Source organism: Paenibacillus sp. BR1-192 (assembly GCF_029542445.1).
In the GTDB taxonomy this organism is placed as follows: domain Bacteria; phylum Bacillota; class Bacilli; order Paenibacillales; family Paenibacillaceae; genus Paenibacillus_AQ; species Paenibacillus_AQ lautus_A.
Genome location: NZ_CP120718.1, coordinates 2,709,730 through 2,940,415 on the forward strand (window position 1 = coordinate 2,709,730; position 230,686 = coordinate 2,940,415).

The following is a 230,686-nucleotide window of genomic DNA, read 5'->3' on the forward strand; positions in this document are numbered from 1 at the left end:
AAAGGCTGTACTCGATTCCTTCCCGGTTCGGCCTGCACAAAGCGCTCTGGTTCGCTCGCGGGTTCCACGTCGTTACGGCTGTCGGTTTTATCGTTCTTTTCTTTGTAACGCCGGTGGGCTGGTGGTATTTGGCGGGCATGGTGATCGCTTGCGGAATTTTGTTCTATCAGCACTACATCTTGTCGCCAAATGATATGAGCCGCCTGCAAACCGCGTTCTTTACCATGAACAGCACGCTGAGCATCATTCTGTTCGTATTCACTCTCATTGATTTGGTGGTGCGTTATATCTGATGAAATCCATGCGCAGAAAGAGCTGGGTTGTCGGCATTACGGGGGCCAGCGGCAGCATATACGGGGTTCGTCTAACGGAGACCCTGCTCTCGCTGGGCTACGATGTGCAATTGATTATCTCTAATGCGGGCTGGCGCGTGCTGAAGGAAGAAATGGGCTTTCAGGCGGGCAACCGCGAGGAAGTGCTGGCCGAGAAATTCGGCGGTTTCGAGGGGAACGTGATATACCATCCGATCTCCGACATCGGAGCTACGATTGCCAGCGGCTCTTACCTGGTGGAAGGCATGATTATCATGCCATGCTCGATGGGCACGTTATCCTCAGTGGCGCACGGATCTTCCGATAACCTGATGGGCCGCGCCGCCGACGTCATGATGAAGGAGGGCCGTCCCCTGGTGCTTGTCCCGAGAGAAACGCCGCTGCATGCCATTCACCTGGAGAACATGCTGACGCTGGCCAAGCTTGGGGTCAAAATCATTCCGGCGATGCCAGCCTTCTATCACGGACCGAAAACGATTGATGATATCGTCCATTTTCTGGTCGGCAAGGTATTGGACAGCTTACGCATCGAACATGAATTGTACACCAGATGGGGTGACTAGCAACAACAATGGTTCAGGCATTAACCTGTGCTGCGATTTGATGAACGACAACAGGAAGGGTTACGCTTAAATTTCAAGTTCGCATCAGAGCTTGGCCTGCTGAAATCGCAAGGTAGCGCCGGAGTTATGGAATGAGAATCTAAGCATACGGGTGAAGAGATGAAACGATTTGACATATTCGGAACATTAAAAAAAGATATGGACGTTATCGAGAGGGAGCTCTACCTCAGCGTCGAAGGCGACAGTCCCGAGCTGACAGAGACTTCCCTGCATCTGCTTAGAGCAGGCGGCAAGCGCCTCCGTCCCGTTTTTGTCCTGATGGGCGGCAAATTCGGCGACTACGACATTGATAAGCTGAAGCATGTGGCCGTGCCGCTGGAGCTGATCCACAGCGCTTCCCTCGTTCATGACGACGTGATTGACGATGCGGACACGCGGCGCGGCAAACCCACGGTGAAGGCCAAGTGGGACAACCGGATCGCCATGTATACCGGCGATTATATTTATGGCAAGGCGCTCCAGTTGACGACTCACCTGAAACAGCCTGAAATTCATCAGATTCTGGCCAAGGCCATGGTTGAGATGTCCATTGGCGAAATGGAGCAGATACGTGATTTCTTTAATACCGAACAGGACGTCAGAAGATATCTTCTCCGCATCCGCCGCAAGACGTCGCTCCTGATTGCCGTCAGCTGCCAGCTCGGCGCGTTGGCTGCGGATGCGGACCGCAAGGTGGCCAACAGCCTGTATCGATTCGGATATAATGTCGGCATGGCATTTCAGATTCAGGACGATCTCCTGGATCTGTGCGGGACGGAGAAGCAGATTGGCAAGCCCCCGGGGAGCGATATGAGACAGGGAAACATTACGCTGCCCGTCATTTTCGCTCTCGAGGACAGCCAGCGGAGAGAGCCGCTGCTGCAGGAGCTGGAACGGATTCATGCACTAAATGGCCAGTGCGATGTATCGGGCGCCGTAAAGCTTGTAACCTCAAGCGAAGGCATATCGAGATCCGAGGCGCTGGCTGATCGGTATATAGGTAAAGCATTGGCTGCATTGGATACGCTGCCTGACATCAAGACCAAAAAACAGCTTAGAGATATCGCAAATTTTATAACAAAGCGGTCATATTAGCCTTACCCATGAGGTTGCTTTCTGTTAAAATACGGGTACAAACATGTAACATCACCTGAGCATGGAATGAAGGTTCAATTGTTCAATTACCTAGGATGAGGGGAAGCGTGATGAGGCCTATGGAACGTACTTTTTTAATGATTAAACCCGATGGTGTGCAGCGTGGGCTGATCGGCCGAATCGTCGGCCGTTTGGAGGATAAAGGATTCAAGCTGGTTGCGGGCAAGTTTATGCAGATTTCGGACGAGCTGGCCAAGCGCCATTATGCGGAACATGAAGGCAAGGATTTTTTCGATAACCTGGTAGGGTTCATCACGTCCGGACCGGTGTTTGCGATGGTTTGGGAAGGTGACGACATCATCGCTTTGTCTCGCCAGGTCATCGGCAAAACGAATGTGAAGGATGCGCTGCCAGGTACGATACGCGGAGATTTTTCAGCCCATACGCCGCATAATCTGATTCACGGATCGGATTCGCCTGAAAGCGCGCAGCGCGAGATCGCCAATTTTTTTGATGATCGGGAATTGGTTGAGTACAACAAGACGCTGTCCCCTTGGCTGTAAGCGAAGCGGGAAGCGGAATAATCTGATTAACAGGATGATACGATGACGGAACATGAACCAGTACTGGAGGATCCCGATTATATCGGCTTTGTTCGCAGCATCGAGCGAAGCACGGGGATCAACCTTGCCGATTACAAGGAAGCGCAGATGAAGCGAAGGCTGACGACGCTGCGCATGAAGAAGGGGTTTGAAACCTTTTCGGCCTTTTACGATGCGATGATGAAGGACAAGCCGCTCTTTCATGAGTTTTTGGACCGGATGACAATTAACGTCTCGGAGTTTTGGCGCAACCCGAACCGGTGGGAAGTGCTCCGGGACAAAATATTGCCGGAGCTGGCCAAGCAGAATCCCGGGGTGTTGAAGGTTTGGAGCGCTGCCTGCTCGACCGGCGAAGAGCCCTATACGCTTGCCATGATCCTGGCGGAACAAAACATGCTGGGCCGGGCGCGCATCATGGCGACCGATATCGACGACGGTGCGTTACATAAAGCGAAGGAAGGCCTGTATGTCGAGAGGTCACTCAAGGACGTCCCTTCCGGAGTAGCCGCCCGCTATTTTAAGGAAGAGGGCTCGCTGTATCGATTCAGCGAGAACTTGAAGAAGGAGGTCTCCTTCCACAAGCAGAATCTGCTCACGGACCGGTTCGAAGCCGGGCATGATCTGATTGTCTGCCGGAACGTGATGATTTATTTCACGGAAGGGGCCAAGCACAAGCTGTATCAGAAATTTGCCGCGAGCCTGAAGCCGGGCGGGTTTCTGTTTGTGGGCAGCACCGAACAGATCTTTAATCCGGGGCAGTACGGCCTGGAAAGCAACGAGACCTTTTTCTACCGTAAAATTCAATAGAGACGGCAGTCTTAACGCATAAAGCGCTTTTCAATCCGCAGGATGAGAGGCGCTTTTGCTCGTTTGTCGACATTCTTGTCAAAGCGTTAGACCTATACTATAATGAGCAGAAGATGTTCACGGAGTTTAGCGGTTTAACGCTTAAAAGCCTAAAGGGGGAAAAGCATCATGAGCTTACGGTTTTTAACCGCTGGGGAGACGCACGGACCTCAGCTGACAACTATAATCGAAGGGCTTCCAAGCAACTTGGAGCTTGATTTCGACGCACTGAACTTTCAGCTCCATCGTAGACAGAAGGGGTACGGCCGGGGACGCCGCATGCAGATCGAGAAGGATACCGCGCAAATCCTTGGCGGTGTGCGCCACGGCTATACAACCGGTGCGCCGCTCGCGCTGGTCGTCCAGAATAACGATTGGAAGCATTGGCAGAACATTATGAACGTGGAGCCGATTGAGGGCAACGACGAGGCGAAGAGACGGGTTCATCGTCCAAGACCGGGTCATGCCGACCTGAACGGCGGATTGAAGTACAACCTGAAGGATCTGCGTAACGTGCTGGAACGCTCCAGCGCCCGTGAAACCACGGTCCGCGTTGCCGTTGGCGCTATCGCCAGACAATTCCTGGCGCAGTTTGGCGTCAAAGTGGCTGGCCAGGTCATCCGGATCGGCGAAATCGAGGCTCCCCCGCACAATCTTTCGATCGATGAGCTGATCGAGCGTACGGAAGCTTCTTCGGTTCGCGTGGTGGACGAAGAGACCGAGAAGAAGATGGAAGCCTACATAGACGAGATCAAAAAAGAAGGCGACTCCATCGGCGGCATCGTGGAATGCATCATCGAAGGATTGCCGGTCGGATTGGGCAGCCATGTCCAATATGACCGCAAGCTGGATGGACGCATCGCGCAGGGCGTGATGTCGATTAACGCTTTTAAGGGCGTTGAGGTAGGCATCGGATTCGAAGCAGGCGAGCTGCGCGGCTCCCAGGTGCATGACGAGATTATGTACAGCGAGGAGCGCGGATACCACCGTGCGACCAACCGCCTGGGCGGATTCGAGGGCGGGATGACAAACGGCATGCCGATCGTCGTGCGCGGCGTCATGAAGCCGATTCCGACGCTGTACAAGCCGCTTCAAAGCGTGGATATCGACACGAAGGAAGCCTTCACGGCTCAGGTTGAACGCTCGGATGCCTGTGCGGTTCCGGCAGCCAGCGTCGTGATGGAGCACGTTGTGACCTGGGAGGTAGCTAAGGCGTTCCTTGAGAAGTTCGGCGGCGATTCGATGGAGGAAATCCATGCGAATTACCAAAACTACCTGAAACAGCTGGAGAACTACTGATATGAGGACATTACATGTGGAACTGGGAGAGCGTTCCTATCCGATTTATATCGGTGCGGGGATATTGAATACCCTCGGCGAGCTGAGCGCGAAGCATGGCATAACCCGCAAGAGCCCGCATCTGATCGTAACGGATGATCAAGTGGCGCCTCACTATTTGGCGCAAGTGGAGGAGCAGCTGAAATCGGAAGGGTACACGGTCATATCCCATATCGTCCCTTCCGGCGAGTCCTCCAAGTCGCTACAGGTCTATGAAGAGGTTATGACCACGGCCATCAACGGCAAGCTGGACCGCAGCTCGGCTGTCTTCGCGCTGGGCGGAGGCGTTGTGGGCGATTTGGCCGGATTCGTCGCGGCGACATACATGCGCGGCGTGACGTTTGTTCAGATCCCGACCACGATCCTTGCCCATGACAGCAGCGTAGGCGGCAAAGTGGCGGTGAACCATCCTCTGGCCAAAAATATGATCGGCGCTTTTCATCAGCCCGTCATGGTGGTTTATGACGTGAATACGCTGATGTCGCTCCCGGCGCGCGAGGTGTCTTCAGGCCTTGCGGAAATGGTGAAGCATGGCTTGATCCTGGACCGGGATTTTGCCTATTGGTGCCGGGAGAACGGCTCCAAGCTGCTGAGCCTGGAACCGGAAGCTTTGATCTACGGCCTGGAGCGCGGCTGCGCGATCAAGGCGGACGTGGTATCCCGGGATGAGCGGGAAGGCGGCTTGCGCGCCATTCTTAATCTGGGGCATACCATTGGCCATGCCATCGAAGCCGTTGGCGGTTACGGCCGATTCTTGCACGGCGAGGCGATTGCAATCGGCATGGCGGGATCGGCCCGACTTGCTGAGAAGCTTGGCAGACCTGCGGATCTGCACGAAGAGACGGTGAGCATGCTGAAGGCGGTGAATCTGCCGGTAATCTTGCCGGATGACGTCTCGGTCGATCGCATCATGGATGCCATGCAGCATGATAAGAAGTTCGCCGAGGGGCAAATGGTATTTATCGTTCCGGAATCCATCGGTTCCGTCAGCATCGTTAAGGATGTACCGGTAGAAGCTGTTCGATCCGTGGTCGAACAGTTGAAGGGAGAGGGATAGTTCATGATGAATCGGGGAATCCGGGGGGCGACAACCGTCACCCGCAACGATGAGCAGGAGATCGTACAGGAGACGCTGCGTCTGCTGGAAGAGATGGTGAGACGCAACGAGCTACAGCCTGAATATATCAGCAACATATGGATTACGATGACGCAGGATTTGGATGCAACGTTCCCGGCCAAGGCGATACGCCAGCTGGAGGGCTGGGATCTCGTCCCTTTGATGTGTTCGGTTGAAATCCCCGTTCAGGGCAGTTTGCCGCGCTGCATCCGGTTTATGGTGCAGGTCAATACGGACAAAAGCCAGAGCGAGATCAAGCATGTGTATTTGAACGAAGCCAAGCGGCTGCGTCCGGATTTATCGGGCTCAAACGCTTGATGTTGAAATTTAGGGTTGCGGTAACACGGCATTATCCTGTATAGTGATATCAGAATAGCTGAGTAGAGTTAGGTTTTACAGATGAGTTGAGTTGAGAAGAGCTGAGGCATTTTAGGGAGTAACATCATCGGGTTTTAGGATACACTTGATTTCATGATGAATCTTACGGCATGTTCGTACGGCCGGTTACAGGTCTATTTCTTGTATCCGTTCCATGGAACGTCAGCGCTGTAGGTTGTCGATGAACGGGTTGAATGTCCTTTGACCGCGCTCTTTTTTCATAGACTTATTCTGAACGTTAACCTCTACTTCGGTAGAGGTTTTTTTGTTGTATACATTCATTAAGGAGGGATTGACATGGCGAATCCATCAATGGAGCAAGTGGTGGCAATGGCAGGTGATTACAACCTGATTCCGGTAGCGATCAGACTGTTAGCCGATATGGAAACCCCGATTCGCATTTTTCAGCGCTATGCGGAGCGGAAACGGGCATTTTTACTAGAGAGCGTTGAGGGCGGCGTACAGTGGGCACGGTATTCGTTCATCGGAACAGACCCCTTTTTAATGATAACGGGTAAAAAAGGAAAGATCGAGATTGAAAAGAACGGGGAACGTTCCTTGCTGGAAGGCAAGCCCGTCGAGGAGCTCAAAGCGCTGCTGCGTACGTACCGCAGCCCGCAGCTGAAGGAGATGCCTCCTTTTACCGGAGGGGCCATCGGATTTTTTGGATATGATCTGCTTCAATATTACGAGAAGCTGCCTGCACACGCGATGGATGATCTCGGGATGGATGATATCCGGTTCATGTTTTGCGATCAAGTCATTGTCTTCGACCACGTGAAGCAGCAGATCATGCTGGTCGGCAACGTGCACGTGAAACCCGGAGATTCGGACGACACCATCCGTCAGACCTATATGGATGTATGCCGTACCCTGGAAGCGGCGGCCGAACAGCTGCAGGATCAGGGGCCGCGGGAGAACGTGAACTCCAGAGGCATCCCGGCCGATGTCGACATGGGCGATATTAAATCCAACATGACCAAAGAGAAGTATCTCTCCAATGTGGAGCAAGCGAAGGAATATATTCGTGCAGGCGACATTTTTCAAGTTGTGTTGTCCCAGCGCTTCCATATCGAGACCGAAGTATCGCCGCTTCACGTCTACCGGGTGCTGAGAACGCTGAATCCTTCGCCGTACATGTATTATCTCAAAATGGACGACGACATTATCGTGGGAACGTCTCCTGAAGCCTTGGTGAAGGTGGATGGACGAAGGCTGGAAACAAGACCGATCGCGGGCACAAGGCCGAGGGGCAGCAACGAAGCCGAAGACCAGGCGCTGGCGGATGATCTGCTGCAGGACGAGAAGGAACGCGCGGAGCATTTGATGCTGGTGGATCTCGGCCGCAACGATCTGGGCCGCGTATCGGAGTTCGGCACGGTGAAATGCGATACGTTCATGGAGATTGAAAAATACTCCCACGTGATGCATATGGTATCCAGCGTATCCGGCCAGCTGAGCGAGAATAAGGATTTCTTTGATGCTTTTCTGTCCTGTTTGCCGGCAGGAACGGTATCCGGAGCTCCGAAACTGCGGGCAATGGAGATCATTGCCGAATTGGAGCGGGAAGCGAGAGGCGCATACGCCGGGGCTATCGGTTATCTGGGCTTTGGAGGCAATATGGATTCCTGCATTACGATCCGCACGATCATTTTTCGCCAGGGCAAAGCTTATGTTCAGGCAGGGGCCGGAATCGTATGGGACTCGGTTCCCGAGAAGGAGTATGAGGAAACCATGAATAAAGCCAAAGGGATGCTGAAGGCGATCCGCGTCGCGGAAGCGATGTTTCCGTCCAGCACGGGGGCCAACGACTTAATCAATCAGGATTATCTGTATCAATATACACCTTAACATGAAGGAGGAGATCGTAATGAACGTGATGGAGACGATGCAATCCAGCCTTTCAAAGCTGATCGGCGGTCAGGATCTGAGCCGGGACGAGGCCCGCGGGGTGATGCAGACGATAATGGAAGGCCATGCGACCCATTCTCAAATCGGCGCGCTGCTGACGGCCTTAAGAATGAAGGGAGAAACCGTAGAAGAGATAACCGGTTTTGCCGAAGCGATGAGAGGCGCGGGCGGACGTGTCGTTACCGAGCGGAACCAGCTGCTCGATACATGCGGCACCGGAGGATCCGGCATTCACAAGTTTAACATTTCTACCGTATCCGCCATTATCTCCTCCTCGGTTTCGGTCAGAGTGGCCAAACACGGCAACCGTTCGGCATCGGGCCGGGCGGGCAGCGCCGATGTGCTGGAAGCGCTTGGCGTCAATATCCACTTGACCGCAGAACAAGCCACAGCCTGCCTGAACGATATCGGAATCTGCTTCCTGTTCGCCCAAATTTATCATCCGTCGATGAAATATGCGGCTGCTCCTCGCAAAGAGCTTGGGGTCCGGACCGTATTTAACATGCTGGGGCCACTGACGAACCCGGCGGGCGCGGACCGGCAGATGCTCGGGATATACGATATGAACAAAACGGAAACCATTGCGCAGGTCCTCAAAGAGCTCGGTTTGAAGCGAGCCATGGTAGTGACCAGCCACGATGGGCTGGATGAAATCAGCGTCTCGGCGCCTACCCGGGTATCGGAGCTCCGGGGCGGAGAAGTCCGCACTTATGATATCCACCCCCATGATTTGGGGCTGTCGGTTCATCCGATGAACGATATCCTGGGCGGCGATGCACAAGAGAATGCGGCCATCATCGGCTCGGTACTGCGCGGAGAACGCAGTGCTTATCGGGACATCGTGCTTGCCAATGCCGGTGCCTGCATCTATGTGTCGGGACTTGCGGATAGTTTGGCCGAAGGCGTGCAGCGTGCAGCGGGAGCGATTGATTCCGGGCTGGCGCAGTCCAAGTTGGAGCAGCTGATCTCAAGAACGGGGGAAATGAGTTATGTATCTTGATCGAATCGTAGAAACGAAACGCAATGAGGTTGCACAGCTGCGAGAAACGTTCAGCATCTCGGAAGCAGAGAGGCAAATAGCGGATTTGCCTCCGACTCTCGGGTTTGAGAAGGCGTTGTCCATGGGACGCAAACGCAGCATGGGGTTAATCGCCGAGGTCAAAAAGGCTTCGCCCTCCAAAGGGTTGATTCGTCCCGACTTTGACCCGGTTATGATCGCCAAGGCTTACGAAGCAGCCGATGCCGATTGTCTGTCCGTGCTGACGGATAAGGACTACTTTCAGGGAAGCGGAGAATATCTGCAAGCGGTAAGGGCGGCCGTCAACATCCCGCTGCTGCGCAAAGATTTCATTATCGACGAGACTCAGATTTACGAAGCGCGCCTGCTGGGTGCGGACGCCGTTCTCTTGATTGCGAGCATCCTTGCGCCGCAGCGTATCGCGGAGTTCATTGACGTTGCAGGCTCGATCGGGTTGGATTGCCTGATTGAGGTTCACGACGGGCAAGAGCTGGAATCGGTACTCGGACTGGGAACGGCCCGTCTGATCGGGATTAACAACCGTAATCTGCGGACCTTTGAAACCTCATTGCAGACAACGGCAGATATCGCGGCGCAGGTTCCGCAGGAAGTGACGCTGATCAGCGAAAGCGGAATATCGAGCCCGGCCGACATTTCCTACTTGCATTATGTGGGAGCACACGGGGTTCTGGTCGGGGAACATTTCATGCGCCAACAGGACGTGTTCCGTGCTGTGAACGATCTGATGGGACCGCTGCCGATAGCTGCAGACATGGAATAAAGGGGACATTCGATGATGAGTACGGCTCTAAAAATATGTGGACTTCAAAGCGTTGAAGTGCTAAAATCTATGATAAACTTACCTGTGGATTATATCGGATTCGTATTTGCCAAGAGCCGGCGGCGGGTAACGCCGCAGCAGGCTGCGCAGCTGGTGCAAGTATTGCGGGAATGGGAGCATGACAAGATTCCCGCTGCTGTCGGCGTCTTGGTTAACCCTGATTTGAGCGAGCTCGCAGAGCTTCTTCAAGAAACGGCGCTTGACGTCGTGCAGCTGCATGGTCAGGAATCGCCGCAATTTTGCCGGGAAGTGAAGGAGCGCTTCCCGGTTTCCGTTTTTAAAGCGGTATCGATCGGAAGTGACCGTCCGGAAGCGGAACGTCTGTCGGCACTGGATTCGTATGCGGGCTGCATCGACGGACTGCTGATCGACACCTATGATCCGGTGTACGGCGGAGGGTCGGGCAAGACGTTTGCCTGGGATCTGATCCCGGCGTACCAGCAATGGGCTGAACGGCAAGGGATTCCCTTGTTTGTAGCCGGCGGGCTCGATCCGGATAATGTTGCTCATTTGATCGGCCAGTACGCTCCGTACGGGGTGGATGTATCCAGCGGCGTAGAGAGCGATCCTGGCGTGAAGGATATAAACAAAGTGACCGCATTTGTAGAAAGGGTGAAGGGGAAATGACACAGCTTCCTGACCGTAATGGACGTTTCGGGGTGTTTGGAGGCCGGTTCGTGCCGGAAACACTGATGAACGCTTTAATAGAGCTTGAGCAAGAATATAATCGTTTTTCGGAGGATCCTGCTTTTAAAGAGGAGATCGCCTATTTGCTGAAACAGTATTCCGGAAGGGAAACGCCGCTTTATTACGCGGAGCGGCTCAGCCAACATCTCGGCAAGGCTAAAATTTACCTGAAGCGCGAGGATTTGAACCATACCGGCGCGCACAAAATCAACAACGCCATTGCACAAGGCGTGTTAGCCAAGCGCATGGGCAAAGGCAAGGTCATTGCCGAAACGGGTGCCGGACAGCATGGCGTAGCGACCGCGACGGTAGCCGCTCTGCTGGGTCTTGAATGCAAGGTATTTATGGGCGAAGAAGATACCAAACGGCAGCAGTTGAACGTATTCCGCATGAAAATGCTCGGTGCCGAAGTGATTCCGGTCACGTCGGGAAGCCGAACGCTGAAAGATGCCGGCAACGAGGCGCTTCGCTACTGGGTCAGCAACGTCGAGGATACCTTTTATGTGCTGGGTTCCGCTGTAGGGCCGCATCCGTATCCTATGATGGTGCGGAATTTCCAGCGCATTATCGGTGACGAGACCCGGAAGCAGATACTGGAGACGGAAGGAAGGCTTCCAAACGTCATTCTTGCGCCGATCGGGGGCGGTAGCAATGCGATCGGCATGTTCTATCCGTTCCTTGAAGACAAGGAAGTCGGTTTGATCGGCGTCGAAGCGGCAGGCAAGGGAGTGGATACCGATTTTCATGCGGCTACGATGTCCAAGGGGACACAAGGCGTATTCCAAGGCTCGATGAGTTATTTGCTGCAGGACGAGTACGGACAAGTACAGGAGGCGCATTCCATTTCAGCGGGCCTTGATTATCCCGGGGTTGGTCCGGAGCATTCCTATTTAAAAGACATTGAACGCGTGCAGTACGTACCGATAACCGACCAAGAGGCGCTCGATGCCCTGCAAGCTGCTATGCCGCACGGAAGGCATTATTCCTGCCCTGGAATCCGCGCACGCCGTAGCGCAAGCCGTAAAGATGGCATCTACGTGGACCGAGAACGATATCGTCGTGATTAATTTATCCGGTCGCGGCGACAAGGACGTGGAGTCCATCATGGCTTACACGGGAGGGAAAACCGAATGAACCGAATCGATCAGACCTTTGCGTCGTTGAAGCAACAAAACAAGACTGCCATGATCCCTTATCTCACCGTCGGGGATCCGGATGTGAAGTCGACGCTGGATATCATCCATGAGCTTGAAATCGCGGGAGCCGACATTATTGAACTCGGCGTTCCTTACTCGGATCCCCTTGCCGACGGACCGGTCATCCAGCGAGCTTCCGAGCGCGCGCTGAAGGGCAAGGTGACCATTCGCACTTGCATGGAAACCGCGCGCCTGGCAAGAGAGCGGGGCAGCAAGCTGCCGTTCATCCTGTTCACGTATTACAATCCGGTACTGCAAACCGGACTGGACGTTTTCTTCGAGGAAGTGGTAAGGCACGACATCAGCGGCTTGATCATTCCCGATCTTCCGGTGGAGGAATCCGAGGAGGTTCGAAAACGCGCCCACGCGGCGGGCGTTCATCTGATTCCGCTGGTGGCTCCTACCTCCCATGAGCGGATCGCGAGCATCGCTTCGGAAGCGACCGGCTTTGTGTACTGCGTATCCTCCCTTGGCGTGACGGGCGAGCGCACCGATTTTTACGCGGGGGTGGAGTCTTTCCTTGAGACGGTAAGGCAGTACAGCAGCGTGCCGATCGCGATCGGCTTTGGCATTTCATCCAGTGAGCAGGTGGCCAGATTTTCTAAAATCTGCGACGGCGTCGTTGTCGGCAGCGCGATTGTGCGTCAGATTGAATCGACCATTCCTCTGCTGGAGAAGGAAGAGACAAGACAGCAGGGACTTTTGCAAATCAGGGAGTTTGTGGCACAATTAAAAGGATAGTGTTGTCCATAGCAGTTATGAAAGGTGAGGCGAATATCGTATGAAACCGAAAGCGCAAATTGTTAATCTTCCCGTATATCAGCCCGGGAAACCGATCGAAGAAGTCAAAAAGGAATTAGGGCTTGATGTTGTCATTAAACTGGCCTCCAACGAGAATCCGTACGGTTGCTCGCCGCGCGCAACCGAAGCGATTACCGCCGAACTGGGAACGCTCAGCCTGTATCCGGACGGAAGTGCGGCCGATTTAACGGCTGAGCTTGCTGGCCAGCTGGGAATTGAACGCAATCAGATTATTTTCGGCTGCGGATCCGATGAAATCATTGCCCTCATTATCCGGGCATTCCTGCAACCGGGGGATGAAACCATCATGGCGGATCAGACCTTCTCGGTGTATAAAACGAACGCGGATATCGAAGGTGCGACATGCATCGAGGTGCCGCTGGTGGACGGTAAGCACGATCTGCCGGGCATGGCCAAAGCCGTTTCGGACAAAACCAAAATCGTGTGGGTGTGCAATCCGAATAATCCGACCGGAACCATCGTTTCCGAAAGCGAGCTGGTTTCCTTCCTGGATGAAGTCCCGGCCCACGTAATGGTTGTGCTTGATGAAGCTTATTATGAATATGTAACGGACGCTTCGTACCCGGACAGCATCAAGTTAATGGAGCGTTATCCGAATCTGGTCATCCTGCGTACCTTCTCCAAAATATACGGCTTGGCCGCCCTCCGGATCGGCTACGGCATCGGGCAGCAGGAAGTCATTTCCTTGATCAATCGGGTACGTGAGCCGTTTAATACGGGACGCCTGGCTCAAGTAGCGGCGAAGGCAGCCCTGAAAGATCAGGAGTTCGTAGCGAAATGCCGTCAATTGAATGCCGACGGGATCCATTACGTGCAAGGTGAATTTGATCGTCTTGGACTATCTTATTTTCCTGCGAACGGTAACTTCATTATGGTGGATGTGAAGAAGCCAGGCACCGAAGTGTTTAAGTCGCTGCTTAGCAAAGGCATTATCGTACGGCCTGGATTTGAACTGTACCCGAACCATATTCGCGTAACCGTAGGCTCCGAAGAACAGAACAAGGCTTTTATCGGCGCTTTGGAACAAGTGCTGAGCGAAGTGAATGCGCCAGCCTGATCGAATGACACAACAATAATCGCAGCTTGAAACGAGTGAGAGAGAACATGACAATGCAAATTTCCATATTCGGCGTCGGCTTGATCGGCGGTTCGTTAGCTTTAAACTTCAAAGGAAAACCTGGCATAACCGTTACCGGTTATGCCCACACCCAAGAATATGCCGACCAGGTCATTGCTAAAGGCGTCGTTGATAAGGTTACGCTTTCGGTAGAAGAAGCTGCCCTAGACGCGGACGTCATTTTTTTATGCGTTCCCGTAGGCAGTCTTGAGATGTACATGAAACATTTGAGCGAAATGCGGCTGAAGCCGGGATGCATTATTACGGATGTTGGCAGCACCAAAGCAAGCATTGCCGAATGCGCGTCCCAGCTTGCCCTTAAGGATGCGTATTTCATCGGCGGTCATCCGATGGCGGGCTCGGAGCGGTCCGGTGTTGGAGCTGCCTCCACCGTATTGTTCGAGAATGCCTATTACGTGCTTACTCCACCGGACGATGTCCCTCAGGAGAAGCTGAACGTGCTTGTAGAGCTTTTGTCTCACACGCGTGCCCATATTGTGAAGGTAGAGCCGAGACTTCACGATGAGATCGTTGGAGCGATCAGCCATCTGCCCCATGTGATCGCAGTGGCGTTAGTCAATCAGATCAGCTCCTATAATGACGATAATCCGTTGTACCGCACCTTGGCCGCAGGGGGCTTTCGGGATATAACCCGCATCGCTTCCAGCGACCCGGTCGTATGGCGGGACATTCTATTAAACAATCGCAGGGTCATGCTGACGCTGCTGCAAGACTGGAATGAAGGGATCCGGCGATTCATGGATATGCTGGAGTCGAAGGACGGTGCTGCGATCGAAGAGGCTTTCCGCATGGCAGGGGAATTCCGCAGCGTACTACCAGAACGGCGCAAGGGCATGATCGTGTCCCAATTTGATCTGTATTTGGACGTGCCTGACCATCCGGGCATCATCGGCCGCATTGCGACGGAGCTCGGGACGAACAGCATCAACCTCAGCAACATGCAGATTATCGAGAGTCGGGAAGATGTGCCGGGCGTGATGAGGCTTTCCTTCCGCAATGAAATCGAACAGGAGCGGGCTAAAGAGCTGTTGTTATCGCAAGGACACTCGGTGTATCAGTAATTTTCCGGTTGTTTTTAAACAACCGGAAATAAATGCGTTTTCAGTGTTGACAAAATGAAAACGTATACATATAATAAAAGTACAGTATGGTTTCTCTCCACTCCTATCCAAAATATTGCACTTTGTGCAACCGCCTTCAATGATGAAGGCGGATTTTTTTTGCCGATTTTCCTATCCGTGGAAAACCTTCTGCCACAAACCTGAACTTTTCTCCAATATGTGCTATAATGCTAGAGTGCTAGTGTAGAAGATTTGGGGAAATTGCCAAATACATAGAATAGTCAGACAACATGAGGCGTAACTATATATGGTTTGACGGTACTTTTGCACAAATCCTTGATTTTCCTCATGAAGGTGGAAATGACAAGGAATGGGCACCGGTGGGTGAAGGAGGAACGAAAAATCATATGACGGATTCCCAACTAATCCAAGAAATTAAGCAAGGCAATACCGAACTTTATTCCGAATTGATGAGGCGTTATCAGAGAAAAATATTGGCATTTGTCTATCATATGTTAAAAAGCTCGCACATGGAGCTAATGGCTGAAGATTTATGCTCGGAAACGTTCTACAAGGCTTTCCGGAGCCTGCATTCCTTCCGGGAAGTGGATGCATCCTTCTCGACTTGGCTCTACACCATTGCGCGCAACACCGTGCTGAGCGAACTTCGCAAGCATCGCAGCGGCACATTGCCCCTGGAGGAGAGCGGGGTCGTGCCAGTGGCGCCGCTGGAGGTCGCCCCGGAGCAGGCGATCCTGCGCAGTGAACGAGTACATATGGTAAGGGAAGCGATTAACAATTTACCGGAGAAACAGAGATCTGCGCTGATTCTTCGGGAGTATGATCAACTGGATTACCAGGAAATCGCAGATATTTTAGGTCAAAGCGTCAGTTCGGTTAAGTCACTGTTGTTCCGGGCCCGCGGCAGCGTTAAAATTCAGCTCGAACCCTATTTTTATGAGCCGGTTTTTGAGGATCTGAGAGGGATGAAGAACAGATGACTTGCAATGAAGCCCAAGAGCTGATGGAAACGGTCTGGGATTTACCGGACAACGATCTGCGGCGACAACGGCTGATTGCACATGTTCAAACCTGTAGCTCATGTGCAGCGGAGTACGAAATGTGGGTGGAAAGCCAGAACATGGTTCATGCCCTGGAGCATGAGATTCCCGACATGGACGCTGAACAGATCAACCGCAACGTGATGGACCGCATTTATCGCGATTTTCCCTGGCTGGTGGAGGAAACGTCCAAGAGCCGGGCGGTAAGCCGGGTGTTCCGGAAGCGGCTGACGCTGATGATTGCCGGTTTTCTGGCCTTGTTCGTTTGCAGCTTTGTTTATTTTGCAGCGACGGGCAATCAACCGGATCCGGTTCCGGAAGCCGTAACGACAGGGATTATCCCTACAGGCGTAGCGGATACGGCCCAAGGCTTGAATACCAAGGACGATTACAACATCCCAAAAACCAACAGCGGCATTATTGATCCTTTTGTGGTTGATATGAGTCCCACTCAGCCAGAATACTGGATGATACTTTCCCTTTTGGGAATCGGATGCGCTTTGTTTTTCCTAAAAAGATTAAATCGGGTCAGAAGATAAAATATGGATAGGATGGAGGAGAGGCGGCATGCAGATCGGCTTGGTTCGCCATGGATTAACGGATTGGAACGCTCTAGGCAAAATCCAAGGCCAAACGGACATACCACTGAATGAGGAAGGCCGTCGTCAAGCGCGTTTGCTTGGGGAAAGGCTTCTGCAGGAGCATTACCGATGGGACTTCGCGATCAGCAGCGGGCTCTCCCGCGCAGAAGAAACCGCGAAAATCATTTCGTCCATGCTGAACATTCCCTTGGCGCCGCCGGATAACCGCTTGCGTGAGCGCAAGTACGGTCAGGTGGAAGGCTTGACAGCGGAAGAGCGTGAAACCCGGTTCGGTGCCGATTGGCACATGTTGGATCTGGGCCAGGAAACGGATCTGGAGCTTCAGTCCAGAGGGCTTGTCTTTCTCGATGATATGTGGCATAAACATCCGGAAGCCAATATTCTTGTTGTCAGTCATGGCGGTTTTTTAGCGCAGTTATACAAGCTGGTGTGCCGTGGCGCCCTGAGCGAACGGATCGGCAATCTGTCGCTCACCGTCCTGGAGAGAAAAGAGGATGACTGGTCTCCCTTGCTGTTTAACTGTACCAAGCATCTGTTGACGAACCAATCGTAAATATGAGCGTGTATTAGTAGAAGGAGCCTTCCGTCGGGAAGGCTCCTTCTTTATGTTGGATAGGTTGACGTTTACACTTCGGCTATTAAAATAAACCGGTGCTGCTGGACCTCGAAGTAGCCATTGGTCCGGATCATCCGGTGAATATGATGTAAAGGCTCGATATAGCGCTCCACCTTATAATCAGGAATCTGCCAGGGAATCGCTATCAAATAATAAACCAGTGCGCCGATGTCGTAAAAACGCTGCGGTAAAAAGTCCTCGCGGCTGAAGGTAATCTTGAACCCGTGATCCTGCAGCTCTTGGGTCGCTATGGCCAGGTTCCAATGAGCGAACTCTTCATTCAGCGGAACGCCAAGCGATTCGTTAATCCCAGAACAATCGGTTCCGCCGGATTGCTGGGTTACAAACACCCCGCGATCGTTCAATATTCTTCTTACTTCCGCTGCCGAATAGGATTCATGCTGATTGATGATCAGGTCAAAATAACGATCCTTTAAAGGAAGCGAGGAATCTTCTTCAAAATAGACAACGTTTACGCCCAGCGGCTCGAGTCTTTGCTTTGCAATCTGAACGTTCGGTTTGTACCCTTCGGTGGCATAAACGGATTTCGGGAGCGGCTGCAGGGAGGATAAGAATTCTCCTCCTCCCGTACCCATGTCCAGCATCGTAGCGGCATTTCGCATCAAAGGAAGCACCACGCTGCCCAAAGACCAGGGGAGAGCGTGGGACTGCATGCGGCCGGAAGCGGTAATACGCGAAAAATCCCATCCCGAAAAATGGTGATCCATGTTTTGAATGAAGTTCAAAAATTCAGCATCTTTTATCATCTCTGCATAACCTCCAAGTCATTTATCATGAATAAGTTTCTTCATATAAAACGCTCTTAAGGGAGGTCCGCGGATTCGATTCGCACCAAGTTATATTTCGTGTTCCTGCGTTCTTATCATGATGATCCTCCTGTATGGATGGAATCAGCCCGTCTTAAAAAAGCTGGGCTTCATTTTGTATTCGTTATAAAAACATCAAGTGCGGTTTCCTGTAACCGTTTGTATGTATTCTATCATTTAATAAGAGAGCATAGTCATTTCTATATAGAAATAATCAAAAAATATTTCATCAAACCGACGAGCATCAGGTATCAAAAGTCCGAAACCTTCCCATAATGGTTGTAAAACGGCGAGGCGATGGAAGATGAATCTAGCGGATATGCTCACATATGCCGATATTGGACAGCTTAGCAATATAGCGAATCACTATGATTGTGACGCTAAGCGGAATTCGAAGCACGAATTGATCCAGAGCATCCTGTCCAAGCTCGGGCGAAGAGAGTTTTTCGAGGAGCAGGTCAGCAGCTTGTCACCGAGCGATTTGCGTTTTCTGAACAATCTGGTCTTTGACACTCGAACAGGCTACAGCCTGGAAGAACTGACGGCCGCCATCCGTCATACGGCGGATTTGGAGGAGAAAGAAGATAAAGCCTCTTCAAACAAGAAGGCAGCTGCCGCCAAAACGGAAAGTCCGCGGGAGGCGGTCGCGCGTTATCGCCGGAGCGGCTGGCTGTTTAACGGTTTTACACATTCCACCAAGTATTTGTTTCAAGTGCCCTCGGATTTGAAGGAGCGGTTTCGCGATGTGCTGCGGGAGCGGCTTCATCAAAATCTGCAGCGATTGCCGCATGATCCGGAAGCATACCGGGATGAGCAGGGACTAGCCGCGGAAGATCTCAAGCTGATTCTTAAATATGTAGGCGGGCACGATATCGAGCTGAACCAGGAAGGATTCATGTACAGGCGAAATCAGCAGCAGCTCATGAGTACGCTGCATATTTCGGAGCCGTTGATTACCAAAGGAGCGTGGCGGTTCGGGTATGGCCGTTCCTGCATTGAATATCCCGACCGATTTGCGCTGCTGTACGATTATGCCTACGCCAAAAAATGGATCAGGGAAAACCACGCCCGGTTGATCCTGAGTGAAACCGGAGCCTCGTTTCTTGAGGAAGGAAATCAAGTTAGCGTGATACAGATATTCCGCTTTTGGTTAAGACTGTATAAAGGCGCAATTCCCAATATATCTTCTCTTGTTTACTGGATAAGTCAGTGCGCAAGAGATTGGGTCACGGCAGCCTCGCTTTACGAATCGCTGGGCTGGCTAATCCGTCCTTTCTATTATGATAGTCCGCAAAACATCTTGGAGCAGCGGATTATCCGCATGCTGATGCATTTGGGGATGCTCAGAATAGGGGAGAGCCAGAGCATGGGAACATCATACAAAATGACCGCGCTTGGATTGAAGGCAGCGGAAGCCGGCATACATATCAGCGATTCGAATGATGATCTGATCCTCTAGCATGGTTGTTTGGACAAGTTCGCAGCAGCCGTAAATATGTTGGAAGTTAAGCAATTAAAGGGAAAGAATATAAGCTATACGCAAATTTAGTTTGGAGGTGCATCCTAATGGATAAGATGAAGGTTACTTACGAGGTTATGTTAGGTCTGGCGGCCGAAATGGTGTGGGACGAGGCATTGCGCAAGCATCGGAGCGAAGAGCTGTACAAGGAAATCGACGAAGCGCTGGCTTCCGGCGACGAAGTGGCTTTCCGAACCCTGACGGATGAACTGAGGACTTTGAATTGAAGAAATGCTTTATCGCATTTCTTCTTTTTTTGCCTAACCTGCCCTTTCACTCGTATAATGAAGACAAAATCATGATGAGTGAGCAGAAAGGAATGTATCTTGCATGAAATTTAGTGAAGTGGACGAGCAGACGTGGCCGGAACTGAAACCTTATTTTGATACCTGCCTGATTCCGTTTACCGGACTTTCGGGTACGGAAACGCCATGGGAGGCGACAGCCGCGCTGGAACGGCTCCGGGATTTTATGGATATGGCAGAAATTCCGTTTAAGGGAAGATTGGTTACATATCCTGCCGTACAATATGGAAATACTGAAGATATGAAGCTTCTAAATGAAGTTTGTCACAATGTCAAATCCATCGGCTTTAAGTTCGTGGTGGTCATGACAGCCGATTCCGAGCTCTCTATAGAGGATGTGCCCGAAAGCACGCTTGTCCTGTCGCGGCGCAGGCTGGAAGGCAGTGACTCGATCCCTATGCCTGCCATCGTATCAGGACAGATCAGCGAAATGTGGCAGCAGGAAAGCCGTGTTGAATTGTGACAAAAAACCAACAATTTATGAAAGGGCTATTGGAAGCGAACCCAAATTTGGGATTCAAATTCTTGACGGTCTTGGGTGCCTAAGATATTATTAGTATGTCCTAGTAAGTCGTGTGATTTTAATCATTGATGACACTTAAGAACGGTTGACAAAGGGGGTTGAACACAGAATGAGCAGCAACCACAATGACGAGCATGAAGAATCGCACAATCCACCCCGACAGAAAGAGATGTCCCGCAGACAATTTCTTACATACACGTTGGGCGGTGCCACAGCTTATATGGCTGCTGGAGTAGTTTTGCCAATGCTCCGCTTTGCCGTTGATCCGATTCTTCAAAATAAGGAAGAAGGGTCTTTTGTAAAAGTCGCGGAAGAGAGCAAAATTACCAACGATCCACAGGAATTCCATTTCGAGCTCAAACAGCAGGACGGCTGGTACAACAGTACAGCTACTTTGACGGCGTGGATTCGTAAGAACGATCAAGGTGAAATTGTAGCGCTTTCACCGATTTGTAAGCATTTGGGATGCCTTGTTGGATGGAATAACAACAAGAATTTCCCGGATGAATACCACTGCCCTTGCCACGGTGCGCGTTATACACCGGACGGTAAGAACCTGGCAGTCGCGCCGAAGCCGCTTGACCAGTACGAGACGAAAATCGAGAACGGCTGGATTTACCTCGGCGCCATCGTGCCAAATACCGTAGTTAAATAGGAGGCGTAGATTCAGATGTTGAAGAATGTCTACAACTGGATTGATGAACGTCTCGATATCACGCCGATTTGGAGAGACGTTGCAGACCACGAGGTACCGGAACACGTAAACCCGGCGCATCATTTCTCCGCGTTTGTGTACTGTTTCGGCGGCTTGACGTTTTTTATCACAGTCATCCAGATTCTGTCGGGAATGTTCCTGACGATGTATTACGTACCGGATATCATAAACGCTTACAACAGTGTCGAGTACCTGCAAACACAGGTTGCCTTCGGACAGATTGTCCGCGGCATGCACCACTGGGGCGCAAGCTTGGTAATCGTTATGATGTTCCTGCATACGATGCGCGTGTTCTTCACCGGCTCTTACAAAGCGCCGCGTGAAATGAACTGGGTCGTTGGTATGCTCATTTTCTTTGTTATGCTCGGCCTTGGTTTGACAGGCTACCTGCTGCCATGGGATAACAAAGCTTACTTCGCTACAAAAGTTACACTGGAGATTGCGAACTCCGTACCTTGGCTTGGACCTATCATTAAAGAATTGCTGCAAGGCGGTACGATCGTAGGTGCCGAAACGCTGACGCGTTTCTTCGCTATTCACGTATTCTTCCTTCCGGCTGTCCTTCTTGCCTTATTGGTAGGACACTTTATCATGATCCGCAGACAAGGTATTTCCGGTCCACTATAAGAAGAAGGGAGGCGCATATTTATGGCACATGGTCATAAATCTGATGAAAAAGTAGTTTATGTCGGCGATTCGCGTGTGAAAAAAGGCAGCGGTTGGGTTACGCCGCCGGATTACACCGCATATCCCGGCAAATCAGAAGCGTTCATTCCTAACTTCTTGTTGAAGGAATGGATGGTTGGTGTAGTTGTATTGGTCGGTTTCCTTGTTCTGACCATCTCGGAACCGGCACCGCTTGGTTATCCGGCGGATCCGGGGGCTTCGGTCATTCCGATGCCGGACTGGTACTTCCTGTTCCTGTATGAATATTTGAAGCTTCCGTACGCATCCGGTGATTATGTGGTACTCGGCACGATTGGCGTTTCCGGCGTGGCCTTTGGCTCATTGCTCCTGGTTCCGTTCCTGGATACAGGGAAAGAGCGGAGGTTCTACAAGAGACCTATCACTTCGGCGCTTATGATTCTGTCGTTGTTTGCCGTCATCTATCTGACCAATGCTGCATGGACGCATTATCAGCATGAACTGGAAGCTACAGGCCAGAAGCCGGAGCATATTCAGCGGGAAGAAGAAGCTCACGAGAAGCGTGCCGCTGGTCTGCCAACAACCAGCGGCAAGCAGCCTGAAGACAGCATCGTAGCGATTGTGGATAAGGATAATCCTGCAATGGAGACCTTTAAAACGGCTACTTGTATCTCCTGTCATGCTGCAGATTTGAAAGGGGCATCCGGACCGTCGCTGCGCGGCGTCGGTGACACCCATACAAAAGAAGAGATTGTGGCGATCATCGAAAATGGCCAAGGCAGCATGCCAGCTATGAAAGAAACGGCACTCTCTGCTGGAGTTACTGAAGAACAACTCGACCAGCTGGCGGATTGGCTCGCAAGCCAAAAAGCAGAAGCGGCTGCAGAGTAGCATGCATTAAAGAACCTGACCGTATTACGGTCAGGTTCTTTTTTTAAATGCGTACATAGATGAAATATGTCCCTGGTTTAGGTATAATCGGCATTAGTCTAAAGAATACAGGAACAGGATTGGAGGACCGAGTTTGTCAATTTCGTTTTTATGGAGCCGGGAATTTCTAAGCAAGCGATCGATTCTCTGGCTGCTGCTCGTATGCAACGTACTTGGAACGATCTATGGATACATATGGTACGGCGCTCAAATGGCCGATACGGTGGAACATGGCTACATATGGCAGGTCGTATTCGTGCCGGACAGCCCGACGGCCAGTTTGTTTTTCAGTTTGGCGCTTTTGCTGCTTCTCTACCCGCCTCGGAGCCTCGGCGGCGCGTTGTTTCAGCAATTCATAGAGGCACTGGCAGTCGTAACATCGGTGAAGTATGGCATATGGGCAGTTGTTATGATATTTGCCGGACAAGCCCAAGGAGATGTGCTGGCATGGCAGGATTGGATGCTTGTCGCTTCGCACACGGCGATGGCAGTAGAAGCCTTGCTGTTCGTCCGATTGTTTCATTACCGCTGGACAGCCCTAACCGGGGCCATTGCCTGGACGCTGCTGAACGACACCGTCGATTATACATATGGCGTGTTTCCGTGGCTGCCCGGTCCGTTATATGATGACCTGCCAGCCGTCCAGCTGTTCACTTATCTATTGACGCTCTTCAGCGGTTTCGCCGGCTGGATCTTCATGAAATACGGGAATCCCAAGCAACGCTAGCCGTTTCGCCGGCACGGTTCTATGAGCATCCCTTCTGCCATACATATACGGTAGGAGGGATGTCCCATGTTACGAATCTTTCCGAAGCTCCTTCTGTGCCTGTCCGCGCTGCTTCTGCTGGTTACCGCAGGCTGGGGTAATCCCATATGGGCTAGCCCGGCGGCAAACGGACAGTCGGAGTCTTCGCCCGCTGCATCCATTCAGGCCAAAGCGCTGAACAAGGAGGTGGAGCAGTTATACCGCCATGTGGAGGAAGGCAATGTACAAGCCGTGTTAGAGGATATTCGCCGGGTATCCGGGCTGTTTGAGGCTTCCTCATTTCAAGGATTGACCGGCGTCGAGGGGATCCACGCGTTGGCTGAGAGCATTCTGGAGATGAAAGAAGCTACGGCACGGGCGACGCAGGAGCCCCGGCACTGGATGGTGTCCGCCGGCAAGCTCCGAATGGCAGCGGATAGCCTGATCCATGCCAGGGATGCGTTATGGCATCAATATTACAAGGTCATACGCGAAGACCTGAGAGTCATGGGACAGTATGCGCAGCAGCACGATCAGGCTGGCATGAGACGAGCCTACGACAGCCTGAGCGAGCATTATGAGCTCATCCGTCCTTCCGTTGTCATTCAGCGCAAGCCCGAGGATGTCAACATGATGGAATCCTGGATTTCCTATGCAGGGGGGCTGGTGGCATCCGGAGACGCGGCGCAAGTGGAGAAAGTGGTCCCGCAGGGCGAGGAAATGATGAATATGTTATTCGGCAAGAAAAAAGACGAGCCTGCGCTTGCTCCGCTGGGAGAGGTTAAAGAGCCATGGACTTGGCAGCTGGTCATAGCCGCTTTTATTTTGGCGGCATTAACGTTTGCAGGGTACCGCAAATACCGCGGCCAGCTGTACAGCGCAAAGCCGATGTTCCCCCGAAAGTAGTCGAATATCCATCATGGTCCGAATAGCCCGGTGCAAACCGGGCTATTCCTCTTTAAAACCTTCCCCGTGCACGTCATTGACATCATTAATGATAATAAAAGCCCGAGGGTCCAAGGATTTGGCGATTCCCGTAAGGCGGCGAATTTCCTGCCTCGATACGACGCAGTATACCATATGCTTGGCTTGCATGGAGTAGGCGCCGATAGCCGGGATCAGCGTGACCCCACGATCCATTTCCGTGGATATGCGATTTGCGATATCAGGCGCACGGTCACTGATGATGGTGAAGGCTTTGGCGGCATAAGCCCCTTCCTGTATGAAATCGATCACCTTGGAAGCGATGAACACGGCGACCAGGGTATACAATATGCGCTCGAGCGGGATAAAGAATAAGGATAGACCGATAATCAAAATATCGAGGGATAAAATGATTTGGCCCATGCTGAAGCCGAATTTCCGGTTGATGATTCTGGCGATGATGTCGGAGCCGCCAGTCGTCCCGCCGAACCGGAAAACGATGCCGAGCCCGGCCCCCAATGTCACCCCCGCATAAAGCGCAGCCAGAATATAATCATGCTCGGTGTGAAAAGGCACGACATACCCGCGGTCGATCAGTAATTCGAACAGCCACAGAAACAGGGTTAAGGATGCGATGCCGAGACCTGTATAGACAGACTGGCGTTTACCGAGTATTTTCATTCCGACCAGGAACAGCGGGATATTCAATGCCATGGTTGAAATGGACGGCGATATGTTAAAGGCGTAATTTAGCAGTACGGTAATGCCGGTGACCCCACCCTCCATGAGTTCATTCGGAATGATGAAATACAGCAGTCCGAATGCGTATATGGCGGAACCGGCGATGATCGGAATGATCGTTTGCAGCTGATGGAGCAACTTGGACGTTTTCATAAGACCCCTCGCATTTCCAATAGTGGATATTTCCGATTGTCTGCAGATTGCTTCGCACCTGTCTAGTATGCGCCGATATGGTTTCAGCAATAAAAAATTATTTGTTTTCAAATCCGCTTTACGATAACATAGGTTTAAAACCAATCGCTCGTATGAGAGAAGACTGCCCCAGCTTGAAGGTTACAAGCTGAGGCTGACTGTGCAGTGAAGGGAGTTAAGAGTCTTGGGAAAATCAATGGCTGAAATGCAGCAGGAAGTCGATCGATACATATCACAATTCAAGGAAGGTTATTTCAGTCCTTTATCCATGATGGCCCGTATGTCTGAAGAGGTGGGGGAACTCGCCCGAGAGGTTAATCATCAGTTCGGCGAGAAGCCGAAAAAAGCGGATGAAGCGGAAAATTCCATCGAAATGGAGCTTGGAGATATATTGTTTATTACGATCTGTTTTGCCAATTCCCTCGGCATCGATCTCGCGGAAGCGCATGATAAAGTGATGCATAAATTTTCTACGCGCGATGCCGATCGTTGGACGAAAATAAACACCGATTAGGCAGCTGCTACATATGCTGTACCAAACCCGCTGTGGGGAGGGACAGCCCGTGAAACCTGAAAGTTATATACAAAAAGCATATCGATGCATACTTCAAAATGATTTCGAAGAAGCGTTGCGTTGGTTTGAGCAAGCGATCATCGCGAATCCGGGAGATGCCGAAGTGCATTATCGGTGCTCCATTACCTACGGCAGAAGCAACAAGCTGGAGATGGCGATTACGCATGCGGAGGAAGCCGTCAGGCTGCAGCCGGACAAACCGGAATATGCTCTTCATTTACAGCATATCAAGGCTGCGGAGCTGGTGCAGCGAGCAAGAAAAATGGTGGAAAACCGCAAGGATGTGACCAAGGCTGAATTGTATCAAGCCGTGGGACATTTGAAATCCGCCGTAGCCATGGACCCTTTGTATGCTCAGGCTTATGTATGGCTTGCTCTTGTTTACAGTGAACTCGATGAGCATGCGCTCGCCATTACCACGCTTAAAGAGGTGATTTCGTTGTACCCGCAGGAGAGCGGGCTGCAGCATATTATGGAGGAACTCAAACAGCGCTTGAAATCATATATGCAGGATACAGCATCGGATGGAAAGTGAGGATATGTAACATGGTAAACAAATGGACAGTTGCGGTCGTCGGTGCCGGCGGCCGTATGGGTAAAGAAGTAGTGAAGCTTGTATTGGGCGACGAGGAACTGGAACTGGTTGCTGCCGTCGGCTTGTCGGATGCGGGGGCCGATGCAGGAACGCTGGTAGGTCTGCCTGCTTGCGGCATTACGGTGACATCGGATCTGGAGATGGCGCTTGTCGAGTCCAAACCGGACGTCATGGTTGATTTTACGGCGCCTCAATTTGCATACAGCAATACGGCGTTGGCCATCAAGCACGGCGTTCGCCCGATCATGGGCACGACCGGCTTCACGCCGGAGCAAATCGAAGAGCTGGACAAGCAATGCACGGAACAGAACATTGGCGGTTTGATCGCGCCGAACTTTTCCATCGGAGCCATTCTGATGATGAAATTTGCAGCCCAGGCGGCCAAATATTTGCCTCACGTTGAAATTATCGAAACCCATGGCGACCAGAAGCTGGATGCTCCGTCCGGAACATCGATCAAAACAGCGGAAATGATTGCGGCGAACCGCGAGGAGATTCGTCAAGGCAATCCGAAGGAAGAGGAAGTCATTGAAGGTGCAAGGGGCGGGTATTACAACGGCTTCCGAATTCACAGCGTTCGTCTGCCGGGCGTTTTTGCCCAGCAGGAGGTCATTTTTGGCGGTTACGGTCAAAGCCTGAAGATCCGACATGATTCGTATGAACGTGCAGCTTATATGCCGGGCGTGAAAATGGCTATAGAGAAGGTAATGGGCTACACCGGATTGGTCTATGGATTTGATCATTTTATTGACTAACATAGGGGAGAAATTACTATGAATATTGCATTTATCGCGCATGACCGCAAAAAAGAGGAAATGGTCAATTTCGTTATCGCTTACGAAAATGTATTCGAAGATCATAAATTATACTCGACTGGAACGACGGGAACCCGGATTATGGAGCAAACCAAACTCAGCATTCACCGTTTTGCCTCGGGACCGCTGGGCGGCGATCAGCAGATCGGAGCTCTTGTGGCGGACAATGAGATGGACCTGATTATTTTTCTGCGGGATCCGTTGATGGCACAGCCTCATGAACCGGACATCAATGCACTCCTCCGTTTGTGCGACGTGCAGGGAATACCGCTTGCTACCAATGTGGCGACGGCTGAGATTCTCGTCAAGGCGCTGGACCGCGGCGATTTTGCATGGCGCGAACTCGTTCATAAATATAAACCGGGTGTGGATAGCTGATGAACACCAAACTGGACATATTAATCTTCGGAGCACATGCAGACGATGCCGAGATCGGAATGGCAGGAACGATTGCAAAGCATACGGCAGCTGGGCTGTCGGTCGGGATCTGCGATCTCACGCAGGCGGAAATGTCGTCGAACGGCACCGTCGATCTTCGCAAGCAGGAGGCAGAGCAAGCTGCCGGTATTTTGGATCTCAAGGTCCGAACGAATCTGGGGCTGCCGGATCGCGGTTTGTTCGTGACGCCGGAGCATATTGAACGGGTAACGGCCGAGATTCGCAAGTTTTCTCCTTCTATTGTATTTGCTCCCTACTGGGAGGATCGCCATCCGGACCATGTCGCGTGCAGCCGGTTGGTTGAGGAAGCGGTATTCAATGCCAAGCTTCGCCGATACATGCCCGAGCAGCCGCCGGTTAAGGTGGACGAGCTTTATTTTTATTTCATAAACGATATCGGAAGAACGGATTTGGTCGTTGACGTTACGGAGCATTACGGCGTTAAGGAGCAGGCCTTGTCTTGTTACCGTTCCCAGTTCGAGAAGGCTGAAGAAGATGCAGTCTCAACCCCGTTGACCGAGGGGTACATCGAGCGTGTGCGGGCCAGGGATTCACTGCTTGGAGCGCGCAGGCTTATTCCTTATGCAGAGGGCTTTGCTTGTAAAAGTCCGTATGTTGTTCATCTATTCGGCCCCAAGCAGGCATAATATATAGAGGCGTACATAAAGGAGGCCTGACATGAATCAACAACCATTAAAAATCGGCATTACCTGTTACCCATCGCTCGGCGGGTCAGGAGTCGTGGCGACCGAACTGGGCAAACTCCTCGCGGAGCAAGGCCACCAGGTTCATTTTATCGCTCACAGCATTCCGTTCCGATTAGGAACTTTCCATAAAAATATTTTTTATCATGAAGTTGAAGTAAACGACTATTATGTGTTTCGTTATCCCCCATATGACCTCTCGCTGGCGACCAAAATGGCTCAGGTGGCAAAAATGCAGCAGCTTGACGTGCTTCATGTGCACTATGCCGTGCCGCATGCCGTATGTGCCTTCTTGGCCAAGCAGATGGTCGGAGATCAGCTGAAAGTCGTTACGACGCTCCACGGAACCGATATTACGGTGCTGGCGCAGGACGAGTCGCTGAAGGATTTGATCCGGCTTGCCATTAATGAAAGTGATGCCGTTACGGCCGTTTCTCAGGATCTTATTCGTGAGACGCGGGAGCTGCTGGATATAAGCCGTGACATCGACCTTACCTATAATTTCGTGGATCCGCGGGTGTATTATCCGCGGGATTCAAGATCGCTGCGTAATGATTATGCCGATCCGAACGAAAAAATCATGATGCATATTTCCAACTTCCGTCCCGTGAAACGGGTAGGCGACGTATTGGAAATATTCGCCCAGGTGCAGGAGCAGGTACCCGCGAAACTGCTGTTAGTCGGGGAAGGGCCAGAGCTTCCGAAGATCCAATGCCGGATCAATGAGCTGGGGCTTGGCAGCAAGGTGCATTTTCTCGGCAAACAAGACGAGATTGCCCATGTGATCTCGATGGCGGACGTGCTTCTGCTCCCATCCGAGAAAGAAAGCTTTGGCCTGGTCGCCCTGGAAGCAATGGCGTGCGGAGTGCCAACGGTCGGATCCACGGCAGGCGGCATTCCCGAGCTGGTTACCCATGGGGAAACCGGGTATCTGGCTCCAATCGGAGACACGCATTCGATGGCTCAGCACGTGCTTGAAATATGTAAGGATGAAGCCCTTAGCGAACGGCTGCGCAAGGCATGCCTGCAGCGCTCCAAAACGATGTTCTGCAATGAATTGATACGGGGCAAGTACGAGGAAATCTATTACCGAGTATTGGGACGGGAGGTTAGCGAGCTGAAGCCGGTTTGCGGCTGAGCTCGACCCTCTCGTTGTTTTTCGGATAAAAGGAACGGGAAACTATGGCAGATATGTATAATTCGATTCGATGGCGCAACGCGGACCCCGACATGGCCGAGCGGAGTGCGGATGTGATCCGCACTCTGCTTCGGCATGGACATGAAGCGTATTGGGTCGGAGGCTGTGTCCGTGATGAATACATGGGGCGCAGGGTCAGCGACATGGATATTACCACCTCCGCCTTGCCGGAAGTCACCTGTTCCGTCTTCCCCAAAGTAATTCCAACAGGAATCAAGCACGGAACCGTGACGGTGCTGATGGAAGGCCAGTCTTTTGAAGTGACGACATATCGGGTGGAGAGCGGTTATGAGGACCATCGTCATCCGACGGAGGTCGCTTTCGTCGGGGAAGTGAAGGAAGATTTGAGGCGTCGCGACTTCACCATGAACGCAATGGCCAGAGGAATTGACGGTTCCTGGGTTGACCCCTTCGGCGGACGAGAGGATATTGATCGGAAAGTGATTCGCTGCGTGGGCGATGCCCGTGTTCGTTTTCGCGAAGATGCCCTGCGCATGGTGCGCTGCATCCGTTTTGCCTCCGTGTTCGGTTTCTCCATCGCACTCCGTACATGGAGAGGGATCCTCTCGGAGAGAGACACCTTAGGATGGATTGCGATGGAACGCATCCGCAGCGAATTCGAGAAAATTCTGGCTGGGCCGTCCCCGCTGCGCGGATTGGAGATGTTTGTCCGGAGCGGACTGCATTCCCGGATGAAAGCGCCCTTTCCCTATACCACGCATGATAGGAAGACGATCGAAGCCATGGAGCGGATTGAACCGGACCATGCGACGATCCGTTGGTCCTTGCTCCTGCTCGCATGCGGCATTACAGCTCAGCAAGCAGAGGAGCTGCTGCGATCATGGACCTTCTCCAATAAGCAGCGGGAATCCATCGTGAAACTGCTCTCGCTGCATGAATCCTATCTGCAGCAACCGAATGCGGGCGATGCCGAAAGCAGCAGGCTCAAGTGGATCAGCCTAGTCCTTGCCTACGGGGTCGAGGCAGCCCAAGGATGGCTGGAAATGCAAACGGCTTTGCATCACGCGGGAGCGTCTTCTGCTCCGCTGACCTTCATCCGGCAGCTTGACGTGTGGCTGCAGGATCTCCGGATCCGCAGCTTGAAGGATTTGGCCATCACCGGCAGCGAATTGCTTGAGACGCTGGGCAGACGCGGAGGCCCATGGCTTGGGGAACTTCTTGGGCTGCTGCTGGGGAAAGCGGCGGCAGGTTTGATTAACAACGATAAGGAATCGTTGATTGAAGAAGCAAAGCGGGTGGTAATTCATAATGAAGGATCATGATCAAGACAACGCACTTCTGAAAATGTTCCAGGAGAATGCCGGTCAGTTTCTGTCCGGGGAAGAGATTAGCCGAAAATTGTCCATCAGCCGGACGGCCGTATGGAAGCAGATCAATAAGCTTCGGAATGCAGGGTATGATTTCGAGGCCGTTCCGCGGCTTGGCTACCGCATGTTGGACGAGCCGGACCGACTGAGCGGGGATCAACTGACAGCGGGCATGACCAGTCGGTACTTCGGCAAATCGATCAAGCTGCTGGACAAAACGACGTCAACTCAGGAGGATGCCCGGCAGTTGGCGGAAGAAGGGGCAGCCGAAGGCACGCTTGTCATCTCGGAAGAGCAGACAGGCGGCCGGGGCAGAATGGGAAGGAAATTTCATTCCCCGAGAGGCAAAGGCATATGGATGAGCCTGGTGCTCAGGCCGAAGCAGCCGCTGCATCTAACCCAGCAGCTTACCTTATTGACAGGCGTGGCGGTATGCCGCGCCATCGCTAAATCCGCCGGCGTGCAAACCGACATCAAATGGCCGAACGATATTCTGTATCAGGGCAAAAAGGTTTGCGGCATTCTGCTGGAGTCCGCAACCGAAGATGAAAGAGTACGCTACTGCATTGCCGGCATCGGAATCAGCGCGAATCTGAAAGAAGCGGATTTTCCAGAGGAATTGCGGAACGTTGCGACATCGATTCGCATCGCCGGCGGGAAAACCGTCAACCGGACATCGCTGATCCAGTCCATCATGTCGGAGATGGAGGTTTTATACGAATTGTACAACGAGCAGGGCTTCGAGCCCGTAGCCTCGCTCTGGGAAGCTTTATCCGGAACGGTGGGCCGCGAGGTTCAAGTACAGACGGCCCGTGACCGTTTTAGCGGGATTGCGACGGGACTCAACCAGGACGGCGCTCTGCTGGTCCGCAACCAGCATGATGAACTCGTTCCCGTGTATTCGGGCGATATTCTTTTTAATACCAGGTAAATGAAACATGGTGAAATCGGAGCTGGAATTTGATATACTACAACTATAGAGGCGGTATCGCCATGAGCGAATTGCACTCTGCAGCAAATGGGAATTATGATTTAGAACACCTTCATAACTGTTATGCCGGTTACGTTGGATTCTGCTCTGAGCCGAAAGGACCGAGACAGAAGGGACGATCGCGAGTGACTCTTTTTTGCCTTTCGGACTTTTTAGCAAGTACGTGCTAAAAGGTTTTTTTTATTGTGTCGAACTACATCACACAGGGAGGCTGTGTCACAATGGCAGGCAAACAACCACTGAACATCGTGAAACTGAAGAACATGAAGAAGAAGGGCGTACCGATCACGATGCTGACCGCGTACGATTATCCTTCCGCCAAGCTGGCGGAAGAAGCGGATATTGATATGATACTGGTGGGCGATTCCCTCGGCAACGTCGTGCTGGGTTATAACTCCACGATTCCCGTCACGCTGGACGACATGGTGTACCACACGCGCGCCGTCGCTCGCGGAGCCGAGGATACGTTCATCGTAGCGGATATGCCGTTCATGACTTATCATGGAGGCATCGATGAAAGCTTGCGCGGCGTTCGGCGATTGATGCAGGAAGGTCATGCGCATGCCGTGAAAATGGAGGGCGGCGAAGAAATCGCCGATACCGTAAAACGGATCGTACAATCCGGGGTCCCGGTGCTGGGCCATATCGGTCTGACGCCTCAGTCGGTAAACCAGATCGGCGGCTACCGGATTCAAGGCAAGGATGCCCAAGACGCGCAGCGGCTCATGAACGATGCGAAGGCGCTTGAAGCGGCCGGCGCATTTGCTATCGTGTTGGAGCTGGTTACGGAAGAAGCGGCTGCTGACATATCCAAAGCGCTGAGCATCCCGACCATTGGCATCGGCGCCGGTCGTTATTGTGACGGCCAGGTGCTGGTATTCCATGATATATTGAAATACGCGTCCCCTTATCGGGACAAACGCTTCGTGAAAACCTACGCCGATGTCGGCTCCGTTATCCGCGAGGGTATCACGCGGTATGTGAAGGAAGTGAAGGACCGCGCATTCCCTGCCGAGGAGCATGTGTTCAAGACGGAGAACAATGCCGGTTCCGAAACGACAACGGCATTATATGGAAGCCAAAAGGAAAAGGTGGGCACGACATCATGAAAGTGATTCGCAGCATTGCGGATTTAAGATCAGAGCTTCGGGACCGGCTGGAATCCGGCAGAGGCCCGGTAGGCCTCGTGCCTACGATGGGATATTTGCATGAAGGACACGCCAGCCTGATGCGGAAGGCGCGGGAAATGTCAGGCACGGTGGTCATCAGCATCTTTGTCAATCCGATTCAGTTCGGACCGGGCGAGGATTATGAAACTTACCCACGGGATGAAGCGCGTGACCTGGCGTTGGCGGAATCCGAAGGGGTGGACGTGGTATTCATTCCCGCGGTAGAGGAAATGTATCCTCAGCCGACCAAAACCAAAATTGCCGTAGCTGAAATTACGTCATTGTTGTGCGGGGCCTCCCGCCCCGGACATTTTGACGGTGTCACCACGGTTGTGAATAAATTGTTCAATATCGTAAAGCCCGACTATGCCTTCTTCGGGATGAAGGATGCGCAGCAGGTGGCCGTCATAGAACAAATGGTACGGGATTTGAATATGGATGTGACCATCGTGCCATGTCCGATCATTCGCGAATCCGACGGCCTTGCCCTAAGCTCGCGGAACGTGTATCTGAAGCCGGAAGAGCGGGAACAGGCTCTTGTGCTGTCGGGCTCGCTGCGGACGGCTCAGGAGGCAATCCGGCAGGGACAAGCGACGACGGCAGGAGAGATCCGCGCTCATCTTCGGGATTATATATGCCGTTCTCCGCTCGCTGATATCGATTACGCGGAATTGCTCACCTTCCCGGAGCTTGCGCCCGTGGAAGATTCATACCGCATTGTGGATGAAGACAGACCCGTCATCATGGCGCTGGCCGTGCGTTTTGGCCGCACCCGTCTCATTGACAATGCATTACTTCAACCAAAAGTAGGGGGATCCCATGTTTAGAACGATGATGAAATCCAAAATCCACCGCGCAACGGTGACGGAAGCCAATCTGAACTATGTGGGCAGCATTACCATTGATGAGGATCTAATGGAGGCTGCAGACCTTCTGGAGAATGAAAAAGTTCAAATCGTGAACAATAACAACGGCGCCCGTCTGGAAACGTACGTAATCAAAGGCGAGCGCGGCAGCGGCGTCATCTGCTTGAATGGGGCAGCCGCACGGCTCGTACAGCCCGGCGACAACGTCATTATCATTTCTTATGCCATGATGTCCAAAGAGGAATACGACCATCACACCCCGACGGTCGTGATCGTCGACGAATCGAATAAGCCGGTTACGACGGAGTATCGCGAAGTTCACGCCGCCATTCTCTGAAGAACCAAAATGTGTCGGGACCCTAAAGGGATGAAAAGACCGTCTTCTACAGAAAATGAGTTCAGGTCGACGCACTGATCTCATTTTTCCGCTAAGGGTGGGATGCAGCTATGTTTCAACATGTATTCGCCGAAATGAACAACATGTTAGATGAAATTGTGAAGCATTACCCTTCTGCTCAAGGTCCCCAAAAACAGGCGCTGGTACAAAACTGGAACATGCTCAAAAGCATGAGCGAGGGCATTATCGAGGAGTGGCTGCATTTTGAAGAAAAAATGGCCATCTTCCGCGAGAGTGCAGCGTCACCTCCGGTTTTTCCGCCGACCGAAGCGCCTGAATTGCAGCTGGATGCGTTCGTTCGCGGTCAAGGTTACTACAAGCTGTTGATGTTCCAGCCGGCCATACAGCAGTTTGAGGCAGCCGCTGCGGTATTTCCGGACAGCCTTCTGATCAAGTTGTACATTGCCATGTCCCATCTGTATTTGGGGCAAACCGCCCAAGCATCCGACGTACTGATCTCCATCCTGCCCCTGGCTGACAACAGAAAGCTTCGGGCGATGATCTACAATGCGCTTGGATGCATCGAGGTGTTGAATGGACAGCAAGCAAAGGCCGAGGAACATTTTGCGCTGGCAATTCATAGCGATCCGACGCTTCCCGACCCCATGATCAACCTGGAGGTCTGCAAGCAGAATCGCGGTGAGCTCCAGTACGGCAGCCAATTGATCTCTTTGCTGTAGAAATCAAGCCACAACAAGAAGCGATGCCAGAGCTCACCTTGAGACTTTGGCATCGCTTTTTGCGTACGGGAGCGGTACAGAAAGCCAGGGGATTTTTTACCCGGAATGTTCAAAACCCGCAACTTCTGGTATGCTGTTAATTAGTCTGGAGGAAAGGGATTTTATCGAAATGAAATTTGCCGTATTGGATTTTGAAACCACGGGCAACCAGTCTGCAGATGAAATCATTCAGGTTGGACTGGCCATCATCGAAGAGGATCGAAGCATATCCCGCGTATACGGCACCTATGTCAATCCCGGGATTCCGATCCCTCCTTTTATTACCGGTTTGACCGGCATTTCCGACAGTGATGTAGCGGATGCTCCGTCATTGGAAGAAATGATGATGGAGCTTGTGCCCATGCTCGACGATGTCGTATTGGTTGGACATAACGTCGCTTTTGATTTTAACTTTTTGCAAAACGCGCTCGATCGCTGCGGCTATTTACCGTTCAGCGGCCGTATTCTAGATACGATGCACTTCTTAAAAATATGCTTTCCCTCGCTCCCGTCCTACCAGCTCGGGATGGTGTCCTCTCATTTCGGCCTGGAGCATGACCGTCCGCACCAGGCGGACAGCGATGCGCTTGCCACAGCCTATGCGCTGCTGAAATGTTTGGAGGAGATCGACGAGCTTCCGCTGCTCACCATTCAGCGTTTAAGCGACCTGTTTGCCGACGAGGACAGCGATTTGGCCTGGTTCTTTGACGGCATTCGTTCCGACAGGGAGCACCGAGCCGTACAAGTGGGAGACACCCATACGTACTACCGCCAGTTTGCCTTGGCGGTGGATGATTGGAACGATATAGCACCTGTCAGGGATGAGACGGAGCCCAACCCCTTGGCCGATGTAAGCTTCGAGCAATACATGAACGATGTTCGTGAACGCCTGAAGGAAACGCTGCCTCATTACGAGAGCAGGGATGCCCAGGACATGATGTTCCAGGAAGTGATGCAGGCGCTGGATGACAATAAACATCTATTGATCGAAGCGGGCACGGGAACCGGCAAATCCCTTGGATATTTGCTGCCGTCGATCTATCAAAGCGTGAAGCAGGAACAGAAGGTTATGGTGAGCACGCATACGATCAACCTTCAAGAACAGCTGCGTGACCGGGATATTCCCCTGCTCACCCAGGTTGTTCCTTTTCCTTTTAAGGCGGCCATTTTCAAGGGCAGGGGACATTATTTGTGTTTGAGAAAATTTGAACATAAAATAAATAGAAGAGATTTTCATTCCCCGAAGGAAGACGTAATCACGGCGGCCCAGATGCTGGTCTGGCTGACCCAGACGGAGAACGGGGATGATGAAGAGCTAAACCTTGGCGGACGCGGAGGGGATTTCTGGGAGACCATCTCCAGCGATTCGGATTCTTGCCTCGGACGCGCCTGTCCTTGGTTCCGCAAATGCTACTATCACAGGGCCAAGCATGAAGCAGGCATCGCGGATGTCGTCATTACGAACCATTCGAAGCTGTTCACCGACGTGAAGGCGAATCATCAGCTGCTGCCAAGCTATGAGCGCCTCGTCATCGACGAAGCGCATCATCTTGAGGATGTCGCCGGCAAGCACCTTGGCTTGCAGATGAAGTATTTTTCGGTGGTCCATACCTTGACCCGCATGTACAAAGACAGCCGAAGCGGGCAGCTCCCGGCTCTGCGCCAGCTGCTGCAAGCTTCGCCGCACGAGAAGGCAGTCGAATGGTCTTCCGTCATCGACCGTTTGTATCCGGACCTCATTACTGCAAAAGAGAACTGGGATCGGCTCAGCGATCAATTGTTCGGACTGCTTCCGGAACGCGGAGACGCTTCTCCGGGAGATGCCGGCCAATTCTCGCTCCGCCTGTCCCCGCTTAAGAAGCCGAAGGATTGGGATTCGATGGCCGAACTGGAGCATCAAATTCATCTGACGCTGGGCGATGTCGTGCGCAAGGGCGATAAGCTGATCGCCGAAATGAAGGAAGATTTGGATGACTACAGCGCGGACAGCCTGTTAACCGACCTATCGGGCCTATTTAAGGACCTGGCCTCGCATCGCGAAGACCTGCGCTCCTTCATGGCCCTGAACGATGAGGGCACGGTATACTGGATGGAGGCGAACGGCAATTTCCGCAGCAAATCGCTGCAGTTGTATGCCGTGCCCGTCGACGTGAGCGCTCATCTGAAGGAATTGTTTTTTGACAAGAAACAAAGCGTGATTCTGACATCGGCGACCTTGTCGGTGGACAAATCGTTTCAGTTCATGATCGAAAACCTGGGTCTTCAGGAAGCGGCTGAAGCGGGGAACCTGAACACGGTTCAGCTCCCGTCCCCGTTTAATTACAGGGAACAAGCCCTTCTTGTCGTGCCGCGCGATTTTCCGAGCGTGAAGGGATCGGTCGGGGATGCACTCTTTGTGAATACGCTCGTGAAGTCTTTGGCCGATACGGCCGTCGCTACGCATGGCCGCATGCTCGTCCTGTTCACTTCCTACCGGATGCTGCGCCAGGTGCACGAGCCGTTGAAAGAAGCGCTGGCATCAAGCGACATCACGGTATTGGGACAAGGTATGGACGGAACCAGCCGTACCAAGTTAATCCGAAGATTTCAGGACAGCAGCGCTTCCGTGCTGCTGGGCACCAGCTCCTTCTGGGAAGGGGTAGACATCCCGGGCGAGGCGCTGACTTGTCTTGCCATCGTCCGGCTGCCGTTCCAGCCGCCGAATCATCCCTTGGTCGAGGCCAAGAGCGAACTGCTGCAGCAGCAGAAGAAGAATCCCTTCATGAAGCTTTCGGTTCCGCAAGCGGTCATTCGTTTCAAACAGGGGTTTGGGCGTCTGGTGCGAACAGCACAAGATAAAGGGATCGTGATCGTGTACGATACCCGGGTCATTGAATCCTATTACGGGAAGTATTTCTTATATTCCTTGCCGGGGCCGAAAATGGAGCATATGCCGACAGAGGGGATCGTTCCCCGAATTTCGGAATGGCTGCAGGAAGAGGCAAGCGCGGGAAACCAAGCGGAATAAAGTGAAACCAAGCACGATCAACAAAAAAGATGTAGTTATTAACCTATTATTAGGGGGAGCATGCATGAAATCGGAAAAAATTTCGGAAGCCGTGGTCCGCAGATTACCTGTATACTTGCGCTATTTGAATGAGCTTCAGAAGAGGGAGGTTTCCACGGTTTCCTCCCAGGAGCTGGGACAGAAGCTGGACCTCAATCCTGCTCAAATTCGTAAGGACCTGGCGTATTTCGGTGATTTTGGACGGAAAGGGATCGGATATGATGTTTCTTATCTGATCGAGAAGATTCGCCAGATTCTGAAGCTGGACCAGAAGATCAATGTCGCACTGGTCGGGGCCGGTAATCTTGGACATGCATTATCGAATTACAATGCATTCCTGAAGGATAATATGAAGATTGTGGCGATTTTCGATTCGTATTCTCCCAAAGTTGGTATGAAAATTAACAATTTGGTCGTACAGCCGATGGAAGAGCTGGAGAAGACGGTTCATGAGCACGGCATTCGAATCGGGATTATTACCGTTCCGGATTTCGAAGCGCAGAACGTCGCGAATCAGCTTATCGCCTCAGGGATCGAGGCGATTCTGAACTTTGCGCCAACCATCCTGAAAGCCCCAGCCCATATCCGGATTCATACGGCTGATTTTACAACGGATTTGCAAAGTTTGGCCTATTATTTGGATAACGGCAAGGAGGATGCAGCACATGACAACAACGAAGTGGATGGTTAAGAACGGAACGTTTGCAGTACTGGAGGAAGGCCAATCCGTGCTTCGCGGATACCTGGTGGTTGAGAACGACCGGATCACGTACCTGGGCGAGGAGGAGCCCGTCGTGGAAGAGGGAACAGAGATTATCGACGGAACCCATCTGTTCTTCCTGCCCGGATTGGTGAACACGCATGGACATGCCGCCATGTCGCTTCTTCGCGGCTATGGGGACGATCTGGCGCTGCAGGTATGGCTTCAGGAAAAAATGTGGCCGATGGAAGCCAAATTCACGTCAGACGACGTATATTGGGGCACATCGCTCTCCGTGCTGGAGATGATCAAAGGCGGAACCACGACGTTTGTGGATATGTATGACCATATGGATCAGGTCGCGAAGGTTGTCCAGGACTCGGGAATGCGCGGCGTCCTGACGCGCGGCGTAATCGGTTTATGCCCGCCCGAGGTACAGCAGCAGAAGCTGGATGAGGCGGTGGCATTCGCGAAGGATTGGCATGGCAAGGCTGGCGGCAGAATTACGACGATGATCTCGCCGCACGCGCCTTATACCTGCCCGCCGGATTTCATCGAAAAATTCGTTCAAGCATCCCATGACTTGAACCTGCCTTTGCATACCCATATGTCCGAAACGGAAACGGAAGTGGCTCAGAATGTTAAGGACTACGGGCTTCGCCCCGTTGCCCATTTGGAGAAGCTGGGCATGTTCTCCCGTCCTACGCTCCTTGCGCATGCCGTTCATCTGACCGATGAGGAAATCGAAGTCTTGGCCAAGCATCAAGTAGCCGTATCGCATAATCCCGGAAGCAATTTGAAGCTTGCCAGCGGAGTCGCCCGCGTACCTGCGCTGCTGAAAGCCGGCGTAACGGTGTCGCTCGGTACCGACGGACCTGCTAGCAACAATAACCTGGATATGTTCGAAGAGATGCGGCTGGCTGCCCTGATCCATAAAGGAGTAAGCGGGGATCCGACGGCCATTCCGGCCTCCGATGCGCTCCGAATGGGCACGGTATACGGAGCCAAGTCCGCTTTCCTTGAGGATATCGGTATGCTCGCGGTTGGGATGAAAGCCGATATGATCGCATTGAATACGGATCAGGCGCATTTCCTTCCACGGACCGACTATATTTCTCACGCGATCTACTCTGCCAGCGCGAAGGATGTAGAGCATGTATGGGTTGACGGCAAGCAGGTGGTGAAGAATGGCGCGAGCCTTACTCTCGACGAGGAACGCATCCGCCGGGAAGCGCAGCGTGCATTTGAGCGTCTTACAACCCTCTAGGGAATAATCAAGGGGAGCGAGGAAGACGGATTTGAAGAAAAAAACGAAGTGGATATTGCTGAGTGTGTCCGGCGTCCTGCTATTATTGCTTGGCCTACAGCTCTATTATTCCTATGTTATGAAAGATACGTGGAATGAAGAAAGAATGGCGATCCTTGCAGCGAAACAGCATGGCCAATTGGTCTCGTCCGACAAGACCTATAAATCGGTATGGGGCGAGGACAATAACTATTGGGTGGTCAGCGGGAAAGATAAAGACAATCAAGACCGCATGGTCTGGGTGAAGTTTACGGACGATAACGTTCCTGTTGAAGGGACAGATGCCGTTCAGTCCGTGTTATTGAATACGGGCATGTCAGAGGCCGTGATGCGGGACCAGATCCGTAACGAAATGCCGGGTGCGGTCATCAAGCGATTGCTGCCGGGAATGTATGAAGGCGAGTATGCCTGGCAGCTGCAATATGAAAACAACGGTCAGCGCGGCTACAGATTCTATCGTTTTCAAGACGGAAACGCCATCGGAAATGATATTATTCTTCCTAATCAATAAGAAAACAAATGAAAAGGCGTCCCCTCATAGGGATGCCTCTTTGGCACATAAATATGTAAGCGTATACAGAAATAAATTGGTAAAACTGTTCTAAATATTTTCACAGACAAGCATGAAAAAGTATATAAGATGTGATATACTCGTACTTGTACGAATTGAGCAGATCAATTACATGCCTCACCATATATCGTTGTTATATGTATTATTGTGCTGCAATTGCTATACAAAATTTCATATCGAAAATTGAAGGAGGAACTTCATGAAACTGCGCATTGTACCTATCATGCTGACTGTCGTGATCTCAGCATCGGTCCTCTTTGGCGGTTGGTTTCTGTATCGGCAGATGGCTTTGCAGAATCCGCTCGCAACTGTTGTGTCACAATACGATGGCGTGAAAAGTTCTCATATAGATATTAAACAGGATACCGTGACTTTGAATCTTGATTTGGCTCCGGATGCGAATTTACAAGGTTTGGTTCAGCATATTAAGCAGGAAGGCAAGTCCGTGATCGGCAAGCGGGAATTGAGAATCCAGGTGGAGGACCATTCCTCGGAAGCATTGGATCAATGGTGGGAGCAAGCGATGCTGTCGGTTGCCGAAGCGATGGACAATAAGCAGTATACCGATATTCAATCATCGCTCGAGCAGTTGGCTGCCCAGTCGCCGAATTTGAAAGCAAAAGCAACGATCGACGACACCAATGTCTATGTCAGCTTGTCGGACGGCAAGTCTGGTAAATTTATAATCTTGCCGCGTCAACCTGGCAAAATGGAGGTGTGGAACCATGCCTAAATTAGCAAAAGAAATCATGTTAGGCTTCATTCCGGTTTTGTTGGTATTCCTTGTGTTTGTCGGCGTAAACATCGTGCCTCTCTTAATAGCGGCAGGACTCGTAGGCGGCTTGCTGTTTATAGCCAAGATGAAGGGCGGCATCGCGGTTGGTGCCGGAAATGAGCGAAAGCGGAAGAAGAGCGGCCCGGCCAAGCTGACGTTCGAGGAAATCGGCGGGCAGGATAACGCTAAGCAGGAGCTGCGGGAAGCATTGGATTTTCTGATTCGTCACGAGGATATCAAGAAATTCGGCATACGTCCATTGAAGGGGATTCTTCTCACAGGGCCTCCGGGAACAGGGAAGACCTTGATGGCCAAGGCCGCTGCCCATTATACCGATTCTATATTTGTCGCTGCTTCCGGCAGTGAATTCGTGGAGATGTATGTCGGCGTCGGTGCAGGGCGAATCCGGGATTTGTTCAAGGATGCCCGCAACCGCGCGGCCAAAGAAAACAAGCAAAATGCCATCATCTTCATCGATGAGATCGACGTCATCGGCGGTAAACGCGAAGGCGGCCAACAGCGAGAGTACGATCAAACGCTGAATCAGCTGCTGACCGAAATGGACGGCATCTATTCGCAGGACACGCCTCGCATTCTGGTGATCGCCGCAACGAACCGTAAAGAAATGCTGGACAGCGCGCTGCTGCGTCCAGGACGATTCGACCGCCATATTCAAGTGGATCTGCCTGATAAGAAGGGCCGGACGCATATCTTAAACCTGCATGCGGGCAATAAGCCGCTGCATCAAGATGTCGACCTGGAAAAAATAGCAGAGGAAGCCTACGGCTTCTCGGGTGCACAGCTGGAGAGCGTCATGAACGAAGCCGCCATCTATACGATGCGCGAGAACGAACAATTTATCCATCAGCGTCATCTGTCCATGGCGATTGACAAGGTCATGATGGGCGAGCGTTCCGACCGTGAATCGAATTTGGAGGAGAAAAAGCGTGTTGCCATCCACGAATTGGGACATGCTATCATGGCAGAGCTGGTGCGCCCAGGCAGCGTGAAGCAAGTCGCGCTCAGCCCGCGCGGCAAGGCGCTTGGTTATGTTCGCCATAATCCGCAGCAGGAACAGTATTTGTACACAAAAACCTTCCTGGAAGAGCAGATTATGATCGCTCTTGGCGGCGCGGCCGCCGAAGAGATCTATTACGGGGGCCGAAGCACGGGCTCCAGCAATGACTTCGAGCAGTCGCTGAACATCGTGGAGACGATGATGAAGTCGGGTCTGACGTCGCTGGGTATCGTTAACATGAACATGGTTACTACCGAAGAGCTGATGAAAGAGAACAATGTGATATTGGAAGAGCTGATGAATCGCACCAAAACTCTTTTGGAGCAGAAACGGCCGATATTCGACAATTCTCTTGACATCCTGTTGAAGGAAGAAATTCTCTCGGGAGAACAATTTCGTTGTCAATTTCGTGAAAACGCGCTTTTACCAGCATAAATTGTTATGCTGGTTATTTTTTTTTACTTTTTTGTCGTGCTAAGATATTATTATACTTTGTGCTCTAAAATGTATTTTTCGACAAATGGGGTACAATTAAAGTATAGAGATAAGGAAAGGGTGGAGTAGAAACCATGTACTTCAAAAAAATCGGCGTTGTAGGCGGCGGGACCATGGGGCAGGGCATTGCGGAGATGCTGGCAGCCAAGGGCCTTGACGTACTGCTCGTAGAGAAAACTCCAGAGAAACTGGACTATTCATACCGAATGATCGAGACCAGTCTAGATAAACAACTGGAGAAATGGGGAATTACCCAGGCAGAGAAGAAACTGATCCTGAACCGGATTCAAAAAGTAACTCATTTTGCGGAGCTTAGCACCTGCGATATGGTAATTGAGACGATCATAGAGGACTTGGATGCAAAGAAAGAAGTATTTACACAGCTGGATCAGGTTTGTCCAAGCCACGTAATATTAGCAAGTAATACATCCACGCTTAGTTTGACGGAGCTCGCCAGCTCCACCAAATATCCTGAGCGTGTTATTGGCATGCACTTCATACATCCCGTTTCCAAGGTCGACCTCGTTGAAATCATTCGCGGCTTGAAGACTTCAGATCATACGTTTAACGAAACCAAACGCTTTGTTGAGGAAGTTTCGGATAAAAAGGGCATCATGGTCTATGAATCTCCAGGTTTCGTCACCACCCGCATGATCACGCTCATGATCAACGAAGCGATGCATCTCCTGCAAGAAGGCGTAGCCTCCGCGGAAGATATCGACGACGCCATGAGAATCGGATATAACTTCCAGCACGGACCGCTGGAAATGGCCGACCGTTTCGGCCTGGATTCCATTCTCGCCGCGCTGGAGCGCATGTTCCGCGAGTACGGCGAACTGAAATACCGTCCATCGATTGTCTTGAAGAAATTGGTTCGCGCAGGACAACTGGGCGTTAAAACCGGAGAAGGCTTTTTCAAGTACGACAAGGATGGTGACCGGGTATGAATATTCTCGTAATTAATGCAGGCAGTTCTTCGCTGAAGTATCAACTGTACGATATGACGGATGAATCCGTGCTGGCAAAAGGATTGGTTGAACGGATCGGCATGGATTCCTCGATTCTGACGCATAAGCCGACAGGAAAACAGGACGTAACCGAAGTCAGCGAAATTCTGGAGCATACTACCGCGATCCGCAAAGTGCTTGGCATGCTGACAAACGAGGAGCACGGCGTGATCGATTCCATCGAAAGCATTCAGGCCGTAGGGCATCGCGTGGTGCATGGCGGGGAATCTTTTAAAGAGTCCGCTCTCGTAGACAGTGACGCCAAAGCGGAAATCCGCCGCTTGTTCGATCTGGCTCCGCTGCACAATCCGGCCTCGATGATGGGGATCAAAGCCGCAGAAACCAATATGCCTGGCGTTCCGCAGGTCGTTGTGTTTGATACGGCGTTCCATCAGACCATGCCGGAGAAATCGTACCTGTACGCTATTCCTAGAGTACTTTATAATAAGTATAAAGTACGTCGTTACGGTGCGCACGGTACTTCCCATGCCTATGTCAGCCAGGCAGCGGCAGAATTCCTGAACCGTCCGCTGGAGGATCTGAAGATCATTACCTGCCATATCGGGAACGGGGCTTCCCTCACAGCGGTAAAAGGCGGCAAGTCCATCGATACTTCCATGGGCATGACGCCGCTGGAAGGGCTCATGATGGGTACGCGCAGCGGTGATTTGGATCCTGCGATCGTGCCGTTTGTCATGAATAAGGAAGAGCTTACCGTAAATGAAGTGAACTCCATGCTGAACAAGCACAGCGGCTTGCTGGCGATTTCCGGAATCAGCAGCGATATGCGCGAGATCACGGAAGGCATGGAAAAAGGCGATCCGAACTCCACATTAGCTTTTGAAATGTACGAGTATCGTGTCCGTAAATACATCGGTTCTTATGCTGCCGCCATGAATGGCGTGGATGTCATCGTATTTACGGCGGGCGTCGGCGAGAATTCGATCGTTCTTCGTCAAAGAGTGCTTGAGCAGCTTACCTATCTCGGAGTAGAATTGGATGAGGAGCTGAACAGCATTCGATCCGGCGAGCCGCGCCGTATTTCCGCGGCGAACTCGAAGGTTGAGGTACTCGTGATCCCTACCAATGAAGAATTGGTTATCGCGCGGGATACGCATCGTATCGTTCAAGCTTCCAACCGTTAAATAGTAGTGATATAAGGGAGAGATTTATGCATGGCCACCAAAAGTGTGATTCGTAACGTCAACCAGCATGTCGGCGAGACCGTCACGATCGGCGCCTGGATCAACAACAAGCGTTCCAGCGGGAAGATTCAATTCCTGCAGCTTCGCGACGGCTCCGGCTATATCCAGGGCGTTGTAGTGAAGAGCGAAGTATCCGAACAGGTATGGGAAGACGCGAAAAGCCTGACACAAGAAAGCTCTTTGTATGTGACGGGTGTTATACGTGAAGAGCCGCGGAGCCAATCGGGTTATGAGATGACGGTTACCGGCATTGAAATTATACATCTTACGGAAAACTATCCGATTACGCCTAAAGAGCACGGTGTCGATTATTTGATGGACCATCGTCATCTGTGGCTTCGTACGCAGAAACAACGTGCGATTATGGTGATCCGTGCAGAAATTATCCGCGCCGTTCAAGAGTACTTTGATACCAACGGCTTTACGCTTGTGGATCCGCCGATTTTGACTCCGACTTCTGCGGAAGGCACAACCAATCTGTTCCACACGAAATATTTTGATGAGGATGCCTATTTGACCCAGAGCGGACAGCTGTACATGGAAGCTGCTGCCATGGCACTCGGCAAGGTATACTCCTTCGGGCCGACATTCCGCGCCGAGAAGTCCAAAACCCGCCGTCACCTCATCGAGTTCTGGATGATTGAGCCTGAGATGGCCTTCACGGACCATGAGGAGAGCCTTCAGGTGCAGGAGCAGTTCATCAGCCATGTGGTGCAATCCGTCGTTAAAAACTGCCGTCAGGAGCTTGAAACGATCGGTCGCGACATATCGAAGCTGGAGGCGATCCAGGCGCCGTTCCCGCGGATTACGTACGATGAGGCGATTGACTTCCTGCACACGCAGGATTTTGATATTCCTTGGGGCGAGGATTTCGGCGCGCCGCACGAAACGGCCATTGCCGAGAAGTATGACAAGCCGGTCTTCATTACCCATTATCCGGCGGGCATCAAGGCTTTCTACATGAAGCCGGATCCGAATCGTCCGGAGGTCGTGCTGTGCGCGGATATGATCGCGCCGGAAGGTTACGGCGAGATTATCGGAGGATCGCAGCGGATTGACGATCCACAGCTGCTCGAAGAGCGCTTCAAGGAGCATGACCTATCGATGGAAACTTATCAATGGTATATGGATTTGCGTAAATACGGCACCGTGCCTCATTCCGGATTCGGCTTAGGCCTTGAGCGTACCGTTGCGTGGATTTGCGGCTTGGATCATGTTCGTGAAACGATTCCGTTCCCACGGACCCTGTACCGGATGTACCCGTAAGCCGTGAGAGGTGAGTCCATGGACCACGGCAACGCGGAAACCGGCATGAACGGTTGGACGGCCGGCGCCGCTGCCGGCATGAGCCAAGGGATGGCGATCATTCCTTATGCCCTGCTCCGGCATTACCGGTCACTTGGTTTAAGCGATCGCGAAGCGATGCTGGTCATCCATTTGATCGGGTATCAGCAGGTGGAGTTTAAGACGTTTCCTTCGCTGGAGGAGCTTGCGGAGGTAACGGGCTCTCCTGCCGCCTTCATCGCTGCAAGCCTGCAGCGCCTGATGAAGGTAGGACTGATCGGCATTGATGAATATGTCGACGAGGGCCAGGGAATTCATTATGAGCGGTACAATCTGAACGGATTGTATGAGAAGCTTGCTACGTGCCTGGCCCAAGAGGGCAGGGACAAAAGCCCTGAAGCAGCCAAGTTTGCTTCACCTCTGTTGAATGCCCGTCCAGCTTCCGGCAAAACAGCTGCATCGGAGAAACCCGCTCCGGAGAAGGAAGAGCGGAATCTGTTCACCATTTTCGAAAAGGAATTCGGACGTCCGCTATCGCCGATGGAGCTGGAGACAATCTCCGGCTGGGTCGACGCGGACCGCTACCCGGACGAGTTGATCCTGTTAGCGCTAAAAGAGGCGGTATTTGCGGGCAAATTGCATTTCCGCTACATTGACCGGATCCTGCTCGAATGGAGCCGCAACCGGGTGCGTACCGCACAGGATGCCAAAGCCTATACGCAGAAATTCAGAAATATCGGAAGATAGCTCAGAAGCACGTCCATGAAGGACGTGCTTTTTTTATATGCGATGGAAATATTCCGTTACCAAGCGTTTTGACTCATGATGGAAAATGCGGTCTTATACGAATAAAATTTGCAAAATGCAGAAACTAGCTGTCCCTTTTTTCCCCTGTCATGTGTTATAAATCATGAGGGCACCTTCAGTGATGATTTGCTGATGAGAGGGGAAGGCCTAGCATGGGTGGATGAGGCCCAAAATCTTTATTACCATATCGCATTGAACAGCAAAGCGAAGTTAACAAAAGAGAACATGATAGAAATCGCAGAGCGCTTTATTAACTAACGACATGTACATGTCCCAAAGGTTTTGTGAAACCTAAGCCCTTGGGACTTTCTTTATGCAGCCGGCCGGGTCCAGCGGCCGTTTCAGGTCCTGATTAGCAGGAGAACCCCTCCGGATTAGCGAATGCATATAGTTGCAGCATCGGCCGGAGGGGGAGATGGAGATGAGATACAAGGCCATTATTTTTGATCTGGACAACACGTTGCTAGACTACAGCCAGAGCGAAAAGAAATGCATGCAGCAGGCGCTGGAGTTATACCGTCTGCATGAGGATTTGACGTGGGATGAGTTCTGGGGGACATTCAGTCCGATCAATTTTAATTACTGGATGAACCGAGTTCAGCATAATCACGACATTAGGCAGGTGTTGGAGCACTCCTTCACGGACACGTTCCTTGGATTGAAGCGGGAATTTAACCAGTGCCGGGAGATCTCGGAAACATACTGGGGGTTATTTTGCAGTTCCCCCCATTTGGAGCCGCATGCCGATCTTATACTGGAGCACCTGCACGGCAATTTTGCGCTCGGCGTGATCTCCAACGGCATTGGTGAAGCACAGCGCAAACGTCTTGCGGCAGGAGGCTTGTTTCATTATTTTGATTCCTTCATCATTTCGGATGAAGTAAAGTACTGGAAGCCGGATCCGCATATCTTTGACCTTGCTTTGCAGGAATTAGCGGTTGACTCAAGCGAGGTGCTGTACATAGGGGATTCGCTTACGGATGATTATGAAGGAGCAGCGAATGCAGGAATTGACTTTTGTTATTATAATCGCCGGGGCGCCCCTTTAAGCGACCGTCATCGGCCTGCTTATACGATCAAGGATCTTATGGAGCTCAAGGATCTGACTTAGGAATCATGAAAGAAGGAGAATGATCGAATTGAAATACAAGCATATTCTATTTGATTTGGACGGAACCCTGACCGATCCGCGCGAAGGCATCACGAAAGCTGTGAGGCACGCACTCGGTCAGCAAGGGATTATCGTCAACGATCTTTCCGAGCTGGAATGTTTTATCGGTCCCCCGCTCCAGGAGACCTTCACCGAAAAGTACCATTTCAGCGAGGCCGAGGCTTGGGAAGCAATTCTCAGCTATCGCGAATATTTCAAGGACACCGGCCTGTATGAAAATGAAGTATATGTCGGCATTCGCGATGTATTGGATTTACTGTTATCGCAAGGGCGACAGTTGTATGTCGCTACCTCCAAGCCTGCGGTTTTTGCGGAAACGATACTTGAGCATTTCCAGCTGTCCGCTTATTTTACCATGGTGTGCGGAAGCGAACTGGACGGCACCCGGTCCGCCAAAACCGAAATCATTCAGCATGTTCTGGATACTTGCCGCATTGATGCTTCGGAAGCCGTCATGATCGGAGATCGGATGCATGATTTAATAGGAGCACGGAATTGCGGGATACACAGCATGGCTGCAGGTTACGGCTATGGTTCGGAGGAAGAGCTGACGGCATGCCGGCCGACCTATTTCTTCAAAACGGTGGAGGAGATGCTCCGGTCGTTTGCAAGCTTAGCGGTTTAGGATCTCCTGCCGATGAGACGGAGGCTTCGATTTTTCGCCTAACATCGGTTATAATGGTCATAACCAGTCGGAATGTCATAATTTGTGAAGGGAGGGGCATGATCATGATCATGATGGGAAGATTGACGATGAGCTCTATGCAAAGTCTATATGATGAACAACGGCGGTTGTTTGCATGGAGCGATGAGAAAGTTACCGCCTGATTACCTCGCGTAGAGAGGGCCGTTTATCTATTGGACTTTGCATCCTTAAAACCTTTATTTTAATTTTAAGGAGCAGAGCTACCATGAAATATATAAACGCGGATATTATACTTCCCGAGGAATTGCTGAAGGAAGTGCAAAAATATGTACAGGGCGGGATGGTATACATCCCGAAACCCGAAGGATTGCGCAAGAAATGGGGAGAAAACTCGGGCAGCCGGGTGTATTTGAAAAAAAGAAACCTGGAAATCCGGCAGCTGTTTGCTTCAGGCGCCACGATTGACCAGCTTTCTTCTCAGTATTGTTTATCCTGCGATTCCATCAAAAAAATCGTGTATACCAAAAACAAGTAAAAGCAAGTCACATTGGAACTGATTCTGATGTGGCATTTTTCTTGTGTAAAAAGCGGGTCGAATCAGGTATCATGAAATGAAAAGACGATGTGTGGGATGGGAGAGAAAAGTTTGTCCGTAAGGAAACGCTCAAGTGACTTTACAGTTTGCTTCATGCTTCTGGCTGTGGCTATTATTGGGGTTCAGCTAATTTCATTTCCGATGGTTTTTATATGGGGGGCCGTTTTGACTCTGGCTTATATCGCGTGCAGGAGGGTCAGTCTGTTCAACCCTTCGAAACGGATAAGCGATACAGCCATGCTGGCGCTGAACATGATCATGGGGTACATCCTTTATCGTACCTTTGGTGAAATCATACAGAATGGGTTGGCCGATCACGAAGCCTGGGGAATTATTCTATCGAGGCTGGGCCTGATTCTGTTCGTGATGCCCTTTGCGCTCGCGGCAATGCGGACGAGAGAAAAACCGCTTTATCTTGCCATAGGCACCTGGAGGTCAACGATTTATTTTCCATGGATATTCAAGGGCCCGCTCAAGGACCCGATCTGGCGGTTTATGCTGATATTCCTGGTTATGGTTTGTGCCGTATTTTCATTTTTTATGGACTGGGGACAGCCTGAACTCCTGGCTCTTGCCGGTTATGCCCTTTCTTTTGCGCTGATCAATGCAGTGCTGGAGGAGCTGTTATGGCGGGGTTACATACTTAGTCATTTTGCAAGTCGGTTTGGGGAGCTGAAAGGGCTTGTCATCGCCGGAGTTACCTTTGGTTTATACCATTACCACCTCGGTTTTTCATGGCCCGTTTGCCTGTTGTTTTCCATCTTTGGTATCATGATGGGGGGCGTAGCTATTCGTTCGAAAGGATTGGCTCCCGTCATGGTCATGCATTTTGCGATGAACGTTCTATTCGTCCTTAGCGGTATGATTCTGTAACCTTCCTAAGGGCGTCGATAGACGTTCTTTTTTGTTTTGGCCGGTACGGGCAAACTATGGGACAAGCTGTGTTGGTCTTTTTTTTAGATTCATCCATATTTTTTTTGAAAAAGTGCAGGGGCAGCTCATAAAGCTGACGTCTATGTATTTGGGAAGGAGGGGAGAGTTATTGATGCAGAAACGTTAATCGCGCGCATCCTGCAAGGTGAGCAAGAAGCCTTTCGGGAACTGGTGAACCAATACAGCCAGCACGTGTTCCATACGGCATATTCGGTCCTGCGGGATGCCAAGGAAGCGGAGGATGCGTCGCAGGAAGTGTTCATACAAGTATACAAAGCTCTCCCCCAGTACAGATCTGAAGGTTTTAAGACCTGGATTACCCGCATCGCCTTGAACAAAGCGATTGACATGAAGAGGAAGCTTTCCCGTAAACCGCCGGAGCAGCTGCCCGGCGAACATGAAGAAGTGCTGGATAAACTCCCTTCCCGGGACGAGGATGTGGTTTCTCTGCTCATACATAAGGAGAGAAGAGAGGAACTTCGAGAGAAAATTGAAGCATTGCCGGACAATCACCGCGCCATTATTAAGGCTTTTTATTTGGAAGAGAAAAACTACGAACAAATCGCAGCCGAGCTGAACGTCACGGTCAAGACGGTTGAATCGAAATTATACCGGGCCAGACAATGGATTCGGAAATCGTGGAAGGAGGAGGAGTGGAAATGAACGCCAAGGATCACGAGCTCAAGCTGCTGACCGAACGTTATGTTAGAGGGGAAGGCTCGCCCGAAGAACGAACTTCTTATGAAGAGCTCATGCTAACGGATGACGGCGTGCTGGAGATCTATATGCAGGTTCTGTCGGAGCTTGATGCCGAACTTCCCGGTATGGCAGATCCTGAAGCATTTGCCGAGCAGGTGGTGGAACATGAACAGATTAAGCCCTACACCCCGAAAGCACCGCTGCGGATTCAGGAGCGGCCCAAGCGCTGGTACGAACGCGCCATCGTCCATTATGCCATAGCGGCGTCCATTACGATGCTGTTCCTCTTCACCGGGGCATTCGACCGGCTGCTTCCCAGTGAGATTAGCGGTCAGGTCCCTTTATCCGATACGCCTTCCTATAGTGAGCAATGGGTGGAAAAAACAACGGGCTGGCTGGACCGGCTATTAACCAGATAAGAAAAATGAAAGGAAGATGCTTAGTGCAACCGCAACGAAGTAAAGGTTTTGCCTTTATACTCAATATCCTTCCGGGTCTCGGCCATTATTACTGGGGGAGGAAGGGACGGGCGCTGTTATATCCGCTGCTGTTCTTCGGAAGCCTGTTCGGCGGGATTTTGCTTGGAATCATGTCGGCTTCCGACGCAGTATTTGCGCTGGGACTTCTCGGTGCTTTAATGATCTGGGGGATCAGCATGCTCGATCTGCTCATTGCGTTGATCCGTTATACCCCCGTCACGATTATTCATGATGAATTCGGGCGGCCGATGGAGATTCGCCAGGACAAGAGCGATGAGTCCGAGCGCTTTTATACCATCCTGCTGTCCTTCATTCCCGGCCTTGGCCATTTTCAACTGGGCTTGATGCAGCGCGGGCTGTCATTCCTGATCGCCTTTTTCGGACTTGGAACGATTCTGGTGTTCCTGACGGGGTTGACTCATGAATCGGTGTTCCTGCTGTTTTTGGGCATGCTGCCGATCATATGGCTTTATTGCATGTTTGACGTGGTACAGCTGGTTCACCGCAAGCAAGCCGGGGACCTGCTCATAGACCGCACGCTGTTTGATGAGCTGGAGAGCGGCCGGGAGAGCGGGCGCCGCAGCAAAGTGTTTGCCACCTTGCTATCGGCGTTTCCCGGAGCGGGTCAAATGTATTTGGGTTTGCAAAAACGCGGACTGCAACTCATGGTTCTATTTCTTGGCAGCATCTATGTACTGGATGTGCTTAAGCTCTCGGTATTCCTGTTTTTGATCCCGTTGATCTGGTTTTATGCCTTTTTCGATGGTTTGCAGCAAGTCAGCCGCTATGGCCGGGAGCCGCTCCGGGATCGGCCGATCATCTCGGGCCTTGGAAATCAGCAGCGCTGGCTCGGGCTTGGCCTGCTCATCCTTGGCATCTATTTCGTATTTACGAGCGTAGTGATGCCTTATGTTGAAACGCTGTTTCCGGATTTGCACCTGGATTACCGGATCCGAACCTACATGAAAACCGTGATCGTAGCGGTGCTTCTCATCGGAGGAGGAATCAAGCTGATGACAGGCTCGAAGAAGGATTCACGGAGTGGAAATCGTCCATTTTATGATTCCGACAACGATTAAAATGTCTGATCATCACCTGAAAGATTCCAACCGATGATCAAGCGTGCGCAAATCAACCAGTATTGATGAACGAGACATGGGGGGAGATATTGTGGCCAAGAATCTGTATTATTTGTTGTATATTGCTCTGTTTGTTGGGACCTGTTTGTTTGTCGTCAATGCCTACTCCTCGCCGGATCCGGTACCGTCGCCTTCGATCTCTTTATCGGAGCAGGATCAGAATCGGCTATGATTCACCTAGCGTTTAGCGTTCCAAAGAAAAAAACCTGTAAAACGATTGTGATCGTTTTACAGGTTTTTTAGCTTTCGTTCAACGAGAATATAAATCAGGATAAAAACGATGACGGTTGAAATCACGGTCGTCATGAAATGGCCGGTAAGCCTGGCGATCAACAGCAGGATGACTCCGAAAATCATCAGCAGCAAGCTGACGTAGGCGTTGGCAACTTTAAAATTCCGTTCATTTTTGAGTGAAGACGTCGTTTTGTAAGCATAAAAACTTGTGGAGCTTTTAGGCGGAATCAAAAAGAGGACCAACCCGTACAAAATAAACACGACGCCGATGGCTAAGCTTTCAAGCACCCTACACACTCCTCTGGAAGGATAAGCCGGATGCACCCCGAACCGAAGCGTTCGGATTTCAGGGTGCCAGGACCTGTCGCGCGGGATATCCGGCTGATTAAGCTCAATCCCCGCAAGGCTAAAATCACTTGGAACCGGCTGCATTCAGAAGCAAACGGCGGTAGGAATATTCGAATATAAACTCAAAGGCCTCCAGATGTTTTTTGGCTTCGAACGCATTTTTGCCCCAGGCATAGATGCCGTGGTTACGCAGCAAAATGCCGGGTACCGCCGGATCGAGCGCGCCGGGAACGAGCTCTGCAATCCGCGGAATGTCCGCATAGTTCGGCAGGATCGGAATGCGGATCGCCGCGTCCTCTTCCCAAATGTTAAAGGCTTTGATCAGCTCGATTCCTTGGGCAGGTACGTAACCTTGTTCACCATACCAATCGCTGATCAGGTTGTTGTCGATGGTGTGCACATGGAAAATGGCGCCGCAGCCGGTTTTCCGGTAGATTTCACAGTGGATTAAAGTTTCCGCGCTGGGCTTTAAGCCGGTTGCTTCGCAAGGGACGCCGTTCTGGTCCACAAAGAGATAATCCTCCGGCGTATGTACGGATTTGTCTTTTCCGCTGGCCGTGACGGCAAAATAAAACTGCTCCGGATGGAATTCGCCAACACGGACGGAAAGATTGCCGCTGGTACCCGGGAACCAGTTTCTGGATGCAAACAGTTCCTTGATTCCTCTAAGTTCCTGCAGCGCAGCCTGCTTCTGTTCGAGCTGGATATCTGAAAATGCCACTTACAGCACCTCCTGCGTAAACTTGTCTTTCATGTCGTTCTGAATATCGGTAAATGTCTCGAATGGTACATGAAACACGCCAAGCTTCTTGCACTGCTCGGTGAGCGTGGAGCGGGAATAGACCAGGTCGGCCTGCTTGGCGCCTTCAAAATCGGTAAGGCTGTCACCGATGAGAATCCGGTAATATCGGTCGGCTGGAAAACGGTCCATCACCGTAACCTTGCACATGCCGCAGTCGTTATGGCAGGATTCCTTGCAAGGATGCGGCCAGGTAATCTCAATGCGATCCCCTTCGAAATCGGCACCGTTGCAGAAGATATGGTCCGCCGGAATGCCAAAGGGCTTCAGCAGAGGATCGACAAAGAAATCGATGCCGCCGCTTGTGACATAGAACTCGATCTGCTCGGATTTCAAATAGTCAAGGAACGCTGCGAAGCCTTCCCGTATCCCGGCATGGCTCAGCACATACTCGGTAATTTCTTCTCTCATGGAGGAAGGGAAGAGCGCGAACATGCGGCCAACGCCTTCCCGAATTGAAATGGTGCGGTCAACCGTATCCTGCATGATCGGCTCGAAGCCTTCCGGTTTGAAGTGTTTCATGATGGCAACGATGTTATCGTTGTTCGTGATAGTTCCGTCGAAATCGCAAAAAATAATCGGCTGTTTTGCTCCTGATGTCATGCTTCTCCTCCCCAGATGTCCAGCGCGGCTTTCAGTTCTTCGTGCTCTTCGGCATAGTGGGCAAGCGGCACGGATTTCATCGTTGCCTCAATCGCCTGTACAAAGGCTTTGCCGCCCGCTTCGGTTCCCATCGGATGACCGTGGATTCCGCCGCCCGCGTTAACGACCACATCGGTACCGAAATCCCGGATGATGCGCGGAACGAGTCCCGGATGAATTCCCGCGGACGGTACCGGCATGCTTCGCTTCACGCCAAGCTTAGCGCTATGCAGCTCGTCGCGAATGGCGAGATTCTCTTCCCTTGGCATCGTGACGGAGCCGTAAGGAGAAGGGAAGAGCACCAGATCGGCTCCGGCGATCCGCATCAGCTGGCCGAGCAGCACAGGTGCCGCAATCCCATAGTGCGGAGAAGGATAGATGGCGCCGGCAAGCGCTGGGTGAGCCGCGATGGGTACCGTAATCTCCGGATCGCTGCTCAGCTCGTGCAGGACGTCATACCCGTAGGACAGCACATTGAAGAGCAGGGCATTGGCGCCTGCATCGATCGCGCGCAATGCTTGCTCGCGCAGCTGCGATGTACGGCCGGTCAAATTGGCCGCGTACAGCAGTTTTTTGCCCGTCTGCTGTTCGACGTCCGCAGCGGCTTGAATGCACATGCTGACCCGTTTTTCAATCGGGGTGAGGTCGTTCTCGAACAGGATTTCGTCATCCTTGATCAGATCCACGCCGCCGAGCGCCTGGCGGATAAATTGGGCTCTAAGCTCGTCCGCATTCAGTCCGATCACCGATTTGAAGATGCTCATGAGCAGCGGACGGTCATGGACGCCAAGAAGGCTTCGGATTCCGTCGATGCCATGCTTCGGTCCGGGAAATGCACTCAGGAAGTCGGGAGACAGCTCCAGGGACGTCAGCTTGATGCGCCCGTCCATGGAAATTTTGCCGAACACGGTCACCAGCAGGGCAGGAATATCCCGGCTAAAATTGATGTCCGGATAAGCGATGCTGACATCCGCATAACGGCTGCCCGGCTCCCAGCCCTCGTGAACCTGAATGTCAACGACCTCGCCAAGATGTTTCTGCATGGCTTCGCGTTTGGCCTGCGGCAGCTCGGTCCAGCTGCCAACCGTCATGCCAACGGCAATGGAGGTCGCTTTCTTACGGAAATCCGCCTGGTCGTCATAAATTCGGTACGTTGCAATACAGCGGCTCATGAGATCTGCTCCTTCAGCATGGCGCCCATTTCTTTGGAGCGCTCAGCGCAGCGGTTTACGGCGGCAATGACCGTTTCGAAGAAATCGCCTTTGTCGAGCGTTTCCAGGGCAGCTTGCGTCGATCCGTTCGGCGATGTAATCTTCGCGCGCAGCGACGACGGCTGTTCCCCGGTCTGCTGGACCATGCGGGCGGCACCCAAAATGGTTTGAAGCGTCAGCTCGCGGCTTTGCTCCGGCGTCAGGCCGCCGCGGATTCCCGCTGCGGTCATGGCTTCCATCATGTAATAGAAGTAAGCCGGGCCGCTGCCGGATATCCCGGTCAGGATGTCCATCTTCTCTTCTTCGATGACCGTCACGTGGCCAACTGCCTCGAACAAAGTCAGCACGAGATGACGCTGTTCTTCGCTGATTTCCTTCGAGAACGCAATGCCCGTGGAACCAAGCCCGATCGAAGCGGATGTATTCGGCATCGTTCTAGCAATGGGCTGCTGGTTTCCCAGCAGCGTCTGCGTCGTATAAATCGAAAGTCCGGCGATCACGGAGATGATCAATTGGTCGCTGGAGAGCTTGGGTCCCAGTTCTTTCAGCGCTTTGGCGGCATCCTTCGGTTTCATGGCCAGCACGATCACCGGCGAGGTTTTCAAAATTTCGATTTTGGCGGCCACGTCGTTGTTGATCTGGACGCCGTAGCGTTCGCTCAGTTCCAGAAGGCGCTGGGCGTTGCTACGGTTCAGCATCGTAATATTCTCGGGAAGCACGACAGAACGGCTCACTAATCCTCGTACGATCGCTTCGGCCATCGAGCCTGCGCCGTAGAAGGTGATTGCTTTATCTATTAAAGGTCGGTTCTGCGGGGATTGGCACATCGTTTTGTTCCTCCTTCATGGCTTGGGATGAATGATTTATTCGCGTATTTGACCACTACCGATAATAACATATTTGGAGGAAGTAAGCGCGGGTAACCCCATAGGTCCCCGGGCATGCAGCTTCTGGGTGCTGATCCCGATTTCGGCGCCGAAGCCGAATTCAAAGCCGTCGGTGAAGCGGGTCGAAGCGTTATGATAGACAGCCGCTGCGTCTACTTCCTGCAGGAAACGCTCCGCATGATCCTCGTTCTCCGTTACGATGCATTCGGAATGCTTCGTGCCATATACCGAAATGTGCTCGATGGCCTCATCCAAGCGGTCCACGATTTTAATGTTCAAAATATAGTCGTTATACTCTGTCGCGTAATCCTCGGACGTTGCGACGGCAGCCCAAGGAATATATTCCAGGGTTCGCTGGCATCCGCGCAGCTCGACATTACGCTCACGGAAAACTTCGGCCAGCGAAGTCAGGTGCGATTTGGCATACTCCGCATGGACGAGCAAGGTTTCCATGGAATTGCAGACCGAAGGACGCTGCACCTTGGCATTGATGCTGATGGCGGCGGCCATGTCCGGCCGTGCCGATGCGTCCAGGTACGTATGGCATATGCCCGCCCCGGTTTCGATGACCGGCACGGTGGCGTTCATCACGACGTTCTGAATCAGGGAGCTGCCGCCGCGCGGGATGATGACATCCAGCAGTCCGTTCAGTTTCAGCATTTCATCCACGGAGGAGCGGTTCGGGTCCTCGATAAGCTGAAGCGCTTCTTTAGGCAGCGCAGTGCGTTCCATAGCTTCGTGAAGCACTTCGATGATTTTGCGGTTGGAGGAGAGGGCGGATGATCCGCCCCGCAGGACGACCGCATTGCCCGTCTTCAAGCACAGCCCGGCGGCATCGACCGTCACATTGGGACGTGCTTCATATATGATGCCGATCACGCCAAGGGGAACGCGTTTCTTCACGATGTTCAGTCCGTTCGGACGATCGATCGTTTCCAAGGTGTCGCCGATCGGGTCCGGCAGCTCCACGATTTGGCGCAACCCTTCGGCAATGCCCTCGATTCTGGCTTCGTTCAGTGCCAGCCGATCCAGCAGGGAAGCAGAGGTGCCAAGTTCCTTCCCGCGCCGAAGATCCTCTGCGTTGGCTTCCATGATATCTGCCGTCCGCTGGATCAGGGCATCGGCCATGATCAGCAGCGCCTGGTTTTTCTCCTCCGTGCTCAGTCTGCCAAGACGAAATGCAGCCTGCTTGGCGAGCTGAGCTTTATTGCGTACCTCACTCATAATGATTCCTCCTTCGTATAGGTGATTAAAAGAAATAACTTCGGAATGCGATACGGACTATTTTAACGTAATCCATTCATCGCGGTGAATAACCTCGAGCCGATGGATTTCGCCGATAATACCGATGACTTGGCTGCTCGGCAATCCGAGCACGGCCTGCAGCTGGTCCTCGTCGTAATTGACGATGCCTCTGCCGAGCCTTACGTTGTCCATATTGACGACTTCCACCACATCGCCTGCATGGAAACTGCCTTCGATCCGTTTAACGCCAACGGGAAGGAGGCTGTGCCCCCCGTGGATCAGCGCCTTCTCGGCACCGGGATCGACTACGATCCGACCCAGCGGCGAGGACATAAAGCCGAGCCATTGCTTTTTCACAGGCAGGGCCGACAGGTGAGTGGCAAAATACGTACCTTTGCCGCTGTGCCCCAATGCTTTCACCAGATCGCCGGGCTCGTTGGCTTTGCCGATGAATACGGGAACGCCGCCGCGGGTGGCGATTTTGGCGGCATCGATTTTCGAGCGCATGCCGCCGGTTCCGACGCTGGAGCCGGCCCCTCCCGCCATGCTGTAAATTTCATCGGTAATGTCATGAATTTCCTCGTATTTCTTGGCATCCGGCGACTTGCGCGGATCGGCCGTGTATAAGCCGTCCGTATCGGTCAGGATGATTAATTGCTGAGCGCGGACCAGGTTGGCGACTAGTGCGGATAACGTATCGTTATCGCCGAATTTCAGCTCGTCAATCGAAACCGTGTCGTTCTCGTTAATGATGGGGATGACGCCTTGCTTCAAAAGCTCCGTAATCGTCATGCTGGCGTTGTTCATGCGTTTGCGGTTCGCAAAGTCCATTCTCGTCAACAGAATCTGGGCCGCTTTCAGTTGATGGGAGGCCAGCGCATTCTGGTAAGCCCGCATGAGCAGCGCTTGGCCCAATGCAGCGGATGCTTGCTTCTCATGGAGCAGCTTGGGCCTAGTCTCGTACCCGATCTCCCTAAACCCTGCTGCGACGGCTCCGGAGGTCACGAGGAGAACTTCATGGCCGGCCTCGCGGAGCCCGGCAAGTTCCCCGGCAAAAAACGCAACCGAATCCAGATTAAGTCCGCCTTCGTCTGTCGTTAGGGAGCTGCTTCCAATCTTTACGACGATGCGCGAGAGCATCGTGATCACTTCCTTGTATTTATGATGGTAGGAACGGCTGTTTCGAATCCATTTCCCTGAAAATAAAAAAACCTTCGTCCTGTATGAGAAAGGACGAAAGTTGGACTTCCGCGGTACCACCTTTATTGATGAGCGCAGCTCATCCGGCTTTGGCCCTGTAACAGAAGGCGCTGTCCTGGCAAGCCAGGCCGCTCGGGGGTAGGATTCGGAAAGGGGTCACGGCAAATTCTTTCAGCCCATGGAATTTGCTCTCTGATCATCGTGCCGCATGCTTTCGTACTGGTCCCGTCTTTGCGTTTGGGAAACTGCATTCGATTGTTATTGCAAGAATAGCACATCGTTTTTGATTTTTCAAAAGGAATTAGGTTAGCCGAACAGGTTCAGCTTGCCGATCCGGTAGGCGGCTTCCCGCATTCGTTCCTCGCTGGTTAACAGGCCGACGCGGACATACCCCTCGCCGTGATCCCCAAAGCCTACGCCAGGCGCGACGGCCACCTTGGCCTCCTCCAGCAGCAAGTCGGCAAAGGATACCGAGGTGTATCCCTTCGGCACGGGCAGCCAGCTAAAGAAGGAGCCGGCCGGTTTCGGGGCCTGCCACCCGATTTCGGACAGGGCGCCGAAGAAGGCATCCCTTCTCGACTGGTAGCGCGACACCAGTTGGTCGACGCAGTCCTGCGACGAGGTGAGAGCCGCAGCAGCAGCCGCTTGGATGCCGCCGAACAGGCTGACATAGATATGGTCCTGCAGCATATTGATCAGCGAGATGATGTTTCGGTTCCCCAGGGCGAAGCCGACGCGCCATCCTGCCATATTGTAGGTTTTGGAGAGGGTGTAGAATTCCACGCCCACCTCCTTGGCGCCTTCCGCTTGCAGGAAGCTGACCGGACGGTCTCCGTCAAAACCGATCGCCCCATATGCAAAGTCACTGGCTACCACGATCCCGTGTTCGGCGGCGAATGCCACCGTATCCTCGTAGAAGGATAAAGGAGCGACGGCGGATGTCGGATTGTTCGGGTAATTCAGGAACATCAGCTTCGCTTTTTCCCGGTCTGCAGGCGATATAGCGCCATAGTCGGGAAGGAAGCGGTTATCTGCGGTTAACGGCATGAACTTCATTTGCGCGCGGGCGAGAGCAACGCCTGACCAGTAATCCGGGTAACCCGGGTCCGGTACAAGACAGACATCCCCGGGATTCAGGAGGATTTGCGGCAGCTGCACCAGCCCGGTTTTTCCCCCGAACAGAATGGCGACTTCCGTTTCCGGATCCAGATCGACGTTATAGTCCTCCTTGTATCGATGCGCGATGGCTTCCTTCAGAAAGGAAAAGCCGGTAAAAGGCGAATATTTGTGAAACTGCGGATTGTCGGCCGCATCCTTCAGGCTCGATACGATATGAGGCGGCGTGGGCTGATCGGGATTTCCCTGCCCGAGATTGATTACATCATGCCCTTGAGACACTTGGCGGTTTACCTTGGAGACCAGGGTCGCGAAAAATTGCGTAGGCAGCTGGGCCATGATCTCGGCCGGCTCTATGTGGAAAACGTCTGGCTTTTTGTTCATTGCAGGTTCATCACTCCGTTATCTGATTACACTCTAAATACGTCTATAATGGAAAACAATTAGGATTAATTTAACACGATTTATCAGGGGTGTATAGAGGGAAATGGGGCTAGGGTGTTGCAGCAGCGGCGCTGGAGAGGCTATGATGATGACATATAAGAGAAGGTTGAATCCTGGAAGAAGAGCCGGCCCATGCGTTTCATGATCGCATGGAGGCCGCCCTTGGATTCAACTCAAACAACGGGAGGCTGCAAGATGACTGGAGAAACAAAGGCTCAGCTTCATATCGCACTTATTCAAGCTGACATTGAAATAGGCAACGTCCAGGCCAACATGGATAACATGCTCGCCATGATGGAGAAGGCGGCAGCGGCGAACCATAAGCCGGACGTGATCGTGCTGCCGGAGATGTGGAACACCGGATATGCGCTGGACCGGATCCAAGAGCTCGCCGACCCTATGGGGCAAGAAACCTCTTCGATGCTGAGCGAGTTTGCTCGAAAGCACCGCATCCAAGTCGTCGGCGGTTCCGTAGCCGAACGGATCGAAGACCGGATTTATAACAGCATGTACGTATTTAACCGGAACGGGGAGCAGATCGCCAAATATTCCAAAATCCATTTGTTCCGCCTGATGGACGAAGAGAAGTTCCTGCAAGCCGGACAGCAGACCGTAACCTTTGATCTGGAAGAAATGAAGGCGGGCGCGTCGATCTGTTACGATATCCGGTTCCCGGAATTGTCCCGCACCCTCGCGCTCGGCGGCGCTCAAGTGCTGTTCGTGCCTGCGGAATGGCCCCATCCGAGGCTGCATCATTGGAGAACGCTGCTCATCGCCAGGGCGATCGAGAACCAAATGTATGTCGTTGCCTGCAATCGCGTAGGAACCAGCGGCGAAACGGACTTTTTCGGTCATTCCTTGATCATTGACCCATGGGGCGAGATCATCGCCGAAGGGGATGAGCGGGAAACGATCGTGACAGGCATGCTGGATTGCAAGCTCACGGATGAAGTGAGAGGACGCATACCGGTTTTTGAGGACCGTCGGCCTCATTTGTATTTCCAATAGAACATGTAAGATCCAAACCTCCAAATATGAAGTTTCATCTGGGCAGCGGCGGGTATACTATGGGTAATCCGTCTGAGAGGAGGCTTTGAATCATGGCAGAGAACAACCAATTCGACAGCCGAAACAATGAACAGGAACAAGAACAGAAAGAGCAGTTCCGCAATTTTGTTGAGAGCGTAGCCGGAGGCGGGAACGGGAAAAACGAATCGATTCAGGATCAGTCCCGTACCGCGGACGAACAGAACCGAATGATCGACCAGCATAATTTGCGCAAATAGGGTTCGGTTTATGATGATCATGGGTAATCTTTTGGCTTTCAGGTAAAAAAGAAAAAGAGGCACAGCCGTTTGTCGTTCGACGATGGCTGTGCCTCTTTGCTTATTATTCGTTTTAAACTGCATTCATTTGCGATTATTTATCTTGAACGCCTTCTACCACAAGCTTGTCCATGACCTGCTTGAACGTGTCGATGAACGCATCCGCCGCTTTGGACAAATACCGGCCGTTTCGGTAAGCGACGACCAGCGTGCGGCTCGGCACCGGATCCGCGAGCGGCAGATATACCGGAATAAACTCGCTGCGTTTCGCTCGGGCAATGAACCGGGGAACCAGCGTGATCCCCATCCCGGTAGCGACCAGAGACTGGAGGGTTTCGATGTTGCTGCTCTCGAATACAACGTTCGGCTCGAAGCCGGCCTCCCGGCATATATCGAAGGTTAGCTTCCGGAAGCCCTGACCTTTCTTGAGCACGACAAACGCTTCGTTCCGGATTTCGTCGATCGTAATGGGCCGTACGGGATCGGAGGCCGCCCGCAGCGCAAGCGGGTGCTGGGGAGGAACCGCCAAATCGATCATTTCCTCGCCGATCGGAATCCAGGACAAGGACGGCTCCGCCAGGGGCAGCGCAAGCAGGCTGAGATCCGCCTTGCCGCTGGCCGTCAGCTTCTCCAGATTCATGGAGGAGTCCTCCAAAAGGGTGATTTCGATATCCGGATATCCTTTTTTGAAAGCAGGCAAAACTCGGGGCAGCAGATGAGAGCCGGTTATCGGCATGCTGCCCACGACGACTTTTCCCTTTCGTAGCTGGGAGATGTCCGACATCTCCTGTTTCAGCTGCTCGACGGCGTCCATGATCTTCTGCGCATGCTCGACAAAGCTGGCACCGGCATGGGTAAGCTCGACGTTGCTCGTATTGCGCTGGAACAGCAGCACCCCGAGCTCTTTCTCCAGCTTGGAGAGCTGCTGGCTCAGGGAAGGCTGGGCGATATGAAGCTTCTCCGCGGCGCGCGAAAAGTTTTTGTCCGCCGCGATTTGCAGCGTATATTGCAGTTGTCTCAATTCCATGTAAGCATCACTCCGTTATAGCTGAATCCTATTACATCTATAGATATTATATCTTGGAACAATGAAGAAGGAAATGATATATTACTATCAACGTAAAGATGATGCGTTGCAGGCCTTCCCAATAGGGATAAGGGACTCAAGCAATTATCTTCTCATGGACGTAAAGAACAATGGGGTGATTATGATGAGTAAGAAGACAATGTTCGAAAAAATTTGGGATAACCACGTGATTCATCAGGAAGAAGGCAAGCCGGGTATTTTGTATATCGACCTGCATTTGGTCCACGAGGTGACTTCCCCTCAGGCATTCGAAGGTCTGCGTCTCAGCGGCCGCAAAGTGCGCCGCCCGGAACTTACCTTCGCCACGATGGATCACAACGTACCAACGAAAGACCGTTTTAACATCACGGATCCGATTTCGAAGCAGCAAATCGACACCCTGACCAAGAACTGTCAGGATTTTGGCGTTACCCTGTATGATCTGGACACGATTGACCAAGGCGTAGTGCACGTTATGGGCCCTGAGCTTGGCTTGACGCATCCCGGCAAAACGATTGTGTGCGGCGACAGCCACACATCCACTCACGGCGCATTCGGTGCGCTGGCGTTCGGTATCGGTACGAGCGAGGTTGAGCACGTCCTGGCAACCCAATGTTTGCAGCAGGCTAAAGCGAAAACCATGGAAGTTCGTTTTGTTGGCCGCCGCAATCCGGGCGTAACGGCGAAGGACATGATCCTTGGCGTCATTGCGAAGTACGGAACCGATTTTGCAACAGGCTATGTCATCGAATATACGGGCGAAGCCATCCGCGAGTTGTCGATGGAAGAGCGTATGACGGTGTGCAACATGTCCATTGAAGGCGGAGCCAGAGCGGGCATGATCGCTCCGGATGAAACGACGTTTGAATATTTGCGCGGACGTCAATATGTTCCGCAGGAAGAAGCTTTTGATGCTGCTGTAGCAGCTTGGAAAGAGCTTGTGACAGACGAAGGCGCCGAGTTCGACGTGGTGGTTGAATTCGACGTGGAAACGCTGATCCCTCAAGTAACCTGGGGAACGAGCCCGGGAATGGGTACCGACATTTCCTCGACGGTTCCTAACCCTGCAGACTTCAAGACCGAGAACGAGCGCAAGGCAGCGGAGAAGGCGCTGGAATACATGGCGCTTGTGCCAGGGACTCCGATGTCCGAGATTCCGATCGACTATGTCTTCATCGGTTCTTGCACGAATGGACGCATCGAGGATTTGCGGGCAGCAGCAGCTGTAGCGAAGGGACATAAAGTGTCCAGCAATGTGACCGCCATCGTCGTTCCGGGATCGGGCCGAGTGAAGATTCAGGCCGAAAAAGAAGGGCTCGACAAAATTTTCGTCGAGGCAGGTTTCGAATGGCGCGAAGCAGGCTGCAGTATGTGCCTTGCGATGAATCCGGATGTACTGAAGCCTGGACAGCGCTGCGCTTCCACATCCAACCGGAACTTCGAAGGTCGCCAGGGCCGCGGGGGCAGAACGCATCTCGTATCGCCGGCAATGGCAGCGGCAGCTGCGGTTAAAGGACGCTTCGTGGATGTACGTGATTGGAACTTTGCAGCCGAAGAAGTTGTGAGCTAAGAAGGACGGAGGAGAAGTTTATGCAAGCATTTACGAAATTAAACGGTATTGTCGCACCTGTCGACCGGGTGAATGTAGATACGGACGCAATTATTCCTAAACAGTTTTTGAAACGCATTGAACGCACGGGATTTGGACAGTTTCTGTTTTACGAGTGGCGGTTTGATGAAGAGGGAGGCAACATCGACAGCTTCTCGCTGAACCAGCCTCGCTACCAGGGTTCGACCATCCTGATCTCGCGTGCCAACTTTGGCTGCGGATCTTCCCGCGAGCATGCGCCTTGGGCGATTCTCGACTACGGGTTCCGCGTGGTCATCGCTCCATCGTTTGCTGATATTTTCTACAACAACTGCTTCAAGAACGGAATTCTGCCGATCAAATTGTCGGAGGAGCAGGTCGAAGAGCTGTTCCAGCGGACGGAATCGAACGAAGGCTATAAACTGAACGTGGATCTGGAGAACAAAACGATTACCGATGATCAGGGATTGCACATCGACTTTGACCTCGACGAGCACCGCCGTCAATTCCTGCTTCAAGGATTGGACGATATCGGTTTGACGCTGCAGCATGAAAGTGCAATCGATGCTTACGAGAAAAAACATGGGGAGCGCTTGTTCGCCTAATTTCGCAATCAGGCTTCAAAAGGTTACAAGATTATTAAACTTCCATTTCCTGTGTAGGAAATGGAAGTTTTTTTTGGTATTATGGAATTAATATGCAGAAGCAGCTAAGATAGATCTACGTTTGATGTCAGTATTTGTCCGGAAGCATGCATACGGGAATACTGATTTACATAGTTTAAGTTTTTTTGCTAGATTTGCTTTTCAAATTCAATCATGGGATGATCGAGGTGGATTCATGAAGAAGTTAGGGTTTGTAATGGTGTTGATAGTCTTCTTGCTGGCGTTTCCGAAGAGCGGCGAGGCCAGTTCTTCAAGTGCGACCATATTTCTTGACGGGGAACCATTGAATTTGTCTTCGGGCGTCCAGGTCGCCAACATGAAGGGCAATGTGATGATTCCGATACGCGTGGTATCCGAGAATCTCGGTTTCAAGGTGGGCTGGGAGAAGGCCAGCCAAACCGTAACGGTTGAAAACAGCGAGAAGACGGTCCGCATGGTGGTCGGCAGCCAGCAGGCCGAGCTGAACGGGGCCCAGGTCGATCTGAATTTGGCGCCTGTCTTGAATGGACCGACCACGCTTGTGCCCCTCCGTTTTGTAAGCGAGCAGATGGGGCTTGACGTGAAATGGGACAACCAATCGAAGGCGGTGTATCTTTCAAGCGCCGCGCTGCCTACAACCGGAGCCGAGATTGATCCAGGTGAAGGAACCAATCCGGGCAGTCAGACGCCTCCGCCTGCGGAATCTGGAAATAAGGGTTCATTGACGGGGCTCAGCTTTAGCGATAACCGTCTCATGATTGCAACGGAAGGCGCTGTGACGCCGAAAGTGTTCAGCATGACGGGGCCTGACCGGATTGTTATCGATCTTCCGGACACCGTCTACTCTGCTTCATTCCTAAGCGGACATGCCGTGAACGCGCAGAACGGCGGCAGTATGGAAGCTGCGGATTATTCCGACGTTACGAATATTCGATATGCCGTGTTCAGCGACAACCCGCCAACCGTGCGTATCGTATTGGATTTGACTGGACCTAAGGATTTTGCGGTGACCCAGGAATCGGGCATCATCATCGTTGATCTGAACGCAGAGGGCGAAATTCTCGTACCGCCGGTGCCGCCGGTTACCGGGAATGGCAAGAAAACGGTTGTCATTGATCCCGGTCACGGTGGTATCAAGCCGGGGTCGATCAGCCTTACGGGAAAAACGGAGAAATCATTTAATTTGGATATTTCCCTTAAGGTTGAAGCACTGCTCAAAAAAGAAAAGAATATCAATGTAGTGATGACTCGCAGCGACGATTCACATCTTGAGCTCAGCGATCGCGTGAAAATCGCAAATAATTTAAAAGCAGATATTTTCGTGTCTATTCATGGAAACAGCAACGCATCCAGCAGTCCCAGCGGTACGGAAACGTATTATACGAGAGATTCCAGCAAGTCATTGGCGGATGTGATCCATAAACATCTTGCAAAAGCGACAGGTCTCAAAGATCGTGGAGTTAAATACGGTAGCCTTCATGTTACGAGGGAAACGACGATGCCGGCTGTCCTGCTCGAGATTGGCTTTTTGAGCAACAAGGGTGACGAAGCCCAGTTGTTTAAAGACGATTTCCAAAATCGTGTTGCACAAGGTATTGTAGAGGGTATTAAAGAATATCTTAAAGTACAATAATGTGTACAAGATTTGATGTAACTTAGAGGGGGACACAAGCCATGAACAAAAAATATTGGATGACCGGATTGCTGGCGCTTCTGCTTGCATTTAGTGCCGGCTGCGGACAGAAGCCGACTGCGGCCCCCGGCGAGACGGGCCCGGATACTGAAGCTGGACAAGTACAGACGCCGCAGGACGAACCGGGCGATGACAAGGCGGCGGATGATCAGAAGCAGGGCGAAGCCGAAGCAACTACCGTGAACGCGAGCGAAGGAACAAGCACGCCGCCGGAGAAAACATCCGCTGGAAGTACGGGTACGCCAGTCGATACGAAGGACGTGAACGCTGCGGAGGATCAAGCGAAGAAAGCGAATATTAAACTCTATTATACGGACCCGGAGATCATGGATTTGAAAGAAGCCAGCAAAGAGATCACGTACTCGGGCGAAGAGGATAAATATAAGAAAGCTTTTGAAGGTCTTCAAAAGAGCGGAGATGCCGAATTGAATCCATTATGGTCGGATAAAATCACGCTGAAATCACTTAAGTTCGACAACGGAGCATTGACGCTGGATATCACCAAGCCGGCAGAGGCGAATCTTGGAGCTGGAGGGGAAATGTTTGCGATTGATGCCTTGCAAAAAACGTTCTTCCAGTTCGATGAAGTGAAGTCCTTGGAATTGCTTGTAGACGGTAATCAGATTGAGAGTTTAATGGGGCATGTTGAGCTGGAGCATCCTATGACTCGAAAATAGAACAAAGGAACTAATTCTGAATTTCATATGAAGGACTAAACACCTATTTCGCTTGTCGAAATAGGTGTTTTTTTGGTAAATAGGGAACAATTTCGCAACTTTCAGTGAGTCTAAGCGTCTATAGGTTGTCAGGTAATGTCGGACAGGCCGAGTGCAGAAACGCCAATCTATGGCAAAATAATAGGATGGTAGGGGTGAAGGATGAAGAAGTTCGGTTTTTTAATGTTTCTCGTTGTCATCATGATTGCGTTTCCTAAAATGGCGGATGCGAGTTCGTACAGCGCAAGGATTTACCTGGATGGTCAACAAATCAATCTGTCATCTGGCGTGAAGGTGGAGAACAACAACGGTATCGTCATGGTCCCGATCCGCGTCATTTCCGAAAATCTCGGTTTTAACGTGAATTGGAACAAGGCAGCGAAGACGGTAACGGTTGAAGACGCCTGGCAAAAAGTGACGATGGTGATTGGAAGTCAGTATGCCGACATAAACGGCCAGCGTGTTCTAATGACGAAGGCGCCTGTTCTTCGAGGCGGAACGACCCTCGTTCCGATTCGCTTTGTAAGTGAGCAAATGGGCCTTCAAGTAAGATGGGATAACACGCAGAAGGCAGTCTATCTTACCTCGTCTTACGATGGCAGTAACCCTGGCGAAGAACCCGGCGTCGCTACGTCGACCGTGGACGGCCTCAGCTTCAGCGAAAACAGGCTGATGGTCGCCGTTACGGGCAATGCGAAGCCAAAGGTATCGAAGCTCAGCAGTCCGGACCGTATCGTCATTGATATGGCGAACACGAATTTCTCCGAGACGTTCAGCAGCAACGCCGATTTCGATGACGTGACGAAGAGCGGCCAGATGACGGTGTCGGGTTACCCGGACGTCAAAGCCGTCCGTTACTCCCTGTATAACAGCAACCCGATGACCGTGCGGATCGTCATTGATCTGAACTATGCCAAGAACTACACCGTATCAGGCCTTGAGAACGGATCGGGCCTGTTCATTGTGGATCTCAACACGACCTCTAACCCTGCGCCGGAACCCGGTACGGGCGGAAAGAAACTCGTGGTCATTGATGCGGGTCATGGAGATCATGATCCGGGAGCGATCGGGGTAACGAAGAAGAGGGAGAAGGATTTCAACCTCGCGATGGCGCTGAAAGTTGAGAAGTTGTTGGCCAAAGAAAAGAATATCGAAGTCGTTTTGACTCGCAGTAACGATACTTTCCTCGAGCTGAAGGATCGCGCGAAGATTGCGAATGATCTGAAGGCTGATGTTTTCATATCGATACATGCTAATAGCGGCCCATCCACTGCAAGCGGAACCGAAACGTATTATTACAATGAATCTGACAAAGCGCTGGCGAATGCCCTTCATAAAGAAATCGTGAAGGCCATGGGTTTAAAAGACCGCGGAGTGAGATACGGCAACTTCCATGTTATTCGCGAGACCAAGATGCCTGGCGCCCTGCTGGAAGTCGGGTTCCTGAGCAACAAGACCGATGAGAGCAAGCTGTTTGATCCGGCAACGCAGGATCGGGTAGCCGAGGCAATTGTCAGAGGCATCAAAAATTATTTGAAGGTTGATTAACGATACGACAGTGATCGTGATTGCAGGAGGTGGCTATTTTGAATAGAAAAATTTGGGCAGTCGGACTTTTGGCAGCCGTTATGCTGATTGGTGCCGGTTGCGGACAGAAACCCGGAGCAGCACCGGACGATACGCCGGAGCAAGTGACACCTGCACCTGATGATCAGACAGGACAGAGCAATGGGGGAACATCGAACGGTTCGGGGGGCACGTCAACAGGGAACGGCGGCAATGAAGCGACAGCGCCGGAATCCAAAACGGAGAGCATTAAAGCTTACTATACGGACCCGGATTTGATGGAGCTGGTTGAAGGCTCGGCAGAGATCTCTTATAAGGAAGATCAGGAAAAATACGAAGCCGCATATCAAGCATTGCAAAAGAGCGATAAGGCCGACATGGTTCCCCTATGGGAGAAAATCGAGCTGAATTCGTTGAAATTCGAGAACGGCGCTCTGACGCTCGACGTGACGGTCCCTGACGAAGCCAACTTGGGTGCAGGTGGCGAGTCGTTTGCCGTCGAAGCCATCAAGAAAACGTTCTTCCAGTTTGACGAAGTAAAATCACTTCAAATTCTGGTCGATGGTCAGCAGACCGAATCGTTGATGGGGCATGTCGATTTAGAAAATCCAATGACTCGGTAATGATGGTTGAAGGAGATCACGATCTGCTGTCGAATATTAGTATATGATGAAGCAGTAGTAATTGAGAGGGGAAAGAAAATGGTACTTAGACACAGCAAACATGTTCATTCCAAAAAAGTGGTCTCCGCCGTCATGGCCGGACTTATAGCATTCGGAGGCGGAGCTTCGATCGTCTCGGCAGATGAAGAAGCAGCACATGCGACAACGGCAAATGCACCCCAAACGGCCATTAACGTATTCAGCGACGTGAATGCCGGTTATTGGGGAGAAAAGTACATTTATCAATTAGCAGCACAGGGGATCGTGACCGGGAATAACGGAAAGTTTCGTCCGAACGATCCTGTAACGCAGCAGGAAGCTGTGACGATGGCGATCCGGTTCTTAAGCATGCAGGATCAATTAAGCAGCGGCGCTGCGACATTACCGACAAATGTTAAAGTGAACGATTATTTTACGAAGTATGTTGAACTGGCTTTTCAGCAAAACCTGCTCGACAAGCAAAAAGAATCCGGATACACGGACGAGAAAGTCATCTGGGGCGCGCAGAAAGCATCCCGGGAATGGATAACCGAAGTGCTTGTCCGTTCCATTGGACGTACCGCGGAGGCCAATGCCGCCAAAAATAAAGCGACAGGCTTTGCGGACAACGCCAAGATATCCCCGGATCGTTTGGGATACGTTAATGTGGCGGTTGAGCTGGGCCTTGCCAAAGGCGTGAACGGAAACAAATTCGATCCGCAAGGGGCGGTTACCCGTGCCCAGCTTGCAACGTTCTTCAGCCGGGCTCAAGCGTACATTACCACGAATTACGAGAATCAGTACAAAGGCTCCATCGCTTCGATTGAGAACGGCAAGCTGGAGCTGTATGCCGACGGCAAGCTGAACTCATTCAAGCTGGATTCTTCCACGGCTTATTTTGCGTCCGATTCGGAGAAAAGATTGCAGTTTTCAGACATCAATCCATACACGCAAGCGGTGGTCGTCGCGAATAACGGAACCGCTGCTTACGTGGAAATTACGGATCCAACCCAGCAGGTGGAGCGGTTTGACCGCACCTATGCCCGTTTGTCTCCGAACAACGTGATTTGGCTTGATACAGGCAGTACATTTGAAGAGCTGAGTTACGAACCAAGCACGGTTTTCCTGGACCAGAACGGTATCCAAATCGATCCGAAGACGCTTGCTGCAGGCAGCTTGCTTACCATTGAGCGCGAAACCTACAGCCCGCAGAAAAAAATCGTGTCGATCCGCGTGAAGAGCGGCTTGGTGAACAAGACGGGAGCGGGCGTCGTCCAAAACGTGGACACGGCGAACAAAAGAGTAACCCTTAAGGACAGCACCGGTTATGAGGACACGTACACGTGGGACGATGCTACCGTCATTCGCTATCAGAATCAAATTCTGTCACCGGCGGAGCTGAAGAATGGTTATGCCGTGAATTTCACGGTAAAAAACAGCATTCTTCAATCGGTGGAGGTCACGCAAAGCGTCGACCGCACGATACAGGCGATGCTGTATTCTGTTGAAGAGAACGGAAAAACCATCACGTATAAGCGCAGCGGAAGCACGCAGCTCGAAACGAAGTTTCTGGCAGAGAAGCCGGAAATTATTATGAGTGGCGTGGCGAAGCCCGTTTTGTCCGATTTGCTCGCTGACGCCGTATCCGGCGATCAAGTGACGCTGACCATCAATGGCGAGGAAAAAATCACGAAGATCGAAGTAACGGGCCGTCAAATGGAACAGCTGGATGCCGTCACCATCGTCAATTACGATGCGAAGACGCACTGGCTGACCGTCAAGGATGCTAACAATCAGCCTCGCGTCATCATCCTGGACGATAAGACGAAGCTGGAATCGAGCAACGGAACAACGCTGGATAAAGTGGAGCCGCTGCTCGGAGCAGGACGCAAGGTCAGCGTATCGCTCATTGGCACCCGTGCGCTTTCACTGGAAGTGGTTTATAAAGTTGAAGGTAAAATCAGCAGTATTAACACAGCCAAGAAAGTGATATCGATTGTGGCCGCCAACGGAAAAGTGGAGGAAATTCCATACAACAGCACGCTGCTTGTAGAAATCTTCGGCAAATCGAACGCTTCCCTGGCGGATGTGCGTGTCGGCGACGAGGTTTCGGCGCAGCTGTCGACCAACCAGGATTACTTGCAGAGCCTGAAACTCAAGACATCCGCGCAGTTCGAGGTCGTATTCACCGAACCGGCGAAAAACCGCATTCGAGTGAAAGCGAATGGCGCTACAAGCGATATTTACACGGACAAAGCAACATTGACCGGCGATAGCGGACAAGCGATCCTGCTTGCAGACCTGCGTCCCGGAACTCTCGTTAATATTACGCTTCAAGGCTTAACGGCTGTTTCGGTTGCGGAAGTCAAATTGACGCTTGGCGAAGTCACCAGCTTGGATGCTTCGGGCAATGTATTGACCGTGAAGGATCATTCGGGCAACAGCCAGACCCTAGGCGTAAGCGGCGGCGTCAAGGTCGTCAAGAATGGTTCGACGGCTTCGAACTTAAGCACGTTGACGCAGGGAGATCGCGTAGAGATTCGAAAAGACATTCAAGGCGTAACGATCATCCAAGTCCTGGAGAAAATCGAGCGTGCGTTCTGGCAGGCGAACAACACCGAAATTCAAGTGAAACGCAAATCGATTAACGATAATTACCGATTTACGTTATCCGATAAAGTATTTGTTCATCAAGGTGACACGACTTTGTCCGTGCAATCCCTTAAGGAAAATGATAATATTGTACTGTACTTAAACAACGGTGTCGTTGTTGAGATCGTAAAACAGTAAATTATCGACCTGGGATTGCTCGAGAAACACCGTCTTGATGCGGGGATTTCCGCATCAAGATTTTTTTTTGCGGGAGGGAAATCATATGAATGCGGCAACGGTGCGGCATATTTTGGACACGATGGAGAGCATGTTTCCGGATGCACATTGCGAACTGAATCACAGCAATGCGTTTGAGCTGACCATCGCCGTGCTGCTGTCCGCCCAGTGCACGGATGAAACGGTAAATAAAGTAACAAAGGATCTGTTTCAGAAATACAAAACGCCTTTGGATTACGTATCGGTACCGATCGAGGAGCTTGAGCAGGATATCAGACGGATCGGGTTATACCGGAACAAGGCCAAACATATTCAGAACTTGTGCAGGATTCTGATCGAACAGTATGGCGGGGAAGTACCGGAGGCTCATGACGAGCTGGTCAAATTGCCCGGGGTTGGACGCAAGACGGCCAATGTCGTCGTTTCCAACGCCTTTGGCGTGCCTGCCATTGCGGTGGATACGCATGTGGAGCGGGTATCCAAACGGCTTGGACTGGCTGCTTGGAAAGATTCCGTGCTGGAAGTGGAGAAAAAGCTGATGAAGCGGGTGCCGCGTGAAGAATGGACGATGACGCATCATCGGATCATTTTTTTCGGAAGGTACCACTGTAAAGCTCAAAATCCGCAATGCCCGGTATGCCCGCTGCTGGATGTTTGCCGCGAAGGAAAGAAACGTATGAAAACCTTAGCAGTCAGGAAGAATAAGGAACAACCGTAACACCAGCAAGAAACAGACAAAAAAAGAAACAGTTCATCTGATTCGGGAGAACACCGAACTTTGACAGCCGGCGAATGGGCATCATTGCAAGCAAGCCAGCGCGCTTGCCTTTGTCTCCGGATTTCTATTTCGGCCGCATGGGCGAATGGAAATCTGGAAACAACTGTGACCGAATAGAAATGCCGGATATTCGCAAGGTGAATAAGGAATGCACCCCGGATCAGCAGGAGCTAAATTTAAAAGAGGATGGGATTACACATGAAATGCATCTCTGTTTACACCGACAATTTTGAATTGTTCTCGGATATTTTTGAACATGTGGTGGAGAGCCAGAACCAACTGAGCGAGAATGAAGAGCAGGAAGTGGAAGGCGTGACGTTCAGCCACTCCGGGGATGCTCCCGAGCATTATTTGGAGCGTATGTCTCAGAAGCCGGAAGTGGTCGTGATGCGCGATAAGTCTCGCGGTTTAACCATTTTGCAGCACGGAAACGTGTTCGAAATTTTGATTCCGGCAGAAGAGAACACCGTCGTATCTTAAGTTCTTCAAATTTGATGTTTTAATAAATGAGATGTTGAACCCATGGCAGGCAAGGAAGCGATTCTTCCTTGGCCTGCCATTTTGCATAGAGCGGGACAAACGGCGGATCATGAAATGATTCCTTTACGGCGCAAGCGGTGATAAAATAAAATGATGTGAACAGATGGTGTCAGAGATGGAGAGATCAATGGACAGGAGCGAGAAATGACATTGAAGTTGATGACTGATGAAATCGGATACAGCATGACGGAACTAAATAGAGTCCGGGACCGTTTTTTGGACTGGAATGACGAGTCTTCCTCCGCATTGACCGAGGATTTGATACGCAAGGGTACTGGCGGCGAGCTCACGCTTGCCTTCTGCGGTCATTTTTCAGCTGGGAAGTCAAGCATGATCAATGCGCTTTGCGGCAAAAAGGTGCTGCCCTCGGGTCCGGTGCCGACGAGTGCCAATGTGGTCACGATTCGAAGCGGCGAGCCCCGGGCATTGATTCACCGGACTGTCGCGGACCATGGGGAGCCTATCAAGGTAACGATCGACGAACTTGCGGAATACTGCAAGGAGGGCCGGGAGTATTCCGCGATTGAAGTGTGGGATGACGTGCCGCTGCTTGGCGCGGACGGAGTATTGATGGATACCCCCGGCGTCGACTCGACCGACGACGGGCATCGGCTAGCGACCCATTCCGCTCTGCATATGGCGGATATCGTGTTTTACGTCATGGATTACAATCATGTGCAGTCGGAGAGTAATCTGATGTTTGCCAAGAGCCTGTCGGATTGGGGGAAGCCGCTATATTTGATCGTGAATCAGATCGACAAGCATCGTGATGACGAGCTGACGCTGTCCTCTTACCTGAACGACGTCAAGAAGGCGTTCGCCCAGTGGAAGATCACGTACAAAGGGTTGTTATGCACCTCGCTTAAAGTGCAGGACCATCCCTATAACCAATGGGAGACGCTGAAGTCTTTGATCGGCGAACTGATATCCCGGAAGGAGCCGCTGCTGCGCCATAGCGTTTCCTGCTCCGTTCGTCATGCTGCCGATCAGCATGTGGAAGCCTATACCCGCAGTCATCAGGAGGAGAAGGAACGGCTGCTGGAGGAAATGGGCGGCGAGGAGGCCGCAGCGGCGCTGCAAGCGCGCTTGCAGGATCTGGAAGAACAAAAAAGAACCGTAGCGGGGCTGCCGGAATCGGTTCGCGCAGAACTCCGCAAGGAAGCCGATAAGCTGCTGGCCAATGCCAATCTAACGCCGGCGGATGTTCGGGATTTAAGCCTGTCTTTCCTGGAGAGCCGGAAATCCGGCTTTAAGGTCGGGTTCCTCTTCTCGGGCGGCAAGACGGAGGAAGAGCGCCGCCGCCGTCTGGAGGCCTTCCATCATCGTTTGGAGGAACAGACCTCTTCGCAGGTCGACTGGCATCTGCGTTCGCTGTTCCGCAATAGCGTCGAGCAGCATGCGGAATGGAATGCCGAATGGGAACGTTTGATGGACGCCGAACTTCCGGGCGTGCGGGAGGATATGATTACGCGAACCGTGAATCCGGAAGCCACGGTGTCGGGCGAATATGTATTGAACTATAACCGGGAGCTGGCCGAGGAAATCAAGGGCAGCTACCGCATGGCCGTGTTGGTGCTTGCCGACCGGCTGAAGGCGGCATTGACGGACGCTGCGGCCGTCCGTCTGCAGGAGCTGGAGCGCCAGGGCGCCGAGCTCCTGGCGCAATCCGCGGCTTCCGCCAGCTACGCAGCCCTGCAGCAGGCGGAAGCCGCCCGCGCGGCCGAGCTGGCCGAGCTGCTCCCGCCGCGCACCTCCCTCACCCCCGGCCTCCTGCCGGAGGTGAGGGAGCCGGAGGGGCAGCCCGCGCATGCGGCTGCCCAGGGCGGCGCCCCGGCGGCGCAGCCGGGGCAAGGGCGCACGGCGCCCCGGGCCGCCGCTGCGCAGGCGGCACCGCAGCGGCGCCAGCGGCTTGAGGCCGCGGCAGCCGAGCTGCGCGCAGCGGCGGCGCTGCTGGCGCCGCACCCCGCGCTGGCGTCGGCCGCGCGGGATCTGACCGCCCGCGCGGATGCGCTTGCGGGCGGCTCGTTCACCCTGGCGCTGTTCGGAGCGTTCAGCGCCGGAAAGTCCTCCTTCGCCAATGCACTGCTTGGCGAGTCGGTCCTGCCGGTATCGCCGCATCCGACAACGGCGGCGGTGAACCGCATATTGGCACCGGCTGAAGGAAGATCACATGGTACCGCAGACGTGCGTATGAAGAGCCGCGAGATGTGGTGGGACGATTTGAAGTATTCCTTCGGCGTGCTGGGTCTCCAAGAACCGAATCCGGCCAATTGGCGGAGCGTGGCCGAAGGTTTGAATCCGGCCGGAATTCACCCGGCAGGCCTGCCGCATTACGGGTTCCTAAAGGCCGCCGCCTCCGGCTGGGATGAGATGGAGTCCAGGCTCGGCACCACGGAAACGGTAGAATTGGCCGAATATCGGGGATACGTGGCGGACGAAACCAAATCCTGCTTTGTCGACGGGATCGATCTGTATTACAGCTGTCCGATGACGGAGCAAGGGATCGTGCTGGTGGATACGCCGGGAGCGGATTCCCTGCATGCCCGGCACACCGGCGTCACCTTCAACTATATTAAGAATGCGGATGCGATTGTTTACGTAACGTATTACAACCATGCGTTCTCCAAAGCGGACCGGCAATTCCTGTCCCAGCTGGGCCGGGTCAAAGACAGCTTTGCCTTGGATAAAATGTTCTTTATCGTCAATGCGGCTGATCTAGCTCAGTCCGAAGACGAGCTGAATGAGGTGGTGAAGCATGTGCGCACCAATCTTACAGCCAGCGGCGTAGGCAGCCCGCATATCTTCCCCGTCTCCAGTCTGGCTGCGCTGGACAATAAGCGGCAAGGGGACGAGGAGAAATTGCAGGCATCGGGATTCCCTGTTTTCGAAGAAGCGCTGGGCCGATTTGCGGTGGAAGAGCTGCCAAGGCTGTCCCAGCGTGCCGGTTATGATGAGATCGCTTCTGTGAGGGACCGTATCCGGGGGTGGGCAGAAATGGCCGCTCAGGATGAGACCACGCGCAAGCGGAAAATCGGGGAGCTGGAAGAGGTGCAAAACCAAGCCATGGCCCGCCTTAACGCTTTGGCGGAGCAGGAAATGGCACGCGACATCGGTCAAGAAAGCAGCGAGCTGCTGTTTCACGTGCGGCAGCGGCTGGATTATGCCATGAACCGTTTCTTCCAGGAGTCGTTTAATCCTTCCGTGCTTCGGGAGGATGCAGGGCATTTGAAATCGGCATTTGCGGCTTGCGGACGTGATTTGATGCGAACGATGTCCGTAGAGCTGGATCAGGAACTATGGGCCACCACGCTTCGTTTGGAGACGGCCGGCCGCAAATTAACCGAAGCCGCGGCATTTAAGGCCGCAGCCGATATCAACGGCATGGCCGAGGGCCTGTCACTGGCCATACGCCGGGATCCGGACTGGGCACCGCCGGAGCTGGACGAAACGGAGCTGCAAATCCAAGGCGATTGGTTAACCTTCTGGTCGACCTTTAAGAATCCCAAGCATTTCTTTGAGGGCGGCGGAAGTTACAAGCTGCGCGAAGCGGCTGAGCCGAAAGTGAAGGAAGCCGTTGCGGGTGTGGTCGGCCTGCGGGAAGAGCAGCTGACGGACCACTATGTTCGAATGAGCGAACGTTCACTGCAGCATCATGTATCCGCATTGGAGGAACAGCTGAAGGAATCCATGGCTGCCATACTGGGTTCGCTGCAGGACGGCCAGTCTCCGTTGATGTGGCGTCAGCTGGCGGATGATTTGGAAGCCATGATAAAGTCAGCGCAGTAAAGACGGAACATTCCCGTCTAGCATGAAGCAAGAGTTGCAATAGAATAGCAGCCTGGTGCGAACTTCATGAATGAACGCCAATCACATGTTGAACCCTTGAAAGACGTCCCATATGCCATCCGTGGCGGGGCGTCTTTCGTCCTATTATTATCGATGGACCGCTCTCCTGATGAAAGCGGCATAGGACGATATGGCATATTTTTATCCGCTGCAGCGAACGTGAATAGGATGAAACCAGCTTAGGATATTACCCTTTTTCAAGCATGTTCAAAAAAGTCGAAAATAGCGGATAAAGCCTAACGGTTGAAGGGACTGACAATGTGATTATATCCCCTAGTAATGATGAGAATTCCCGATGATTTCATCATGAAACAATGATAAGTTATACTATTTGCCCCCTTTAGGTCCTTTTGGCTCATTTATGACGTTTTTCTCTCTTTGCCGCGGGTTCGGGTCGATGATAAACTTCATAAATGCTACATAACCTGAACGTAAAAAATCCAAAGGAGGATAAACATGAATGTTCTCAGGCAACTGCAGGGCTTCTTTTGGGAGAAACGAAGTTATCTTTTTCTTTCCATTCTGTGTCTGGCGATTGCAACCGCTTTAGGTCTTGTCTATCCGCAGCTGTTAAAAGTGCTGATTGACGATGCAATCAAGCTGGAGAATTACGGCATCGTACCGCAGCTGGCACTCACCGTGCTGGGCGTGGTCATCCTTAAAGCTTTCATGCAGTTTTTGCATGGATTCTTTGGAGGGAGGCTGGGGAATTACCTGGCTTACTCGTTGCGAAACGCCTGCTATGAAAAGTTGCAATTTCTATCGTTCCGCTATTACGACACGGCTCGGACAGGGGATTTGATGTCGCGGCTGACGGGGGATTTGGAAGCAATCCGGATGTTTATCGGCTTCGGTTTTGCCCAACTCCTCAACCTCGTACTGATGGTGACTTTCGGTTCCATCATGATGTTCACCATCAGCTGGAAATTGACGCTGGTTACTTTGGTAGCGATGCCATTTCTGGTGTTCGCAGCTCTGAAATTCGAGTCCAAGATCCATCCGGCGTTCCAGGAGATGCGCCTGGCGCTCAGCTCGCTGACTACCGCGGTGCAGGAGAATATTACGGGTGTTCGTACCGTTAAATCCTTTGCTCGCGAGCCTCACGAAGTGGAGAAATTCTCCGAACGGAATGAGCGTTACAAAACCAATCAGATATTCGCCTCTTCCCTGTGGGCCCGTTATTTCCCGATGATGGAGCTCTTTGCGAATGTCAGCGTCGTCATTTTGCTTGCCGTCGGGGGCGCCATGGTTATCCAAGGTTCCATGACGGTAGGGGAGCTGGCAGCATTCTTCACCTTAATTTGGTACATAATCGGACCTCTTTGGGGGATCGGGTTCCACATTAACAACTATACGCAGTCGAAGGCTTCGGGTGAACGGGTGCTGGAGCTGTTGAATCAGCCCATTGATGTCGAAGACCGTGAGCGTGCGGTAGATTTGGTGCCAAGCCAGGTGAAGGGTCATGTCGTGTTCGACAATGTCACCTTTGCTTACGGCAACAAGATGGCTGCTGTCAAAGATATCAATCTGGATGCTCGTCCCGGCTCCGTGATCGGTTTGCTGGGGGGAACAGGTTCAGGGAAGTCAACCATTATCCAGCTCTTGATGCATGCCTATAACGTGAATCAGGGCAGCATCAAATTAGACGGCGTGAACATCAACGATATTAAGGTCCGGAGTCTGCGCAGCCAGATTGCAACGGTCTTCCAAGAGACTTTCCTGTTCTCGTCCAGCATCCGCAACAATATTTCTTACGGGATGAAGGACGTCAGCATGGATGAAATCATTCGGGTAGCCAAGCTGGCCAAGGCACATGACTTCATTATGGAAATGAAGGATGGCTACGATACCATTGTCGGTGAACGGGGGATGGGTCTTTCCGGCGGACAGAAGCAGCGGATCGCGATTGCCCGTGCCCTTCTGAAGGACCCGAAAATCCTGATCCTGGATGATGCCACCAGCGCAGTGGACATGGAAACAGAGCATGAAATCCAATCCGGTTTCCAGGAAGTCATGAACGGCAGAACGACCTTTATTATCGCTCACCGTATTTCTTCCTTGCGTCATGCGGATGAAATTCTCGTTCTGGATGAAGGTAGAGTCGTGCAGCGCGGCAAGCATAACGATTTGATTGCGGTGCCGGGACCTTACCAGGATGTGTACAAAATACAATATGCGGACCTGATTGCAAAGCAAGCTCAAGCAGGAGGTACGCCAGGGCAGGTGCAAGCATGAACGCCAACGTAAATACTGAACCGCATCAGAAACAAAAGATTCCGAGGCCGCGGAAGCCTTCGGAAGAAACCAATGAACGTTTTGTATACAAGGACGACGATGCGATCGAGAAGCCGTTTAACTGGACGCAGCTGACGCGTCTGATCTCGTATATGAAACCATATGCCAAACAGATTCTCCCGTTGATCGGCCTCATGATGATTATCGGCACGATTACGAAGCTTGCCATTCCATTCCTGACGAGTTTGGCTATCGACCAGGCCATTGACCCGAAGGAAGGAAATCCGAGCCTGACCCTGCTGTATCAGATTACGATCGCCGTTCTGGCGATGTATATCATTCAATGGGTTGCCGGGATATTCCGGATCAAGTTTACGAATATCATTGGTCAGCGGGTTATCTATGACCTTCGAGCAGATTTGTTCCAGCATATACAGCGCCTATCCTTTAATTTCTTTGACAAGCGTCCGGCGGGATCCGTGCTGGTTCGCGTTACGAACGATGTCAACTCCCTGCAGGATTTGTTTACGAACGGGGTTGTCAATCTGATCATCGACTGCGTGCAGCTTGTCGGTATCGTAGTCATCCTGCTATTAATTAACTGGAAGCTTGGTCTAGCTGTTATCGTTACCGTTCCGATCATGTTCTTTATCTCTACGAAACTCCGTGTGCGCATCCGGCGTGCATGGCAGGAAGTACGGATCCGGAACTCGCGGATCAACTCCCACTTGAACGAATCCATTCAGGGAATCCGCGTTACCCAAGCTTATACGCAAGAAGAAGAAAATATGAAATTTTTTGATAACATGAACCTGGACAGCAAAAAGTCCTGGGATAGGGCGTCGGCCATGAACCAAGGGTTTGGGCCTCTTATCGAGATTACCGGGGGGTTCGGTTCCCTGATCTTGTTCTGGCTTGGGGCCGTATTGATTCAGCAAGGCGAGCTCACGATCGGTCTGTTGATTGCCTTTACCCAATATGTCGGGAACTTCTGGGAGCCGATCAATCGGCTCGGCCAAATGTATAACCAGCTGCTTGTCGCGATGGCATCGTCCGAACGTATCTTTGAATTCATAGACGAGAAGCCGAGCATCGATGATCAGCCTGGCGCGAAGAAATTGCCGACCATTAAAGGGGACATCAAGCTGGAGAATGTGGTGTTTGAATACGAAAAAGGACGCCAGGCTCTAAAAGGCATCAATCTGGACGTGAAGGCAGGCCAGTCGATTGCGTTGGTCGGTCATACCGGATCAGGCAAAAGTACCATCATTAATTTGCTCAGCCGCTTTTATGATATTACGGACGGTAAGTTAACCATCGACGGGTACGATATTCAATCGGTGACGGTAGAAAGCCTCAGGAATCAGATCGGCATCGTGCTGCAGGATACCTTTATATTCTCGGGTACGATTCGGGATAATATCCGCTTTGGCCGTCTGGATGCGACCAATGAGGAGATTGAAGACGTGGCCAAGGCTGTGGGCGCCCATGAGTTTATAGTCCAGATGCCGGGCGGCTACGATACCGAGGTCGAGGAACGCGGTAACATGCTGTCCATGGGGCAGCGGCAGCTGCTATCCTTTGCGAGGGCGCTCCTTGCCGACCCGCGGATTTTGATTCTGGATGAGGCAACGGCAAGTATCGATACCGAGACGGAATTAAAAATCCAGAGTGCCCTTAAAGTGCTGCTTCAGGGACGTACCTCCTTCATCGTGGCGCACCGTTTATCAACGATCCGCCATGCCGATCATATCGTCGTGCTGGATCACGGGAAGATCATCGAAGAAGGAAATCACGACCAGCTTATGCAGAAGCAGGGGACATATCATGGGCTGATTGAAGCACAATACCGATTTTTGTAAAAACGGCTTAACAAAGGTTTAACAAAACGGACACAAATGTAAAAAAAATGTCGCTTGATACTTGCAATCTTCTTCATAAACTTACAAAATAGAAGTAGAGTTTACTCAGAATTCATAGAAGAAGGGAAGCATGAGGGTATAATGAGCATCGAAAGCGTAATTTCTGCGCCTGCACTGCTGATTCGAAACTTTGAGAAGAATGATTTGGAAGCTGTCACATCCTTGATGCGAGAACTGAATTATCCGACCACGCTCAACGTCATGCGTGAACGGATGGAGTCCATGAACGACAACCCGTTATACGGCAACCTGGTTGCCGAGGTTGATGGAGACGTCGTCGGCATGATCATGCTTCGTCAAGTCAAATCCTTCACTATGACCGAACCGGTCACTCAAATTACTTCGGTTATTGTAACCTCAAGCTACCGCGGCCAAGGAATTGGCAAACGACTGATTCGCGGTGCAGAGACATGGGGAAGACAGCATGGTAGCCACCTCTTGTTTCTCACAAGCGGCAACCGGGAAGAACTTGCTCCCGCACATGCATTTTATGAACATATTGGATTTGAAAAGGCTGGTTACCAGTTCAGCAAAAAGCTGTAGCCTGGGCCTTTTCATTAACCCACCCCGTTTTCGGGGTGGGTTTTTTCTTGTTATGACCTAGATTCTATGGAAGTTTAGAAGATTTTACTCGCTTATCACAGATATAAGGAATTCATTCGATCAGGACCGGTATTGGTTTCTGGGGCCCTGAGCATAAAGTAGGAATTCAAGGACTCCTTTCCAACAATTGTAGGATTGCCGAAGGTATCAAATGTGTTACAATGTGTTCGTACCTGATTACAAAAATGTAACCAATGCCTGACCGCCCCACACCCATCAAGTTCAACATATTAGAACGGCGATCAAGCAAACTCTACAACTATGAGCATAGGAGATGAGTATTCATGAACAACCATTGGATAAAGAAAATCGCAGGCGGCAGTATCGCGGCTGTATTGGCTGTTGGCATTATGCTGCCGACAACGGCTTCGGCTGCACCTGCTGATAGCAATAATTATGTAAACTGGCAACAGAAGATCCAGAAATTCCTGGAGAGCCAAGGCTTGGAGTCGCAGTTTAAATGGGTGGTCGTCCAACAACCGCAAACGGAAAAGCCTCAGGCGGACAAGCCTGCAGAGACGCCTCAAACAAGCAAGCCTGAGACCAGCAAACCGGAAGCAAGCAAACCGGAAGTAAGCAAACCAGAAGCAAGCAAGCCTGTGAGCAAGCCATCTACGACTCCGTCCCAGCCTTCCGAATCTGCGGGCACAACGGAGCAATCGAATTTTGCTTCCGAAGTTGTCAACTTGGTGAACCAAGAGCGTTCGAAAGCTGGCCTGAAGCCGCTCACGGTACATGCCAAGCTGACAACGGTAGCACTGGACAAAGCGAAGGACATGAGCAATAACAATTATTTCAGCCACACTTCGCCAACGCACGGCTCTCCATTTGATATGATGAAGGCTTACGGCATTTCTTACGGCTATGCCGGCGAGAATATCGCTAAAGGGCAGCGCACGCCGCAGGAAGTCATGAACTCTTGGATGAACAGCCAAGGTCACCGCGAAAATATCCTGTCTCCTAATTTCACCATGATCGGTGTTGGATATTACAACGGATACTGGGTTCAGGAATTCATCAGCCAATAAGCACGGATGTTGTTTTACATGATAGGCTGCCCCGGGCGCGCAGAAAACTGCGTCCGGGGCAGTCTTCTTTGCGTGTTTTGATTTGCAAATTTTTTATAGAAGTCTTAAGGTAATGTACATGAGGATTTTTGTAGGGGGAATGTCATGAAGTCATCTGCATGGATATGGCGTATCACGGCCTCCGTGTCGATTATCGTAACGATTGTGCTTATATTCGGTTTCGTGTATGCGTTTAAGGATATTAATGATCCTCAAGGTCAGCCCTTGCTCACCGGCGGCGAATCCGCCGCGCCAGGCCAAGAGACTGCGCCGCAGAAGCCGGAACGAGCTTCGTCGGAAGCGGTGCTGCCAAATGATCTGAAAGTGACGGCGATCGGAGACTCGCTTGCCAAGGGAACGGGGGACAGTACCGGGGGCGGTTTTGTCCGCCGAAGCGTCGAACAATTGAACGGCGATGGACGAACGGCCAGCCTGCTGGCCAATCTGGCGATAAACGGAATGACCACCGAGGGACTTCTCCCTAAGCTGGACGACAAGGGAATACAGTATGCCTTGAAGGAAGCCAACGTCATTATGCTGTCTATCGGGGGCAATGATATCTTTCAAGGAAGCGGGCTGATGGAGGGGGCGGCGGATGCCGGCGAGCTGGAGCTCGATCCAGCCATGCTGATGGGCGCATTGCCGCAGGCCTCCGAACGCTTGCAGACAATTCTTGAGAAGATTCGGGATATTAATCCGAATGCCCGCATTGTTTATATCGGCTTGTATCATCCCTTTTCCGATTTGGAAGAATTGCTGATACCCGGCAATGTCGTGGTCTCAGCATGGAATCATGCGGTCATGGAGCTCGTAAACCGGGATCCCAATATGACGCTTGTCCCTACATTCGATCTGTTTCAGCATAAGCTCGGCGAGTATCTGTCCACGGACCATTTTCATCCGAACGGGGCAGGATATCAGGCCATCGCGGATCGAATTGTAGAAGGTATGCTGTAGCATGAAGAGGATGTCAGGTGGGGAGATGGAAATCGATGAATGAACAAGCGCAGGAAATCGTACTATCCGTCCAGCATGTAAAAAAGAAAATCGGTCGAAAATGGATTATACATGATGTGTCGTTCGATGTGCGCGCGGGCGAAATATTCGGGTTCCTGGGGCCGAACGGAGCAGGAAAAACAACCACGATCCGAATGCTTGTGGATTTGATCAAGCCGTCATCCGGCAGGATCGAGGTCTGCGGTTACGATGTGAACCGCCAGCAGGAGCAGGCGCTGCGCTATATTGGTTCCATCGTGGAGAATCCGGAGATGTATTCGTATTTGACCGGCTGGGAAAATCTCGAGCATTTTGCGAGAATGCAGCCCGGCATTGACGATCAGCGGATACAGGAAGTTGTGGATACGGTCAGGCTTGATCGAAGAATCCATGACAAGGTCAGCACTTATTCACTTGGCATGCGGCAGCGTTTGGGGATCGCCCAGGCCTTGCTCGGCAGGCCGAAGCTGCTCATTCTGGACGAGCCGACGAACGGTCTTGACCCGAAGGGAATCAAAGAAATGCGGCAGTTCATCCATCAGTTGGCCGAGGAGGGCTTGGCTGTATTTGTTTCCAGCCATCTGCTGAGCGAAATTCAGCTGTTATGCGATCGGGTAGCCATCATCAGCAGCGGAAGGGTGCTTGCGGTAGGCGAGGTCGATGAATTGATTGCCGGCAGCAGCGATCATGTCATCTGGGATCTGAATCCCGCCGTGCAGGGTAAACGAATTCTGCAGAAGCTGGATTATTGCGAGATCGTGGACCGCCCGGAGGATGTGCTTGACGATAATGTACTGGCAGGCATGTCACCGGATGCTGTTGTGACCCGAATGCATGCTGCACATGCATCAAGGGCTGTGGAAAGGCTGGTTGGCGCCGGCGTGCAGGTCCGGGAGGTTCATCGGATCAATCCTACGCTGGAGCAGCTGTTCCTGCAGATGACGGAGGGTGAGAGCATTGAGTAACCTGTTGCCCCTGATCAAGAACGAATGCATCAAAATTATCAAGCGTAAGCGGTTTTATGTGGTTCTTCTGGTTCTCCTCGTCCTAGTGCCCATGTTTACATACGCCCAGATGAAGTCCGCAGAGCGGAGCAGGGAGAAGTTTAACAGCGACTGGCGGCTTGAGCTTCAGCAGCGGATCACGGATAATGAGAATTCGCTTAGCAGTGACCGGGTGCCGGATGAATGGAAACGATATCGGCAAATCTTTATTCAGCAGATGCAGTATTATTTGCAGCATGATGTGAATCCTAATCAACCAAACGGGGTAACGTTCACGCGGGAATATCTGAACAATGCGATATCCTTGTTTATTCCGCTGCTCATCATGGCCATTGCTTCGGATATCGTTTCCGGAGAGCGGACGACCGGCACCATTAAGATGCTCCTGACAAGGCCGGTAAAGCGCTGGAAAGTGCTGCTGAGCAAACTGGTAGCCTTGATTATGTTCACGTCGCTCATTGTCGTTTCCACCTTTGTCATCGCTTACCTGATCTCGGGTCTCGCTTTCGGCTACAAAGGGTTTGACATCCCGGTATTCACGGGTTTCCAAATTGTCGGGTCAGACGTGGATATGTCCGGCGTTCATGCGGTGCCCCAATGGAAGTATTTGCTGATGCAGGGCGGTTTGGTCTGGTTTGTCGGCGTATGCGTCGGCATGCTGGCTTTTATGGTATCCGTCCTGGTTCGAAGCACGGCGGCCAGCATCGTCATTATGATGGCGGCATTGATCGCCGGAAATATTCTGACGAATATGGCGTCGGCATGGAGCAGCGCGAAATATTTGTTCATGGTAAACCTGAATTTGACCAGTTATTTGGCGGGCAATTTGCCGCCGATCGAGGGCATGACCTTGAATTTTTCCCTTGCCGTATTAGCCATTTGGGCGATTTGTGCGGTTATTGTTGCATTCAGTGTCTTTACGAGAAGGGATATCTTGAATTAAAATGGACAAAGCATGAAACATTTGTTTGCATTTTTTAGAGAACCGCGTTCTTCTAAAATATTGGAATGTAGAAATAGAAAACACGAGATACGTGAAATTGAAGGAGGAGCATGAATGGTCGAACAGATCGATATGTTTGCAGAGTCATCAAAGAACGGCGGTACTAACCGTTCAGGATACGATGCTGACGACATTCAAGTGCTCGAAGGCCTTGTTGCGGTACGCAAACGGCCAGGCATGTACATAGGGAGCACAAGCTCGTCGGGTCTGCATCATCTGGTATGGGAAATTGTGGACAACGCCGTAGACGAGCATTTGGCCAAGTACTGCTCGAGAATTGAAATTACTTTGCATAAAGACGGATCCGCGACGGTATACGATAACGGGCGCGGCATTCCGACCGGGATGCACAAGACAGGCATTCCCACGCCGCAGGTGGTCTTCACGATTTTGCATGCCGGCGGCAAATTCGGCGGTTCCGGATACAAGAAGTCCGGCGGCCTTCACGGCGTTGGCGCATCCGTAACCAATGCGCTGTCCGAGTGGCTGGAAGTGGAGATATACCGCGAAGGTAAAATTCACCGCCAACGCTTCGAGTACTGGCAGGACAAAAAAGGAAAAGAGCATGTCGGAGAACCGGTAACCGGTCTTGAGGTGCTGGGCAATACGAACAAAACAGGGACGAAAATCACGTTTAAACCGGACGCGCGCGTGTTTACCGCGGGAACGCATCTGAACTACGACACGCTTGCAGAGCGCTTACAGGAGATCGCCTTCCTGAATTCAGGACTCCGGATCGTCTTGAAAGACGAGCGGAGCGGGAATGGGGAAGAATTTTTTTATGAAGGCGGCGCAAGCCAGTTCGTGCAGTTCTTGAATGAAGGCAAGGACGTGCTGCACGATGTGATCCATTTTTATGCCGAGAAGGATGACATCGAAGTCGAAATCGCCCTTCAATATAATGCAGGATACACCGAAACGCTGGCCTCGTTCGTTAACTCGATCCCGACGCGCGGAGGCGGTACGCATGAGACGGGCTTCAAGACGGCGTATACCCGCGTCATGAACGATTATGCACGAAAGAACAATCTTCTGAAGGAAAAGGACAAGAATCTGGAGGGGAATGACCTCCGGGAAGGCATGATGACCGTAATCAGCGTCAAGATGGCTGAGGTCGAATTCGTGGGTCAGACGAAGGACCAGCTGGGAAGCGCCTCTGCGCGGAGCGCGGTGGACAGCATCGTTACCGAGAAGATGCAAATTTTCCTAGAGGAAAATCCGCAGGTCGCCCAAACGCTGCTGAAGAAGGCCATTCAGGCCTCCAAAGCGCGCGAAGCGGCCCGGAAGGCAAGGGATGAGATGCGCAGCGGCAAGAAGCGCAGCGAGAGTTCCAATCTTGGGGGCAAGCTGACACCGGCCCAGTCCAAGGATTTTTCGCGAACCGAATTGTTCATTGTCGAAGGGGACTCCGCTGGCGGCTCGGCGAAACAGGGGCGGGATTCGAAGATCCAGGCGATCCTGCCGCTTAAAGGGAAGCCGATGAACCCGGAAAAATCCAAGCTGGCCGACATCCTGAAGAATGACGAATACCGTGCGATCGTATCCGCGATCGGCGCGGGGATCGGCACGGAGTTTACCGCCGGGGACAGCAATTATTCGAAAATCATCATCATGACCGATGCGGATACGGATGGAGCCCACATTCAGGTGCTGCTGCTCACGTTCTTCTACAGATACATGAAGCCGTTGATTGATGAAGGCCGCGTCTATCTCGCGCAGCCTCCGTTGTATAAAATCGCCAGCAAATCCGGCAAGCTGGAAACCGTGCGGTATGCCTGGACGGATGAGCAGCTGGCTAATTATTTGAAGGAATTCAAAAATTTTGAACTGCAGCGCTACAAGGGACTGGGCGAGATGAACCCGGAGCAGTTATGGGAAACGACGATGAACCCGGAAACACGCACCTTGCTGCAGGTTCAAATCGAAGATGCCGCCAAAGCGGAGCGGCGCGTGTCTACGCTGATGGGAGATAAGGTAGATCCCCGCAAGCGGTGGATCGTTGAAAATGTCAACTTCGCGGAGTTTGAGGAATAGAAGGTGAATGAATGAGTTTATCGGAGCAATTTTTGCCGGCATTTCTGGAAGAGGTTGTAGGTGACCGATTTGGCCGGTATTCCAAGTATATAATTCAGGACCGGGCGATCCCGGACGTTCGTGACGGCCTGAAGCCCGTTCAGCGTCGGATTCTGTACGCCATGTACGATTCGGGTAACACACCGGATAAACCATACCGCAAATCGGCGAAAACCGTCGGGGATGTCATGGGTAACTACCATCCGCACGGGGACTCATCGATTTATGAAGGCATGGTTCGGATGGCCCAGCCATGGAAAATGGGACATGTGCTTGTGGACGGTCACGGAAACTGGGGTTCCCAGGACGATGATCCGGCAGCAGCAATGCGTTATACCGAGGCCAGGCTGTCGCCGATTGCCATGGAGCTGCTGCGCGATATCGAGAAGCGTACCGTGCTCTTCAAGGACAATTTTGATAACACGGCGAAGGAGCCGGTTGTGCTGCCTTCGCGGTACCCGAATCTGCTTGTGAACGGAGCTAGCGGCATTTCCGCGGGCTTCGCCACTGAAATCCCGCCTCACAATCTGCGTGAAGTGATCGATGCGTGCATCGCCGTCATGCAAAAGCCGGAGATCGAGCTGGACGAGATCATGACGTTCATAAAAGGCCCGGACTTCCCGACCGGCGGTATCATCATGGGCGGCGAAGGCATTTTGGATGCCTATCGGACAGGCAAAGGCCGGGTCTATCTGCGATCCAAGACGGACATCGAATCGCTCCGTGGTGGTAAACAGCAGATCGTCATCACGGAAATTCCTTATCAGGTTGTTAAGTCCAGACTGGTTACGGCGATGGAAAACATTCGTCTCGAGAAAAAAGTCGAAGGCATCGCCGAGGTACGGGACGAGAGCGGACGGGAAGGGCTTCGCATCGTCGTGGAGCTGAAGAAGGATGCCGACGCGAACGGGATTCTGGCTTATTTGTTCAAGAAAACCGACCTGCAGATTACGTACAATTTCAATATGGTTGCCATCGTGAACAAAACCCCTCAGCAGCTGGGGCTTAAAGCGATGCTGTCGGCCTATATCGACCATCAGCGTGAAGTCGTCACCCACCGGACGCAGTTCGAGCTGGAGAAAGCCGAGGATCGGGCACATGTATTGGAAGGCCTCGTCAAGGCGCTCAACATACTGGACGAAGTGATTGCGGCTATTAAGGCTTCCAAGAATCGCCAGGATGCCCAGAACAATCTGCAATGGATGTTCGGTTTCACGGAGAGACAAGCCGACTCGATTCTGACGCTGCAATTATACCGTCTTACCAACCTTGAAATTCATTCCCTGCAAAAAGAGCTGGACGAGCTGACGAAGAAAATCGAGGGCTTGCGTGCGATTCTCGACAGCGATAAGAAGCTGATTGGCGTCATTCGCAAAGAGCTGATCGAAATTCGGGAGAAGTACGGCATCGACCGGCGTTCGGTTATCCAGGAAGAAGTGGAAGAGATCAAGGTGAATCTTGAAGTGCTTGTTAACGCCGAGGATGTGCTCGTAACCTTGTCGAATGAAGGCTATATTAAGCGTACCAGCATGTTATCCTTCACCCGCAGCGGCGGTGAGCTGGAAAGCTCAGGCGTCAAGGAAGGGGATTACATCACGCGGTTGTTTGAAGTCAATACCCTGGAGAATCTGCTGATCTTCACGAGCCGCGGGCAATATTTCTTATTGCCGGTGCATCAGGTTCCGGAGTACAAGTGGAAAGATGCCGGTACGGCCATCGTTAACGTGATCCAGGTACCGAAAGAGGACCATATCGTATCGGTCATCCCGGTTTCGAACTTTGACGAAGCGGGCAAATCGCTTGTCTTCGTGAGCCGCAAAGGGCAAGTGAAGCGGACAGATCTCAAGGAGTACGTAACCAAACGGTCTGGCGCGGTTGCGGCAGCGAAGGTAGCTGCGGAAGACAGCATCATCCAGGTCGTTATGAGTGACAGCAATAAAGATATCGTGCTGATCTCGAAAGAAGGGATGAGCATCCGCTTCAATGAACAGGAAGTCAATGCCATGGGACGCGTTTCCGGCGGGGTTCGGGGAATCCAGCTTCGAGACGGGGACGAGGTCGTTGCGGCATTATGGGTGGAGAACGATGAAGGCGAGATTTTGACTATCACGGATCTTGGATACGGCAAGCGAAGCTTGCTGTTGGATTATCCGGCCCAAAGCCGCGGCGGAAAAGGCATGGCCACGTTTGAGTTCAAGGAAGGCAAGCGGGTGAAGCCTAACGGCAGCGCCATCGTCGGCGCGTTCTATTGTCGCGAGCCGCTGCAGATTAACGCTTATAGCGAAGACGGGCAAGCTTTCCCGATTCACACGGAGAAGGTTCCGATTATGGAGCGTAAATCGATTGGTAAACTACTGGCCGATGTCGGCAAGAACGGGCAGATTGTCGATTTGGTCAGTCTCCCGCATGCAGAGTTAGGCAAAGAAGGTTAGGCAAGAGCGAGCCTTTCCTTTAATTCGGATATGGTTTGAATAGAGATGAATGGACGAAAGCACCTTCGATGAACGGTTGTCGGGGTGCTTTTGTTGTATTTAGCGTTGGATGACGCATATTTAAATTTATACTATTTGACATATGTCTGGCGCTGTCGAAGTAAGCTGAATGTTGAGAAACGCCGTCACACAAGGCATGACGGGTTTTGTCGCTTGATTGGAAATTATATTTTTTAACGAAAAAAGAAGGATATTGGCTGGCGTCCAGCGAAAAGTTAATCCTATAAACTATTATGAAAATCATGACGCTGGCTCAAACGGAAGTTCATTCATCGGAGTACAGTTCCGCAAACTCAGATGGTATTTCGATGTTTGATCATGACAGACATAACGGAAGGGACGGGATAAACATGCATACTGCCGAATTCGCCAAGGTGTGGTCCAAGCTGGCCAAGGATTATAAACTCCATATGGAAGCCGGATTGGCCCCGACATTGACGGAGTCGCAACTCATGGTGCTGGAAGTGCTTGCTGAGCAGAAGCGGATGAAACCTTCCGATTTCATTCCTTACCTGGCTACAAGTCCGGCTGCCGTAACGATGCTATTGGACCGGATGGAGAAGAACGAATTGATCAAACGGGAACGGGACGCAAATGACAGACGGATCGTCTGGGTGACGATATCCTATAAAGGACGCGAGGAATATACGCGCGGATTACAGGTTAGGGAGGAGTACCTTTCCCGGATCTTGAACCGCATATCCTCGCATAATCAACAGCTGCTTGTCTATCTATTGGGAAAGATCAGCACGGCTCCGCAGGAGGCTCTGGTCGAGGCGTAGGCATTTTTGACCCAGCACCCTACATGGAATGCACAGAAGCCCCCATGTCTGGCTGCCTGCGGCAGCTTCGACTTTGGGGGCGGTTTCATTGTTTTGCTAATATTGCTTTCTAGTCACGTGGTCACTAACGAACCTTGGCATAATTTAAAGAAGTTAAGACTTAAGCAGCCATAAAGCCGGCACGTTAGCGGGTTCCCATCCAGGCAGGGACGTATGGGCTTGGCGGCACTCATAGGTTTTGCCTCCATACGTGACCAAAGCTCCCTGCTGGTATGAAGTATTCGGAGCCCAGGCCGGAGTTTCCGGTACAGAGCCGTCCGCCGTGGTGACTTGCAGCTCATTGCTGGCTGGGGATACGTTGCCTGCCGCATCGCGTGCTTTTACGGTAAAGCTATAGGTCGTGTTTGGCGATAATCCGCCAACTGTATAGGATAGCGTGCTGCCGGACACCGTCGTAACCAGCGTGGTGCCCCGATATACCTCATAGCCGCTTACTCCGACGTTATCCGTGGAAGCGTTCCAGGCTAATGATACGCTTGTGGACGTCGATCCCGCAGATCGTAAATTGGCAGGAGCCGTCGGAGCTTGGGTGTCCGGAACGGGATTTGATGTGCTGGCGGTTAGCGGGCTGCTCGCCTGTGATACGTTGCCTGCTCCGTCACGGGCTTTTACCGTAAAGGTATAGGAGGTGCCTGCTTGCAGGCCGGTAACGGTGTGGCTCAGGGTGGATCCGGATACCGTTGCCACTAGATTGGAGCCTCGATAGATTTCATAGCCTGTGACTCCTACGTTATCCGTAGAGGCGTTCCAGGCGAGCGAAATGCTGCTGCTTGTAACCCCTGTGGTTCTCAGATTCGCCGGCACGGTCGGTGCCTGCGTGTCCTGATTGCCGCTGCCGTTATTCAGGTTCACGTCGATCACGTTATAGAAGGCATTTCCCGTATCGGCGATTTCCCATACGGCGAGGATGAGATAGTAGCCGGTGCGGTCGGTAGGTACGTTACAAGTATGGGTTACGGTGTTCGGCGGTTGTTTGCCGCCGTCATTGAAGGAGCAGAACAATTCGAGATCTGCGCGTGCGAGGGGTTTGCTGGAATCCCAGCCTTTTTTCGTAATATAATATTTCCAATCGGATGTAGCATGGGCTGCGGTCAGCACCCACTTAAACGTGTTCGGCCCGCCGTTCATGTTTACCTTGCTCCAGCGGGTTGGCGTCTGTTCATACAGTTCGGTAAAGATTCCGGCACCGGTGATTTGGCCGTCCGCCGGTCCGCCGATCGGAAAGTTCCCTTTCCCTTCCAGGGAATGCGGTTCATAGATGATTCTGCCGCAGTTGACGTTCTCGCCGAGCTTGCACTTATAACCACGACTGGCCGGTGATTCGATATAACCATGAGCGGAAACGCTGCTTGCCGTAATGATCATAATGGTGAAAAACAACAGTGTGCTTCCTAAAAAAATCCACAGCGGTTTCAAATGCAAGCGGTGATTTGTTTGACACTGAGCCTGATCCATAACAAATACCTCCTTGAATATTGAATTTGAAATTCAGCGGACTCCTGCTGCTGATCAAACCTCCTTATGCTGCGGGTTTACTTGCTCTGCACTAAACAGGACCGAACCGGCTAGCGACTCCCTTCATGGATTATCCTTGATCATCCTCCTCCTCGGCAACCGTGATCTATATAAACCCCAAGATGAGGTTCATACCATGATTGTACAAATCAACTAAAAAATGTTAATCTATTCTGGTTACTATTCTTTGCCATTCTTTGTTAAAAGTAAAGGGATAATATATTATGATAGAGGGATAAAATATTACATTATATGTAATTAATTACATAGTCATAGCATTAGGCGTAGACATACAAAAAAACGAAATCCAATGATGGATTTCGTTTTTTTAACATACATTGATAGGTTCGTCATGTCGATCCCAGCTGGTCCATATTGAAGATACTCCAGGGATAAACGGAAGGCGGCAAGGAACGAATGGAGATGTCCTCTTTGGTAACAGGGTGAGGGAACCCGACCAACACGGACCATAAGGCAATCTGTTGGCCGGCCTTGTTCACCTTGCTTCCATACTTCTGATCGCCGAACAGCGGATGACCCGCATGGCTGAGCTGAACACGTATTTGGTGCGGTCTGCCCGTGTGCAGCTCGATCAGGACAAGACTTACGCCTTCCGCTGCTTGTAGCACCGTATAATCCAGAATGGCTTCCTTGGCTCCGTCCGTCCCTTTGGAGGTAACATGGACGGTGTTGGTTTTCGCATCCTTGTACAGCATGTTCACGAGCCGGCCTGAAGTTTTCGCTGGAACACCGTGAACGACCGCTACATACTGCTTACGGAAGCTGCGGCTCCGGACGGCCTCCGATAATCGGGAGGCGGCTTTGGACGTCTTAGCGAATACCATCGCTCCGCCCACGGGACGGTCAAGGCGGTGCACCAATCCCAAAAAAACGTTCCCCGGCTTGTCATAACGCTCCTTGATGTCCTGTTTCAGTATGGTCAGCATGTCGGGATCACCGGTAGCATCCTCCTGCGAGGGGATGTTGACCGGCTTGGTTACGCCCAACACATGATTATCCTCGAAAAGAATCGGCACGGCCGGATACGTTGCTGGTCCCCGTCTGCTCATCGAATCAGGACTCCCATCTGCCCAGGATGCCGCATGGCAGGTTCATGCCGGAGCGGGTAATCGGCAATCCGATTTCGCCTGCGCTGATCAATCCGCCGTACTTCGGCTTCATGGTCATGGTGAGCATGTTGTTCAGAACGGTCGGGGAGATGCCGGTCGTGTAGGAGTTAATCAGCATGAACAGCGGGTTATCCGATACGATGCTCATGCAGCTTTCGAGGAATGGATACAGGCTCTGTTCCAGCTTCCACGTTTCTCCGCTTGGTCCGCGCCCATAAGAGGGAGGATCCATAATGATCGCATCGTATTTGTTTCCCCGACGCTGTTCCCGCTGCACGAATTTAAACACGTCATCCGTAATATAACGTATAGGGCGGTCAGCCAGGCCGGACAATGCAGCGTTTTCCTTGGCCCATTGAACCATCCCCTTCGCAGCATCCACGTGGACGACCTGAGCACCGGCAGAGGCCGCAGCGACGGTAGCTCCGCCCGTATAGGCGAACAGGTTCAGCACGCTGATCGGACGACCGGCGGAAGCGATTTTGTCCATCATCCAGCGCCAGTTCGCAGCCTGCTCCGGGAACAAGCCGGTATGTTTAAAATTGGTCGGTCGGATATGAAATTTCAATTGGTCGTACGAGATGGTCCATCGATCCGGCAGCTGCTTTTTCATGTCCCATTGCCCGCCGCCGGACGAGCTGCGGTGATAATGTCCGTGTACATTGCGCCATTGTCCGTCTTCACGTTCAATCGGCCAAATGATCTGCGGATCCGGACGCCGTAGAATGACATCGCCCCAGCGCTCCAGCTTCTCACCGCCACCGGTGTCGATGACCTCGTAATCTTGCCAACCTTGAGCTACATACATGTTGAAAACCATCCTTCAAATAGTCATTTAGACTTTATTGTACAACATATTGAAAGCTGAATGCCACCAAGGATTGCTTGCCTCAACCCTACCACTCGGATGACACGGTCTATGAAGTTCGGCTTACCCCAAATTTTCGAATGCGGAATGAAAACGGAATTCGCCATGAAGGTCATGAAGTGCGCCTTGCTGAAGCTCGGCGACCATGAACGCCTCATCGGAAACGGCGAATTGGGATACATCGATTCCATGGTTTCGGGCCTGGACAAAACCGTAACGCGGATAATACGAAGGATGGCCGAACAGAAACACAAGCGGATAGCCATGCGAGAGACACCGCCGTTTCCCCTCTTCAATCAGTTGCCCGCCGATCCCCTGCCGTTGATACTTCGGAAGCACAGCCAGCGGCCCTAGCGCAGCTACCCGATGGGTATGATCGCCGTCAAGAAGGCTCCCCCGGCTAAACATAATATGACCCTTGATGATCCCGTCCTCTTCGGCAACCATGGACAATTCCCTTTCAAAAGCTCCGTCTTCCCGCAATCGTTGTACCAGGATCGCTTCTTCCTGACCGGAAAAAGCCTGGATGAGCAGCTCGTTGACCTGCTCATAATCATTCTTGGTTTCGGTACGTATGTTCATCGTTATCTCTCCTTCAATATATGGTTCATGTTTCTTTATTTCGTTATTCGTGTTCGTGCATTCGGCCGACTTATCGATCCAGGCATCGTTACTCCGGCTTCGTTTCAATTTGCAATCCTTCAACATGCTTGCGCTTCATCAAATTGCGCTTCTTCCGGTTCTCTTTGCTTTCAAAAACGATATCCAGATCATAATCCTCCGGGTAGAGATCCTTAGCCGCAATATAGGGCTTCAACCGTTTATGGTTGATTTTCAAACGCTCCTGTTGAATCATGACACCGATATGACCTCTAGCGTCCATGGTTTCATAAACGGTGCCGCTTCGTTTCAAATATGGCACATAGACCCGATCTCCTAGCTGATAAAGGGAAGAGGCGGGGGCTTCGTCTTCTTTATTCTTGTCGTCTACGGGTTGATCCGGACCCTCGATAGGGAAGGAATCGTATTCACCCGGGGTTGGTTCTCCGGCCCGTTCTTCGGTGTCCGAGCTATCCTCGTGACTGTAGGCCGCAATACCTCTTGTCGTCCCCGCCTCCGTGATTTCCCGCGATCTGGCTATGATCGCTTCCGGAATCCCCAGCTTAGCAGCGATGACAAAAGCATAACTGTGACCGGCTTCACCAATCCGCAGGCGGTAGAGCGGCTCGAGGGTGTCGGCATCAAATTCCATGCGGGCATTCTCAAAGCCTGCCGTGCGATCGGCAAAATTTTTGATTTCGGTAAAATGGGTAGTGACCACGACCGTTGCTTGACGTTGAAACAGCTCTTCCAGAATGGCGATGGACAACCCGACGCCTTCACCCGGGTCCGTTCCGGAAGCCATTTCATCGAGCAATACCAGCGTGGACCTGCCGGCCGTCTGCAAAATGTCGCGGATGTTGCGGATATGGGCCGAGAATGTGCTCAGGGCATGCTCCAAACTCTGCCCGTCCCCGATGTCGACGGACACCTCGTCAAAGACGGCGCAATGGCTGCCCTCCGCTACGGGAACCAGCAAACCGGACTGAACCATAATGGTGATCAGCCCAACCGTCTTCAGCGCTGAAGTTTTGCCGCCGGTATTTGGACCCGTTATGATTAAGGTTTTATATCGTTTCCCGATGGTGAAGTCCAGCGGTACCATGGAGGAGCCGATTAAAGGGTGAACCGCGGATTTGAGATGGATGAATCCCTCCTGGTTCAGATCCACATTGCGCCCTCCGATGGAAATCGCGTATTTGCCCCTGGCTATGATGTAGTCGTAGATTCCGACGGTATCGGCGTTGGTTCTCAGTTCGTATTGATACTGCTCGACGAGTGCCGTCAAATCGCTCAGCACTTTGGTTTCTTCCCGGACCTCATCGGCTTGCAGGTGGTTCAGTTCCATCTGAAGCCCCTGCATATCGGCTGGTTCGATGAATACCGTCTGCCCGCTGGCCGATTCATCCAGAATCGAGCCACTCACGGCTTTTCGGTGTTCCTTCTTGATGGGCAGCACGTAACGTCCTCCGCGTTTGCTGACGACATGCTCTTGCATGATCCCTTTGTAACGGCTCATCAGGCTGTCGAGCTTACGCTTGATCCGTTCCTCGGTTACGATGATTTTTTTGCGGATTTTCGCCAGGTCTTTGCTGGCGCCATCCACAACGCGGCCGGCATGAATGCTGCGTTCGATTTCGGACAGGAGCGGGCGCAGTTCATGCATGGAAGAGGCGTAGGAACTGATCGTCGGAGCAATGCTGCTCTTGGCGGCCATATATTGAATGAGCTGACGGCAGCTTCTGAGATACTGGACCAAATGGCCGAAATCGCGCTCGGACAGGACATATCCGGTGCCGAGCAAATCCAGGATCAACTCAACGCCCTCCAGTGAGGGAATAGGCACGCTAGCCCCGCTTTGCAGCAGGGTTTTGGCTTCCTCCGTTTCATTGAGCTTATTACGGATGGCCTTCATCTGGGTGAGGGGGGCCATCTTCTGAATGTGCGAAATGCCCAGATAGGATACAGCAAAGCGTTCGAGTTCGGTGCGTATTTTCTCATACTCCAATTTGTTTAATGCCAATGGCTTCATGGGTTACATTCTCCTTTAGACTAAAATGGTGGAAGGTGATACAACGCAAAAAAGGCGGAAAGCGAACTACTCAGGTTCGCTTTCCGCCCAAAGACCGTTATTCCGATGGATATGGCGTGGGACAGCTCCAAATAACCCCGCTGAGTAAAGAGGGGAGACCCAAAAAATCCGTGCTGAACTCAGCACGGATGACCATATCATATCGAAATAAACCCTAAAGGGGCTTCAATTGATATCCGCAGTTCTTAACTAATTCAACGGACGAAATGAGAATCCATCAAAAAATAAACATATCCCCAAAAAGGAAATGCCCAGAATTTTACATTTCGATCCATATGAAATTGGGTTAGTTAAGAACGACCACCGACATCAAAATCTCTCCTTTAGATAAGAGTATGGATTAACTATATCCATAAACACGGTCGGAAGTCAAGGCTTAAATGAGGAGGCGTTTCCCGTAAAAAACTGTGATAAGATGGAAGGGTGACGCTGCTGCTAATCCTTAAGCCGTGCAGCAGCCAGTGATCGCTTAAGACAGGAGAGGAGCTGTATCCATGGGGAAATTGCTGACACGAGGTGAGGTTCCAATCGAGGCTACCTGGAATCTGGATGATTTGTTTGTCTCGCAAGAAGAATTTGAAGCGGGTCTCAAAGCGCTTGAATCGCAAGCTGCTCAATTGACGCGGTTTAAGGGCAGGCTAGGCGATGGTGCATCTGTACTTCTCGAATGCCTAAATGAACAGGAAGCGTTGATGGAGAGCATCGGCCGAGTCGGGGCATATGCCAGACTGCGTCAGTCGGAAGACGGAACCAACCCGTCCAACCTGGCGAATTCGGCCAAAACGGGCGATGTGTTGTCCCGCATCCAGTCCTCCTTAACTTTTATTGAATCGGAGCTGCTGGACCTCCAGGACGGAACCATCGAGCATTACATAACGAAGGAAGAAGGGCTGGCGCCTTATGCCCGAAGCTTGACGCTGCTGCTGGAGTCCAAGCCTCACCGCTTGAGTCCTGAGACGGAGAGCGTGCTTGCATCGCTGGGCGAGGTGCTCGGTTCTCCTTACCGCATCTATTTGCGCAGCAAGCTGTCGGATATGACCTTTGATGACATTCAAGTGAATGATGAAACCAAGCCGGTCTCGTTCCGTCTGTACGAGAATTCCTACGAAATGTCCGAGGATACGGAGCTTCGGCGCGAAGCCTATGCGTCTTTTACGAAGTCGCTGCAGGGGGCGCGTCACACTTTTGCCGAGGCGTACGCCACGGAAGTGAAGAAGCAGGTGGTGCTGTCCCGGCTTCGCGGGTATGACTCCGTTACGGATATGCTGCTCAAGCCCCAGCAAGTGACAATGGATATGTACACTCATATCCACGATACGATTCTGAAAGAGCTTGCTCCGCATATGCGCAGGCTGATGAAGCTGAAGAAACGCGAGCTTGGTCTGGATCAGATGCTGTTCTGCGATTTGAAAGCGCCGATGGATCCGGATTTCAATCCAAGCGTAACCTATGAAGAAGCTTGTGCCACCATCTCCAGCGCCTTGTCGATTCTTGGTCCCGAATACGGCGAGATCGTTGAATCCGCGTTCTCCAAGCGCTGGGTGGACTATGCCGATAATATCGGCAAATCTACAGGAGCGTTCTGTTCATCGGTTTACGGAGTGCATTCCTATATCCTGATGGCATGGGCGGACAATATGCGCAATGCCTTCACGTTAGCACACGAGGTAGGGCATGCGGGCCATTTGATGCTCGCTGCACGCTATCAGCGCATCACCAATGCCCGTCCGTCCATGTATTTTATCGAAGCGCCGTCAACGATGAACGAGCTTCTCTTGGCGGATCACTTGCTGAGTCAATCCGAGGATAAGCGGATGCGGCGCTGGATCATTCTCCAACTGCTGAGCACCTATTACCACAATTACGTGACGCACCTTCTGGAAGCGGAAATGCAGAGAAGGGTATACCGCCATGCGATGGCCGATGAACCGATTACGGCAGACAAGCTGTCCGAGCTTAAGGGTGCAGTGCTTTCCGATTTTTGGGGAGACGCCGTGGAACTGGACGAAGGCGCGAAGCTTACCTGGATGCGGCAACCGCATTACTATATGGGACTATACCCTTACACCTATGCGGCAGGCTTGACCGCTTCAACAGCTGCGGCGCAGCTGATCCGCGAGGAGGGCCAACCGGCCGTGGACCGATGGCTTCAAGTGCTCAAGGCCGGCGGCAGCAAGAGCCCGCTGGAATTGATGGCCATGGCGGGCGTCGATATGTCCACGTCGGAGCCGATTTCCAAAGCGGTGGCTTATGTAGGCAAACTGGTAGACGAACTGGAATCCCTCTACCAATAGAACGAAACCGATCACTCGGTGCGAAAACGAGAAAAAAGGTGGTCCACAGCATAAGAAGCCATGGATCACCTTTTTTTGACGCAGATCAATTGAGAACGAAAAGTGACCGAATGTTACGGGTTCGTGTGAACATCCTGCAGCGTATGGGTCGGAATCGTAAAATAGAAGGAAGAACCGACATTTTCACGGCTCTCGACGCCAATGACGCCGCCCATCAGCTCAACCAGCTTTTTACTGATCGCAAGCCCTAATCCGGTACCGCCATATTTACGGTTCAAAGATGGATGGAGCTGCGAGAAGGAAGTGAACAGCTGATGCTGGAGCTCGGGCGCTATGCCGATTCCCGTATCCTTTACTTGAAAAGCAAGCGTGAACTCTTGGGTGCCCGTCCTGCGAAGTCCTTCCACGTTCAACGTTATGCTGCCTTCATGCGTGAACTTGATGGCATTGCTGATGAGATTCACAAGCACCTGCCGCAGCCGCAGGGCATCGCCGATAATCACGTCGGGGACATTGGCGCTGTTGATGTTGAACGATAAGGACAACCCTTTTTCCTTGGCTTTCGCCGAGAATAAATCAACGACGACTTCGAGCAAGGAGCGCAAATCAATCGGTTCATGATTAAGGGTCATATTGCCGGTCTCGATTTTACTGAAATCGAGGATCTCGTTCAGGATGTGCAGCAGCGAGCCGCTGCTCTCCATGAGAATATGGATGTAATTCTGTTGGTCTTCGTCTAGCTCTGTCGTGCTTAACAGCTCGATCATCCCGATAATGCCGTTCATCGGCGTCCGGAGCTCGTGGCTCATCATGGTGAGAAACTCCGTCTTTGCTTGATCCGCCCGTTCGGCGTTCTCCTTGGCGCGGATGATCTCTTTCTCGTCCGTAATATCGCGGAATACCATGACGGCGCCTTTGCGCTCTCCTTGATCCCAAATCGGATTAACCTGATAATCGGCTAAAAAGCTGGTACCGTCTCCTCGCCAGAGTACGATTTCGGCTCTGGACAGCGGTACGCCTTGTTTGACTGCCTGAACGAGAGGAGAATCTTCCCCGCGATAGAAAGTACCGTCATGGCGAATTTCCTTGATGATCTGGTCGCACGGTCTTCCAATGGTCGTTGCAGGTTCGTAATCAAGCATGGCTGCCCCGGCCGGATTGATGAAAGCGACTTGCCCGTGAATGTCCAGACCGATGATGCCCTCCGATACCGTATTCAGCAACAAGGTGAGCTCCCGGCTGAGCTTCTTGATCTCTTCCATCGTCCGAATGCGTTCGGTGATGTCCCGGGTAATGCCATAAACGCCGACGACTTCGTCATCCACGAAAATCGGAATGTTGATGGTATTGATTTCGATGGGGCGTCCATCCTTATGAATGATGGTCAGATCATAGCTTTGGGGTATGCCTTCCTTCGCTTGATTAAAATGAAACAGCGTGCGAGCCATGTCTTTTTCCGCTACAATCGGCCCGAAATACATTCCGATGAGCTCGTCTAACGTATATCCCGTCAGCTCCTGCAGATTCTGGTTGGCCGTTATATAATCACCGTCCAAATTCATGGAGTATACGGCGGATGGATTGTACTCGAACAGAGAGCGGTAGCGCTGCTCGCTTTCCTTCAGCTTAAATTCCATTAATTTTCGTTCGGAAATGTCGCGGGCAATCGAAATAATTTCATTCTTCTGATCACCCTGCGTGCTGATATATTTGCAATTGACCTCAAACCAGATGTGCCTGCCATCCTTATGTATATAGCGGAAGGTGATCGGTGTGAGCATTTTGCCTTCCAGGCAATTCTCTAAATAGTCCTGTAGCGGCGCAATATCCTCAGCGTATACGTAGTCAAAAGTACTGGTGCCGACCATCTCTTCGGGGCGATACCCGAGCAGGGCGTAGCAGGAAGGGGAGCAGTAAAGAAACGTAAAGCAGTCAATGGTGCTTCGCGATATGAAATCGAGCGAATTTTCGGTGATGAGCTTGTACTTATTCTCATTCTCCAGCGACTGCTGCTCGATCATCACCTGTTCGGTAATATCCTGTGCCATGCCGACCATCTCCATAGGTCTTCCTTCGTTCGTAACGGTGACCTCCCACTGGGCTCTGATGGTTCGGATTTGTCCGTCTTTAAGCTGGATCCGGTATATGATTTCGTCTGCTTTACCCTGTACGGCCGTGCGCACAACCTGTTCCAGCCGTTCGCGATCCTCCGGAATGACCAGGGACATCAGCGCGTCATGATTTGGCTCGATGGCATTGATCTGATACCCGTAAATTCGCCTCATTTCATCGCTGTAGGTAAGCGTATGCGTGATCAAGTCCCAGCGCCAGGAACCGATCTTGGCAATCCGCTGCGCATGGGCCAGCGTATCCTCATCCGTTTTACGTTTGGTTATGTTTCGTCCTATGGCCAGTACCTTGTCAATTTCACCTTGAGCACCCCGAATGAGCTGAAACGACGTTTCAAACCATAAATAATGTCCTTCCTTATGGCGAATGCGTCGAACAAAACTATCTTTCTCCGAAAATAGTTTGCCTGGTTCCTTCATTTGCTCGGAATCGACTTGATGGTAGTATTTACCGCGGTGTTGGCCCAACATTTCCTCTTGGGTGTATCCCAGTATGTCAGTGGCAGAAGGTGAGATGTATTCGATGATGCCGTCGGCGCTGCTGATGGATATGAGGTCTTGTCCGCTTTTTGAAATCAGTGCCAGCAGCTCGTCATTCTTGATGATCGGCGGCAAAGCAGTCCCCTCCTGCACGGTCCCGGGTTCCAGGCAGCACATGATCCACGGTGTCCTGTCTTGTGAGGGGGCTCCAGCAGGGAGATACTCACGGCGACATGCACTTGGCGCCCGTCCTGGCGAATAAAATAAGATTCTCTTGAGAGAGTGGACGTTGGGCCATATATCAATGATTGCAATATTTGTTGAAAAGATAGGTTGGATAGAACTTGGATTTCGGAAGGTTTGAGCTGAAGCAGGTCAGAACGCTTGGATTCCGTTATTTCGCAGAATCGGTCGTTCACCATCGCAACAGGCTCGTCAACCGCAGAAATCAGGATCGCCCCAAAAGGCAATTTGTCAAACATCTGTTCCCAGACCCAATTCTCCGCTGTTTGCATCATGTTAATAATTGCCTCCCTAAGCTAAGCTATACCATTTGATCATAGAGGATAGGATCGCTCTATCGCAATAGAAAATACCAAAGTTAAATACTGACTGAAAATCCGGGCGCGCGAAAGCCAACCGATAAGGGGAGCATTCTTATGGCTGGCCAAGTTCAAACTAACAGATGCTTCATTTTTGATTGCATGTTTGCCAAGGTTGTTTAATAGCATATTTATTTGTGCAGAAGTACGCGATCGTCGAGGTTTTTATCAAAATAATGCCCGGCATAGGAGCAAGCGGGGATGATTTTCAAGTTTTCTTCCCTGGCGTATCCGATCACTTTTCGTACGAGCTCATCGGCAATGCCTTGACCCCGTAGCCCTGGAGAAATATAGGTATGATCGATGCTGATCACTCCGTTTCCTTGTGGGGAGTAGGAAATTTCGGCTACTTTTTTGCCGTTGTCCTCAATGTAAAAGCTGCTTGGCCCCGTTTGTATATTTCGTTTGTCCATGATGTCTAACCTCCTTCATCTGGTTGTACTATACCCGTATCGGCGGTGCATTAAACGGATTGCGGATAGGCGAACACCCTTGAGAGGGCAATTGCATACAATGCGGGTAGAAGAGAATGAAGGAGGAGCAACATGAACCAATATTCAACTCAACCGCAAATGCTGTTTCAATGCGATCACCAGTTGGTACATTCCATGAAGAAACATAGAGAAAGCGCCCATTCGGCCATGAAAAACGTGGTGAATCGCAAGGTAAGGGTGCATACGATGGATGATGAAGCCGTTGAAGGTATCGTCATAAATGTCGATGCAAAGAATGTGTACATTCTTGTAGAACAAGGCAACAGAGGTTTCTACCCGGGATACCCTCCATTTGTGCCGTACGGCCCCAATCCTAATGTCGTATTGCCTTTAGCATTGTTCAATCTATTGGCAGTCAGCTTGTTGTGGTAGCCAACGAAGAACCTGCGGTCCGCAGGTTCTTTTTTTATGAAAAATTTCAAAAAATATTATTTACATACATGCTGTATGTATGTTAAATTGGGATCATTCCATATACAAGGAGATGTTTTCCATATGAAACTTCAAGGATTTTATCCCGTCATCATGACAGAACAGATTGCCGAAAGCGCAGACTTTTACACACGGTTGTTTGGTTTTGAGGTTGTTTTTGAAGCGGATTGGTATGTAAGCTTGAAGAAGGGAATCGAGGGACCCGTCGCTTACGAGCTGGCGATCCTGTCCAAAGATCACCCGACGGTTCCCTCTGCTTATCAGCAGCGTGTACAGGGGCTGATACTCAATTTTGAGGTGGAGGATGTGGATGCCGAGTACGAAAGGCTGGTCATCCATGAAAAGCTGCCGCTTCATCTGGACATTCGTGATGAGGAGTTCGGCCAGCGGCATTTTATTATCAGTGACCCGAATGGGGTGCTGATCGATATGATTAAGATCATTCCACCTTCCCAAGCCTTTATGGAGCAGTATAATGAAGAGGTGTGGTCCACGAAGGATGACGGCACCGGCGAATGAGTACAGCCTTTCGCGCAGAAGGATTACTTCGGTAAGAGAGCTTGCGGATTTTCTGTCAGATTGAGGTAAGCCGCATGTACCGGAGCTTCCTCGGGGGCATTTATTAAAAGCCGCAAGCCGCTGACTTTTACATCCGGAATCATCTGATAATACCGTCCATGGATCCGTCAGCATTCGCTAAGCTCCATGGCGAAGGGTGTAAGACCAGGAAATGCTGGGGCTTCCGTCGTCCTTGAGAACAGCATCCGAATGATGCATAGGAGAGAATAACGCAATCATGAGAAGAACCAAAAGCGAAGCGAACGAAACCATACAGCTGCTGCTAAAGGTGGCCAGGGCACAGTTTGCGGAAAAAGGCTATGCCCATGCGGCTTTAGAAGAGATTGCCGACGAAGCTCATGTTACCCGCGGCGCGCTGTATCATCATTTTAAGAATAAACAAGGGCTGTTTCTCGCCGTACTCGAATTAGTGCAGACGGAAATTGGGCAGCGCGTGGAGGCGGAAGCCGACCGTTACGTGGATCCTTGGGATCAGCTGCTGTTTGGATGTCGGGCCTTTATTGCGACCGTGGTCGAACCGCAGAATAAGCGCATTATGCTTATTGACGGCCCGAGTGTCGCAGGCTGGGAGTCATGGCGCGAGATGGACGAGCAGAATTCGATGAGCCACCTGAGGGAACAGTTGGCCTTGATGCAGCATCAGGGAATGATGAAGGCCGCTCCGGTTGATGCCTTGACGCATGCCCTGTCCGGAGCCTTAAACGAATGCTCGTTGTTGGTGGCACAAATGCCGGAAACGGATAAGGGCATCGAGGAAACCATGCATGTGATTGCCGGCATGCTGCAGGGATTCAGGCTTTAAAGGTTTAAAGCACATGATAAGGTTCACCCCTAATATGGGCCATATATCCAGCAAATCTTACAATTTGCATGAATGTTGTAAGCTGGAGAGGTACATCCAAAAATCCATGAAATGGAAAGGGGTTAATATGAATCCATTGAAACCGCTGCAAGCATTTTTGGAAGCACAGCAGGACAAACCGATCGAAGCCATCGGAAGCTATATTTCCGAACATATTGAACAGAACTGGGAAAAGGTGCTTACCGATAACCGGGAAAAACTGCGAAGGGCATACAACGAGGGTGGGGATATGGCGTACGGGACGTATTTAAACCTGTTATTCTTGCCGGTACACAGGCAGCTCAAGGAAATGGGAATACGTCCCGCACCGAAATTCCCGGGCGACTTCGACATTTCAAGGGAATGGGGAAGCGAGGAAGGAACCGACCAGCAGCGCTGGATGTGGAGCACCGTTTTGTCGCCGGAGGAAGAGCCGCTAGGTACCATCGTCACGATCGTATACCACGACCATACCCAGTTTCGGGTCCCAAGGCAGCCGCGTATTCTAGCCTTGCATGAGACTGGCAAGGAAGACGTCGTTGCGGTCCTTTCACTGAAGTCGGCGGACTTTAGCGAGGCGCTCGAATTTACGGCAGAATATGAACAATATCTGCGGAGTTTGCAGGAGTAGGGGGGCCCGGGAACCACGGGTTCATCTACCTGATTTCAGATTGGGCCTCCATGCCTGAATTGAAGACGTTAAATTGAAAATAAAACGCCTTGAGCCGGATGACGTTATCCTGGCTCAAGGCGTCTTTATCGTTAGGAATCAAGATCGTTGATCAATCGTCAGGTCTAACCAGTCTAATTCTTCCTTCGTCAGGCGGATGTTCGAACCCTCGTCGCAGGATTTCAATTCCTCGGCCGATTGGGCGCCGATTAGCGCGCAAGTAGGGAAGGGCTGGTTCAGTACGTAAGCGAGCGCGATCTGTATGGCAGTCACATTCTTCGAAGCAGCAAGCTGTTTGGCGCGCTCTAACCGCTCCCAGTTCGCATCGCTGTAAAATACCCGTACAAGATCCGCGTTGTCCCGAATCTCCGGAGTGAATCGCCCAGTGAAGAATCCTCGCGCTTGGGAAGACCAGGAGAGCAGCGGAAACTGTTCAGCTTCATGCCAGGCCATCGTCTCCGCATCGGCTGAGACGCAGCCTTTCCAGAAGGGTTCGTTCGGCTTGGCCAGGCTGAGGTTCGGGCTGCTGAAGGAAAAGCCGACCAAGCCGTTTGCGTCAGCATAGGCATTGGCATCCCGAATGCGTTCCCAGGTCCAATTGGATACCCCGATGGCGCCTACACTGCCGTCCGCAATATATTCGTTCAGAGCCTCGATGACTTCCCCCGCCGGAACCTCAGGGTCGTCACGGTGCAATGCGTACAGATCGATGAAATCCGTCTGTAGTCTTTCGAAGCTTGTCGTGATGTCGTTTTTGATGTCTTTTTTGCTGACGCGAGGGCCGTTTTGGTCATGGTGGGCACCCTTTGTCAGAATGACGAGCTGATCCCGGTTCCCCCTTTCCTGCATGTATCTGCCGATGACTTCTTCGCTCTGACCGCCGCAGTATATATGTGCGGTATCAACGGAATTGCCGCCGATCGCAAGGTAAGCATCCATATTGGCGGCAGCTTTCTCGTACGAATCATGATAGAAATAGTCCGTTCCTTTCATGAGCGCAGAGACGGGTTTGTTTAATCCCTTGATTGATATATATTTCATGTTCATCTCCTCCTTGAGTGAATTTACAGCACGATTCTCGTACGTTCGTGGGCAGATTGCAGGCAGGCATCGATGACTTTCATGTTGCGAACCGCATCCTCCGTCGTGTAGCGGAGAGGCTTGTCGTACAAAACGGCTTCCGCTATCCGGTCACCTTGTTCGCTGTATGCGTTTGCATGAGGAACCTCGATTTCTTTGCGTCCATCGCCGGTCGTTAAGAAGAAGTTTGCTCCGTTCTCAGGTAGGCTGTAGGCGTATGGGACTTCAATCAGGCCATCCGTGCCAACAATTTCAAGGGGATTCCGATAAGCCGCCCACATGCCGCAATCAAAGGTCAGGGCAACGTTGCCTTCAAATTCGATCAAGCCGGAGGCCATCATGTCGACATGATCATGCTCAGGCGAGAAGAAGGCTTGAACGGTAACCGCTTCCGGTTCTTTATCCAGCAGGATGCGCGCGGCATTGATCGGATAACAGCCGACATCATAAATCGAACCGCCGCCCCAATCTTTGCGAAACCGGACATTTCCATGATTGGCCGAGCTGTTAAAAGTAAACGCGCTGCGAATGCCCCGAATTTCCCCAATGGCACCGGAGTCGATCATTTCCTTCAGCACGTCGTATCGCGGATGATAACGGTACATAAAGGCTTCGGCTAGAATCACGCCTGCGGCCGCGGCCGCGTCAGCCATTTCGGCCGCTTCTGCTTCCGTCAGCGCCAGCGGTTTTTCGCACAGGATATGTTTGCCGGCTTCCGCTGCACGGATGCTCCATTCTTTATGTAGATGGTTAGGTAGCGGGATATAGACAGCATCTATGGAAGAATCCTCAAGCAAGGACTCATAACTGCCGTATGCAGTCGGAATCTTCAGTTCCTCGGCGGTTTGCTCTGCTTTTGCCTGGTCGCGGCTGGCGATGGCAACGACTTCATTGAAACGGGATTGCTGCAGACCGGGTATGACCGAACGTTTGGCAATGCTGGCGCATCCAAGTATCCCCCAACGAAGTTTTTGAGTCATGTTCATCAGCTCCTATACAACTTATTAAGATTATATTGCGATTATAAAAGACAAGAAATAAAATTGATATAATATTATTTTGTAGTGTTATACAACAATATTGTCATTATAGGAGGATGGAGATGAAACGACAAAGCCATCTGCTGACCCTTCCGCAAATGCCGTTCTTCTGTCTGCCGGAATCGGTAGGGATCTACCGGGATGAGCCGGATCACACGGTGACGCGGGCAGCCGGTTCTTTAAACAATTTCAATATTCACTATGTTGCTTCCGGAAAAGGGCATGTTGAAATCGACAATGTCGTTCATACGCTCGGCCCAGGGGAAGCCGTGCTGTATTTTCCCATGCAAGCTCAGCATTATTACAGCAGCGAGGACGACCCTTGGGATGTCCGCTGGTTCCATTTTTATGGCAGCGGCCTGCAGAATTATTTCATCGAGCGCGGATTTCATAAAAGCCAGCTTTGGAGCATTCGGCAGCCGGCGGCCTTTGAGGAAGCGCATGAAGCACTCTTGAATGAGGCGGAAACCCATCGCATGCTGAAGCCTGCGCAATTGTCCACCTTGACGTATTCCTTGTTATCCGTATTCGTCGAACAGGCGTCCTCCTTATCGGATAATAAATCCAACAATTCGGCGAACCGAATTCACGAGCTGCTGCCCATCATGCAGCAGGAAGCTCCACAGCCGTTTATTTTGGAAGAGTGGGCGGCTAGGTTAGGCGTATCCACGTACTATTTTTGTAAATTATTCCGCAACGTCATGGAGATGACGCCGATGGATTTTGTGACGCGCTGCCGTCTTCAGATGGCTAAGCAATGGCTGCTCGATCATAAAGATAAAACGATCGGACAAATTGCAGTGGAAGCGGGTTACCCGAGCGTCAGTTACTTTAACAAGCGATTTATGGAGCACGAAGGCATGACGCCATCTTCCTATCGTCGCTTGTATGGGGTATAGTTATATGGATTACGTCGTCAGGTCAGGTAAGAACTCGACTTAGGTCCAGGTCCTAATCACACCTATAGTCGGTTATGGAAACGGCTTGCCTCAACTACAATGAAATTAACGAAGGATTTGACGAAATCCGGATTCTATGAATAGTTCATCAATGTATGTGGGGGAAAGCCAAATGTCCGATAACAAAAATATATATGTTCTACTGACTGATACGGGAACGATGTTTACGAAATTGATCAAACGAATCACTGCTGCGCCTTATAATCATGCCTCGCTGGCGCTCGACGAGAACTTGAATGAAGTGTTCAGCTTCGGACGAAAGTGCGCCAACAATCCTTGGGTCGGAGGATTCGTGGAGGAGGATGTGTATGAAGGAACTTTTCGCCACTTCCCCGGCACGCGATGCGCTCTGCTTCGTCTCGAAGTCACCCCTCAGCAATATGAGGCGGCAAGACGCGTGATCCGGCATTACCAGGATGAAGAGGAAGCCTATGGCTATAATCTCATCGGCATGTTCGGCGTGCTGATGAGACTCGATATTACGAGGGAACGATCCTATTTCTGTTCGCAATTCGTCGCCGAAGCGATGAAGCAAAGCAAAATCCATTTATGGGATCGGCCTTCCTCGGCAGTAACGCCGAATGATTTCTTTCAGCATCCGGCGTTTGAGGTTATCTATGAAGGGATGTTATATGATTATCCGCTGCTTGATCAATCCAGATTGGCCGGATGCCAATACCCTCTCCAAACGGTTGCTCGATGAATTATAAAATGCGAATCTTTATGTTAAACATCGCCCCCTTCTACCCATGGTGGAAGGGGGTTCTTATATCATCGCATTGCCGAAATGTCTCTATATGCTAGGATGGACTCGGTAAAACGTTACCTTAATTGTGCATTAGCGCGCGCGATGACGGACTCGATTTTTTGTTCGTAAGTATGGATGCTTTTCTTTTTGGCCAGGATCTGCCCTGAGAGCGTCAGCAGCCTGGACAGGGCATCGCTGGTTCTGGCGGATTCATTGGCCTTTACGGCGGCTTTGAAATTTTTCCACTCGGTTGTCATTAGTTTATTTGGCGTAGTAATAGCGCTTTTATCGCCTTTGATCTTGCTTTTGTACGGATCGATTTCGGACAGGATGGAACGGACTTTAGCCGCTTTGGAAGTTCTCTCTTTTTTGGCCGCCGTAAGCGCAGCCTGCTTGTTTCGTATATCCTCACGTCCCAAGGCAACCAGGAGCTTCATGCCGCCGGCCTGCGACTGCAGCATTTTGGATAGCGATTTGTCCTTCAGTTTTTTGGCTGCGGCGATTTGTTTATTGAGCGCGGAATAGGTATCAAACAGCGGCTGGTATTTGGATTTGGCTGTTTGGAGCTGATCCTCCAGCCTGCGGATTTTGTCCTTGTCGATTTCGCTGATTCGTTTGCGAGTATCCGAAGCTTTGGCTTCATTGGCATAACGAAGGGAAGAAATTCGATCGTCCCAATCCATGACCTGTTTCCGTTCCGATTTAAAATCATCGTACTGCTTCTTCAGTTTCAAACGAACGGTTCCGCCGGCCCGGTCTGCCGTGGCATTCAATTGAGCTTGAACCGAATCGGTGAACTCAATGGCTGCAGCATTCGCGAAAGGAATGGGGGTAAGGGTGAGCAGCAGTACCATCGCAAGGATAGAAAACCATAATCTTTTCAACATCATAATCGCTCCTTCTCTTATTATCATTCCAGCCCAGAAGATCAAGCTGGGGAACCTCCGCCAACGACAAAAAGCACCCGTTAGAAAGGCGTGATAAACGCCTGACTTACGGGTGCTTCCTTCGTAAGGGTTACTGATATGCTTTTTTGTAAATATACGGGAAAAACCTGGTTTTGTCAAACGTTTATTCCCCTTTCGTGAGCGAAAACCCACCAAGAAGGCTCTTCCACGCATCCGAATTCCCTTCCCAGGTCGCCCCCTTCGGGATTTGTATGATAAGCACCCGATCCGAGAACGAGGGAAGATTTACGATTTGTTCACGGTTGCCAAGCAGGACAAATAACAGGGTTACGTTCGGGTTGGCGTATGTTTCGCGAATAACCTGGTTTATCGTTTCGGCATCCTTTATATGCGGGATGATGCGTACGAGAAGCGTCTTCCGATCCGAATTCAAGCAGCGGTTAAAACGCTCGATTCTTCGATCCAGCCGTTCGCGGAAAGCAGGGTAGTCATATAGCGGCTGCTCCTTCGGGTCGTTCCGGAAGTCGTGGAAGGATAAACAAGAGGATCGTTTGTCGCGTACATAATAACAGTTGACGGATTTACCGTAGATATCCAGGTTTTCCCGGAGCATGAATTCGCTGAATCGATGATGGATGACTTTGCAAAATTCTCGGGTTGAAGCGAAGTTGAACCAGTCCCATGGACCTGCCATGCGACGCAGGTTGTTTCTTCTAAGCTGAGCGGCAACCTGACAGTTGTGCCCCAGGCTGAAAACGGCATCGAACTCTATTTGGGTTGTCATGCTACCAGACCTCCTCCAATCTATCATTTGATATCATATGCAGCTTGATAGAGTTGGTATGGAGTAGTGACCAAGGGAAGGCTTGGGGACTGCCAAATCAGCATTGATGTTAGCTGAGGGAGCGGAACACCGCACCCAAAAAACGAAGCGGACGATGGATGCGCCTCGTTTTTTTTCATATATTCATATTTTCCGCGAAAGATGTCAATTGCATCAAAGAGTCCCCGGGTTCAAACCATCATATAAAGGGTTATCACCTGCAAGCTTCCATGAAGCTCCATATATCAGCGGTTTACGGTCATTTTCTGTGCCTTGCATTCGTTGACAGAAACCGGGTCTGGTGATATCCTCCAATCAAAGACGGGGTTTATCCGGGATCAAATGAATCCATCCGTATTGTCCCCTTGGCGAGGGAGTGAGCTCTCCCAAGCGACGGTTACGGCAGCCATTTCTAAATACCGTACGTAAGCCTGAAGCTCTTCGCATGAAGAGTTTTTTCTTTTTATATTACAACGAAAAGAATGTGATGACAGATGTTGGTTCGATTACGAACCCGAATGAACGGTTTGCTTCAACATCATTTATCCGGCGAGTCGATGGACTACCGGCAGATTTTTGCTTTATTTTTTCCGATATTGATCGACCAGGCATTCATCATCGGGTTGAACCTGGTCAACACGGCCATGATCAGCTCGTCGGGCGTTTCGGCGGTCAGCGCCGTGAACATGGTGGACTCCTTGAACATCTTCTTGATTAATGTGTTTGTGGCAGTGGCAACCGGGGGCACCGTCGTTGTTGCGCAGTACAAGGGAAGCGGCAACGCGATGATGGTATCCCGGGCATCCGCCGCCACGGTAACTTCGGTGGCGATGATCGCTTTAGCGATCGCGCTGCTGATCATCGGGCTTCACCAGCCGGTGCTGAATCTGCTGTTCGGCTCAGCGTCGCCCGAAGTGCTGGAGAGTGCGCGGATTTATCTGATCGGAAGCAGCACTTCCTTTATCGGGATTGCGATTGTGCAGGCGGTCTGCGGCGCGCTGAGGGGTATCGGCAAGACCCGCGCATCACTGGCGTTGTCGCTGATCATGAACCTGCTCTACGTTCTGCTGAACATCGTGTTCATCACGCTGCTGAATATGGGCGTTATGGGCATGACGCTGGCCATCAACATCGCCCGTTTTGCCGGGGCCGCCTGCGCGCTTTATTATCTGTTTAAAGTAGACGCAACGCTGCATATCCGCCTGCGGGACCTGTTTCATTTTCCGATATCGATGCTGCGCAAAATTATGTTTATCGGGCTTCCGTTCGCAGCCGAGCAGATGTTCTTTAACGGAGGAAAGCTGTTAACCCAAGTGTTTATCGTCAGCCTGGGCACGTACGCCATTGCAACGAACGCAATCGGATCTTCGCTTGCGGCCGTCTTTCAGATTCCAGCCAGCGCGTTGTCTTTAACGATTGTGACCGTCGTCGGTCAATGCATCGGCCGCGGTAATATAGCGGATGCCCGGAAGTTCATCAAATCTTTTTTGTGGCTTGGCGCTATCTCGCTGGCCTTGATGGGTTTGATTTTGATGCCGCTCTACCGCCCGCTGGTCGGGTTGTTCAACCCGCCTCCGGAAATCGTGAACGATCTGTTCGTGGTGCTGTTGATTAATACGCTTGTACAGGTTCCGCTATGGTCGATAAGCTTTATTCTGCCATCGGCGCTGCGTGCGGCAGGCGACTCGCGTTTTACGTCGATCACTTCGATGCTGACCATGTGGCTATTCCGGGTGATTCTCGGTTATATTATGGGGATCGTTCTGGGCTGGAGCATTCTTGGCGTATGGCTGGCCATGAACTGCGAATGGGGCGTGCGAGGAGCGATCTTCCTATGGCGCTTCCGCGGCAAGAAATGGTATGCGCATAAACTGATTTAGCCATTATCTATTTCAAATAAAGAAAAAAAGCCCCGCATTGGCGGGGCTTTTTTTTATGTTGTTTTGAATAGCAATCCGGTTGTCCATCGATTCAAGGCAGTTTAAGTTGGATCGATTAGGACGGCTTATACACGGACGAGTATGTTTTCCAGCCGCCGTCGAGATTCTTAACCCGAAAGCCGTGCTCGTTCAAAATACGTGCCGCTAAATATCCGCGCAGCCCAACCTGGCAAGTCACATACAGCGTTTCGCTCTCCGGTAGTTCCTTCAGTTGGCTGCGCAGATCGTTAAGGGGTATGTTAATGGAACCTGCGATATAACCGGCTTCCCTTTCCTTAGGTTCGCGAACGTCGATTAAGGTTGCACCGTTTTCAACCAGTTCGTCGATTTCATGCCATTGGACCGTTTCAACCAAGCCATCCAAGATGTTGGCGGCAACATATCCGGCATAGTTAACCGGGTCTTTGGCGGAGGAATAAGGGGGCGCGTAGGAAAGCTCCAGCTCCGTCAAGTCCCATACATTGAGATTTCCCTTGATTGCTGTAGCAATGACATCGATTCGCTTGTCCACGCCATCTGCTCCAATCGCTTGCGCCCCATAGATTTGACCTGTTTCCGAATGGAATAACAGCTTCAAGGAGATGGGATACGCCCCGGGGTAATACCCGGCATGCGACGAAGGGTGAATATGGATGGCGTGATAAGGTAGGTTCATCTGCTTTAGGCGCTTTTCGTTAACACCTGTCGCAGCAACCGTTAGAGCAAATACCTTGGCAATCGACGAACCGAGCGTGCCTTTGTAACGATTGTTTTTACCATAGATATGATCCGCAACCAAGCGTCCCTGCCGATTGGCAGGACCGGCGAGCGGGATAAAGGCCTGGGTCTGAAGGACATAATCCTTTACCTCAATCGCATCGCCGATGGCATAAATGCTCGGGTCGGCGGTCTGCATATATTCGTTAACTTGAATTCCGCCGCGATCATTGACGGGAAGTCCGGCAGCCGACGCCAGCATGCTCTCTGGCCGAACGCCTATCGAAAGCAACGTCATCTCGGTTGATATTCGTTTGCCGCTGGAAAGCTCGATTTGTTGGCCGCCGTCATGAAATGCTTCTACGCCATCCTCAAGAATCAGACGAACTTTTTTTCTTTAAGGTGCGACTGAACGATCGCCGCCATTTCGTAATCCAGCGGAGCCATCACCTGGTTGGCCATTTCGACGACTGTAACCTGGACGCCGCGATCCGTCAGATTCTCGGCCATTTCCAGCCCGATAAACCCGCCCCCGACAATAACGGCTTCCTTCGGCTGGACTTCATCCACGTACCGCTTGATTCGGTCGGTGTCCGGGATATTCCGTAACGTGAATACGTTACGAGCTTCGGACAAGCCGGGAATATCCGGCACCACGGGCTTCGCGCCGGGCGACAGGATTAGATAATCATAGCTCTCGGTGTAGGTTTCGCCGGTAGCAAGGTTTTTAATCGTAACCATTTTTTTATCACGCAGAATGGACGTAACTTCGCTGAGATTGCGAATATCCAGTTCGTAGCGGCGGCTAAGGCCGGGTACGGTCTGCACCATAAGCTTATTGCGGTCGGTTATAGTTTCTCCAATATAATAGGGCAGACCGCAGTTGGCAAACGAAATATATTCCCCGCGTTCCACTAAAACAATGGCAGAGCTCTCATCCAATCTCCGCAGCCTGGCAGCTGCCGAGGCACCACCTGCTACACCGCCGACAATGACGATTTTTTTGCCCATCGAATATTCCTCCCTGAATTGGTGCAAATTATGAATGGATTATATATACCCTATGGGGTATCATAGCATAGGGCAGCATAAAAAGGTGTGACAAATATCAGACATGTCTGTTAATCGGCAAGTTAGAACTCATCTCAATGAAGCTGTGGCAGCCGAAACTTGACAACATACCCATGGGGGTATATATTAAGGACATGCAACCTATATGCTTTAAATCATGCATCCTAATAATAGTACACAGACAGGAGGGGGATCCAGATGGATTACAATGATCAGATGAAGAATCGGGTGAAACGCATTGAAGGGCAGCTGCGCGGCATTCTGAAAATGATGGAGGAGAACCAGGATTGCAAGGAAGTGATCACCCAGCTGTCTGCAACGCGGACGGCGATCGATCGGACGATCGGCGTTGTCGTCAGCTCAAATCTTGTGGAATGCGTACAGCAGGCCGCAGAGACCGGGCAGGATACGGAGAAGCTTGTGGTTGAAGCGGTAAATCTGCTAGTTAAGAGCAGATAATGGGGAAGTGTCCCTCATTTCAATATCTGGAACCACAAATAAGATTGACATGACCTTCGATATCGTTTAATATACCCCCATGGGTATATATAGATCTTATACTCATCCATTTTAAGGAGGAATCATGATGAACGCGGATAAACTATTGGACGTTAAAGGCTTGGCCTGTCCCATGCCGATCGTGAAAACAAAGAAACAGATGAAAGAAATGGAACAAGGTCAAGTGCTTGAGATTCATGCAACGGATCAAGGCGCGAAGAGCGATTTGACGGCTTGGGCCAAATCGACGGGCAACGAGATGCTGGAACATCAAGAGGATGGCGGCGTGCTGAAGTTTTGGATTAAGAAGGGATAATTTTTTTGAGTGTTTTAATACCCATAGGGGTATAAGAGACTTTGCTATTGGATCTATTAATAAACGCATTACAGGGGGAGATCATGACGTGACAGAAACAAAAAAGACAACGATCGTATTATTCAGCGGCGATTATGACAAAGCAATGGCTGCCTATATTATCGCCAACGGTGCGGCCGCATACGACCATGAGGTGACGATTTTCCACACCTTCTGGGGGCTGAACGCATTGCGGAAGGATGAGGATGTCCTGCTGCCCAAGAAAAAAAGCTTCATAGAGAAGATGTTCGGAAAAATGATGCCGCGCGGATCCAACCACATGGGACTTTCCAAAATGAATTTTGCCGGGATGGGTCCCAAAATGATCAAGGACGTGATCAAGAAACACAACGCCGTTCCGCTTCCGCAATTGATCGAGATGGCGCAGGAGCAGGACGTGAAGCTGGTTGCATGCACGATGACGATGGATCTGCTTGGGCTGCAGCAAGAAGAACTGCTGGACGGCATCGAGTATGCGGGCGTTGCGGCGTATTTGGGCGACGCTCAGGATGGCAACGTTAACTTGTTCATTTAAGGAAAACAGCAGCGAAGGCTGCTGTTATAAAGAGAGGGAATAAAGATGGATATTCTCAATGTATTGTTCATTGCACTTATCATTCTGTTTGTCGTTTGGAGAATTCTCCCGGCCAAAGGAGTCAGGCAAATTACCGCGGCTCAGCTAAACCATGAGCTGAAGGATGCCAATGCGAACAAGCAGTTCATCGATGTCCGGACGCCGGGAGAATTCAAGGGAAATCACATTCGGGGTTTCCGCAATATTCCGCTGGATCAGCTCTTGTCGAGCAGCGAGTCGCTCTCCAAAGAGAGGGAAGTGGTATTGATCTGCCAAAGCGGTATGCGAAGCAACAAAGCCAGCAAAACATTAAAGAAATCAGGCTTTGTGAAGGTAACGAATGTGAAGGGCGGCATGAATGCCTGGTCTTAAATTTAAAAGTAAAAGGAGTGCTGATCAGCATGAGAGAAATTTCTCCAAAAGATCTAGAGCGGATGTTGAGTGACGGGACAGCCGTGAATATCATTGATGTGCGAGAAGCGGAAGAAGTCGCGGAAGGGAAAATTCCGGGCGCCGTCAACATTCCCCTCGGTCTGATTGAATTCCGCAAGCAGGATCTTGATCGGTCGAAAGAATATATCATGGTATGCCGTTCCGGCGGCCGCAGCGGCCGTGCAGCTGAATATTTGGAAAGCCAAGGCTATCACGTCGTCAATATGACGGGCGGCATGCTCGCATGGGAGGGCAAAACAGAGTAATCGTGTCTGTTTGAAAAGAATGGGTGTGTTAGTCACCCCCTTTTTTTGAAATGAAATATACCCCTACGGGTATAAATTAAACAATGGAGGTTGTATGTGATATGACAGCAATTGAATCGAATATGAAGCTGGACGCTAAGGGGCTGGCATGCCCGATGCCCATCGTCCGCACGAAAAAAGCGATGAAGGATCTTGAAGCCGGTTATGTGCTGGAGGTAGAGGCAACCGACAAAGGTTCCAAGGCCGACATGCAGGCATGGGCGGAAAGCACGGGCCATCAATATCTCGGTACGATTGAAGAGGGGGATGTGCTGAAGCACTATCTTCGCAAATCGTCAGGGGAAGAAACGGCAGAACGAAGCTATCCACATGTAGCGTCTAATGATCAGCTGGAGGAGAAACTTGCGTCCGGAGCGCCAATCATCGTCCTGGATGTGAGGGAAGCGGCGGAGTTTGCTTTCAGGCATATTCACAATGCCGTATCGATTCCGCTTGGCGAACTGGATGAACGCATGGTCGAGCTGAACAAAGAGGATGAAATCTATGTCATCTGCCGTACCGGGACAAGGAGCGACCTCGCTGCGCAAAAGCTCTCAGCTAAAGGCTATGCAAGCATTATAAACGTGGTGCCGGGCATGAGCGGCTGGAGAGGTGAAACATTGGGCTTGGATGATGGCGCAGATGCTTAAGATGGCTGTCCAATAAGCATGCTTAGCACTTCGTATTTACAATGGGCAGCCGGAAGGAATGTGCAATTTATCAGATCCAATGACTGAATTTAAGAGGAGGAAGAGCACCATGACAATGAGAGAAATGAAAGCGCAAGAAGTGGCCATGAAGGTGATTCGCAAAGAGAGCCTGTTTCTATTGGACGTGCGGAACCCTTCGGATTTTGAAGATTGGAAGATTGAGGGCGAAGGAGTTCGGCATTTGAATATCCCTTATTTTGATTTGATTGACGGCGTGGAAGAAATATTGGATCAAATCCCGATGGATCAAGAAGTGCTGGTTGTATGCGCCAAGGAAGGATCGTCGGTGATGGTGGCCGAGATGCTGGCCGAGCACGGACGGAATGTCGCGTACTTAAAAGGGGGGATGAAAGCCTGGAGCGAACATCTTGTCCCGCTGAAAATCGGCAGCTTGGCGGATGGCGGCACGCTATATCAGTTTGTTCGTATCGGCAAAGGTTGTTTGTCTTATATGGCGGTATCGAACGGCGAAGCGGCTTTGTTTGACGCTACCCGCATGACGGAGGTATATCTTGAATTTGCCGAAAGCGTGGATGCCCAAATCAAGCATGTGTTCGATACCCATCTCCATGCAGACCATATTTCCGGCGGTCGAATGATTTCTGAGCAGACAGGAGCCGTATACTGGCTTCCGCCAGAGGATGCCAGCGAGGTCGTGTTTAAATACGAGCCGTTGAAGAACGGCGATCAAGTGGTGATTGGCGGGAGCACCATCCGCATCGATGCGCTCCATTCTCCAGGCCATACCATCGGATCCACTTCGTTTGTCATAGATGACCGCTACCTGCTGACAGGCGATATTCTGTTTATCGATTCCATCGGCCGTCCGGATCTGGCGGGACTGGCAGACGATTGGGTCGGCGATTTGCGGGAGACGCTCTATGCCCGCTTCCCCCATCTATCGGATGATCTGACCGTGCTGCCGGCGCATTTCATGATCATGGACGAATTGAACGAGGACGGGACGGTCGCGAAGAAATTGGGAGAGCTGTACCGGGAAAACCATGGCCTCAACATCGCCGACGAGACGGAATTCCGAACATTGGTAACGCAGAATCTGCCGCCGCAGCCTAACAGTTATCAGGAAATCCGTCAAACCAACATGGGGAAAATGAACCCTGACACCGAGCGGCAGCGTGAGATGGAGATTGGGCCGAACCGCTGTGCCGTACGTTAATTTTAACAAGGACGTCTGATGTTAAGAGGCAGGATTATTCATAATTAGGAGTCATAGCAAGGGGCGATAACAAGATCGGCCATGGATATAAACGTATGAAACAAGATGTAAAGAGATCCGAGGGAACCAGAAGGTTCCCTTTTCTAAATAGAAATAAGGGGGCAGCACGATGGAACTAAGTATCTCCTTCATCATAACGATATTTTTAATCGGATTCATTGGCTCTTATATATCAGGGATGGTTGGCATCGGCGGATCGATTATCAAATACCCGATGCTGCTGTATATCCCGCCGTTATTCGGCCTTGCGGCTTTCACCGCGCATGAAGTATCGGGCATCAGCGCCGTACAGGTATTCTTTGCCACGATCGGGGGCGTGTGGGCATACCGCAAAGGCGGATATCTGAACAAAACGCTCATTATCTATATGGGTTCGGCCATATTGCTGGGCAGCTTCATCGGCGGTTTCGGCTCCAAGATGATGAGCGAAGGCGGCATCAATCTCATCTACGGCATATTGGCGCTGGTTGCGGCCGTGATGATGTTCATCCCGAACAAAGGGGTGGACGATATTCCCCTGGATCAGGTCAAGTTCAATAAATGGCTGGCCGCTGTGCTTGCTCTTGTGGTCGGAATCGGAGCCGGTATCGTCGGAGCGGCCGGCGCGTTCCTGCTCGTTCCGATCATGCTGGTTGTATTGAAAATACCGACGCGGATGACCATTGCCACATCGCTTGCGATCACCTTCATCTCATCCATAGGTTCGACGGTTGGCAAACTGACGACGGGGCAAGTGGATTATATCCCCGCCCTTATTATGGTTGTTGCCAGCTTGATCGCTTCTCCACTCGGTGCGGCCGCAGGCAAGAAGATGAACACAAAGATACTGCAGATCATTTTGGCCGTTTTGATCCTGGCAACGGCCATCAAAATTTGGCTGGACATTCTATGATGGTTCTATCGTTTAAGTAAGAGGCGATGCTGCAGAGGATGAAACAGGCATGGTAATATGGTGATATGCCCAATGTTATTCAAGTAATTGATGATCAATAGGGGGGATCCAATGATGAATCCATGGAATGAACGGTTTCAGGGCGAAGACTATGTCTTCGGAACCGAGCCCAATGTATTTATAGCCGACATGCATAAGAGGTTGGCATTAACGGGTAATGCGCTTGCGATCGCGGAGGGCGAAGGACGAAATGCGGTGTTTCTGGCACGCGAAGGCATGAACGTTACCGTGTGGGATTATGCGGAGTCCGGCCTGAACAAAGCCAATAAGCTGGCCGAAGCCAGCGGCGTTGAGATTCGCACCGAGCTTGTGGACCTTGGGGAAGCGCAGTGGACGAAGGAGCAATGGGATGAGATCATTTGCGTGTTCGGACATTTTCCCAAAGAATTGAGAACAAGGACGCTGGAAGGCGTGAAAACCGCGGTGAAGCCGGGAGGATATTTTCTCACCGAAGTGTATTCCCCGTACCAGATTCCTTATCGAAGCGGGGGACCGCAAGATCCTCAGTTTTTATACGCGCCCGGGGATTTCCTCGAAGCTTTTGCGGATTGGCGAATTGTCCATTTTTTCATGGGTGAGGTCGTTCGGCAGGAAGGACAGGGGCATCAGGGCTTGTCCCATGTCCTTCAGTTTGCGGGGCAAAAGCCGTCCATCAAATGAATATTTGCGGATAAGCATTAGGTGAACAGATTGGATACATCGGACCGGTTGCCCTGTTGCACATAGTCGGAGGGTGACAGACCGGTGTATTTTTTAAACATGCGATAAAAATAGGACGTATCATAATAACCCAGATAGTGGGCGATATGAGCGATTGTCATGTCGGAATGAAGCAGCAGGCCGCACGCTTCCAGCACGCGCAGCTGGTGCATGTACCGAATCGGGGAATGACCGTACACCTCCTTGAAGAGGGCGGTGGCATAATTGGGGGAACGATGGATTAACTTCGCGAGTTTATCGATTTCAATCGGTTCGCGGTAATGGTCCAACAGATACGATTTGATGGTGTCCGCATAATTTCTTTTGCTTGGCGGCAGCTCGGTCTTCTCGAGTTCCCGGGCCAGCATGCCGAGCAGCTCCTGCATGATGCCCTGACAGATCATGGAGCGGTAGCTTTTGCCGCCGCGCATTTCCTCGAATAATCGCTCGCAGCGGCGGTAGGCATACTGAATATGCGCAAGGTTGAATTTGAGGAATTGCCCTCCATCCAGAAACGGAATGCCTGTGGTTACCTGAGGATCCATCGTAAAGAGAATGGTGTATTTCCGATGAGGGATGCCATTCCAGTTGCCGCCGCTCCGTTTCGTCGATTGCGGGATGAAGAGCACGTCTTCTTCTTCCGCAATGATCTCCTCCCCGTTGATTTCATACCTCACTTTGCCTTCTCTTACCACAACGAGCACGTTGTAACGGATCGTCTCTAGCTGAGTCCGCCAGTTCGGGATATGATCATCAAAATTCACGCTCATTAACTGGATCACAGACAAGCACCTCGCAGTGATTTTATACCTATAGCCTAGCATATCTATGCTTCCAATGAGTAGGTGTTTGTTGGAATTTACAGGTCTGCTAACCAAAATTGAAGGAGAATCGTACAACAAATTAACGAAATGTACATCGACTCAACAGGAAGCACTGGCCTATAATTTCTGTCAATAGCAGTCATTTTGTAAACGCTGACATGTAAGGATAAGAGAAAAGGGATGAGGAAGGAAGCGATACGTGTATGAGAGTATTATTGTTGGATTTGGACTCGACCAGACCGGATCATTTAGGGTGTTACGGATACCATCGGAATACGTCGCCCAACATTGACCGGATAGCGGCGGAAGGCGTACGCTTCGACAATTACTATACCTCCGACGCTCCATGTTTTCCATCAAGAACCGCGCTGATGACCGGCAAGTTCGGCATTCATAACGGCGTCGTGGGTCATGGAGGCTCGGCAGCCGACGTGCGGCATGAAGGCATTACGCGGGATTTCCGCGACAAGCTGGCTTCGGAGAGTTTTCCCGCCATTTTTCGCCGGGCCGGCATGAAAACCGCGTTGATCAGTCCGTTTGGAGAGCGCCATTCCGCTTGGACCTTCTATGCGGGCTTCAATGAAATGTATAATACAGGCAAAGGCGGCTTGGAGTCGGCTGAGGAAGTGTCTCCGGTCGTGCTGGACTGGCTGGATCGCAACGCCGATGAAGATAACTGGATGCTCTATGTGAACTTCTGGGATCCGCATACGCCGTATCGTGCACCTCAGTCGCTGGGCAATCCGTTCGAGCATGATCCTCTTCCGGAGTGGTTATCCGAAGACGTGCTTCAGGAGCATCAGAAGAAGGTCGGCCCGCATGGTGTAAACGAAATTAACATGTATAATAGTGATGTATCCCCCGATTACCCGCGTCATCCCGGAGAGATTCGGACGATGGAGGATTTGCGGACGATGGTGGACGGCTATGATTGCGGCATTCGGCATATGGACGAGCATATCGGGGCCATCTTCGAGCTGCTGGAATCCAAGGGCGTTATGGATGACTTGATCGTAATCATAACGGCGGATCATGGCGAGAACATGGGGGAGCTTGGGATTTATGGAGAACATGGCACAGCGGATCAGGGAACCTGCCGCATTCCGATGATTATCCGGGGGCCAGGCATCATGCAAGGGATATCGGATCGCAATCTGCACTATCATCTGGATCTACTGCCTACGATGGCGGAATATATGAACGTGGCACCGGCAAGAAGCTGGGATGGAGTCAGTTATGCCGAGACCCTGCGAAGCGGACGCGAGAGCGGCAGGGAGTATCTGGTGGTATCCCAATGTGCACACGTCTGCCAGCGAAGCGTGCGGTTTGGAGATTGGCTGTACATTCGTACCTATCATGACGGCTTTCATCTGTTCGACAAAGAAATGCTGTTCCATATCACCGAGGATGTGTATGAGCAGCACAACCAGGCGTCTCAAAGACCGGATCTTTGCCGGGAGGCCGTCTATCTGCTGAATGAGTGGCATGATCACATGATGTCGACAATGCCGTTTGACGTGGATCCATTGTGGACGGTCATGAAAGAGGGGGGACCTTACCACGCCAAAGGTCATTTGCCCCGGTATATCGAGCGTTTGAAGAACACGGGCCGGGGAGAAGCGGTGCCGGAGCTGATGCGCCGTCATCCTCGGGAGTTCGTGTAATCGCAATAGCAAGGTGAAGCAGGATAACCGCTCTGACAGCGGTTGTCCTGTTCTCCGTATCAAGGATAGGAGGAACAGATAACATGGGAGAACCACATTCCTGCTGCGCAGGATCCAGAACGCACGTGCAGTCGACGGGATCCGGCCAGAAGGCTCTTATTGGCACTATGAGAGACGAAAAGTATGATGAACAGTCTGATCCTGATTTTCATACCGATATGATCATGCTGCCTGGAGGGACGTTTACGATGGGCACGAATTCGAATGAAGGTTTCCCTCGTGACGGGGAAGGGCCGGCTCGCAGCGTAACCGTCTCCGGATTCGAGATCTCGTCCCATGCCGTAACGAATGGGGAATTTCAACGGTTTGTGGAAGCCACCGGTTATGTGACGGAAGCGGAACGGTTCGGCTGGTCGTTTGTATTTGAACTGCTGGCTTCGGAGGAAACGAAGGCAGCAGTAGCCCAGGTGCCGCAAGAGGTACCTTGGTGGCTGGTGGTCGAAGGGGCATACTGGGCAGCACCCGAGGGGGCGGATTCCAGCATCGAAGACCGAATGGACCATCCGGTCGTACATATATCCTGGAACGATGCCGCGGCTTACTGTCAGTGGGCAAGCGTGCGGCTTCCGACGGAAGCGGAATGGGAATATGCGGCTCGCGGCGGTTTGGAGGGCAGGACCTATCCGTGGGGAGATCTGCTGAAACAGGACGGAGAGCATCAATGCAACATATGGCAGGGCAAATTTCCGGTCAAAAATAACGCCAGCGACGGGTACATCGGAACCGCGCCGGTGGATGCCTACAAACCGAACGGTTACGGACTGTACAACATGTCCGGCAACGTATGGGAATGGTGCGGCGATTGGTTCAGCCCGTCGTATCATCAACAGACCTCGGCGAACAATCCGTTCTATGGGGAGCCTACCGGCAGAAGGTCGATGCGCGGGGGTTCGTACCTGTGCCACAGATCCTACTGCAACCGGTATCGAGTCGCGGCGCGGAGCGGGAATACACCCGACAGCTCGACGGGCAACTGCGGTTTCCGGGTGGTGAGGGATGCGGTGTTATAGAGCTTATTGTTGTTAATAGACAATGCAGCTTGGCGTAAAGGTTATAATTGCGAAAACCAAAGAAATTTCGCGAAAAATGATGATATTTTCGGATTACGATAGGATTTATAAAGGTAAGAGAGGATGGATCATGATTCAGCAGCTTCTGCAATCGTATTGGCCCGAGTGGTACGGAGATACGGTGAACGGCCCTACGGGCTGGAACAATACGACCCTTTTTATTCATAACCCGCATCGGCCTTCGGTCATGCGCATTTACAATACGCATCGTGACAAGGCAAGGATCGAATTCGAGTTTGCTGTTTTGGACTCGCTCCAGCGGGCACCCCTTAGCTTTAAGGTCCCAACGCCTGTTCCATCAACGTCTGGCGATAAGATGGTTCGGGTTCAGGACGGAAGTGATCGATACGCTTGCCTATTCGAATACATTGAAGGAGCGCGACCGGATGAAGAGAGCATTCAATCGACTTATTCCTTCGGGGAAAAAACGGGAGAACTGGTAAGTGCACTTGCGGCTTGTTCGATTGGAATGGAGCCGGTGTATCCGCCCTATTACGAGCTGCTTCAATCGTATCCTTCGTGCAGCAGGACATTCATTCAGGATTTCTGCAAGCGACCGCCCGTCGAGTTCCAGGAACAAGGAAACGCGCTGCAAATCCTTCAAGAAGCGTACACCGAGATATCCGGCAGGCTGGAATCCCTGAAAAATCTGCCGCAGCAGCTGGTCCACGGGGACCTGAACTTTTCAAACCTGCTCGTAGATTCGGAACAATCGGGCAAGGTCATCGCGTTGCTCGACTTCGAGTTTTGCACAAAGGATGTCAGGGCGATGGAACCTGCGGTCGTTATTTCGGGATTCTTGGGAATGGCGGAGGAGAAGGTCGCTATCCGGCAGTTCTGCGAAGGCTTTGCCAGCCGCGTACGGCTGACCGAAGAGGAGATTGCTGCCATACCGGTACTGCTGCGCTTGCGTTTGGTTGACGTTTTCTTGCATTTTTTGAGCCGCTATCGGGAAGGGACCGATGATTCCCATGTGCTGCAGGAGCAGATCGGTATGCTGGCAGCCGGATTGAAGCGGCTGGAGCAAAGTCAGGCATGGATGGAAGACGTGTTGACACAGTATTTGATGTAAGCCAAAAACCCCGATCTCTTCAAGAGACCGGGGTTTTTCTTAATGTGGCGAACCGTTATTCAAGAAAATTAAAATGAATTGATTCAACCGTTACTTTTTCAGCAGATTAATATGATCCAGTTCCGTGCTGCTGTTGAAGATAAACTCCAGCTTATATTCACCACGATGGTAAGTCAGCTTGGTTTGCTTCGTTTTTCCGTTCTTGAATGTGGTGGTGGCATCCGGAGCAAACCAATTCTTCTTCAGCATTTTCATGGTGATGCCGCCGATGTTCGTCTGTCGTTCCACATTGGTGCCAAAATAACGCATTTCGCGAATCTTATTCAGCTTGTAGGAGAAGGCGTAGCCCGGATTCCCCATGTTGGCCCCGTATACGTCGAAGGCATCGGCATCCTTGCCTGGCACGGAAGGCTCGCCAATGGCCTTGTACACGTCCTGCTTCGTGCTTTTACCGATCGTTAATCCGCTGACCGCACCGGGGAATTGTCCCTTCAATGCAGGTTTATAAAAGCTGTTGAGCGTCTTGAGCGCGTGCTCGGCAGCATAATCCTCGGCGCTTGCCGCCGTGGCGGCTTCAGCCTGCTGCAGTGGCAAAACAGCATGATTTGCTCCGAATGCACTAAGGCCGACGACGCCCGCCATAGTCAAAGTGACGATTGCTTTTTTAGCTGGTTGCTTCAAGTTCATGTTGCATCCTCTCCTTTGTAACAACTACTTACCACATGCGCTGCGTATCAAACAAGTGATCCTGACTTATCTTCCCATGATAGTTGATGCTTAAGGGCAATGGGTTACGATTCTATGAAGATGACATTGCAGATTTGATACCTGGAATAAGAAGCCTTGCTCGATCCTAATGGTTTGAACGATGAATCGGGTACGCCAATCGGCCGAACATTGATGAATCCGTCCATGGCCTGAGCGTTATTCTGAAAATGGGGTAATAGTACAGAGGTGATATGAATTTTTGGAAAAATCGTGTAATCTATATAGAACCGACTTTTTCAGGAGGAATTATGGAAACCGAATCCTTACTCAAGGTGGAGCAGCTTGCTCTCAAAAAACACAAAATTTTTAAACAAAGCCAGCTGCGCTACATCGCCCGCTCCATGCTCGCCAGCATGTTTATCGGCTTTGGCGTCATTGTCGCTTTTAAGACGGGCAACTTTTTTTATCTGGAGCATTCCCCGCTGACTTATCCGATGGCTGCCCTTACGTTTGGCGCGGCGATTATCCTGATCGCGTACGGGGGAGGGGATTTGTTTACAGGGAACACGTTTTATTACACGTATGCCGCTCTCCGCAAGAAATTAAAGTGGCTGGAAGTAGTCAAGCTGTGGATCTTCAGTTATGCAGGAAACATCCTGGGGGCCTGCACGTTTGCGCTGTTGATTTTCTTAACGGGATTATTCACCGATTCCTCCGTGAACGGATTTCTGCTCAATGTGGTGGAACACAAAATGACCACCCCGACGATGCAGCTGTTTTTTAGAGCGATTCTGTGCAACTGGCTCGTATGCCTTGCCTTTTTCATCCCCATGTCCCTGAAGGGCGACGGAGCCAAAATGTTTGCCATGATGCTGTTTGTTTTCTGCTTTTTCATCTCCGGATACGAGCACAGCGTGGCGAACATGTGCACCTTTGCCATTGCGCTCGTGCTGAATCATCCGGGCACGATTTCGTTTGATGGCGTATTGCATAATCTGATTCCGGTAACGTTCGGCAATTTGATCGGCGGCGTTCTATTAATGGGCTTTATGTATTATTTTGTGAACAAGCCTTTTCTGGATGCGAAGGAATAGGTTTGGAAGCGCGCAAGCTTAGCTCCGCTAGCCTTGTAACAATGAATACACCCGCGTATCGTGTGCCGTGCCGTTCTGATAGATATACTGGCGCAGGGTTCCTTCCGCTTCGAATCCGAGCTTGGCCAGCAGTGCGTGGGAAGCCTGGTTCTCCATAAAAACGACGGCACCGATGCGGGTTAGGCCAAGCTCCTGAAATCCATATGCCAGGATGGCGGAGGCCGCTTCGCTGGCATATCCTTGCCTCCAGAAGTCGGGATGGAGCTCATATCCGATTTCTGCTCTTCTATGCCGTGGGGACCATGCGTTATATCCGATCGTCCCGATCAGGCCTTGCCTATCTTTCCTTTCGATGCCCCATCGAATCCCGCGCTGCTCTGCGTAGTTGTTAGCGAACAGCTCAATGAATCGACGAGCTTGCTCGGGGCTGGTCAACGTGTCTTGACCGTAATAGCGGGTCACCTGCTCATGCGAGAAGCAGCTGTAGATCGCCTCGGCATCCTGAAGCCGGATTTCACGCAGCCTTAATCGTTGAGTCTCTAGTTCTGGAAACATGATTTCCCTCCTTGGATAAACCGTATTGGCTAATATGGATTAGATTTCATTATATAAGATGTATTGATAAAGAGAAGTGGATTTCACGGAATTCGCGTGTTGTTTCCATAAAAAAATAAAGGGCTGGTCGCAAAGTCAAATGGACGTTGGACCAGTCCTTTTTACAATTTTATCCCTTCACTTCCTTATACAGCTAACCCGCGGTTCTGAGCTTTTAACGCAGCGAAATGCGGCTTAAGCTGCCGCCGTTCGCAAACAAACGCTGGATGCTGCGTTCAACCTCCGCGTCCGGTATCAACGGAGGGGCTTGGTGCGGTTTCGTGCGGGCATCGATAATGACCGTGTCGCAGCCCCAATGCTTGTGCTCATAGCGGCTGTTCACGCCGTGAATGTCATGGGAAGGATTGCTGCGCGTAAAGGTTGCCCAGAGAAAATTGTTGAGCGTTGCGCTCATGAATTCACTGTCATCGCACAGAATGATCATCGGGCAGGAAGGAAGCGAACCTCGTTCCCGGATGGCATCGCTAAGGCTCGACATCTCCTGCGCCACTTCGGAATAACTCGTAAAGGGGGCTCCCTGGATGGCGACAATGCCGGGCATGATCCATTTTGCAGGCGCATACCCGGGAAGATCCGTTAACGCCTCAGGCACCGCTTGGCACAAATCCCTTTTTTTATCCCCGACCGCCGCAAATACGACCTTGCTGCCGGTGTTGAGTCCGGTTCCGGAATAATCGAGCGTATCGATCGTGGTATTGGTCTGAAAATGGATGTCTCGTTGCAGATCGATGCGTTCCAATATATAGGTCAAGAAGTCCTCGATGCGATGCGTGCTTAAAGGCTGGTTCTCTTCAGCTGCAATGAATAAATACTTGGCCAAGCTTAATTGGCCCGTGCCCAGTATCCGGTTGGAGATGGTGAGAAGCTCAGCCGGCTGCTTTACTTGTTGATATGGGGTATACCGTTCGCTGCCGATGGCAAAGAGCAGGGGGTGTACCCCGGCAGCATCAACCGCATGGACTTCCTTGACCCCCGGAATTTCTTGCCGGATCGCCCCGCCGGTCAGCTCATGAATCAGCTCACCGAAGGACGTATCTTCCTGCGGCGGTCTCCCGACGACCGTAAACGGATAGATGGCCTGCTGCTTGGCATAGACTTTATGCACTCGCATGACGGGAAACGGATGGACCAGGCTGTAATAACCCAGATGATCGCCAAAAGGTCCCTCGGGCTTGGTTTCGCCGGGATGGATCTCTCCCGTAATAACAAAATCCGCATCGTGGCTGATGCAGTAACCATCCACATAGCTGTACCGGAAATGTCGTCCCGACAGCAGTCCGGCAAAGGTAAGCTCGCTCATGCCTTCCGGCAGAGGCATAACCGCAGAAATCGTATGGGCAGGGGGCCCCCCGATAAAACAGCTCACTTTCAGCGGCTGACCCAGCTTATTCGCCTTCGCTTGATGGATGCCGATACCCCGGTGGATTTGGTAATGGATGCCGACTTCCTTGTTCATTTCATATTCATTGCCTGTGAGCTGAACCCGGTACATGCCCAGATTGGAATTCATCACGCCCGGCTTCTCCGGGTCTTCGGAATACACTTGGGGCAGCGTGACGAAAGCGCCGCCGTCGTCCTTCCAGTGCTTAATGAGCGGCAGATCGGAAATTTGGATTTCCTGAAATCCGGGTGGCAGGGTACCTGTTTTTTTGATCGGCAGTGCAGATTTAGCTGCCAGTCCCGTTCCGATATATTTAAAAGGATTTTTGAGCGCCTTCATCGGATCGTTGCGCAGCGCGATAACGTCTTGCGTTGATTCGAAGGTTTCCCGAAAAATGAATTTGCTGCGCTCGATCGTGCCGAACAGGTTGGATACCGCACGAAACCTTGAACCTTTTACATTCTCAAACAGGAGTGCCGGGCCGCCTGCCTCATAAACCTTCATATGTATGGCCGCCATTTCCAAATGAGGATCGACCTCTTCATGTATACGAACCAAATGCCCATGTTTCTCCAAATCAATGATGCATTCTTCCAGATTATGATATTTCATTACATAGCTCCAATCCCTTGTAGATAGTGAACTTATTCTACTATTATCGACAATCTCATGGCGAAGGTCAATGACGCCCGATATAGAATGGACGAACGGCTCCGTCATTAAAAATCGTCTTTCTGATAGAACATGCAATACAAGGTCAGGGCGTTGATTTTTTCTTCATGCCTCAAAACAAATCCCCATCTTTGATACAAATTTACATTCTCCTTATTTTCAGTATCGAGCGCGATTCCATGTGAATTGTGATCCGAATTAACCACTTGAAGCAGGTGCCGCAGCATTGCTGTTCCAATTCCCCTGCCTTGGACCTCCGGATTCACTCCGATCATAATGAGATAATGGTGCGGAGAAAAAGGAGCAGCCGATCTCGTAATGTCCATATAGGCATTCAGGAATCTCAATGTTTTGACTGGGAGTTGGAATAACAACGGCAAGAGTCTTCCAATCAGCAAAAAAGCGCCCTTCAAACGCTTAAGCTTGCTTATGCCGGGTTTCTCTACTATGAAGGTACCGAGCAAGATTTCGTTTTCATAATAGCCCCATATTTCTTCATGCAGCAGAAAGCTTTTATCAAACATGAAGGAGACAAATGCAGCCGCTCTGCTGCTTGATTCACGATCAAGCTCTGGATCGCCAAATGCATGCAGAAACAAAGGATCCCGGGCAAATGCCCGGTTCATAATGGATGAAAATAAGATTTTATCTGCTTGGGTCAGCTTGGATACTCTGCATGGAATGTTCATGATTTCTCTACTGCTTTGCCATAATGATCGACAGCAAAGCTGTACAATACTTTCAGCATAAACAGGGTGCCGGCCAATAACATGTAGGGCTGGATGCTGGACAGCAAGAACGTAACCCCTATGCCGATCGAAAGGAGCAAGCCTCCTATAAATCGCTGCGATGATTTCCCTATCAGCGCATTCACGGTCACAGCTCCAGCGATGGTATATGCCCATATACCGACGGCATACCCGATATCGGTATGGAGTAGAAGCGCAATCATGATGATATGCACATGTATCGCAAGGAACACTGTCCGATTCGTTTTTCGGGACGCGTAGAAATTACTGGTTGAGATTGTGAAATTGGCAATGCAGCCGGCGAATATATCGAAGATAAGCAATAAGGCAAGGGCACTGCGCCATATAGGCAAAGAGTTTGTGATTTCAGGATAAATGAAGCTCACCGCGATGGTTAGAAGTCCACCGAACAGCAGGATGACCAGAATAGAGCCAACGGACTGCTTTTCACCAAAAACATCATGCAGAATCGAAGGAATCTTTACGATTTTCATCACGTAACACACTCATTTCTTTTGTGATTTAAATTAAATTATGTAGTATTTGAATTGATTTACTATAAAAACAATATAACTCCAAATAGGTGATTGTCAATTGTTTTATAGTGAATAAATTGAATTACTCTAAAACTTAATATATACTTCAATTGAGGTGAAGAACATATGAACGGGTATGAACGAAGAAAGCAGCTAAAAATCGAACAGGTCTTCGATGCCGCATTCCAGCTATTTACAAGGCATGGTTACCAAAAGGTCAGCGTGAACGAAATCGCCCAACAGGCAGGAGTGTCTCCAGCGACGATATACAACTATTTCGGAACCAAAGATCAGCTTTATCTTGATATGATCATGAATTGGATGGACAAGCAGTTGGCGGAGTATGACCGTATCCTGGAATCCGACCTGTCATTCCCGGAGAAGACCAAAGCAATCATGCTGTTGGAAGCTAATAATTTGACCTTCTTGTCGGAAGAGTTTCGTCGAATTCAAGCTTTTGAAGATCACAGCATCGATCTGAAGATTCGGCAGGAAAGTGAGCAGAAGATTAAAGGCTTTTTCATGAAGTTTGTTGCACTCGGGAAACAAGAAGGTTATATCGATAAGGAGCAAACCGAAGAGGCGACGATGCTGTTCTTCACGATGTTCATGAATGAGCTCGGCCGGCGCTGGGATTCGGCTAACCGCGAATTCGCCATCAGCATGGAGAGCTTGATGGAGCTGTTCTTTTACGGGTTGGCGGGACAACATCATGGTGGAGAATAACGATGAAACGGTTTACGATCAATCGGGACCTGTTTAAAAATGCGGTAAGGGGACGCTCCGCTTAGTTTCTCATTGAATCGTATAATGGGGAGTAGACGAGCAAGCTAAAGTACTGCTTCACTAGTAAAGGAGGAAACGGTTTGTTTCATCCAGTGAGCCTCTTCGTGCCTTTTATGGTTCTGCTTCCTAATCTCTTGTTCGTTAGACGCGCGCCGCATAACATGTCCGGTCGGCCCAATCCCCGCTTGATCTTCACGGCGGCCGAAGGGATCGGGCGAATCGGGACCATGATCGTCCCTTTATTTTTTGCGGTGCAGCTCCGGCACGGGTACGAAATCATCTCGCTCATCGTAATGATTCTAGCGCTATTGCTATACTATGGGGGATGGTGCCGATACTTTTTGAACGACAGGGATTATGGGCTGTTATTCAAGCCGGTTATGGGGATTCCGGTACCACTAGCGATAACTCCGGTCCTTTATTTTCTGGCTGGTTCGGTGGTTTTGCATTCCATCCTGTTGTTTATGTTCAGTATCGTTTTTGCTGCAGGTCATATCCCAAACAGTTTAAGAGAGCACGAACGAATCTTACATAGGGACTAAACTGCTTCGTTATCTCAAGCTTCTGCAAAAATACAAGGTGGATAATGCAACCACCCTTTTGAAGTATGCCTAGGATGAGATCCAAGAAATGAAGGATATGATCAATAAATTCCTTTCTTCAGATCGGTGAACAGTATGAGGAATGGCTTAAGGAGGGCAAGCGGAAAGAGCTTGATTCGCCTAATCCGGGCAGAAACGCAGGTAAAGACTAAGCGAAGCTAATCATTATGGCGTTCGTATAACTCGTATAACTAATAGAAGAAGGCGCAGATATGGTTGAAGTGCTTTTCTTGGACGGATACTTCATGCGGTGTACGAACGGATCTTCATGTTGGTAATCCAAAAAGCAGCCCCTCGCACATGAACTGTGACCCATAAGATGGACACTTTGAAAAAAGTGACTTCTTGTGGGTCATTTGTGTTTTAATCAAGGTATGTGACGAGGAGTGATACGAAATGGGGAAGTTGAAACGGGTACTCTTTACCGAGGAGCAAATGAGGAAGCTTGAGGAGAATCCAAACGTACATCATGTGACCGAGGCGGCCATTACATACACACCTGCATTCAAGCTGGAGGCGCTGAAAGCCTACAAGCAGGGGCAGACACCTTCAGAAATCTTTATTCGTGCCGGCTTCGACCTGGACATTATTGGTCATAAGAAGCCCAAAGACAGCTTAAAACGGTGGCGTGAAACCTTCGAGCTGTACGGTGAGGAAGGATTGGCTACAGAGCGGCGCGGTAAGAGCAGTACAGGGCGCAAGCCAGCCGGTCAGTTGTCAGCAGAAGAAGAATTGAAACGGGCTAGGGCCCAGATCAAACTGCTTGAAGCTCAAGTGGACATGCTAAAAAAGCTCGAAGCGCTCGAGCGGCAGAAGAAGAAACGCTGACGCCCTCTGAGCGCTATGAGATCATAAATCGCACCATTCGGGCATATGCCCTGAAACGAATGACACGCTATCTGTGCGAACTCGTGGAAGTAAGTCCAAGCGGCTATTACAGGTGGCTGGGAGCGGAAGAAGATCGTGAACTTCGTGCGGCTGCGGACGAGCAGGACATCCTTCTCATCAAGCAGCACTTTGACGCGCTTTGCGGCAAAGCAGGTGCGCTTGTGATTAAGATGCGGCTGGAACAGATAAGCGGCGTTGTCATGAACCACAAGAAGATTCGCCGACTTATGGGAAAGGCAGGTTTGGTGGCCGTAATCCGTCAGGCGAACCCCTACCGCAAGATGGCTAAGGCAACTCAAGAGCACAAGACATGCCCGAACCTGCTGAAGAGAAAGTTTGACCAAGGTGAACCTGAGAAAGTGTTTCTCACTGACATCACTTATTTGCGCTATGGAAGCGGACGCTGGGCATACCTTTCCTGTGTGAAGGACGGGGCGACCAGGCAGATCCTTGCCGACAGCGTGGCAGCAACACTCGAGCTTCCGATTGTCGAGCGGACAATACAGGGTCTTTTAGAGCGATTAGATGGAAACATTCATCCAGAAGCGATCCTGCACTCCGACCAAGGGATGCACTACACGCATCCTAAAACTCGTCTTCTTATGGCTGAGGCAGGATTTAAGCAGTCGATGTCGCGCAAAGGCAATTGCTGGGACAACGCTCCCATGGAATCATTCTTCGGTCACTTGAAAGACGACGTTGATTTTAGCGATTGCCAAACTATTGATGAAGTGAGAGTGCGAGTGAAGGAGTACATAAGCTACTACAACTCAGAACGATACCAGTGGACATTAAAAAAGATGACCCCCGATGGATTCAGAGGTCATCTGCTTGCTAGCTAAGCTCTAGGCGGTTTATTTCAAACTGTCCACAAACTGGGTCACAGTTCATGGCGAAGGGCTGCTTTTATATAATTCATAGCCTTATTGCTGAACAATGGCAATAATTTCATCTTCCAGCTCAAGTCTTACCTGCTCGCTGTATGCGCGGATATTGTACTCGGAGTGAAGGTAGCGGAGAATGGCCTCGATGAGGTTGGCCTCAATCAAATACTGAGTTCTTCCGTTGACCCATACTTCGGCCGTATATCCCGTATCTTCGTCCCAGCTAAGCTCAAGTGATACGTCCGTTGGTTTGACGCCTCTGCGTTCTGCTTGGTGAAGGCAGACCGCATTGACGATTTCGTCCATGCTTAGAACCATGGATTAGTACCGGTTATTGTGATTGTTGTTGTCGCGAGGCTCGTTTTGTTTACGACGATTCTTCACGGCACGTACAACAGCCATAACGATCATAATCAAAGCCCAGATTGCGATCAGGTTAATGAGCAATCCCATAATTTCGCCCATGAAGCCCATGCCGGCGAACATGCTGCCGAAGAGCAATCCGGCCAGACCGCCGATCATAAGTCCTTTCATCAAGCTGCCACCGCTAAAAAATCCTGGTTTTTTCGTGTTAGCGGCTGCCCCTGTATTGGATCGGTTGTTCGTTTGTTGCACATTATTGGTATCATTCTTTTTCGGAGTGCTGTTGTATGACTTGGATCCGGATTTGAAACCTCCGCCACCTCTTCTGGCATCTGCGGAATCAGGCGTCAGCGCTACAAAGAACAGTGTAATCGCTACTAGAATCGTCAATACTTTTTTCATCGTGTTCTGTCGAACCTCCCAGTTAATTTAGAGTATAAAGAGTAATACGGACGAGTCACGATAGGGTTTCAAAATTTGTGCGGCCATGGTTTGAGGCTGTAGCGCGTTGCTGCTGTCTCAGTAATTCCAGAACCCAATCGCACCATTTCAGCTCGGTTTCAGCCATCATCAGTCCTTTGGTAGCGAGCACATAATTGCTGAACGCCTTGCTTCCGATCTCGCGGGTGTCCTCCGGAATCCCCGCTAAAATCTGCTCATAGTAACGCTTTTTCTCCAGATACCCGATTCTGCGGTCCTCGAAAATATCGACGGCGATGCCGATCTCCGTCAACCACAGGCAAAAGGTTCGAAGAGAAAGCTCATCCTTGGTGACTGCAGGCGCAATCGGTTGGTACATCCATTCACGCAGCTTCTGCATGCCTTTGTCTGTAATCGCATAAATTTTTTTGTCCGGTTTATCGCTTTGCTGAACCCAGTGCGAGGACAACAGCTGTTTCTCCTCCATGCCGGACAGCAGCGGATAGATCTGACTGTGTTTGGCTTGCCAAAAAGGCTGTATGCGAAGCATCAAATCGTATCCTGATGATTCTCTTCTTGCTAGTAATCCTAACAAGCCGTATGACAACGTATTCATGGACATAACTCCCTTTGAAACGCATATCGTGGACGCCAAGGCAGGAATGATAATCCGCCTATCGGTCCGGTTGATAAAAAGTGTACACTGAAACTGTATGGTTTGACAACCGGGGAGGGGGCTTTCTCTCTGCTTTTGGCAAAATTGTGACTAAAAAAGCACAAACGCGTGCGCGTTTGTGCTTCCATTTGACTTTGGTTGATTTATTCGTTCTCGTATCCTTCCACGACGAGATCAAGCGCACCGGTGTTGGGGTCGATGACCATGCCATGGACGGGTACGTTTGGAGGAAGGAGCGGGTGGTTTTTAATCAGGCTGACCGTATTTTTTACGCCGTCCGTAATGTTATCGAAACCGCGAAGCCATTTGGATAACCGGATGCCGGAGTTTTCCAGCGTGGACAGCACTTCATCGGAAATGCCGCGGTCTCTCATATGCTGGATCATATCCTCTGCGTTCAGGGATGCCATGCCGCATTCGTAGTGGCCCACAACGATGACTTCTTCCGCGTGAAGCTCGTACAGCGCAACCATGACGCTCCGCATCACGCTCCCGAAAGGCTGGGAAATGATTGCGCCGGCGTTTTTGATGATTTTGACATCGCCATTCTTGAAATTCATCGCTTTCGGCAGAAGTTCGACCAAGCGCGTGTCCATACAGGTGATGATCACGAGTTTCTTCTCAGGAAAACGCCCTGTCAGATAGGATTCGTATTCTTTATTCTCTACAAAGCTGCGATTGTGTTCCAGTATGCTGTTAAGGTGTTTTTCCATCGATTTTTCTCTCCTTTTGTGTATCTATTATTCATTTAGAATGCTGCTGCTTACGCTCTGGTATCCACTACCAGGATATTGGTGCCGTAATGCTGTCCGCTGCTGTCCAGACGGAAGGCGTATGCGGCCGGATCGGCATCGAGTTTCATCTTCTCTTCAAAAAAAACAGCTTGCTTGCGGTTCACGATAAACGTTACCGGGCTGTCCGTTTCGACAGCAAGATCATCCGGCGTCGGCTCATCTACAATACGCAGGCCTGGGACGCCGTTGACGGCACATCCGCATCCCTCCGTGTCATAGATCAGCCTGATTGCACCCGGCTTGTCCCCGAGTTTGTCCTGCAGCTTCAGCTCGGCTTGCGGGGTAAGTTGAATATTCACGGCATCCTGACACTCCTTTATATGTAGATTGTTATTTATTCTTTCTGGAAGTTGATTATATACCTTGTAAAAAGTATCATCAATAGAGTAAACAAGAATCCTATCATAAAAAAAGAAGGTGTGCCGGTATGGCAGTACAACATTTACAGCAATGGGAACAATTTGAACGATTGGTTCGCAAAATCATGAGTTACTACGAAGCTATTGGCCTACTTCATTGGGATTTACGGACAGGCGCTCCGCGCAAAGGAACCGAGATCCGCTCGGAAACGATCGGGGTTCTCTCCACAGAAGCATTTAAACTGCAAATATCGGAAGAGATGGGAGAGCTGTTGTCTTTCTTTGCCAAGCCGGAACAGGCTGAGCAGTTAGATGATCGCAAACGCCGCATGATTGAAGAAGTGCGCAAGGTATACGACCAGAGCAAGTCCATCCCGCCTGAGCGCTTCCAGGAATATTCCATTCTCGCCGCCCAATCGGAGACGAAGTGGGAGGAAGCGAAAAAGAACAGCGATTTTGAAGGCTTCGAACCTTACTTAACGAAGATCGTTGCGTTCAAGCAAGAGTTTATTGATTATTGGGGCGTGAAAAACACCAGATACGATACGCTCCTTGATATGTATGAGCCGGATTTAACGGTGGAAAAGGTGGATGCCATCTTTGACCGCTTGAAAGCGCGTTTGGTACCGCTGGTGCATGCGATCCAGGAATCGCCCTTCAAGCCGAAAGCAGACTTCTTGAAGCAGCTGTTTCCGAAAGAACAGCAGGAGAAATTCAGCTTGTTCCTGCTGGAGCAGATGGGCTACGACTTTGAAGCGGGACGCTTGGACGAGAGCGTGCATCCATTTGCCACGGGCTTGAACCCGGGAGACGTGCGGATTACGACCATGTATCTACCGGACGATGTGCTGAGCGCGGTATTCAGTTCCCTGCACGAGGGAGGCCATGCCCTTTACGAGCAGAATATCGACAAGGAGCTCGCGGGGACACCGCTCTCCGGCGGTACCTCCATGGGCATCCATGAATCCCAATCCCGTTTGTGGGAAAATATGATCGGCCGCAGCCGTCCGTTCTGGCGCCGTTATTTCGCGGATTTGCAGCAGCACTTCCCGGAACAGTTGAAGGACGTGGACGTAGAGGACTTCTACCTGGCCGCGAACAAGGTGGAGAACTCCCTGATTCGCATCGAAGCGGATGAGCTTACGTATAACCTGCACATCATCATTCGTTATGAGATCGAGAAGAAACTCTTTAACGAAGGTTTGGCGGTGAAGGATCTTCCGGAGACCTGGAACGCGAAGTATAAAGAATACCTCGGTATTATGCCGCCGAACGATGGGATGGGCGTGCTTCAGGACGTTCACTGGTCCGGCGGGGATTTCGGGTATTTCGCCTCGTACTCCCTTGGCAACATGTACGCGGCCCAGATGCTGCACACCATGCGCAAAGAGCTGCCGAATCTGGACCAGCTCATCGAAGCCGGGAACCTGGCTCCGATCAAGGAGTGGCTGACGGACAAGGTATACAAATACGGAAAGAGCGAGAAGCCGTCCGAGATCATCGAACGCGTCACCGGTGAAGAACTGAATCCGGATTATCTGGCCGATTATCTCGAAGAGAAATATAAAGAGATCTACAAACTGTCATAATCACGAGAAGCGCAGCCCGAGAGGCTGCGCTTTTTTTATTCGGAAGAGTTTTGAAACCGGGTCCTTTTTATTCGTTCCCTGCGTAAGTGGAGCCAAACCAAATTTGCCGGCATGCTCTAACCAGGCGTTTAACCTTTGGGCTGACGCTTGCATATGCTGAAAAATAAACATTGGGTCTATGGGAATGGAGGGTTATCGAATGAAGCGTCGAAAATGGTGGGGGCTGGCATTATCCTTGCTTCTGGTCTGCGGAGTTGCGCTTGCCGGGTGCGGGGGCGGCGGATCGGCCACGAAGGTCAAGATCGGCGAAGTGACGCGTTCGATCTTCTATGCGCCGCAGTATGTCGCATTGGAGAAGGGATTTTTCAAGGAAGAGGGGCTGGATGTCGAGCTGCAGACGACCCCGGGCGGAGACAAGACGATGACGGCTCTGCTGTCCGGTGCCATCGACGTGGCGCTTGTCGGCTCGGAAACTTCGATTTACGTGTACCAACAGGGGTCTGAAGACCCGGTCATCAATTTCGGGCAGGTGACGCAGACGGACGGCACGTTTCTGATGGCCAGGGATGGATCGGGTGATTTTGACTGGAACAGCCTGAAGGGCAAAGTATTCCTCGGTCAGCGTAAGGGCGGAATGCCGCAGATGGCAGGCGAGTTTACGCTCCGCAAAAAAAGGAATCGATCCGCATGCGGACCTGGAGCTGATTCAGAACATCGATTTTGCGAACATTGCATCGGCGTATGCTTCCGGTACGGGTGAGTTTGTCCAGCTCTTTGAGCCGCAGGCCTCCATATTTGAAAAAGAAGGCCGTGGCAAGGTGGTGGCTTCCTTTGGCGTAGAAAGCGGGCATCTGCCGTACACCGTGTTTATGACAAAGCAAAGCTATATCGACAAGAACGATGCCACGGTGCAGAAGTTTACGAACGCCCTGTACAAGGCACAGCAATGGGTGGATGCGAGCAGCCCCGAAGATATCGCGGATGCGATCCTGCCTTATTTTAAAGACAGCGACCGCGATATCGTGGTGTCCTCGGTCAAGCGCTACAAAGAGCAGGGCAGTTATGCCAGCGATCCGATCGTGGATGAGGCGGAGTGGAACAATCTGCTGGACGTGATGGAGCAAGCCGGGGAACTGAAGGAACGGGTAGCGCCGGATGCCATCGTCAACAACAGCTTTGCCGAAAAAGCCAAACAAGCTAAATAATCACGTACTCCTGATCCATAGAACGAAAGGAGAGAGCACCATGGTACCGGTAGTTGAATTGAATGATATCGCTCATGTATATGTCACCGATCGGGAAGCCTCTCTGGCTGTGGAAGGAATTCATTTGAAGGTGGAGCCGGGGGAGTTCATCAGTCTGGTAGGGCCTAGCGGCTGCGGGAAAACGACCATCTTGTCCGTCATTGCCGGCCTGCTTGCCCCCTCCAAAGGGGCTGCTTACGTAAACGGCAAACCGGTAAACGGACCGTCGCCTGAAGTCGGGTACATGCTGCAGCAGGACTATTTATTTCCTTGGCGCACCATCATGGATAACGCCTTGATCGGATTGGAATTGACGGAAAGGCTGAATCCGCAAAGCCGAAGCGTGGTAGGGAATCTGCTCAGGGAGATGGGGCTCGGGGAGAGCGGTAATCTGTATCCGGCGCAGCTGTCGGGCGGGATGAGGCAGCGGGTAGCGCTCGTCAGGACCTTAGCTACGGATCCGGGACTGCTGCTGCTGGATGAACCTTTCTCCGCGCTGGACTACCAGACGAAGCTGCAGCTTGAGGATTTGATCGTGGAAACCTTGAAGGAGCGGGGAAAGACGGCCATCCTGGTCACTCATGATTTATCCGAAGCGATTGCGATGAGCGACCGGGTCATTCTCTTGAACCGTAATCCCGGGCGGGTTCATCGTTTGTTTGATATCCCCGACAACATCCGCCGGGCGCAGCCGTTTTTTGCTCGCAAGGAGCCGGGGTTCAATGAATTGTTTCATGAAATCTGGGGCGAAATGCAAACGATCGGGAAGGAGTGAAGCCTATGACATCAAGGGATGAGCCGTCAGCTTCTTCTTCGAAGGGCTGGCTCCAGAATATCTATGCAAACCACATGAAGCGAAAGAAAAGCATGCAAAACCGGGTACTGACCGTTCAGCTCAGCCTGCTGCTGCTGTTCTTTATCTGGTGGGAAGCGGCGGGCAGATTCAAATGGATCGACGTGCTGCTGTTCAGCTACCCCACCAAAATCTTCGCGAACATATGGGATAACATGATCAGCGGGGAGTTATGGGGACACCTGGGGGTCACGGTAGGGGAGACGGTTGTCGGATTCCTGCTCGGCACGCTCGTTGGCACGCTGATGGCCGTATTGATCTGGTGGTCCCCGTTTCTCAATAAAGTGCTGGATCCTTATATGGTCGTGTTCAACAGCATGCCGAAAGTGGCGCTGGGTCCCATATTCATCGTGATGTTCGGCGCCGGCTTTACTGCCATTGTCGTCACTACGCTATCCATTACGGTCATTGTGACCACGCTCGTCGTATACAATAGCTTTAACGAGGTGGATTCCAATCTGATCAAGGTCGTCCGCACGTTCGGCGGAACCAAGCGCCAAGTATTTCAACGGGTCATCTTGCCGGCTTCCTATCCCGCGATCGTATCGACCCTCAAGGTTAACGTGGGCATGGCATGGGTGGGCGTCATCGTCGGCGAATTTTTGGTTGCCAAATCGGGTCTCGGTTACTTGATTATGTACGGTTTTCAGGTATTCAACTTCACGCTCGTGTTATCGAGTCTGCTCATCATTGCCGTTGTTGCAACGGCCATGTATCAAATCGTGGTATATATAGAAAGGAAATTGTTGACCCATCGCTAAGCAGGCATCACCTGCGGCGTCAGGCATGGTTGTTAACGGCATAAAAATAAGCTAGGATGAAGATACCTTATATATGCGGCTAACATGATAAAGAAGCAGATATAGCCATCAACAACTCGCCTGGAGGCTCTTCATCACATGGGATTTCGTGTCATCAAAACAGCAGCGGCCAGCCTGCTTGCCATTTTAATTACAGATGCTTTGAACATACCGGGGGCTACGTCCGCCGGTCTTCTTGCTATACTCGGCGTTGACGTTACGCGCAAACGGAGCGTGCGCTCCATATCGTCCCGATTTTTTGCGTCATTGCTGGGACTTGTACTGGCGTGCATTTTATTTTATTTTCTCGGTTTTCATTACTGGGTGCTGGCCTTGTACATATTGCTTGCATTTCCCGCGATATCGAGGGCTAATTTCAAGGAAGGCATCGTGACCAGTTCGGTTGTGGTGTTTCGGGTGTTTCAGGGGGAAGAGATCGGACTCGGCATATTGCTCACGCAAATCGAACTCCTGATTATCGGCCTCGGGTCGGCTATGCTCGTGAATCTGGTTTATATGCCGAACAGCGAGGGGGCGATGATGGAGATCCGCCGCAAGGTGGACGGGCTTTTCTCTGTCATTTTCCATCATTTCTCGCTGACGCTTCGAAACCCCGAACATATATGGGACGGAAAAGAGCTGATCGAGGCCAATCGGCAGATCGAAAAAGGGATAGAGGAAGCAAAGCGGGCTTCGGAGAACCAGATGATTCATCCGGACGGCTCCTGGAACATCTATTTTTATATGCGTAAGGAACAGATGGAGAATATCCAGAGCATGATGCATCAGATCTCCCAGGTGTACGAGCGGCTTCCGCACGGCGTGCTGACGGCTGAAATTTTCGATCAGTTAAGCCAGGATGTCGTTGCCGAAGGCTATACGGGGAAGTCCGAAGGTCTGCTGATTGAGCTGGAGGACAGGTTCAAGGAGATGGAGCTCCCGACGACCCGCGAGGAATTCGAGGTCCGTTCTGCGATATTGCAGCTCTGCCACGAGCTGGAATACTATTTGAATATCTCGAAAAAGTATAAAGCGCCCACGGCGAAAAAACCGCAGAAGCGCGCGGATTCGGCCGTATAGCTTAGCGATTTTCAAAAATAAATCTGATATTTTTAGCATCATATGAATTTATTTGGACCACTTCATTCAACATTCGCCCATGTCTTGCATACACATGTATGGAATGATTGTATGGAGGAGGTTCGAAGATGTCATTGAGTCATAAACACCAATGTAGAGAAATCATCACGAAGGCGATCTGCGGCAAGGGTCGTAAGTTCTCTACCGTAACACATACCGTGACTCCGCCTAATAATCCGACCAGTATTTTGGGGGCTTGGATTATAAACCATCAGTACGAGGCGGTTGCCGCCGGAGACGGAATTGAAGTTATTGGTACTTACGATGTAAACATCTGGTATTCCTATGACAAAAATTCGCAGACCGATGTGGCGAAAGAAACGGTATCGTATGTAGAACGCGTGCCTCTATCCTATCTGGATCCGAAGCATCGTGCATCCACGGTGGAGGTTTCGGCTGAAGCGACGCAGGAGCCGAGCTGCGTCGAGGCCAGCGTATCCTCGAATGGCACGAGCGTCATTCTGCGGGTAGAGAGAGAGTATGCGGTGGAACTGGTAGCCGAAACGAAGGTCGTTGTCAAAGTATGCAGCTACCCTCACGGCGACTACGAAGACAAAGAATTCGACTACGTCCTGGGAGACGACGTCGATGATTACGAAGATTACGAAGGTCTGGAGGATGAACTGTAAGTTAACCCTCCTGTAGGAATGATTATAATCTTAGCATATGCAGCGAGGGCAGCTTTGCGGAGGGCGGATGCCCTCTTTTTTATTTTTATTTGCAGGGGGAATGGGGATGGCTAGAATGATCGTACGACCGGCGGCCGAAAAAAATATGTGTCGCTTCATGGATCTGCTTTGCTCATGGCGCAAGCACGGTTGATCCGATCCGGGATTCCGTGTGGATTGAATTCGGGTTCAGTCGAGGAGAAACGTTACGCCGCCAGGTACGCGGTGCATGTCGACCGGCTGGCTGCAGCCAAGATCCGCCAACATCAGATGGGCGGCAGCGAAGCGGTGTTCATGCCCGATCCCGAGAGCGGAAGATATGAAGATGGCCTGCATCGAAGATTGGAGAAAGCGGCCCTGCGGTCGCTGTACACGCTGGGCGTCGATGAAGGGGAGGTCATCATTACGGCCCTCCCCGGTCGAAGATACGTAGTGGAGGATGTCCGCATGCCAGCTGACCGCAGCAAAGCCGTAATGAGTGCCAAGGGTCAGCGGTCACGGCGGACGGAAGGGTACCCTGCTAACAACGAAGAAGGCGATTCTTCTCTTGTTTCATCGTTACTCATGGGCATGGATCCGGAGTTTGTCCTGATGAAGGATAACGGAGACATCGTGTTTGCATCCGAATTTATGGAACGCGGCGGGACGGTCGGAAGCGATGCCGTTCGTTTACGGGGCGAGGTGATTTATCCTATTGCCGAGCTCAGGCCGTCGCCCAAGGCGAATCCGAAGGAATTGCTGCTTGAAATGCAAAAAGCTCTGCGCGAAGCTCATCTCCTGATTCAGGATCGTTCACTGGCATGGAAGGCAGGCGCCCTGCCTTATGGCGATTTTCCGCTGGGAGGCCATATTCACTTCAGCGGCGTGCCGCTGTCCCTGTCTCTTCTTCAGACCCTGGATAATTATGTGGCTCTGCCGCTGGCGCTTCTCGAAGACCCCAACGGGCGTCTGCGGAGGCCCCGTTACGGTTTCCTTGGGGATTTCCGCAGGCAGCCTTACGGCGGGTTTGAATACCGTACGCTGCCCAGTTTTCTCGTCTCGCCGCTCGTCGCGAAGGTGTCGCTTGGCGTTGCTTACCTGGCTGCCCGCTACAGCGATCGCCTGCCGGGGAGGCCGTTAAACACCGAACGGTATCACCGTGCCTATTACGAAGGCGATAAATCCGTGCTCAAAGAGTGTATTGCAGGCTGGCACAGGGATCTGTCGGCACTGCCGGAGTACCCGGATTTCGCCCGTGAAATCGAACGGGCTGTAGCGCACATGGAGAGGGGGCGAACCTGGGATGAGAGCAGGGATATCCGGCCGCTGTGGAATATTCCAACCAAGCCGTGATGCCTTGCGGTCAATTTCTGTTATAATGGAGGTCAAGCTAGAAAGGTAATGGAGGTACGTCATGGCTAAATATACGCCGATGATTGAACAATATTTGAAAGTCAAAGAACAAGCGCGCGATGCGTTTCTTTTTTTCCGCTTGGGCGATTTTTACGAAATGTTTTTCGATGACGCGATCCTTGCGTCGAAGGAATTGGAGATTACGCTGACCGGCCGCGAAGGCGGCGGTGCAGAGAAAATACCGATGTGCGGGGTTCCTTATCATTCCGCTGAAGGTTATATCCAACGGTTGATTGAAAAGGGGTACAAAGTCGCCATCTGCGAACAGATGGAGGATGCTTCGGTCACCAAAGGCATGGTGCGGCGGGAAATCGTCAGGGTCGTCACGCCGGGGACCATCATGGACGGCAAGGTCGTTCACGACAAATCGAACAATTACATGGTGTGCGTAACGGAAGCGGGCGGCTTCATGTCCTTATCCGCATGCGATTTGTCCACCGGCGAGCTCTATGTGACGTCGGTGCCTTCATCGGAGGAATGGCTGAGGGACGAGATTGGCATTTATGAGCCTTCCGAAATTATCGGGGATGCATCGCTGCTTGGGATCATCTCATCGCAGGCGCTGCCGGGCAGCCGAAATATCGTATATACGGCCTGGGATCGAAGAGAAGACGCATTGGTTCGGACCCAATTCGGAGAAGCGGCATGGGCCCGCCTCGAAGAGGAGAGAAGAGCCTGCGTATCCCTGCTCATCTCGTATTTAAGCGAGACGCAGAAACGGTCGCTGGGGCAGCTGACTCAAATCGCTTCCTACGAGCCGGGACAATACATGGTTCTGGATCCGTTCACCAGGCGGAATCTGGAGCTGGTCGAGACGGTTCGTGAACGCTCGAAGAAAGGCTCGCTCCTATGGCTTCTGGATCGTACGGAAACCTCCATGGGAGCCAGACTCCTGCGGCGGAGAATCGATAAACCGCTGCTGTCCCGAAGCCGGATCGAGGAGCGGCTGGAGGCCGTCGAGCATTTGTATAACCAGTACATACTGCGCGAAGATTTGCGGATGGCGCTGAAAGAAATTTACGATTTGGAGCGGCTGGTCGGCCGGATCGCGTTCGGCAGCGCCAACGGACGCGATTTGAATGCGCTCAAGCTGTCATTGCGGCAAATTCCTTCCCTGAAGGAGCTGTGTGCCCAGTCGCCTTCCGAGACGCTGCGGCGCGTGGCAGCGGATACCGATGTTTGCGACGATCTGTGCGAACTGATCGAGAATGCGATTGTGGATGAGCCGCCGGTGTCTGTTCGCGACGGAGGAATCATCAAGCCGGGGTACCACGAACGGCTGGATGAGTTTCGGGAAGCGAGCACCAGCGGCAAACGCTGGATCGCCGAGCTGGAGGCCAAGGAACGTGCCGCTACCGGGATCAAGTCATTGAAGATCGGTTATAACAAGGTGTTCGGTTATTATATCGAGGTCACCAAATCCAATCTGTCATCCCTGCCGGAAGGCCGCTATGAGCGCAAGCAGACGCTGGCCAACGCGGAGCGTTACGTCACGCCCGAACTGAAGGAGAAAGAAGGACTGATCCTGGAAGCCCAGGAGAAAATGGTGGATCTGGAGTATGCGCTCTTTACCGAGCTGAGGGATAAGCTGAATACCCAAGTGAGCCGGCTGCAGAAACTCGCCGAACGCATCGCCGAGATTGACGTCTATCAGTCGCTGGCTGCCGTCAGCGCAGAGTACCGGTTCGTCAAGCCGGAGCTGAGCGAGGGCTATGATTATATCGTTGAAGGCGGCCGTCATCCGGTGGTGGAAGCCGTCATGAAGGATTCGTCGTTTATCGCCAACGGAACGGATTTACGCAAGGACGGATCTTCGATCCTGCTCATAACGGGTCCGAATATGGCCGGCAAAAGCACGTACATGCGCCAGGTGGCTCTATTATCCATTTTGGCGCAGATGGGCTGCTTTGTCCCGGCGGAGCGGGCGGTTATCCCGCTGGTCGACCGGATCTTTACTCGCATCGGCGCCGCCGACGACCTGATCGGCGGTCAGAGCACCTTCATGGTGGAAATGGCGGATATCCAGGTGATGACGGAAAAAGCGACGCCACGCAGCCTGATCATCATTGATGAGCTTGGGCGCGGTACGTCCACGAGTGAAGGCATGGCCATTGCGCAAGCCGTGATTGAATACGTGCATGATCATATCGGCTGCAAGGCATTGGTATCGACCCATTTCCATGAGCTGGCTCACCTTCAGGAGAGCCTTGGCGGGCTTAAGAATTATTCCATGGCGGTTCAGGAAAGCGGCGACAAGGTGCATTTTCTCCGCAAGCTGATCCCTGGCGCGGCGGACAGCAGCTATGGCATTTATTGTGCCAGACTGGCAGGTTTGCCCGGCAGTATCATTGATCGCGCTTATGGGCTGCTGCAGGGCCTGGAGATGGCTTCCCTGGCCGCAGTGGCATCGGAGCAAGGGATCGCGGTCCATCGGAAGGAGCCAGCGTCCGATGCCTCTTCGGATGTGAGACGCAGCGGTCCGGAAGCTTTGCACGAATTCCGTGAAGAGACGATGCCGTATGCCGGCAGCCTGAACGGAGCAGACCCGAAAGGCGGCGTGGTGCAGCTCTCCATTTTCGACGAGGAGGAAGTGCCTGAATCCCGGAACGCCAAGATGGGCAAGGATCAGCACTCTTCTCCGCAAGAAGCTGTTCACGATCCTGCTGTTAAGAGCATCATAGATGCCGTCAAAGGTGCCGACGTCATGAACATGACGCCGCTTCAGGCGATGCAGTTCCTGAATGACCTGAAGCTTCAAGCGAAGGATATGTGATGTCTGCATGGGAATGAAAAGGAACGGAGGTAGGAACAATGGGGATTATTCGGATTTTGGACGAGCATATTGCAAACCAGATTGCTGCCGGCGAGGTGGTGGAACGGCCTGCCTCCGTTGTCAAGGAGCTGGTCGAGAACGCCATTGATGCCGGGAGCACCAAGATCGACGTCTCGGTCGAAGAGGGCGGACTGGACAGCATTCGCGTGACGGATAACGGCGCGGGCATTGATCCGGAGGATTGCGAAACGGCTTTTTATCGCCATGCGACAAGCAAAATTGCCGAGGGCCGCGATCTGTTTCAGATCACCAGCCTTGGTTTCCGGGGGAAGCCCTGCCGTCCATAGCAGCCGTATCGAAGGTGCGCCTGGTTACCTCCAATGCCCAGGATGGCCGCGGACGGAAGATCGAAATCGAAGGCGGCCATCTGCGAGTGAACGAAGAGACGGCCGCGCCCAGAGGAACGGATTTCCTCGTGAAGGAATTGTTTTACAATACGCCGGCAAGGCTGAAATATATGAAAACGATCCAGACCGAATTAGGGCATATATCCGATTATATGTACCGTTTGGCGCTTTCCCGGCCCGATATCGCTTTTACGCTCCGGCATAACGGGAACTCGCTGCTGCAGACGCTGGGCAACGGCGATGCCCTTCAGGTCATAGCGGCTGTATACGGCACCCAATCGGCCAAAGCCATGCTGCCGTTCGCAGCCGAGAATATGGACTATACGTTAAGCGGGTATATCAGCCGTCCTGACTATACCCGGGCCAACCGGAACGGCATGTCGCTCATCATAAACGGGCGGTATATCCGGAACTACGGGTTAATGCAGGCGATATTGAGAGGTTATCATACGCTGCTGCCGATCAATCGGTTTCCGCTCGTCGTCATTCAGCTGTCCATGCATCCTTCGTTGATCGATGTGAATGTGCATCCTTCCAAGCTGGAGGTGCGGTTCAGCAAAGAGCAGGAGCTGTTCGCTTTCGTGGAGGAAGAGGTCCGCAAGGTGCTGCAGCAGGAAATCCTCATTCCGCGTCCGGCCAAACAGAATATCGGCAAAAGCGACAATGCTTATATCCAGGAACAGCTGTCATTTCCACAGGCGCAGGGCCATGTCGGAGCGGACCGCGGCGGGCAGGATCGGGATCTTGAGATCCCAGGCAGCGACGAGCGATCCGCGGGAGGAAACACGCCGCTTCCAACGCCGCCTGCAGCGTGGCCTGATAAGCAGACCCTTGCACCGTCTCCAACCGGTATCAAGCGTTCTTACGGGGACGGAACAGCAGAAACAGCCGCAGCTTCGCAGATGCGTGAGACGGCCGCTTCGTCTTCGTATCGGAGCGATTACCGCAATGAGGCCAGGGGAGGTGCGGGAATCCCTGCCGTGACGAAGGAGTGGTTGCAGGCCGTTTCAGGGCCGGCTCCCGAAATTCCGCCTTTTCCGGAGCTAACGCTTATCGGCCAGCATCACGGCACCTATCTCATTGCGCAGAATGATACCGGTCTGTATCTGATCGATCAGCATGCCGCGCATGAGCGGATTAACTACGAGTATTACTACGAGCAGTTCGGCAACCCGGCGGACGCATCGCAGGAGCTGCTCCTGCCGATCACGCTGGAATTCACGCCCTCGGAATCGGAGAAAGTAAAGGAACGGCTGCATTGGTTCGAGAAGGTCGGCGTTTATATGGAGTTTTTTGGCGGCCATACCTTCCTGGTCCGTTCGCACCCCTTCTGGTTCCCTAAAGGCGAAGAGAAGGCCATCATCGAAGAGATGGCCGAATGGGTGCTGAATGAGCGCAATATCGATATAGCCAAGCTGAGAGAAACCTCATCGATCATGTGTTCGTGCAAGGCTTCCATCAAAGCCAACCAGAAGCTGACGGAGCAGGAGGCGATGACGTTGATCCAGCGTTTGGGCGCCTGCCGGCAGCCTTACACCTGTCCGCACGGACGACCGATCGTGGTTTCGTTCTCGGCATACGATTTGGAGAAAATGTTTAAACGCGTCATGTAACAGCAAGGAGGACCTTCATGATCATTACAACTGGAGAAGCGGAAGCGCCGGACATCGTCGAGCGCGCCAAACGTTTAGCCCAGGAAACCGGCTGCCGTTACGTCCAGCGCAGCGGCCATTCATTGCGAAAATTAGCCCGCAGGTTCGGGGACGACGACGTACTGGTGGTACTGAACGGACATGTGCGTTTGAGCGGACCTGGCGGCTCTGTCATGGAATTTCACCCGAGCATGGGCTTTGTCCGATTGAAGCGGGTGCTGAACGGAAAACCCGATCCCATGCTGGAGGCATCGGGGATGGAGGAAGGGGACTCCGTGCTGGATTGCACGGCGGGCCTTGGAGCCGATTCCCTGGTATTCTCGGGCAAGGGAGGGGCGAACAGCCGGATCACCGCCCTGGAAAGCTCGCTGCCTTTGTTTGCGCTGCTGAAAGAGGGGCTACGGACCTATGAAAGCCATCTGGAAGCCAGCGATCAGGCGATGCGGCGAATCGAGGTCAGGCACAGCCATCACCTGGATTATTTGAAATCGCTGCCGGACCAAAGCGTCGACATTGTCTATTTTGACCCGATGTTCCGCGAACCGATCACCGACTCGGCTTCCATCAACCCGTTAAGGCATTATGCTAACGGCGAGCCTTTGGATGCGGAAAGCGTGAGGGAAGCGATCAGGGTCGCGCGCAAAACCGTCGTCATGAAGGAAGCGCGGTCCAGCGGAGAATTCGAGCGGCTCGGCTTTGCACTGCCTGAACGGGGAAAATCCAAAATAACGTACGGAGTGATTTCCATTGACAGATGAAACCAAACCGAAGCTGCTGGTTCTCATCGGACCGACAGCGGTAGGCAAAACCAAAATGAGCATTGAAATTGCGAAGGAATTCGGATGTGAGATTATATCCGGCGATTCGATGCAGGTATACCGGGGCATGGATATTGGCACGGCCAAAATTTCCGAGGAGGAAATGGAAGGCGTCCCCCACCATCTCATTGACATTCACGAACCTGATCACCCGTACTCGGTAGCCGAATTTCAAGAGCAATGCCAGCGGCTGATCGCCGAGATCACGGAACGGGGGAAGCTTCCGTTCATCGTTGGCGGAACCGGGCTTTACGTAGAGTCGGTATGCTACGGTTATCAGTTCAGCGAGACCGGAGCGGATGAAGTTTTTCGGGAGGAGCAGTTCCGCTTCGCCAATGAACATGGAGCAGAGGCTCTCCATCAGAAATTGGCAGAAGCCGATCCTGAAACTGCCGAGCGGCTTCACCCTAACGACCTACGCCGGGTCGTTCGTGCTTTGGAAGTATTTCATGTGACCGGCATCCCACTTTCGGCCCAGCTGGCGCCTCAAACCAAGCAGTCTCCCTATGACTTATGCTTGGTCGGTTTGACAATGGACAGGCAAATGCTATATAACCGTATTGAAGAGCGAATTGACCTTATGCTGAGCCAAGGACTTGTTGATGAGGTGGCGGCGCTCATGGACAAAGGGTTCGCTCCGGGGCTTGTATCCATGCAAGGGCTGGGTTACAAGGAAATCGTGTCGTACCTTAAAGGGGAGTTCAGCTACGAGGAGGCCGTCGTGCTGCTTAAGCGCGATACGCGCCGTTTCGCTAAGCGGCAGCTATCTTGGTTTCGCCACATGAAGGACATCGAGTGGGTAGACGTCACCGACTCGGGAAATTTTTCTGCTAACTATCAAAAAATCCGTGCTATAATAGCAGGAAAGTTTCACTGAAATCTTGAATATATTTTCAAAACAATCTAATTGAACCATTGGGGGTACGGCTAATGAACAAGTCCATTAACATCCAAGACACGTTCTTGAACCAACTGCGCAAAGAGAACATTCCGGCCACGGTATACCTTACAAACGGCTTTCAGATCCGTGGAACGATCAAAGCTTTTGACAATTTTACCATCGTGATTGACAGCGACGGCCGTCAGCAAATGGTGTACAAGCATGCTATCTCCACGTTCATGCCGCAGCGTAATGTGTCCCTGATGCAGGATAACAACAGCGAACAATAGATTTTAGAATGGATTCATAGAGAGCAAAAAATCATACCGCCTTTGATTAATTTGAAACTTTTTGGTTTATAATTCGTTTAGCTTATAAGGAGTGCAGAGAGCAACCTGAGAAGGTTGTTCTTTTCTTTCCGAGGCACCACTCGAGAGTCAGAAGGTTTGATCCCGCAAGGGAGTAAGGAGGGGGACAAATGGCTGGAAAAGATAATCAGATGTCTCGGTTGAATAAAAACAAAGACAACTCGAAGACGTCCAAAACCACGAAACCGAATGCGAAGAAGAAAAAGGGCAAGGGAAAGCGAATTGCATGGGCGCTGTTTTTCACGGCCGTCATTGCGATCTTCTGCGCGCTTGCAGGTTATTTGTTCATCCTGATCAGCGGAGAAAAGCTGCTGGAACAGAATCAGGATAAATTGACCGCTTACGGTACTTCCAAAGTTTATGACCGCAACGGAACGCTGATGGGCGAGTTGTCCCTGCAGAAGAGCGATCCCGTGAAGTACGAGGATATTCCGGAGAAATTGATACAAGCATTCATTGCAACTGAAGATAAACGGTTCATGGAGCATAACGGCGTGGACATGTGGTCGATCGGCCGTGCAGCCGTCAAGGATATCATGGCCCGGTCCATGGTGGAAGGCGGAAGCACGATCACGCAGCAGCTGGCGAAGAATATATTCCTTACCCGGGACAAAACATTCTTCCGTAAGGCGACTGAAATGTCGATCGCGCTGGCGCTTGAGCGTCAGCACAGCAAACAAGAAATTATCGAGATGTACTTGAACCGGATTAACTTCGGTGGACCTTATTACGGCATCAAAGCCGCATCCGAGCGTTATTTCGGCAAGTCGGATCTGAACAAGCTGGATTTATGGGAAATGGCGACGCTTGCGGCAATGCCGAAAGGGCCGTCCCGCTATAATCCGCTCAAGAATCCCGACCTTTCCAAAGAGCGGCGCGCGGTCGTCCTTACCCTGATGGAACAACAGGGATATATCACGGCCGAAGAGGCAGCGGAAGCCAAGAAGGTGGACTATGCCTATACGCCGCCTGAAAGACAACAGAAGTATACGGCGTTTATCGATTATGTCATGGAAGAGGCCGAAGAGAAGTGGGGCCTTACCGAGGATGACGTTAACATTGGCGGTTATCAGATTTATACCACGATGGACGTGAATGCCCAGACGGCCATGGAAGAGGAATTCAATAATCCGGCCAACTTCGAAGAAAGTCCGGATGACGTGCAGGTCGAAGGCTCCATGGTCATCATTAACCAAGAGACCGGCGGGATCGTCGCCATGGTCGGCGGTCGGGAGTATACGCGCGGCGGGTTCAGCCGGGCTACCGACAGCCGTCGTCAGCCGGGCTCCGCTTTGAAGCCGATTGTATCCTACGCACCGGCGCTCGAATCCGGAAAATTTACGAAGGATTCGAGACTCAGCAACAAGAAGCAGTGTTTCGGCAGCAATTACTGTCCGAATAACCTGCACGGTTACTCGGAGACGATCGGCATGCCGGAAGCGATTCAGCGTTCCGAGAACATCCCGGCCGTATGGCTGTTGAACCAAATCGGCGTGAAAACCGGATTTGATTTCGCGCAAAGTCTCGGCATCAAGATGTCCGAAGGGGATGCGAACCTATCCTTGGCCCTCGGCGGCATGGATACCGGTACGAACACCTTTGAGATGGCTCAAGCTTTCAGCGCTTTTGCCAATGGCGGAGAATTCAAAGAGGCTTTTGCGATCAAACAAATTAAAGACAACAAAGGCAAGGTTGTGCATGAGAACAAAGGCAGCAAAGGGAAGCGCGTGATGAGCGAGACGACGGCTTCGCAAATGACGGACATGATGCGCCGCGTCGTAGAGGACGGAACGGGTAAGAATGCCCGGATCAGCCGTCCGGTAGCCGGTAAGACGGGAACCACGCAGAGCGGCTACAAGGGCGTCAGCTCGAACCGCGACGTATGGTTTGTCGGCTATACGCCGGAATTAACGGCAGCTGTATGGATGGGTTACGATAATCCTGACCGCCAGCATCTGCTGAAGCGAAGCAGCTCGATCTCTGCTTCCTTATGGGGCAAAGTGATGGAGAAGGCGGTTCAAGGCTATGAAGCCAAGAATTTCCCGAATGTCGAGCCGGTACAGCCGCCTGTAGAAGAACCGGCATTAAGCGCAGTCAGCGGTTTGACGGGCTCTTATAACGGGGAGACCCAGACCGTATCACTGAGCTGGAATCCGGTTCAAGGCAATGTTCAGTACCGCATATACCGTAAGGAAACGTCCGAGTCCGAGTACACGCGCATCCTCGATTCTTTGGGTGGAACCTCCATTGAGGATATGAGTGCGATGGAAGGATTGACATACGATTATTACGTAACGGCCTTCGATCCATCAACCGGCGATGAATCGGAACCTTCGAACATTTTGCAGATCGTGGCTGTTTCCGAGGAATTGCCGCCTGAGGATCTGGAACCCGATCCGGGAGACACTCAAGAACCGCCACCGGTGGATAATGGTGAGAACGGGGAAGGAAACGAGATGCCGGGTAATGAGAATGGTAACGGCAATGGGAATGGTAACGGAAACGGCAACGGTTCGGGCGAACCGGGCAATGGCAATGGCGAAGGCCATGGGAATGGAAACGGCAACGGAAACGGAACGACTCCGCCTGACAATGGAAACGGATCTGGGAATGGTCAGGATGGCCAAAATCCCGGCGACGGAACGGACGGCTCAGGAGATGGAACGAGCTCCGGTGACGGTGGCACGGGAGGAACCGACACGGATAGCGGCAATATCCCTACGGTTCCGGGAACGATCGTGGATCCGTCGGATCCGGCGAACGCGCCTGACCAGTCCCAAGACAGCCCATAATAAATTCGGAAGCCTCCGCATGTTTGCGGAGGCTTCTTTGTTTTGAGTGTGTTACCCAAATGTGGTAAGCTGGGAATACGAATGGGGAGGAAAAGTTCCATGAAACGTAAATTCGGAGATCGGGCGAATTGGCGCCGTATCACGCGCCGGCACTTCACTTCCCGGTATGTGGAATGTGAGCAATTTACAGGGTATCTCACGTTATATACCATCTATGGCCTGAAAGAACCGTTGTGGAAGACGTATGGCCGTCATACTTACCGAATCGCGGACAAAGGCTATTCATGGCTGCAGTATTATCCCAAGGACAGCCATTACATCGTTACGGCCATGTTTGACGACAAGCGAAATATTGTTCAATGGTATATCGATATTTGCAAGAAACAGGGTGTAACCGATCAGGGCGTTCCATGGTTTGACGATCTATACCTGGACGTTGTGGTCGTCAAGAATGGCGAAGTGTTCTTGCTGGATGAAGATGAGCTTGAGGATGCCCTGCGCCGGAATGATATTACCCGGGATGATTACAGGCTTGCCAAGGTGACTGCTCGGAACCTGCTTCGGGCCATCGACGCACATGAATTTCCTTACTTTATGATGTCACTGAAGCATCGCGACCAGTTATTTCATAACGGAGAGTTCAGGAGGAAGAAATAATGCGTCAGGAAATACATAAAGGCCTGCCGACCGCAGGCACAAGAAAGAGAGCGTGGTATCGGCGAGGGATCTATACCCTGCTCTCGCTCGTCGTTCTCGGAGTTTTATGGTCAGGTTATGCGTATTGGAAAATCGAAAGCGCCGTCAGCAGACCGGCGGAGAAAGCGGACGTCGGCATCATTTTGGGCGCCTCCATGTGGGGGGATCAACCAAGTCCCGGCCTTCGCGAACGCCTTGAGCATGCGCTGGTTGAGTATAATGCCGGTCGATTTGATACCTTCATTGTTACAGGCGGTCTGGATAAACCCGACTACAATTATACCGAAGCCGAGGGGATGAGAAACTTCCTGGTCGAGGCAGGGGTGCCCGAAGAACGAATCTTCCTTGAGAACGAAGCTACGAGCACTTACGAGAATTTGCTATACAGCCAAGCGATCATGGAGGAGCACGGGTGGAACACCGCTATCATTGTAACCCATGATTACCACGGGACGAGGGCCATGGAGGTCGCAACAGCCCTTGGCTACGATCAACCCTCGATGTCGCTGACGGAATCTACCGTTCTGCCCATGGCCAAGCACAAGTCCCGGGAAGTGCTGGCTTATACGAAATGGACGGCGGATCGGCTGTTGATCGCCATGGGTGTCCTATGAGGACGAAACTTCTAATAAGCAGGCTGTAAATAGAATACATTGGAATAGATAGTCAGCCCTTTGGATAAAGAGGTGAGGAGCAATGAACGGGCGTGTAACGGCCGCTAACGGCCGATCTGAAGGACGGCCATCCCGGCAGATAAATGTCGTGCTCCGCAGCGCGGAACCCCCACTCATCAGCAGTGCGGTTCCGGAACGCGAACCGGCCCCTTCGCCGAACCCTGTTTCCCAGCACAGTCTATTCCAGGAAATACAAAAAGAGCTGGATCAGCTGGTAGGTCTCGAACAGATCAAAGACCTGGTGTTTGAAATCTATGCTCTGCTTCAAGTAGCCCAGATGCGTTCGGAAGCAGGCTTATTAAGCGGCGGTCATGTATACCATATGATTTTCAAAGGAAATCCCGGTACGGGCAAAACGACGGTCGCCCGCATCGTGGCGAAGCTGTTTCAGAAGATGGGCGTGCTGAATAAGGGTCATCTGGTCGAAGTGGAGCGGGCGGACCTCGTAGGCGAATATATCGGCCACACGGCACAAAAGACCAGGGAACTGGTCAAGAAGGCGTTGGGTGGCATTTTGTTCATCGACGAGGCCTACAGCCTCGCGCGCGGAGGCGAGAAGGATTTTGGCAAGGAAGCGATCGATACGCTTGTCAAAGCCATGGAGGATCATAAAAACCAGTTCATTCTTATTCTGGCGGGTTACAGCGACGAGATCGATTTTTTTATGGATTCGAATCCCGGTCTCTATTCCCGTTTTCCGATCCAGATGGACTTCCCCGATTACAATCTGGATCAACTGATCCAGATTTCCGAGCTGATGGCGAAGGAGAGGGATTATATCTTGATGCCGCAGTCGCTGAGCAAGCTCAAGGAACACCTGCAGATGGAGAAGGATCACGGACTACACGCCTTCAGTAATGCACGTTATGTAAGGAATGTCATCGAGAAATCGATAAGGAATCAATCGGTTCGGCTGCTGAATCAGTACGTAACCGGAAATCCCGGCAAGCTGGAGCTTATGACCCTGCGGCCGGAGGACTTTAAGTTAAACGGAAAATTACAATGATTTTAAGCTTGTCTTCGAACATAATGAAGGGGTAACGCTGCTTTCTTTGGATCATAATGTTTATTGCAGGCAGCAGCGGTTAGTTAAATTAGGAGACGTATCGTTAGAAGGAGTTGGCTATATGACAAATATAACGCATGATACCCGGACAGAGATCGAAGATAAGGCCGTTCTGGTCAGTTTGGTAACGGACGCGGTTAAACGCACCGGGATTAATCCGGAACACTCGCTGCAGGAGCTGGTTCAGCTGGCCGAAACCGCTGGGGTAGAGGTGCTGGATGTCATTACGCAAAATAGGGAAGTGCCGGATTCCAAATGGTTCATCGGCAAAGGGAAAGTCGAAGAGCTGCGCATGGCGATTGATGGCTTAGGCGCAACCACGGCCATATTCGACCAGGAATTATCGGGGGCGCAGGTTCGAAATCTGGAAGAATCGCTTGATGTCAAGATTATCGACCGGACTCAATTGATTCTGGATATTTTCGCGCAGCGGGCGAAAACGCGTGAGGGAATTATCCAGGTGGAGCTGGCCCAGCTTACGTACCTGCTCCCGAGGTTGTCGGGACATGGCAAAAATCTGTCCAGGCTCGGAGCGGGAATCGGGACGCGCGGACCGGGGGAGAGCAAGCTCGAAACCGACCGCAGGCATATTCGCGACAGAATCAGCGATCTGAAGCGGCAGTTGGATGAAGTCACCCGGCATCGGACGCTCCATCGGGAACGCCGGAAGAAGAGCGGGGCCGTGCAGGTTGCGCTTGTCGGTTACACCAATGCCGGCAAATCGACTTTGTTGAATCGGTTAACGGCCGCAGACGTTTATATCGAAAATCAATTGTTTGCGACGCTGGATCCCACTTCGCGCGTGCTGGAGCTGCCAAGCGGCAAAGAAGTCGTGCTTACGGATACCGTAGGATTCATACAGAATCTTCCCCATGATCTGGTGGCTGCGTTCCGTGCGACGCTGGAAGAAGCAAACGAAGCCGATCTGATCCTTCATGTCGTGGATGCTTCTTCACCTATGCGGGACGAACAGATGGCGGTGGTTCAGTCCATTCTTCAGGATTTGGGTGCCGCCGATAAACCTCAAATCGTCCTGTTTAACAAAAAGGATGCATGTGAGCCGGGGCAGTTGGAAATGCTGCCGACGGGTGAGGGGCAATTAAAGATCAGCGCGTACGTCGATCAGGATTTGGAATCGGTGCGCGAAGCGATTCAGGACCGGCTCTCCGGAGGCAACGTCACGTTCCGGATTCCGGCCGACCGCGGCGATTTGAACTCGGTAGTATACCGGGTCGGAGACGTGCTGGAGCAGTCTTTTGACGAGAATGATATCCTCTATGAGGTCCGGATCAATAAAGCGGATTATGAAAAGATGGGTTATTTGCTTCATGAGTACGTTCAGAATGGATCTTAAGCATAGGTAGTAAATTCGCATAAGCCCCTGTTCAGGGGCTTATATTGCGTGTTCGGGGCGGTTTTGAAACGTTGATGAGTTCTATGTAACAAAAATATGTGTTAAGATGTGAGACATCATGTGTATAAGAGGAGAGAGCAGTTTGTCATGGCAAGATTTTCGCAAGATATACTTGAATTGAGCAGTGAGATTGAGTCCAAAATCAGTCGGCGTATACGGGAGATTGACACCATTGTTGATTTTAATCAGTGGAAGGTCATTGATGCTTTCCAGAAATTTCAGGTGAGTGATTTCCATTTTGCGGGTTCCACCGGCTATGCCTATAATGATCGTGGCCGTGAAGTGCTGGATGAAGTTTACGCTGACGTATTCAGAGCCGAATCGGCCCTGGTCCGGCCCCATTTTGCTTCGGGTACCCATACGATCTCGACGGCTTTGTTTGGTGTATTACGACCGGGAGATGAGCTGCTCTATATTACAGGGCGTCCCTACGACACGCTGCATAAAGTCATTGGCGAGCCCGGGGACGGCACCGGATCGCTGCGCGATTTCGGTATCGGCTATCGTGAGGTGGCCCTGACAGAACAAGGGGACATTGATTGGGAGCGGGTTGAGAGTGCCATCGCGCCTTCAACGAAAGTTATCGGTATCCAGCGTTCCCGGGGATATGATTGGCGGTCTTCGTTTACCGTTGCCCAGATTGGCGAGATGGTAAGCCGTATACGGTCCATTCGCGAGGATGTAATCGTGTTTGTGGATAACTGCTACGGTGAGTTTACGGAGCGTCTGGAACCGACGGCGGTCGGCGTTGATCTGATGGCGGGTTCCCTAATCAAAAATCCTGGCGGCGGCATTGCCGAAACCGGCGGCTACATATGCGGCAAAGCAGCCTATGTCGAGCAGGCGGCGTATCGGTTGACTGCACCCGGAATCGGACGTGAAGTCGGGGCTATGCTGGGAACAACCCGAGGAATCTATCAGGGCTTATTCCTGGCACCTTCCACCGTCGGGCAAGCCATCAAGGGAAGCGTCTATGCTGCTGCGATGTTTGAAGCCGTGGGATTTACGACCAAGCCGGGCTGGCAGGATGAGCGTACCGATTTGATCCAGGCGGTATCTTTTAGCGGAGCGGAACATCTGATCGCTTTTGTACAAGGGATTCAACGGGCCGCTGCCGTGGACAGCCATGTGGTTCCCGAACCTTGGGATATGCCGGGATATGAGCATCCGGTGATCATGGCGGCAGGCACGTTCATTCAGGGAGGAAGCCTGGAATTGTCCGCGGATGCGCCTATCCGTTCACCCTATATCGGCTACATGCAGGGTGGTTTGACTTATTCTCATGTTAAATATGGGGTACTTATGGCACTCCAAAGCATGAAAGATCGTAAACTATTGTAAGTTATCCTTACATGCGGTTGACGTGGCTGATCAGGAAATGTACAATAGGATCAGAATAACCACTTGGAAGGTTGATGAGATATGGGTGATGAGATTCGGAGGAATATGGCGTTATTTCCGATAGGCATTGTTATGAAGCTTACGGATCTATCTGCCAGACAAATTCGCTATTATGAGCAGCATAATTTAATTGTCCCAGCCCGTACGTCGGGCAACCAACGCCTGTTTTCCTTCAATGATGTGGAGCGACTGCTAGAGATTAAGGCTTTGATTGAAAAAGGCGTGAACATTGCCGGTATTAAGCAAGTCATGAACCCGGTCACGAAAGAGTCTGAAGAGGCTACCGTCATTACGCCGGATACGGAGAACAGACGCCGCGAGATGTCGGAGTCGCAGCTGCGCCGTTTGCTGAAGCAGGAATTGATTACCGCTAAAAGACCGGGTCAGGTTTCATTGATTCAAGGGGAATTATCCCGGTTTTTTAATAAATAAGGATTGCCATGCTGTCATTCTTCATGGAGTCTAGTTTTTTATTTAAAAAGGAGAGGATAAAGTGAGTTATACCAGAGAGGACATTCTACGCATCGCCAAAGAAGAAAATGTTCGATTTATCCGCTTGCAATTTACAGATTTGCTGGGAACGATCAAAAACGTTGAAATTCCGGTAAGCCAGCTGCCTAAAGCGCTTGATAATAAAATGATGTTTGACGGTTCTTCCATCGAAGGGTATGTGCGTATCGAGGAATCCGATATGTACCTGTACCCGGATCTGGATACCTTCATGATTTTCCCTTGGGTATCTGAGGATCGCGTCGCACGTCTGATCTGTGATGTTTACATGCCGGACGGCACCCCGTTTGCGGGAGATCCTCGCGGCATTCTGAAGAGAGCACTGAAGGAAGCCGAAGAGATGGGCTTCACTTCCATGAATGTCGGTCCGGAGCCGGAATTCTTCCTGTTCAAAACCGACGAAAAAGGCAATCCGACGATGGAGCTGAATGACCAAGGCGGATACTTTGACCTGGCGCCTACGGATCTCGGCGAGAACTGCCGCCGTGATATCGTGCTGACGCTGGAAGAGATGGGCTTCGAAATCGAAGCTTCTCACCATGAGGTTGCGCCTGGCCAGCACGAAATCGACTTCAAGTACGCAGATGCGATCAAAGCGGCTGACCAGATTCAAACCTTTAAATTGGTTGTTAAGACGATCGCTCGTCAGCATGGGCTGATTGCAACGTTTATGCCAAAACCGCTATTCGGCGTAAACGGCTCCGGCATGCACTGCAACCAATCGCTCTTCAAAGGCGGCGAGAACGCGTTCGTTGATGAGAGCGACGAGCTTGGCCTGAGCGTAACGGCTCGGAACTATATGGCAGGTATTCTTAAGCATGCACGCGCGTTTGCTGCGATCACGAACCCGACGGTGAACTCGTACAAGCGTCTCGTGCCTGGTTACGAAGCACCTTGCTACGTGGCATGGTCTGCAAGTAACCGCAGCCCGATGATTCGTATTCCAGCATCCCGCGGTCTGAGCACGCGCATCGAAGTGCGTAACCCGGATCCGGCTGCGAATCCGTATCTGGCTCTGGCTGTCATGCTGAAAGCTGGCTTGGACGGCGTTAAGCGTGAGCTGTCGCTTCCGGCACCGATCGACCGCAACATCTACGTGATGACGGAAGAAGAGCGCATCGAGGAAGGCATCCCAAGCTTGCCGGCAAACCTGAAGGAAGCGCTCAACGAATTGATCCGCAGCGAAGTCATTTCCGATGCACTCGGTGACCATGCGCTGGCTCACTTCTACGAGCTGAAAGAGATCGAATGGGATATGTATAGAACGCAAGTTCACCAATGGGAACGCGATCAGTACATTACAATGTATTAATAGAGGAATCCCCGCTGCCAAGTGGCAGCGGGGATTTTTTAATGCAAACATGATTTCAGCATTTAAAATTCATTAGTAAACAGCATGAATTGTGAGTCGGTATGGATCTAATATATTGAAGCCCATGTTCCCGTATACCATAACATAGTAATTAGGGATGGTACCGTCGCTTTTTAATCCCGGTACACTAACGCCGGCGACACCGTTTATTGCATAGGAGCGAGCAACTTCAGTATATCCATTTTGGCCAGGCACTTTCTCGTAGACTGCAAAGTTATAATTAAAGTAAGAGCCAGGCGAATATAGACTGATATTATAGGAACTTGCGTTATTAGTCGGCAAGTGCCAGAAATCAAGATCGCCCATGCTGCTAATATATCCATAGTTTGTACCGTTATCCCATTCATACAACACGGCAGTGTCAGCCGATTCATAATTATCGTTGGGCTCACTTTCATAATTCGTCAGTGCCTGAATAGTGGCTGTATCTGAATCAGGGTTCGGGCTTGGGGAATTTGCAAAGGCAGAATGAGCAGTAGCAAGAATTAATACCGTTGCGATAAATGTTGCTATGGATAATTTCTTCATTTAACTACCTCCCAAAAACAGTTTAGGTCGGCCAACCTCCTAAATAATACCATTAAATATTAGAGATTGTAAGTTAAATATGTTAAATAGTGTCTTTATATCTACATTTTAGCGCAAATGAAAGATCGGGTTGTTTATACTTTATAGAATAGAATCTTCCCTTACCTACGGGAGATTCTTTTTTATTTTGCGAAAAAAAGGAACCTTTGCTCGCTTCCATGACTCTAATTAGATGAGGTGAATCGGTTGGAGCTCGAATACTTAAAGCAGATGACGGTCATGGACAGCCAGACGCTGGATAAAATTATGAATGAATATGGAAACGATGTGTGGAATTATGCGTATTTTTTGACCAAACAGCATGCCTTGGCAGACGATATTGCACAAGAAGCCTTTATTAAGGCCTATTACGGCATACATACCTTTCGCGGTCAGGCGACGCTGAAAACGTGGCTGCTAACGATCACGCGACATACGGCGTTTCGGTACAAACAGGCTTTTTTCTTTCGGAAAGTCATCCTTAAGGACAAGCTTACCGCCAGTTCGTCAAGCCGGTCAGCAGAAGCGGAATATTGGGACGAGCAGTATACGGATGAAATATGGGCAATGATTATGACTTTGCCGAGCAAGCTTAGGGAAGTATTGGTCCTGGACCTATACTATGAAATGCCGATGCATGAGATTGCGAAGCTGCTTCATATTGCGATAGGCACCGTAAAATCCAGATTGCATCGGGCCAGGAAAAAAGTACAAAAACTAATGAAGGAGAAGAACGATGAGTGAGGATAAACCAGACTGGTACAACCGTGCTAAAAAAGCTCCTTTTTCAAATGAAAAGTTCACGTCCGAAATGAAAAAAAACGTGCATAGGTCCGTGATTTTCACCGACAGCAAACCTAAACGTCGACAGCACTTACAAGTTGGATTAGCTGGCGGGTTCATGCTTCTGATTATTTTAATTGCCTTTCAATTGCCTTATGGCGGGGACGAACAACAGAGAGCAGGGACTATGCCCCCTACTAAGGAGGAGACAATCCGGGCACAAGGCGTAACGGATGAAGGACGGTTAAACGTTATTGCAGTTGGACAGGAAAAAATAACGACATTGGGTGCACCGAGCTGCTTCGGTATCGAAACGGATCGGTCGTTTACCGGAAACTACAGCGTGCAGTATAGCACTAACCAAGTTACAAATGAAGTCACTACGCTGGAGGGGCTTACATTTATTCAACCGACATCTGCTCCGGTTGATATGATTCGCCTGCCGTTTCAAGATGCCGATGTATTTATACTCGCACCGCAATATAGGGACTGTCATGGCATACAAATCTATGCGTTCGCCGTAGAGCATGAAACGGGTAATGCCGTGCAGCTTCGATTTCAGGATGAGTCCTTGTTATCCTACTTTTCGTATTATAGACCAGGTACGGCTCCCGAGGTGAAGGAGAATAAGCTAGTTCTGCAGTCTACGGAGGGACCGGGAGGCGAAGGTTCGCCGGACTATGTTTCTGAAAGAATGTATCAATTAGATCTTAAGCAAAATGCGTTGGTTCTAGTGTTGCGTAAGACCGGAACGTTCTAGTGCATGTCCTAAAAAAGAGGTTACCATTCCAATATAAGGAAGGTAACCTCTTATTCATAATTCTATGGAATTAGTGTACGTCCCTGAAGAGACCGATCACTTTCCCGAGAATCGTAACATGGTTCAAGCGCAGCGGCTCATAGGTAGGATTCTCCGGCTGCAATCGTACATGATCCTTCTCCTTATAGAAGGTCTTCACGGTTGCTTCATCTTCTTCTGTCATTGCTACGACAATGTCACCATTGTCCGCGGTTTGCTGCTGGCGAACGATGACGTAGTCACCGCTGTGAATACCGGCTTCAATCATACTGTCGCCGACTACGGACAACATGAACACCTTATCGTCGCCCACGTAATGCTGCGGGAGCGGGAAATAGTCTTCAATGTTCTCCATGGCCGTAATCGGCACGCCTGCTGTGACTTTCCCGACGACAGGCACTCTGGCAATGGTGTGCGTAAACAGATTCGCGCTCTCGGATTCTTCTTGGCCAAGCAGCTCGATCGCTCTTGGTTTCGTAGGGTCACGGCGGATCAGGCCTTTCTTCTCCAAACGGTCCAGATGACCATGGACCGTAGAACTGGAAGCTAGTCCGACAGCCTCGCCGATTTCCCGGACAGAAGGCGGGTAACCCTTGCTACGAACTTCGTTGCGGATAAACTCTAAGATCGCCAGCTGGCGGCTGGATATTTTCGACATGCCGTATCAACCCCATTTAGTAACGTTTGGGAAAATTATAACATAGAACTACCGTTCGTACAAACATAAGTTCTAAAATAAAAATAGAACAAATGTTCTTTTGGGTATTGAATCAAACAAGTGTTCGTGTTAAGATGAATCCATAAGAGAACACTTGTTTGGGAGATGATGATTCCATGTTGAAATACAGTACATACCGCAGCATTTATGAGAACGTTCCGGTGGTAACAGAACAATCATCGAAGACTTGGGGCATTTACTTGAAATCGAAGATAGCTTCGATCCCTTTGAATAAACTGTTGTTCACCCTGCTAATTGTGGCCATCTTTTGGACAGGTGCATATTCCGTTTTTGCCGGTGGGACAGAGAAGCCGACTGGAGAGAAGCAGGTGATCGTTCAATATGGCGATAGCTTGTGGCGAATTGCTTCCCTTCACAAACCTGCGGATATGGATACACGCGTATATCTGGATAGCATACGAAGAATGAACGGATTGAAGGGTCCGGACATACAGGCTGGGGAAGTGCTGTCATTGCCGGTTTGGTGATTTGACGTTGCTTCTAACCAATTGGCATTCATACTCCATATAATCACCACATACTGCTGGTTACTTCCTGTTTAATGACACATCATATTCTGCTTGTCAGATTGAATCATTTACGCGTAATAGCGCGTTTACAATAGATAACTATAGATTACCTCCCCATAGACGGTATTCGTTTATGCGCATCATATATTCCTATTTGTTCTTAGAAGAGTTTGCAAGGGCGCAGTTGCCTTGACAAGCTCTTTTTCACATGTTTAAGTTATACATGATATCGAAATTGGAGGAGAAGTCATGGACATCGATACTTTGGTAGAACGCATCAATGTATTAGCAAGAAAGAAGAAGAATGAAGGGTTGACCGAGGAGGAGCTCAAAGAGCGGGCCGAGCTTCGGGAAATATACCTTAACAATATTCGCAGTAACTTTAGACAACAGCTGGAATCGATTGAATGGGTTGATGAAAACGAACAAAAAGGCGGCCCGCGATTAAAGCACTAGTCGATAACCGTTCAAGGATATATATTCAGAGGATCCGTGAACAGATCGAAGGATAGCATAATAATACTTGGGGTACCGGCCATTCGGATAATCGATTACGGTTACCCCAAGTTTATATGGTTTATAAACATTTTGATTATGAGTTCAGGGGGAACCAAATGTCACGTTCATGGGAAAGAAAAGTCAGCAAAAATATGTCGCAACTTAACAAACAGCGCAAAAAGCAGGGATTGACCTCGTATCAAGGGTCTGCGATTAATGATAAGCATGACGTGTTTAAGGGACGTAAGTATGTACTTCCGTTAGTGCTTGTTGCATTGGCCGGTTTGTATGCGCTTCTCGGAACGGCAACTTCACAGGCAGCCGGCGGAAGCAATGATGTATTGAATTGGGTTGGCGTCAGCTTGTATATCCTGTTGGCGCTCATGATATTTCTCCGCAAGCCTTATTTGAAGATAGAGCGGGCCTCCGTGTCGACCATGAAGTTCAACCGGGAACGCCGTCTGGCCGTATCGGATATCGAGAAGATCAAATTGGCTTCGGGTTCCGTCGTGATCCAAGGCAAGGGAAAAGCAGGCAACTGGGTGTTCTCACGAATGATGAATCTTTACGATACCAAAGCCATGGGCGAAAGATTGGAAGAGTTTGCAAAGACTCATCAAATTCCAGTGGAGCACAACTAACCCGATTGAGTAGATCACAATGTATATGAGGAGTGGGAGAGAAATGCCGATTGCTGCGGTTTTGTTTGATTTGGACGATACGTTGTTGTGGGATGAACGCAGTGTAGAAGAAGCGTTTGAAGTGACATGCCAAGCCGGAGCGGCGGAAACCGGCGTTGATGCCGGCGCGCTTTTAGCCGCGGTGCGTGATGAAGCAAGAGCATTGTATGAATCCTATGATACTTTTGCTTTTACCAAAATGATCGGGATCAATCCGTTTGAAGGCTTGTGGGCTAATTTTACGGCTGGATCCCAGCCCGAATTCCGAAAGCTGCAAGAATTGGCTCCCGTATACCGCAAGGAATCCTGGCGTCGCGGACTTCATCGCCTTGGCGTTGATAATGAAGCGTTGGCTGAGACGTTGGCAGCGCAATTTGCTGCGGAACGCAGAACAAGACCTTACGTATATGAAGAAACCTTTGAAGTGCTGAAGGAATTGCAGGGTAACGTGAAGCTGCTGCTTCTAACGAACGGAAGTCCGGATTTGCAGCAGGAGAAGCTTGATGGCGTTCCGGAACTGGTCCCTTATTTTGACCACATTATTATCTCGGGTGATTTCGGCAAAGGCAAGCCGGATGTTTCCATATTCAAGCATGCGCTTGATCTGTTAGGCGTCGAGGCGGATCAGGCCGTGATGGTGGGAGATAAGCTGACCACAGATATTAAAGGCGGCAATGCCGCAGGACTGCATACGGTTTGGATCAATCGGGTAGACCGGCCTCATGATCCGGCCATTCAGCCGAAGTTTGAGATCAAACATTTATCCGAGCTGCATGCTATTGTGGCGTCCTTATAAATGACGTGATCAAGAGTTCACGACTATTCTACAAGATCTATTAGCGAGATATATTAGCGTACATAGGAACAGTCCTGGCAGCAGCTGATGCGATTCGGGGCTGTTTTTTTGTTGGTTGCCATGTTTGAAAGGAAAGAGGCTGTTGGCAGTGACAAACGTCACACAATTGTAAGCTGCATGAGATAGAAGTTAAAGAATAATGCGATATAATGAATTAGGAAAAAGACGCTGTTTGGAATGGACCATTACGTGAATAAATCATACATAGCATGAATTCGTAAAAGAGGTGGTTGGATGACCAGGAAAAAGATGGCCTTTATTGCAGCCATGGTGTTGATGGCGGTTGCGCTTGCCGCATGCAATGACAGCAAGGCGGCGCCCAGTGATGATGTGATGGCGGAGCCGATTATCGTAGAGCTCTCTCTGACGCCAGAGAGCATTAAGGCAGGCGAGAAAGTGTTGATCGAAGCGAAGGTTACACAAGCAGGCAGCCCGGTCGAAGATGCAAACGACGTGGAATTCGAAGTGACGCTGGAAGGCGGAGGCGTTCAGGCAAAGGTTCCGGTTAAACATGATCAAGGCGGGGTCTACAAAATGGAGAAAACCTTCGAGGAAGCAGGAACCTATCGCATCGTTTCCCATGTCACGGCAAGAGGGCAGCACTCCATGCCGCTGAAGGAATTGACGGTAACCGAGTAATACACCATACACAGCCAATAAATAAGGCAGCGCATCCATCCGTTGGGCGGATCATGCGCTGCCTTATTCCATTTTCCTATTCAGTCAGCCGCTTTAGGCTTATTGGAATTGGGGATCTTCTACCGGAGTAGCTACCCAGCCGTTCTCTTCAATAAAGAGACGAACCGCAATGATCTGCTTGTTCTCCATCAGCGTGAAGAAATGAGGCGTATTTTCCGGTACGGAAATAACGTCGCCCGGCTCAAGCTCTACGTTAAAGTAACCGACATCGTCGGAGCCTTTAATAATGAAGATCCCTTTGCCGCCAACGATCGCTCGGATTTCGTCTTCCGAGTGGGTGTGAACTTCTTCGAATTTTTTAAGCAGGTCCTCTATATTGGGCGTGGACTCGGAAAGCGTGATGACATCCCAGATTTTGTAGCCGCGTCTTGCAGCCAGGTCGCGAATTTCTTCGTCAAAAGTGTCCAAAATGCGCTGCTTATCTTCATCACTCAGCTTGAAATTTTCTTGAAGATCTGCCGGGAGTTTATCCATATTCCAATGCTCATAAACAACCTCTTGGTTATTCAGGAATTCCCGAACATTTTCTTCCCCAGTAATGCGTTCGTTCGTGTTGCGAATCACGATTTCTGCCATAGCTTTAACCCTCTTTCTCCCGTTGGATTAATATGTATTATAGCCCCCCTCACCGCATTTGTCATCTGCAAATGTTGATTTGTACCGATAGCTGTGCAATATTTCGACTTTTCTATTGAAAAGTATTCTGATACACTAAGATTTAACGTTTTCGGGGGAGGTTTATGAGTTGAACAAGCCTAGCTTACAAGAAGTGCTTAAAGAACGAATATTAATTCTTGACGGTGCCATGGGCACGATGATCCAGCAAGAGGACCTCTCGGCTGAAGATTTTGGCGGCCCGGAGCTGGATGGCTGCAATGAAATGCTGGTCATTCATCGGCCCGACGTCATTCAAAAAATACATGAACAATATCTTGAAGCAGGTGCCGACCTGATTGAAACCAATACATTTGGCGCAACGTCCGTTGTGCTTGCTGAATACGATATACCTGAACTTGCCCGGGAAATCAACCTGAAAGCGGCTCATCTGGCCCGCGCTGCAGTTGAGAAATATTCTACGCCGGACAGCCCGCGATATGTCGTGGGTGCGATGGGTCCGACAACCAAGACGCTGTCGGTTACCGGCGGCGTGACCTTCGCCGAATTGATCGAGAGTTACGAGGAGCAAGCCGTAGCCTTGATTGAAGGCGGCGTGGATGCCCTATTGCTCGAGACGTCGCAGGATACGCTCAATGTGAAAGCAGGGAGCATTGGGATTCGACAAGCGTTTGATAAGACGGGCGTCACTCTTCCCATCATGATATCCGGGACAATCGAACCGATGGGAACAACGCTTGCGGGACAGAACATCGAGGCGTTTTACATTTCTTTGGAACACTTGAATCCGGTATCCATCGGCCTGAACTGTGCAACGGGGCCGGAGTTCATGCGCGACCATATCCGTTCCTTGTCCGAAATGTCGAGAAGCGCGATCAGCTGTTATCCGAATGCGGGTCTGCCTGACGAGAATGGCCAATACCATGAATCTCCTGAATCGCTTGCCCAAAAGATGGGGGCTTTTGCTGAAAAAGGTTGGCTTAACATCGCTGGGGGATGCTGCGGTACGACACCTGACCACATCCGGGCTTTAAAACAAACGATGGATGGCTTCACCCCACGTCCGCTTGAGGGCGGGCACTTGCCGGCATTGTCCGGCATCGAGCCGGTATATATCGAGCAGGAAAACCGTCCGTATATGGTGGGCGAAAGAACAAACGTTTTAGGTTCGCGCAAATTTAAGCGTTTGATCGTGGAAGGAAAATATGAGGAAGCTTCCGAGATCGCTCGTGCTCAAGTCAAGAATGGCGCCCATGTCATTGATGTATGCGTACAGGATCCGGATCGCGAAGAAGCTGAGGATATGATCCAATTCCTGGAGCTGGTGGTCAAAAAGGTGAAGGTGCCGCTGATGATCGACACAACCGATCCGGCGGTCATTGACTTGGCCCTGCAATATTCGCAAGGGAAAGCGATTATTAACTCCATTAACCTTGAAGACGGCGAGGAGAAATTTGAGCATGTGACTCCGTTGGTGCACAAATACGGCGCTGCGGTCGTCGTAGGGACCATCGATGAGAGCGGTCAAGCGATTCATCGCGACGACAAGCTCAAGGTGGCGCAGCGGTCTTATGATCTCTTGGTGAACAAATACGGCATTTCGCCTGAGGATATTATTTTCGACACGCTTGTGTTCCCTGTAGGTACGGGTGACGAGCAGTACATCGGATCAGCCAAGGAAACGATAGAGGGCATTCGCATGATAAAAGAAGCCATGCCCAAAGTGCATACGATCCTCGGCATCAGCAACGTTTCCTTCGGATTGCCGGAAGCGGGCCGTGAAGTGCTGAACTCCGTGTATCTGTACGAATGCACGAAGGCCGGATTGGACTACGCAATCGTGAACACGGAAAAGCTCGAGCGCTATGCCTCCATTCCGGAGGAAGAGCGGCGTCTGGCGGAGGATCTGATTTATCGAACCAATGATGAGACGCTGGCGGCATTCGTCGCCGCGTTCCGGGATAAAAAGGTAGAGAAGAAGGTAAAGGTATCCAATCTGACGCTGGAAGAAAGACTTGCCTCTTATGTGGTGGAAGGCTCCAAGGAAGGCCTGCTTCCGGATTTGGATGAAGCCTTGACCAAATACGGCGCGCTGGAGATCATTAATGGCCCGCTAATGGCAGGGATGACCGAGGTTGGCCGCTTGTTTAACAACAACGAGCTCATTGTGGCGGAGGTGCTGCAAAGCGCCGAAGTGATGAAAGCCTCCGTGGCGTATTTGGAATCCTTTATGGAGAAAAACGAGTCGTCGGTCAAAGGGAAAATCATGCTGGCCACCGTGAAGGGCGACGTCCATGATATCGGTAAAAACCTGGTGGAGATCATCTTGTCCAACAATGGTTACCAAATCATTAATTTGGGTATAAAAGTACCACCGGAGCAAATTATCGAGGCTTACCGGCGGGAGCAGCCTGACGCCATCGGGTTATCCGGTTTGTTGGTCAAATCGGCACAGCAGATGGTATCCACCGCCCAGGACTTGAAAAACGCGGGCATTAGCGTTCCGATCATGGTTGGCGGGGCCGCGTTGACGCGGAAGTTCACGAAGACGCGCATCCGCCCCGAATATGACGGAATGGTGCTCTACGCGAAAGACGCGATGGACGGGCTTGCATTGGCCAACCAGCTGAGCGATCCGGTGCTGCGGACCCAAATGGCTGAAGAGATTAAGGCGGAGCAGGAAGCGGATGCAGCGGCGCCACAGGTTGTAAAAGTAATGCCGAAGCTGTCTGAAGGACTCCGATCCAAAATATCGACCGAAGCCCCGGTGTATATACCGCCGGATATGGAGCGGCATGTGCTCCGGAATTATCCGATTTCGCACATCCTGCCTTATATCAACATGCAGATGCTGTTGGGACATCATTTAGGCCTTAAAGGATCCGTGGAACAGCTGCTCAAAGCCAATGATCCGAAGGCGGTATCGCTTAAGGAAACCGTTGACGGCATTCTGGAAGAGGCAGTTCAATCGGGAATCATACAGGCACATGCCATGTACCGTTTCTTCCCGGCGCAGTCGCGAGGAAATGATATTATCATATACGATCCAAAGGATGCATCGAAAATATTGCATACCTATACGTTTCCAAGGCAGCAGGTGGAGCCGTATCTGTGCTTGGCGGACTTCCTGAAATCCGTAGACAGCGGGGTGATGGATTACGTCGGGTTCCTGGTCGTTACGGCAGGGCACGGCGTCGGGAAATTGTCCGGGGAATGGAAGGATAAAGGCGACTATCTCCGTTCCCATGCACTTCAATCGGTTGCCCTGGAAACGGCTGAAGGGCTGGCAGAGCGAATTCACCATATGATGCGGGATACGTGGGGATACCCCGATCCGGCAGACATGACGATGAAACAGCGCCTGGGAGCGAGATACCAAGGCATTCGCGTATCCTTCGGATATCCGGCATGTCCGGATCTGGAGGATCAGGAGCCTTTATTCAAATTGATGCAGCCAGAAGATATCGGCGTTCATCTTACAGAGGGTTTCATGATGGAACCGGAGGCGTCGGTATCCGCGATGGTGTTCAGCCATCCGGAGGCTCATTATTTTAACGTGGAAAAAGCTTAACATTTGAATACCGGTACAGCCGGTTTGAAATCCTCCGAATGTTTCGGGGGATTTCTCCGGTTTACAACCGAAAGGGGAGAAGAGGGATGGAACTCTATTTTCTAGGAACAAATGCGGGGGTTCCGACGCTGCAGCGTAACGTGACCTCGATTGCACTGCGAATGCTGGAAGAACGAAGAAGTCTGTGGCTGTTTGATTGTGGAGAAGGCACGCAGCATCAAATATTAAAGTCCCCGCTCAAGCTGTCCAAGCTTGAAAAGGTATTCATTACCCATATGCATGGTGATCATGTATTCGGTTTGCCAGGTTTGCTATCCAGCCGAGGTGCCCAAGGGGTAACATCACCCCTGACGATTTATGGTCCCCCAGGCATCAAAGTCTTCATTGAAACTACGCTGAGCATCAGCCAATCGCGCGTTCCTTATACGATGGAGGTCATCGAGCACACCGGTGGCGTTTTGTTTGAGGACGATAATTTCCTCGTGGAATCGGCCAAGCTGGATCACAGGGCCGAGAGTTACGGCTACCGTGTCGTGGAGAAGGATCTCCCCGGCAGTCTGGACCTGAAACGGTTGGCGGACTATGGACTCAAGCCAGGGCCGCTCTATGGCAAGCTGAAAAGAGGGGAAAGCGTGGAACTCGGCGACGGCCGATGGATTCATGCCTCGGATGTGCTCCTGACACCGAAAAAAGGGAGGGTGGTCACGATTCTCGGGGATACGCGGCCATGCGCAGGCGTGGAGGCTTTGGCCAAGGACGCGGATCTCCTGGTCCATGAGGCCACGTTCATGGAGGATCTGTCGGAGCTTGCGCACGAATACTATCACAGTACCGCCAAACAGGCGGCGGAAGCGGCTGAACGGGCTGGGGTAAAAGCGCTGTTCTTGACCCACTTCAGCTCCCGGTATAAGGATATCGATCATTTACAGCCGCTGCTAAACGAAGCGCGGGAGATATTTGCGAATACGCGATTGGCGGAGGATTTCGGGTTGTATCCTATCCAGCGTTCCTAGGCACGCACAGCGGTGAATTAAGTGGAAATATCGGGTGGTCGGGGGCATTATTTTCCGGGAAAGCGCAGGATGCGACAAAGCGGTTCATAAACGCTAAGACTTGGACAGTCTTCGATTTCTTTCGACGCGTCGACCGTAAGAATGAAGCGATCGGCATGAACCTTGCAACCGGTAATGGGCTTCTTTACAATAATACTATCGGTATTTCTAAGTTCATTATAGTAAAGGACAGCTGAATGCCTGCAGCCATACATATATTAAGGATGATTAACCCTTACAACACGGCCTTGAATGGTCACCTTTTCATCAGATGAATCATTTATGCCGTGAAGGAAAGAAATAAAGAAGGTGCATTTATTCATGGAAAAACCAAAAGGATTGCTGATTGACCTGGACGGAACGCTGTACCATGGCCGGAATCGAATCGAGGGGGCTGACCTGCTGATCGAGCGGTTGAAAGAAATGCAGATTCCGTTCCTGTATGTAACGAACAATTCTTCACGCACGCCGGAGCAGGTGGCGGCTCACCTGATGGAGATGGGGATTCCTGCTTTGCCGGAGGAAGTATGCACATCCTCCCTCGCTGCAGCTAAATATATCGCTGAGGAGTCGCCCGGTGCCAAGGTGGCGATGCTCGGGGAAGATGGACTTCGCGAAGCGCTGTTGTCCGCGGGCCTTACCATCGTGGAGCAGTCCCCTGAATACGTCATTCAAGGAATCGACCGCTCGTTTGATTACGAGAAGTTAACCCGTGCCGTTCGCTGGATTCAGGAGGGAGCTGTGTCGATCTTGACCAATCCGGATCTGCAAGCTGCCATCCGATACCGGCCTGATGCCTGGTGCTGGCTCGCTTGGGGCTGCGATCGAGGCCGCTTCGGGAGTTAAGCCGACGGTTATCGGTAAGCCGTCCTCGATCTTGATGAAGTATGCCTCGGATCGCTTGGGTTTGGCTCCGGAAGAAACTTATGTAATCGGAGATAATATCCGTACGGATATTGCCGCTGGCGTGCATGCCGGCTGCAAAACGGTTCTCGTCATGACCGGAATCACGACCGATCGCAATATGGAAGCGCATCTGGAAGCCGCCGGCGTCACGCCAGACTCTATATGCCGGGATTTGAACGAAGTGATCAGCCTGCTGTGTTCATGATAAGCAAAAGTATTATACATAAACTTGTGTGTTGACGAAAGGGAAGATGAATCATGCCGGAACTGCCGGAAATGGAGAATTACCGAAGATTGTTATCTCAGAGCATTCTGAATGTGCCGATCACCGATGTGGTCGTGAACCGTGAAAAATCCTTGAATGTGACGATTGACGAGTTTACTTCGGCCCTGAACGGAAGCAAGGTCATTTTTGTGGAGCGGAGAGGCAAACACCTCATATTCCATTTGCATAACGGAGGCAGACTCCTGCTGCACCTGATGCTGGGGGGCATTTTGTATCTGGGAGGCAGGGATGAGGAGCGCCCTTCCCGTTCGACCCAGGTCGAGATCACGTTCGGTGACCAGGTGCTGTATTTTATCGGCCTTCGCCTGGGTTATCTGCATTTTCTAACAGCGAGGGAAACCGAGAACGCCCTAAAAGACCTTGGTCCTGAGCTTCTGGATCGGCGAATGACCAAAGCGCGTTTCGTCGAACTGATTGGAAAACGGCGGGGCGCCTTAAAAACGACGCTGGTCAATCAACAAGTCGTCGCCGGCATCGGCAACTGCTATGCGGACGAGATCGCTTTTGATGCCCGAATCCACCCGCTATCCAAAATTCAGGATTTGCCGGAGGAGTCACTAGAGCAGCTGTACGACAGCACCGTCAAAGTGATGCACGAGGCGACGGACGGCGGAGGATACATGGAAATGCCCTTTCAGGAAGGGGATGTGCTGACAGGTGCTTATAACGACGAATGCAAAGTGTACGATCGTGAAGGAGAGCCCTGCGTTCGCTGCGGTACGCCGATCGTGAAGGCGGAGCACGCCTCGCGCAAAGTTTTCTTTTGCCCGAATTGCCAGCATGAAGTCTAAAGTCCGGATTGGAAGCCATGTCAGCACACGGGGCGGATTTCTCGCGGCAGCCCAGCATGCAGCCGGGATCGGTTCACTGGCGTATCAGTATTTTCCGAAAAATCCGCGCAGCCTTCACTTGAAGACGCCGGATGTCCGCAATGCTGCGGCTTGCGCGATGTTTTGTCAGGAGCAGGGTCTCGTCTCGATCGCGCACACGCCTTATCCAACGAATATGGCGGTTGGTTTGACCCGGGGGGAAGAATTTTATCGGTTGACCGTGGATTCCCTTAAGAATGATCTTATGATTGCCGAGGCTTGCGGGTCGCTGGGCATCGTTGTACATTTTGGGCATCTCAAGAGCCAGAACGTGCTTGAAGGGTACCAGAACATTATTCGCTGCATGAATGATGTGCTGGCTTCCTGGGCAGGTAGGGCCAAGCTGCTGATCGAGAATCAGGCGGGAGACCATGGAGCTATGGGAATGACGCTTGAAGAGTGCGTTAAGGTTAGACAGCTTGCCGATTATCCGGAAAAAATAGGCTTTTGTCTGGATACCTGCCACTTGTTTGCCGCCGGAGGCTGGGACTTATCGAATACGGATGAGCTCCTTGCCAGAGGCAAGGAGCTAGCCTATTGGGAATCGGCGGTAGCCGTTCATTTAAACGATTCGAAATATGGAGCCGGCTCAAGAAAAGATCGCCATGCCCGCATCGGGCAAGGCATGATAGGAACAGAAGCATTGAAGCGCCTGGTTCTGGCACCGGAACTTGCGGGTAAGGCATTTGTCTTGGAAAGTGAAAAAGGAGCTGACGGCACGCATCGGGAAGACATCGCCAAGGTGCTGTCCTGGTCCTGATAGGGAGAGGGTAGGATGATTCATCTTTATTTAGACGACTGGCGCCCCAATCCGAAAGGATTCGCGCTGGCTCGAAACGGGGAAGAATGTTTGCTGATGCTCCGTGAATGCGAAGTGGACGTTCTGTCGCTTGATTTCGAACTCGGGCATGGCCAAATGAACGGCGGAGACGTCGTTGCGGCCATGATTGCCGAGAATCTACAGGCTAATGAAATATATTTGCACACCTCAAGCCCGTCGGGCAGAAGAAAAATGTATGAGCTGCTGTATGAGCACATGCCAAAAAGCGTCAAGGTCCACAATGGACCGATGCCCGATTCCGTGCTGCGGGAAGTTGCCCAAGGTTCAAGATGATTGAGGTTACGCAGCGCGAACTGTTGGAGAGGCTAGAATGGCAGGAACGTCTGATGAAGCGTGACGCGAAGGCGGATCCTGTCATCGTTTTTTTGCACACGCCATTATGCGGTACTTGCGCGGCAGCGCGTAAGATGCTGGATGTCGCGGAGTTTGTGGTGCCCGATGTACAGCTGCTGGCAGCGGACGTGAATTTCCTTCCGGGCATCGTGGAACGGTATCAAATTCGAAGCGTCCCGGCACTGCTCGCGATCCCATCAAGCCCTGGAGCAGACCCGGAAGTGCTTTATCGGATGGGCTCCGTACAGGATATCGTCAGTTTTATTAGGAGCGTGAAGCCATGATTTCTTTGCAGCACCTGTCGCTCATTCGGGGGAACCGCCACATTTTGGATGATGTCAGCATTGAAATGAAGTCGGATGAGAATTGGGTGATCCTGGGCAGGAACGGATCCGGCAAAACGACGCTGCTGGAAATGATGACGGGATATATGTTCCCTTCCAGTGGACGCGTAGAAGTGCTGGGCCAAGTATACGGCCAATGTGACGTTCGGGAGGTTCGTAAATCCATCGGTTATATCAGCCAATCGCTGCTAGAGAAATTGACGCTGAGCGACCCGGTGTGGGAGGTTGTCGCAACAGGGGCGTATGCCTTTTTACGCTTTTATCAGGACATTCCGGAAGAGGCCAGAAGTTTAGCCTACAGCCTGCTGAACGAAATGGATTTCGGCCGCTTGGCGGAGCTGCCTCTCGGGACCTTGTCCCAAGGGGAACGGAAAAAAGTGATGCTGGCACGCTCCCTTATGGCCAATCCGAAGATTCTGATTATGGATGAACCGTGTGCCGGTTTGGATTTGTATGAACGGGAGAAGATGCTGCATGAGATTGACCGGCTGAGGCAGCGTAATATTACGGTCGTGTACGTCACGCATCATGTCGAGGAGATTGTCCCTTTATTTACTCATGTGGCGCTTATTAAAGACGGGCGGTTGACGGCCGCGGGACGCAAAGATGAAGTATTGAACCATGAACTTATCAAACAAACTTATGATATCGACGCTCAGCTGGAATGGGATGGCGGACGTCCCTGGATCAAAGTTATTTCTGGAGGTTAATCCGTTTGGACGAATTAAATGTAATGCAGGAACATGAGGAACAGAATCAGAACCATCGGGATTTTCACAGTAAATGGGTATGCACGGCAAATCATGGTTTCGCTCCGTATGCCCAGGAAGAGCTGCGCCGGATGTTTGGCAGCCTAAAAAGCACCATGATGATGCCAGGCGAGGTGTTTTTGATGACACTCGGCAGCTCCGAAGCTGAGGCTAAGCGGCTGATTACGACAAAGCCGCCTATTTTCCTGCGGCATCTCTTTCCGGTACAATGGGAAATCGCGGCCGAATCCGTAGACGCAGCGCTGCAATTGACAGCAGATCATGTGCTGAAGCGGGAGGAGATTAGCCAAAGCCGCGCATCCATCCAAATCCGCAAGACGGAGAACAGCTCATGGACGGAGAGCCCTGCAGCCCTTCGGGACGAATTGCAGCTTCGCTTGGCACCGCTTGAGCTGGAATACACGGTCCAGGCACCCGAATGGATCATTTCACTATTCGCTGCTGACAATGTCTGGTATGCCGGTGTATCGCGTCCGGAGGACAACCTGTCGGATTGGAACGGAGGCGCGGTCCGTTTTCAGCGGGAAGAGGGTCAAATCTCAAGAGCCAAATTTAAGCTGCTTGAAGCCGAGAAGCAGTTTGGGATACCCTTCGATACGTTTCGCAAGGCTGTCGATATCGGAGCAGCGCCGGGAGGCTGGACATCCTTTTTATTGGAACGCGGCTTGCAGGTTACGGCGGTGGATCCGGCGAAAATGCACCCCTCCCTGGAAGGGCATAAAAACCTGCGTGTCATCCACAAGAATGCTGCGGACGTAACGTTTAGAGAGCATGAATTCGATCTGCTGGTATGCGACATGAGCTGGAGCCCCAAACTGATGGCCCGAATGGTGACCGGGCTGCTGCACAGCCTTGAAACCGGCGGCACGGCCGTCGTTACGGTCAAGCTGCTGACCAAGAAGCCAATGGCATTGGTGAAGGAGATCATGTCGGTATTTGAAGCGTCCAGAATGCAGATTCAGGGAGCGAAGCAGTTGTTCCATAATCGGGACGAGATTACGCTTTATATGATTAAGTATTAAAAAAGCCTTTACAAGTTCAAGTATTTTGTTCTATAATGATTCCAAAATTAACCAACGGCAACTTAAAGGGAAAGCATCCCGCTATGATCACGTTTCAGTGATACGGCGGAGTGCTTTCCTTTTTTGTTGTGCTTGTAAGTCAGAGGAGAGGGCATTGAGATGAATCAGCCTTGCAAATTGGTGCATGGGGATGTATTGGGTGAGCGTTACGTCATTGACCGCGTCATCGGCGAAGGGGGCATGAGCTGTGTATATCTGGCCGAAGATCTGAAGCTGCCCGGGAAGCAATGGGCGGTGAAGGAGACTTTGTCTGAACCGGGTATGCAGCGCACCGTTCAGGATGAGGCACAGCTTCTGATTAAACTGAGCCATCCGCGTCTGCCGCGCATCGTCGATTTTTTTCGTGATGAGGACAACGGCTATACCTATTTGGTTATGGATTACATTCAAGGCATGACATTGGAAAAATATTTCCGGGGTTACCGTGGAAACGTGAATCCGGACTTCATCATGGAGCTGACGGAGCAGCTGCTGGACGTCCTGGAGTATCTTCACCTTCACGAGCCCCAAGTCATATTCAGGGATTTAAAGCCTTCGAACATCATGCTGACCGATCAGCTGGAAGTCCGACTCATCGATTTCGGAATCGCGAGAAGCTACAAGCATGAGAGCGGCGAGGATACGGTCAAGCTCGGCACGGTCGGATTTGCGGCACCGGAGCAATACGGTGGCAGGCAAAGCGATGCCAGATCGGATTTGTACGGATTGGGGGCGCTTCTGCTTTATCTCTCGACCGGCGGCAAATTCAGCGAATGGATCACGGGAGTGGAGCGCCATATTCGCGGCGATTTGCCAAGAGAGTTAGTGCCGGTTATCCGAAAGCTGCTTCAATATGCTCCGGAGCATCGATATCAATCGACAGCTGAAGTTCGGTCCGCGCTGAAGCGGCAGCATTCGATTTCCGCGAATCTATCTGCGGTTCAAACCAGCACGGTGCCCGGGACGCTTGTTGCGGCCGTATTGGGTGCATCGTCCGGCGTAGGAACCACGCATAGCTGCATCGCCTTCGGACATTTCCTTGCTTCAAGGTACGGAAAGGTAGCCGTCATTGAAATGAGCGCCAAATCCACCTCGTTCAGCCGCATACAGGAAATAGCGGAGGGCGGAAGGCTCGGCTCTATCCGCAAATTCGAGATTAACGGGATCCACTTTTGGCGACAAACAGCGAGGAGTGAAGTGATTTCGCTGCTCGGGGGCAGTTACGATGCGGTTGTATTGGATTTGGGGGCGTACAGGGACAGCGAAAGGCTGGAGGAATTCCTGCGGGCCGATCTGCCGATTGTTATCGGTTCGGGAGCGGAGTGGAGGCGGCATGATGTGGCAACGCTGGCCCGAATGCTGTCCAGGCACCCGCAGCCGGGCCGGATCTATGCCCTGCCCCTTGCCGGAGAAGAAACGATTCAGGAGATGAGGAAAACGCTAGGCACGAATAAGGTTTATGCCTTGCCCCTGCAATTGGACCCTTTCGAAATACCTGACAGCAGTCGGCAGGCATTCGCCCGGCTCTTCCAGGACTGCTTGCCGCAGGCTGAACGGAAGCGAAGATTCAGGTTTCTTAAGAATTGACCGCATTTGAACGGAAGGAGATGAAGCCATGCCGATTATCAGGAGGCGAAGCCGCAAACTGATATTTGCCGGACTTGCCGGCGCAGCCGTAACTGGGGCTGTATGTGCCGGCGCCATGTTGTATTATGTGCACGGCTCTAAAGAGGAGCGGCACGTGGAGCGCACCCAATACGAGCAGCGAATCGCGGAGCTTGAAGAGACCCAGCTGCAGCAGCTCAATTCGATTCAGGCGGCATGGGTCCCGGTAAGAGATATTCCGCCGGGTCAATTCATAGAAGCCGAGGACATCAAGGAAGTGCGTTTGCCGTATGACGGTTCGTCCGGCAATCTCTTCTCGGGCAGGGAAGAGATTGCCGGGAAGGGCGCCAAGATTGAGCTGCTTCAGGGAATGCCGATTACCGGCGCGATGCTCTTTGAAGAGGAGCCGACGCGGCCCGATCTCCGTCACCGGGAGATGAAATCCGTATATCTGCCAAGCGACTTGCAAAAGGGGGATGTCATTGATGTTAGAGTCCAGTTCCCAACCGGACAGGATTACATCGTTTTATCCAAAAAGAAGATCGACAGGCTCCAAAATCCGGCATTTTGGACAACGTTAAGCGAGCAGGAAATCTTATTGCTCTCCAGCGCATTGGTTGACGCTTATCTGCATGATGCTACGCTCTATGCGCTTACCTATGTAGAACCCGAGCTGCAAGAGAGAGCGATTCCGAACTATCCGCCGAACGCGGAGGTGACGAAGCTGATTGCAAGCAACCCGAACATCGTGAAGAAAGCCGAGAAGCAATTGGAGCTTACGCTCCGAAACACGCTGGAAGACGATTTAAGCAAACTCCAGCCGAGTCAGCAAGCGCAAGTGTCCGACATGCCTCCAAATTCCGCCTATGCTGGCGGAGCCAGGAGTCCGGATTCTTGGAGCCCGGCATCCAATATAAATCCCCCTGCAAAATCCGCTACCGGAACGAGTTACGATGGCATTCTCCCGAACGATGACGTGAATACGGAGGTTACGCTTCGGGAAGAGAAGGCTTCGGAGGCCGAGCAGATTTTGGGGTCAACCGGGAGGTCAGATGCCCAGGACGGCAGTGATAAGACACCGCCAGAGGCTGATTTCATATTCTCGAGTCCGTAGGAATGACAAAGTGAGCCCCTGAGAACAGTTGGTAAGCGAAGGAGTGTAACCAAAGTGAAGAGGTGGATATTTTCGGGCATCTGCGACAAGAGCGATATGCTCCTGTACATGTGCAAAATACTAGCCAATGGAGACAGCAGGGTGCTGCTCGTCGATGGCGCGATAGATGCGAAGTACAGACATTGCATTAGCGTAATGCATCCACAGCTGCCGGTCATGGAGTTTGCCGGTTTCGATGTGGCAACAGGATTTGGGAGTTATACGTCACTGATGGATTATCTGGAAGAAATGAATGAGAAGAATTATGACTATATTGTGATGGACGTGGAGAAGCCGCAATTTATGGACAAGGATCAGTGGGATACGGCGGATGCCCATGTTTGGGTCAGCGGATTCGAAGTAACGGGATTGCGAAAGAGCGCGGCCTTGCTGGATGAACTAAGAGCAGCAAGAACAGATGACCCGCTGCCGCCTTTCCATCGCGTATACGTACAGGTTATCGAAGACCTGGCGGACGGATCCTATATTGAAGGCTTTATGGAGGATAGCCGGATTCAATGGCTGGGCCCCCCTGTGAAGATGCCTTGGGATGAGTTGTTTTTTGCGCTGAAAATAAAAAACGAACATGCAGGCAGACTGGGCATCAAGCCATTGTCACGACAGTATAAGCGGTCGCTTACCGAACTGATTCGGATCCTGACGGAGATGGAGCAGCGGCATATCCGCCGGGCGTTTAGGCAAGCGGGAAGGAGGCATGCATGAGTCTGATTGCTGTATGGAGCCCATTAAAAAGCGGGAGCGGCAGCACGCTGTTGGCCGCATGTTTACCGATCGTATTGGCGTTTGAATACCAGGTCAAAGTGCTGCTTGCCCATGGTGGACAAGCAGGAGAACGAGTGGAACAGGCCTTTGCGCTGAAGGAGGAAGCGTTCGATTATATGGCGGCGTTTCAGGATACCGGATTGGATGCCCTCGAACGGCTCAATGCAAGCGGGAGGCTGAATCCAGATAATGTCCGCAATTATGCCCTGCCGCTGCTGTCTGATCGGCTAGATCTTTTGTGCGGACCGAAGCCGACGTCGGCCAATGATTTCAGTTCGGCTAGACATGCGGAAGGTGTGAATCGGACTGAACTAATGTTCAAGGTCTTGGCGTCCTCCAAACGAAGTTATGACGTTACCGTAGCGGATGCCGGAAATGGTGTTCCCCGAGCTGCGGATCGTGCAATACTTCAAGCGGCAGACTTGATCATCGTTGGATTGAATCAGAATTTGCATGTCCTGAAGAGAGAGCTTGAGAAGGAAAGACTTCCTCCGGAGCTGAAGGAAAAAGACTGCTTGTACATGATCGGCAAATATGATCGGGAGAGCAGCTGCACACTGCAAAATATGAAGCGCCGCTTTGGAATCAAAACGATGGCGGTTGGCGTTCCGTATTGCTCCCGCATGACGGATGCATGGAATATGAGTTCGATTATTCCCTACATGCAGCGCAACCGTGGGGGCGCGGACCTGAAAGGTTTGAATTCACTGTATAATGCCGTCCGTCACCTGGCTGATGCGTCGGCTGAACAGCTCGGACTTCCGTCCGGCCGTTCGAAAGCGGGGGGCCTGCATGCTTTTGGGTAACGCCTTGAACACGATGTGGATCATCATCCTGGTTTTGTTAGTCGTGTTGTTTGTCTATCTGCGTTATATGGATACCCGCAAACCGGCGGCTGCTATAACGCGGGGCTCGGATCCCTATTCGATCGAAGCCATGACGGCATTTGTTAAGGAAAGCCTGCATCAGCTGACGCACAGCCAATTGTCTGATTTAGGGCTGCACGAAGAAGCGTATCGCCGCAGGCTGAACAAGCGGAGCGAATTGCGAAGCGCGCTCAAGGGCTGCGTATCCGGTGATGCGATGGACAAGGCGTATGTTAAGGATTTTTTAAAGCAGCTGCTTGTCAAGGATCTGGGATTGAACGAGTCCAACATTGATGCAGCCATTCCGTTTGAAAGCCTAACCGAATTAACGGCCCAGGATCAATTCGAGATTCTCTTGTACTTGTACCAGCAGCGGCACGGGGAGGATGCTTTATCCGTACTTCTGGAGACATACGATCTTGCGCAGCCTCGCGTCATTCCCGGTTACGGGGAGGGCAGCGTTTATGCGGTTACCGCGGAAGACATTGCTTATATTTATGAGTCAGAGCAGCGTACGCTTCTGTTTCAGGAGAAGCTGGATATCGTCGTTCAGCGCATTTATCAGCAGTACAAAGGATTTTCCGTCGTGGATGAAATCAGGGATCAGCGGATTGACGGGATCAGTGGGGGAGTCAGCGGCGTTCCCGTCGACCGCGATAGCGGACAGGGTACTTCTTTTTACGGACCGGATGATTTTTTGGGGCTAGGTCTTTCGAATGCCGAATTGCCTGCATCAGGCTGTGAGAGCGTCTGGATTTTTTACCGGGGTGTTTCGCTTCATCTTGCTTTTTTATCGTTTGGTTCGATGCTGGAGCTTAAGCGGGTATGTCAAAACATATACAAATATAATCATCCGGGACAGCTGTCGGAAGCCAGCGGTTACAAAGTGAATGAGATGAAGGATGGCTCCAGGGTTGTTGTGGTAAGGCCACCGTTTGCCGAATCCTGGGCATTTTTTGTACGCAAGTTCGATTTGCCCAAGGCTACGCTTGATCAATTGATTACGGGGAGCGGCTCCGAGTTGGTGATCGGTTTATTGAAATATTTGATGAGAGGCAGCCGGATTACGGCGATTACCGGTGCTCAAGGATCAGGAAAAACTACGCTGCTGATGGCAATGGTTGGCCATATCTATGCCTCCTATACCCTCCGGGTTCAGGAGATGGCCTTCGAGCTTCACTTAAGGAAAATCTACAGCCGCAGGAACATTCTCAGCTTCAGGGAAACGGAGCATATCAGCGGACAGGCAGGGCTGGATCTGCAGAAGAAAACCGACGGTACGGTCAATATCCTTGGTGAGGTTGCTAGCGACGAGGTTGCGTCATGGATGATACAGATGTCTCAAGTGGCAAGTCTGTTTACCGTGTTTACCCATCATGCCAAGACATTCAGGGATTTGGTTCAATCCCTGCGCAACTCCCTGCTCAAGAGCGGCGCGTTCAGGCAAGAGCACATTGCCGAGCAGCAGGTGGTCAGCGTGATCAACTTTGACATTCATATGAGAAGAGACGCTTTCGGTAACCGTTACATAGAGCGAATTACAGAGTGCATTCCGGTGGATAAGGGGGCTCTGCCGCAATTCGAAGTTTCTACGGAAAACAATTGGAAGAGCAGCATGGAGGAGTATTTTCATTTAAGCTCAGAGCATATGCGGAGACTGAACGAGGACCGCTGCTATGTGTCCCGCAATGTGATTGAATACCGGGACGGTGCATATATTGCTTGCGCCAAACTATCCGAAATCAGCATTCGCGAAATGACCGAGCAGATGCATCCGGAGGATGCGGAGGAATTCAGAATATTTCTGGACTCGGGCTGGGGGGAACAACGTGGCCTCTAAAGACGTGTTAATCCTGATATTCATTACATCCCTGACGCTGTTCTCGATTACGTTCGGTTTGGTGTCGTTGATGTCCAGAAGACGAGGAAACCGTGGAAATTATGCCGGAAGGTTCGATGCGGGTGAAGCAAAGTCGTTTCGCGGTATATACCGTCAATGGTTCCAATTGGCTTATATGTATGGAGTGAAACTCCCGCTCGTCCAATCGTATATCAAACGGATCAGACAGAGAATCGCGATCATCCATCCTTACGATGAAATTTCGCTTCGGTATGAGACGGTGAAGCTTGCCTGCGCGATTACAGGGATTATCGGGTTAACGGCCTTATTGCTGATATGGAGTCATCCGGACCTGGGGTTTATCGTGATAGTCATCCTTGCCGCCGTGGTTATTAACAATATGCTTGTTGAGATGTTCATTAACCGGCTGGAGCGGAAGCTGCTTGTTCAATCGGTTGAATTGTTCTCCCTCGTCCGTCATCATTATCAGCAGCATGGAATGGTCGAGGAGGCTTTGTATGAAGGGGCAGAGACTTCGGGACATGAAATCTCCATACATGCCCATCGGATCTATAATGCCCTCGTATCCCAAGATCCTAATGATGAGCTGGAGCGATATTATGAGGTAGCGCCTAACCGGTATTTAAAGGCGTTTGCGGGCATTTCCCATCTGGTAATGGAGTTTGGCGATCATGCGAGAAAACAAGGCTCTATTTATCTCCTTGGGCTCAGCGGTTTGACCAAGGAAATCCAATTGGAAATATTGCGAAGAGATAAGCTTGATTACTTGATGAAGGGCTTGAATGCAATTGCGCTGGCCCCGGTTTTTTTTACGAAACCGATCGAACGGTGGGCGAGAAGCAGTTTTCCGTCGATGGATGAGTTTTACATGAGCAAGCTCGGATTTGTGACCAAGATATCCATTTACGTCATTATCCTGATTTCTTACATCCTGCTCCAGAAGCTCCAGCAAAATCGGGAAACCGACTACCGTGCGGTGGCACGCAAGGTGTCGTGGGAAGAAAGAATGTACCGAATTCCAACTATTCGCTGGCTTGCGGGGATCATGACTCCGACCCCAGGCACGATGAAATATGACAGCCGGGTTCGGCTGCTGAAGGAGAGCAATGCGAAAATCAAATTCGAGTGGCTGTATATCAGAAGGGTGACGTTTTTTTTCCTCGGTTTCTTTTTAGCGCTGTCGCTGGCCGTTGGACTGCATGTACAGTCTAGGCATCATTTGTTGTATGTCCCCGTTCCATTAAATCATTCTCTGTTCGGACAGATGAATGATGATGAGCGCTTGCAGGCAGAGGAGACTGCCCGGCGGGATCGGGTAATCATGGAGCAGCTGCAAATGTCAACGAAAGCAACGCATGATCAGATCCAACAGGCCGTAAGAGATACAGATTCTGTTGGTTTGACCAAGGAACAAATTGAGATTGCAGCCGATCGAATCATGACCAAGCTGAAGCGGTATGATAGCGAGTATTTGAAGTGGTGGGAGCTGCTGCTCTCCTTCATGGCAGGTATTGCAGGTTATGGGGCGCCACTGTGGCTGCTGTATTTTCACCGGAAAGTGCGAAACATGGAAATGCGGCATGAAGTATATCAATTTCAGACGGTCATATCGATCCTGCGCGGTATGGAGCGAATCACGGTTGAAGTTATATTGGAATGGCTTAACCGGTTCGCCGTTATTTTCAAGGTTCCCATTCAAAAAAGCCTGCTTCACTATGAACATGGCGCGCAGTTGGCTTTACTGGAGCTGAAGGAAGACGTCTGGTTACCCGAATTTCAACGGTTGGTGGACAAGCTGATCCTTGCGGTGGATAAAGTTCCGATCAAGGACGTATTCGACGATCTCGACGGGGAGATGATATTCAGCTTCGAGCAGCGCAAGCAGGAATATGAAGCGATGATCGACACGAAAGCCGCATGGGCGCGGATGATCGGTTTTACTCCGATGTATGCGCTGATCTTTATGTATCTTGTCATTCCGCTGATCGGCATGAGTTTCTCCCAAATGGAAACGTATTATGAGCAAATTCAACGACTTTGAAGCAATACAAGGCCTAAGCACTACTGAAACGATAATCACTAGGTTCATATAAAAAAACAATAAGGGAAATGAGGGGGATTTCAATGAATAACGCATCATCCGCATTAAAGGTTGCAGCAGGCATATTTTTGACCATTGCCCTGATTACGATCGTTGTCATTTTGTTTATTTCGGCCCAGGAGGCAACCAAAACCGCCCAGAACAATTTTTCGGATATACAGACGGAGCTGTCCCAGGCAGCCTTTACCGTGTATGACGGAACGACGATCAGCGGTTCTCAAGTTACGAATGCACTGCGCAAATATAAGGACAAGGATCAGTTCGGCGTTTTCATTGCAACAGGTAAAAATAAAGCAGGGCAATGGTACGGCAACGTACTGGAGTCGGACGGATCGATCCTGAATCCGGATTCCAGGCAAGGGAACATCAACCTTGTCATGGATGAGAAAAGCCCGGAGTACGTCAACCCAAGCGGGAAGTTTAGGGCGACCATCGTGAAAGACAATTCCAACGTGATCCGGGGCATTAAATTCGATCAATAGATATGAATAGAAAGGTGAATAAACTTGCGCGAAGCAACAATAAGCATGCTTGAATTGGCTGCGGGGGTGGCGTTGTTTCTCGGCGCATCCTTGTATGCTTTCCATATTCAGGAAATGGTTGGCGGCGGGATAACAGCCGCGGACCGAATGACTCAAGAACAGCATGCCGGAGTGACAACCGTAAAGATGACTAACGATAACGGGAAGCTGACCTATGTAGGAAGCGAAGTCTTGTTTACGCTGCGAGAATTAGAGGCAGGCGACTTTACCGTTGATGTGGATGGAACGGTGTTCCATTCAGGCATTCATCCGGAGGAGCTGGATGTTTCGATCATCGACTTAAATGCTCGGTATCATGCGGAGTACATTCGGGGAGCGGATGGGGAAGTAGATCGGATCCAGTTTCTAAAAGCGAGGTAACAACCATGTCTAATTCGGTATCGAAATGGTTTGCGGCATTTCTGGCGCTCCTTCTGTTATATTTGGTTCCCGCTGGCGAGATGGCAAGAAGACAGGATGACCTGTCACGACTCATCGTTTATCAATCCGTTACCAAATTCGTAGACAGTGTTCGCACTAAGGGATATATTACCCCGACCATGTATAATGACTTCCTTCAAGAGTTGGCGGCCACAGGGAACATTTACAATGTCGAGATGGAGCATCATCACAAGAAATACCACCCGGAATATGCCGATCCTTCGGATCCCGGATCATTCTTGAACCGTTATTCCGTTGTATATGATGCTTATTATCAGGATGATCTGATGGGGTATCTGTTCCCGGACTCGAATCTGGATAAAAGCGATGATAGCCGCCGCTACCGTCTAACTGCCGGCGATCACTTTCAGGTTAGCGTTACCAGCTTGAATCGCACACCCGGATTGGTGATATTCGATACGTTGACAGGATCCAATTCAGAAGGAACAGCAGCTATCGCATTCCCTTACGGAGGATTGGTTCTGAATGAAGATTACTGATCTTGCCATCGTGTTTACTGCCGTGTTCTTCCCCATGTTTCTCGTCCTAGGCATGCGCGCCGAGAGCCTGGAGGATGTCCGGTTTGCCGAGATGAAATATACGGGTGCTCTGCGCACGGCCGTTCAAGACGGCGGGATGAAACTGAACGATAACGAGACGCAGTCCAAGGAGTCGGCTTATGATTCCGTGAAGTATATGCGTGCGGATAAAGAACAAGCGCTGGAGTCATTTTCCCGGACATTGTATATCAACATGGGGATCGGAGATGACAAGGCTGCACAAGCTGCCTTATGGCGGTATATTCCTGCCATCGTTGTGCTGGACTATGACGGGTATTATTTGTTTGTATCACAGCCCTATGTTGACGATGACGGCAAGGAGCTTATGGAGCATCGATGGACTCCCAAAATTCCTTATGCCTGGAATGATGGCAACGGCAACAGCATTCAGTTTACGCTGGATTCTTACGTTCAGGTATATGAATCCAATTCCTCTATCTGGCATTCTGGATTTCGGAAGGATCTCATTGGCAGAACAGGCGTGGCTTTGTTGGATCATGAGGATGTATTTGAACAAGTCCGGCGGATCACCATCGTGAATACGGTTCAAGAGCGTCTAGCCTATTACATACAGCTCCACAATCAAGTGGCGCTGCGGAACGGAATCTCTTATACGTTCACGCTGCCTTTGATTTCCCAGGAAGAGTGGGTAAATACGATTGATGATATCGGTATGATGGCTTTCATTCAAGGCATTCCCATGGGCGAACAATATTACAATAACTACGCGCTTGGAGGCGGCCGACTCGTTAAAGCTCCGACCTATTTCGGCGCGGTGGATGACAGGGGGCTCCCCTATTATTATCGGGATACCTGCTCATTCAACGATCGGGTGGAGGAGGTGTTTCCGAGTGCCAAGGAAGCAGCGGCAGGCGGTTATCATGAGAAAAGCTGTTATAATCCCGGTGTCCCGTGATTCCCGAAAATCGTAGTTTCGGCCGGACTCGATGATGTGTTACAATAAACTCTTGACTGTGTACAATTCGCTAAATTAACATGAAATAAGTTCATTTTATACAGACAGGAGTTACTATAGCCATGAGTTTATTGACCGTAGAGAACGTATCGCATAATTTCGGGGATCGTACTCTATTCAAGAATGTATCTTTTCGTTTGCTGGCCGGCGAACATGTCGGTCTTGTCGGAGCAAACGGCGTAGGCAAATCAACATTAATGAATATTTTGACGGGTCAGCTGCTTAAAGACAGCGGCAAGGTAGAGTGGACGCCGAAAATCCGTTACGGATACTTGGATCAGCATACCAAGCTGACACCGGGCAAAACGGTACGCGATGTATTGAAGGATGCCTTTCTGCCCCTGCTGGAGCTGGAAAAAGAAATGATGGAAATCACCAATAAGATGAGTGATGCAACGCCTGAAGAGCTGGAGCTACTGCTCGAACAGATGGGCGAGATTCAGGAGCAGCTGGACATCGGGGATTTCTACATGCTGGACGTAAAGGTTGAAGAAATGGCCAACGGTCTAGGGTTGTCCGTGATCGGCCTGGATCGCGATGTGGCGACATTAAGCGGTGGGCAGCGCACTAAGGTGCTGCTGGCGAAACTTCTGCTGGAGAAGCCTAACGTTCTTCTATTGGACGAGCCTACCAACTATCTGGATGTTGAGCACATTGAATGGCTGACTCAATATTTGAAGCAGTACCCTTATGCGTTCATTTTGATTTCCCATGATACGGAATTTATGAACCAGGTGGTCGACGTCATCTATCATTTGGAATTTGCGAAATTAACGCGTTATACAGCGAACTACGAGAAGTTTCTGGAAATGGCCGATATCAACAAGAATCAGCATATCGATGCCTACGAGAAGCAGCAAGAGTTCATTAAGAAACAGGAAGACTTCATTCAGCGGAATAAGGCACGCTACTCCACGTCCGGCCGAGCAAAGAGCCGGGAGAAGCAGCTGGATCGCATGGAACGGATTGACCGTCCTGAGGAAGCGGCTAAACCCGTGTTTAACTTCAAGGAAGCCCGCGCCAGCGGTAAAACGGTATTTGAGGGCATTGATTTTGAGATTGGCTACGATCGGCCATTGCTTCCCAAAATGAGCATCATGATCGAACGCGGAGAGAAGATTGCCATTGTCGGATGTAATGGCGTGGGTAAATCAACGCTGCTCAAGACCATCTTAGGGAAAATCCCGGCCTTCTCGGGCAAGACATATCAAGGGGACTTTCTCGTGCCCGCTTATTTCGAGCAGGAAGTACGTCCGGGGAATATCACGCCGATTGATGACGTGTGGAACGAATTCTCACATTTGAACCAGCACGAGGTTCGTGCGGCCCTTGCTCGCTGCGGACTCAAAAACGAGCATATTACCCGTCCGATGAAGGCGCTTAGCGGTGGCGAACAGGCAAAAGTCCGTCTGTGTAAACTTCTGATGCGCGAGAGCAACTGGATTCTGTTTGACGAACCGACAAACCATCTTGACGTTGTGGCCAAGGAGGAACTAAAACGTGCCTTGAAGGAATACAAAGGCACCATACTGTTGGTTTCCCACGAACCTGAATTTTATGAAGATTGGGTAACGAAGATCTGGAACGTCGAAGATTGGTCCAACCAGAACGCTTGACCCCATTGACGGATCACAATCCAGCGCACAAGTTGGATGATGAACCTGAATCTAAACGAGTTTAATCGTTACTCCTTAAGGATGACCGGAAGCACGCTGCTGGTCATCCTTTTTGGCGTACTCGATCCTCTTCGGCTCTCGGTCCTGCTATGGATGAATCCTTTTTTATGATATGCTAGAAGCAACTTGACATGAACGGAGGAGATGTTGATGGAAGACATGGATTTGACCATCGGGGCATCAATATATGAAGGGAATACACTTCCATTGCCCCATTAACCGTGTTATTCCCTTCCGAAGGGGAGACGAGTTCATGAATTCGGAAAATCCAACAGGACAGGGAGAGGGCCTTATTCTCTCCGCCGAGAAGTCGGTTGTACGACGAGGTCAGGTTGTGTATCGACCTTGCGGGGAATGGACCCCGTCCGTACACTCCTTATTAAGGCATTTGAAGCAAGCAGGGTTTACGTCCCTGCCTGATATTATTGGCTCGGGTTGGAATGAGGAAGGTCAAGAGACGTTAAGTTATGTAGAGGGCGAATTTGTTCATCCCGGACCTTGGAGCGATGAAGCCATCGTCGCTGTAGGACGATTATTACGTCAGCTTCATGACGCTTCCGCTACATTCTCGCCGGGTCCCCAGGAAGTATGGAAACCGTGGTTTCTACGTGAACTAGGCAATGCCGGGGTTGTATATAGCCATGGTGATGTTGCGCCTTGGAATATGGTTACCCGCGACGGGATGCCTTACGCTTTAATTGACTGGGAATTCGCGGGACCTGTACATCCGCTTGTTGAGTTAGCCCGGGTATGCTGGCTCTTTCCGCAGCTGCACGATGATGATGTTGCCGAAAGAGTCGGCTTGCCGGATGCTAATGCCCGTGCAAGGCAGCTCCGTTTATTGGTTGACGCTTATGGCGTCGAACCTTCTCTTCGAACGGACTTGTTGGATATGATCGTAGAGGTGGTCGTGCGGGAAACGGCTGAAGAAGCCATTGAGCAGCAGGTATCGCCGGAAACGGAAGGTCTGTTATGGGGGATCGCCTGGAGAGCTCGGAGCGCTGCCTGGATACTGCGTCATCGTAGTATCCTTGAGAAGGCGCTGAATACCCGATTGAATTAAGGCGAAATTCGTTAAACCGCCCATCCTCTTTAGCGGGATGGGTATTTTTGAACATGAATAGCTTTTGGTCAGATTTTATGAAAGTCAAACTTCATTAGCATGTTCGGAGAAATGGATCGGGAGGAAACATACATGTCTGGACTACACGATAACAGGGGGAAGGCAATCCTCAAGGGACACCAAATGAACACTGCTTTGGAGTCCTCGGAGGGCAAGGAGGCTGCTAAAGCGGAAAGAGAGGATCGGTATTCCAGGCAAGAGCGGTTCACGCCATTGGGAAAGGAAGGACAGCTTCGCCTCCGGAACAGCCGCGTGCTCGTTCTAGGCGCAGGGGCGCTGGGAAGCGCCGTGTCGGAGACCTTGGTTCGCGCAGGCGTCGGACACGTGACCATCGTGGACCGGGATTACGTGGAATGGAGCAATTTGCAGCGTCAGCAGCTGTTTACCGAGCAGGATGCCATCAACCGGCTGCCAAAGGCCGTAGCTGCTGCCAAGCGGTTATCCGAGATCAACTCGGACGTCAGCGTGGAAGGTGTCGTTATGGATGTACGAGCCCACGAATTGTCGGTCCTGTGCCAAGGCGTTGACTTGATGATGGACGCTACCGATAATTTTGGAACCCGGCTGATCTTGAACGACATCGGTTTCAAGCATGGAATTCCGTGGATTTACGGGGGATGTGTCGGGAGCTCCGGGATGAGTTATACGTTTTTACCGGGAGAAACCCCATGTTTGAACTGTTTGCTTGGAATGATTCCTTTAGGCGGCGACACTTGCGACATTAACGGCATTCTCCCCCAAGCGGTACAGATGGTCGCTGCCCATCAAACGATGGAAGCGCTGAAGCTATTATCCGGAAACCGCCAAGCCTTGAGGAAAAAGATGCTGTCTTTTGATTTATGGCGTAACGAACAGTTGGAATTTGGAGTAGACCGTGCGAAAAAATCGGACTGCTCCACATGCGGCGAGGAACCGACATACCCTTATCTGTCGGCTGAGCATGCCGATAAAAGCGAAGTGCTGTGCGGCAGGGACACCGTGCAGATCCGGCCGGGCAGACCCATGCAGCTTCAACTGGAGGAGATGGCGGATCGATTGAACAGCCTGCCACAAGGAAAAGCTACCGTTACCCCATATATGATCATTTTTCAGGCAAGTCCGCACCGTTTGGTTATATTTCAAGACGGCAGAACCCTGGTGCATGGCACATCGGATATCGCCAAGGCTAGATCGCTATATAATCAATACGTTGGCGGTTAAATAAGAAGGAGCAAAGCTAACGTGCTTCATCCCACATCGTAAACGACAAAGGAGTGAGCCTCACAGGCCCACTCCTTTTATCGTTTAATCCCCAATCGCTTCATTCAAAATTAAATGGAAACCGTTCTGGATGAAATAGAGATCAGGGTGAGCGATATTTTGCATGGTCAGATTGTTGAATGTTGCGGACCCGTTGCCCGTGTACGTGTAGATCGCCGCACCCGGATGCGGACTCGAGAATCTCGAGGACGTTACTCCGTCAAGTCCCGTACCGTCTATACGGATATGGTTAAACACGATGTTCTCAAACCCGCCGCCATAACCGAACTGTACCGCACTGCGCTGGGTGTTCAGAATATCGATGTTGGTAAACGTAACATTGCGGATCGGATCATTCGATGCTTCAAGGTCGATGGCCCCGCGCTCCCCGTTGTACAAGTCTTTACTGGTACCACTGCCAATGATGGTGGTATCGGAGAACAGAATGCCGGTATTGTTCTGGAAATGATATCCCGGGAATACCGTGTTCATTCGGATGCCGGAACCGCCAACGGTGTCTACAATCAAATTGTGAGTGGCCTTGTGACCGCTCCCCCCAAAGAAAGCGATGGCCGCCGCGCGCCAGTTGTTTTCGATGGTGTTATAGGAGAAGGTGTTGTTAACACCCGCTGGTGCACCGTTCACGTTACTCGTCCAGACAGCGAGTCCATCGTCGCCGTTATTTCGAATGCTGCTTTTGCGCACCGTCGAATGGCTGGTCCCCTGCGCAAAATTAACCCCATCCGCTAAGTTGTTGCGGATCCGGCTGTTTTCTATGATCAGCCCTTCTGCGATCTTGGCCGGCGTATGGGCATAATCGCCAACCCAGAATCCGCATTCGAAATGCTCCACCCACACATTGTGAATCTTGGAGTTGGTGCCGAAATTGTCCATGAATCCTTTGTAAATGGCATTCTGATTATATCGGGACCGCAGATTCGAGTTGAGATAGATATGGCTGAAATCCAGCTGGCCCCCGATTCGAAGCGAGATCCCGCCGGAAGCCGCATTCGGGTTGGTAAATTGGATGTTGGTGTGCCAGATGCCTGCCCCCATAATCTTCATGTCATTGATCATATTGCCGACCGAGCCGATCTTCCACATATTGCCCAAATGGAACGTCCCCTCAGGAATGTATAGGGTTTTGCCTGATGAGGCCGCTGCCTGCACGGCAGCCTCAAATGCCGTTAGGTCATCTTGGCCGTCGTTGGGGATCGCACCGAAATCCGTGACGGAGACCGAGTTGGCAGGACGGGCGATAGCCGCAGGTACCGGCTCGATTTCGATGAAATCGACGCCGTATTCCAGGTTATCCGCATTAGACTTCTGAATACGGAGTTTGTCTCCCGGCTGAAGCGGCGTATCCATTTTCCAGTGTACTTCATCGAACCGGTATAGAGGACGTCCTCCTCCAGGCGCATCTGCCGGATGATCGCTGGAAAAATACTGCCAGCTGTAGTAGGACGTTAATGGAACCGTCTTCTTCTTCGAACCGTTTACATAGACGTCGAGCGAGCCGTCTAATCCCATGCCGTCCGATGAGTCCGGCATCGTATATCGCATGGTGATGCCTGCGCCCCCTTCGCCTTCACGAACCGTCCATTCCAGGTTGGATCCGCTTGTAGGGAGAGCAACATAACGTTGTCCGGATGCTTCCGATGCCGTGAGCGCTTGATCGAACGTGGGCGCTGATTTTAGCAATGCGCCGCCGCCGCGTATGGCGTCATCGGTATCATAGCGGGTATACGGCATGCTGGCACCGCGTGATGAGTGCACGGTTAGGTTGGCATGACTGACATTGTTCTCCCGTTTAACCGGTACTTCGTTAGCATCGGGTGCCACGGAGGTTGTTAATGTATAGCTGCCGCTTGCAGCGGTCCATGTGCCGGGAATTTGGACGGTGGCGGATGCGCCTGCGGCAAGGGCACCATGGTAGCTACCGTTAAAGGTCTGGATCGTTGATCCGGCCGGATTCTTCAGTGCAACGGAAATCGCATGCGAGCCGCTAGCCGTGGCTTTGTTGCCTTGGTTCTTAAGATTGACGGTAAAGGCTACGGCATTGCCGGTCATAGGCGTGGTTGGCGTCCACTGTATCGTTCCTACCAAATCGGAGCTTTCCACGCTGCCAATAACCAAAGGGGACGAATGGGAATAGCTGTTGTTCCCATCGTTCAGCTCGATGATGTTGTCATCCTCGTCGACCTTGGCGCTGAGGGTATACGATGAAGCCGCTGGGGCTCCGGTTTGCAGGGAGACCGTGGCGGAAGCTCCTGCTGCAAGCGGCCCTAACGGCGAGGAGCCTGCTTTTGCGTCATTCAGGTAAAAATTGACCGTCGTAGCGCCGGCTTCCGCGCTTCCAATGTTTTTAACCGTGGCCTGCAGTGTGATATCATCGTTTTCGCTCGGAGAAGACGGCGTCCAGGACATATCCGTAATGGTAAGGTCCGGGTTCTCGCCGGCGGTGCCATACACTTCAATTTCCGCAATCTGTCCCGCAGGGGCGCCGGAATTCGATGTTATGTTCAATTGCAGACGTTTAACCGTTGCATTTACCGGAATCGTTACGAAATTTCCGGAAGCGGGGGCGAACGTATAGGACTGAGCCGACACCAGATTACTAAAGGTCGTTGTAGTTTGGTCATGCCCAAGGACTTGTATGGTTTGCGTGCGGGCGCTCCATTCCGTAGACGGATTCAGTTTCAGTACGATGGAGGTAATATCATGGTTTGATTCCAGATCCAGGGTCAGCGTACTGGGGTTGCTGCCGCCTTCCCAGTAAGTTTGGACGTTGTTGTCGTTAGCATGGGCCGCTACATACGTGAAAGTGCTTGAGGAGGCGGTAATCGGTTTGCCGCTCGCGACATTGTTTCCCGTTGGAGGCGTCGGAGGGGAGACCGATGGTCCATAAATTTCAAATTCAGACAGCTGCGCAGCCGGCCATGTCGTATTGTTGGCTACACTTAAACGAACATATCTCGTGCTCGTTTCGTCAAAACTCACGGTCACCGAGTTTCCTTCGGCAGGGTCGAATGCATAGTCGGCCGGACCCGTGATATTTGTGAATGTCGTGCCGTTCAAGCTGCCTTGTACGCTCAGCGTTTGAGTCCGCGGCTCCCAGCTGGCAGGAAGTTTTAGGACGAATTCGTTGATGCTGGTGGCGGTACCGAGATCAACTTGTATCCATTGCGGGAACGCATGGTTGGTGCTTTCCCAGTACGAATTTGGATTGCCATCGTTTACGTTGGACGGCCCGTAGGTTTGGGATTGGCCGCTAGCCGTCACGTTTTTGCCGATGGATAGGTTTATTCCGCCTGCTGCAGAAGCCTTAGCGGGAGGCCCGGCGGCCGTGAATACAATGGATACCAGCATGATTACGACTAGAGGCCATCCCACGAGTTTGTTGCGCATATTATTTTTCCTCCTTCATCATGTTGATGAGTTATACCGGGTAAAGATATCCCCCTTTCCTGATCTTATATCCATTATAAAAATAACGTCTCGACCGAAATAAGATGCAATTCTACGGAAATCGTATGCGATCCCAGCATCTTTTGGATCAGGCTTGAATTTTTGTAAGAAAATGCGTTCTGGTTGTTCTTCATCCATTGCAGGAGTGAAAGCAGGATGAAACAGACATACTTACATTATTAAGCGATGAAAGCGGGGGAGAACCCGTGGACAAAGTCATTTTGATCGCGGCAGACAATCAAGCTCGGATCCAGACGATAACGGAGATACTAGAACAAGCGGGTTATAAGGTTACAGACGCTGCGAATTATTCGGAAGTGGTTGCCGCACTGCAGCGCGCAGGCGCAGACCTGCTGCTCATCGACAGCAGACTGCCGGGTATGAACCAATTCAATCTCGTGGAGCGACTGGCGGGCAGAGGGGAACAGCTCCCGATCATTGTCATCGGAAGCGACGGTTCTAACGAAGCGATTCATGCTTTGGAAGCTGGAGCCCATGACTACATCCCGAATGACAGGGATGAGAGGGAGCTGCTGGCGCGAATTGCCAATTTGCTGAGGCTTTTTCAGACAGGACGCGCGGAACAGGAGGAGATCATCCGAATCGGAGATCTGGTGATCGATCCTTTGAGCCGCAATGTAATTCGGGAAGAGGAGCCCGTGGAACTGACTCATCGCGAATACGATTTGCTGTTGTTTTTGGCTCGAAGGCAGGGGCAGGTATGCACGCGTGAGGATATTTTAAAACAGGTATGGGATTATGATTTTCATACGGGTACCAACGTGGTCGATGTCTACATTCTCCATTTGAGAGAGAAGATCGATAGAGGGCGCAAGCAAAAACTGCTTCGTACGATACGGGGGGCCGGTTATAAGCTTTTATCCCAGAAAGAAATCGATGCAAGCAAAAAAGACCGCCTTCCCTGAGCGGAAAGACGGTCTTCGATATGATAAGCGGAAAATAAGACTACAGTACGCGACGAGCTTTCAGGTAAGTCTTGCTCCAGTTGCCGGACAGGCTGGAGATCGTTACGCCAGGCTTGCCGTAAGTGTGCAAGATTTTGTTGTTGCCCATATAAACGGCAACGTGTGTTACGTTTCTGCCATTCGCACGGCTTCCGCTTGAGAAGAATACCAGATCGCCGGCTCTCAGGTTCGATTTCGAAACGGCCTTGCCGACCTTGGATTGGGCAGCGGACGTACGCGGCAGGTTCACGCCGTATTTTTTAAAGATATGTTTCATGAAGGAAGAGCAATCAAACACTCTTGTCGTGGATGTGGATGCTCCGAATTTATAAGGTGTTCCCATATATTGTTTACCGAAGTTAACGACTCGAGTTCCTGTGCTTACGGATGCTGCTTCTACAGGTGCCGGCGGTGCAACAGTTAGTACTGCGCCTACGCCCAAAGTTGCGCTCAAGCTGATGACTACGGCTTTCTTAATCCAATTCTGTCGATTCATGTTGTATGACCTCCAAGCAGTTATTGTTTTTTGCGATGAACCGAGTATATCAGATTTGAAACCGGCCATAATCTGGATAATCGGCGGAAGCCCTTGGGCCGCATGAAATGAAAGCGAATTATTAAAATATCATTAAAAGTAACAAAAAATTAAGAATTGCGGCTGATTCGCGAGTTCCAAACAAGAAAAAACCCTTGATATACAAGGGTTTTTCAAAAGAATTACGAGGTTAAATATTTTGCGATAAAAGATGACAAAATAGTAATGATTAGCGATCCTTGCTTTGAATAATGAGCAGCAGACCGCCTTCGATCCGAACCGTTCCTTTCTCCTCGGCCAGCCTGTTGCTGACCCCGAGCGACTGCCCCAATCGCAATGTGGCATCTTGGAGCGGATACTGAAAACCTTCGAGATAAATGCCGGTAACTTCCGTGGTGAGCGGCAGAAGGGAGACATATGTAAACCCTTTGTTCTCGACAAGACAGCTGGAGCCCGTCAGGGTAATAAAATTGTTTTCATCTAATATGGAACACGGGATATGATGCTGAAGGCCGCGTATGAGCATGTGGATATTGGCCAGCGTATGATCCAGGCGCGTGCCCGTAGCCCCCAGAATCATGATGGATTCAGGCGAGCGTTCCATAGCCAGCTCGAAGGCAAGCTCGGTGTCGGTCAAATTTTTATCGATCGGGTCACAATCGATGACCTTTCCGCTCATGGAGTGGACACGATCCATCTGCTCGGGCGGAATGGAATCGAAATCTCCGACGGACAGATCGGGTTTGATTCCATGTTCAATCAAGAAGAGAGCGCCGCGATCGGCTCCTATAATGAAATCCCCTTCTTGGACCTCATTCAGGAACCCCGTTGACAACTCCCCACCTGTGAAGATCAGGACGCGAGTGTGTTTCATTATATATTCCTCCTTTTTCGAGAGAATTGTCATTGAATTCTAGTATAGTGCAGTTTTCATGCTTGCACAATTTTAATAGGCGCGGCTACAATGTAGTATGTAAATTGACGGGGGAGCGGGGGAACTGAATTTTGGACATGCATGTGTTTGACGTATTCAGCATCATTGGCACCATTGCGTTTGCCATGTCCGGAGCTTTTGTGGCAATGGAAGAGGAATACGATATTTTGGGGGTTGTGGTGCTTGGATTGGTCACGGCCTTCGGCGGGGGTATTATAAGAAACGTCCTGATCGGCGTGCCGGTCACCACCCTGTGGGGTCAGGGAGATTTAATCATGCTGGCGATGATTTCGGTTTTCGTGGCGTTTGTACTGCCGCTCGGATTGATTCAGCATTGGAAGAAAACGGAGGCCTTGTTTGATGCGATCGGGCTATCCGCCTTCGCGATTCAAGGAGCATTATATGCTACGCAAATGAATCATCCATTGAGCGCGGTCATCGTGGCGGCTGTGCTGACAGGCAGCGGCGGAGGAATGGTCCGCGATTTGCTGGCCGGGCGGAAGCCGCTCGTGCTGCGCGACGAGATTTACGCGGTCTGGGCCATGGCAGCAGGTGTCGCTATCGGCTTAGGGGTCGCCACCAAGACCTGGCAGCTGTTGACCTTATTTGTTATAGTCATCGTTTTCAGGATGCTGTCCGTTCTATATAAATGGAGATTGCCCAGAAGGTCGCTGCACGCAGCCCAGTCTTCGGCAGCCAGCGGAAAAGAAGTCAGATCCGGTTAAAATAAGGTATGGAACAGATTAAATAAAATTTCTCGATTGCGATTCATCATAGCGTGGAGGTGGAAGGACCATGGTATCCGTTTTGTTTGTATGTTTGGGCAATATCTGCCGCTCGCCCATGGCGGAAGCGGTGCTGCGGCATAAAATTTTACAGCGCGGGCTGCAGGATCAAATAAGCGTGGATTCGGCCGGCACCGGGGATTGGCATATCGGCAGCATTCCCCATGAAGGCACGAGAAAGCTGCTCGACAGCTGGCGAATCAGTTATGAAGGAATGGTCGCGCGCAAGGTAGTCAGCGAGGACCTTGAACGTTTCGATTACGTTATCGGCATGGATGATTCGAATGTAACGAATATCCGCAAGTTAGCTGGAGGCGATCAGGCTGAGATCCTGAAGTTCATGGATTTGCTGCCGAACGAAAAATTGCGCGAGGTGCCCGATCCGTATTTCACCGGAAACTTTGACGAAGTGTACCGGCTGATTGATGCGGGGTGCGACATCTTACTGGACAAAATCATGGAAGAAAAGCTATAATCGATTCGAACAAGCGGTGAATCAGCCGCTTTTTTGAAGAACATCATTGAAAGCGATACCAAGAAGAACGGGCTGCTGAACATAAAAGATGAACAATGCACATTCCATAAAAAATGCGCGGTTGTTCATCTTTTTTTGGAGTGGGGCAGAAGCTGAGGGCGATCATCTCCTAGCTTTGCCTCACAGGTATTCTTTTTGCCAACGGATTTCAATCGTAACGCGTGGAGTCCCGAGTGGGACAGTTAAACCATTTTGCAGTAACAGGTCATTTATATAGCCCATGGATTTTGCCGATTCAAACATTTAACCAAGGAAGTACATAAGGGCAGCAGGGAGCTCTTTTTGCCAAAATCCCCAAAGGTGACGACCTTCTTTTTCAAGATATGATACGGTAGCACCCCGTTCTTCCAGCAAAGCCTTTGTTGAGCGATTTAATTCGACGAAGTTATAGACACCTGTATCGGTTGCGTAGTTGTCTTCTTGCAAGCCTACAATCATGTAAATGTTGAGCCAGGACAAATCACGCTCTTCCTGAATCATGTTCTGGGTCTTCTCATAGTAGGCCCCGGACAAGCTGATGATTCTTGTGAAAAGATGCGGATAACGCAAGGCCAAATGCACGGAGACGCTTCCCCCGAGGGAGTCGCCGGCAAGCACTCTTTCCGCAGGCTCTTTGCGCACGGGATATTTTTGCTCCACGAAGGGAATAATCTCTTCGGCGAAGCAGGACAGGTAAGCATCGAAGCGGTTGCCGAACGGCGCGTACTCCTCGGTTCGTACCTTGGTGTTCACTTCCACGCCCACAATGATGAACGGCTCCACGCCTTCTTCGAGGATGAGCTGGTTGGCCCAGGTCGCGATGCGGCCGAAGTTGAAAAATTCCTCTCCGTCCTGACAGTAAACGACGGGATAGCTGAGGATTTCATTGTATCCGGGAGGAAGATAGATGCGCAGCGTTCGAGTCTCCTGCAAAAACTTGCTGTCAATCACTTCTTTTACGATGGTTCGCTTCAATAAACGTTCATTCGTCATCATTCGTCACCTTTTTCGGGTTAGTTTTTGAAATGCGGTAAACAATAAGTTAAAATTACCCTGACATGTTGAAGTTGTCTGCTGTTCTATGATGTTTGTCATACTGTTATAGTATTATTCGTCAACTGTTATACATACAAACGTGAAAGAATATGAAATTTTATCCCGTATTTCTTTGACGAATGGAGTGAAACAGGTGTATAATAATTCTATAACAGCGGAACTTGATATTCAAATATTTATTGAGGTGAAAAAAATGACCAAGGTTCCTTATGAAGTATATACCGAGGAAGTAGGTACTCTATCTGTACTTTCCCCGGATGGCAAAATCGTAAACAAAGATCTTCTGCCTGAATTGTCGGACGATCAACTGAAAGAAATTATGTACCGTATGGTATTTACCCGTACTTGGGACGACCGCGCCGTAAACCTCGGCCGTCAAGGACGTCTCGGTTTCTACGCTCCTGTATCCGGTCAAGAAGCTACGATGGTAGGCAGTGAGTTCGCGCTTGAGAAAGACGACTTTATCTGCCCGGGCTACCGCGATATGCCGCAAATCGTATGGCATGGACTTCCGCTCTACCAAGCATTCCTTTATTCCCGCGGACATCAGCATGGCGGACAAATTCCCGAAGGCGTTAACGTATTGATGCCTCAGATCATCATCGGCGCGCAAATCCTGCATGCCATGGGTATCGCGATGGGCTACAAATTGAAGAAGCAAAAACAAGTGGTTATTACGTATACCGGTGACGGCGGCTCTTCCGAGGGCGACTTCTACGAAGGCCTGAACTATGCAGGCGTGTACAAACTGCCGGTCATCTTCTTCGTGCAAAACAACGGCTATGCAATCACGACTCCGTTCTCCAAGCAGACAGCAGCATTGTCTATAGCGCACAAAGCTGTAGCAGCCGGCATCAAAGGCGTTAAAGTTGACGGCATGGACGTTCTCGCGGTGATCAAAGCGGTTCAGGATGCTGCAGAGCGCGGCCGCAACGGTGAAGGCGCAACGCTGATCGAAGCCGTGACATACCGTTTCCGTCCGCATTCCTTGTCTGACGACGCTACGAAATATCGTACGAAGGAAGAAGAGGGCGAGTGGAACGAGAAGGATCCGATCGCGCGTCTTGCGAAGTACCTGGAAGCCAAAGGCCTCTGGACAGAAGAAGATACAGCTCGCGTGAAAGAAGAAGCGAAAGCGAAAGTCAACGAGCAAATCAAAAAAGCAGAACAAACGGAAAAAATGACGGTACCTGGTTTGATCGACAGCATGTTCGAGCAAACGCCGAAGCATTTGGAAGAACAGAAAGCCGATTTCCAATAAGAGTGACGGGCCGATGATTGTCAAAGGTTGATCCTGGATGATCATCCGGTTTGTCATGGGCGCATCAGGTCTTGTTTTTAAATAACGTTTAACATCGATATATAGCCTTATAAGGCATCACACTGGAAGAACAGTGAACTGTATTTCTTAAGGAGGAAATGAAGCAATGGCACAAATGAACATGAAAGAAGCGATTCGCGACGCCATGCGCGTTGAATTGAGCCGTGACCCTAACGTTGTCATCTTCGGTGAAGACGTAGGTAATGTCGGCGGTGTTTTCCGGGTAACGGAAGGCCTTCAAAAAGAATTCGGGGAAGAACGCGTATTCGATACGCCGCTGGCAGAGTCCGCTATCGGAGGTTTGGCGGTAGGTCTCGGTATTCAAGGTTTCCGTCCGATCGCTGAAATTCAATTCGTTGGATTTATCTTTGAGGCGCTCGACCAAATCGTCGTTCAAGCAGCGCGTATGCGTTACCGTTCCGGCGGACGCTACAACTCCCCGATCGTGTTCCGTACACCATTCGGCGGCGGGGTTAAAGCGGCTGAGCTGCATACCGACGCACTCGAAGGTTTGATCACACAAACCCCGGGTATTAAAGTTGTAGTACCTTCCAATCCTTATGATGCAAAAGGACTCATGATCGCAGCGATTCGCGACAATGACCCTGTATTCTTCATGGAGCACTTGAACCTGTACCATGCGTTCCGCGCTGAAGTTCCTGAAGGTGATTACACCGTTGAGCTTGGCAAGGCTAACGTGGTTCGCGAAGGAACGGACGTTACGATCATCGCTTACGGCCTGATGGTTCATACTGCTACGAAAGCGGCAGACGAGCTTGAAAAGAACGGAATCAAAGCCGAGATCATCGACCTGCGCACCATTTCTCCAATCGACATCGATACCGTGCTGGCTTCGGTTAAGAAAACCAACCGCGCCATCGTGGTTCAAGAAGCGCAGAAATCTGCCGGCGTAGCCGCAGAAGTAATCGCTCAAATCAACGAGAAAGCGATTCTCCACCTGGAAGCACCGGTGCTTCGCGTTACGCCGCCAGACACCGTGTATCCATTCGCTCAAATCGAGGACACTTGGTTGCCTACTCCGGCGCGTATCGTTGATGCCGTAAATAAAGTATTGAATTTCTAATAGCAGCAATTTCTAGGGAGGTTTTTCAGTTGGCAAAATTCGAATATCGTTTTCCAGAGCTGGGCGAAGGTTTGCATGAAGGTGAAATCATCAAAATGCATATCAAGCCGGGCGACAAAGTAACAGACGACGACATCATCATGGAAGTGCAGAACGACAAGGCGGTCGTAGAAGTTCCTTGTCCCGTGAACGGTACGGTTCAAGAAGTTTTTGCCAAGGACGGTCAAGTATGCCGTGTCGGTGAAGTGGTTGCAATCATCGATGCTGAAGGTGACATTCCTGAGCAAGAGGCTCCTGCCGAAGAGCAGTCCGCTCAAGAAGCCGACGCAGCGAAAGGCAGCGCAGATACGACGTCTTCCCCGGCTCAAGATGCTCCTGCTGACGCTAAACAAGGCGGAAACGGCGAAGCAGCGACGCCTGCAGCACCTAACCGTGAAGTTCTGGCTACGCCAAGCGTGCGCAAATTCGCTCGCGAGCAGGGCGTTGACATCGCACAAGTTCAAGGCTCCGGCAACAACGGAAAAGTGACCCGCGAAGATGTAGAAGCCTTCAAGAACGGTGGCGGCCAAGCAGCAGCAGCTCCGGCTCAAGAAGCTGTTTCCGAGACGAAAGCGGCTCCTGCAGCAGCATCCGCAGCGGTGGACACTCGCGCAGAAGAAGAGCGCGTGCCATTCAAAGGTATCCGCAAAGCGATCTCGAATGCTATGGTTAAATCGGCTTACACGGCTCCTCACGTTACGATCATGGACGAAGTGGACGTAACCGAGTTGGTAGCGTTCCGTACCCGAATGAAACCGATCGCTGAGAAGAAGGGCACGAAAGTTACGTATCTGCCATTCATCGTTAAAGCACTTGTTGCGGCAAGCCGTCAATTCCCTGCTTTGAACGCGATGATCGACGAAGAAGCGAACGAAATCGTGTACAAAAAGTACTACAACATCGGTATCGCCACGGATACAGATAACGGTCTGATCGTACCGGTTATCAAAGATGCGGATCGTAAGAGCATCTGGATGATCGCTGACAGCATCCGTGATCTGGCTGCACGCGGCCGTGAGGGCAAACTGGCTCCTAACGAAATGAAGGGCAGCACGATTTCCATCACGAACATCGGTTCCGCAGGCGGCATGTTCTTTACACCGATCATCAACTTCCCAGAGGTTGCTATCCTCGGTACCGGCCGCATCAGCGAAAAAGCGGTTGTGAAGAACGGCGAGATTGTAGCAGCACCTGTTATGGCATTGTCCTTGAGCTTTGACCACCGTATCATCGACGGCGCAACGGCTCAAAACTTTATGAACTATATTAAACAACTGCTCGCTAACCCTGAGCTGCTTGTTATGGAGGTGTAACTAATGGTAGTTGGAGATGCTTCTTTAGATATTGATACTCTAGTCATTGGTGCTGGTCCTGGTGGATACGTGGCGGCGATTCGTGCCGCCCAACTGGGTCAAAAGGTTCTGATCGTTGATAAATCGGAACTCGGCGGCGTTTGCTTGAACCGTGGTTGTATTCCTTCCAAGGCTTTGATCGCTGCAGCTCATCAGTTCGAATCCGCGAAGCATGCCGATGCATTCGGTATTTCCGTGGAGAACGTAACCGTTGATTTCGCGAAAACGCAGGAATTCAAAAACGGCGTTGTCAAAAAAATGACCGGCGGCGTAGCCGGTTTGCTGAAAGGCAACAAAGTGGAAGTTTTCAACGGCGAGTGCATGTTCATCAACGAAAACGAAGCGCGTGTATTCAATGATCATGAATCTCCGCGTTACCGCTTCAAGAACTGCATCATTGCTACAGGTTCCCGTCCAATCGAACTGAAGCCATTCCCGTTTGGCGGACGCATCTTGTCTTCCACCGAAGCATTGAACCTGCCTGAAGTACCGAAGAGCATGATTGTCATCGGCGGCGGCTACATCGGTGCCGAGCTGGGTCAAATGTACTCCAAATTCGGTTCCAAAGTAACGATCATCGAAGGTCTGGACAGCGTTCTGGCTGGCTTTGACAAAGACATGACAAGCCTCGTTACCAAGAACATGAAGAAAACCGGCATCGAAATTATCACAGGTGCTAAAGCTGAAAGTGCTGAGCAAAACGATAAAGAAGTTACCGTGAAATACTCCGTGAATGGCGAAACCAAAGAAGTAACAGCTGATTACCTGCTGGTTACGGTTGGCCGTCGTCCGAACACGGACGGAGAGCTTGGTCTGGACCTGATCGGCCTCGATATGGATGAGCGCGGATTCGTGAAAGTCGACCATCAAGGACGCACCAGCATTCCGCATATCTTCGCAATCGGGGATATCGTGTCCGGCCTGGCGCTTGCACACAAAGCTTCCTACGAAGGTAAAGTGGCTGCTGAAGCGATCTCCGGAATGCCGTCCGTCGTGGATTACAAATGTATCCCGGCCGTTGTGTTTACGGATCCTGAATGCTCCAGCGTAGGTTACACCGAAGCTCAAGCGAAGGAAAAAGGCCATAAAGTAAAAGCTGGCAAATTCCCTTACGCAGGCAACGGACGTTCCGTATCCTTGAACCATCCGGAAGGCTTCGTGAAAATCGTGGCCGAAGAGGGAACAGGGCTTATTCTCGGAGCGCAAATCGTGGGTCTGGAAGCTTCCAACCTGATTGCCGAGCTCGGCCTTGCTATTGAAATGGGCGCTACGCTTGAAGATGTAGCTTTGACCATCCATGCGCATCCGACGCTGGGAGAGATCGTTATGGAAGCGGCGGAATTGGTAATGGGTCATCCGATCCACATCATTGCCCGTTAATCCGTAGACGTATTTTCGAGTCATTATATATTCAGCCAGGAGGCAGAGAACGCGCAGGCGGTTTCTGCCTCCTGTTTTTTTATGAAGATATGCCAACGGATACCCGCCCTCTCCGGGCAGGGTTATTTTAAGCATCCCAATCATTCCGTGAACATGGTAGACTGAGGATATGAGATTTTAGTGAGGTGACTATGAGATGAAACAATATTTGGAGCTGCTGCAGGACATACTGGATCATGGCGTAGAGAAGGGAGACCGGACGGGTACGGGAACGTTGTCCGTATTCGGAAGACAGCTGCGTTTTGACCTATCCCAAGGGTTTCCGCTAATGACAACCAAGCGGATTCACCTGAAATCGGTCGTACATGAGCTTCTGTGGTTCTTGAGCGGCGAAACGAATATCCGGTACCTAAAAGAGAACGGCGTGCGGATATGGGACGAATGGGCGGATGAAAACGGGGATTTGGGTCCTGTCTACGGCTCGCAGTGGCGGGCATGGGAAACGCCGGATGGACGCCATATCGATCAGATCGCCAATGTCATCGATTCGATTAAGAATAATCCCGATTCCAGACGACATATCGTCAGTGCCTGGAACGTGGCGGAGATTGATAACATGAAGCTGCCGCCGTGCCATTTTGTATTCCAATTCTACGTGGCGGGCGGGAAGCTTTCCTGTATGCTTACCATGCGCTCGGTGGACAGCTTCCTCGGGCTGCCGTTCAACATTGCCAGTTATGCGCTGTTAACCCATATGGTTGCCCAGCAGTGCGACCTGGAGCCGGGTGAATTCATCTGGTCGGGCGGCGATGTCCATATTTATTCCAACCATATGGAGCAGGTGAGAACGCAGCTTGAACGCGAGCCATATGCGCTGCCGAAGCTGGTGATCAAGCGCAAGCCGGACAGCATTTTTGATTATGCGTACGAGGATTTTGAATTTGAGGGTTATCAATACCATCCGACCATTAAGGCGACGGTTGCCGTATAAGTTTAAATTGGGTTATGGAGGCTCCATGCGGTGACATCCATAAGATCAATGGAAGGAGAGACGGTGTAATGATATCGATGATATGGGCAATGGGCAAGGATCAGGTGATCGGGCTGAACGGCACGATGCCGTGGCGCTTGCCGCGGGATATGGCCTTCTTCAAGGAGAAAACCCTCCATAAAACGATCCTGATGGGGCGCAAGACTTGGGATTCCTTTGGCGGCAATCCGCTGCCTCACCGAAAGAACATCGTGCTGACGAGAGATGAGAGCTTTACGTTGACGGAGGATCAGGGCATCGTGATCCATGACATCGAGAACGCGTTACCCTATTCGAAGAATGAGGAACTGATGGTGATTGGCGGATCGCAGATTTATGAATTGATGCTGCCGAAAGCGGATCGTCTGTACTGCACGTTCATTGACGAGAGTTTTGAAGGGGATACGTACTTTCCCGAAGTGAACTGGGAAGAATGGAAGATCGTCGAAGAAGTTCCCGGCATCACGGATGAAAAAAATCCGTATGCCTACCGTTTCGTTACGTTTGAACGGAAATAAACAGCTCGATGGCACGATTCGGAGGGATAGACTTACCGCCTTCCGTCCATGTTGACAATGCTTTCATAGTAGGATAATACAAATGATCATGCATATAGTCCATTTAACAGGCGAAAAGCGAAATGCTACTATATTTCTAATGTTTATGCAAATGGCTGCTTAAATAGCCGCGAGTAGTGGGGATTCATGCTTTGATAAAAATTTTTTTAGCATAAATAGAAAAAATAAATCAGGCTGAAACCTGTTTCTTGGCTCATCTGACGATAGATGTCGGATGATTTATGATATGATAAATTGTACATGGTAATCAGCATGGATAGAACGGATGGGGGTAAAGCAGTATGTCTACACCAACAGGATTTATGGAATATCAGCGCCAGCTTCCGGCAGACCGGAGCCCGGCTGAACGAGTTAAAGACTGGGAAGAGTTTCATAAACATTTAGAAGAAGATGAGCTCCAGACCCAGGGAGCACGCTGCATGGACTGCGGTACGCCATACTGCCATACAGGAATCGATATGGTCGGCGGCACATCGGGCTGCCCGATCCACAACCTGATCCCGGAATGGAACAATCTTGTATATCGGGGCTTGTGGAGAGAAGCTCTGGAGCGTCTCCACAAAACGAACAATTTCCCTGAGTTTACCGGACGCGTATGTCCAGCGCCTTGCGAGGGTTCTTGTACCGTCGGCTTGATCGGGGAGCCGGTTACGATCAAATCCATCGAGCAGGCGATTATCGACAAAGGCTTTGAAGAAGGCTGGGTCGTTCCGGAGCCGCCCGAGAAGCGCACAGGAAGACGCGTAGCCGTTGTCGGTTCCGGTCCGGCAGGACTGGCGGCAGCAGCACAGCTGAACAAAGCGGGCCATTCCGTCACCGTCTACGAGCGTGCGGACCGCATTGGCGGCTTGTTGACCTACGGGATACCGTCCATGAAGCTGGACAAGGGCATCGTGCAGCGCCGTGTCGATCTGCTCGCGGCGGAAGGTGTCGAATTTGTCGTGAACACCGAGATCGGCAAGGATATTCCCGCCAAGCAGCTGATGGAAGACTATGATGCCGTCGTACTCTGCGGCGGTGCAACAAAGCCGCGCGAATTCAACATTGAGGGCAGTGATCTCAAGGGCATCCATTACGCGATGGATTACCTGAACGGAACGATCAAGAGCCTGCTGGATTCCGGTCTTGAAGACGGCAACTATTTGTCGGCAAAAGACAAGGACGTTATCGTCATCGGCGGCGGCGACACCGGCTCCGACTGCGTGGCCACGGCGCTGCGTCACGGCTGCAGCAGCGTTACCCAGTTCGGTACGCATAAACAGGCTCCGCTGCAGCGCGATCCGATTGCGAACCCTTGGCCGCAATTCCCGAACGTGTATACACTGGATTACGCCCACGAGGAAGCCAAAGCGCTGTTTGGCAACGATCCGCGGGAATTCTCCATCATGACCACGAAATTCGTCGGGGATGATGAAGGGAACCTGAAAGAGCTTCATACCGTTCAAATCGAGCGCATTGTAGATGAAACCGGCCGTAAAGTGTATCAGCCGATTCCGGGCACGGAAAAAGCGTTTCCGGCGCAAATGGCGTTCATCGCGATCGGTTTTGACGGACCGGAGCAGACGCTGGTAGAACAGCTTGGACTTGAAACGGACCGTCGTTCCAATGTTAAAGCGCCGTATGGCAAATATACGACGAATGTGGATAAAGTATTTGCAGCCGGCGACATGCGCCGCGGACAAAGCCTTGTCGTGTGGGCGATCAATGAAGGCCGCGAGGTGGCACGCGAGGTAGACAAATATCTGATGGGCGCGACCGTACTGGTTTAATCCTTCTCCTAAATATGCTATCATGAATATAGTAGTTAAAGGGACTTCGCGAGAGCGAAGTCCTTTTTGGAGTTAGCCTCCGCGCCAGGCTGCTCATCGGGGAGGAGAATGTCATTTGAAAACGTTGGTCATTGCCGAAAAGCCGGATATGGGACGGAATATCGCTGCGGTCATCGAGCCGCGGGCCAAGAACAACCGTACATATCTTGAAGGTGAGCAATACATCATAACTTGGGCTATCGGACATCTGGTTGGGCTGGCGGAGCCGGATGCATATGATCCGAAGTACAAACGCTGGAATTTACGGGACCTGCCTATCATTCCGGAGCAATTCAAAATCATCCCGAATCCGAAAACCAAGGATCAGCTGAAGGTCATTGGAGAGGTAGCCAAGCGCTGCAGCCATATCGTGAATGCCTGCGATGCGGGACGAGAAGGACAATATATTTTCGCACTAATCCAACAACAATTAAAACTGAAACAACCTGTAAAAAGACTATGGATCTCGGATTTAACGCCGGAAAGCATTGGCCGCGGCTTTGCGGAGCTTAAGGACGGCGTTGAATTCGAGAATTTAACGCAAGCTGCGCGCGCGCGCAGCGAAGCCGATTGGTTGATCGGCATGAATGCGTCGCGCGCCTTTACGACCCGCCATCAGACGTTGCTGTCGGTTGGCCGGGTGCAGACGCCGGTGCTGGCACTGATCTATGACCGGCAGAAGGAGATCGAAGCCTTCGAATCGCAAACGTTCTACGACGTGAAAGCTTTGTTCAAGCAGGATCAGCTGGAGTATGCGGGAACCTGGCAGGGAGAGCGGCTGACCTCGCAGGAGAAAGCAGAGACGATTGCAGCCAAGGTCCATGGAAAGAACGGCACCATCACTAAATATGAAGTGAAGGAAACGAAGGAATACCCGTTCAAATTGTATGATTTGACCCTGCTTCAGCGTGAAGCCAATGCCAAGTACGGTTACTCTGCCAAAAAAACGCTGGATCTTGCGCAAGCGTTATATGAACGCCACAAGGTGATTTCCTATCCGCGTACGAACTCCAACTATGTGAATGAACAGAATATCGAAGGCATGCACAAGGCCCTTCATATGCTCAAATCGACCTCGTATGCATCTATGGCCGCAGGAGCGGATCCGAACCGGGTGCACGTCAACAACAAAGCGGTATGCAATCCGCAGCGGGTTGAGGATCACCATGCCATTCTGCCGACATTAAAGCGGCCGGGCACGCTCAGCAAGGAAGAGCAGCATATCTACGATCTGGTCATCACCCGGTTTCTATCGCATTTTTATCCTCCGGCCATGTACAAGCAGCATACGGTGCTCACCGAGGTCGAGGGGGAAACATTCAAGACGGGAATCAAGGAGCTTTTGTCGCTTGGATGGAAGGTGTTGATTGCCCAGGATACGGAGAAGAAGAAATCCAAATCTTCCAAGAAGGGGAAAGAGGACGAGGAAGAGGAGAATCAGGAATGGAACGACCGTTCCTTTGACCTTACGCCCGACAAGCCGGTGCAATGCAAAAAATCCGAAGTGAAGGAAAAGGCTACCCAGCCGCCAAAAAGTTATACGGAAGGCACGCTGCTGAAGGCCATGGAAAGCGCCGGTAAGTCCATTGAGGATGAAGCGCTTCGGGATGCGATGAAGGATAGCGGTCTCGGAACGCCGGCAACCCGGGCAGCCACCATCGAGCGGTTGAAAAAGGTCGGATATATTACGATGCAGGGCAAAAAAATCACCGTAACGCAAAAAGGAAGAACGGCGGTGGAGCTGATCCGGCATGCCGGCGTCGAATTGCTGGCTTCGCCCGAGATGACAGGCCAATGGGAGCGGCGCCTCCACCAGATCTCCAAAGGCGAAGCTTCTGCTGACGTATTCATGCAAAACGTGCAGAAGTTCACCGTTTCGATCATAAACAAGGTATCCTCGCAGCGTCCGGCGCCTTCGTCGCTTTTCGGCGGAGATGAGGACAAGTCCAAAGGAAGAGGGAAGCGAAGCGCGTCTAAAGCGGCCCCAGCCTCGAAAGCGAAGGATGAGCGCACGAGCAAGCCCACTCCGAAATCAGCGCCTGCCGCTTCAAATGAAGCGCCGTCCGTACGATCTCCCTTGGGGCGCTGCCCAAGACCCGGATGTGACGGGCATATTATTGAAGGACGCAAAGGTTACGGCTGCGCGAATTTCAAAACCGGCTGCAGCTATGTCATCTGGAAGGAATTTGCCGGAAAACAAATTTCTCATGCGATGCTGAAATCCTTGCTGCTTCAGGGAAAGACCCAAGTGTTATCCTTTAAGAACGAGGACGGCAGCACGTATAAGGGCAGGCTTGTCCTTGCTGCGGGCGGTAACGGGCAGCTGGCCGTTCAGGCCGTGGACTCCAGTGCGGCCGTAAAATCGTAGGACGTCGAGGGTTACGCCAAAATAACGAGCCGATCCGGGATATTACTCCAGGATCGGCTCGTTGTCCGTTCGATTAAGTTAAATGCTCTTCAATGACTTCCGGCACTTCAGTCAACGCCGAAACGGTATAGAGCACATTATGCGGCTCTTGCTTCAGCTCGACCAGATTATACTGCCACTCGCGCTGCTGCTTGATGTAGATGCTGTTAATGCCTGCCGTCAATGCCGGAACGACATCCGTGCGGAGCGAGTTGCCGATCATCCACGTGTTCGAGCGGACGAACGACCCCATGCCGAGAATCTCCTCAAGCGCCGTGATGTTTTTATGCTGGCGAATATAAATCCGGTCTTTAAAATAGTCCGCCAGCTTCATCTGTTCGATTTTTCGCTTCTGTATTCTCGTTTCGCCCCCGGTATAGAGGTGAAGGCAGTGGCCATCCTCTCGAAGCTTCTCCAGCGTTTCGACCATGCCGGGGTAGGCTTCAATCTCCTGCTCGTATACGCTGAGCCCCAACTGGTAGAGAAGCTCCTCTTCCTTAGGCGAGGTATCTCTCCCGTGAATTCGGCCGAAAAAATGGTATGTATCGATTAGGGACTGGGGGAAGTTCGCGCTCGCGAATCCCAGCTTGTCGATGCCGGCTACGTCGATTTCCATTTGCTTGGCTCGGATTTCTTGGGTGGTTACTCCATAAGGCTGAAACCATTCGGTCATCCATTCGAAATAATCGCCGAGAATCAGGTCGAAATACTTGTTGCAATGTATTAATGTATCATCCATGTCGAAGATAATATGCTGAGATGTTTTACTCATGGTACGCTCCTTCATACTAGGAAAGTCGAATGTAAGTCTCCAGGAACATTTGCAGCTCGGCTGCACCATCCGGCCGTAGGCTGAATCTTTCGTTATTTTCGGATTTCAGATGGGAGCGCAGCAGGCCCGCCGCCCTCAAGATCATCAGGTGGTGCATCAATTGCTCGTAGGGCTGTCCCAATTCGGACGCCATTTCGGACACGGCCTTCGGCTCATCCGCAATATATCTCAGCAGACGCAGACGTTCCGGATCCGCGAGAGCCTCGGTCATGCGCAGGAGAACGACGGGCGGCTCATCCTCGTCTTCTTCCGGTATATCAATAGGGTACTGCAGCAGGAGTACATTATCATAGAAGCAATAGGTATTGATCGGACGAAAATGCGTACCCGGGAACAAGACCACGTTTTCTTGCGGCACGTTATCCAGAATGACTCCGCTTGAAGCATATTCGATCAGATTTTCGTCGTCCATTTTCGGAAGCAGCATTCGTTTCTCTTCGGCATCTTCCTCCAGAAGATGGTACAGCTCAGGCTCCACTTCGGAAAAGTAGTGCTCATACCAGAGCTTCATCAACGGTGTGTAGTTTTCTCGAATTCTGGACGTTTCATCCCGCGTGAGGGACGGCAAGTGAGGCTGAAGCAGGCCATGAAGCTCTTCCACCGGGGAAGATTCGATCCAGCCCAGAAAATCAGGGATTTCAAGGTGCTCTCCTCGAAGCATGATCAGGGCGTATAAGACATCGTAATCCGCGAGCGGCCATGAGCGGGCTCCACTGAACTGGACACGTACATGCTGCGGCAAACGCTCATCCATCTCCGTTATCAGCTGTTTTCCAATATCCAGGTTATCGGTCCATTTCCTTGTTGCATATATCATAAAGCTGCCCAGCAGCTCATAAACCATGGATACATCGATACTAACTTTATATTTCATGAACGGATACCCTCCCAATTGATGGCATTGTTATTATTATGGCTTGTATCGATTGGGCTTGTCCACTATAATGTTCATTTGGCTGTTTAAATTCATCGTTTTTTCATATTAGAGGAGGACTATATTTCAGTGACAGAAGCTGTTACCCCCCGTCAAGGGAGAACTCATTATTTTATTTTAATTGCCGTCGTGGTTGCGGCTGGTTTAAGCCAGGGACTGCTATTGCCGGTGCTGGCTATTTTTTTGGAACGGATGGGCATCTCATCCTCCATGAACGGATTGAACGCGGCTGCTTTATATGTAGGCTCATTTGCCATGACGCTGGTTGCGGAACGGCTTCTCGGCTGGGTCGGTTTCAAAAAACTGATCGTATCGGGTCTCGTGCTGGTGATGCTGTCGCTGGTCGCTTTCCCGTTGATTCCGAGCGTAGCCGTCTGGTTTGTGCTGCGGGTGCTTGTGGGCATCGGCGATAGCGCGCTGCATTATGCCGCCCAGCTGTGGGTGCTGATGATGTCAACCGTGAAGAACCGGGGGCGGAGCATTTCCTTTTACGGCATGTCCTACGGTCTGGGATTTAGTATAGGGCCGCTCGGCATTCCTCTTCTGAAATACGGCGAAGCGGTACCGTTTCTGATTCTGGCTGTGCTGTTCTTGTTCATTCTGCTGGTCGTTCTGTTCAAACTTCCGAATTTGAAGCCGGAAAAAAGCGAGCAAGGAGAGCAGCAGCCGGCCGGCCGCTATCTCAAAAGCTATCGACTGGCCTGGTTTGCCTTGATTCCCGCATTTTTGTACGGATACATGGAAGCGGGGATTAACAGCAATTTCCCGGTCTATGGGTTAAGAAGCGGGTTCACTTTAGGCGAAATTTCGACATTGCTGCCCTTTGTCGGCATCGGCGGACTCCTGCTGCAGCTTCCCCTCGGCATCTGGAGCGATAAATTCGGACGCAAGCGGGTACTGACGATCGCGGGGATCGTGGGAGGCTGCAGTTTCCTGCTGATTCCGGTAGCCGGAACGAATTTCTGGGCAACCTTACTATTACTGACGGTGGCCGGCGGCTTGGTCGGTTCTTTCTTCTCCCTCGGTCTGGCTTATGCCGCGGACATCCTTCCCAGGGTGCTGCTGCCGGCGGCCAACGTCGTGGCTTCCTTCCATTTCAATGCCGGCAGTATCGCAGGGCCGAATGCGGGCGGCGCTATCATGGAAACCGGGTGGAACGGGGGAATCTTCGTTTTGCTCGGCGGCTTGTATATTGTGTTTGCGTGCACGGGTTTATGGTTCAAAGGCAACAGCGTTTCATCCGATAAATAGAAACATGCGTTCTCATGGCAATTGCTTTCGCTTTCTTCTAAACTAGAGAGTAGGAATATGCACTTGACGGGAGAGACGATAACATGATTAAAGTGGATCGGCTGAAGAAAACGATGGGTCCTGAACGTACACCGGTGTTAAAGGATATCACATTTCAGATGGAACACGGGGAAATGATCGGTCTGATCGGTGCGAGCGGAAGCGGAAAAAGTTTGCTGATGAGCTGTCTGTCGATGCAGCAAAAATGGGACGGCGGCAAGCTGACGATTGACGGCGAAGATATGATGAATCCCGCCGGAAAACGAAGAATTCGACGGGAATGGGCTTATCTCGAGCAGAATCCTTCCCTAAACGTAAATCGAACGGCGCTTAAGAATGTATTGATCGGGCAATCCAGCCAAACGCCGCTGTGGCGGATGGTTACCGGGATGGTCCGGTCTGATGATTATATGGGAGCCATGGATACGATCGAGCACCTGGGTTTGCTGGACAAGGCAAAACGCAAGGCCGGCGAGCTGAGCGGCGGCGAGAAGCAGCGGATTGCCATTGCCCGGGCGCTCGTTCACGGTGCTAAGGTGATTTTGGCGGACGAGCCTGTCACGGGACTCGATCCGGCCTCTGCCGAGCATGTTTTGAAGACGCTAAAAACCTTGTGCGAGGAAGAGCGTCTGACGGTATTTACCGTCATCCCGCTGGAGCTTGCGGAGAAATACTGCACCCGAATCATGGGGCTGTCGGGCGGCCAGCTGGTAGTGGATGTGACCGGAAGACGTTTAACCCATGGCGAGAAGTCAAGACTGTAATTATTGATCGCTTGACGCAAGGCGAAAGCATAGAAATGAGTTGATACTTATTGAAATATAGAGTGATGCAAGCCCTCTTGGCCGGCTTGTTACTATTTATCATAAGCGGCTGTACCTTTATCCAGGATCCGGTGTCATTAATGAAGCGACCGGATCTGCCGACGGACAAAGCGACGCTGAACGGCGCCATCCAGTCCGCGCTCCAGAAGATCAAACTGGACAACGGCGCTATCATTCGGCCGCGAAGCGACGTCGACAGCAGTTCGATCCGAATTCATGACCTGGACAATGACGGCGTTATGGAAGCCGTCGTTTTCTATCAGACGCCGGATGAAGAGGTGAAAATCCACGGCATGATCATGCAGCAGCAGGGTGATACCTGGGTGAAGAGCCTCGATTTCGACGGAGAAGGGACGGTTTTGGAGTCATTTGATTTCGTTGATTTTACGAACGACGGCAAGGTTGACATCGTAGCCGGTTTCTCCCGCGGAGAAGAGAATCTTCAGAACCTGCTGGCCGTGTATTCATTCTCCGGGGATTCGCTCGAAAAAATCCCGGCTTTGCCGTATACGCACTTCAATATCGGAGACATGAACGGCGACAAGGTCAAGGATATTACGGTGGTATACCTCCAGCAGAAAGAGCTCTCGTATATCAGCACCTATCAATACGACAAATTCGAGGATGCTTTCGTTGAGCTGAACAAACTGGATTTGGGACCAAATATCGAAAGTTATTACAATGTTGTCGCAGGTAAAGTGGCCAAAAACAAAGAAGGTATCATCTTGGATGCTTCGGTCGTGTCCAACTCTTCCTATTCCAAGCTCATTATCATGGAGGACAACAAGTTTATTGACGTGCTCCAGGATGAACTGCTTACTTACAAGGAACTGCCGGTTGAGAGCGAGGACGTGAACGATGACGGTATTTTAGAGTTTGGTGTGCTTACTAGGCCAAGCGGCTGGGAAGATCGGCTGATCCTGGACGAAATCCCGTTCTTCACCACGTACTTCCAGTGGGACGGAGAGGTGCGGGAGAGCAACGAAGTAGAAGGGCTTCAATTCGTGCTCCAAAGATACTACGATATGAATAATCGCTTCTATCTGGATTTTCCGCCGGATATGTACAATAAAATTACCATTACGCCGGAATCCAACAAAAATGCTTATTTGAACTTTGTCATGACCGACACGGGAGAGTCCGTCGCGGAAATCAAGTTTTTCTCCACGGCCCAGTGGGGGAAAGCCGAATCCGATTGGGAGATCTTGGTGAAGGAGAAAAACCGCGTCATCGCTTATCGAAGCCATGGCGATCTGAAATTGAGTAAAAAAGATAAAAAGCCAAGCAGCAACAATGTGGCTCCTATCGAAAGAAAGGGGAACTAGACCTTGAGTAAAGTGCTCATATTAGAAGATGAAGAATCCATTCGCAGTTTTATCGTAATTAATCTGAAACGGAACGGCTTTGATGTGCTGGAGACCGAGAACGGCAATGAGGCCCTTCGCTTGCTGCAAACGACGCCAGACATCGATATCGCCTTGCTCGACGTCATGGTTCCGGGAATCGACGGCTTTGAAGTATGCCGCAGAATCCGGGAAACGAACGAGCGGATCGGCATTATTTTTCTGACGGCAAAAGTTCAAGAGCAGGACAAAGTGTATGCCCTATCCGTCGGAGCGGATGACCACGTAAGCAAACCGTTCAGCCCGACGGAACTGATCGCCCGGCTGCAATCCCTTCTGCGCAGGGTGAACGTTCAGCGTGCGGGTGCCGCCAAGGTATCCTTCCAATCGGGTCCGTTCACGCTGGATCTGATTTCCAAGCAATTCAAGAAGAACGGGCAGCCGGTGGAACTGACGCCTACGGAGTTCTCGCTGGTGCAGTTCTTCCTGGAAAAAGAAAACACGCCGCTTAGCCGTGATGTGCTGCTTGATCACGTTTGGGGCAAAGAATATATGGGCGATCCCAAAATCGTGGACGTGAACATTCGGAGACTTCGCCAAAAAATCGAAGGCAATCCTTCCGAGCCGGAATACCTCCAGACGGTATGGGGACACGGCTATAAATGGAAGGGTCAGGGACAATGATCATCAAAAAAGGCATTCGGCGGCAAATCGTGCTGCACTACTTCCTGGTAGTGTTCATCGCCTTGCTGCTGATTGAGGTTATTTTTCTAATCGCTTTACGATCGTATTATTACGATACGGTGTACAACCATATGGTGAACCATATCCGTACCGCTAACGATTTCTATCAGCCCTTTCGACTGACCTCGTCGGACAACGTCAATCAGCTGAGCGAAATGGTTCGCCATTTTGAACTGTATAATACGGAGCTTCAAATTTTGAACCCGGCTGGGCAAGTACTCTCAACTTCGACCGGCTTCGAAATAGAGCAGACCATCAAGACCAGCGATGTCACCCAAGCGCTTGCAGGCAATACGAGCCGTTGGATCGGCAAACAGCAAGGCACGGGCCAGATCGTGATGGCGGTGTCCCAGTCCGTTTCGAACGGTTTTGAAAATACGTATATTCTCCGTTACGTGACTTCGCTGGAATACGTAAACGACAAGCTGATGAAAATGACGCTGTTTGCCGTCAGCATCGGGGCGGCCGTTCTGGCGATCGTGCTTGCTTTCAGCATTGGGCTGGCCAATTCCATCGTAAAGCCGCTCAACAACATTACCACGGTGTCCGCTCAGATGGCCAAAGGCAAGTTCAACGTGCGGATCAAGGGCGACTACAAATACGAGCTTGGCGAGCTTTCGTCGACCTTGAATTACATGGCGCAGGAGATTGTGCGAAGCAATCAGGTGAAGGATGACTTTATCTCCTCGATCTCGCATGAGCTGCGAACGCCGCTCACAAGCATCAAGGGCTGGAGCGAAACGCTTGACTCCGGCGGCTACGATCCGGAAGAAACGAAAATCGGAATGCAGATCATCTCCAAGGAAACCGACCGGTTGATCGGCCTTGTCGAAGAGCTTCTGGATTTCTCCAAGCTCCAGCAGAATGAGATGAAGCTGGTGAAGGGCATCGTGAATTTACGGGAGCTGCTGCAAGAGATCATGCTCAATCTGTGGACGAAAGCCGAGAAGAAGGGCGTTCAGATCAAACTGGAGTCCGACGAGAAGCCGATTATCTATGGGGACGTCAACCGCTTGAAGCAGGTATTCCTGAATATCGTGGACAACGCGGTTAAATTCTCGCATGAGAACGGGGTAATCAACCTGTCCTTCGCGATGGAAGAGAAGTTTGTTATCGTTACCGTACAAGATCACGGGATCGGCATCTCGGACGAGCATCTTCGGCGGGTAAAGGATCGGTTCTTCCAGGTGAATCCACTTAACGGGGGAACGGGACTTGGATTAGCGATCACGCAGCAGCTCGTTGAGCTTCACGGGGGCACGATGGAAATGGAAAGCGAGCTCGGGCACGGAACAGCCGTGATCGTCAAGCTGCCGCTGCCTGAGGGGAAAATACCGATGGCCGGCGGGTTGGAGAACGGTGAGGATGACGCAGCCGGGCCGATGGCCTAAGCTTTGCCGGCAATCCGGCAAAGCTTTTCTCAACTTTACACCCGCAAAGTATTTGGACTAAGGATCGAAGCATAGTCTCCACTTTGTGGAGTATTGTTTTTGGGTCCCCCGCAAAGTAATTGGAATAAAGCTCGGAGCATAGTCTCCACTTTGTGGGGGGTTGTTTTGGGGTCCCCGCAAAGTAATTGGAATAAAGCTCGAAGCATAGTCTCCACTTTGTGGGGTATTGTTTGTGGGGTTATGTTATAGAGGAGGGGAGTACAGGAGTGGAATCCGCAGCAATGTTTTCAACGGAGCAGGGGCGGTTTGAACTACGAAGGGCAGAAGCCGTGCACGCAGGAGAGATGCTGGCGCTTCTAACGGAGGCGGCCGAGGTGATGGAGCAGCAAGGGCGCAAGCAGTGGAGTCCCTCGCTTTTTTCCCTGGACCTAATGACACAGTACCTGGAAGAGCGTGAAGTATTCATCCTGTGGCATGAAGATAAGGCGGCCGGCATGTTTACGCTGCAGTACGGGGACCCTGACTACTGGGGAAAGCGGGACGATCCGTCCTACGGTTACTTGCATCGTCTGACCGTACGCTTCGCTTATCGGGGGCTGGGTCTTGGGAACAAAATGATTTCCTTTGCGGAATCGTATTTGGTTTCCAAAGGGAAACGGGGCTTCCGATTGGATTGCGTATCCCATTTGCCAACGCTGAATCGATTTTACCAGCGTCAGGGATTTCAATTCGTGGCCGAGCAGGATATGGGCGGTCGCATCGTGAATTTATATGAAAAGAATTTTGTTTCCTGATCTTAAAGTTTCGAACCTCCGTCGCATGCGCTTAGACAAAGTCAGCAGGGCACGATACATGAGAAAAAAGCGATCCGCTACGGATCGCTTTTTTGTGTTAATGGCCTGAAAGAAATTCTCGGGGCTCTATTCTGTTCATGACATTCGTTCAGGATGAAGAGACATTTGCACGCAAGCGTCCTTTTTCGTATACATCCTGAAGGAGCCGGGCCGGCTGGGTACGAACCGTTGGTTTCGGAAGCACCGTCTCGTACGGTCCTACGACCACGACATTGCCGGGAGCCCCTTTCACAACGGCTCCGTCCTTGATCACTGCACCTTCCCCGATGATGGCGTGCTCGATATGGACGCCTTTGCCGATTTTGGCATTCGGCATGACCACGCTATCCTTCACGATGGAGTATTTGCCGATTTCTGATCCGCAGAAGATGACGGAGCTTTTGGCTTTTCCTTCGAAGGTGCATTGGTCATGAATCAGGCAGTCCGTATGCTCCACATTTCGGGTCCGTGCTGCCGACAGCTTGGTTTTCCAAGCACGCGTATACATAGGCCAGTCGGCTCTCTCAAGGACGAGCTCATTTTGGCTAAGCACATCCATATGGGCTTCCCAGAGGCTTTCTACGGTGCCGACATCGCGCCAGTAGCCCTGGAAGCGGAATGCTAGCAGCGACTCTTCTCCGGACAGCATCTTAGGGATGACATCCTTTCCGAAATCATGGCTGGAGTTCGGGTCAGACGCATCTTCGATCAGGTGCTGCTTCAGATAGTCCCAACGGAACAAATAAATGCCCATGGAGGCAAGATTGCTTTGCGGTTCTGCCGGTTTTTCGGCAAATTCAATGATATTGAGATTATCGTCAACGCTCATGACGCCAAATCGGCTGGCGTCTTCCCATGGTACTTCCATCACGGAGATCGTGGCAGGAGCCCCTTGCTTCATATGGGCTTCAAGCATTTCCCGGTAATCCATCTGGTAAATATGGTCCCCGGACAAGATGAGCACATGCTCTGGATTTTGATCATCGATGTATTGAATGTTTTTATAAATGGCATCTGCCGTTCCCAAGTACCCGTCTTGGTGTGTGCTGTTGGATGGAAGAAGGGCAATGCCTTCACGTCCTGTATGTGTTAATCCCCAGGGTTCGCCTTCGCCGATATGTTCGTGTAATGATTCTGCCTCATATTGCGTAAGCACTCCAACCGTATCGATTCCGGAGTTTACACAATTGCTGAGAGGAAAATCGATTATACGATAATGTCCGCCAAACGGAACGGCGGGTTTTGCCAGCCTGGACGTAAGGGGAGCCAATCGTTTACCTTCTCCACCCGCCAGAAGCATAGCAATACAGTCTTTTTTCTTCATCACGTTTCCCTCCCAATGTATTTTCACGTTGTTCATTACATAAACGACATTCCCGGGGTTTGAAACGATTATATTGAAAAAGTAATTTGAAAATTACAAAATTATTTTTCAGGGACATTTTTTATTTTCAACCTGGTTAGAATGGGGTAATAGCATTAATAATATTGCATTTTTAAGAAAAAGCAGGTGACGACGATTGAACCAAGCAGTTAGGGAAGGAAACATGACTCCGGAACAAGTGTATTTATTTCATGAGGGTACCTGGTTTCACAGTTACCAATGTATGGGTGCACACCTTGCCACAGAAGAAGGAGAAAGAGGCGTGCGTTTTACGGTGTGGGCTCCGAATGCCAGGCAGGTAGGACTTGCCGGAGACTGGAACGGCTGGGATGGTTCCCAAGACCCGTTATATAGGATGCCCGATTCGGGAATTTGGAGTCGGTTTTTCCCTGGGATGGAGACTGGAACTTTTTACAAATATCAGATCACGGGGCCCTTCGGAGAAATGTTCCTAAAGGCCGATCCTTATGCATTTCATGCCGAAGTACGACCTGCGACGGCATCGGTGGTGACCGACCTCTCAGGATATCGCTGGAATGATGCCGCATGGAGAAGGAAGAACAAATCCCCATATGCCAAGCCGGTGAACATTTATGAAATGCACTTCGGGACCTGGCGGCAAAAAGAGGACGGTTCGTTCTTTACATATCGGGAATTGGCCGATCAGCTGATTCCTTATTTGCAGGAAATGAGTTATACCCACGTAGAATTTATGCCCTTGGCGGAGCATCCCTACGATCTTTCGTGGGGCTATCAGGGCACAGGATTTTATGCGCTGACGAGCAGATACGGAACTCCCCATGATTTCATGTTTCTCGTCGACCAGCTGCACCAAGCCGGCATCGGCGTGCTGCTCGACTGGGTGCCCGCACATTTTGCCAAGGATGCCCACGGGCTTCGGCAGTTTGACGGGGCGCCTCTTTATGAGTATGCAGACCCCCAAAAAGCCGAGAAACCTGGCTGGGGAACATTGTCTTTCGATTATGCCAAGCCGGAGGTAATTTCATTCCTCATCTCCAATGCCTTATTTTGGATGGATATGTATCATATTGATGGTCTTCGCGTTGATGCCGTGACGAGCATGATCCGTCTTGATTTTGAGAAGCGTGAGGGTCAGTACAGCCTTAACGAGCACGGAGGCTTGGAAAACCTTGAGGCGATATCCTTTCTGCAGGAATTGAATAAAGCCGTGTTTCGATATTACCCGAATGCCTTGATGATGGCCGAGGAGTCGAGCGCATGGGCGGGGGTTACGGCACCTGTGCATGAAGGGGGTCTTGGCTTCAATTACAAATGGAATATGGGCTGGATGAACGACACGCTGTCTTATATTGAACAAGAGTTCGATCAGCGGCCTACCCATCATAATTTACTGACATTTCCCATTTGTTATGCCTATTCGGAGAATTTTACATTGCCGCTTTCACACGATGAAGTCGTCCATGGAAAGAAATCGCTGCTTAATAAAATGCCGGGAAGCTACGAACAAAAGTTTGCGGGTCTGCGGATTTTGCTTGGATACCAGATCACCCAGCCCGGGAAGAATCTGCTGTTCATGGGGGAGAGTTCGGCCAGTTTATCGAATGGAAGGATCAGGAGCAGCTCGACTGGCTGCTGCTGGACTATGAAAGCCACCGCAAGCAGTTGGCATATACGGCAGCTCTAAACCGCATGTACGTGGATGAAAAGGCGCTATGGGAGCAGGATCACCGATGGGAAGGCTTCGAATGGCTCAGCGCCGATGATCATGAGCAGAGTGTCGTATCGTATATGAGAATGGGCACCAAGCCCGGCGATACGCTGATCATCGTCATTAATTTTCAGCCGAAGGCATATGACCAATATCGGGTCGGTTTGCCGAGAGCGGGGCAATATGTGGAAATTCTGAATTCCGATCATGCCGATTACGGCGGCTCCGGACTGCTGAACGACGGTGAGATGAAAGCGGAGAAGAAGACCTGGCATGGCCAAACCCACAGCCTGGAGATCAAACTGCCTCCATTAGGCATGGTTGTTTTAAAGAAAAAGCCGCCTCGATCGAGGAAATCGCAAGATCGATCGGACGCGTCGCTGAAGGCGGCAGCGGCAAGAGAGAAAACAGAACAAAAAACGATACGGAGCAAAAGGGGGAAGCAGGATTGAAATTGTTATTTGCAGCTTCGGAATGCGGACCATACATCAAGACAGGCGGACTGGCGGATGTGATCGCTGCCTTGCCTAAATCCCTTCGCGGCATGGGCGAGGATATTCGAGTCGTGCTGCCGAAATATCGCGGCATTCCGGAAGAATACAGAGAGCGAATGGAGCATGTGGGAGAAACCCGGGTGCGGGTAGGCTGGCGCGAGCAATATTGCGGCATCGAGTCCCTGGTGGAAGACGGTTTAACGATCTATTTCGTGGATAACGAGTACTATTTTGGCCGAGACGGCATTTATGGTTACATGGACGATGGCGAACGCTTCTCTTTCTTCAACCGTGCCGTGCTTGAGGTGCTGCCGGTAATCGGATTCCAGCCGGATGTGCTGCACTGTCACGACTGGCATACCGCCATGATTCCGCTGCTTCTTGAAGACGTCTATCGTCATGATCCCTTCTATGCGGGGATTCGAACCGTGTTCACGATCCATAATCTGCTGTATCAGGGCGTATACCCGTACGAGGTGCTGGTTGATCTGCTCGGCATTCACAGCCGGCATTTCACGGCTGAAGGCGTGGAGTATTACGGAAACGTGAATTTCATGAAAGCGGGCATCGTTTACGCAGATCACGTAACGACGGTCAGCCCAACCTATGCCACGGAAATCCAGACAGGTTATTACGGATACGGACTTGACGGACTTCTGTCGGCCCAGGGCTCGAGATTGAGCGGGATTGTGAACGGCATTGATACCAAAAGCTACAATCCGGCGACAGATCCGCATCTCGCCATGAAGTTCCGGAGCGGACTGAACAAAAAAACGCAGAACAAAATCGCCTTACAGGAAGAGCTGAATCTTCCCGTGGCGCCGCATATTCCGTTGATGTCGATGGTAACGCGATTGGTCGATTCGAAAGGACTCGATTTGGTTATCCGCATTCTGGATGAGCTGCTCTACTATGATGAGATTCAGTTCGTTGTCCTGGGAACGGGAGATCCTTCCTATGAGCATTGGTTCAGGGAAGCGGCAAATCGCTATCCCACCAAAATGTCGGCCCAGATCCGGTTCAATGAGCCGTTATCGCGGCGTTTTTATGCCGGCAGCGACCTGTTCCTGATGCCTTCCAAATTCGAACCGTGCGGCATCAGCCAGCTGATCGCCATGCGGTACGGCAGCGTACCCATTGTCCGAGAAACGGGCGGACTGAACGATACGGTTCAGGCATACAACGAGTATACGGGCGAAGGGAACGGCTTCTCCTTCAAGGATTACAATGCGCATGACATGATGAACACCATCCGCCGCGCGACCTCCATGTATCGAATGCCCGAGCACTGGCGTAAAGTGAGCAAGAACGCACTGGGCGGGGATTACAGCTGGAACGTTTCGGCAAAGGAATATCAGGAAATCTATCAACAGATCACCAGCCGATAATAACCATGTCTTTCATGACGCAGGGGTGCCCGGATAGCGAAGGAATATCAAGCTATCCGGGCACCCCTGTGCTGTCTGAATATGATCGAAGCTAATGTTTCAATTCCCGGCATAAAATGCGATACGCGTACGGTTCCAAATCGATATGCATCGTACCGTTTACCGGTTTTACAGGCTCTTGGGTTTCGGCATCGATCCAATCGGTCGTGACGATGGGATGCGATAGGGTACGCTTCGAGTCGCTGTTGTTGATCCAGACGATAAAATGCATGGTTTCGTCGGCACGTTCGTACACGATGCAAGGATCATGAAGATTCGCCTGCAAGGAAGCGGAAGCGACCTTGCCTGAGGGCTTTATGCTCTTTCCGCAGCGCGATCATGCCTTGATAAAATGCATACAGCTCCTGGTTTCGCTTCTTGGGATCCCATTCCATGCATTTGCGGCAATCCGGGTCTCCATCCCCGGTCAAGCCGATTTCATCCCCGTAGAAGATGCACGGCGTGCCCATGAAGGTGAACAGGAATACGACGGTGAGTTTCATGCGCCGGATATCTTCTCCCACGCGGGTAAGCAGCCTGGGAGTATCGTGGCTGCAAAGCAGGTTGAAGACCACTTCGTTCGTCTGCTGCGGATAACGCATCAGGATCGAGCCGATGCGGTTGGCGAAGGTGAGTCCGTCCATGTTGCCGTTGAAAAACTCCAGCACCTTATCGGCAAAAGGGTAATTCATCACGGAATCGAACTGGTCGCCTTGCAGCCAGATCAACGAGTCGGACCAAACCTCGCCTACGATGTATGCCTCGGGGTTGGCCTTCTTGACAACCTGCCTGAAATCCCGCCAGAAATGATGGTCGATTTCATTCGCGACATCCAGACGCCAACCGTCAAGCTTGATCTCCTTAATCCAATACTCGGCGACGCCCAGCAAGTACGCCTTGACTTCGGGATTGGCAGTATTGAATTTCGGCATGTTTCCGAAGAAGCCGAAGGTGTCGTATGTCGGTATGCCGTCCTTGATCTCGCAAGGAAACCGGTTCACATGAAACCACCCGGCATATTTGGACTTCTCGCCATGCTTCAGGACGTCCTGAAAGGGCGGGAACTCCTCGCTGCAGTGATTGAATACCGCATCCAAAATCACACGAATGCCTTTTGCGTGGCAAGTATCCACTACCTTTTTCAACAGTTCGTTATCGCCAAAGTGCGGATCCACCTGCTTATAATCTACCGTGTCGTATTTATGATTGGAGGGGGAGAGGAAGAGGGGGGTAAAATATATGGCGTTAATGCCCAGGTCAACCAGATCATCCAGGTGATCCAGCACGCCCTGCAGGTCACCGCCGAAGAAATTGTCCACCTCCGGCTTGCCGCCCCAGGCTTCGGTTCCGTCAGGACTGATGGCTGGGTTCCCGTTGGCAAAGCGTTCCGTCATGATTTGGTAGAATACGGCTTCTTTGGCCCATTCCGGTACTTTGAATACATCGACTTCATGTATGTACGGAAATTCAAAGTAGCCTGCCGGCGGATAGGGGTAATCCCATCCGATTCCGCTGTCGACCATATACACCGTTTCATCTCCCGCATGAATCCGGAATCCGTATGACAACCTTTTGTATTTGGGCCTGACTCCGCATTCCCAGTAATCAAACATGTCGTCAGAGGCGGCCTTTTCCATGGTGATCTCGAAGTACGTACGGTCCCAATCATATTTGTCGCCCGTCATGGCAACAACTGAATCAATGTCGTTCTTCTTGGTTCGAATCCGAAGATGAATGGTGTGTGTATCGTAAGCATAAGCCCATTTATCTCTAGGAACATGATACAGCGCTTCTAACAGCATGGTTACACCTCCTATATGAGTAAAGCTATAGCTAATTAATAACCAGCTGCTGGCTTGCCTGAATCATGCGGTGAATGAGACAGGCGGCTTGCAATGTAGATGGACCGAAATCATGCGCTTCTATAAGATGGGAAGGCAGCCGATAGATTATGCATCCGTCCGTTCCCTTCCTATATTCCATATCTTTAATTCCTATTTTGGATAATTCTAAAGTCCCGTGTTTACATTTTAATGTAGGGAGAGGAGAAGCTTGCGGATAGGATGAAATCTAAACAATTAAATTCCATTTATTTTAGGAATAGAATGGATTCAAACCCGCTTGATTATTTTAATAATTAGTTATATTCCACAAACTGAATCATGTGTGACATGATCACTTTGAGGGTATGATGATTTGACCGTTGTATTAAAATAGTGGAATGACATACTACAAGTTGATTTTGCCTGTAAGTTACAAATTGAAAACCCATCAATTTTCATTGCATATTCATGCATCCTGTTTTATAATGACTCAGTTGCTTTTTTTCTAAAGGTTTAATCTATTTGTAACAGTTAGGGGAGAAATGAGACATATGAAACGTAAATTTACAGCGTGGATGACCCTGTTCATGGTGGTCGTGCTGTCTTTCGGCAGCCTCGTCCATGCGGAAGGCGAGAAGAAAACGGTGATTCTCGGAACCAGTGCCGACTATGCGCCATATGAGTTCCATAAAACGATAGATGGCGTGGATACCATCGTCGGATTTGATATCGATATCGCGAAGGAAATCGCCAAGGATCTTGGCGCAGAGCTCATTATCAAGGATACGTCCTTTGATGCGCTCTTGCCAGAGCTGACGAGCGGCCGCGTGGATTTCGTCATATCGGGCATGAATCCGACGGAAGACCGCCGAAAAAGCATTGATTTCTCGGAACCTTATTACGCTGCGGAACAATCGGTCGTAGTCCGCAAGGAAGACGCCTTGAAATTCAACACGCTTGAAAGCCTGGAAGGAGCCCGGATCGGGGTTCAGAAAAGCTCCATTCAGGAATCCATCGCAAAAACGATACCGAATGCCAATGTAGTATCGCTCGATAAAATCCCGGATTTGCTGCTTCAGCTGGAATCCGAGCGCGTGGACGTCGTCCTTGCGGAGTATCCGATCGCAAAGACCAACATGAATGAAGCGACCATGGCCATCACGGATGCCAAGCCGACGGCGGAGAACGACGCATATGCCATCGGGGTCCGCAAAGGAAACGAGGAGCTGCTTGGCAGCATTAATGCTACGCTCGAGCGCTTAAAAGAAAATAACCAGATCCAGAAATTTGTCGACGATGCCAGCGATCTGGCTGCAGGACGAACCGCAGAGAACTTGAATACCTTTGAATTTTTCTGGAAATATCGCGACTATTATGCCAAAGGCATTCAATTTACGTTGCTTATTTCGGCCCTCGGCGTATTTTTCGGATTCATTCTCGGATTGATTATCGCGTTAATGCGGATGTCCGGCGTAAAAATCCTTAAGTTCTTGGCTACCGCATATATTGAAATCATCCGCGGCACGCCGATGCTGGTCCAGCTGTTTATTATCCATTACAGCTTGGCGGCGTTTGATATTAAATTCTCACCGATCCAGTCGGGTATTTTGACGCTCTCCATCAACAGCGCTGCCTATTTGGCAGAAATATTCCGCGCAGGCATTC

The 230,686-nt window shown here is 51.2% G+C and carries 211 protein-coding genes and 7 pseudogenes (2 of these 218 running past the window's edge); 173 read left to right on the top strand and 45 right to left on the bottom strand.

The window, feature by feature from the left end; genetic code table 11:
- The 19 genes and pseudogenes from P0X86_RS12035 to P0X86_RS12125 form a co-directional block, all read left to right on the top strand.
- Nucleotides 1-293 carry the end of a UbiA-like polyprenyltransferase gene (locus tag P0X86_RS12035; RefSeq protein WP_009595147.1) on the top strand. Its footprint begins 580 nt before the window's first position, so 293 of the gene's 873 nt are visible here — the last part of the coding sequence; its start codon lies beyond the left edge, outside the window; the stop codon is at nt 291-293.
- The gene (locus P0X86_RS12040; protein ID WP_015734528.1) at nt 293-895 is read left to right on the top strand and encodes a UbiX family flavin prenyltransferase; all 603 of its coding nucleotides are present in this window, start codon (nt 293-295) and stop codon (nt 893-895) included. Before P0X86_RS12035 ends, P0X86_RS12040 begins: the two co-directional genes overlap by 1 nt.
- Nucleotides 896-1,054: 159 nt before the next feature.
- Nucleotides 1,055-2,029, top strand: coding sequence for a polyprenyl synthetase family protein (locus P0X86_RS12045; RefSeq protein ID WP_009595187.1), 975 nt, complete (start codon nt 1,055-1,057; stop codon nt 2,027-2,029).
- A gap of 119 nt (nt 2,030-2,148) precedes the next feature.
- Nucleotides 2,149-2,592 (top strand): nucleoside-diphosphate kinase, encoded by a 444-nt coding sequence (ndk, locus tag P0X86_RS12050; protein ID WP_009595207.1) that lies wholly within the window; start codon nt 2,149-2,151, stop codon nt 2,590-2,592.
- Nucleotides 2,593-2,634: 42 nt separating this feature from the next.
- On the top strand, nt 2,635-3,438 hold the full coding sequence (locus tag P0X86_RS12055) for a CheR family methyltransferase (protein ID WP_015734531.1): 804 nt from the start codon (nt 2,635-2,637) through the stop codon (nt 3,436-3,438).
- A gap of 168 nt (nt 3,439-3,606) precedes the next feature.
- Nucleotides 3,607-4,776: a chorismate synthase gene (aroC, locus tag P0X86_RS12060; protein ID WP_015734532.1), complete on the top strand. Its 1,170-nt coding sequence runs from the start codon at nt 3,607-3,609 to the stop codon at nt 4,774-4,776.
- Between the two features lies 1 nt (nt 4,777).
- Nucleotides 4,778-5,872 (top strand): 3-dehydroquinate synthase, encoded by a 1,095-nt coding sequence (gene aroB / locus P0X86_RS12065; RefSeq protein WP_277748565.1) that lies wholly within the window; start codon nt 4,778-4,780, stop codon nt 5,870-5,872.
- Between the two features lie 3 nt (nt 5,873-5,875).
- Nucleotides 5,876-6,250, top strand: coding sequence for a chorismate mutase (aroH, locus tag P0X86_RS12070; protein ID WP_009595253.1), 375 nt, complete (start codon nt 5,876-5,878; stop codon nt 6,248-6,250).
- 357 nt (nt 6,251-6,607) lie between these two features.
- Complete coding sequence (trpE, locus tag P0X86_RS12075; RefSeq protein WP_277748566.1) at nt 6,608-8,161, top strand: anthranilate synthase component I; 1,554 nt, start codon at nt 6,608-6,610, stop codon at nt 8,159-8,161.
- A gap of 19 nt (nt 8,162-8,180) precedes the next feature.
- Nucleotides 8,181-9,221: an anthranilate phosphoribosyltransferase gene (gene trpD / locus P0X86_RS12080; RefSeq protein WP_015734535.1), complete on the top strand. Its 1,041-nt coding sequence runs from the start codon at nt 8,181-8,183 to the stop codon at nt 9,219-9,221.
- Nucleotides 9,211-10,020 carry an indole-3-glycerol phosphate synthase TrpC gene (gene trpC, locus P0X86_RS12085; protein WP_036665632.1) on the top strand — a complete coding sequence of 270 codons (810 nt, stop codon included), beginning with the start codon at nt 9,211-9,213 and terminating at the stop codon, nt 10,018-10,020. The genes trpD and trpC overlap by 11 nt, the downstream gene beginning before the upstream one ends.
- Before the next feature lie 12 nt (nt 10,021-10,032).
- Complete coding sequence (locus P0X86_RS12090) at nt 10,033-10,707, top strand: phosphoribosylanthranilate isomerase (RefSeq protein WP_277748567.1); 675 nt, start codon at nt 10,033-10,035, stop codon at nt 10,705-10,707.
- Nucleotides 10,704-11,901, top strand: a pseudogene (trpB, locus tag P0X86_RS12095) (tryptophan synthase subunit beta). Before P0X86_RS12090 ends, trpB begins: the two are co-directional and overlap by 4 nt.
- The gene (gene trpA, locus P0X86_RS12100; RefSeq protein WP_096773286.1) at nt 11,898-12,704 is read left to right on the top strand and encodes a tryptophan synthase subunit alpha; all 807 of its coding nucleotides are present in this window, start codon (nt 11,898-11,900) and stop codon (nt 12,702-12,704) included. The pseudogene trpB and the gene trpA overlap by 4 nt, the downstream one beginning before the upstream one ends.
- A gap of 40 nt (nt 12,705-12,744) precedes the next feature.
- Entirely contained in the window at nt 12,745-13,842 is a 1,098-nt protein-coding gene (gene hisC, locus P0X86_RS12105; RefSeq protein WP_096773287.1) for a histidinol-phosphate transaminase, read from the top strand.
- Nucleotides 13,843-13,895: 53 nt separating this feature from the next.
- Nucleotides 13,896-14,984, top strand: coding sequence for a prephenate dehydrogenase (locus tag P0X86_RS12110; protein WP_213579791.1), 1,089 nt, complete (start codon nt 13,896-13,898; stop codon nt 14,982-14,984).
- Nucleotides 14,985-15,391: 407 nt separating this feature from the next.
- Complete coding sequence (locus P0X86_RS12115) at nt 15,392-15,985, top strand: RNA polymerase sigma factor (RefSeq protein ID WP_015734542.1); 594 nt, start codon at nt 15,392-15,394, stop codon at nt 15,983-15,985.
- Entirely contained in the window at nt 15,982-16,584 is a 603-nt protein-coding gene (locus P0X86_RS12120) for an anti-sigma factor family protein (RefSeq protein WP_036665620.1), read from the top strand. Before P0X86_RS12115 ends, P0X86_RS12120 begins: the two co-directional genes overlap by 4 nt.
- A 28-nt stretch (nt 16,585-16,612) precedes the next feature.
- The gene (locus tag P0X86_RS12125) at nt 16,613-17,200 is read left to right on the top strand and encodes a histidine phosphatase family protein (RefSeq protein WP_096773290.1); all 588 of its coding nucleotides are present in this window, start codon (nt 16,613-16,615) and stop codon (nt 17,198-17,200) included.
- Nucleotides 17,201-17,271: 71 nt separating this feature from the next.
- On the opposite strand, the gene P0X86_RS12130 is transcribed toward P0X86_RS12125, so the two are convergent.
- Complete coding sequence (locus tag P0X86_RS12130) at nt 17,272-18,030, bottom strand: class I SAM-dependent methyltransferase (protein ID WP_213577773.1); 759 nt, start codon at nt 18,028-18,030, stop codon at nt 17,272-17,274.
- 364 nt (nt 18,031-18,394) lie between these two features.
- Between P0X86_RS12130 and P0X86_RS12135 the strand changes: the two genes are divergently transcribed.
- The 8 genes from P0X86_RS12135 to P0X86_RS12170 all read left to right on the top strand — a co-directional run bounded on the left by P0X86_RS12135 (nt 18,395) and on the right by P0X86_RS12170 (nt 24,378).
- Complete coding sequence (locus P0X86_RS12135) at nt 18,395-19,549, top strand: hypothetical protein (protein WP_192572468.1); 1,155 nt, start codon at nt 18,395-18,397, stop codon at nt 19,547-19,549.
- A gap of 107 nt (nt 19,550-19,656) precedes the next feature.
- On the top strand, nt 19,657-19,836 hold the full coding sequence (locus P0X86_RS12140; protein WP_009595190.1) for an IDEAL domain-containing protein: 180 nt from the start codon (nt 19,657-19,659) through the stop codon (nt 19,834-19,836).
- Nucleotides 19,837-19,939: 103 nt separating this feature from the next.
- Nucleotides 19,940-20,377: a DUF2487 family protein gene (locus P0X86_RS12145; protein ID WP_213577775.1), complete on the top strand. Its 438-nt coding sequence runs from the start codon at nt 19,940-19,942 to the stop codon at nt 20,375-20,377.
- A gap of 169 nt (nt 20,378-20,546) precedes the next feature.
- The gene (locus P0X86_RS12150; RefSeq protein WP_015734548.1) at nt 20,547-21,092 is read left to right on the top strand and encodes a Rieske (2Fe-2S) protein; all 546 of its coding nucleotides are present in this window, start codon (nt 20,547-20,549) and stop codon (nt 21,090-21,092) included.
- A gap of 15 nt (nt 21,093-21,107) precedes the next feature.
- Nucleotides 21,108-21,779, top strand: coding sequence for a menaquinol-cytochrome c reductase cytochrome b subunit (gene qcrB / locus P0X86_RS12155; RefSeq protein WP_006209500.1), 672 nt, complete (start codon nt 21,108-21,110; stop codon nt 21,777-21,779).
- 21 nt (nt 21,780-21,800) lie between these two features.
- Nucleotides 21,801-22,688 carry a menaquinol-cytochrome c reductase cytochrome b/c subunit gene (locus tag P0X86_RS12160; RefSeq protein WP_009595210.1) on the top strand — a complete coding sequence of 296 codons (888 nt, stop codon included), beginning with the start codon at nt 21,801-21,803 and terminating at the stop codon, nt 22,686-22,688.
- Between the two features lie 133 nt (nt 22,689-22,821).
- Nucleotides 22,822-23,454 carry a DUF1405 domain-containing protein gene (locus P0X86_RS12165; RefSeq protein ID WP_015734550.1) on the top strand — a complete coding sequence of 211 codons (633 nt, stop codon included), beginning with the start codon at nt 22,822-22,824 and terminating at the stop codon, nt 23,452-23,454.
- A 66-nt stretch (nt 23,455-23,520) separates the two neighbouring features.
- A complete protein-coding gene (locus tag P0X86_RS12170; protein WP_277748568.1) occupies nt 23,521-24,378 on the top strand; it encodes a sporulation protein YpjB in 858 nt (285 codons plus the stop codon).
- Nucleotides 24,379-24,420: 42 nt separating this feature from the next.
- Here the strand turns inward: P0X86_RS12170 and P0X86_RS12175 are convergent, their stop codons facing one another.
- A complete protein-coding gene (locus P0X86_RS12175; protein ID WP_015734552.1) occupies nt 24,421-25,290 on the bottom strand; it encodes a YitT family protein in 870 nt (289 codons plus the stop codon).
- Nucleotides 25,291-25,513: 223 nt separating this feature from the next.
- On the opposite strand from P0X86_RS12175, the gene P0X86_RS12180 reads away from it, so the two are divergent.
- The 30 genes from P0X86_RS12180 to P0X86_RS12325 all read left to right on the top strand — a co-directional run bounded on the left by P0X86_RS12180 (nt 25,514) and on the right by P0X86_RS12325 (nt 53,171).
- On the top strand, nt 25,514-25,843 hold the full coding sequence (locus P0X86_RS12180; protein ID WP_015734553.1) for a nucleotide pyrophosphohydrolase: 330 nt from the start codon (nt 25,514-25,516) through the stop codon (nt 25,841-25,843).
- Between the two features lie 49 nt (nt 25,844-25,892).
- Nucleotides 25,893-26,438, top strand: coding sequence for a tetratricopeptide repeat protein (locus tag P0X86_RS12185; RefSeq protein ID WP_009595137.1), 546 nt, complete (start codon nt 25,893-25,895; stop codon nt 26,436-26,438).
- Nucleotides 26,439-26,449: 11 nt separating this feature from the next.
- Nucleotides 26,450-27,253: a 4-hydroxy-tetrahydrodipicolinate reductase gene (dapB, locus tag P0X86_RS12190; protein WP_277748569.1), complete on the top strand. Its 804-nt coding sequence runs from the start codon at nt 26,450-26,452 to the stop codon at nt 27,251-27,253.
- A gap of 18 nt (nt 27,254-27,271) precedes the next feature.
- Complete coding sequence (gene mgsA / locus P0X86_RS12195) at nt 27,272-27,691, top strand: methylglyoxal synthase (protein WP_015734554.1); 420 nt, start codon at nt 27,272-27,274, stop codon at nt 27,689-27,691.
- Nucleotides 27,691-28,398 carry a bacillithiol biosynthesis deacetylase BshB1 gene (gene bshB1, locus P0X86_RS12200; protein ID WP_036665612.1) on the top strand — a complete coding sequence of 236 codons (708 nt, stop codon included), beginning with the start codon at nt 27,691-27,693 and terminating at the stop codon, nt 28,396-28,398. Before mgsA ends, bshB1 begins: the two co-directional genes overlap by 1 nt.
- A gap of 31 nt (nt 28,399-28,429) precedes the next feature.
- Nucleotides 28,430-29,593, top strand: a complete 1,164-nt coding sequence (bshA, locus tag P0X86_RS12205) for an N-acetyl-alpha-D-glucosaminyl L-malate synthase BshA (protein WP_015734556.1) — start codon at nt 28,430-28,432, stop codon at nt 29,591-29,593.
- 44 nt (nt 29,594-29,637) lie between these two features.
- Nucleotides 29,638-30,936 carry a CCA tRNA nucleotidyltransferase gene (locus tag P0X86_RS12210; RefSeq protein WP_277748570.1) on the top strand — a complete coding sequence of 433 codons (1,299 nt, stop codon included), beginning with the start codon at nt 29,638-29,640 and terminating at the stop codon, nt 30,934-30,936.
- Nucleotides 30,923-31,912 carry a biotin--[acetyl-CoA-carboxylase] ligase gene (locus tag P0X86_RS12215; RefSeq protein ID WP_192572463.1) on the top strand — a complete coding sequence of 330 codons (990 nt, stop codon included), beginning with the start codon at nt 30,923-30,925 and terminating at the stop codon, nt 31,910-31,912. Before P0X86_RS12210 ends, P0X86_RS12215 begins: the two co-directional genes overlap by 14 nt.
- A 281-nt stretch (nt 31,913-32,193) precedes the next feature.
- On the top strand, nt 32,194-33,081 hold the full coding sequence (gene panB, locus P0X86_RS12220) for a 3-methyl-2-oxobutanoate hydroxymethyltransferase (RefSeq protein WP_277748571.1): 888 nt from the start codon (nt 32,194-32,196) through the stop codon (nt 33,079-33,081).
- Nucleotides 33,078-33,968: a pantoate--beta-alanine ligase gene (panC, locus tag P0X86_RS12225; RefSeq protein WP_277748572.1), complete on the top strand. Its 891-nt coding sequence runs from the start codon at nt 33,078-33,080 to the stop codon at nt 33,966-33,968. The genes panB and panC overlap by 4 nt, the downstream gene beginning before the upstream one ends.
- On the top strand, nt 33,961-34,344 hold the full coding sequence (gene panD, locus P0X86_RS12230) for an aspartate 1-decarboxylase (RefSeq protein ID WP_015734561.1): 384 nt from the start codon (nt 33,961-33,963) through the stop codon (nt 34,342-34,344). Before panC ends, panD begins: the two co-directional genes overlap by 8 nt.
- A 110-nt stretch (nt 34,345-34,454) precedes the next feature.
- A complete protein-coding gene (locus P0X86_RS12235; protein ID WP_009595155.1) occupies nt 34,455-35,084 on the top strand; it encodes a hypothetical protein in 630 nt (209 codons plus the stop codon).
- Between the two features lie 169 nt (nt 35,085-35,253).
- Nucleotides 35,254-38,130 (top strand): ATP-dependent DNA helicase DinG, encoded by a 2,877-nt coding sequence (gene dinG, locus P0X86_RS12240; RefSeq protein ID WP_192572461.1) that lies wholly within the window; start codon nt 35,254-35,256, stop codon nt 38,128-38,130.
- 64 nt (nt 38,131-38,194) lie between these two features.
- On the top strand, nt 38,195-38,860 hold the full coding sequence (locus P0X86_RS12245; protein WP_009595150.1) for a redox-sensing transcriptional repressor Rex: 666 nt from the start codon (nt 38,195-38,197) through the stop codon (nt 38,858-38,860).
- On the top strand, nt 38,835-40,136 hold the full coding sequence (locus P0X86_RS12250; RefSeq protein ID WP_277748573.1) for an amidohydrolase: 1,302 nt from the start codon (nt 38,835-38,837) through the stop codon (nt 40,134-40,136). The genes P0X86_RS12245 and P0X86_RS12250 overlap by 26 nt, the downstream gene beginning before the upstream one ends.
- 31 nt (nt 40,137-40,167) lie before the next feature.
- The gene (locus P0X86_RS12255; RefSeq protein WP_192572459.1) at nt 40,168-40,686 is read left to right on the top strand and encodes a cell wall elongation regulator TseB-like domain-containing protein; all 519 of its coding nucleotides are present in this window, start codon (nt 40,168-40,170) and stop codon (nt 40,684-40,686) included.
- Nucleotides 40,687-40,945: 259 nt separating this feature from the next.
- The gene (locus tag P0X86_RS12260; protein WP_009595224.1) at nt 40,946-41,479 is read left to right on the top strand and encodes a hypothetical protein; all 534 of its coding nucleotides are present in this window, start codon (nt 40,946-40,948) and stop codon (nt 41,477-41,479) included.
- Entirely contained in the window at nt 41,472-42,974 is a 1,503-nt protein-coding gene (locus P0X86_RS12265; protein WP_015734565.1) for an AAA family ATPase, read from the top strand. The genes P0X86_RS12260 and P0X86_RS12265 overlap by 8 nt, the downstream gene beginning before the upstream one ends.
- 134 nt (nt 42,975-43,108) lie before the next feature.
- On the top strand, nt 43,109-43,981 hold the full coding sequence (locus tag P0X86_RS12270) for a 3-hydroxyacyl-CoA dehydrogenase family protein (RefSeq protein WP_036665598.1): 873 nt from the start codon (nt 43,109-43,111) through the stop codon (nt 43,979-43,981).
- Nucleotides 43,978-45,186 (top strand): acetate/propionate family kinase, encoded by a 1,209-nt coding sequence (locus tag P0X86_RS12275; RefSeq protein ID WP_015734567.1) that lies wholly within the window; start codon nt 43,978-43,980, stop codon nt 45,184-45,186. The genes P0X86_RS12270 and P0X86_RS12275 overlap by 4 nt, the downstream gene beginning before the upstream one ends.
- A gap of 30 nt (nt 45,187-45,216) precedes the next feature.
- Complete coding sequence (gene asnS, locus P0X86_RS12280; protein WP_277748574.1) at nt 45,217-46,512, top strand: asparagine--tRNA ligase; 1,296 nt, start codon at nt 45,217-45,219, stop codon at nt 46,510-46,512.
- 18 nt (nt 46,513-46,530) lie between these two features.
- Nucleotides 46,531-47,277 (top strand): DnaD domain-containing protein, encoded by a 747-nt coding sequence (locus P0X86_RS12285; protein ID WP_277748575.1) that lies wholly within the window; start codon nt 46,531-46,533, stop codon nt 47,275-47,277.
- 481 nt (nt 47,278-47,758) lie between these two features.
- Nucleotides 47,759-48,448, top strand: coding sequence for an HAD family hydrolase (locus P0X86_RS12290; RefSeq protein WP_277748576.1), 690 nt, complete (start codon nt 47,759-47,761; stop codon nt 48,446-48,448).
- A gap of 19 nt (nt 48,449-48,467) precedes the next feature.
- Complete coding sequence (locus tag P0X86_RS12295) at nt 48,468-49,133, top strand: HAD family hydrolase (RefSeq protein WP_277748577.1); 666 nt, start codon at nt 48,468-48,470, stop codon at nt 49,131-49,133.
- Between the two features lie 286 nt (nt 49,134-49,419).
- Nucleotides 49,420-49,689 (top strand): CD3324 family protein, encoded by a 270-nt coding sequence (locus P0X86_RS12300; protein WP_009595112.1) that lies wholly within the window; start codon nt 49,420-49,422, stop codon nt 49,687-49,689.
- 225 nt (nt 49,690-49,914) lie between these two features.
- Nucleotides 49,915-50,622 (top strand): CPBP family intramembrane glutamic endopeptidase, encoded by a 708-nt coding sequence (locus tag P0X86_RS12305; protein WP_277748578.1) that lies wholly within the window; start codon nt 49,915-49,917, stop codon nt 50,620-50,622.
- A gap of 231 nt (nt 50,623-50,853) precedes the next feature.
- The gene (locus P0X86_RS12310) at nt 50,854-51,345 is read left to right on the top strand and encodes an RNA polymerase sigma factor (RefSeq protein ID WP_277748579.1); all 492 of its coding nucleotides are present in this window, start codon (nt 50,854-50,856) and stop codon (nt 51,343-51,345) included.
- Nucleotides 51,342-51,800: a hypothetical protein gene (locus tag P0X86_RS12315; RefSeq protein WP_096773307.1), complete on the top strand. Its 459-nt coding sequence runs from the start codon at nt 51,342-51,344 to the stop codon at nt 51,798-51,800. Before P0X86_RS12310 ends, P0X86_RS12315 begins: the two co-directional genes overlap by 4 nt.
- A gap of 23 nt (nt 51,801-51,823) precedes the next feature.
- The gene (locus tag P0X86_RS12320; RefSeq protein ID WP_096773308.1) at nt 51,824-52,939 is read left to right on the top strand and encodes a hypothetical protein; all 1,116 of its coding nucleotides are present in this window, start codon (nt 51,824-51,826) and stop codon (nt 52,937-52,939) included.
- Nucleotides 52,940-53,030: 91 nt separating this feature from the next.
- Complete coding sequence (locus P0X86_RS12325; RefSeq protein ID WP_009595238.1) at nt 53,031-53,171, top strand: hypothetical protein; 141 nt, start codon at nt 53,031-53,033, stop codon at nt 53,169-53,171.
- Nucleotides 53,172-53,227: 56 nt separating this feature from the next.
- Here the strand turns inward: P0X86_RS12325 and P0X86_RS12330 are convergent, their stop codons facing one another.
- The 8 genes from P0X86_RS12330 to P0X86_RS12365 all read right to left on the bottom strand — a co-directional run bounded on the left by P0X86_RS12330 (nt 53,228) and on the right by P0X86_RS12365 (nt 61,065).
- A complete protein-coding gene (locus tag P0X86_RS12330; RefSeq protein ID WP_015734579.1) occupies nt 53,228-53,521 on the bottom strand; it encodes an SdpI family protein in 294 nt (97 codons plus the stop codon).
- Nucleotides 53,522-53,645: 124 nt separating this feature from the next.
- Entirely contained in the window at nt 53,646-54,302 is a 657-nt protein-coding gene (locus P0X86_RS12335; RefSeq protein ID WP_009595132.1) for a methylthioribulose 1-phosphate dehydratase, read from the bottom strand.
- Nucleotides 54,303-54,983 carry a 2-hydroxy-3-keto-5-methylthiopentenyl-1-phosphate phosphatase gene (locus tag P0X86_RS12340; RefSeq protein ID WP_096773310.1) on the bottom strand — a complete coding sequence of 227 codons (681 nt, stop codon included), beginning with the start codon at nt 54,981-54,983 and terminating at the stop codon, nt 54,303-54,305.
- Nucleotides 54,980-56,194, bottom strand: coding sequence for a 2,3-diketo-5-methylthiopentyl-1-phosphate enolase (locus tag P0X86_RS12345; protein ID WP_090910861.1), 1,215 nt, complete (start codon nt 56,192-56,194; stop codon nt 54,980-54,982). Before P0X86_RS12345 ends, P0X86_RS12340 begins: the two co-directional genes overlap by 4 nt.
- Nucleotides 56,191-57,060, bottom strand: a complete 870-nt coding sequence (gene proC / locus P0X86_RS12350) for a pyrroline-5-carboxylate reductase (RefSeq protein ID WP_277748580.1) — start codon at nt 57,058-57,060, stop codon at nt 56,191-56,193. The genes P0X86_RS12345 and proC overlap by 4 nt, the downstream gene beginning before the upstream one ends.
- 36 nt (nt 57,061-57,096) lie before the next feature.
- Nucleotides 57,097-58,344 (bottom strand): glutamate-5-semialdehyde dehydrogenase, encoded by a 1,248-nt coding sequence (locus P0X86_RS12355; RefSeq protein WP_213577815.1) that lies wholly within the window; start codon nt 58,342-58,344, stop codon nt 57,097-57,099.
- Between the two features lie 57 nt (nt 58,345-58,401).
- A complete protein-coding gene (gene proB, locus P0X86_RS12360; RefSeq protein ID WP_228468960.1) occupies nt 58,402-59,505 on the bottom strand; it encodes a glutamate 5-kinase in 1,104 nt (367 codons plus the stop codon).
- A 366-nt stretch (nt 59,506-59,871) separates the two neighbouring features.
- A complete protein-coding gene (locus tag P0X86_RS12365) occupies nt 59,872-61,065 on the bottom strand; it encodes a pyridoxal phosphate-dependent aminotransferase (protein ID WP_277748581.1) in 1,194 nt (397 codons plus the stop codon).
- 255 nt (nt 61,066-61,320) lie between these two features.
- On the opposite strand from P0X86_RS12365, the gene P0X86_RS12370 reads away from it, so the two are divergent.
- A complete protein-coding gene (locus P0X86_RS12370; protein WP_277748582.1) occupies nt 61,321-62,133 on the top strand; it encodes a carbon-nitrogen family hydrolase in 813 nt (270 codons plus the stop codon).
- Nucleotides 62,134-62,225: 92 nt separating this feature from the next.
- Nucleotides 62,226-62,411, top strand: coding sequence for a hypothetical protein (locus P0X86_RS12375; protein WP_009595149.1), 186 nt, complete (start codon nt 62,226-62,228; stop codon nt 62,409-62,411).
- Between the two features lie 133 nt (nt 62,412-62,544).
- Here P0X86_RS12375 and P0X86_RS12380 read toward each other — a convergent pair whose 3' ends face one another.
- Nucleotides 62,545-63,477, bottom strand: coding sequence for a LysR family transcriptional regulator (locus tag P0X86_RS12380; protein ID WP_015734588.1), 933 nt, complete (start codon nt 63,475-63,477; stop codon nt 62,545-62,547).
- A gap of 184 nt (nt 63,478-63,661) precedes the next feature.
- Between P0X86_RS12380 and leuC the strand changes: the two genes are divergently transcribed.
- The 20 genes from leuC (at nt 63,662) to P0X86_RS12480 (ending at nt 92,534) form a co-directional block, all read left to right on the top strand.
- Entirely contained in the window at nt 63,662-65,086 is a 1,425-nt protein-coding gene (gene leuC / locus P0X86_RS12385) for a 3-isopropylmalate dehydratase large subunit (RefSeq protein ID WP_277748583.1), read from the top strand.
- Between the two features lie 20 nt (nt 65,087-65,106).
- Entirely contained in the window at nt 65,107-65,709 is a 603-nt protein-coding gene (gene leuD / locus P0X86_RS12390) for a 3-isopropylmalate dehydratase small subunit (RefSeq protein ID WP_015734590.1), read from the top strand.
- A 235-nt stretch (nt 65,710-65,944) separates the two neighbouring features.
- On the top strand, nt 65,945-67,381 hold the full coding sequence (locus P0X86_RS12395; protein ID WP_192572447.1) for an N-acetylmuramoyl-L-alanine amidase family protein: 1,437 nt from the start codon (nt 65,945-65,947) through the stop codon (nt 67,379-67,381).
- A gap of 41 nt (nt 67,382-67,422) precedes the next feature.
- Complete coding sequence (locus P0X86_RS12400) at nt 67,423-68,118, top strand: GerMN domain-containing protein (protein WP_277748584.1); 696 nt, start codon at nt 67,423-67,425, stop codon at nt 68,116-68,118.
- 201 nt (nt 68,119-68,319) lie between these two features.
- The gene (locus P0X86_RS12405) at nt 68,320-69,705 is read left to right on the top strand and encodes an N-acetylmuramoyl-L-alanine amidase family protein (protein WP_277748585.1); all 1,386 of its coding nucleotides are present in this window, start codon (nt 68,320-68,322) and stop codon (nt 69,703-69,705) included.
- Between the two features lie 38 nt (nt 69,706-69,743).
- The gene (locus P0X86_RS12410; protein ID WP_277748586.1) at nt 69,744-70,346 is read left to right on the top strand and encodes a GerMN domain-containing protein; all 603 of its coding nucleotides are present in this window, start codon (nt 69,744-69,746) and stop codon (nt 70,344-70,346) included.
- Between the two features lie 78 nt (nt 70,347-70,424).
- Nucleotides 70,425-73,154, top strand: coding sequence for an S-layer homology domain-containing protein (locus tag P0X86_RS12415; RefSeq protein WP_277748587.1), 2,730 nt, complete (start codon nt 70,425-70,427; stop codon nt 73,152-73,154).
- A gap of 85 nt (nt 73,155-73,239) precedes the next feature.
- The gene (gene nth, locus P0X86_RS12420) at nt 73,240-73,911 is read left to right on the top strand and encodes an endonuclease III (protein ID WP_009595169.1); all 672 of its coding nucleotides are present in this window, start codon (nt 73,240-73,242) and stop codon (nt 73,909-73,911) included.
- A gap of 258 nt (nt 73,912-74,169) precedes the next feature.
- Nucleotides 74,170-74,451, top strand: coding sequence for a hypothetical protein (locus P0X86_RS12425; RefSeq protein ID WP_015734596.1), 282 nt, complete (start codon nt 74,170-74,172; stop codon nt 74,449-74,451).
- 204 nt (nt 74,452-74,655) lie between these two features.
- Complete coding sequence (locus P0X86_RS12430) at nt 74,656-78,297, top strand: dynamin family protein (RefSeq protein WP_277748588.1); 3,642 nt, start codon at nt 74,656-74,658, stop codon at nt 78,295-78,297.
- Nucleotides 78,298-78,813: 516 nt separating this feature from the next.
- Nucleotides 78,814-80,592 carry an ABC transporter ATP-binding protein gene (locus tag P0X86_RS12435; RefSeq protein ID WP_015734598.1) on the top strand — a complete coding sequence of 593 codons (1,779 nt, stop codon included), beginning with the start codon at nt 78,814-78,816 and terminating at the stop codon, nt 80,590-80,592.
- Complete coding sequence (locus tag P0X86_RS12440; protein WP_009591381.1) at nt 80,589-82,454, top strand: ABC transporter ATP-binding protein; 1,866 nt, start codon at nt 80,589-80,591, stop codon at nt 82,452-82,454. The genes P0X86_RS12435 and P0X86_RS12440 overlap by 4 nt, the downstream gene beginning before the upstream one ends.
- A 141-nt stretch (nt 82,455-82,595) precedes the next feature.
- Nucleotides 82,596-83,057, top strand: coding sequence for a GNAT family N-acetyltransferase (locus P0X86_RS12445; protein WP_009591358.1), 462 nt, complete (start codon nt 82,596-82,598; stop codon nt 83,055-83,057).
- A 344-nt stretch (nt 83,058-83,401) separates the two neighbouring features.
- A complete protein-coding gene (locus P0X86_RS12450; RefSeq protein WP_277748589.1) occupies nt 83,402-84,145 on the top strand; it encodes a CAP domain-containing protein in 744 nt (247 codons plus the stop codon).
- 144 nt (nt 84,146-84,289) lie between these two features.
- Nucleotides 84,290-85,141, top strand: a complete 852-nt coding sequence (locus P0X86_RS12455; protein WP_277748590.1) for a GDSL-type esterase/lipase family protein — start codon at nt 84,290-84,292, stop codon at nt 85,139-85,141.
- Nucleotides 85,142-85,176: 35 nt separating this feature from the next.
- Entirely contained in the window at nt 85,177-86,145 is a 969-nt protein-coding gene (locus P0X86_RS12460; RefSeq protein WP_213577834.1) for an ABC transporter ATP-binding protein, read from the top strand.
- Nucleotides 86,138-87,127, top strand: a complete 990-nt coding sequence (locus P0X86_RS12465) for an ABC transporter permease (RefSeq protein WP_277748591.1) — start codon at nt 86,138-86,140, stop codon at nt 87,125-87,127. Before P0X86_RS12460 ends, P0X86_RS12465 begins: the two co-directional genes overlap by 8 nt.
- Nucleotides 87,128-87,241: 114 nt before the next feature.
- Entirely contained in the window at nt 87,242-89,221 is a 1,980-nt protein-coding gene (gene parE, locus P0X86_RS12470; RefSeq protein ID WP_096773323.1) for a DNA topoisomerase IV subunit B, read from the top strand.
- 11 nt (nt 89,222-89,232) lie between these two features.
- Nucleotides 89,233-91,692: a DNA gyrase subunit A gene (gene gyrA, locus P0X86_RS12475; RefSeq protein ID WP_036665571.1), complete on the top strand. Its 2,460-nt coding sequence runs from the start codon at nt 89,233-89,235 to the stop codon at nt 91,690-91,692.
- A gap of 410 nt (nt 91,693-92,102) precedes the next feature.
- On the top strand, nt 92,103-92,534 hold the full coding sequence (locus P0X86_RS12480; protein WP_277748592.1) for a MarR family transcriptional regulator: 432 nt from the start codon (nt 92,103-92,105) through the stop codon (nt 92,532-92,534).
- Nucleotides 92,535-92,687: 153 nt separating this feature from the next.
- Here the strand turns inward: P0X86_RS12480 and P0X86_RS12485 are convergent, their stop codons facing one another.
- The 5 genes from P0X86_RS12485 to P0X86_RS12505 all read right to left on the bottom strand — a co-directional run bounded on the left by P0X86_RS12485 (nt 92,688) and on the right by P0X86_RS12505 (nt 98,739).
- Nucleotides 92,688-94,049 carry a lytic polysaccharide monooxygenase gene (locus tag P0X86_RS12485; protein WP_213577836.1) on the bottom strand — a complete coding sequence of 454 codons (1,362 nt, stop codon included), beginning with the start codon at nt 94,047-94,049 and terminating at the stop codon, nt 92,688-92,690.
- A 410-nt stretch (nt 94,050-94,459) separates the two neighbouring features.
- Nucleotides 94,460-95,179, bottom strand: coding sequence for an RluA family pseudouridine synthase (locus P0X86_RS12490; RefSeq protein WP_213577838.1), 720 nt, complete (start codon nt 95,177-95,179; stop codon nt 94,460-94,462).
- 4 nt (nt 95,180-95,183) lie between these two features.
- Nucleotides 95,184-96,047: a class I SAM-dependent methyltransferase gene (locus P0X86_RS12495; protein WP_015734608.1), complete on the bottom strand. Its 864-nt coding sequence runs from the start codon at nt 96,045-96,047 to the stop codon at nt 95,184-95,186.
- A gap of 123 nt (nt 96,048-96,170) precedes the next feature.
- Nucleotides 96,171-96,689: a GNAT family N-acetyltransferase gene (locus tag P0X86_RS12500; RefSeq protein ID WP_192572439.1), complete on the bottom strand. Its 519-nt coding sequence runs from the start codon at nt 96,687-96,689 to the stop codon at nt 96,171-96,173.
- Between the two features lie 88 nt (nt 96,690-96,777).
- The gene (locus P0X86_RS12505; protein WP_192572438.1) at nt 96,778-98,739 is read right to left on the bottom strand and encodes an endonuclease MutS2; all 1,962 of its coding nucleotides are present in this window, start codon (nt 98,737-98,739) and stop codon (nt 96,778-96,780) included.
- 554 nt (nt 98,740-99,293) lie between these two features.
- On the opposite strand from P0X86_RS12505, the gene pepF reads away from it, so the two are divergent.
- Nucleotides 99,294-101,093, top strand: coding sequence for an oligoendopeptidase F (gene pepF / locus P0X86_RS12510; protein ID WP_096773328.1), 1,800 nt, complete (start codon nt 99,294-99,296; stop codon nt 101,091-101,093).
- Nucleotides 101,094-101,206: 113 nt separating this feature from the next.
- On the opposite strand, the gene P0X86_RS12515 is transcribed toward pepF, so the two are convergent.
- Nucleotides 101,207-103,837: a PAS domain S-box protein gene (locus P0X86_RS12515; protein ID WP_277748593.1), complete on the bottom strand. Its 2,631-nt coding sequence runs from the start codon at nt 103,835-103,837 to the stop codon at nt 101,207-101,209.
- Between the two features lie 598 nt (nt 103,838-104,435).
- Nucleotides 104,436-104,717: a GNAT family N-acetyltransferase gene (locus P0X86_RS12520; RefSeq protein ID WP_192572435.1), complete on the bottom strand. Its 282-nt coding sequence runs from the start codon at nt 104,715-104,717 to the stop codon at nt 104,436-104,438.
- 132 nt (nt 104,718-104,849) lie between these two features.
- Here P0X86_RS12520 and P0X86_RS12525 point away from each other — a divergent pair, with 132 nt between their 5' ends.
- The 4 genes from P0X86_RS12525 to P0X86_RS12540 all read left to right on the top strand — a co-directional run bounded on the left by P0X86_RS12525 (nt 104,850) and on the right by P0X86_RS12540 (nt 107,281).
- Nucleotides 104,850-105,170 carry a hypothetical protein gene (locus tag P0X86_RS12525; RefSeq protein ID WP_015734614.1) on the top strand — a complete coding sequence of 107 codons (321 nt, stop codon included), beginning with the start codon at nt 104,850-104,852 and terminating at the stop codon, nt 105,168-105,170.
- A gap of 123 nt (nt 105,171-105,293) precedes the next feature.
- On the top strand, nt 105,294-105,749 hold the full coding sequence (locus P0X86_RS12530) for a VOC family protein (RefSeq protein WP_192572434.1): 456 nt from the start codon (nt 105,294-105,296) through the stop codon (nt 105,747-105,749).
- A 277-nt stretch (nt 105,750-106,026) separates the two neighbouring features.
- Nucleotides 106,027-106,611 (top strand): TetR/AcrR family transcriptional regulator, encoded by a 585-nt coding sequence (locus P0X86_RS12535; protein ID WP_213577846.1) that lies wholly within the window; start codon nt 106,027-106,029, stop codon nt 106,609-106,611.
- A gap of 127 nt (nt 106,612-106,738) precedes the next feature.
- Entirely contained in the window at nt 106,739-107,281 is a 543-nt protein-coding gene (locus tag P0X86_RS12540) for a DUF6022 family protein (RefSeq protein ID WP_096773515.1), read from the top strand.
- A gap of 138 nt (nt 107,282-107,419) precedes the next feature.
- Here the strand turns inward: P0X86_RS12540 and P0X86_RS12545 are convergent, their stop codons facing one another.
- On the bottom strand, nt 107,420-108,361 hold the full coding sequence (locus tag P0X86_RS12545; RefSeq protein ID WP_015734618.1) for an aldo/keto reductase: 942 nt from the start codon (nt 108,359-108,361) through the stop codon (nt 107,420-107,422).
- Nucleotides 108,362-108,384: 23 nt separating this feature from the next.
- On the bottom strand, nt 108,385-109,380 hold the full coding sequence (locus P0X86_RS12550) for a Gfo/Idh/MocA family protein (protein ID WP_277748594.1): 996 nt from the start codon (nt 109,378-109,380) through the stop codon (nt 108,385-108,387).
- A 122-nt stretch (nt 109,381-109,502) separates the two neighbouring features.
- On the opposite strand from P0X86_RS12550, the gene P0X86_RS12555 reads away from it, so the two are divergent.
- Entirely contained in the window at nt 109,503-110,339 is an 837-nt protein-coding gene (locus P0X86_RS12555; RefSeq protein ID WP_277748595.1) for a helix-turn-helix transcriptional regulator, read from the top strand.
- Nucleotides 110,340-110,511: 172 nt separating this feature from the next.
- Nucleotides 110,512-111,102: a hypothetical protein gene (locus P0X86_RS12560; protein ID WP_192572430.1), complete on the top strand. Its 591-nt coding sequence runs from the start codon at nt 110,512-110,514 to the stop codon at nt 111,100-111,102.
- A 119-nt stretch (nt 111,103-111,221) separates the two neighbouring features.
- Here P0X86_RS12560 and P0X86_RS12565 read toward each other — a convergent pair whose 3' ends face one another.
- Nucleotides 111,222-112,037 carry a hypothetical protein gene (locus tag P0X86_RS12565; protein WP_277748596.1) on the bottom strand — a complete coding sequence of 272 codons (816 nt, stop codon included), beginning with the start codon at nt 112,035-112,037 and terminating at the stop codon, nt 111,222-111,224.
- Between the two features lie 181 nt (nt 112,038-112,218).
- Nucleotides 112,219-112,839: a DUF1796 family putative cysteine peptidase gene (locus tag P0X86_RS12570; protein ID WP_277748597.1), complete on the bottom strand. Its 621-nt coding sequence runs from the start codon at nt 112,837-112,839 to the stop codon at nt 112,219-112,221.
- A gap of 533 nt (nt 112,840-113,372) precedes the next feature.
- Here P0X86_RS12570 and P0X86_RS12575 point away from each other — a divergent pair.
- Nucleotides 113,373-114,758 carry an MATE family efflux transporter gene (locus P0X86_RS12575; RefSeq protein WP_277748598.1) on the top strand — a complete coding sequence of 462 codons (1,386 nt, stop codon included), beginning with the start codon at nt 113,373-113,375 and terminating at the stop codon, nt 114,756-114,758.
- 115 nt (nt 114,759-114,873) lie between these two features.
- Here P0X86_RS12575 and P0X86_RS12580 read toward each other — a convergent pair.
- A pseudogene (locus tag P0X86_RS12580) lies at nt 114,874-116,525 on the bottom strand (FAD-dependent oxidoreductase).
- Nucleotides 116,526-116,783: 258 nt separating this feature from the next.
- Between P0X86_RS12580 and P0X86_RS12585 the strand changes: the two are divergent.
- The 9 genes from P0X86_RS12585 to P0X86_RS12625 all read left to right on the top strand — a co-directional run bounded on the left by P0X86_RS12585 (nt 116,784) and on the right by P0X86_RS12625 (nt 122,308).
- Nucleotides 116,784-117,044 carry a metal-sensitive transcriptional regulator gene (locus tag P0X86_RS12585; RefSeq protein WP_009591350.1) on the top strand — a complete coding sequence of 87 codons (261 nt, stop codon included), beginning with the start codon at nt 116,784-116,786 and terminating at the stop codon, nt 117,042-117,044.
- A gap of 127 nt (nt 117,045-117,171) precedes the next feature.
- Complete coding sequence (locus P0X86_RS12590; protein ID WP_096773341.1) at nt 117,172-117,399, top strand: sulfurtransferase TusA family protein; 228 nt, start codon at nt 117,172-117,174, stop codon at nt 117,397-117,399.
- An 88-nt stretch (nt 117,400-117,487) separates the two neighbouring features.
- Nucleotides 117,488-117,973 carry a DsrE/DsrF/DrsH-like family protein gene (locus tag P0X86_RS12595; RefSeq protein ID WP_015734628.1) on the top strand — a complete coding sequence of 162 codons (486 nt, stop codon included), beginning with the start codon at nt 117,488-117,490 and terminating at the stop codon, nt 117,971-117,973.
- Between the two features lie 45 nt (nt 117,974-118,018).
- The gene (locus P0X86_RS12600; protein ID WP_277748599.1) at nt 118,019-118,384 is read left to right on the top strand and encodes a rhodanese-like domain-containing protein; all 366 of its coding nucleotides are present in this window, start codon (nt 118,019-118,021) and stop codon (nt 118,382-118,384) included.
- A 29-nt stretch (nt 118,385-118,413) separates the two neighbouring features.
- Nucleotides 118,414-118,710, top strand: a complete 297-nt coding sequence (locus P0X86_RS12605; RefSeq protein WP_096773343.1) for a rhodanese-like domain-containing protein — start codon at nt 118,414-118,416, stop codon at nt 118,708-118,710.
- Between the two features lie 101 nt (nt 118,711-118,811).
- Nucleotides 118,812-119,399, top strand: coding sequence for a sulfurtransferase TusA family protein (locus P0X86_RS12610; RefSeq protein ID WP_277748600.1), 588 nt, complete (start codon nt 118,812-118,814; stop codon nt 119,397-119,399).
- Between the two features lie 109 nt (nt 119,400-119,508).
- A complete protein-coding gene (locus P0X86_RS12615) occupies nt 119,509-120,636 on the top strand; it encodes an MBL fold metallo-hydrolase (RefSeq protein WP_277748601.1) in 1,128 nt (375 codons plus the stop codon).
- A 169-nt stretch (nt 120,637-120,805) separates the two neighbouring features.
- The gene (locus P0X86_RS12620; protein ID WP_096773346.1) at nt 120,806-121,588 is read left to right on the top strand and encodes a sulfite exporter TauE/SafE family protein; all 783 of its coding nucleotides are present in this window, start codon (nt 120,806-120,808) and stop codon (nt 121,586-121,588) included.
- A 114-nt stretch (nt 121,589-121,702) separates the two neighbouring features.
- Complete coding sequence (locus P0X86_RS12625) at nt 121,703-122,308, top strand: class I SAM-dependent methyltransferase (protein ID WP_277749028.1); 606 nt, start codon at nt 121,703-121,705, stop codon at nt 122,306-122,308.
- 17 nt (nt 122,309-122,325) lie between these two features.
- Here the strand turns inward: P0X86_RS12625 and P0X86_RS12630 are convergent, their stop codons facing one another.
- On the bottom strand, nt 122,326-123,129 hold the full coding sequence (locus P0X86_RS12630) for a helix-turn-helix domain-containing protein (protein WP_213577861.1): 804 nt from the start codon (nt 123,127-123,129) through the stop codon (nt 122,326-122,328).
- A 245-nt stretch (nt 123,130-123,374) separates the two neighbouring features.
- On the opposite strand from P0X86_RS12630, the gene P0X86_RS12635 reads away from it, so the two are divergent.
- The 3 genes from P0X86_RS12635 (at nt 123,375) to P0X86_RS12645 (ending at nt 127,037) form a co-directional block, all read left to right on the top strand.
- Nucleotides 123,375-124,835: a sulfatase family protein gene (locus P0X86_RS12635; RefSeq protein WP_096773348.1), complete on the top strand. Its 1,461-nt coding sequence runs from the start codon at nt 123,375-123,377 to the stop codon at nt 124,833-124,835.
- 83 nt (nt 124,836-124,918) lie between these two features.
- Nucleotides 124,919-125,905 (top strand): formylglycine-generating enzyme family protein, encoded by a 987-nt coding sequence (locus P0X86_RS12640; protein WP_481858283.1) that lies wholly within the window; start codon nt 124,919-124,921, stop codon nt 125,903-125,905.
- A 130-nt stretch (nt 125,906-126,035) separates the two neighbouring features.
- On the top strand, nt 126,036-127,037 hold the full coding sequence (locus tag P0X86_RS12645) for a phosphotransferase enzyme family protein (RefSeq protein WP_277748602.1): 1,002 nt from the start codon (nt 126,036-126,038) through the stop codon (nt 127,035-127,037).
- Nucleotides 127,038-127,127: 90 nt separating this feature from the next.
- Here the strand turns inward: P0X86_RS12645 and P0X86_RS12650 are convergent, their stop codons facing one another.
- Nucleotides 127,128-127,724 (bottom strand): YjgB family protein, encoded by a 597-nt coding sequence (locus P0X86_RS12650; protein WP_277748603.1) that lies wholly within the window; start codon nt 127,722-127,724, stop codon nt 127,128-127,130.
- A gap of 329 nt (nt 127,725-128,053) precedes the next feature.
- Between P0X86_RS12650 and P0X86_RS12655 the strand changes: the two genes are divergently transcribed.
- Nucleotides 128,054-128,839 carry a formate/nitrite transporter family protein gene (locus tag P0X86_RS12655; RefSeq protein ID WP_213577864.1) on the top strand — a complete coding sequence of 262 codons (786 nt, stop codon included), beginning with the start codon at nt 128,054-128,056 and terminating at the stop codon, nt 128,837-128,839.
- 27 nt (nt 128,840-128,866) lie between these two features.
- Here P0X86_RS12655 and P0X86_RS12660 read toward each other — a convergent pair whose 3' ends face one another.
- The 4 genes from P0X86_RS12660 to P0X86_RS12675 all read right to left on the bottom strand — a co-directional run bounded on the left by P0X86_RS12660 (nt 128,867) and on the right by P0X86_RS12675 (nt 132,750).
- Nucleotides 128,867-129,394, bottom strand: coding sequence for a GNAT family N-acetyltransferase (locus P0X86_RS12660; RefSeq protein WP_096773351.1), 528 nt, complete (start codon nt 129,392-129,394; stop codon nt 128,867-128,869).
- Nucleotides 129,395-129,608: 214 nt separating this feature from the next.
- Nucleotides 129,609-131,447 (bottom strand): UbiD family decarboxylase, encoded by a 1,839-nt coding sequence (locus P0X86_RS12665; RefSeq protein WP_277748604.1) that lies wholly within the window; start codon nt 131,445-131,447, stop codon nt 129,609-129,611.
- A 107-nt stretch (nt 131,448-131,554) separates the two neighbouring features.
- Nucleotides 131,555-132,196 carry a GNAT family N-acetyltransferase gene (locus P0X86_RS12670; protein ID WP_277748605.1) on the bottom strand — a complete coding sequence of 214 codons (642 nt, stop codon included), beginning with the start codon at nt 132,194-132,196 and terminating at the stop codon, nt 131,555-131,557.
- On the bottom strand, nt 132,193-132,750 hold the full coding sequence (locus tag P0X86_RS12675; RefSeq protein WP_096773354.1) for a hypothetical protein: 558 nt from the start codon (nt 132,748-132,750) through the stop codon (nt 132,193-132,195). Before P0X86_RS12675 ends, P0X86_RS12670 begins: the two co-directional genes overlap by 4 nt.
- Before the next feature lie 168 nt (nt 132,751-132,918).
- On the opposite strand from P0X86_RS12675, the gene P0X86_RS12680 reads away from it, so the two are divergent.
- From P0X86_RS12680 to P0X86_RS12695, 4 genes are all read left to right on the top strand, one after another.
- Nucleotides 132,919-133,518 carry a TetR/AcrR family transcriptional regulator gene (locus P0X86_RS12680; RefSeq protein WP_277748606.1) on the top strand — a complete coding sequence of 200 codons (600 nt, stop codon included), beginning with the start codon at nt 132,919-132,921 and terminating at the stop codon, nt 133,516-133,518.
- A gap of 140 nt (nt 133,519-133,658) precedes the next feature.
- Nucleotides 133,659-134,120: a hypothetical protein gene (locus P0X86_RS12685; protein WP_277748607.1), complete on the top strand. Its 462-nt coding sequence runs from the start codon at nt 133,659-133,661 to the stop codon at nt 134,118-134,120.
- A gap of 456 nt (nt 134,121-134,576) precedes the next feature.
- A complete protein-coding gene (locus P0X86_RS12690) occupies nt 134,577-135,008 on the top strand; it encodes an HTH domain-containing protein (RefSeq protein WP_235613217.1) in 432 nt (143 codons plus the stop codon).
- A 35-nt stretch (nt 135,009-135,043) separates the two neighbouring features.
- Nucleotides 135,044-135,910, top strand: coding sequence for an IS3 family transposase (locus P0X86_RS12695; RefSeq protein ID WP_277749030.1), 867 nt, complete (start codon nt 135,044-135,046; stop codon nt 135,908-135,910).
- An 81-nt stretch (nt 135,911-135,991) separates the two neighbouring features.
- Here P0X86_RS12695 and P0X86_RS12700 read toward each other — a convergent pair whose 3' ends face one another.
- The 5 genes from P0X86_RS12700 to P0X86_RS12720 all read right to left on the bottom strand — a co-directional run bounded on the left by P0X86_RS12700 (nt 135,992) and on the right by P0X86_RS12720 (nt 138,504).
- The gene (locus P0X86_RS12700) at nt 135,992-136,270 is read right to left on the bottom strand and encodes a YxcD family protein (protein WP_009591356.1); all 279 of its coding nucleotides are present in this window, start codon (nt 136,268-136,270) and stop codon (nt 135,992-135,994) included.
- 3 nt (nt 136,271-136,273) lie between these two features.
- Complete coding sequence (locus P0X86_RS12705) at nt 136,274-136,717, bottom strand: hypothetical protein (RefSeq protein ID WP_277748608.1); 444 nt, start codon at nt 136,715-136,717, stop codon at nt 136,274-136,276.
- A gap of 55 nt (nt 136,718-136,772) precedes the next feature.
- Nucleotides 136,773-137,351, bottom strand: coding sequence for a PadR family transcriptional regulator (locus P0X86_RS12710; protein WP_096773357.1), 579 nt, complete (start codon nt 137,349-137,351; stop codon nt 136,773-136,775).
- 203 nt (nt 137,352-137,554) lie between these two features.
- Nucleotides 137,555-138,124 (bottom strand): beta-class carbonic anhydrase, encoded by a 570-nt coding sequence (locus tag P0X86_RS12715; protein WP_009591389.1) that lies wholly within the window; start codon nt 138,122-138,124, stop codon nt 137,555-137,557.
- A 50-nt stretch (nt 138,125-138,174) separates the two neighbouring features.
- Nucleotides 138,175-138,504 (bottom strand): iron-sulfur cluster biosynthesis family protein, encoded by a 330-nt coding sequence (locus P0X86_RS12720; RefSeq protein ID WP_277748609.1) that lies wholly within the window; start codon nt 138,502-138,504, stop codon nt 138,175-138,177.
- Between the two features lie 128 nt (nt 138,505-138,632).
- Between P0X86_RS12720 and P0X86_RS12725 the strand changes: the two genes are divergently transcribed.
- The 20 genes and pseudogenes from P0X86_RS12725 (at nt 138,633) to glnA (ending at nt 163,013) form a co-directional block, all read left to right on the top strand.
- Nucleotides 138,633-140,153, top strand: coding sequence for a carboxypeptidase M32 (locus tag P0X86_RS12725; RefSeq protein ID WP_096773359.1), 1,521 nt, complete (start codon nt 138,633-138,635; stop codon nt 140,151-140,153).
- A 199-nt stretch (nt 140,154-140,352) separates the two neighbouring features.
- Nucleotides 140,353-141,358 (top strand): annotated as a pseudogene (locus tag P0X86_RS12730) (ABC transporter substrate-binding protein).
- Between the two features lie 40 nt (nt 141,359-141,398).
- The gene (locus tag P0X86_RS12735; protein WP_015734650.1) at nt 141,399-142,172 is read left to right on the top strand and encodes an ABC transporter ATP-binding protein; all 774 of its coding nucleotides are present in this window, start codon (nt 141,399-141,401) and stop codon (nt 142,170-142,172) included.
- A gap of 5 nt (nt 142,173-142,177) precedes the next feature.
- Nucleotides 142,178-143,011: an ABC transporter permease gene (locus P0X86_RS12740; protein WP_015734651.1), complete on the top strand. Its 834-nt coding sequence runs from the start codon at nt 142,178-142,180 to the stop codon at nt 143,009-143,011.
- Between the two features lie 138 nt (nt 143,012-143,149).
- Nucleotides 143,150-144,130, top strand: coding sequence for an aromatic acid exporter family protein (locus P0X86_RS12745; RefSeq protein WP_192572413.1), 981 nt, complete (start codon nt 143,150-143,152; stop codon nt 144,128-144,130).
- Nucleotides 144,131-144,258: 128 nt separating this feature from the next.
- On the top strand, nt 144,259-144,819 hold the full coding sequence (locus P0X86_RS12750) for an outer spore coat protein CotE (protein ID WP_015734653.1): 561 nt from the start codon (nt 144,259-144,261) through the stop codon (nt 144,817-144,819).
- A gap of 216 nt (nt 144,820-145,035) precedes the next feature.
- A complete protein-coding gene (locus P0X86_RS12755; RefSeq protein ID WP_277748610.1) occupies nt 145,036-146,190 on the top strand; it encodes a putative amidoligase domain-containing protein in 1,155 nt (384 codons plus the stop codon).
- A gap of 61 nt (nt 146,191-146,251) precedes the next feature.
- Nucleotides 146,252-149,023 carry a DNA mismatch repair protein MutS gene (gene mutS / locus P0X86_RS12760; RefSeq protein WP_277748611.1) on the top strand — a complete coding sequence of 924 codons (2,772 nt, stop codon included), beginning with the start codon at nt 146,252-146,254 and terminating at the stop codon, nt 149,021-149,023.
- A gap of 38 nt (nt 149,024-149,061) precedes the next feature.
- Nucleotides 149,062-151,043 (top strand): annotated as a pseudogene (gene mutL / locus P0X86_RS12765) (DNA mismatch repair endonuclease MutL).
- 17 nt (nt 151,044-151,060) lie between these two features.
- Complete coding sequence (locus tag P0X86_RS12770) at nt 151,061-151,840, top strand: class I SAM-dependent methyltransferase (RefSeq protein WP_277748612.1); 780 nt, start codon at nt 151,061-151,063, stop codon at nt 151,838-151,840.
- Complete coding sequence (miaA, locus tag P0X86_RS12775) at nt 151,830-152,777, top strand: tRNA (adenosine(37)-N6)-dimethylallyltransferase MiaA (RefSeq protein WP_096773366.1); 948 nt, start codon at nt 151,830-151,832, stop codon at nt 152,775-152,777. Before P0X86_RS12770 ends, miaA begins: the two co-directional genes overlap by 11 nt.
- A gap of 53 nt (nt 152,778-152,830) precedes the next feature.
- Nucleotides 152,831-153,070, top strand: coding sequence for an RNA chaperone Hfq (gene hfq, locus P0X86_RS12780; RefSeq protein WP_009590863.1), 240 nt, complete (start codon nt 152,831-152,833; stop codon nt 153,068-153,070).
- A 188-nt stretch (nt 153,071-153,258) separates the two neighbouring features.
- Nucleotides 153,259-155,940 carry a PBP1A family penicillin-binding protein gene (locus tag P0X86_RS12785; RefSeq protein WP_277748613.1) on the top strand — a complete coding sequence of 894 codons (2,682 nt, stop codon included), beginning with the start codon at nt 153,259-153,261 and terminating at the stop codon, nt 155,938-155,940.
- A 99-nt stretch (nt 155,941-156,039) separates the two neighbouring features.
- Nucleotides 156,040-156,597 carry a ribonuclease FAU-1 family protein gene (locus P0X86_RS12790; protein WP_015734660.1) on the top strand — a complete coding sequence of 186 codons (558 nt, stop codon included), beginning with the start codon at nt 156,040-156,042 and terminating at the stop codon, nt 156,595-156,597.
- Nucleotides 156,597-157,250, top strand: coding sequence for a YdcF family protein (locus P0X86_RS12795; RefSeq protein WP_192572408.1), 654 nt, complete (start codon nt 156,597-156,599; stop codon nt 157,248-157,250). The genes P0X86_RS12790 and P0X86_RS12795 overlap by 1 nt, the downstream gene beginning before the upstream one ends.
- Before the next feature lie 82 nt (nt 157,251-157,332).
- On the top strand, nt 157,333-158,316 hold the full coding sequence (locus tag P0X86_RS12800) for an AAA family ATPase (RefSeq protein WP_096773369.1): 984 nt from the start codon (nt 157,333-157,335) through the stop codon (nt 158,314-158,316).
- Nucleotides 158,317-158,437: 121 nt separating this feature from the next.
- Nucleotides 158,438-159,730 (top strand): GTPase HflX, encoded by a 1,293-nt coding sequence (gene hflX, locus P0X86_RS12805; RefSeq protein ID WP_096773370.1) that lies wholly within the window; start codon nt 158,438-158,440, stop codon nt 159,728-159,730.
- A 147-nt stretch (nt 159,731-159,877) separates the two neighbouring features.
- On the top strand, nt 159,878-161,131 hold the full coding sequence (locus P0X86_RS12810; RefSeq protein ID WP_277748614.1) for a methionine gamma-lyase family protein: 1,254 nt from the start codon (nt 159,878-159,880) through the stop codon (nt 161,129-161,131).
- A gap of 81 nt (nt 161,132-161,212) precedes the next feature.
- Nucleotides 161,213-161,623 (top strand): MerR family transcriptional regulator, encoded by a 411-nt coding sequence (locus tag P0X86_RS12815; RefSeq protein ID WP_006209652.1) that lies wholly within the window; start codon nt 161,213-161,215, stop codon nt 161,621-161,623.
- A gap of 61 nt (nt 161,624-161,684) precedes the next feature.
- Nucleotides 161,685-163,013, top strand: a complete 1,329-nt coding sequence (gene glnA / locus P0X86_RS12820) for a type I glutamate--ammonia ligase (RefSeq protein ID WP_015734665.1) — start codon at nt 161,685-161,687, stop codon at nt 163,011-163,013.
- 72 nt (nt 163,014-163,085) lie between these two features.
- Here glnA and P0X86_RS12825 read toward each other — a convergent pair whose 3' ends face one another.
- Complete coding sequence (locus P0X86_RS12825; RefSeq protein ID WP_192572359.1) at nt 163,086-163,601, bottom strand: hypothetical protein; 516 nt, start codon at nt 163,599-163,601, stop codon at nt 163,086-163,088.
- 237 nt (nt 163,602-163,838) lie between these two features.
- Between P0X86_RS12825 and P0X86_RS12830 the strand changes: the two genes are divergently transcribed.
- Nucleotides 163,839-164,384, top strand: a complete 546-nt coding sequence (locus P0X86_RS12830) for an RNA polymerase sigma factor (RefSeq protein WP_430623458.1) — start codon at nt 163,839-163,841, stop codon at nt 164,382-164,384.
- Complete coding sequence (locus P0X86_RS12835; protein WP_277748615.1) at nt 164,377-165,183, top strand: hypothetical protein; 807 nt, start codon at nt 164,377-164,379, stop codon at nt 165,181-165,183. The genes P0X86_RS12830 and P0X86_RS12835 overlap by 8 nt, the downstream gene beginning before the upstream one ends.
- A gap of 70 nt (nt 165,184-165,253) precedes the next feature.
- Here the strand turns inward: P0X86_RS12835 and lexA are convergent, their stop codons facing one another.
- Nucleotides 165,254-165,880: a transcriptional repressor LexA gene (lexA, locus tag P0X86_RS12840; RefSeq protein WP_009596010.1), complete on the bottom strand. Its 627-nt coding sequence runs from the start codon at nt 165,878-165,880 to the stop codon at nt 165,254-165,256.
- Nucleotides 165,881-166,056: 176 nt separating this feature from the next.
- Here lexA and P0X86_RS12845 point away from each other — a divergent pair, with 176 nt between their 5' ends.
- The 5 genes from P0X86_RS12845 (at nt 166,057) to P0X86_RS12865 (ending at nt 169,143) form a co-directional block, all read left to right on the top strand.
- The gene (locus P0X86_RS12845) at nt 166,057-166,428 is read left to right on the top strand and encodes a LysM peptidoglycan-binding domain-containing protein (RefSeq protein WP_009596006.1); all 372 of its coding nucleotides are present in this window, start codon (nt 166,057-166,059) and stop codon (nt 166,426-166,428) included.
- 291 nt (nt 166,429-166,719) lie between these two features.
- Nucleotides 166,720-166,926: a DUF896 domain-containing protein gene (locus P0X86_RS12850; protein ID WP_015734670.1), complete on the top strand. Its 207-nt coding sequence runs from the start codon at nt 166,720-166,722 to the stop codon at nt 166,924-166,926.
- 158 nt (nt 166,927-167,084) lie between these two features.
- Nucleotides 167,085-167,609 (top strand): hypothetical protein, encoded by a 525-nt coding sequence (locus P0X86_RS12855; RefSeq protein WP_009596012.1) that lies wholly within the window; start codon nt 167,085-167,087, stop codon nt 167,607-167,609.
- Between the two features lie 43 nt (nt 167,610-167,652).
- Nucleotides 167,653-168,444: an HAD family hydrolase gene (locus P0X86_RS12860; RefSeq protein WP_277748616.1), complete on the top strand. Its 792-nt coding sequence runs from the start codon at nt 167,653-167,655 to the stop codon at nt 168,442-168,444.
- Nucleotides 168,445-168,738: 294 nt separating this feature from the next.
- Nucleotides 168,739-169,143, top strand: coding sequence for a FixH family protein (locus P0X86_RS12865; protein WP_015734672.1), 405 nt, complete (start codon nt 168,739-168,741; stop codon nt 169,141-169,143).
- A 99-nt stretch (nt 169,144-169,242) separates the two neighbouring features.
- Here P0X86_RS12865 and P0X86_RS12870 read toward each other — a convergent pair whose 3' ends face one another.
- Nucleotides 169,243-169,779: a cupin domain-containing protein gene (locus tag P0X86_RS12870; RefSeq protein ID WP_090911665.1), complete on the bottom strand. Its 537-nt coding sequence runs from the start codon at nt 169,777-169,779 to the stop codon at nt 169,243-169,245.
- A 169-nt stretch (nt 169,780-169,948) separates the two neighbouring features.
- Here P0X86_RS12870 and metH point away from each other — a divergent pair, with 169 nt between their 5' ends.
- The 22 genes and pseudogenes from metH to P0X86_RS12980 all read left to right on the top strand — a co-directional run bounded on the left by metH (nt 169,949) and on the right by P0X86_RS12980 (nt 194,717).
- Complete coding sequence (metH, locus tag P0X86_RS12875; protein ID WP_277748617.1) at nt 169,949-173,389, top strand: methionine synthase; 3,441 nt, start codon at nt 169,949-169,951, stop codon at nt 173,387-173,389.
- A gap of 86 nt (nt 173,390-173,475) precedes the next feature.
- A complete protein-coding gene (gene rnz / locus P0X86_RS12880; RefSeq protein WP_096773378.1) occupies nt 173,476-174,402 on the top strand; it encodes a ribonuclease Z in 927 nt (308 codons plus the stop codon).
- Between the two features lie 360 nt (nt 174,403-174,762).
- A pseudogene (locus P0X86_RS12885) lies at nt 174,763-175,552 on the top strand (TIGR01457 family HAD-type hydrolase).
- A gap of 53 nt (nt 175,553-175,605) precedes the next feature.
- On the top strand, nt 175,606-176,424 hold the full coding sequence (locus P0X86_RS12890) for an Fpg/Nei family DNA glycosylase (protein WP_096773380.1): 819 nt from the start codon (nt 175,606-175,608) through the stop codon (nt 176,422-176,424).
- Nucleotides 176,414-177,262 carry a deoxyribonuclease IV gene (locus P0X86_RS12895; protein ID WP_277748618.1) on the top strand — a complete coding sequence of 283 codons (849 nt, stop codon included), beginning with the start codon at nt 176,414-176,416 and terminating at the stop codon, nt 177,260-177,262. The genes P0X86_RS12890 and P0X86_RS12895 overlap by 11 nt, the downstream gene beginning before the upstream one ends.
- A gap of 15 nt (nt 177,263-177,277) precedes the next feature.
- Nucleotides 177,278-177,616, top strand: coding sequence for a cyclic-phosphate processing receiver domain-containing protein (locus P0X86_RS12900; protein ID WP_096773382.1), 339 nt, complete (start codon nt 177,278-177,280; stop codon nt 177,614-177,616).
- Entirely contained in the window at nt 177,613-177,960 is a 348-nt protein-coding gene (locus P0X86_RS12905; RefSeq protein WP_213577894.1) for a thioredoxin family protein, read from the top strand. Before P0X86_RS12900 ends, P0X86_RS12905 begins: the two co-directional genes overlap by 4 nt.
- Nucleotides 177,957-178,730 carry an ABC transporter ATP-binding protein gene (locus tag P0X86_RS12910; protein WP_096773384.1) on the top strand — a complete coding sequence of 258 codons (774 nt, stop codon included), beginning with the start codon at nt 177,957-177,959 and terminating at the stop codon, nt 178,728-178,730. Before P0X86_RS12905 ends, P0X86_RS12910 begins: the two co-directional genes overlap by 4 nt.
- Nucleotides 178,731-178,735: 5 nt before the next feature.
- Nucleotides 178,736-179,812: an SAM-dependent methyltransferase gene (locus P0X86_RS12915; protein WP_277748619.1), complete on the top strand. Its 1,077-nt coding sequence runs from the start codon at nt 178,736-178,738 to the stop codon at nt 179,810-179,812.
- A gap of 159 nt (nt 179,813-179,971) precedes the next feature.
- Nucleotides 179,972-181,438 (top strand): serine/threonine protein kinase, encoded by a 1,467-nt coding sequence (locus P0X86_RS12920; protein WP_277748620.1) that lies wholly within the window; start codon nt 179,972-179,974, stop codon nt 181,436-181,438.
- A 28-nt stretch (nt 181,439-181,466) separates the two neighbouring features.
- Nucleotides 181,467-182,570: an SAF domain-containing protein gene (locus tag P0X86_RS12925; RefSeq protein ID WP_277748621.1), complete on the top strand. Its 1,104-nt coding sequence runs from the start codon at nt 181,467-181,469 to the stop codon at nt 182,568-182,570.
- A gap of 54 nt (nt 182,571-182,624) precedes the next feature.
- Nucleotides 182,625-183,332 carry a hypothetical protein gene (locus P0X86_RS12930; protein ID WP_277748622.1) on the top strand — a complete coding sequence of 236 codons (708 nt, stop codon included), beginning with the start codon at nt 182,625-182,627 and terminating at the stop codon, nt 183,330-183,332.
- A complete protein-coding gene (locus tag P0X86_RS12935) occupies nt 183,329-184,198 on the top strand; it encodes a CpaE/TadZ family protein (protein WP_096773388.1) in 870 nt (289 codons plus the stop codon). Before P0X86_RS12930 ends, P0X86_RS12935 begins: the two co-directional genes overlap by 4 nt.
- On the top strand, nt 184,185-186,098 hold the full coding sequence (locus tag P0X86_RS12940; protein ID WP_192572345.1) for an ATPase, T2SS/T4P/T4SS family: 1,914 nt from the start codon (nt 184,185-184,187) through the stop codon (nt 186,096-186,098). Before P0X86_RS12935 ends, P0X86_RS12940 begins: the two co-directional genes overlap by 14 nt.
- A complete protein-coding gene (locus tag P0X86_RS12945; protein WP_277748623.1) occupies nt 186,088-188,160 on the top strand; it encodes a hypothetical protein in 2,073 nt (690 codons plus the stop codon). The genes P0X86_RS12940 and P0X86_RS12945 overlap by 11 nt, the downstream gene beginning before the upstream one ends.
- A gap of 83 nt (nt 188,161-188,243) precedes the next feature.
- Complete coding sequence (locus tag P0X86_RS12950; RefSeq protein WP_009596009.1) at nt 188,244-188,702, top strand: hypothetical protein; 459 nt, start codon at nt 188,244-188,246, stop codon at nt 188,700-188,702.
- Nucleotides 188,703-188,726: 24 nt separating this feature from the next.
- Nucleotides 188,727-189,122 carry a hypothetical protein gene (locus P0X86_RS12955; protein WP_228468950.1) on the top strand — a complete coding sequence of 132 codons (396 nt, stop codon included), beginning with the start codon at nt 188,727-188,729 and terminating at the stop codon, nt 189,120-189,122.
- Nucleotides 189,123-189,127: 5 nt separating this feature from the next.
- Nucleotides 189,128-189,682, top strand: coding sequence for a hypothetical protein (locus tag P0X86_RS12960; protein WP_192572343.1), 555 nt, complete (start codon nt 189,128-189,130; stop codon nt 189,680-189,682).
- A complete protein-coding gene (locus P0X86_RS12965; RefSeq protein ID WP_277748624.1) occupies nt 189,669-190,658 on the top strand; it encodes a hypothetical protein in 990 nt (329 codons plus the stop codon). The genes P0X86_RS12960 and P0X86_RS12965 overlap by 14 nt, the downstream gene beginning before the upstream one ends.
- A gap of 122 nt (nt 190,659-190,780) precedes the next feature.
- The gene (locus P0X86_RS12970) at nt 190,781-192,334 is read left to right on the top strand and encodes an ABC-F family ATP-binding cassette domain-containing protein (RefSeq protein WP_036665385.1); all 1,554 of its coding nucleotides are present in this window, start codon (nt 190,781-190,783) and stop codon (nt 192,332-192,334) included.
- Between the two features lie 313 nt (nt 192,335-192,647).
- Nucleotides 192,648-193,457 carry an aminoglycoside phosphotransferase family protein gene (locus tag P0X86_RS12975; protein ID WP_213577915.1) on the top strand — a complete coding sequence of 270 codons (810 nt, stop codon included), beginning with the start codon at nt 192,648-192,650 and terminating at the stop codon, nt 193,455-193,457.
- A gap of 183 nt (nt 193,458-193,640) precedes the next feature.
- The gene (locus tag P0X86_RS12980) at nt 193,641-194,717 is read left to right on the top strand and encodes a ThiF family adenylyltransferase (protein WP_213579796.1); all 1,077 of its coding nucleotides are present in this window, start codon (nt 193,641-193,643) and stop codon (nt 194,715-194,717) included.
- 84 nt (nt 194,718-194,801) lie between these two features.
- Here P0X86_RS12980 and P0X86_RS12985 read toward each other — a convergent pair whose 3' ends face one another.
- Nucleotides 194,802-198,164 carry a discoidin domain-containing protein gene (locus P0X86_RS12985; RefSeq protein ID WP_277748625.1) on the bottom strand — a complete coding sequence of 1,121 codons (3,363 nt, stop codon included), beginning with the start codon at nt 198,162-198,164 and terminating at the stop codon, nt 194,802-194,804.
- A gap of 266 nt (nt 198,165-198,430) precedes the next feature.
- Here P0X86_RS12985 and P0X86_RS12990 point away from each other — a divergent pair, with 266 nt between their 5' ends.
- Nucleotides 198,431-199,150 (top strand): response regulator transcription factor, encoded by a 720-nt coding sequence (locus tag P0X86_RS12990; RefSeq protein ID WP_192572338.1) that lies wholly within the window; start codon nt 198,431-198,433, stop codon nt 199,148-199,150.
- A 40-nt stretch (nt 199,151-199,190) separates the two neighbouring features.
- Here P0X86_RS12990 and P0X86_RS12995 read toward each other — a convergent pair whose 3' ends face one another.
- The gene (locus P0X86_RS12995) at nt 199,191-199,685 is read right to left on the bottom strand and encodes a C40 family peptidase (protein ID WP_009596005.1); all 495 of its coding nucleotides are present in this window, start codon (nt 199,683-199,685) and stop codon (nt 199,191-199,193) included.
- Nucleotides 199,686-199,953: 268 nt separating this feature from the next.
- On the bottom strand, nt 199,954-200,598 hold the full coding sequence (locus P0X86_RS13000; protein ID WP_009595987.1) for a thiamine diphosphokinase: 645 nt from the start codon (nt 200,596-200,598) through the stop codon (nt 199,954-199,956).
- A gap of 137 nt (nt 200,599-200,735) precedes the next feature.
- On the opposite strand from P0X86_RS13000, the gene P0X86_RS13005 reads away from it, so the two are divergent.
- Together P0X86_RS13005 and P0X86_RS13010 are read left to right on the top strand one after the other, a co-directional pair.
- A complete protein-coding gene (locus P0X86_RS13005; RefSeq protein WP_009595985.1) occupies nt 200,736-201,383 on the top strand; it encodes a trimeric intracellular cation channel family protein in 648 nt (215 codons plus the stop codon).
- 70 nt (nt 201,384-201,453) lie between these two features.
- Nucleotides 201,454-201,918, top strand: a complete 465-nt coding sequence (locus P0X86_RS13010; protein ID WP_277748626.1) for a low molecular weight protein-tyrosine-phosphatase — start codon at nt 201,454-201,456, stop codon at nt 201,916-201,918.
- A 303-nt stretch (nt 201,919-202,221) separates the two neighbouring features.
- Here the strand turns inward: P0X86_RS13010 and P0X86_RS13015 are convergent, their stop codons facing one another.
- Entirely contained in the window at nt 202,222-202,950 is a 729-nt protein-coding gene (locus P0X86_RS13015) for an alpha/beta hydrolase (protein WP_036665370.1), read from the bottom strand.
- Between the two features lie 256 nt (nt 202,951-203,206).
- Between P0X86_RS13015 and pdhA the strand changes: the two genes are divergently transcribed.
- The 8 genes from pdhA to P0X86_RS13055 all read left to right on the top strand — a co-directional run bounded on the left by pdhA (nt 203,207) and on the right by P0X86_RS13055 (nt 213,973).
- The gene (gene pdhA, locus P0X86_RS13020) at nt 203,207-204,274 is read left to right on the top strand and encodes a pyruvate dehydrogenase (acetyl-transferring) E1 component subunit alpha (RefSeq protein WP_036665657.1); all 1,068 of its coding nucleotides are present in this window, start codon (nt 203,207-203,209) and stop codon (nt 204,272-204,274) included.
- 166 nt (nt 204,275-204,440) lie between these two features.
- A complete protein-coding gene (locus P0X86_RS13025) occupies nt 204,441-205,418 on the top strand; it encodes an alpha-ketoacid dehydrogenase subunit beta (protein WP_009589183.1) in 978 nt (325 codons plus the stop codon).
- 29 nt (nt 205,419-205,447) lie between these two features.
- Complete coding sequence (locus P0X86_RS13030; protein WP_015734700.1) at nt 205,448-206,770, top strand: dihydrolipoamide acetyltransferase family protein; 1,323 nt, start codon at nt 205,448-205,450, stop codon at nt 206,768-206,770.
- A 3-nt stretch (nt 206,771-206,773) separates the two neighbouring features.
- Nucleotides 206,774-208,189, top strand: coding sequence for a dihydrolipoyl dehydrogenase (gene lpdA / locus P0X86_RS13035; protein ID WP_009589200.1), 1,416 nt, complete (start codon nt 206,774-206,776; stop codon nt 208,187-208,189).
- A gap of 196 nt (nt 208,190-208,385) precedes the next feature.
- Nucleotides 208,386-209,180, top strand: a complete 795-nt coding sequence (gene thyA, locus P0X86_RS13040) for a thymidylate synthase (protein ID WP_192572335.1) — start codon at nt 208,386-208,388, stop codon at nt 209,178-209,180.
- Nucleotides 209,181-209,248: 68 nt separating this feature from the next.
- The gene (locus tag P0X86_RS13045; RefSeq protein WP_277748627.1) at nt 209,249-209,737 is read left to right on the top strand and encodes a dihydrofolate reductase; all 489 of its coding nucleotides are present in this window, start codon (nt 209,249-209,251) and stop codon (nt 209,735-209,737) included.
- Between the two features lie 341 nt (nt 209,738-210,078).
- Nucleotides 210,079-211,566 (top strand): glutamate synthase subunit beta, encoded by a 1,488-nt coding sequence (locus P0X86_RS13050; RefSeq protein WP_015734702.1) that lies wholly within the window; start codon nt 210,079-210,081, stop codon nt 211,564-211,566.
- A 115-nt stretch (nt 211,567-211,681) separates the two neighbouring features.
- A complete protein-coding gene (locus P0X86_RS13055) occupies nt 211,682-213,973 on the top strand; it encodes a type IA DNA topoisomerase (protein WP_213577924.1) in 2,292 nt (763 codons plus the stop codon).
- A gap of 73 nt (nt 213,974-214,046) precedes the next feature.
- Here P0X86_RS13055 and P0X86_RS13060 read toward each other — a convergent pair whose 3' ends face one another.
- Nucleotides 214,047-214,784 carry an HAD family hydrolase gene (locus tag P0X86_RS13060; protein ID WP_277748628.1) on the bottom strand — a complete coding sequence of 246 codons (738 nt, stop codon included), beginning with the start codon at nt 214,782-214,784 and terminating at the stop codon, nt 214,047-214,049.
- Between the two features lie 16 nt (nt 214,785-214,800).
- A complete protein-coding gene (locus P0X86_RS13065) occupies nt 214,801-215,718 on the bottom strand; it encodes an ArsR/SmtB family transcription factor (protein ID WP_015734705.1) in 918 nt (305 codons plus the stop codon).
- Nucleotides 215,719-215,847: 129 nt separating this feature from the next.
- Here P0X86_RS13065 and P0X86_RS13070 point away from each other — a divergent pair, with 129 nt between their 5' ends.
- From P0X86_RS13070 to P0X86_RS13095, 6 genes are all read left to right on the top strand, one after another.
- On the top strand, nt 215,848-217,029 hold the full coding sequence (locus tag P0X86_RS13070; protein WP_277748629.1) for an MFS transporter: 1,182 nt from the start codon (nt 215,848-215,850) through the stop codon (nt 217,027-217,029).
- Nucleotides 217,030-217,112: 83 nt separating this feature from the next.
- A complete protein-coding gene (locus P0X86_RS13075; protein ID WP_009589188.1) occupies nt 217,113-217,832 on the top strand; it encodes a phosphonate ABC transporter ATP-binding protein in 720 nt (239 codons plus the stop codon).
- Between the two features lie 140 nt (nt 217,833-217,972).
- Complete coding sequence (locus tag P0X86_RS13080) at nt 217,973-219,217, top strand: hypothetical protein (RefSeq protein WP_139083827.1); 1,245 nt, start codon at nt 217,973-217,975, stop codon at nt 219,215-219,217.
- 3 nt (nt 219,218-219,220) lie between these two features.
- Nucleotides 219,221-219,919 carry a response regulator transcription factor gene (locus P0X86_RS13085; protein WP_277748630.1) on the top strand — a complete coding sequence of 233 codons (699 nt, stop codon included), beginning with the start codon at nt 219,221-219,223 and terminating at the stop codon, nt 219,917-219,919.
- Entirely contained in the window at nt 219,916-221,370 is a 1,455-nt protein-coding gene (locus P0X86_RS13090) for a sensor histidine kinase (protein WP_015734708.1), read from the top strand. Before P0X86_RS13085 ends, P0X86_RS13090 begins: the two co-directional genes overlap by 4 nt.
- 266 nt (nt 221,371-221,636) lie before the next feature.
- On the top strand, nt 221,637-222,164 hold the full coding sequence (locus tag P0X86_RS13095; RefSeq protein ID WP_277748631.1) for a GNAT family N-acetyltransferase: 528 nt from the start codon (nt 221,637-221,639) through the stop codon (nt 222,162-222,164).
- A 148-nt stretch (nt 222,165-222,312) separates the two neighbouring features.
- On the opposite strand, the gene P0X86_RS13100 is transcribed toward P0X86_RS13095, so the two are convergent.
- Nucleotides 222,313-223,527 carry a glucose-1-phosphate adenylyltransferase gene (locus P0X86_RS13100; protein ID WP_096773405.1) on the bottom strand — a complete coding sequence of 405 codons (1,215 nt, stop codon included), beginning with the start codon at nt 223,525-223,527 and terminating at the stop codon, nt 222,313-222,315.
- Nucleotides 223,528-223,750: 223 nt separating this feature from the next.
- Between P0X86_RS13100 and glgB the strand changes: the two are divergent.
- Both glgB and glgA read left to right on the top strand, forming a co-directional pair.
- A pseudogene (gene glgB / locus P0X86_RS13105) lies at nt 223,751-225,729 on the top strand (1,4-alpha-glucan branching protein GlgB).
- Entirely contained in the window at nt 225,726-227,159 is a 1,434-nt protein-coding gene (gene glgA, locus P0X86_RS13110) for a glycogen synthase GlgA (RefSeq protein ID WP_277748632.1), read from the top strand. The pseudogene glgB and the gene glgA overlap by 4 nt, the downstream one beginning before the upstream one ends.
- A 91-nt stretch (nt 227,160-227,250) precedes the next feature.
- Here the strand turns inward: glgA and P0X86_RS13115 are convergent.
- Nucleotides 227,251-229,000 (bottom strand): annotated as a pseudogene (locus tag P0X86_RS13115) (alpha-glycosidase).
- A gap of 572 nt (nt 229,001-229,572) precedes the next feature.
- Here P0X86_RS13115 and P0X86_RS13120 point away from each other — a divergent pair.
- On the top strand, nt 229,573-230,686 hold the 5' portion of the coding sequence (locus P0X86_RS13120; protein WP_036665363.1) for an ABC transporter substrate-binding protein/permease. Its footprint extends 329 nt past the window's final position; 1,114 of the gene's 1,443 nt are visible here — the first part of the coding sequence; it begins with the start codon at nt 229,573-229,575; its stop codon lies beyond the right edge, outside the window.

Bases quoted from the DNA above. Each gene is read 5' to 3' on its own strand.
- P0X86_RS12040 (WP_015734528.1), top strand. From the start codon at position 293: ATGAAATCCATGCGCAGAAAGAGCTGGGTTGTCGGCATTACGGGGGCC.
- P0X86_RS12045 (WP_009595187.1), top strand. From the start codon at position 1,055: ATGAAACGATTTGACATATTCGGAACATTAAAAAAAGATATGGACGTT.
- ndk (WP_009595207.1), top strand. From the start codon at position 2,149: ATGGAACGTACTTTTTTAATGATTAAACCCGATGGTGTGCAGCGTGGG.
- P0X86_RS12055 (WP_015734531.1), top strand. From the start codon at position 2,635: ATGACGGAACATGAACCAGTACTGGAGGATCCCGATTATATCGGCTTT.
- aroC (WP_015734532.1), top strand. From the start codon at position 3,607: ATGAGCTTACGGTTTTTAACCGCTGGGGAGACGCACGGACCTCAGCTG.
- aroB (WP_277748565.1), top strand. From the start codon at position 4,778: ATGAGGACATTACATGTGGAACTGGGAGAGCGTTCCTATCCGATTTAT.
- aroH (WP_009595253.1), top strand. From the start codon at position 5,876: ATGATGAATCGGGGAATCCGGGGGGCGACAACCGTCACCCGCAACGAT.
- trpE (WP_277748566.1), top strand. From the start codon at position 6,608: ATGGCGAATCCATCAATGGAGCAAGTGGTGGCAATGGCAGGTGATTAC.
- trpD (WP_015734535.1), top strand. From the start codon at position 8,181: ATGAACGTGATGGAGACGATGCAATCCAGCCTTTCAAAGCTGATCGGC.
- trpC (WP_036665632.1), top strand. From the start codon at position 9,211: ATGTATCTTGATCGAATCGTAGAAACGAAACGCAATGAGGTTGCACAG.
- P0X86_RS12090 (WP_277748567.1), top strand. From the start codon at position 10,033: ATGATGAGTACGGCTCTAAAAATATGTGGACTTCAAAGCGTTGAAGTG.
- trpA (WP_096773286.1), top strand. From the start codon at position 11,898: ATGAACCGAATCGATCAGACCTTTGCGTCGTTGAAGCAACAAAACAAG.
- hisC (WP_096773287.1), top strand. From the start codon at position 12,745: ATGAAACCGAAAGCGCAAATTGTTAATCTTCCCGTATATCAGCCCGGG.
- P0X86_RS12110 (WP_213579791.1), top strand. From the start codon at position 13,896: ATGCAAATTTCCATATTCGGCGTCGGCTTGATCGGCGGTTCGTTAGCT.
- P0X86_RS12115 (WP_015734542.1), top strand. From the start codon at position 15,392: ATGACGGATTCCCAACTAATCCAAGAAATTAAGCAAGGCAATACCGAA.
- P0X86_RS12120 (WP_036665620.1), top strand. From the start codon at position 15,982: ATGACTTGCAATGAAGCCCAAGAGCTGATGGAAACGGTCTGGGATTTA.
- P0X86_RS12125 (WP_096773290.1), top strand. From the start codon at position 16,613: ATGCAGATCGGCTTGGTTCGCCATGGATTAACGGATTGGAACGCTCTA.
- P0X86_RS12130 (WP_213577773.1), bottom strand. From the start codon at position 18,030: ATGATAAAAGATGCTGAATTTTTGAACTTCATTCAAAACATGGATCAC.
- P0X86_RS12135 (WP_192572468.1), top strand. From the start codon at position 18,395: ATGAATCTAGCGGATATGCTCACATATGCCGATATTGGACAGCTTAGC.
- P0X86_RS12140 (WP_009595190.1), top strand. From the start codon at position 19,657: ATGGATAAGATGAAGGTTACTTACGAGGTTATGTTAGGTCTGGCGGCC.
- P0X86_RS12145 (WP_213577775.1), top strand. From the start codon at position 19,940: ATGAAATTTAGTGAAGTGGACGAGCAGACGTGGCCGGAACTGAAACCT.
- P0X86_RS12150 (WP_015734548.1), top strand. From the start codon at position 20,547: ATGAGCAGCAACCACAATGACGAGCATGAAGAATCGCACAATCCACCC.
- qcrB (WP_006209500.1), top strand. From the start codon at position 21,108: ATGTTGAAGAATGTCTACAACTGGATTGATGAACGTCTCGATATCACG.
- P0X86_RS12160 (WP_009595210.1), top strand. From the start codon at position 21,801: ATGGCACATGGTCATAAATCTGATGAAAAAGTAGTTTATGTCGGCGAT.
- P0X86_RS12170 (WP_277748568.1), top strand. From the start codon at position 23,521: ATGTTACGAATCTTTCCGAAGCTCCTTCTGTGCCTGTCCGCGCTGCTT.
- P0X86_RS12175 (WP_015734552.1), bottom strand. From the start codon at position 25,290: ATGAAAACGTCCAAGTTGCTCCATCAGCTGCAAACGATCATTCCGATC.
- dapB (WP_277748569.1), top strand. From the start codon at position 26,450: ATGGTAAACAAATGGACAGTTGCGGTCGTCGGTGCCGGCGGCCGTATG.
- mgsA (WP_015734554.1), top strand. From the start codon at position 27,272: ATGAATATTGCATTTATCGCGCATGACCGCAAAAAAGAGGAAATGGTC.
- bshB1 (WP_036665612.1), top strand. From the start codon at position 27,691: ATGAACACCAAACTGGACATATTAATCTTCGGAGCACATGCAGACGAT.
- bshA (WP_015734556.1), top strand. From the start codon at position 28,430: ATGAATCAACAACCATTAAAAATCGGCATTACCTGTTACCCATCGCTC.
- P0X86_RS12210 (WP_277748570.1), top strand. From the start codon at position 29,638: ATGGCAGATATGTATAATTCGATTCGATGGCGCAACGCGGACCCCGAC.
- P0X86_RS12215 (WP_192572463.1), top strand. From the start codon at position 30,923: ATGAAGGATCATGATCAAGACAACGCACTTCTGAAAATGTTCCAGGAG.
- panB (WP_277748571.1), top strand. From the start codon at position 32,194: ATGGCAGGCAAACAACCACTGAACATCGTGAAACTGAAGAACATGAAG.
- panC (WP_277748572.1), top strand. From the start codon at position 33,078: ATGAAAGTGATTCGCAGCATTGCGGATTTAAGATCAGAGCTTCGGGAC.
- panD (WP_015734561.1), top strand. From the start codon at position 33,961: ATGTTTAGAACGATGATGAAATCCAAAATCCACCGCGCAACGGTGACG.
- P0X86_RS12235 (WP_009595155.1), top strand. From the start codon at position 34,455: ATGTTTCAACATGTATTCGCCGAAATGAACAACATGTTAGATGAAATT.
- dinG (WP_192572461.1), top strand. From the start codon at position 35,254: ATGAAATTTGCCGTATTGGATTTTGAAACCACGGGCAACCAGTCTGCA.
- P0X86_RS12245 (WP_009595150.1), top strand. From the start codon at position 38,195: ATGAAATCGGAAAAAATTTCGGAAGCCGTGGTCCGCAGATTACCTGTA.
- P0X86_RS12250 (WP_277748573.1), top strand. From the start codon at position 38,835: ATGACAACAACGAAGTGGATGGTTAAGAACGGAACGTTTGCAGTACTG.
- P0X86_RS12260 (WP_009595224.1), top strand. From the start codon at position 40,946: ATGAAACTGCGCATTGTACCTATCATGCTGACTGTCGTGATCTCAGCA.
- P0X86_RS12265 (WP_015734565.1), top strand. From the start codon at position 41,472: ATGCCTAAATTAGCAAAAGAAATCATGTTAGGCTTCATTCCGGTTTTG.
- P0X86_RS12270 (WP_036665598.1), top strand. From the start codon at position 43,109: ATGTACTTCAAAAAAATCGGCGTTGTAGGCGGCGGGACCATGGGGCAG.
- P0X86_RS12275 (WP_015734567.1), top strand. From the start codon at position 43,978: ATGAATATTCTCGTAATTAATGCAGGCAGTTCTTCGCTGAAGTATCAA.
- asnS (WP_277748574.1), top strand. From the start codon at position 45,217: ATGGCCACCAAAAGTGTGATTCGTAACGTCAACCAGCATGTCGGCGAG.
- P0X86_RS12285 (WP_277748575.1), top strand. From the start codon at position 46,531: ATGGACCACGGCAACGCGGAAACCGGCATGAACGGTTGGACGGCCGGC.
- P0X86_RS12290 (WP_277748576.1), top strand. From the start codon at position 47,759: ATGAGATACAAGGCCATTATTTTTGATCTGGACAACACGTTGCTAGAC.
- P0X86_RS12295 (WP_277748577.1), top strand. From the start codon at position 48,468: ATGATCGAATTGAAATACAAGCATATTCTATTTGATTTGGACGGAACC.
- P0X86_RS12300 (WP_009595112.1), top strand. From the start codon at position 49,420: ATGAAATATATAAACGCGGATATTATACTTCCCGAGGAATTGCTGAAG.
- P0X86_RS12315 (WP_096773307.1), top strand. From the start codon at position 51,342: ATGAACGCCAAGGATCACGAGCTCAAGCTGCTGACCGAACGTTATGTT.
- P0X86_RS12340 (WP_096773310.1), bottom strand. From the start codon at position 54,983: ATGACATCAGGAGCAAAACAGCCGATTATTTTTTGCGATTTCGACGGA.
- P0X86_RS12345 (WP_090910861.1), bottom strand. From the start codon at position 56,194: ATGAGCCGCTGTATTGCAACGTACCGAATTTATGACGACCAGGCGGAT.
- proC (WP_277748580.1), bottom strand. From the start codon at position 57,060: ATGTGCCAATCCCCGCAGAACCGACCTTTAATAGATAAAGCAATCACC.
- P0X86_RS12355 (WP_213577815.1), bottom strand. From the start codon at position 58,344: ATGAGTGAGGTACGCAATAAAGCTCAGCTCGCCAAGCAGGCTGCATTT.
- proB (WP_228468960.1), bottom strand. From the start codon at position 59,505: ATGCTCTCGCGCATCGTCGTAAAGATTGGAAGCAGCTCCCTAACGACA.
- P0X86_RS12365 (WP_277748581.1), bottom strand. From the start codon at position 61,065: ATGAACAAAAAGCCAGACGTTTTCCACATAGAGCCGGCCGAGATCATG.
- P0X86_RS12370 (WP_277748582.1), top strand. From the start codon at position 61,321: ATGACTGGAGAAACAAAGGCTCAGCTTCATATCGCACTTATTCAAGCT.
- P0X86_RS12375 (WP_009595149.1), top strand. From the start codon at position 62,226: ATGGCAGAGAACAACCAATTCGACAGCCGAAACAATGAACAGGAACAA.
- P0X86_RS12380 (WP_015734588.1), bottom strand. From the start codon at position 63,477: ATGGAATTGAGACAACTGCAATATACGCTGCAAATCGCGGCGGACAAA.
- leuC (WP_277748583.1), top strand. From the start codon at position 63,662: ATGAGTAAGAAGACAATGTTCGAAAAAATTTGGGATAACCACGTGATT.
- leuD (WP_015734590.1), top strand. From the start codon at position 65,107: ATGCAAGCATTTACGAAATTAAACGGTATTGTCGCACCTGTCGACCGG.
- P0X86_RS12395 (WP_192572447.1), top strand. From the start codon at position 65,945: ATGAAGAAGTTAGGGTTTGTAATGGTGTTGATAGTCTTCTTGCTGGCG.
- P0X86_RS12400 (WP_277748584.1), top strand. From the start codon at position 67,423: ATGAACAAAAAATATTGGATGACCGGATTGCTGGCGCTTCTGCTTGCA.
- P0X86_RS12405 (WP_277748585.1), top strand. From the start codon at position 68,320: ATGAAGAAGTTCGGTTTTTTAATGTTTCTCGTTGTCATCATGATTGCG.
- P0X86_RS12415 (WP_277748587.1), top strand. From the start codon at position 70,425: ATGGTACTTAGACACAGCAAACATGTTCATTCCAAAAAAGTGGTCTCC.
- nth (WP_009595169.1), top strand. From the start codon at position 73,240: ATGAATGCGGCAACGGTGCGGCATATTTTGGACACGATGGAGAGCATG.
- P0X86_RS12425 (WP_015734596.1), top strand. From the start codon at position 74,170: ATGAAATGCATCTCTGTTTACACCGACAATTTTGAATTGTTCTCGGAT.
- P0X86_RS12430 (WP_277748588.1), top strand. From the start codon at position 74,656: ATGACATTGAAGTTGATGACTGATGAAATCGGATACAGCATGACGGAA.
- P0X86_RS12435 (WP_015734598.1), top strand. From the start codon at position 78,814: ATGAATGTTCTCAGGCAACTGCAGGGCTTCTTTTGGGAGAAACGAAGT.
- P0X86_RS12440 (WP_009591381.1), top strand. From the start codon at position 80,589: ATGAACGCCAACGTAAATACTGAACCGCATCAGAAACAAAAGATTCCG.
- P0X86_RS12445 (WP_009591358.1), top strand. From the start codon at position 82,596: ATGAGCATCGAAAGCGTAATTTCTGCGCCTGCACTGCTGATTCGAAAC.
- P0X86_RS12450 (WP_277748589.1), top strand. From the start codon at position 83,402: ATGAACAACCATTGGATAAAGAAAATCGCAGGCGGCAGTATCGCGGCT.
- P0X86_RS12455 (WP_277748590.1), top strand. From the start codon at position 84,290: ATGAAGTCATCTGCATGGATATGGCGTATCACGGCCTCCGTGTCGATT.
- P0X86_RS12460 (WP_213577834.1), top strand. From the start codon at position 85,177: ATGAATGAACAAGCGCAGGAAATCGTACTATCCGTCCAGCATGTAAAA.
- parE (WP_096773323.1), top strand. From the start codon at position 87,242: ATGGTCGAACAGATCGATATGTTTGCAGAGTCATCAAAGAACGGCGGT.
- gyrA (WP_036665571.1), top strand. From the start codon at position 89,233: ATGAGTTTATCGGAGCAATTTTTGCCGGCATTTCTGGAAGAGGTTGTA.
- P0X86_RS12480 (WP_277748592.1), top strand. From the start codon at position 92,103: ATGCATACTGCCGAATTCGCCAAGGTGTGGTCCAAGCTGGCCAAGGAT.
- P0X86_RS12485 (WP_213577836.1), bottom strand. From the start codon at position 94,049: ATGGATCAGGCTCAGTGTCAAACAAATCACCGCTTGCATTTGAAACCG.
- P0X86_RS12490 (WP_213577838.1), bottom strand. From the start codon at position 95,179: ATGAGCAGACGGGGACCAGCAACGTATCCGGCCGTGCCGATTCTTTTC.
- P0X86_RS12495 (WP_015734608.1), bottom strand. From the start codon at position 96,047: ATGTATGTAGCTCAAGGTTGGCAAGATTACGAGGTCATCGACACCGGT.
- P0X86_RS12500 (WP_192572439.1), bottom strand. From the start codon at position 96,689: ATGAACATACGTACCGAAACCAAGAATGATTATGAGCAGGTCAACGAG.
- P0X86_RS12505 (WP_192572438.1), bottom strand. From the start codon at position 98,739: ATGAAGCCATTGGCATTAAACAAATTGGAGTATGAGAAAATACGCACC.
- pepF (WP_096773328.1), top strand. From the start codon at position 99,294: ATGGGGAAATTGCTGACACGAGGTGAGGTTCCAATCGAGGCTACCTGG.
- P0X86_RS12520 (WP_192572435.1), bottom strand. From the start codon at position 104,717: ATGGACAAACGAAATATACAAACGGGGCCAAGCAGCTTTTACATTGAG.
- P0X86_RS12525 (WP_015734614.1), top strand. From the start codon at position 104,850: ATGAACCAATATTCAACTCAACCGCAAATGCTGTTTCAATGCGATCAC.
- P0X86_RS12530 (WP_192572434.1), top strand. From the start codon at position 105,294: ATGAAACTTCAAGGATTTTATCCCGTCATCATGACAGAACAGATTGCC.
- P0X86_RS12535 (WP_213577846.1), top strand. From the start codon at position 106,027: ATGAGAAGAACCAAAAGCGAAGCGAACGAAACCATACAGCTGCTGCTA.
- P0X86_RS12540 (WP_096773515.1), top strand. From the start codon at position 106,739: ATGAATCCATTGAAACCGCTGCAAGCATTTTTGGAAGCACAGCAGGAC.
- P0X86_RS12545 (WP_015734618.1), bottom strand. From the start codon at position 108,361: ATGAAATATATATCAATCAAGGGATTAAACAAACCCGTCTCTGCGCTC.
- P0X86_RS12550 (WP_277748594.1), bottom strand. From the start codon at position 109,380: ATGACTCAAAAACTTCGTTGGGGGATACTTGGATGCGCCAGCATTGCC.
- P0X86_RS12555 (WP_277748595.1), top strand. From the start codon at position 109,503: ATGAAACGACAAAGCCATCTGCTGACCCTTCCGCAAATGCCGTTCTTC.
- P0X86_RS12560 (WP_192572430.1), top strand. From the start codon at position 110,512: ATGTCCGATAACAAAAATATATATGTTCTACTGACTGATACGGGAACG.
- P0X86_RS12565 (WP_277748596.1), bottom strand. From the start codon at position 112,037: ATGATGTTGAAAAGATTATGGTTTTCTATCCTTGCGATGGTACTGCTG.
- P0X86_RS12570 (WP_277748597.1), bottom strand. From the start codon at position 112,839: ATGACAACCCAAATAGAGTTCGATGCCGTTTTCAGCCTGGGGCACAAC.
- P0X86_RS12575 (WP_277748598.1), top strand. From the start codon at position 113,373: ATGTTGGTTCGATTACGAACCCGAATGAACGGTTTGCTTCAACATCAT.
- P0X86_RS12585 (WP_009591350.1), top strand. From the start codon at position 116,784: ATGGATTACAATGATCAGATGAAGAATCGGGTGAAACGCATTGAAGGG.
- P0X86_RS12590 (WP_096773341.1), top strand. From the start codon at position 117,172: ATGAACGCGGATAAACTATTGGACGTTAAAGGCTTGGCCTGTCCCATG.
- P0X86_RS12600 (WP_277748599.1), top strand. From the start codon at position 118,019: ATGGATATTCTCAATGTATTGTTCATTGCACTTATCATTCTGTTTGTC.
- P0X86_RS12605 (WP_096773343.1), top strand. From the start codon at position 118,414: ATGAGAGAAATTTCTCCAAAAGATCTAGAGCGGATGTTGAGTGACGGG.
- P0X86_RS12610 (WP_277748600.1), top strand. From the start codon at position 118,812: ATGACAGCAATTGAATCGAATATGAAGCTGGACGCTAAGGGGCTGGCA.
- P0X86_RS12615 (WP_277748601.1), top strand. From the start codon at position 119,509: ATGACAATGAGAGAAATGAAAGCGCAAGAAGTGGCCATGAAGGTGATT.
- P0X86_RS12620 (WP_096773346.1), top strand. From the start codon at position 120,806: ATGGAACTAAGTATCTCCTTCATCATAACGATATTTTTAATCGGATTC.
- P0X86_RS12625 (WP_277749028.1), top strand. From the start codon at position 121,703: ATGAATCCATGGAATGAACGGTTTCAGGGCGAAGACTATGTCTTCGGA.
- P0X86_RS12635 (WP_096773348.1), top strand. From the start codon at position 123,375: ATGAGAGTATTATTGTTGGATTTGGACTCGACCAGACCGGATCATTTA.
- P0X86_RS12640 (WP_481858283.1), top strand. From the start codon at position 124,919: ATGGGAGAACCACATTCCTGCTGCGCAGGATCCAGAACGCACGTGCAG.
- P0X86_RS12645 (WP_277748602.1), top strand. From the start codon at position 126,036: ATGATTCAGCAGCTTCTGCAATCGTATTGGCCCGAGTGGTACGGAGAT.
- P0X86_RS12650 (WP_277748603.1), bottom strand. From the start codon at position 127,724: ATGAACTTGAAGCAACCAGCTAAAAAAGCAATCGTCACTTTGACTATG.
- P0X86_RS12655 (WP_213577864.1), top strand. From the start codon at position 128,054: ATGGAAACCGAATCCTTACTCAAGGTGGAGCAGCTTGCTCTCAAAAAA.
- P0X86_RS12660 (WP_096773351.1), bottom strand. From the start codon at position 129,394: ATGTTTCCAGAACTAGAGACTCAACGATTAAGGCTGCGTGAAATCCGG.
- P0X86_RS12665 (WP_277748604.1), bottom strand. From the start codon at position 131,447: ATGAAATATCATAATCTGGAAGAATGCATCATTGATTTGGAGAAACAT.
- P0X86_RS12670 (WP_277748605.1), bottom strand. From the start codon at position 132,196: ATGAACATTCCATGCAGAGTATCCAAGCTGACCCAAGCAGATAAAATC.
- P0X86_RS12675 (WP_096773354.1), bottom strand. From the start codon at position 132,750: ATGAAAATCGTAAAGATTCCTTCGATTCTGCATGATGTTTTTGGTGAA.
- P0X86_RS12680 (WP_277748606.1), top strand. From the start codon at position 132,919: ATGAACGGGTATGAACGAAGAAAGCAGCTAAAAATCGAACAGGTCTTC.
- P0X86_RS12690 (WP_235613217.1), top strand. From the start codon at position 134,577: ATGGGGAAGTTGAAACGGGTACTCTTTACCGAGGAGCAAATGAGGAAG.
- P0X86_RS12700 (WP_009591356.1), bottom strand. From the start codon at position 136,270: ATGGTTCTAAGCATGGACGAAATCGTCAATGCGGTCTGCCTTCACCAA.
- P0X86_RS12705 (WP_277748608.1), bottom strand. From the start codon at position 136,717: ATGAAAAAAGTATTGACGATTCTAGTAGCGATTACACTGTTCTTTGTA.
- P0X86_RS12710 (WP_096773357.1), bottom strand. From the start codon at position 137,351: ATGAATACGTTGTCATACGGCTTGTTAGGATTACTAGCAAGAAGAGAA.
- P0X86_RS12715 (WP_009591389.1), bottom strand. From the start codon at position 138,124: ATGGAAAAACACCTTAACAGCATACTGGAACACAATCGCAGCTTTGTA.
- P0X86_RS12725 (WP_096773359.1), top strand. From the start codon at position 138,633: ATGGCAGTACAACATTTACAGCAATGGGAACAATTTGAACGATTGGTT.
- P0X86_RS12735 (WP_015734650.1), top strand. From the start codon at position 141,399: ATGGTACCGGTAGTTGAATTGAATGATATCGCTCATGTATATGTCACC.
- P0X86_RS12740 (WP_015734651.1), top strand. From the start codon at position 142,178: ATGACATCAAGGGATGAGCCGTCAGCTTCTTCTTCGAAGGGCTGGCTC.
- P0X86_RS12745 (WP_192572413.1), top strand. From the start codon at position 143,150: ATGGGATTTCGTGTCATCAAAACAGCAGCGGCCAGCCTGCTTGCCATT.
- P0X86_RS12750 (WP_015734653.1), top strand. From the start codon at position 144,259: ATGTCATTGAGTCATAAACACCAATGTAGAGAAATCATCACGAAGGCG.
- mutS (WP_277748611.1), top strand. From the start codon at position 146,252: ATGGCTAAATATACGCCGATGATTGAACAATATTTGAAAGTCAAAGAA.
- P0X86_RS12770 (WP_277748612.1), top strand. From the start codon at position 151,061: ATGATCATTACAACTGGAGAAGCGGAAGCGCCGGACATCGTCGAGCGC.
- hfq (WP_009590863.1), top strand. From the start codon at position 152,831: ATGAACAAGTCCATTAACATCCAAGACACGTTCTTGAACCAACTGCGC.
- P0X86_RS12785 (WP_277748613.1), top strand. From the start codon at position 153,259: ATGGCTGGAAAAGATAATCAGATGTCTCGGTTGAATAAAAACAAAGAC.
- P0X86_RS12790 (WP_015734660.1), top strand. From the start codon at position 156,040: ATGAAACGTAAATTCGGAGATCGGGCGAATTGGCGCCGTATCACGCGC.
- P0X86_RS12795 (WP_192572408.1), top strand. From the start codon at position 156,597: ATGCGTCAGGAAATACATAAAGGCCTGCCGACCGCAGGCACAAGAAAG.
- P0X86_RS12800 (WP_096773369.1), top strand. From the start codon at position 157,333: ATGAACGGGCGTGTAACGGCCGCTAACGGCCGATCTGAAGGACGGCCA.
- hflX (WP_096773370.1), top strand. From the start codon at position 158,438: ATGACAAATATAACGCATGATACCCGGACAGAGATCGAAGATAAGGCC.
- P0X86_RS12810 (WP_277748614.1), top strand. From the start codon at position 159,878: ATGGCAAGATTTTCGCAAGATATACTTGAATTGAGCAGTGAGATTGAG.
- P0X86_RS12815 (WP_006209652.1), top strand. From the start codon at position 161,213: ATGGGTGATGAGATTCGGAGGAATATGGCGTTATTTCCGATAGGCATT.
- P0X86_RS12825 (WP_192572359.1), bottom strand. From the start codon at position 163,601: ATGAAGAAATTATCCATAGCAACATTTATCGCAACGGTATTAATTCTT.
- P0X86_RS12835 (WP_277748615.1), top strand. From the start codon at position 164,377: ATGAGTGAGGATAAACCAGACTGGTACAACCGTGCTAAAAAAGCTCCT.
- lexA (WP_009596010.1), bottom strand. From the start codon at position 165,880: ATGTCGAAAATATCCAGCCGCCAGCTGGCGATCTTAGAGTTTATCCGC.
- P0X86_RS12845 (WP_009596006.1), top strand. From the start codon at position 166,057: ATGTTGAAATACAGTACATACCGCAGCATTTATGAGAACGTTCCGGTG.
- P0X86_RS12850 (WP_015734670.1), top strand. From the start codon at position 166,720: ATGGACATCGATACTTTGGTAGAACGCATCAATGTATTAGCAAGAAAG.
- P0X86_RS12855 (WP_009596012.1), top strand. From the start codon at position 167,085: ATGTCACGTTCATGGGAAAGAAAAGTCAGCAAAAATATGTCGCAACTT.
- P0X86_RS12860 (WP_277748616.1), top strand. From the start codon at position 167,653: ATGCCGATTGCTGCGGTTTTGTTTGATTTGGACGATACGTTGTTGTGG.
- P0X86_RS12865 (WP_015734672.1), top strand. From the start codon at position 168,739: ATGACCAGGAAAAAGATGGCCTTTATTGCAGCCATGGTGTTGATGGCG.
- P0X86_RS12870 (WP_090911665.1), bottom strand. From the start codon at position 169,779: ATGGCAGAAATCGTGATTCGCAACACGAACGAACGCATTACTGGGGAA.
- rnz (WP_096773378.1), top strand. From the start codon at position 173,476: ATGGAACTCTATTTTCTAGGAACAAATGCGGGGGTTCCGACGCTGCAG.
- P0X86_RS12890 (WP_096773380.1), top strand. From the start codon at position 175,606: ATGCCGGAACTGCCGGAAATGGAGAATTACCGAAGATTGTTATCTCAG.
- P0X86_RS12895 (WP_277748618.1), top strand. From the start codon at position 176,414: ATGAAGTCTAAAGTCCGGATTGGAAGCCATGTCAGCACACGGGGCGGA.
- P0X86_RS12900 (WP_096773382.1), top strand. From the start codon at position 177,278: ATGATTCATCTTTATTTAGACGACTGGCGCCCCAATCCGAAAGGATTC.
- P0X86_RS12905 (WP_213577894.1), top strand. From the start codon at position 177,613: ATGATTGAGGTTACGCAGCGCGAACTGTTGGAGAGGCTAGAATGGCAG.
- P0X86_RS12910 (WP_096773384.1), top strand. From the start codon at position 177,957: ATGATTTCTTTGCAGCACCTGTCGCTCATTCGGGGGAACCGCCACATT.
- P0X86_RS12920 (WP_277748620.1), top strand. From the start codon at position 179,972: ATGAATCAGCCTTGCAAATTGGTGCATGGGGATGTATTGGGTGAGCGT.
- P0X86_RS12925 (WP_277748621.1), top strand. From the start codon at position 181,467: ATGCCGATTATCAGGAGGCGAAGCCGCAAACTGATATTTGCCGGACTT.
- P0X86_RS12935 (WP_096773388.1), top strand. From the start codon at position 183,329: ATGAGTCTGATTGCTGTATGGAGCCCATTAAAAAGCGGGAGCGGCAGC.
- P0X86_RS12940 (WP_192572345.1), top strand. From the start codon at position 184,185: ATGCTTTTGGGTAACGCCTTGAACACGATGTGGATCATCATCCTGGTT.
- P0X86_RS12950 (WP_009596009.1), top strand. From the start codon at position 188,244: ATGAATAACGCATCATCCGCATTAAAGGTTGCAGCAGGCATATTTTTG.
- P0X86_RS12960 (WP_192572343.1), top strand. From the start codon at position 189,128: ATGTCTAATTCGGTATCGAAATGGTTTGCGGCATTTCTGGCGCTCCTT.
- P0X86_RS12965 (WP_277748624.1), top strand. From the start codon at position 189,669: ATGAAGATTACTGATCTTGCCATCGTGTTTACTGCCGTGTTCTTCCCC.
- P0X86_RS12970 (WP_036665385.1), top strand. From the start codon at position 190,781: ATGAGTTTATTGACCGTAGAGAACGTATCGCATAATTTCGGGGATCGT.
- P0X86_RS12975 (WP_213577915.1), top strand. From the start codon at position 192,648: ATGAATTCGGAAAATCCAACAGGACAGGGAGAGGGCCTTATTCTCTCC.
- P0X86_RS12980 (WP_213579796.1), top strand. From the start codon at position 193,641: ATGAACACTGCTTTGGAGTCCTCGGAGGGCAAGGAGGCTGCTAAAGCG.
- P0X86_RS12985 (WP_277748625.1), bottom strand. From the start codon at position 198,164: ATGCGCAACAAACTCGTGGGATGGCCTCTAGTCGTAATCATGCTGGTA.
- P0X86_RS12995 (WP_009596005.1), bottom strand. From the start codon at position 199,685: ATGAATCGACAGAATTGGATTAAGAAAGCCGTAGTCATCAGCTTGAGC.
- P0X86_RS13000 (WP_009595987.1), bottom strand. From the start codon at position 200,598: ATGAAACACACTCGCGTCCTGATCTTCACAGGTGGGGAGTTGTCAACG.
- P0X86_RS13005 (WP_009595985.1), top strand. From the start codon at position 200,736: ATGCATGTGTTTGACGTATTCAGCATCATTGGCACCATTGCGTTTGCC.
- P0X86_RS13010 (WP_277748626.1), top strand. From the start codon at position 201,454: ATGGTATCCGTTTTGTTTGTATGTTTGGGCAATATCTGCCGCTCGCCC.
- P0X86_RS13015 (WP_036665370.1), bottom strand. From the start codon at position 202,950: ATGACGAATGAACGTTTATTGAAGCGAACCATCGTAAAAGAAGTGATT.
- pdhA (WP_036665657.1), top strand. From the start codon at position 203,207: ATGACCAAGGTTCCTTATGAAGTATATACCGAGGAAGTAGGTACTCTA.
- P0X86_RS13025 (WP_009589183.1), top strand. From the start codon at position 204,441: ATGGCACAAATGAACATGAAAGAAGCGATTCGCGACGCCATGCGCGTT.
- lpdA (WP_009589200.1), top strand. From the start codon at position 206,774: ATGGTAGTTGGAGATGCTTCTTTAGATATTGATACTCTAGTCATTGGT.
- thyA (WP_192572335.1), top strand. From the start codon at position 208,386: ATGAAACAATATTTGGAGCTGCTGCAGGACATACTGGATCATGGCGTA.
- P0X86_RS13045 (WP_277748627.1), top strand. From the start codon at position 209,249: ATGATATCGATGATATGGGCAATGGGCAAGGATCAGGTGATCGGGCTG.
- P0X86_RS13050 (WP_015734702.1), top strand. From the start codon at position 210,079: ATGTCTACACCAACAGGATTTATGGAATATCAGCGCCAGCTTCCGGCA.
- P0X86_RS13060 (WP_277748628.1), bottom strand. From the start codon at position 214,784: ATGAGTAAAACATCTCAGCATATTATCTTCGACATGGATGATACATTA.
- P0X86_RS13065 (WP_015734705.1), bottom strand. From the start codon at position 215,718: ATGAAATATAAAGTTAGTATCGATGTATCCATGGTTTATGAGCTGCTG.
- P0X86_RS13075 (WP_009589188.1), top strand. From the start codon at position 217,113: ATGATTAAAGTGGATCGGCTGAAGAAAACGATGGGTCCTGAACGTACA.
- P0X86_RS13080 (WP_139083827.1), top strand. From the start codon at position 217,973: ATGAAGCGACCGGATCTGCCGACGGACAAAGCGACGCTGAACGGCGCC.
- P0X86_RS13090 (WP_015734708.1), top strand. From the start codon at position 219,916: ATGATCATCAAAAAAGGCATTCGGCGGCAAATCGTGCTGCACTACTTC.
- P0X86_RS13100 (WP_096773405.1), bottom strand. From the start codon at position 223,527: ATGAAGAAAAAAGACTGTATTGCTATGCTTCTGGCGGGTGGAGAAGGT.